The following is a 230,686-nucleotide window of genomic DNA, read 5'->3' on the forward strand; positions in this document are numbered from 1 at the left end:
CACCTGTCGGCGAACGGAAGGCATTCAAAGCTCTTCAAACCCACTTTCAGCAGATTGGCGGCAAGCATCTGCGTGAGCTATTTGCCGAGGACCCCGCGCGCGGAGACCGATTTACCGCGGAGACAGGCGGCATATTTCTTGACTACTCGAAGAATCGCATCACCGACGAGACCCTGAAGCTGTTGCTCCAACTCGCTGAGGAGTCGGGACTGCGAGAGAAGATCGAGGCGATGTTTCGCGGCGATAAGATCAATATCACGGAGAACCGCGCCGTTCTGCACGTCGCCCTGCGCGCTCCGAAGGGCGAGTCGATCGTTCTCGACGGCGAAGATGTCGTTCCCGCAGTGCATGAGGTGCTGGACAAGATGTCGGCTTTCGCCGACCGCGTTCGCAGCGGCGAGTGGAAGGGTCACACCGGCAAAAAAATTCGCAATGTTGTGAACATCGGCATTGGTGGCTCGGACCTCGGCCCGGTTATGGCCTACGAAGCGCTGAAGTTCTATAGCCAGCGCGATCTCACCTTTCGCTTCGTCTCCAACGTCGACGGCACCGACTTTGCCGAGGCTGTTGAAGACCTCGACGCGGAAGAGACGCTGTTCCTCGTTGCCTCCAAGACCTTCACCACGCTCGAGACCATGACCAACGCCCACACCGCGCGTGACTGGGCACTGGCAAAGCTCGGCGATGAGAAGGCAGTGGCCAAGCACTTCGTAGCCATCTCGACCAATGCCAAAGAGGTAGCAAAGTTCGGCATCGACACCGCAAACATGTTCGGCTTCTGGGACTGGGTTGGTGGCCGCTACTCCATGGACTCGGCCATCGGGCTGTCGACGATGCTAGCCATCGGGCCTGACAACTTCCGCGCCATGCTCGCCGGATTTCACGAGATGGACGTGCACTTCCGCACAACGCCTTTTGAGAAAAATCTGCCTGTGTTGCTCGGCTTGCTCACTATCTGGTACACCGACTTCTTCGATGCTCAGACCGTGGCGATCCTGCCTTACGAGCAATACCTGAAGCGTTTCCCGGCTTATCTCCAGCAGTTGACGATGGAGTCGAACGGCAAGCATGTCACCCTCGATGGAGAGTTGGTTGATACCCTGACCGGTCCAATTTACTGGGGCGAGCCAGGCACTAACGGCCAGCACTCGTTCTATCAGCTCATTCACCAGGGCACGCGGCTTATTCCCTGCGACTTCATCGGCTTCTACAAGACGCTGAATCCGCTGGGGCGCCATCACGATATGCTCATGGCCAACGTCTTCGCGCAGGCCGAGGCACTCGCCTTCGGCAAGACTGCCGAGCAGGTCAAGGCCGAGGGCACACCCGACTGGCTGGTGCCGCACCGCGTCTTCGAGGGCAATCGTCCCTCAAACACAATCCTCGCTGACAAGCTGACGCCTGCTGTTCTCGGCAAGTTGGTCGCGCTTTACGAGCACGCTGTCTTAACGCAGGGTGCAATCTGGAACATCGACTCGTTCGATCAGTGGGGCGTCGAATTAGGCAAGGTGTTGGCGCAGAAGATCATCGGCGAATTGGAGAGCGAGACCGAACCGAAGCTGGCGCACGATACCTCCACAACCAACCTGATTCAGCGGTATCGCAAGAACAAGTAGCTTTGTCTGTTGCGATGAAGAGCGATGCTCGTCCTTCGGGGCGGGCATCGCTGTTTTAACGGGAGAGCGCAGCCAGCACGTCTGCCGGTTCCGGACGGACACGAAAGTCTGCATGAGCTTCGCTGAAAGCTACTGTTCCGTCCTGCCGGATGACGAAGACGGCAGGCAAGGGAAGCCGCCAACTCGCTTCGGTGGCGTTGTGATAGCTCAGCCCGGCGTTGTTGAAAGGGATGTTGACGAGGATGCTCTGGTAGTAGCGCCGGTGCTGCGCGGGAATTGTGTAGGCGATCCCAAATTTTTCAGCCACTTCCGCACCGGGATCGGCAAGCAGAGGGAAGGACAGAGCGTGCTGCTGCATCATGAAGTCATTTTGTCGTGGCGTCTGCGGCGAGATGGCGACAAAGAGCGCACCGCGTTCGCGGAGCTGGGGATAAAGCTCACGCCAGGTCTCCAGCTCAGTGACGCAATAAGGACACCACCGTCCACGAAAGAATTTGACGACCAGCGGCCCCAGGGCCAGTAGATCGGCAGACTGTATCGGCTTTCCGCTACGTGTGTCCTGCAAGGAAAAACTGGGAGCAATGCTTCCAACGGGAAGGATACGGTCTTCGATTCCAGTAGCGAAGAGGTCCGCTGTAGCTTGTTCGGAGATAGCCAGGCGCTCAGCCTGTACGAGCTTGCGAGTGTTTTGCGTGATGCGATCGAGTTGGTCTTGAAGAGAGGCGGCCACATGTCATTATCGCAGCCGCCGTAATCCCGCGTCACATTGTGCCGAGCAGCTTGATGAGGCGATCAAACCCTTCTTCCCGCGCCTTCTTATTCGCCGGTGTAGGATCAGGAGCCTCGCCTGCTCTCATAAACCCATGTCCCGCGCCATCGTAGATGATCGGCTCATATTTCTTGTTCGCTGCCTTCATCGCCTCGGTAGTAGCTGGAACAGTGGCGCTGATGCGAGCATCGTTGCCGGCATAGAAGCCATAGACAGGCGCGGTAATCGCAGCAAGATCGGATGGCGGCGGTCCATAGAAGACAAAGGCAGCTGAAAGATCATGGCGGTGAGTGGCAAAGGCAAAAGACTTTCCGCCGCCCCAGCAGAAGCCTGTCACGGCAAGCTTTCCGTTGGCCGAGGGGATCTTCTTCGCATAGTCCGCTGCAGCGTCGAGGTCGGCGTTAACATCGTCGGGGTTCAGACCGGAGACAGCTTTGACGGCATCGTCCTGACTGGCGAACTCGCTGAATCCGCCGCCATGCGGGCCGTGACCCGAGAGCAGGTCCGGTGCGATAACGATGTAGCCTTCGGCGGCGATCTCATCGGCCATCTCTTTGGCCCAATCGGTAAGGCCGAAGATCTCGTGGATGAGGACGACCACCGGAGCTTTGTGGCTGACCTCGGGATAGACAACGAAGGCCTGCACCGTGCGATCACCATGCTTGAGCGAGACGTATTCATGGTGCCGAGGAGACTTGTCGAGCCGCGCTTTGGCCCAATCCTGAGCGTGAGCGGCAATCGGAAGAAACAGAAGGAGTGCGAGAAGTTTAATGGCAGCGCGTCGCATGCAGGGAGTGTAGTCCCGCATGCGACGCGCCGACAAGCAACAATTGTGTCAATTGAACGAGCGTCGTCAAGCCGTGGTCAGCTTCAATGTGATGCCGATATCAGCCGTTGTCGGGCGATTCGACGGTAGCGTGACGCGAAGGGCGTCTGCATCCTGCGTGAACTTCAAATGGCCGTCATACCCCAGCATCGAGGCACTGGTAATCTTTGCCGGATTCTGAGGACTGGAGGTGCCGAGCGCAGCAATCGTAGCCGCTCCTTCCGGCCAACCCTGAACGAAGGCGTAGAGCGCATCGCCCTTGGTGGTAAAGCGAACGTCGCTGGCTGTCAGGTCGGGCTTTTTGCCCTCGTTGGGATCGAACTCCTGGCCGTTCGAACGAATGACAACCTTGGTTGATGGGCCTTCACCATAGATCTTCCATGGTCGCGTGGCATAGATACCTTCGCTGTTGACTGCCATCCATGCGGTGATGCCGTTAAGGGTGACCATCTCTTCGAAATCCAACTCGCCCGAGTTAGGCAGGGGAAAGTTGAGCAGAAGGTTGCCGTTCTTGCTGACGATATCGACGAGCAGGTCGATGACCTTCTTTGCGGTCTTATACCTGACACCACGTTTATAATGCCACTCGCCGATGCAGGTGTCTGTCTGCCAGGGAACAGGAGAGATGTCGTCGAGCACGCCGCGCTCTCGGTCGAGCGCGCAGGTTCCCGTCGCGCAGTCGGTAGTCGTCTTGCTGTTATAGACGGCTTCGACTTTGCCGCCATGTTTAGCTGCGCTGAGGTTATAGAGATTGGCGACTAGCGAGAGTCCATACTCGTCGAAGGGAATTCCACCGTCTGTATACAACAGATCGGGCTGATGTTGATCCACGAGGTCCTTGATGCGGTTGAAATATTGCTGCTTCCACCAGTCGGGCGCAACACGGCCCATAGCTTCGGCGGTTTTGGCGAAGTTCGCGGGTTCGCCCGAGTAGTCGTGATACAGGTCTTTATAGGCAGGAAGGACGCCATCGTAGGGGACACCTGCGAGCGGCCCGGTGGAATCGCTGGTGTGAGCAGGTGCCAGCCAGTCGAAGGAATTCGACAGGTGTTCGCTGACTCCGAAGCGAAGGCCGCGCTTGCGTGCAGCGACTTTCCACTCGCCGACGATGTCGCGCTTCGGCCCGATTGCTTTAGCGTTCCAGCGAGGCTGGTATTTGGAGTTCCACATGTCAAAGTTGTCGTGGTGAACTCCCATGGAGAAAAAGTACTTGGCTCCAGCTTTGACGTAGAGATCCATAAGATGCTCAGGGTCCCAGCGAGCAGCTTTGAACTGAGGGACAAGATCTTTGTAGCCAACCTTTGATGGATGGCCGTAGGTTTCGACGTGATAGTTGTACTGGGCGGAGCCCTGGATGTACATGTTGCGCGCGTACCAGTCACCGTCTTCAACGCCGGATTGCGGTCCCCAATGAGACCAGATGCCGAACTTGGCGTCGGCGAACCATGCAGGAATGCGATAGGCAGCCAGCGATTCGCGGGTGCCTTGGAACGGCCCGGCAGCGATTGGAAGAGTTGCGGCGAGAGAACGCCGGAGAGCGAGAGCCGGCGCTGTGGCAGCGAGGAGTTGCAAAGCTTTGCGACGAGTAATGTGCATGTCGGAGCGGTTCTCCATTGGAAGATTTTTACACTGCCAATGTAGTGACCGATGACGATAGATGCAAATTGACGACGGACGCTGCACTTAAGCCCATTCTCCCGACGCGGCGAAGAATGGGCTCGTGCAGCTAGATAACCCTGAGTAAAAGCAGGATGAGAACAATAAGCAGGATGAGACTGATGCTGCCACCGCCGTAATAACCGAGTCCCGGACCGAGGCGATAACCTCCAAAACCAAATATCAGAATCAGAATAATGAGAAGAATCAGCATGTCACGTCTCCCGTGGCGGCGAAGTTTCGCTCGCTGAGGAGTGAGATGCAGTTTTTCTTATATGTGCAATAAGCAATTACAAATTAGGCTGCGAGAGATTGCTTCGCTGGTAAGCGATGCCTGCCTTGAAGTTGCCTGCGATGCGCTCGGATTTAGTAATGATGATGGCGGCATGATTGGGAGCCATGACTTCTTTGGCTGTTTCGGCGAAGAGCTCGAGCCAGCGGTTGAAGTGGCTGGGCTCCAGCGGGAGTTGAAGGTGGGTCATCATAGGGTCGCCTTTGTAGCGACCAGTGGTCAGCATGACGGTAGACCAGAAGTTTTTGAGCAGGGCCAGGTGAGCGGGCCAGTCCTCAATCTTCTCGTTGAAGATGGGGCCGATCTCGGGGTCGACCTGTACCTTGGCATAGAAACGGTCTACCAGGTTTGAGATCTCTTCTTCGGTAATTTTGTCTTCCGCCATTTTGGTTGCCTCTTTCTTTGTGCTCTGCTGCATGGCCCGTTACTTTTTGCTTCTAGGTGGAGTACCTCTCCCCCTCTGCACTTAAGTCCTAAAGTCTTCGAAGTAGAGACTTTAAGTCTGGACTTCGGTATGACTTCAGATGACAAAAGCCCGGCTGTTTGCCGGGCTTCCTAAGGCTTATTTCTGGATTGAGTTTATCAGCGGTGTCAAGATTTTTGCATCGAATGGCGGCTGGCTGAACCTGAACGGACCACAACTTTGGGAGCGATTCGGGTTTTATCAGATAGGCCCAAGCAGAGCGCATGGGTCGCCAGGAAGTCCGGAAGACTCCGGATTCTGGTGAGGAGGTAGTGGTGAAATTTCTAAGATATGTTGCTTTGCTTTCGATCTTCTTGATCCCGGTGACGTACTCGCAGGCTCAGGTCTCAGTTGGCATTGGCGTAGGCCCTTATGCCTATGACGGCTATGGCTATGGGCCGCCGGTTTGTTCTTACGGATATTACGGATACCCTCCGTACTCCTGTGCTCCTTACGGGTACTATGGCCCGGCGTGGTTTAGCGGCGGAATCTTTATCGGGGCTGGGCCGTGGTATCGGCATGCCTATTATGGCCGTGGCTATTACGGATATCGTGGTTACGGTTATGGACGCGGTTATGGCTATGGTCGTGGCTATGCGTATGGACGTGGCGGCTATGGCGGAGGATACCGCGGCGGCTACAGCGGCGGACACGGCTACGGCGGCGGTTTCCACGGTGGAGGCGGTCATGGTGGCGGCGGACACCGGTAATTCTGCCAATTGATTTACGGTAGGGCAAAACGTCCACCTCGCTCTGAGGTGGGCGTTTTGTTTTAAGGCGATGGCTTAGACGACGTTGCGTTTGAGCTTGTTGCCGAGCCAGAGGAGCAGGAAGCTGACGGCGAGGAAGGCGATGGTGATGACGGCGCTGTGGACGGCGACGCCGGCCCAGCCGCCGGGGGCTTTGTTGGGGTCGATGAACCAGTAGGGATACCAGTTGGTGAAGGCTCCGCGGATGAGCGAGTAGGCCAGATAGGCGATGGGGTAGATGACCCAGAACCAGATGTGTCTGGGGACGAGCGTGGCCTTGAGCGGCTGGATGAGCCAGTCGAGCACCATGACGACGGGCATGAGGGAGTGGACGACGAAGTTGGTCCAGGGAATCATGCCGCTGTCGAGGTGGCTGAGGAGAAGGCCGAAGACGATGCCGACGATGGCAATGGAGACGGTTGCGCTGCCGCGGGTGATGTCGTCGGCTTCTGTGGGGGCTTTGTCGCGGATGAGGTGAGTTGCTCCTGCGAGGAGGACGATGGCTACGAAGAGATTGGTGAGGATGGTGAAGAAGCTGAAGAAGTTGGCGGCGCTATTGCCGGTGCTGAGGACGGAGTCGATGAAGGATGTGGCGAGCGCGGCCAGGGTGAGGAGGCCGAAGAAGAGGCGGGCGGCGGCTAGGGGGTAGCGTTTGGCCATGCTCCACTATGGGGGATGTGGGGGGTGGGGTCAACGGTCCTCGCGCATCTCTCCGGGGAGGGGTGCCCCACATCTCGATTTTGAGATGTGGGTTTCGCGGAACGATCTCTAAGGCTGGGTGATTAAGACCGGGGGCGGTTCTTCCAGAAGATAGTGGCGATAGGATGACCAATGCCAGTCTTCGGGCTGCATAACGAGGCTGCGTTTGACCGGGTTGCGGTGCATGTACTTCAGCTTCTCGACCCGCTTGTCGTGGCTGAAGACGTTGAAGTCGTAGTAGCGGGTCTGCCAGAAAGGGCGTTCCGTGAGGCGTCTGGCGACGGAGATCTTCAGGGCTTGAAGGGCCTTCGATAAGAGATCGTCGGGAGGTTCGCTGACGAGCAGGTGGACGTGCTCCGGCATGACGACGTAGCCGAGGATTTCAAATTGGTAATGGTTGCGGGTGCGCTCGAGGGAGTCGAGGAAGATGTCTCTTGAGGCTGGAGTGTTGAGGTAGGGTTTGCGGTGGTGACAACTGAAGGTGATGAAGTGGTCGTCGCCTTCTTGTTGGTATCGCTTTAGGCCGAGCGGCATGGGGTGATTTTAGGGTATCGGGTTCGCGCTTTGCGCGAATGCCCACATCTCAAAATCGAGATATGGGGCACCCAGCGTGTGGGGGGCTAATGTGGGCCACCCGCCACCCAAGGTTGTGAAGGTCTAAATGTGGGCCACCCGCCAGTTTGTGGCTGCGAGAATGCCCAATCTTCATTGGACTGTACGGCACAGTCATGCTGCGGTATGAGCTATGCATCAAATTCGGCACGGATGAATGCGAGTATTCCAATAAGGGGTGTGACAAAGCCGTACATCATCATCCCCCAACCTTCTGACATCAAGCTTCCGAAACTGAATGGATCTGGATGAGCGTATCCGCCTAAAAAATGGTTGCCAATCCACGCAGATAAGTAGTGGAGTGAGACGCCGCTAAATAACCCTGACAAAAAGGCTCGGATATGGCGTCCGCTAGGTATAGTTTTCGCGACTAGATTTGTGGCGAACGAGGTCGCAAGAATACTAAGAATTGCTATTAGTCGTAAAAACCAAGCACCTGCAATTGTGAGATGGCTAAATTCACGCCAGCCATTATCGTAAAAAAAGCGTGTCCCTATCGAGATCAACACAGCGTAGAGTACCCAGCTAATCAAACTGCGATTCGACGCGAGCCTCTTTGACTGGATGTGATTGGCCATCTACCTGCCGAAGCGTTGTTTTTGTTGCATCTGGCTCATCATTCTTTGCTGGGCTTTGATGCCGCCGCCTGAGCCCATGGTTTTGAACATCTTTCGCATCTGGCCGTATTGGCGAAGGAGATTGTTGACGTCCTGCACGGTGGTGCCGGAGCCTGCGGCGATGCGCTTGCGGCGGCTGCCGTTGATCAGCTCGTGGTTCTGGCGCTCCTTGTTCGTCATCGAGTTGATGATGGACTCGACCCGGGTGAACTGGCCTTCGTCCACGTTTTCGACCGCCTGAGACATGCCCGCGAAGGGGCCGACCGAGGGGAGCATCTTGAGGATGGACTTCATGCTGCCCATCTTTTTGATCTGACGGAGCTGCTCGCGGAAGTCGTCGAGCGAAAAGCCGTCGCCGGAGAGAGCCTTTTTGGCGAACTGCTCGGCCTTGCCGCGGTCGAGGCGCTCTTCGGCGCGTTCGAGCAGGGTGGCGATGTCGCCGTGACCCATGATGCGGCTGACGATGCGGTCGGGGTGGAAGGGCTCGAAGGCGTCGGGCTTTTCGCCGGTGCCGAGGAACTTGATGGGTGCTCCCGTGACGTGGCGGATGGAGAGGGCAGCGCCGCCGCGGGCGTCACCGTCCATCTTGGTGAGGACGGCTCCGGTGATGGTGAGGTGGTCGTTGAAGGCCTTGGCGGAGTTGACGGCGTCCTGTCCGGTCATGGCGTCGGCGACGAAGAGGATCTCGCTGGGGTTGAGCAGTTTCTTGAGCGCGGCCATCTCGTCCATCAGCTCGGAGTCGATGTGGTTGCGGCCTGCGGTGTCGACGATGAGGATGTCGCAGCCGTAGTTGGCGGCTTCGCGCTTGGCTTCTTTGGCGAGGCGGAGGACGTCTTCGGTACCGGGGTTGGCGTCGGTGACTTTGCCCTCGTAGATCTGCGAGGAGGTGGAGCGGGCGACGATGGCGAGCTGCTCGCGCGCGGCGGGGCGGTAGACGTCGACCGAGACGAGCATGGGCCGGTGTCCGGCTTTTTTGAGCCACTGGGAGAGCTTGCCGGAGGTCGTCGTTTTGCCTGAACCTTGTAGCCCGGCCATGAGGATGACCGACGGTGGCTGCGAGGACTTCTGGAAGCGGGCGGTGTCCTTGCCGAGAACGTTGACGAGCTCATCGTGGACGATCTTGACGATCTGTTCGGAGGGCGAGAGGGCGGTGGCGACTTGTTCGCCGAGGGCGCGGGTGCGGATGTGCTCGATGAGTTCGGTGACGACCTCGAGGTTGACGTCGGACTCGAGCAGGGCGAGGCGTATCTCGCGCAGGGCGTCGGAGACGTTCTCTTCGGTGATGGTGCCCTGGCCGCGGAGGTTCTTAAAGGAGCGCTGAAGTTTGTCGCTTAGGTTTTCAAACATGACTGGTTTGAGTTTATCAGTGGCGGGTTGGATTAAATGCAGGTGATTTTTAGGGGTTTGCGGGCGCGGTGGTGAATCTTCTGAGGGGTGGGGCATCCAATGAAAGCAGGCAATTTTTATCTGAGGTGTTTGGCATGCAATACAAGCTATTGGGCAATACAGGTTTGCAGGTTTCGACGATCTGTCTGGGAACGATGACGTTTGGACCGGGTGAGGGAATCTGGGGAAAGATCGGCGGATCGGGGCAGCAGGAGGCCGATGAGCTGATCAAGGCTTCGGTGGATGCGGGAGTGAACTTCATCGATACGGCGGATGTCTATTCGGCGGGACACTCGGAGCTGACGGTGGGACGGTCGCTGAAGAACCTGGGGATTGCAAGGAAAGACCTTGTGGTTGCGACCAAGGCGTTTGGCCGGACGGGGCCGGGCAGGAACGATGTGGGGGCTTCGCGCGGGCACATTATGGATGCGGTGGACGCGAGCTTGAAGCGGCTGCAGACGGAGTATATCGACCTCTACCAGATTCATGGGACGGATACGGTGACTCCGATTGAAGAGACGCTGCGTGCTTTGAATACGCTGGTGGAGTCGGGGAAGGTGCGGTATATCGGGCTGTCGAACTGGCATGCGTGGCGGATTATGAAGGCGCTGGGGATCTCGGAGCTGAAGAACCTGGCGAAGTTCGATACTCTGCAGGCTTACTACTCGATTGCCGGACGCGATCTGGAGCGGGAGATTGTGCCGCTGCTGGAGGACCAGAAGATGGGGCTGTTGGTGTGGAGTCCGCTGGCGGGTGGGCTGCTGTCGGGCAAGTTCAGCCGCGAGAACCAGAAGCCGGAGGGATCGAGGCGGTCGGAGTTCGACTTCCCGGTGGTGGACAAAGAGCGCACATGGAAGATTGTCGACGTCATGAGGCCGATTGCGGAGGCGCATGGAGCTTCGGTTGCCACGGTTGCGTTGGCATATGTGCTGGCCAAGCCGTTTGTGACGTCGGTGATTATTGGGGCGAAGCGGATGGAGCAGCTAAAGGACAATCTGGCTGCAGTCGATCTGAAGCTGAGCGCCGATGAGATGAAGACGCTGGATGAGGTGAGCGCTCTGCCGCCGGAGTATCCGGGGTGGATGGTTCCGTTCCAGACTTCAGACCGGTTGGAGAATATTCCGCGCTGGTAAAGGGGCTTTATTGATTGAGATGCTGGCTCGGGCGACCACCCAGGCCAGCATTGTTTTGCACGGTCGAAGATTGGCAAGTAGCGGACTTGGTGCGTAGCCAGATGGGTACATTCGCAGAGTTGAGGATGTAGCGAGGCGCGTGGCGCGGGATAATCAACTTCTATGCGAGCAGTGGAGCAGGTTGCGGGGAACGCGCAGACGGTGCGGGAGTTTGTTGCGTATCTGCGTGTCGAAAAAGGGCTGCGACCGGCGAGTTGTGAGGCATATCAGGTCGATCTGGAGCAGTTTGCAGAGCATATAGAGGGACGGAACAGTGTGCTGGTGTCGGCGGTGCAGGCCGATGTGAGCGGGTTTATGGAAGGGCTGCGCGGGCATGGGGTGGAGTCGCGGTCGATTGCGCGGAAGCTGAGTGCGCTGCGGGGGTTCTATCGCTGGCTGCTGATGGATAAGCGGATCGACCATGATCCGACCGTCAATGTGGAGACTCCTTCGAGTTGGAAGGTGCTGCCGAAGTCGCTTGCCGAGGGTGAAGTGGGTGAGATGCTGGAGCGTACGGGAGTGGCTGCGAGGGCGGCGGATGCGGATGGGCTGGCGCTGCGCGACCATGCGATTCTGGAGCTGCTTTATGCGGGTGGGTTGAGGGTGGGAGAGATCTGCTCTATGGGCGTGGAGGATCTGCATCTCGATCAGGCTCGGGCGCAGGTCAGAGGCAAGGGCGATAAGGAACGGATTGTTCCGCTGGGGCGAAGCGCGGTGGAGGCGCTGGAGCGTTATCTGTCGATGGGACGGCCGGGGTTGGTGCGGCGTGGGGCTTTGTCGCGGGCGTTATTTCTTAGTGTGCGTGGGAAGCCGTTGACGCGGCAGTGGGTTTGGGAGATGGTGCGGAGTGCTTCGGGGACGGGGACGAAGGCGAGTCCGCATATGCTGCGGCATAGCTGTGCGACGCATATGGTGGAGCATGGTGCGGACTTGAGGAGCGTGCAGACGCTGCTGGGGCATGCGGATATTGCGACCACTCAGGTTTATACGCATGTGGCGCTGGGGCATTTGAAGGCGGTGCATCGGGCGCATCATCCGCGGGGGAAGCGGCGTGAGGCGGCGGCGCAATGAGCGAGATTGCGGCACTGGCCGAGGGATTTCTGGCGATGCTCGCGAATGAGCGCGGGGCGTCGGAGCATACGGTGCGAGCTTATGCGCGGGAGGTTCGTGGGTTTGCGGCTTATTTGAATGAGACGCTGGGCAAGGATGCGCGAATCGATGCGGTGGAGCATCTGCATATCCGGGCGTATCTTGGCGTGTTGTACGAGCGTGGGCTGACGAAGGCGAGTGCAGCGCGGGCGCTGGCGGCGATTCGGAGCTGGTTTAAGTGGCTGGCGAAGGAAGGGAAGGTCGCGCAGAATCCGGCGCTGCTGGTGAGTACGCCGAAGCGTCCGCTGCATCTGCCTCGCGTGCCGAGCATGGAAGAGGTGAATCGCGTGCTCGATTCGTTGGAGAAGCCGGCCAAGCGAGATGAGGCTGAGGCGGCGGCGTGGCCGGAGCGTGATCGTGTGATCTTTGAGTTGTTGTATGGCTGCGGGATTCGCAACTCGGAGTTAGTGGGTTTGAATATGGGCAGCGTGAAATGGCGCGACGATGCCGTTCTGGTTCGTGGCAAGGGAAAGAAGGAGCGGCTGGTTCCGTTGGGAGATGAGGCTGCGGCGGCGCTGCGGATTTATCTGCCGCTGCGTGAGGCGAAGCTGAAGGCGGCGGGCAAGGGTGGGCTGGTGCATGATGGGCCGCTGCTAACCAATCTGCGGATGCGCGGCGATTGCCGGTTGACGACGCGGAGCGTGGGGCGGATTGTGAAGGCGATTGCCTTGAGCCGAGGGTTGGCGGCGGATGTGCATCCGCATACGCTGCGCCATGCCTTTGGGACGCACATGCTCGAAGAGGGGGCGGACCTGCGGGCGATTCAGGAGATGTTGGGGCACGAACGGCTGTCGACTACGCAGCGGTACACGCAGTTGACGGTGGGGCAGGTGCAGCGCGTGTATGACGAGACGCATCCGCGTGCGAAGTAGGAGCTAACGGTTGGGCTCTCCGGGTTCGAGCCAGACGTGAGTGGGTTGGTTGCGATCGACGGTGAGTGCGCCGTTATTCCAGTGAAGCTCGGCGATCTGAATGACAGTGCGTGAGCCGGAGTGCGGTAACGAAGGATCGTCGTCCGGGCCTCCTTGATGAGTGAAGTAGAAGATGTAGGCGCGCTGGCCGCTGAGGATGATGTCGGCGTGGTGGCCAATGGTGCGGTCGGTGGGAATAGTGCCGGGTATGCCGAGGATATTTTCGGGTTGGCGTTGCCAGTTGGTTGCGTCGGTGGAGTGGTAGACGCCGAGGCCGTGCCAGGCATCGACGATCATCCAGTACTCATCGTGCCAGCGGAAGACGATGGGGCCTTCGCTGGAGCGGTCGGTGATGGCGGCACCGCGGGGAGTCCATGTGTTGAGGTCGGTGCTGTCGGCGAAGTGGATGTGGCTGTGGTCGCGCTCGTCTTTGTACCAGAGACGCCATGTGCCGTTGGGGAGATGGAAGACGCAGGGATCGATGACGCGGTCGGAGGCGAGATCGAGCTTTGAGAGAAACTTCCAGTGTTCGAGATCGTGGCTGGTGAGATGGATGATGTAGCGCGGAGCGTCCCAGGTGTGGAAGGTGCCGGGCACGATGGTGAGGAACATGTGGTAAGTGCCGTCAACATTAATGATGGCGGGTGCCCACTGGGTGTAGTCGGGTTGGCCGTAGGGGATGTTGGCGATGCCGCGATACTTCCATGTCGCGCCGTGGTCGCTGGAGGTGGCGATGCCGATGCGAGTCTGATGCAGCCAGGCTACGTCTTTCGGATCGGCTGGGGTTTGATCGGCGCGGCGGTTGGTGTAGAACATCCACCATTGTTTTTTTGATTGGTTCCAGATAACGGTGGGATCGGCTGCGCCGTCGTGGACTGGATCGCGGAAGAGAGGCTTGGGAGCGATCTTTCCTTGCGGTGTCTGCGCGTGGAGGGCGAAGGGGCAAACGAAGGCGAACAGAATTGCGGACGCAAGAATTTGGCGGCAGAATTTGGCGCGAGTGAGCATGAGAGCCAACTTTAGCATTGCGTAGCTATTTAGTAGAGAGGGACAGTGTGGTCGATGGCGCGGGACCAGTGGTCGATGCCTCCGGCGAGGGACTGCGCGTTATCGAAGCCCTGGTTGCGCAGCCACATGGTGACAGAGAGCGAGCGCACGCCGTGATGGCAGAGGACGACGATGTGGGCGTCGGGGTCGAGCTCCTGATGCGCGCGCGAGGTGACTTCGCCCATCGGCATAAGCAGGCTGTCGGGCAGGCTTGCGGTTTGGAACTCCCATGGCTCGCGCACGTCGAGCAGGATGGGTGGGTTGGGTTGCTGGCGCTGCTGGATAAAGTCTTCGGCGGTGATCTCGGGTTCTAGCATGACTTCTATTATCAGGGATTCAGGATGGAGCAGATGTGGAGGAACGAAGAACAGGCAACAGCAACGGCAAATACGGGGGTTCTTCGCTTCGCTCAGAATGACGACGTTTTTTTGATGGCTTCGAGCTTCTACGGCTGCTCAAGGTTTCAATGCGTGAAGAGTGCGACGGCTATGGTGGCGAGTGCTAACGCTGGAGGCATGATGATGCAGCCAGCTTTTAGGAACTTCCATGCGCTTACGTTCTGGCCTTCTTTGCGAATGGCGATGAGCCAGAGGATGGTAGCCAGCGAGCCGGTAACGGAGAGGTTGGGGCCGAGGTCGATGCCGATGAGGATGACGTTTCGGAGTGCTCCGGTGATGTGGGTGGCTTGAATGCTGGCTGCGGCGATGAGGCCGAGCGGAAGATTGTTGATGAGGTTGGTGCCGATGCCTGTGCCGAAGGCGGCTGCCATCGATGCTGCGATGGGGGGCAGGTGTTGCAGATTTTCGAGCGCTGTCTGCGAGAGGTGAAGTGCCCCGGCGGTGTTGATGGCTTCGACCATGATGAAGAGGCCTGCGACTAGGGGGAGAACGCTCCATGAGATCTCGGAGAGGATGGCTGCGGGGCGGGTTCGTTCGCGGATGGAGATAACTGCGGCGATGAGGATTGCCGAGATGCAGGTGGGGAGGCCGAGGTCTTTGCCCATTGCAGAAGCTGTGAGAAGAACAGCGGCGACGATGGCTATGCCGATTAAGGTTAGCTTGCCTGCTTCGGAGAGGTGCAGTGTCTCTGCTGGGACTTCGATGGAGCCGGTGAGGTCTTTGCGGCAGTACCAGCGGAGTGTGAGGTAGGTGGCTACGATGGAAAAGATGGAGGCGATGAGGAAGATGCGCAGCCATTGGGCCAGCGGCGGCATGCCGGTGTGGAAGACGACGAGGTTGGCGGGGTTCGAGATGGGGAGGACGAAGCTGGCGGCGTTGGCGATGAAGGCGCAGATGAAGAGGTAAGGAAGCGGCTCTACTTTTGACTTGCGTGTGGCGGCGAGGACGGCGGGAGTGAGGACGACGGCGGTGGCGTCGTTGGAGAGAAAGATGGTAACGAAGGTTCCGACGATATAGATGAGGGTGAAGAGGCGAGTGCGCGAGCCTCGGGCGTGTTGGATGGCGATGGTGGCGAGCCAGTTGAAGACGCCGTGCATGTGGGCGAGTTGGGCGAGCAGCATCATGCCGGTGAGGAAGAGGTAGACGTCGCTGCCTTCGGAGATGGCGTGGATGGCGAGGTGCAGGGGAATCAGGCGGAAGACTACGAGGGCCGCTGCGCCGATGCCGATCCACCAGGCTTCGGGGAGGTCGCGGGGGCGGATCAGCATCAGCGCGATGCTGAGGGCGGAGATGATCCAGATGGCGATGTGAGCTGGGGACAAAACGTACCTCAGTGGCTAAAGCCCCACTTTATATCGCGCAGTGATGGCACGGCTGAAGCCGTGCCCTTAAGCAAAACTGCGCGTAGTCAGGCTGGGCTGTTCAAATCGAGATGGTGTCAATCGAGATGTTGCTACTTTGTTGAAAGTTTCTGTATCGATCCGTTCAGGCGATGGCTGTATTGACGAGGTGTTGGGCTTCGGTTTGGATCTTCTTTAAGTGAGCTTCGCCTTTGAAAGATTCGGCGTAGATCTTGTAGACATCTTCGGTGCCGGAGGGGCGGGCGGCGAACCAGCCGTTTTCCGTTGTGACTTTGAGGCCGCCGATGGGAGCGTGGTTGCCGGGAGCTTCTGTGAGGATGGCGGTGATGGGCTCTCCGGCGAGTTCTTTGGCGGTGACCTGCGAGGGGGAGAGCTTGCCCAGCTTGGCTTTTTGTTCTTTGGTGGCTGCGGCGTCGATGCGCTGGTAGGTTGGGTCGCCGTACTTCTGCGTGAGTTCGCGGTAGAGCTCGCCGGGATCTTTGCCAGTGACGGCGGTCATCTCGGCAGAGAGCAGGCCGGGGATGAGGCCGTCTTTGTCGGTGGTCCAGACCTTGGCGTTGCGGCGCAGGAAGGTGGCTCCGGCGGACTCTTCGCCTACGAAGCCGAGGGTCCCGTCGATGAGGCCGTCGACGAACCATTTGAAGCCTACGGGGACTTCGAGCATGGGGCGGTTGAGGCCCTTGGCTACGCGGTCGATGATGCTGGACGAGACGAGGGTTTTGCCGATGCCGACTTTTTCCGACCACTCGGGCCGGTGGGTGAAGAGGTACTGGATCGAGACGGCGAGGTAGTGGTTGGGGTTGAGCAGACCGGTGGTGCGGGTGACGATGCCGTGGCGGTCGTGGTCGGTGTCGGCGGCGAAGGCTACGTCGTACTTTGATTTGTTGGCGATCATGCTGGCCATGGCGTAGGGGCTGGAGCAGTCCATGCGAATGCGGCCGTCCCAGTCGCAGGTCATGAAGCGAAAGGTGGGATCGACATTGAGATTAAGAATTTCGATGGGGAGTTTGTACTGCTCGGCGATGCGTGGCCAGTAGTGGACACCGGCTCCGCCGAGCGGATCGACGGCGAGCTTGAGAGTGCTGCCGCGGAGGACTTCGAAGTCGATGACGTTGCCGAGATCATTGACATAGGCGGTGATGTAATCGTGGCGGTAGGTCTTGTCTGCGCCGAGTGCGCGGAAATAAGAGATGCGCTTTACGTCTTTGAGTCCATCGGCGATGAGTTCGTTGGCACGGTTCTCGATCCACTTGGTGGCGGTGGTGTCGGCGGGGCCGCCCGAGGGTGGGTTGTATTTGAAGCCGCCGTCCTCGGGAGGATTGTGCGACGGTGTGATGACAATGCCGTCGGCGCGGTGCAGCTTGGGGTTCTGGTTGTAGGTGAGGATGGCGTGGGAGAGGACTGGTGTGGGAGTGTAGCCGAGGTGCTCGTCGATCATGACCTCAATGTCGTTGGCGGCGAGGACTTCGAGCGCGGTGGTGAAGGCGGGCTCGGAGAGGGCGTGGGTGTCTTTGGCGAGGAAGAGTGGCCCGAGGGTGTGCTGCGAGGCGCGGTACTCAACGATGGCCTGGGTGATGGCTGCGATGTGGTCGTCGTTGAAAGATGCGCTGAAGGAGCTGCCCCGATGGCCGGAGGTCCCGAAGGCGACGCGCTGCGCGGGGACAGCGGGATCGGGATGGAGCGAATAATAGGCGGTAATCAGGTGGGGAAGATTGACCAGCGATGCAGGGAGGGGAAGCTGACCGGGCTGATTGGCTGGGGCTGTGTGCATGCGTTCGATGTCCTCGCTGTAAATGGTGCCGACACTTGAACTATATGAGATGCAGCTTCGAGAAGGAAATTTGCGGTGAGACACAATGACACGGAAGTCGTATGCGTGGATGCTTGTGTTTCGGTTTGAGTTGACCTAAAACGGTGGTGCTCCCTGGTTTCTGTTAAAAACACACTACTAATTGCATGGGCAGTCCATGTCCAGCGCAACGTGCATCGCTGAGCTCCGAACGTTGGAAGGTTGGCAGGCCGGTCCTTTGTTTGCACGGCGAAGGACCGCTCCCTGCTGAGGGTTTTGATGGGTGTTGCAAGGAAAGCTCTGCTTTGGCTTGGATTGGCGATTTGGCTCTTTGCTGCGGGGCCGGTGTGGGCGGTCGAGGCAACTTTGGTGGCGGATGCGCATGTGAACAGCGCTCTGCCCGGAGTCAACAGCGGTGCAATCTCAAACCTGAACGTGGGTGCCGGGTATACAGCGTTGCTGCAGTTTGACCTGGGAGTGCTGCCTGCGGGGACAACTGCGGGGCAAGTTTCACGGGCGATGCTTCGACTGTATTGCAATCGGGTGGATGCGGCCGGACAGGTGAGCGTGCATCCCGTGAATGGAGCGTGGGGCGAATATAGCGTGACCTATGCGACGCTGCCCGCGCTGGGGAGTGCGGCGCAGGCGGTTCAGGTGGATGCAGCGGGAGCCTATGTGACGGTGGACGTGACATCGTTGGTGCAGGGGTGGATTACTGCTCCGGCGACGAACAATGGCCTGGCATTGACTGCGGATATTGCGGGAGTGCAGTTCGACAGCAAGGAAAACGACCTGACGGGTCATGCGGCAGTGCTGGATGTGACGTTGGCTACCGCCGGTCCTGCTGGTCCTGTTGGTCCGACCGGCCCAGCAGGGCCGATTGGGTTGACCGGATCGACGGGCGCGACTGGAGCCGCGGGTGCAGCAGGAGCCCAAGGTCTAGCGGGGCCTGCCGGCGCTAAGGGAGACACGGGAGCGATGGGGCCAGTCGGTCCAGCGGGTGCTACCGGGGCGCAGGGACCTCAAGGGTTACAAGGACTGCAAGGGCCTCAGGGACTTCAAGGTATCCCTGGTCCTGCCGGTGCGCCTGGGCCAACTGGAGCAGCGGGAGCAACTGGGCCAGCCGGACCTTCGGGACCGGCTGGAATGGCGTTTCGCGGAGCCTACTCATCGACTGTGAACTATGCGGTGAATGATGCTGTGAGCTATCAGGGAGCCAGCTATATCTCGATAGCTGCGGCAAATCACGGAAATACTCCGGGGACGAACCCGGCGTACTGGAGTGTGCTGGCGGTGCAGGGTGCGGCGGGGGCGCAAGGGCCAGTGGGTGCGACCGGAGCAACGGGACCGCAAGGTGCTTCCGGACCGCAGGGGGTGCCCGGACCAGCGGGTGTGGCTGGCTCAGTTGGGATGAACTATCGAGGGAACTGGGGATTGGGGGTGACCTATCAGGTCAGCGATGCAGCGTCGTTCGATGGCAGTACATATCTGGCGCTGGTGAGCAACGCGGGGATGGAGCCGGACCTGTATCCCGCGGCGTGGGCAGTGCTGGCGCAGAAGGGAAGTGTGGGGGCGACCGGTCCGCAGGGTGTGGCAGCGACGGTAAGTGTCGGGACAGTGACTACCGGTGCAGCAGGTTCGATGGCAAGTGTGACCAATAGCGGGACGGCGACGGCAGCGGTCTTGAATTTCACCATTCCACAGGGTGCGGCGGGAACGAATGGAACAGGCGGAGGAACGGGCAGTGTCTCGGGAGCTTTGTCCGGCTCGATGTATCACTCGGTCTCGTTCAACAACATCTACTATTCCGTGAACAACACGAACGCGAGTGGAAACGAGGATGCTTCGGTACTGACATGGGTTCCAGCGGGCTGTACGGCCACATCACTGAACGTGTACTCGCAGCAGTCGAATGCAATTACTGTGATGCTGCGGCAGGGAACGCCGGGAAGTATGGCGGACACGTCGCTAAGCTGTAAGGCGTCTTCGAGCGGCTCCTGTTCGGTGACCGGAAGCGTCGCAGTGGCGGCGGGAAACTTCGTGGACTTTGAAGTAAGCAACGCGAACGGAGTACCGGCAGCTGTATGGATGGCCGTAGCCTGCAATTAATGCGGTAACGGTTTATCGGCGATCTTCTGTTCCACAATTCGCTTAAAAGAATGACATTATTTGTGCACATGAAGTAAATTCGTCTCTATAGGAGAGGTTGCTTTTGTGTCAATGTTGCGTGTTGGATTTTTTCTGCAAAGACACGGGATTATTATGCTGAAAATAAATGGCTTAAATACCTGGTTCTTTTAGGGGGAGTCGCGTTTTCTGATACTATTCCGTGGCCCTGATATTTTATAAGCAGAAGATTTATTATTCCAATCTAGATACACACTCCGAAAAGAGGAGAGTGGTGGACCATGTTTGATCTTGCAGGAAGATGCGCGGTCGTTGTCGGAGGGACCTCGGGGATTGGGAGGGCCATCGCACTGGGGCTGGCCTCAGCAGGTGCTGATGTTGTTGCCTCATCGCGATCGGCGGAATCGGTGGATTCCATGGCAGAGACGTTAGAGGCATCGGGACGAAAGACGCTGCGAGTTCTGTCCGATGTCACAGACCGTCGATCGCTGCAGGCGCTGCACGACACGGTGAAGTCGCATTTTGGGCGCATCGATATCCTGGTCAACTCGGCGGGCGTCACGAAGCGGATACCGACGCTTGATTGTCCGGAGACATTGTGGCAAAGCATCATGAACGTCAATTTGAACGGCACGCTGCGCGCCTGTCAGATCTTTGGTGCGTCGATGCTGGAACAAGGATATGGCCGCATTATCAACATTGCTTCGCTCTCAACCTTTGTTGCTTTTCGCGACGTCGCCGCTTATGGGGCGAGCAAGGCCGCAGTTGGCGCGCTGACTCGCTCGCTTGCGGTGGAGTGGGCTGAGCGAGGAGTTTGCGTGAATGCGATTGCACCGGGAATCTTCCCCACTGAGTTAAATCGTGCGTTGCTCGATTCGCCGCGTGGCCATGAGCTTTTGTTGCGAACGCCGATGCGCCGCTTCGGCCGTGTTGATGAGGTTGCGGGAACCGCAGTCTTTCTTGCATCGGATGAAGCCGCCTATACGACCGGAGAGATTCTTTCTGTCGATGGCGGCTATTTTGCCAGCGGGGTGAATCAATAGATTCTATGGCGAAACCTACGACTCAAAAAATGGCTCTGCGAACTACAAAAGTTGCTGCGCGTGGAAGACATGTCGATCTGGCCTATGTCGAACTCGCATCGAGCGAGAGTGCGCGCGATATTAATCGCGATATTGTTCTTGAACTAATTCGTGCTCGACAGCCGGTTGCGCGCGCCGACCTGTCACGGCTCTCCGGTTTGCAGCCAAGCACTGTTTCGGCCATTGTGGAGCAACTCCTCAGCGAGCGATGGATCACAGAAGGAGCAGTGGTGCGGCGTCCGCGGGGGCGACGACCGACTCTGCTCTCTCTGAACGATGGGCTGGTTATTCTGGTCGCCGATCTGCGCCCTCAGCAGGCTATCGTCGCAATCGTCGATCTGAATGGGCGTTTTCTTGAGCGCGAGGTTGTTCCTCTGGTCTCCGACCCAGAGCGCTCGGTGAGCAAAATTATCGAATCGATGCAGGCGATGCGAGGCCGCCACGAGAACAAGACGTTTGAAGGGGTTGGTGTCAGTTTGCCGGGCCGTATTCATCCCGACTCGCAGCGGCTGATTCTTGCACCGAACCTGCAGTGGTCGGACTACGACGTGAAGGGCGCGATAGAAACAGGGATGGAGTTGCAGGTGGAGCTGGATAATGCCGCGAACGCCTGTCTTCTATCGGAGCTATGGTTCGGCAGAATCGACGGGGTGCGCAACGCCGTGCTGGTGACTGTCTCCGAGGGATTGGGCACGGCGATTCTGGCGAATGGGCAGATTGTTGTAGGCCGCAATGGATTGGCAGGGGAGTTCGGACATATTCCAATCGATCCCGCGGGACCTGCCTGCGGCTGTGGGCAGCGAGGATGCTGGGAGGTATTCGGCTCTTCGTCGGCGGGGCTTCGGTACTACAAGGAGCTTGCTCCGAAAAGTCGCCCCCTGGTGATTCAGGAATTGTTGCAGCTTGCCGAAGAGGGAGATGCTGCCGCTATTGAAGCGGTCTCGCGTCAGGCAATGCATCTGGGTCGTGGACTTCGACTGATTACGGCCGCACTCTCGCCTGATCTCATTCTGATCACTGGCGATCTGACGACATCGTGGGCCCGCTTTGGCCCAATCGTGCAGGCTGAGTTAGACAGCACGATGCTTGCCGGTTCGTCACCGCGGCTGATGGTGACCAATGACGGCGAACTGTCTCGTCTACGTGGCGGAGCAGCAGTTGTGCTGCAACGCCACTCGGGCTATCACCGTTCGACACATTAATGCCTTATATGGGGAAGACGATTTAGTTTATTTCGTTTAGGAATAAATATTTGCTCGGTTTGCTTAGATTTTTATTAGATTTAAATCGATTCAGTTTGCGTTAATGCTTGACAGCGATATTTTTATATCGATAAAGTTCGTGTCACGTAGTAAATGACCTCCACTAAGCCAAACCTTGGATGGCCGCCTATGACGGCGCGCCATCCTCTTTATTCGAGGGCCCCTTTTGTGTTAAGGCTTCGATCTCTTATCGCTCTCGTTGGTTTCTTTTGCCTTGTTGCCGGCTTCGCTCAAGCGGAGACTGGCTCCGCTGGCTGGCTTCGATACGAGCGCATCAGCGATGCCACCGCGCTTCGGCAGGATCGCTCGCTTCCGCGCCAGATCGTACAGGCCGAAACTTCTTCTGTTGGAAGAAGCGCGTCCAGTGAACTGGCTCGGGGTCTGCACAGTATGCTTGGCGATGATCTTCGTATGAGTTCCACTTTGCCTGATGCCGATGCGTTTGTGCTGGGAACGCCGATGGAGTTACACCGGTTGCTTCCGCAATGGAGAGAGCCTGCAAGGTTGACGGCGGAGGGGTTTGCAATTTCGAAGTTGGATGAACGCGGGCATCATCTGTGGATCGTTGCAGGCGGCAGCTCCAGGGGCGAACTATATGGCGTCTTTCATCTGCTGGAGCAGGTTGGACAGCTACACGAAGTTGTACCGGATGCTGAGTCGCCCTCTGCGCCTATTCGGTGGGTGAATCAGTGGGACAACTTCGACGGCTCCATTGAGCGCGGCTATGCGGGTCGCAGCATCTTCTTTGACGGCGGCCACGTGCGGGCAGACTTGACGCGCGTTTCGGAGTACGGGAGGCTGCTGGCCTCGGTTGGCTTGAATGGCTGCACGGTCAACAATGTGAACTCCGATCTGCGTACGTTGCAGCCGGAGATGCTGCGCGAGCTGGCCCGGATTGCCGATACGCTGCGTCCGTGGGGTGTTCGCATGTCGCTCTCGGTTGACCTCTCCAGCCCTCAAGCGGTCGGCCATCTTTCGACGTTCGATCCGCTTGATCCGCAGGTCATCGCATGGTGGCAGCAGAAGACGGATGAGATCTATAAGCTGATTCCGGATTTTGGTGGATTTGTCGTGAAGGCAGACTCGGAGGGGCGGCTCGGGCCTTCGCACTATGGGCGCAATCCTGCGCAGGCTGCCAATGTTCTTGCGCGTGCCTTGCAGCCGCATGGTGGAGTTGTTCTCTATCGCGGATTTGTTTACAACCAGCATCTTGACTGGCATGACATGAAGGCCGATAGGGCGCGTGCTGGCTATGACAACTTTCGTGCGCTGGATGGAAAGTTTGAACCGAACGTTGTCATCCAGATTAAAAATGGTCCGATTGATTTTCAGGTGCGCGAGCCGGTCTCTCCACTCTTCGCAGCGCTGCAGCATACTAATCAGGCGATCGAGCTACAGGTGACGCAGGAGTACACCGGTCAGCAGCGGCACATGGTCTTTCTGGTGCCGATGTGGAAGACGGCGCTCGATACGGATATGCGTGCGCAGAATCGGAGCACACCGGTTAAAGAGATTGTCGAAGGGAAGAGCTTTCATCAGCCGCTGGGAGGCTTTGTCGCTGTCGTCAATGTTGGGCTGGACGATAACTGGCTTCATCATCCTATGGCTATGGCGAACCTCTATGGCTATGGCAGGCTTGCGTGGAATCCTGACCTGACGACGGACCAGATCGTCGATATCTGGACGCGGCTTACCTTTGGCAACAATCCGAAGGTCGTCTCGACGATTGACGATCTGCAGCGAAACTCATGGCATGTCTACGAGGAGTACACGGGGCCGCTTGGCTTGGGCACGTTGACGGATATTATCGGCGTTCATTATGGGCCAGGCATCGAATCGGCGGAGCGGAATGGATGGGGGCAGTGGATTCGCGCGGATCACAAGGGCATTGGCATGGACCGCACGGTTGCTACGGGTACGGGATACATCGGGCAGTATCCGCCGGAGCTTGCGAAGGTCTATGAGTCGCTGGTTACGTGCCCGGATGAGCTTCTGCTCTTCATGCACCATGTTCCTTATGACCATGTTCTGCACAGCGGGAAGACTGTGATTCAGCATGTCTATGACTCGCACTATGACGGCGCTGCTGCTGCGGCAACGTACGCTACGCGCTGGCAGTCATTGCATGGGCTGATCGATGAAGATCGTTATCAGCGAACGCTGGCGCTCTTCGAGTATCAGGCGGGACATGCCGTTGTCTGGCGGGATGCAGTAAGTGAGTGGTTTCTGCGTATGTCTGGTATTCCAGATGCGATGGGACGAGTGGGGCATTATCCCAACCGGATTGAAGCGGAAGCAATGCAGAGTGACGGCTACACGTCGGTCAATGTTACGCCGTGGGAGACCGCCTCCGGCGGAAAGGCTGTGGTGTGCAATCGCGCCGCTGCCTGTACGCTTACAACGAAGCTGGACAAGCCTGTTGGTGTCTATAAGATTGCTGTCCAGTATTTTGATATTCATCCCGGCGCAGCGCGATATGAACTGTTGCTGAATGATAGAAGCATCGCGCATTGGAACGCGGACAATACGCTGCCCCCTGCTGTTTCGGACAAAAAGCTGGATGGCCATACGAGTACGCGATTTACTTTATCCGGAGTAAGACTTGCTCCTGGAGATATGCTTACCCTGCGCGGTGTTCCTGATGGCGCCGAGCCCGCACCTGTTGACTACATCGAGATCACAAAACAATGAAAATTATCGCCGCTCGCCTGATCATCTGCTCTCCTGACCGTAACTTTGTCACGCTCAAGATCGAAACCGATGAAGGGATTTATGGACTCGGTGACGCGACGGTAAACGGACGTGAATTGGCAGTCGCAAGCTATCTCTCCGAGCACGTCCTCCCATGCCTGATTGGTCGCGATCCGTTCCAGACGGAGGACATCTGGCAGTATCTCTATCGCGGAGCGTATTGGCGACGCGGCCCTGTCACCATGGCAGCCATTGCCGCGGTCGACGTTGCCCTGTGGGACATCAAGGGCAAGGCGTTGAATACTCCTGTCTATAACCTGCTGGGAGGTAAGAGCCGCAACGGCGTGCTTGTCTACACGCACGCCAACGGAAGCGATATTCCTGAGACGCTTGACTCTGTTCGCAAGCATATGGAGGAAGGCTACCTTGCGGTTCGGGCGCAGTCCGGCGTGCCGGGAATTGCAGGCAGCTATGGCGTGCCTAAGGGCGGCAAGGCGTATGAGCCTGCAGAGCGCGGGCTGCCTTCAGAGAGCCTGTGGTCCACCGAAAAATATCTGAACTTTGCGCCATCGCTTTTTGAGAAGCTTCGCGTCGAGCTTGGAAGTGATGTGCATCTGCTTCATGACGTGCATCACCGGCTCACACCCATTGAGGCGGCGCGTCTGGGCAAGGCGCTTGAACCGTATCACCTCTTCTGGATGGAAGACCCTTGCCCAGCCGAGTTGCAGGAAGGTTTTGAACTGATACGCAAGCACACGACAACACCGATTGCGACGGGCGAGGTCTTCAACTCCGTGTGGGATGCTCACGATCTTATCCGCAGGCAGTGGATCGATTACATCCGCATGGCGATTGTGCATGGTGGCGGCATTACGCATGTAAAGAAGACAGCCGATTTTGCAGCGCTCTATCACGTGCGTACCGGTTGCCATGGAGCCACCGATCTCTCTCCCGTTACGATGGCTGCAGCGCTGCATCTTGGGCTTGCTGTTCATAACTTCGGGATTCAAGAGCACATGCACCATAGCGCGCTTACCGATGAGGTGTTCCCGCACAACTACAGCTTCGACGCGGGGTACATGTATCCCGGAGATGCACCCGGACTGGGAGTCGATATCGACGAGGTACTCGCTGCGAAGTATCCGTATCAGCGCGCGTATCTACCAATTGCGCGCAAGCTCGACGGCACGCTTACGGATTGGTAGCTGTTCGCTCAATTTATTTGCTCAGACTAACTTGGTGGAAAATGTCCGCCCATGGAGATCTTATGATGCGAATCATCCGTACCCGACTGCCGTTGTTTGCGGCTGTTCTTATTTTTATCTCGGCGGGTACTTTCCATGCGCTGGCACAACCGGCTGCAGATGGTGATGGCTCTGGGGCTTATCATACCGGCCACTACCGCGACCTCTTCGCCGAGCAGGGGCATAGCGCAAAGGAGAGTCGCGCCAAGATCGATGCTGCCTTCGAGCAACTGTTTCATGGCGATAAAAATACGCAGACTGTCTACTATGAGGTGGGACGCAACGCGAATGGCCCGCTTGCCTATATTACGGATGTCGCCAATCGCGACGCTCGTACCGAGGGCATGTCATACGGCATGATGATCGCTGTCCAGATGAACAAGAAGCATGAGTTTGATGCCATCTGGAACTGGGCGAATACTTATATGCTCATCACCGATCCGGCCAATCCCTCCGTTGGCTATTTCTCGTGGTCGATGCATACGGATGGCACGCCTCGCTCTGACTCTCCTGCTCCTGATGGTGAGGAGTATTTCGTCATGAGCTTGTACTTTGCGGCGAATCGCTGGGGTAATGGCACCGGCATCTATAACTACAAGGCGCAGGCCGATCGCATCCTTAGCCTCATGCGCCATCACCCCATTCAGACCGGAACGCCGCCCTTTCGTCTGAAGCCCGATGAGCTGCCGTATATTCCTCCGACACGTCCAGGCTTTCCTGCACGCAACCAGCCGCAGATAGTTGGCCCGATGGTGAATGAGAAGTACAAGATGATACTTTTCGTTCCCGGCATGGGCCGCGGCAGCTTCACTGATCCCTCGTATCATCTGCCTGCGTTCTATGAGCTGTGGTCGCGGTGGGGACCGGTTGAGGACCGCGCCTTCTGGGCCGAAGCTGCAACGGCCAGCCGGAGTTTTTTCCAGAAGGCCACGAACCCGAGTACAGGGCTTGCACCTGACTATGCTGACTTCGATGGCAAACCGCATGGGGCGGGCTTCAATCCGATGTCGGCTAACTTTTCGTATGACTCTTGGCGAACGGCCAGCAACTGGTCGGTTGATTACTCGTGGTGGCATAAGGATGCGGAAGAGAACGTCCTGAGCGACCGCATTCAGAAGTTTCTCTTCAGCCAAGGGGTTGATACGTTCAGCGATCGGTACACGCTGGACGGTAAACCGCTCTCACGACGACACTCCACGGGAATGGTTGCCACCACGGCAACCGCAGGGCTGGCCGCGACGAAAGGGCCAATCTCGAAGGCCTTTGTCGATGCACTCTGGAATTCACCCATTCCGTCTGGAGAGCAGCGCTATTACGATGGCATGCTTTACATGATGAGTCTGCTTCATTCCAGCGGCAACTTCCGCATCTGGGGGCCGAAGCCTCATTAATCCGAAAAATTCTGTTAACTGTTTCGAAGGGTCTGTTCTTCTACTATGGACGATAGAGGGACAGATCTTTCGTCGTTTTCGACCAAAGATGAATTGGCATCAAACGTTAACGCGGTACAGGGGGAGCGATGAGTGGGGAAGCGATGAATGCTGATCGGTTGTCGGGAGTTCTGCTGCATGTGACGTCGTTGCCTTCCTATGGTGGTGTGGGAGATTTCGGCCCGGCGGCTTATGCGTTTGTGGACTTCCTGGCTGCGGCCAAACAAAGGCTGTGGCAGGTGCTGCCTCTAAGCCCGACGGGTTATGGTGGATCGCCTTATTCGGCTTTGTCGGCGTTTGCGGGGAATCCTTTGTTCATCAGCCTGGAGCGGCTGGTGCAGGACGGCTGGATTGGCGCGGATCGAATCGAAGGATTACCGGGGCATGATGGCCCAGCGGATTTCGTAGAGGCAATGCGGATGAAGCTGCCACTGATCGAAGAGGCGGCTGCGAACTTTCTCGACCACGCACCGGATGAGATGCGGGCCCGCTTTCAGAAGTTCTGCCAGGACAATATTTCGTGGCTCTCTGACTACGCGCTGTTTAATGTGTTGCGGAGAATGCATGGCTATGTCAGTTGGATTGACTGGCCTGCCGAATATGCGCGCAGGAAGAGCGATGCGTTGACGGCGGTGCTGAACGCGCATGGGCGAGAGCTGGCTATCGAGCAGGCTATTCAATTCTTTTTCAATGAACAGTGGTGTGCGCTGCGGACCTACTGCGCAGAGCGGAAGGTTCGCATTCTGGGCGATGTCGCTATCTTTGTGAACTACGACAGTGCCGATGTGTGGATGCATCCCGAGATCTTCGAGCTGGACGACGATTTGAAGCCGACGCGAGTGTCGGGCGTGCCGCCGGATTATTTTTCGGTCACGGGCCAGCGCTGGGGAAATCCGCTGTACAAGTGGGACTTGATGAAGGAGCGCGGATTTGACTGGTGGGTGGCGCGGATTCGGCGTGCGCTGACGCTTTACGACTCGATACGGCTGGATCACTTCCGCGGCTTCGAGGCGTACTGGTCAATCCCTGCCGATGAACCGACGGCGATCAATGGCTTGTGGGTAAAGGCTCCCGGGCATGAGCTATTCAATCGACTGAAAGAGGTGTTTGGCGAGCTTCCGTTCATCGCCGAGGACCTGGGCTTGATTACGCCTGAGGTCGATGAGCTGCGCGAGCACTTTGGCATGCCCGGAATGAGAATTCTTCAGTTCGGCTTCTCCGACCGGGGCAGTCACCTCTACCTTCCGCATCGTTTTGTCCAGAACACGGTGGTCTATACAGGGACGCATGACAATAACACGACTCTGGGGTGGTGGCGCGACGATGCCAGCGAGATGGAACGTGCCCATGCGCAGACTTATCTGCAAACGATTGAGCACGACGGCGATATCGTATGGGCGATGATGCGCGCGGCGGCAAGATCGGTGGCGAATCTGTGCATCTTTCCCATGCAGGATGTCTTGCACCTGGGCAGTGCGTGTCGCATGAATACGCCGGCCGCTGGGGCAGGGAACTGGACGTGGCGATATGGCCTGCATGCCCTGCATCCTGACTTTGCGACCAAGCTGGCAGCGCTGATGGAAATGACAGACCGTGATGGCTATGAGGTCCCGAAAGACGGAGTCGAGGCGGGGAATCCGACTGATGATGTCCACAGACAGGCAGAGCTGGGTTCCAGCGTTTAGACTGAAGAAGGTACATTAAAACTTCAGGAGCCTACATGCCTCTTTCCGGCGAAGCCATCCGCACGATGAATTACGTTGATGATATTTCGGTTACGCTGCGCCGCATTCTCGCGGTGCTACCGTCCTTGACCGAGGATGAGCGTCAGCGCGTCGCCGAACATATCAAGCACGCTGAACCGAGCTACGAGTCGGTCATCAACGCTGTCGCGAGCAAAAAATAATGCAGCCAGTCGGTTCGCCGTCACCGTTCGAAATTCGGACGGTGGCGGTGATTGGTGCCGGGACGGCTGGCCGCAGCTTTGCCTTGGCTTGTGTCGCCGCTGGATTTCATGTGGTGCTCGAAGACGTGATGCCGGCAAATCTTCGCCGGGCAGAGGCGGATTTCGCGGAGATGGACCTGCGCGAATCGCAGGGCAGGCTTGATCTTGCATTGACCGTCGAAGACGCCGTCCGCGAGGCGGATATCGCCGTTGATTTCGTCCCCGACGAGCTGGAATCGAAGCTGGAGATCTTCAGCATGATCGATCGGATGGCCCCGCCAAAGACGATCCTGTGTACGCCCAGCGACGCCTTGAGCATCACCGATCTGGCATCCTGTGTGTATCGTCCTGAGCGGTGTTTTGCGGTGCGTGGAGATCTGATGGGTGGTGATGCTGGCGTGGGGCCAATGGTCCGGCTGTTGTATCCAATATCTGCCGATAGCCGTGCACTTACGGCAATGGGAGGCTTTTTGCGCTCTTTGGGCAGGAATGTACAGAATGAGCCGGATCCCGATGTGCCAGTCTTGATGAAGAACCAAATATCCACAGCTTTATAGGCACAGCGAATAAACGAAAAATCGGAACTGTTTTATTGGAATTTGCGTAACGTAGGGTGGAGAATGAAGTCCAACCATCGTCATGCGCGCGCTTTTCGACATCTTTGCCCAGGTCTTCCAATCGATTGGAGCTAACAAGCTGCGATCGTTCCTCACGATGTTTGGTATTGCGTGGGGCGTCGCTTCCTTGTTGCTGCTGATCGGGCTGGGGGAAGGATTTCGTTCCGGGCAGCGCCGGGGACTGTCTGAGCTGGGATCGGACGTCATCATGCTCTTCAGCGGGACCGTGCCCGCGCTTCCGAACCAGCACACTGGCATGCGGCCCTACAAACTGACTTTGAGCGATGCCGATGCGATTCGTGCCGAGGCATTCCATGTTCGAAATGCGACTGCGTTTATTGATCGCGGCGATCTGAAGGAGGTCAGCGAGTTTTCAAGCGCGGGCGGCTCCGTTTTGGGAGCAGAGGCGAACTATCCTCAGATTCGTAATCTTCCAGTCGCTGAAGGTCGCTGGATCAATGCGGCGGACGAAGCGCAACATCGACAGGTCGTATTTCTAGGGCAGAAGAATAATAAATTGCTGTTTCCCGGACGGCCCTCTGTCGGATCTTTCATCACGCTGAATGGATATCGTTTTCAGGTAATTGGTGTCGCTCCCAAGATCGGGCGAGGCAACAACGATAGCGACAATCAAAGGGTTTATATTCCGCTGTCGACGATGCTTGAGCTTTTTCCGATTCTTGGCGAGAATATTCCCGCGGATGCTGTTACTTCCATTCAATACCAACCTACAACCGAAGACCAGAACGAGGCCGCGAAAGCTGATGTCCATCGCATTATCGCGAAGCGGCATGATTTTGATCCAAGCCTGACGGACGCCTTCGAAGAGTGGGATACCATCAAGGCAAATAAGACCGTCGGCCTCATCTTCACGGCGATGGATGTCTTTCTCGGTGGGGTGGGCATCGTCACGCTGGCACTGGGCGCGGTCGGCATCATCAACATCATGCTGGTGACGGTGACGGAGCGTACCAAGGAGATTGGCCTGCGCAAGGCGCTGGGAGCAACCAATAGCAGTATTCTGATGCAGTTTTTTCTCGAAGGAATTATGTTGACGGGAATCAGCGGCCTGATTGGGATTGCAGGTGCAGCCACGCTGATGATGGTGTTGGGACATGCGATGGGAGACAACCAGATGGGATTCGATCCGCCGCGGCTGGTGCCATGGTCGGCGGCAATGGCGATGGGTACACTTGTGCTTTGCGGCGTGGTGGCTGGCATCTATCCGGCGAGCCGTGCAGCGACGATGCAGCCAGTCGAGGCGCTGCGCAAGGAGTAAGGCGATGCTGCGAGACATCTTTGGGCAAGCGATGGAAGCGATGCGGCACAACGGTCGGCGCACGGCCATCACGATCGTCGGCATGGCGTGGGGCATCGCTACCGTTGTGCTTCTCCTGGCGTATGGCGCAGGCTTCGGGCGCGCCTTCGAGACGATCTTCGCTCAGTTCGGCACCAACATGATCGGGGTCTTTCCCGGCACTACCAGCGAGCAGGCGGGCGGAGCCAAAGCCGGTGTGCCGATTCGTCTCAAGATGGACGATGTGGAGCGCATTCGGGAGACGGTTCCCGGCGTTCTGCATACATCGCCTGTGCTCTGGAAGCAGGTGCCAGTGCAAAATGATCTGCACACCTACACGTGGGAGGTCGATGGTGTCTCACCCGAGATTCAGGACATTCAGAAGATGGATCTGGCCGAAGGGCGTTTTCTAACCGAAGCCGATCTACAACAACGGAACCATGTTGCGGTTATTGGATCGCAGGGTTCGTCGAAGCTCTTCTCCGGAATCTACCCCCTCGGCCAGACGATTCGCTTGAACGGTATCAGCTTTGAAGTGATTGGTGTGCTGAAGCCCAAGATGCAGGAGGGCGATGACAACATCAATCGCATCACCTACATTCCGTTTTCAACCATGGGCGATATTAAGGACAACAAATATCTCGATGGCATCTGGTTTAACTATCGTGGCGAACCGAAGAGCGTAGAGCGCGCCTTGCGAAATACGCTCGCAGCCGCGCATGCATTCCGTCCGACAGACCACAATGCGATCTGGGTGGCTAACATCATGGAGCAGCTCGCGCAGTTCCGCATCATATCGCTGGGATTGCAGGTGCTGTTGCTCTTTATCGGAACGCTGACGCTGGGCATCGCCGGTATAGGGCTGATGAATATCATGCTAGTTAGTGTGCAGCAGCGCACGCGAGAGATTGGTGTGGAGAAGGCACTGGGCGCGAGGAAACGCCACATCCTCTTGCAATTCCTTGCCGAAGCTCTCGTGATTACCGGAGTCGGCGGAATTGCTGGCATCGCGCTGGCCTATGGAGTCAGCAAAGCCGTGGGCGGCATCACCTTCTACAGCGCGATTGCCTCGAATGCGAGTGCGGCGGACATCTACCTGCTGATCTCGCCGCATATTGTGATTCTGGCGACGGCCGTTCTCGTCATCGTAGGCACGGTGAGCGGAATGATTCCTGCCATCCAGGCAGCGAACCTCGATCCGATTGAGGCGCTTCGCTACGAGTGACCTTAGCGACTACCCGACTAATTTTGTTCAGCCGGACGCTTGTATGGTTTCTGCATCAATGCGCGTGCCTCATTGATAGCGCCCTGTGTGTTGTCGTTGGTCTGTACAGCGAGGCGGTACTCGTTGACGGCACGGTCACGCTGACCGGTTAGATCGAAGATGCGGCCTAGCTCGATGTGGCTCCAGACCTCGACCCATCTTGGGTCGTCATCTCCGCGCAGAGCGTCACGGAAAGAGTTTGCCGCAGATTGATAATTGCGCTGCATGAAGAAGACTTCGCCGATGCGGTAGGAGGCGAGCGAGCTGTTTTTGTTGGCGTCGAGGGCCTTCTGGTACTCGATCAGTGCAGCAGTGAGATCGCCCTGTGCGACTTGCTCCTGCCCGCGCAAAACAGCCACGCGCACAGCGAGATCGGGCGTGCTCTTCAGCAGCCAGTTGTCCGGATCGATGCTGATATGACGCGGGCGGCCAAAGGTCTCGATGGAGTATTGTGACTCGTTGCCGCTGACGACGATGCGCTTGACCTCCGTTTTACCATCCGTCTCGATGCGCAGTTCGACCGGCATGCGAAAGAGGTCGAGGTCCTGCGTGATGGCTCCGACCGTGCGGAAGCCTTTGTTGCTGCCAAGGCGAAAGACGGTGTACTTATCTCCGAACGCCGGTGCGCCGGTGCCATCGATCCACTGCGAAAAGAATGGCGTCAGTTCCAGATGCGATTGGGCTTCGGCGACGGTTTGAACGTCAGAGCTGCGAATGGACTTGTCGGTATATTGCGACAGCATGCCGCGCAGGAACTGGGTGAAGGTATCGTCACCCATCTCCCAGCGAAGCATATGGAAGACCATCGCACCTTTTTCGAGGGTCATGGACTGGAACTGTGGAGAGAACGGATCGAGGCGTCCGAGAGAGGTGAGCGGAACGGTATCGTAGGCCAGCGCACCGGCGGAAACGTCGGTGACGGCTGACTGAAATGCGGTCTTTCCAGCTGAATCTTCGAGATACATTAGCTCGGCATAGCGCGACATGCCATTGGTGATCCAGGCATCGTTCAAGCTCGCAGGCGAGATCTCGCTACCCCACCACTGATGCGCGATGGTGTTGGAGATGAGCCGCTGTGCGTTGCGCGCGGCAATGCGGCCTCCGCCGATGGCGACAATCTCCGGTGCCCATGTGGCTGAGACGGCATCGTCCGGCAGTTCCACGAGGTTGAGAATCGGCGACTCAGGCTGGCCGAAGGTGCTGGTCATAAACTCAAACTGCCTGGCGGCAGTGTGAGCGAAGTCGAGAGCGAAAGGTTTGCGTTTGTCGGTGACATAGACGTGAATGTTGTTGACGCCAGATGTACCAGCGGGATCGAGGAACTTGCCGGCGATGATGGTTCCGGGGAAGCCGGGCTTGGTCCAGTTGAAGTCGTATTCGGTGCGATTGCCGGGCAGGTTTTTCTGTCCGGCGACTCCGCTGCCGACCACGCGCTCGTCGGAAGGCACACGGATGTGCATCTGAGCGGTGAAGCGGTCGGTGTACAGGCCGGTCATGGGGAACCATGCGCCGGGGTACAGCAGAATGCTGATGGGATCGTCGATCGAGGCCAGCTTGATTCCGCTGACCGGGCTGGTATCGGAGCCGGTCAACGTGCCGGAGTATTCAAAGTTATAGGTGGTGCTGGTTCCTTTGGGGATCGGCGTGGCCAGATTAAAGCGTACGGTGCTGTTGGTGGTAAGGCGCTCCGATTCGAGGGGCTTGCCGCTCGAATCCGTGACCTTGGTGATCTGCAATCCGTTGTTCAACTCGAAGATGGGAGAGGTGAGATCTTCAAGCGCAGTAAAGGTTACGGCTGCCGTTACGGTGAGATGATGCACCGCAGGATCGAGATCCGCAGTAATGTTGTAGCCGGTGACGTGCAGTTGAGGTCTGACAGGCGCTGCCCAAAGGGAAACCGTGAGAATGCACGCGGGAAACAGTGCGGTTGCCAGAACTCGAAGATACCGGGAAGGTAGGTGCATGTCGGGCGAAGATCCTCAAAAAATAATGGTACAGCCTTCGTGATGTTAGACGCTTGCCGTTGAAATTCGGACACTTGTAGCTCAGGGGTACGACAACAGGCTCTCGACGGCATCGCAGACCTGGGCAATGGAGCCTGATCCGGAGGGAGGGAGCAGCTTAAAGTGTGCTTCGGCCAGGTCGGAGAGCATCTGTTCGCGCTGAGGCCCATCGGCCAACAACGGAATCAGGGCCTTTGCCACGTTTGCTCCAGTAAAACGGGTCTGCAGCAGCTCGGGCACAATGCGCTTTCCGGCAACCAGATTGACCATGGCAATGGGAAGATTGCCGTCTCGGTCTTTCTCCGCCGGAATCTCATGTGGATAGCGGATGAGTTTTCGTGCAAGTACAAAGGTAAGCGGGGAGACCCGGTAGACGACGACGAAGGGGTTTCCGATGACGGTTGCCTGTACGGTTGCGGTGCCGCTGGCAACAACGCTGGCGCGGGCGTGGTGGAGCGCCTCGCGTGCGTCGTCGACCAGCGTAACCCTTGGCTTGGTTGAGCTGTAGTAGATCGGGTCTTGCAGAAAATTAAGAATGTACGAGGTGTTTACCGTCGAGGCGACCGGAATAATGAACTCGTACCTGCCCTGAGTGTTCAGAAGAGAGGCTGCATGCAGCATCTCCGGCAGGTTGAGTTGTACCTCTTTGCGGCGACTGCCGGGGAGCAGCGCGATCCAGTTCTTCGCGGGGTCGAGTATGTGCTTTGCGGCGTACTCCGCACGATTGATATCGGGTAGAGGGAGCTGTGCCAGAGGATGCCCCACGAACACAGCATCGACATTGCGCGCCCGGTAAAAGCGTTCCTCGAAAGGGAAGATGACCATCATGCGACTGACTCGCTGCTGTACCCAGCGCAGACGCCTGCGTTTCCACGCCCAGAGCTGAGGGCTGACGAAATATACGACCGGGATATTGAGTCTGCGGAGCGTGCGAGCAAGACGGAAGTTGACATCGGGAAAATCGATGAGGATGGCAATGTCCGGGCGCCGTTTTTTGATGGACGTGACCAGACGACGGTACTCGCCATAGATGTGGGGCATGTGGCAGATCACCTCAGTGATGCCCATGTGGGCCACATCTTCGGCGTGAACGATGCGCTCAAGACCCGCGGCAGCCATCTCGAGACCGCCGAGGCCGAAGCAGGTGAGCTGCGGCATGCGAGCACGCAGCTCTGTAATGATCTGAGCGCCATAGTAGTCCCCGCTGGCCTCGCCGGCGGAGAGAAAAATGTGCGGAGATGGGTTGCTTTCTGCCACGTTCGATTCGCGTTCGCTTGAATACTGTATCAGGGTAAAACGGCGTCAGAAAGCTGAGAACGCAGGACGTTATCTGCCGACGTCTCCTGGTCCTTGTACTGCAACTGGTAGAGCTTCCAGTAGAGGCCGCGATGCGTGAGCAGCTCCTGATGCGTGCCACGCTCGCGCAACTGTCCCTTATGCATGACAAGAATGGTGTCGGCCCGCTGAATGGTAGACAGCCGGTGGGCGATCAAGATAGAGGTCCGTCCTGTGACCATGCGGGAGAGAGCATCGCGCACGCGAAGCTCCGTGTCGGTGTCCACGGAAGAAGTTGCCTCGTCAAGAATGAGGATTCCGGGGTCGTGAGCCAGAGCGCGAGCAAAGCTGATGAGCTGTTTTTGTCCCGTAGATAGAGTAGCTCCGCGCTCCTGCACTGGCTCGTCGAACTGTAGAGGCAGCGAACGGATGAAGTCTCCCACGTTGACCTCATCGGCAGCGCATTGCAGGCGCTCGTCGGTGACCCATTTTGAACCGAGACGGATGTTATCCGCGATCGTGCCGGTGAAGAGAAAGGGGTCTTGCAGCACGACGGCAAAGCGACGACGCAGGGCATGCATATCCTGCAGCCGCACGTCCACGCCGTCGATGAGGATACTTCCGCGCTGGATATCGTAGAAGCGCATCATCAGACTGATGATGGTCGTCTTGCCTGCGCCGGTGTGGCCGACGATAGCGGCGGTCTCATTGGGCTCAACGACGAAGCTGACGCCGCAGAGAATCCATTCGATGTCGGCATAGCCGCGCAGCTCGTCTTCGGTCGCCGACTCCACGCGAAGTCGCTGGGCCTCATCTAGAGTCTGATAGGTAAACCAGACATTGCGGAACTCCACCCGGCCCGAGCGATCGCCGGAGGTAGGCTCCGGAGGCGACAGTATCTCCGGCTCTGAATCCAGCAACTTGAAGACGCGCTCGCTGGCTGCCATGGCGGCTTGCAGGATGTTGTACTTCTCGCTGAGGTCCTGAATGGGGCGGAAGAAGCGTTGCGCATACTGAATGAACGCGATCAGGATACCGAGCGTAACCGTAGCTCCCGGCGCGCGCATCGGATGCAGAATGTATTCGTAGAACGGCAGGCCGGCGGCCAAAGGAGCGCCAGTGAAGAGAGCGCCGATACCGCCGCGCCAAAGGACCAGCGCAATGGCGATGGAGCTGAGCAGTTCAACCGCCGGATAGTAGAGGGCGTAGGCGAAGATGGCGTCCTTGAAGGCGTCCATGTGCAGGCGATTGACGGCGGCAAACTCGTCGAAGGCGCGCTGCTCGCGGTTGAAGAGCTGCACGATGGACATGCCGCTGACATGCTCCTGCATGTAGCTGTTGATCCGCGCAATGGCGGAACGAATGCGGCGATAGCTCTCGCGCACATGCTTGCGGAAGATGCCTGTGATGTACAGAATCGCCGGGATAACGGCCAGCGTCAGCAGCGCGAGCGGCCAGCTCATGCGCAGCATGATGATGACGATGAAGGCCAGAACGAAGATGTCCTCGAAGATAGCGAGAACGCCCAAGGTAAACATCTCGTTCAGCGCGTCTACGTCAGAAGTGACACGGGTGACGAGCTTGCCGACGGGATTATGGTCGAAGAAGCCGGGATGCATGTGCTGGAGGTGGCGGAAGATCTGGCTGCGCAGATCGAACATGATCTTCTGGCCGGTCCACTGCATCAGGTAGGTCTGAACAAATTCGAGAACGTAGGTAATCAGCAAGGCGCTGAGGTAGAGCAGGCCGAGCTGGGTAATGCCGGCCATCGGCTTCGAGCTGAGGTGATGAGCCAGCCAGGAGAGCTTCTCCGGCGGCGTCTTCGTCATATACGTGTCGACGGCGACTTTTACCAGATATGGACCGGCGACATCGGTTCCGGCCTTGAAGATAATGGCGATGGCCGAGAGTACTACCTGTAGCTTGTAGGGGCGCAGGTAGGTCAGAAGCCTGCGCATGAGACGGCCGTCGTAAGCTTTTCCTACGATGTCGTCGTCCTGCGCCGCCTTCTTCGCGGCCTCTTTTTGCGCCTTTTTGGATTTCTGCTCGTCAGCCATCTAAGTGTCTCTATTCTAGATGCTTGGGGCGAGATCAGGATTCTGCAGTTATTGCGTTGCAGGCATAGAAACTGCGCCCACGACAGCGCCCGCCCCGGGACGCTGCGCAAATACCACAATCCGCATGGTTGATGACGCGGAACTCTCCGGGGCGAGGAGGCTGGCCTTCAACGGGCCGGATGCCAGGTCCTTCAGTTTACCGATCTTTTGCAGCGATCGAACGACGGCAACATGGTGGAGAACTTGTCCCTTATTTTCGCCGCGTTGGACATTTGTCGTATCGCTGGGATCGACCAGCGCGGCGTAAAGGTCCGCGTTGGAGAGCATGCCGGGAGAGGCCGAACTGGAGACCGCAAATGAGATATGGCTGCCGTCCAGAGTGAGCTTTGTGAGTGCGAGGTTGATCTTGGCGGTGCGACCAGAGTTGGTGATAGCGCGAAAGATATGGGGTGCGTCGTTACCGACGAATGGCGCAGTTCCGTCCACGACCATCTGCGGAGTGTAGACGTCATCCAGATGGAAGCGGAAGCGGTACTGGTTTTGCCGGTCTGTATATTGATGCGAGGAAAAGCGGTCGTGCCAGCCAAGCTGGTCCCAATAATCGACGTGCTCGCCAAGGGCAATAATCTCTGCATCGGCGACCGGCTGATCCTGCTCCAGCTTGGCGAGCAAAGCGTCGGCTGGCGGGCAGCTCGAACAGCCTTCTGACGTGAAGAGCTCAACCAGAACGGGAGAGCGTTGATTCTGTGATCCGGCTTGAGCGATGGCTTGCCCAGACATCAAGATAAGCAGGGCTGCGACAGTAGCGAGTGGGCGAAACCGTGGCATAGTCTTTACCTCTCAGGCGCCTTCTCTAGCATAGAAGGCATATTGCCGTTTGAAACCGCCTTCGTGAAACAATTAGTTTGAGGCGTTTTCGGCAAAATGGTTACACCGCTTGGAGTCTACATCTCGGTCCCTTTCTGCAAGGCGAAGTGCACCTTCTGCAACTTTGCTTCAGGGGTGTTTGCCGCTGAGCGAATGCAGCATTATGTTGATCGCGTCTGCGATGAGATCAGTGCGGCGCGCGATGTGGCAGCGAAGTCCGGGGCGCGGCTGCCGGAGTTTGTGGACACGATCTACTTTGGGGGCGGAACACCTAGTTTGTTGAGCGCACAACAGTTTCGCCAGATGTTTCAGCGGCTGCGCGGCGAGTTCGAGTTGGCACGCGACGCCGAGATCACGCTCGAGTGTGCGCCGGGACAGCTCGGCGATGAGACGCTGGACGACCTGCTGCGGCTGGGAATGAACCGCGTCAGCTTTGGGGTGCAATCTTTCGTTGACCGAGAGACGGCAGCGGTTGGACGCTTGCACACGCAGCGGGAGTGCGAGGCGGAGATTCTGCGAGTCCACAATGCTGGGATTAAGGACATCAGCATTGATCTGATCGCAGGGCTTCCGTATCAGACGCGGGAGAGCTGGCAGTATTCTCTCGATCAGGCGATTGCCTGTAAAGTCCAGCATGTCAGCGTTTATATGCTGGAGGTCGATGAAGAATCGCGCCTCGGCGAAGAGGTTCTCGCAAAAGGAACGCGTTACCATGCGTCGGCGGTTCCTTCCGAGGACGAAAGCGCCGATTGGTATCAGATGGCTTGTGAGCAGTTCGATGCGGCTGGATTGAGACAGTACGAGATCTCAAACTTTGCGCGCGGGGGCCACGCTTCCCGTCATAACCTCAAGTATTGGCAGCGTCTTCCTTATATCGGTTTTGGTCTTGATGCTCACTCGATGTTGCCGACCGACGTCGGTGCGGTGCGGTTTGCGAATACCAGCGATATGGATGCTTATATCGACAGGCCCGAAGCTGTGTTTCGCCAGCTTCAGAAGAAGAACGCCATCGAGCCGGACTTCGATGTTATCGATCTTGACCGGGCCTTTGAGGAAGAGCTTTTCCTTGGGCTTCGGCTTACCGAGGGCATCGATCTTCACCGGCTACGGGCAGGATTCGGCGAGACGATGGTTCAGGATGCGATGTCAGCCTTGCTTGAAGCTCATGAGGCCGGATTGCTGGAGTTGGAGGCCGATCGCATTCGCCTGACGGTGCGGGGGCGCATGGTCTCCAATGAAGTCTTCAGTCGATTGCTGGTTCCATCCGCCGCATAACCCTGTATCGCATAATCTTAGACAGGAGTTGCGGGGGTTCCTATGATCGATCTTCGAAGTGACACGGTTACGCGGCCTACGCCTGCCATGCGCGAAGCGATGCGCGCTGCCGAGGTGGGGGACGATGTCTACGGAGAAGACCCTACCGTTAACAAGTTGGAGAGAGACGCTGCCGCCTTGTTCGGCAAAGAGGCGGCTCTATTTGTGCCGACCGGAACCATGGGAAACCAGATTGCCATTCGTCTTCATACGCAGCATGGGCAGGAGATTCTCTGCGAGGCGCGGGCGCATGTCCTCGATTGGGAGATGGCCATGGCCGCGGCCTTCTCCGGATGCCAGTTGCGCCCAGTCGCGGGGGTGCGCGGCGTGCTTTCATGGGAGCGGATACGGCAGGCGATTGGGCCGAAGCTCTACTATCGTGCCCAGACCGGCCTGGTTTGTATTGAAAATACGCACAATATGGCCGGTGGCACAGTTACCCCGCTTGCTACGATGCGAGAGATCTGCAAAGGAGCGCATGAGGCGGGTTTGCCGGTGCATCTTGATGGGGCGCGTATCTTCAACGCTTCGGTCGCCCTTGGCGTTGGCGTAGCCGAGCTTACCGAAGGCTGCGACACGGTGATGTTTTGCCTGTCGAAGGGGTTGGGTGCTCCGGTTGGCTCGATGTTGCTGGGCAGTCGAGAGACGATAGATCGGGCTCGCATCTTTCGCAAGGCGCTGGGCGGCGGAATGCGGCAGGTCGGTGTGCTGGCTGCGGCTGGTCTCGTCGCGCTGCACGAGATGACGGCGCGGCTGGCTGACGACCATGCCAACGCTCGTCTGCTGGCTGAGGCGGTTGCGGCTGAGCCGAATGCCGGGATCGATCTGGCTGCGGTTGAGACCAACATTGTCATCTTCGATCTTCGCGGCGATGGCGATGCAGCAGCATTCTGCGCCGAGTTGAAGAGAAAGGGCGTGTTGGCCAGTGCGATTGGGCCGCGCTCGATTCGGTTTGTGACCCACTATGACGTTGACCGGGAGGCTTGCACGAGAGCGGCTGACGTTGTGGCCGAGACGCTGCGGGTCTGCCCGACGGCTTGAACCTTGTCGCTTTGAAGGTACCCTCCCCGGTAGACTTTAGTCGCAAAGTATTCATTACAAAGGGTTTAAATTTCAAAGTCTTGATTCTAAATGTGTTAGCTTCTAGTTGTTGATTCTAAGGTAGTTATTCTTGGATTGAGCAGATTTAGAAGAACGAGCAAAGGCAACAGCAACTACGGTGGTTCTTCGCTGCGCTCAGAATGACGAGCGTTCTGAGTGGTTCTATGGCATCTGCGAGACAACTTGGCTGATGACTCTGCTTTTTTTCCTGTTTCTATTATCGAGGATTGGCAGGAACTCTTTTGCAATGGATATCTTGCTTGTTTTGTTTGAGTTGATGGGTTTTGGAGCTTGACAGAGTTTTTGCCAGCGCGTTTAGGGTTTTTCTGCCATAGATGCTTGAAAATGCAATATTTATCTGAAGATGTTTATGCTGCGCTTCGGATAAAAATACAGGGGTCTCTCCACTCCGCTGCGCTCCGGTCGAGATGACGTGCAGTTGCAACGTGCGTTCCGGTTGAGGTGAGGTGGATTATGGGTTGGACTGCGGCTCCGGTCGAGATAGCGGTAGTTGGGGACGTTGAGCGATGCTCTACCGTATGAGGCTTGCGGCCTAGTCGCCGCCTGCGTTGATGGTGGGTTTGGTGGCGAGGAAGACACTGACAGAGGTGCCGTGGGTGGCTTCGTCGGTGTTGCTGGCCAGTTCGATGGTGCCGCCGTGTTTGGTGACGATGCCGCGGCTGACCCAGAGGCCGAGGCCGGTGCCGCGCTCGCCTTTGGTGGTGAAGAAGGGCTGGAAGAGGTGGGGGCGCACCTCATCAGGAATGCCCATGCCGTTATCCGTAATCATGACTGTGGCGCCAGCTTCCTGCTTGTGGCCGTCGATCGAAAGCGCAGGCTGGGGCCTGAGGTTTACGCGTACATTGCCGCCGGGACCGGCAGCTTCGGCGGCGTTGGCGATCAGGTTGGTAAAGACCTGCCGTAGCTCGGCGGGGAAGGCATCGACCGCAATGCCGGATGGAAGATCGGCGTGGATGTTGACGCGTTCATCGGTGAGCCGGCGCTCCATCAGCAGAAGGATCTCCTGCAGCATGTCTTTGAGGTCGACCAGGACGGGAGCTTTGGACTCGCGATAGAGGCCGAGCATGGCCCGGCTGATCTGGGTGACGCGCGCCAGCTCCTGTTCGGCCATATCCATGAACTGGACAGACTCCTCTTCGGTGACTCCGTTGCGCATGAGGTAGAGCAGGTTGGAGACGGAGTCGAGAGGGTTGTGGATCTCGTGTGCGATGGTTGCGGCAAGGCGTCCAGCGACTGCCAGTTTCTCGTTTGCCAGCAGGGCGTCCTGTGTTTTGCGCTCCAAAGTGATATCGCGAAAGACCATGACGACACCGGCGATACCGTCGGTGCGGTCGCGGATGGGTGCGCCGCTGTCGGCGATGTGCAACTCGGTCTTGTCTTTGCGAACCAGGATGGTGTGATTGCCGAGGGCGATGATACGGTTGAGCCGCTTGACCTTGGAGACGGGATTTTCCATCGGGGTGCGGGTGGTTTCGCTGATGATGTGAAAGATGGTTTCAAGCGGTTTGCCGAGTGCTTCGGCCTGCGTCCAGCCGGTGAGCTCGACGGCCACGGGGTTCATCATCTGGACCCGGCCTTCGGTGTCGCAGGTGATGACGCCATCGCCGATGGAGGCCAGAGTGGTGCGTAGTTGCTGCTCGGACTGAAAGATCTCCTCGGCGCGTCGACCTAAGACGTCGAGCGAAGTCTTATAGGCGTCGGAGACGGCGTGGAGACGGTTGCGGGTGAACAGGCCGATGAAGATGCCGACGCAGAGGGCGAGCACAAGCAGCAGCCACTCCATGTGGCGAACCTGATATTGCCAGAGGTGGATGCGTGCGGCTCGCCGCTGCTCGGCGTTGTGGGTGGTATCGGAGAGGTCCTTGCGGATATCGTCCATCATCGACTTGCCGCGCAGGTTCAGGTCTACATCGCGCACCTGTCCTCCGGCCTGAATGGTAGCGATGACGGGCAGGGCGAAGGCATCGACCCAGAGCTGGTGCTTGTTAACTAAATCGTCGATGTAGCGCTTCTCGATATCATCGAGGCCCGGCATGTTCTTCATCTTGTCGAACTCGGCCTGCAGGCGCGGCGAGGCGTCGAGATAAGGCTGGAGAAAGCGCGCGTCGGAGGTGTTCTCGTAGCCGCGGAGAGCCGACTCTTCGTTAAGGATGAGAGTGTTGATGCGGCTGACCTGAGAGATGTGGGCGTCCGATTGCTGAATCAGCCGGACGGTCGAGTTAGCTCCCTGGATTTGCAGGTAGAGTGCAACGGCGGCCAGCAAAAGCGCGATGACCGGCAATAAAAATACCTGCCGCAGGATGCGATTGAATTGATTTAGATTCACTGTCCTCCGGTTTTAAGCTCGACTTAGAGGTTGCAGAAGACTGCCTAACTTGTCCAGAAGAACGGGGGGACCTTCTCCCTTGGTCATGCACATGTCTACCATAGAGAGCACGTCGGAGGGCAGGCCAATATAAGCGGAGAGGAGCAGGATGGGGATATGGGGCTTGACCTGGCGCATCTTCGCAGCCACCTCGCCTCCATTCATTCCCGGCATGGAGTAGTCGAGCACAACGCAATCGATGGGTTCGCTCATGAATAACTCGAGTCCGGCAGAACCGTTGGGCGCCGTCAGAACACGATACCCTGAGCGCTCCAACAATATCTTGCGAACCTTCAGGCCGATCAGTTCGTCATCGACACAAAGGACGAGATGGGATTTTTGCTCCATAGGCAATCGATTCGCAGCAGCTGCTATTTAAGGATAACGCCTGGCGTATAAAAGTAACATTCCCTTAATGAGTGACTCTAACGATTCATCGTACGTTAGCAATGTTTTGGTCACGGTAGGTTAATCTGACGGTAACACTGAGGTTACAAATTGAGTCAGACGATCTTTGTATTGGAAGATGATGCCGATATCTCGCGCCTGGTGCAGTATCACCTTGAGAGTGCCGGCTACACCGTTCGCGTCTATTCAACCATCGGCCAGATTGTTCCCGATGCCGACCGGCAGCCACCGTCGCTCTTTCTGCTGGATATCATGGTGCCGGGGGGCGATGGACTGGATCTGTGCCGCAGGTTGCGTCAGAACCCGACGCTGAGTGTAATCCCCATTATCTTTCTGACGGCTCGCGCGGCGGAGAATGATCGCGTGCAGGGCCTTGAGATGGGCGCGGATGACTACATCACCAAACCGTTTGCCACACGAGAGCTGATAGCTCGTGTAAAGGCTGTGTTGCGCCGGTTCGAACGGCCGACTTCGCCGTCGATTCTGAAGTTTGAAAACGTTGAGATTGATGCAGGTGCGATGCAGTTGCGCGTCAACGGTGAGTTGGTGACGACGACAGCAACCGAGTTCCGTTTGCTGGACTATCTCGCACGACATCCGGGACGAGTTTTTAGCCGCGATCACCTGCTGGACGCTGTATGGGGCGATGCCCGGTTTGTTACTCCGCGTTCGGTCGATGTCTATGTTCGTCGCATTCGCGAAAAAATCGAAGCCGACGCCGAGAGCCCGCGCTATTTGAAGACGATGCGCGGAGCGGGATACCGCTTTGAAATTCCTAAGACTTCGCAGTCCTGAGTGTAGGTGCATTGGTGAGGCGTAGTCTTTTTCTTTCGATTTTTGTTCGCATGACGATCGCCTTGGCGATCGTTGTAGCGTTGTGCGTATGGCTTGCGCCGCATGGCTGGATCTTCGCTGCAATCTTTCTGCTGGGCTGGGCCGCGTTAAGCTCGTTGCTGATCGCGCGATTGGTGGGGCAGGATGTTTCGGCGCTGCGATTATCGACGGCGGCCATTGCGGAGCGTCCTGTCGATACAATCGGCAACCAGTATGCTGACTTCGACGAGGTAGCGCATGCGATCTCGCAGGTCTCCGAACGGGTGCAGCGGCAGCTCGCCGATGCCTCAGAGGGGCGTCAGAAGCTGGAGGCGATGATTGACAGCATGCAGGACGCTGTCGTTGCCGTCGATCAGGCGGGGCGCATTCAGTGGACCAATCAATGCATGCAGAAGCTCATTCCAGGAGCCGTCATCGGCGGGGCAGTTCGCGTAGGACATGCCCTGGTGCAGACGATCCGCGATCCCGACGTTCTGCAATGCGTTCGCGCGGCGTTGGAAGAGCGCGCCGTGAGCGAGCGACGATCGACCTCGGTTGTCCCGGGACGCATCTTCGAGATTGCAGCGTCGCCGATGCCGGGTGGCGGAGCAGTTGCCGTGCTGCACGATATGACGCGCATCGAGCAGGTCGAGCGTATCCAGCGCGATTTTGTTGCGAATGTCTCGCATGAGCTGCGCACGCCGCTCACCTCGATCAGCGGCTACGTGGAGACGTTGCTGGACCATGAAGCGGGCCTTAGCACGCAGGCGCGGGAGTTTCTTACGACAATTCTGAAGAATGCCACGCGCATGAATCGCCTGACGGAGGACCTGCTGGTCATGGCGCGGGTGGAATCGTCAGAGAGCGAGCTTCATCCAGCGCTGGTGCGTGCAGATATCCTGATTCGCGATGCGGTGCAGGCGATGAGCGGCCTGGTGCAGGATGCAGAGGCGGTGCTGGAGATTGGCGAGGTGACGACCACCGAGGTCTTTGCCGATACGGACGCGATCGTGCAGGTGCTCAGTAATCTTATTGAGAACGGAATTAAGTATGGGCACGGACGCAATGCGGCAGCCTCCCGTGTCATCGTCAGCGCACGTGAGGTCACGGAGCCGTTTGACGCGGTGGAGTTCCGCGTCCGCGACTTTGGACAGGGAATTGCCTCTGAGCATCTGGGACGGATCTTCGAGCGGTTTTACCGGGTGGACAAGGCTCGTTCGCGTGAGTCGGGCGGCACTGGACTTGGGCTCGCGATTGCACAACGGATAGTGCAAATTCACGGTGGTAACATTCGTGCCGAGAGTGCGTTGAACCATGGCAGCACATTTATCTTTACGCTGCCGAAACAGTCCGGAGGGTCTGTGCGTCCATGATGGATGGAGTAAGCTTTTCCCCACCATTCATATCTTTGTAACCTTCGCTTAACATTGCTGGACGACACTCGAATAGATACAAATCCCAATTTTCTGAGGTAATCAGGTGGAACGAGTCAGTTTAAAAATTGCTGCCGCGGTGTTATTTGCGTTCTGTGTTACAGGCTGTAAACAATCTGCGAATACGTCTGCAACGTCGGCTGGCGAGAGCAGCGCGCAGAATCTGAATGGCGCTGGCGCTACGTTTCCTTATCCGATCTACTCGCGCTGGTTCAGCGAGTATGCTGCCGCGCATCCTGGCGTTCACATCAACTATCAGTCCATTGGGTCGGGCGGCGGCATTCGTCAGGTCTCCGAGCAGACGGTTGACTTTGGTGCGAGCGACGGCCCGATGACGGACCAGCAGCTTGCCGCATCGAAGGTTCCGTTGATGCATATTCCTTCTGTGCTGGGAGCGGTGGTTCCGGTTTATAACATTCCGGGCGTTACTGGAAATCTCAACCTCGCTCCTGATGTCATCGCTGATATCTATCTCGGAAAGATCACCAAGTGGAACGATCCGCGGCTGGCGAAGGATAACCCGGGCGTCAAGTTCCCCAGCACGGCGATCCTCCCCGTCTATCGTTCGGACGGAAGCGGAACGACCTATATCTTTACCGACTTTCTCTCGAAGGTCAGCCCTGAGTGGGCCGCAAAGGTAGGCAAGAGCACCTCGGTGAAGTGGCCTGTGGGCATCGGACAGAAGGGCAACGAGGGTGTTGCCGGAATGGTGCGCCAGTCGCCCTCTTCGTTCGGCTATGTGGAGCTGATCTATGCTCTGCAGAACAAGATGACCTATGGCGCTGTCCGCAATGCTTCGGGTAAGTTCGTTCTTGCCAGCACCGATGGTGTGACGGCCGCCGCCGCCGCTGCTGCTTCGAGCATGCCGGCAGACTACCGGGTTTCGATTACGAATGCTCCGGGCGATACCTCCTATCCGATCAGCAGCTTTACCTGGTTCTTGATCCCGACGCATTCGTCCGATGCAACGAAGACTGCGACGCTCAAGGATTTCCTGACCTGGATGCTTGATCATGGCGAAAGCGAAGCGTCCTCGATGGGTTACGCTCCGCTTCCGGCGCAGGTCCAGAGCATGGTCCGCCAGAGCATTGCAAACCTTCACTAAACCGACCTGCCGCACGGCGATAAAAAGCCGTGCGGCATCTCTGGCTGACCTTGGCTACAATCAATTACAGAGAATCAAATCACAGGGTTCAGGATTGTGCCTTCTAGTCGCATGACTACCGAAAGAGAACCAGGATCTTCGATGCCGACTGAGCCGTCACTGACGCCTGCCGTCTTTGCTGCTGCCAATCCGGCTGCAGGCGAATCGGCTTCTTCGCCGATCAGAGACTATCTCAGCACACGCAGCAGCGGTCGGTTTGCGGACAGCAGCTTTGCCGCATTGATGCTGCTCTGCGCATGCAGCATCTTCGCAATTGTTGCCTTCATCTTCTGGATATTGACGGTTCGATCTCATCTGAGCCTGGTTCAATTCGGCTGGAAGTTTTTCTCCCGCTCGGCATGGGACCCGGTCTCTGGTGATTTTGGAGCGCTTCCATTTATCTATGGCACGCTTGCGACCTCATTTCTTGCACTCCTGATGGCTGTTCCTCTTGCACTGGGCGTGGCAGTATTTGTTACGGAGCTTTGCCCGAAGCCTCTTCGTGCACCGATCTCATTCCTCACGGAACTGCTGGCTGCGATTCCAAGCGTTGTATATGGTCTGTGGGGAGTGTTTGTTCTCGTTCCGCTGATGCGCGATGTCGTTGGGCCATTCCTTTCAAAAACGCTCGGCTGGACCGGATTTTTTAGCGGCGCCAATTTTGGTGTCGGTCTGCTTACGGCGGGTATTATTCTCGCGATTATGATCCTGCCGATCATCTCTTCGCTGACGCGAGACATCATGCTGGCTGTGCCGAACAGCCAACGCGAGGGCGTTCTGGCGCTGGGTGCGACGCGATGGGAGATGATTCGTGTCGGCGTTCTTCGCAACTCGCGCATCGGCATCGTTGGTGCAATTATGCTTGGCCTTGGACGCGCACTTGGCGAGACGATGGCGGTCACCATGGTCATCGGGAACCACCCGAATATCAGCCGGTCACTCTTCGCGCCTGCCAATACGCTTGCCAGCGTCATTGCAGGAGAGTTTACCGAGGCAACCGGAGATCTTTACCTGAGCGCGTTGATCGAGATCGGCCTCGCACTTTTCCTGGTCACCATCGTCGTCAATGCCATTGCGCGTCTTATGGTGTGGGCGGTTACACGTGGCGCACCGGTAGGAGCGGCCTGATATGAGCACACAGCCTACTGTTCCGCCTTCGCATTCACGTCCTATGAATTTTCAGTCGAAGGCGATGCGTTTCAACACGGCTCGCCGCGCTGCGACGAATCATTTTGTCAGCGGTCTGGCAGTTCTTGCTACTGTTATCGTCCTCGCACCGCTTGCCGCGATTCTCTTCTATCTCGTCTACAAGGGTGCAAGTTCGCTGAATCTTGCTTTTTTTACGAATGTTCCTGCTCCGGTCGGTCAACCGGGCGGCGGCATGGCGAACTCGATTTTGGGATCGGGTGTCATCCTTTTGCTGGCAAGCCTGATGGGAATTCCGGTTGGAATTGCCTCCGGTGTTTATCTGGCAGAGTTTGGCCGCGGCAAGATGCTCGCCAACGCTGTGCGCTTCACGGCCGATGTGCTGAACGGCGTTCCTTCCATCGTCATGGGCATTGCGATCTATTCGCTGGTCGTGATGCCGCAGAAGCACTTCTCAGCGCTGGCCGGCGGCATTGTTCTTGGCATCATGATGGTGCCTACGGTGACGCGTACCACTGAGGAGATGCTGTCCACTGTGCCTCATGCGATTCGCGAAGCGGCGCTGGGCCTGGGTGTTCCCAAGTGGCGCACAGTTCTTTCTGTCAGCCTTCGCACAGCATCGCCCGGAATTATCACCGGCTGTATGCTCGCCTTCGCGCGTGTTGCCGGAGAGACGGCGCCGCTGTTGTTTACCGCTTTCGGAAATCAATTCTGGAGCTTCAAGCTCAACGAACCTATCGCGGCACTGCCGCTGCAGATCTTCGTCTATGCCATCTCCCCCTATGATGAGTGGCACCGACTGGCGTGGGCTGGCTCACTTGTTCTTATCGTTATGATTATGGTCTCAGTCACGCTCGTCCGCATCTATGCCAGCCGCGGCGTACTCAAGGGAGGAAGCTAGTGGGAGTAGGCATTCAGGTCGAGAACCTAAACGCGTGGTATGGCAACACTCATACCCTGCAGGACATTAACCTGCACATTCCCGCGAACCATGCCACTGCGCTGATCGGGCCGTCCGGCTGCGGTAAGTCCACCTTTGTCCGTTGCCTCAATCGTATGCACGAGACCAATCCGATTGCGCGTGCGACCGGCATTGTCCGCATGGGCGAGATCGATGTCTACAAGGATGCGTCTCCAGTAGAGATTCGTCGCCGTGTCGGCATGGTCTTTCAGCGCCCCAATCCTTTTCCCACGATGTCGATCTACGACAATGTGGTCAGCGGATTGAAGCTCAATGGTTTTCGCAACAAGCGTGTGCTCGACGAGACGGTCGAGCGGTCGTTGAAGCAGGCTGCTCTGTGGGAAGAGGTGAAGGACGACCTCAAGAGAAAATCGGGCGCCAGTCTTTCGGGTGGACAGCAACAGCGTATGTGCATCGCGCGTGCCTTGGCGGTTGATCCTGAGGTGTTGCTGATGGACGAGCCGGCTTCCGCGCTCGATCCTGTCTCGACCTCGAAGATTGAAGACCTCATCTTCCAGCTCAAGAGCCAGTACACCATCGTCATCGTTACACATAACATGCAGCAGGCTGCGCGCGTGGCCGAAAACACTGGGTTCTTTCTCAATGGAAAGATGGTCGAGTTCGACTCGACTCACAAGATCTTTACGAACCCCCGTGATAAGCGTACCGAAGACTACATCACCGGGAGGTTCGGATGACGCGGATTAAATTCCAGCAGAATCTCGACGACCTCAAGGAACGATTACTCATCATGGCGGGCATGGCCGAGCAGGCCATTCAGCGATCGATTGAGGCTTATAGCAGCCGCGATCTCAGCATCTGTGAGCTTGTCTTTCACTCTGAGCCAGCCATCAACCGGCTCGAGCGCGAGATCGACCAGATGGCGTTGGACCTGCTTGCGATGGAGCAGCCCATGGCCATCGACCTGCGCTTTATCCTTTCAGTGATTCGCATCAATGCTGATCTGGAGCGCGTCGGCGATCAGGCAGTGAATATTGCGATTCGCGTTCGTGAGATGGGGGCCTTTGCGAATACCGATCTTCCGGTAGACATCCCGAAGCTGGCTTCGCTGTCGTCGGCGATGGTACGCAAGGCGCTGCAGGCTTTTATTGAAGCGGACGCCGAGTTAGCCCAATCCGTGCTGCTGCTCGATGATCAGGTCGATGAGATGAATGACGCAGCTTTTTATGCGCTCAGTTCGTTGATTAAGGAAAAGCCAGAACTGACGCCCCAATCGCTCAATGCTCTCATCATTGCGCGAAATCTTGAGCGGGTGGGTGACCATGCCACCAATATCGCTGAAGACGTCATCTTCTGGGTGCGTGGATTCGATGTCCGGCACCATCCCCGCGCCGATTAGCTCAGGCGGGTTCCCACCAGGTCAGTTGCGATAGAAGCGGATAGTAGAGCGCCAGGCGTATCTTTCTTCCCGCACGGTTGATCGTCTGCGCATAAGTTTCCATCTGCGCGCTGTACTTCGCTCGCTCTGAAGCAAGAAAAGCTTCGATACCTTCGCCTGTATGCGTCGTTGTTTTGTAGTCCACGATCCAGAGATAGTCATCTCCTTCAGATAACGGCATCGCTCCTGCCCGGAAGATGCGATCCAGTCGGACACTTCTGCGGTCCTCTGCCCATGAGGTAAGCGCAAGCTCGCTGGATGCTTCTTTATGAGCTCCCAGAATCCAGCGTCCTTGCATGTCTCGCAAAGTATTTTCGAGTGCTGCTCGCACGCGCGATGATAGTTGTTTCACACGCGAAGCGCCAAGACCCTCGCCACGTAAAACCGTCGAGATGCGTGGCTCCCATAGCTCTATTTCGTTCAGCAGTTCGTCTGGAAGAGTTCCATGCGCAAGCCGTTTCGCTATCAATTCCAGAAACTCATGGACTGCATTTCCGAAGGCCCGCGCTTCAAACGATCCCTCCGGTCGCTCAAAGCGAGCTTGCGCTGTCCCGATGCTGTTTCCATAGGAGAGCTTCTGCATTTCGGCAAACCGTGCCGACGGTAAAAAATCCAAAGGCAGGCGCTCCAAGATTGGAGGACGCTCTTCTGTGGCCGCGGCCAGACTACCAACAAACGCATCGGTAGAAGCGGTTGCATCTTGGGGTGGCAAGGGAAGCATCGGCTGCACGTTGCTTGAAGACGCGTGCGTAGCGATAAAGTATTGCTCTGCGGCTGGCCACGCTGCGCTCAACAGGCTTCCGTGCGCTTGACTCATCGAGCCATCTGACTTTGTCTCTGGAGCGGCGAAGAGATGCAACTCCTCTCTCGCGCGCGTGCAGGCGACGTAGAACAGCCGCTTTCGTTCCGCCGCGTCTCGTGCCTTCTCGATATTGTTAAGCCAATCATTCAGCTCTTGCGACTCCTCTCCTCGGCCAATGATCGGCGCAAGAACCAAATTCGCGGAGTCTTCTCCATCCGAATCAATCTCGTTCCAGGTAAGCAATCGACCGCCGGAGACACGCGCCCTCTTCTCCAGTCCAGGGACAATCACTACATCCCACTCAAGGCCTTTCGCTCCATGGATTGTCATGAGATCGACTGCGCCCTCGCTGACCGCTGCTTCAGCGTAAAGCTTATCCAGCCTTGTTTTCAGCTGGCTTAAGTCGATTGTGCCAGTCTCCGCTTCGATCTCATTCAGCAATTGCAGATATCGACGCGCATTCGTCATCCTCTCAGGCGTCAGATAGACATTGCCGCCCAATGATCGCCATGCTCGCTCTACCCATTGCGTTGTCGTCAATCTGCCGCGCTGTTGAGAGGCTGCCTGCAGCACCGGCCAGATTCGCATCAACCGTGCGCAGGTCTCATCGCTCAACAGATGCCCTCGTTCGGCAAGCAAGTCGCCGAGAGTACGCTCTGCCCAATTCTGTTCATCTGCTCCTGCAAGCACGTGTAATTCAGACGATGTTAGCCCACACCAGGGAGCATGCAGCACAGCGAACCATGCCACTCGATCAGCCGGGTGCAACAGCGCACGTGTCAGCGCAAAGAGATCCAGCACCTCGCGCTGTTCTCCCAATGCCTTAATATCGACAGCGCGATAGGGAATTGGACCCGCACCCTCATCTTTTTCCAATGCCGCGACAATGTCGGTCAAATGGTTGCGGCTGCGCACCAGAACGGCAATCTTCCATGGCTCTGTTCTTTCTCCGGGCAATGGTCGAGCTTGCCATTCTTCAATGATTGAGCGGATAGAGTGGGCATCTGTTTTTGCCTGTCTTCTGCGAGATGAAGTATCGGCAGAAGGTAATGCATTTGCATGCCATACGATGTCGCATGCTCCCTCGGCTGATCTTCCGCGTATAGCTCCGGCAGGCGTATATCTCACCTCGCCGGAGGTGACGTCATTCAAAGCTTCAGGAAAGATCGACGAAAAAATGTCGTTGAAGGCGTTTACTAAACCCTGCTGCGACCGGAAGTTCGCAGTCAATCTTAAACTTTCCACGGGTAGGTCGCCGAGTTGTTCTGCAGCCATCGTTTGTATAAAACGCTCAACGCGCGCTTGCCGAAAGAGATAGATCGACTGCTTAGGATCGCCGACGAGAAAGACCGTCTGACTGTGGCCATCCCAGTTCTGAGTTAGAAGTTGGATCAACTCGTACTGGCTGGTCGAAGTGTCCTGCATCTCATCGACCAGCAGGTGTTGCAGCTTCATTCCTAACGCCGCTTCCAGATCGTGCACTCCATCTTCGCGGCGTAAGGCAGCCTTCGCTAAAAGTCCAAGCTCGGCAAAATCGCACTCACCGCGCTCGGCAAATACAAGTTGCAGCTCCGCCAGCGCATGACTGAGAACGCGAAAGAGTGCCTTCGCAACTACCCACTGTTCCTGCGGGTATTTTGCAGGAGGAAGATAGTTGACTGCTTGAATCGCTTGCAAAATGTCATCGCGATGTTGAAGCTGCACCACTAAATCTTTAAGCCTCGCGGCATCGTTTTTATCGATCTCGAATTTGAGCCAGTCGCCACGGAAGCCTGAGCGCCAGCCACCATCTCCCTTCGTCAGGAGATGAATGAGTGCGCGCCAATGCTCGAGGTGTTCTGCAGATTCTGCGGGAGCGGTATGTCGTCCTGCGCAGACAGCGATGGGAGATGGCGATCCCTTGTATCCATCGGCATGTCCCAGTTCTCCGGCAAAGTGTGAGAGCTCGTGCAGTATGTCACTGGGCAGCGTCTGCGAGAGGCGAGTCAATCCAACACAGATGGCTTGCTCCAACGCTCGCTCCAGGCGTGGCAGCACCGTTTCATCCAGGTAGGTATCGTCAAGATCGCGTCCGGCGAGCGGAACCAGTTCACCCCACTGGTCACGCAGGGCCAACATGCCAGCAAGCAGACGCTCGCACTCTGCAAGATTTCCATCGCGATGCAGCAGAACCAGCCGCAGAGCAGCATTCAAGGAATGATTCTGACTGCCGAGTTGCATCAGGGTTCGCCGCGCAGCCTCGCGATGAAGCCCCGAGGCATCAAGCACAGGAGATTGCCCACCGCCGCCGCCCGAGAGCACCGGGAGTGAGCCGGCGATTTCGGCACATACGGAGTCGATCGTGCGCACCCTCAATCTGCGGGGTCGCTCCAGCAGTCCCCATTCCAGCATTTGGTCGCGGCGTAGAACAGCTTCAGCGAGCGCCCGTGTCTCTCGCTCGAATTCACTGTCATTGTGCAACGGCTCATTTCGCGCTGCCTTCTCCAGTTGAGAGATAACGCGCTCGCGAATCTCCCCCGTCGCCTTAACCGTGAATGTAATTGCCAGCACCTGCTCCGGCTGCTCTACGCTTTCATCGCCGAGCAGTTTGAGATATCGCTGAATGAGGAGTCCAGTTTTGCCGGAGCCGGCAGGAGCTTCCACAATCCATGATTGCCTGATATCGAGCGCCTTCTCGCGTTCGCGCCAATCGGGCGGCCGCACCGTGTCTGGGTTATTCTGCATCTCCGCTTCGGACCCAACAACGAATAGCTTAGTCACGCTCAGCCTCCGTTGCTTCTTCGTCATCGTCTTGCTCAAAGGATGCCGGGTCAATGCGGCATAGCAACCGTTGCGCGCAATACGTACAGGTCGATGGAAAGTCTTTCGGTTTGACACGGATGTCGCCGTTATAAAAATTTTCGGCGAGCGAAGTCAGCACCTGCCGCCATTGCTGAACCTGCTCTTCGAGGTCAGCAGGATGTTGGCGTGGTATTCGGATGCCAGACGCTTCGCTGGTTGCAAACCCCTGCAGCCCCATATCTTTTCCGGCGCGCACCTGCCCGAATGCCACAGCCTCAAGCGGTGTGGCGTCAGACAACACTGCATACAGCGGCAACTGGGGCGCATCGGGCCGATCAGTGAGCCAATCACTCGGCTTGGCTACGCCGGTCTTGTAATCGATGATGATATCGCCGCTTTCCCCAATATCCACGCGATCTACACGCACGCTTAAGTGCAGTGGTCCAATCCGTACGTCCCTTAATTCTTTTTCGCTGAGTTTAACTTTGAACGGTGGCCGCGCTGATTCAAGCTCCAGCCACGGTCCCAACAGGTTCAGCAGTCGCTCACGCTGCATGTCGAGGTAGGCCGCATCCCAGGGCGTCTCACTTAGCTGCTCACTTTTTTCAAGCGCTGCCGCTATGCATTGTTGCAGTAAAGCCTCTCGCTCTGGGGTGCGCATGGCCTTCAGGGAGCTCTGAGTCTTGACCTCATTCCAGAAGTTTTCAAGTACAAGGTGAACGATAGTGCCGCGCTCGGCTGCGTCCAGGCCCATCTCCGTAGTGTTCGGCTCTGTCGACCATAATCGCCGCTCTGCAAATGCACGAAATCCGCAGGCAGCCTGCAATCGCAGAATCTCCGCGCCTCCATGAATTACCTGCTCCGGCAGCGGGGGTAATCCTGAGCGGTCCTCGACCTTCTCGATCTCAACGAGCGCTGGCTCTGCTTCAGCAGCAGCAATATCTCCAATGGCAATGGGCTCTAACGATAGTCCATGCATTGCGGAGGAGAGACGTTGACGGCCCTCTGCTGCTTCCTTCGCGTAACTAAACACAACCGTTGCTGCGCTCTCAGCGATTCGTTCTGTTATACGCCGTGACTGATTCGCATCCTGCTGTGTATCTGTTCCAGGCATTCCAAGATCACGTTGAAGCGACCAGGGCAGCAACGGGTTGGCGCTTCGCGGGAGCGGCCAGGCTAAATCGCCGCTTCGCATAAACCAGATAGCATCGAATGTTGACCCTGCAGCTTCAAGAGGACCCATGATCTGGACAGGAGCTTCGCGCGATTCAGGGGCAAACATTGTCTGCTGTGCGATTCTCGCCAACGCATCCAAAGCTTGTAGGAAGCTAACGCGTTGCCCGTCAAAGTCCAGCGTCGACAGCTCATCGAGCACGCTCTCCCACTTGCGCCGCGTCTGAAACTCAACGCTATCTTCGCCTCTGCCTGCTCCCCATGCAGCGGCGGCCAGAAGCTCACGCATTGCTTCAGCCCATTCTGCATGCGACCGCTGTGTATTTTTGCCTAGGCGCTTTGAGACGACAAGCAGCGTTCGCAGTTTATTGTGGAGGTCGTTCAATCTCGATCTCCGTCTGGAGCCTTCGATTGCTGTTACTAACCACTCCAGCGAGATCTCCGGTCGCAGACGCTTCGCTCGCCGCAGCTCAAACGCATCGAACTCAGCTCGCGCTTCATACTCTGTCGAGAGAGGCGCAAGGTAAGGGGAGAGCAGCAGCCTGCTCACACGCTCCAGCGGAAGTGCTTCCGTGCACCACTTTAATATGTCCAAAGCGGTTGCCGCCATCGTAGTGTTTGCAAGCATCATGCCTACTGAGAACTCGAATGGGCCGGAGTTGGCATTAGCTGTAATATCTTCCAGCTCCGGAGCCAGAATCTCTCTAAAGACTCGATCAATCTCTGCGCGTTGCTTCTCCAGGTCGGGGACGATGACGGCGATGCGAGCCTGTGGTTGTTGCTCCAGCAGCTTTCGCACTCCTCGTGCTGTAACTCGAAGCTCTTCATGCTCATCTATCGCTATAACGCTTAGCTGTCGCTCTGCGGCGATAGTGATTGGCATCTCCTCGATCTTTACTCCAGTACCGCGTAGCTCTTCCATCAGCCCTGTCTGTGCAGGAGTCATCAAGTCGAATCCGACCAACACTATTTCTGCTGTCGTCGCATCCCTCAGATGCCCTGCAGAAACTGCTGCCTCTAAGGCAGATTCCAACTGCGCTCGCGCCAGTAGACCATCGGCTCTGCATTGCTGCTCGAATTTCAGCGCCCACCGCTGAAAGGCCCGGGTGTCAGAGCTTCCCGCAGTTCCGCGCAGTTGCGACTGGCCTCCATAGCTGCAAAGCAAGCTCCATGCCTGCATCGCCATCTCTGCAAGGGAGGCCACCGTCCGCAGGCTGCGTAACTCTGCATCCGCTTCCAGAATTTTTTGCCATACCGCATGTTCCTGCGTGCGGTTCAGCAGCAGTTTCGAGGTGTGGCCGCCAATCAACATCTCATGCCAGAGGCTGGCAGTCCACGCATCCCATGCCATAATCGCAGGTGGCTGCCAGCTATCCAGCCCCAATGCGCGATGATGGCGATCAAAGCCGACGCGCAGAGTTCGCGCCGCGCGTTGATTTCCTGTCACGACGGTTGCGCCGCGCTCCAACGCCTGTGCGATCTCGATCGGCAATAGATCTTTACCATCCATCTCTCGGTTATACGCCCGCAGCCGTTGGAAATCAGCCTGCCAAAGCTCGATTGGAACGTCTCCATAAACTCATCGCCAGCAGGACGATCGCTGCCGCCAGTGGCAGCGCAAGCGCGACTTGCAGCGAGCCTGTTTTTGTTGAAACTACTCCCATCAGCCAGGGCAAGGCCGCGGCACCCAATCCAGACACGGCGAGCACGATGCCTGCCTGTCGCGCTGCCGGCTTTTCCGCCATAAGCAGGGCAAAGGTGGACGGGAAAAACGGAGCCAAACTGAAACCGAGCAATATTGTGAATGTCGCAATGCCCACAGCCGAATGTGCTGTAGCCAGCCCGGCGGTAAAGAGCACCGCAAGCGCCAGTCCCCAGCGTTGCACGGTCGTCTCGCCGATTCGCAACATGACGACAGAAGATCCGGCGCGGCCTGCGGTCAGCGACATCCAGAGCAGCAGGGTCGTGTATTCGCTGACGGCCAGGGTTTTGTCTCCATAGCGCAACGCATACGTTGTCAGCCACCCGCTCAGGCAGGTCTCCAGCCCGCCATAGAGAAACAGTAGTCCTGCAAAGTAGAGAAAGATTCCCCTGCCAATGCGCTGGTTGTCGGCTGGCGCATCGGCAACCCCGGCCTGCTCTGCCGTTCCCCGCATCTCTGCCGCCACCGCCAGGGCCGTCGCCATAAAGAATGCAGCAAAGCACTCCAGCATCCCGCGCAATGCAAACCGTGGGAGCAGCCATGCAGCCAAAAGGGGAGAGAGCATTGCGCCGAAGCTCCACGAAAAATTCAGCAGCGCCAGTGCCGATCCACGGTGCTCTGTGTAGCGACGCCCAGCAAGAATGTTAGTCGACGCAATGATCTGCCCTAATCCGAAGCCGCCTGCAAACAGGCCGACGCATGCCACGACGAGACCCGGCGCAACCGCAAACAGCCCAAAGCCCACTGCCGCGGATGACAATCCTGTCAGCAGGCTGCGACGCAGATGGCGCGAAACGCTTACCCCTCCTGTAAACGAGCCGCAGAACTGAGCCAGCAACAGCAATCCGCTTTGTGCGTCCTGCAGATGCCATTGTCGCGTTAGCAATGGCAGAATCGGCCCGAGCAGAGCAGTGCCCAATCCGGTCAACACAAATCCAACGTGCATCAACCCGGAAGATGGAGACACTTTTCTTCGTTCAGCCATGCGAACCCCCACCAAGTTCTTTCCATTATCATCAATTCAGGAGTTCCTGCCGTGCCCAGAAAAGCCTTATTTGTCCTCCTCTTCGTTGCGCTCCTCTCGGGCTGCCGCAAGTCCTCTGCTCCCACATCAGAAAGCTCCACTGCCGCGCAAGCCACCTTTCAGATACGAGGCAAGGTCGTCAGCACCGATGCGTCTCACGTCACCCTCGACGGCGATGCCGTTCCCGGCTTCATGGACGCCATGACGATGCCTTATAAGCTCAAAGACCCGATGGTTGCCACCGAGCTTCATCCTGGTGATCGCATTACGGCGACTATTCTTGCCGACAAGGATGGCAGCGACTTTGCCAACGTCCGCCTGGATAACGTTGTCATCGTCTCGCAAGCACGACCGGACTACGTGCCTGCCGTTCAATACAATGTTCCCAAGGCAGGGGATTCTGTTCCCGACTTCAAGCTCCTCAACCAGAGCAACCAGACGATCCATCTGGCGCAGTTTAAAGGCAAGGTGCTCCTCCTCACCTTTATCTACACCCGCTGCCCGTTTGCGGACTTCTGCGTGCGTATGAGCCGCAACTTTGCCGAAGTCGATAAAGCTCTCGCTGCCGATCCGGCCCTGTATCAGCAGACTCACCTGCTCAGCATCAGCTTCGATCCCGCTTACGATACGCCAAAGGTGCTGCGCAGCTACGGTGGGGCCTACACGGGTCTGTATACCAAGGAAAAATTCCTTCACTGGGACTTTGCCGCTCCCACCGAAAAGGAGCTACCTGCGCTTACCCAGTACTTCGACGTGGGTATTACGGGGAGCGGCAAGACTCTGTCTCACTCCCTGTCGACCGTTCTCATCGGCAAAGACGGCAAGATCGTCGCATGGTATCCGAACAATGAGTGGAAGCCTGTCGATGTTGTTGCTCAGATGAAACAGGCAGCCGGTGCCTGAGCGTTGCGGCAGAATTTCCTGAAGTCTCTTGATATAAATAGAAAGCCCCGGCTGAGACCGGGGCTTTTGCTCGAAGCAAGATATCGCTAGAAGTGATAGGCAGCGCCAAAGGTAAGCAGCGATGGAGTCAGGCCGCTCTGCGGGAAGCTCAGCCATCTTTGATATTCAAAGTCGGCCCGTGCATTCAGATGCTTCAGAATTCTGTAATCGACGCCCCCTCCGACAGCAAAGAGGTTGTAGGCCAGGTTGGCATGGCGATAACCGGGGAATGCCGGAAAGTTGAAGACACCTCGGCCATACATGCCCTTGAGATAGGGAGAGAAGCGGCCATAGTTGCGGTGATAGCGTGCGCCGATCTCATAGGTCTTTTCGTAGACGTCTGAGCCTCCTCCGTCCTTGACGAAGTGGAACTCGCCTTCAATGCCAAGGTTATGGATAAAGTCATAATCGAAATAGGCTGCGCCGCCATTGATGCGATTGGGCAGGTAATCTGAATCTGCTGTGGTAAAGCCACCGCCGACCTGAAGGTCAGCGGTGCGGGTGGCGGTAGGCCGGGCTTGTGCCAGTACTGTGGAGGCCGCACCAGCAAGGCTGATGAGGACAAGAAGTTTGGTAAGCAATCACATCTCCTGAGACGAACGGCTTGCGCCCATTCCGATAAAAAGTGGTCTAACGGAAAGAATACGCGACGCCGACAGTCATGACGAGAGGTGATAGCCCGTTATTCTGGAACCCAGGCCAATTTTGGTACTCGAAGTCGAAGGCACGAACGTTGAAGCGTCTGGTGGCCCACCAATCGACGCCTCCGCCGAAGGACATGACTCCGTAGGTGGCGCTTGAAGCTTTTATGTATTGGCTTGGAGTCTGATATCCAAACCGGCCAATTCCGAAGAGCGCCTTGGCATAGGGCGTAAAACGATGATAGTGAAAGCGGTATCGTGGGCCAACGAGATAGGTGTCCTCGGAGATATCGGCTGGGGTAATCAGATTGACGAAGTGAATATCGCCTTCAACACCGAGATGCCGGGTGAAATCGTAGTCTCCATAGATCGATAGCCCTCCGATCCCTTTTGGGCCATAGTCCGGTCGCGCATAGGTTACGCCGCCGCCGACTTGGAGACTGCCGGTGCGAGCAGCGGTAGGAACAGCTTGTGCGTGCGACCACGTCGTAAGGCCAAGCACGCAGACGAAACAGCCGATAAGAGTATGCAGTTTCAAGTGAAGTACCCTCCTGGGGGAGATAAATGCTCGAGTTAGGCAATTCAGAAGAAGATCAGCGCCAATCTCCGGCGCAAGTAAGAGGGCGTGGAAAGGCCAAAATGCTCGACTCTTCCACGCCCTAATCAATCCATTACTGCTGTGGCACTGTTGCCTGAGGCTCCGCTGCGGGAGGCGCAGCGTTGCCGGGAGCAGGTGCGGGAGCGGCAGCCGGAGGCTGAGCGGTATTGTCCGCCGGAGCTGCCGTATTGGGCGCTGTTGCGTTGGGTGCCTGTGCCGGTGCGGCCGTCGGTTCCTGATAAGCCGTCAGCTTCAGGTAGACCGGCTCGACCTCAAAGGGCATCTTGTCAGCCGGGCTAAGCAGAGGCTCATACGCGGTATGCATCACCGTCACCTGATCCGTCCACGGATTGAAGCGGAGGAACGCGGACAACGGCATCGCTGCCTGCTGCTTGAGATCGTTCATGTTGAGCTTGGGGCTCTTGCTCATCAAAGCCGCCATCCAGAAGGTGGGGTCCTTGTCGCCCTTGACCAGACCGTCTCCAATCTGAGGCTGGTTGAGCGCGGGCAGGCCCTTGAGGCGTGCCTGAAGCTGCTGGAGGTAGAGACCGAAGTACTGCTCGCCGCCAACAAGTTCTTTGGCGTTCAACAACTCGATGGCCTTCTTTGCGGCTGCCTCGTTGTCGGCATCCGTGTGGTGCATGGGGATGCGCTTGAACACGGAGGTCGAGGGGAAGAGGAGTTGATCATTGAAGGCGTACTTGGTGTCGAGCCGGTGACCAAGGATAATGTGAGCGACCTGGAACGCCAGCAGGGCATTGAGATTGCCCATCTGCTGCGCGCCATCCTGGGTCACAACGCCAGTGGTGTCGATCAGGCCCTTGGAGAGAATGATGGTGTTGCCGATGGCCAGCGACTCCAGCGGCTGAGTGAGCAGTGTGCGAACACGGATGGGCCGCGAGAGCGTGATGTTGTTATAGGCAAGAATATTGTTGGCCAGGTCGGCAAGCGTCTTGTCGAAGTCGCTTGGCGCGTCGAGCAGACCGGCCTGATAGAGACGATCGACGACGTTGTCCTCTGCCTGTTGCACCCATGCGCGCTGAGCACCCAGAGGGCTGACGTCCTGGGCGTCGTTGCTGACGTCAGTGGCACCAACGACATCGAGCGACGTGTTCGACGACTCCTGGGTGGGAACCTTCAGCGAGTAGCCCCAGATATGGTTGATCGCCTTGAACTTCAGCGTGTGCGAGGGGCTGTTTGAGTCGCTCTCTTCAACATAGGCGGAGGTGGGCATCCAGAGATTCGGTTGCACGTTGGTGCGCCAGCTGTCGAAGTGATAGAACTCGCGGTAGCCCTTCTCGGTGCCGGCGAAGTCTCCATTGAACCGCACCACGTTGCCATCGCCGGTCTCGATCCAGATGCGGCCAAAGAAGCGGCCTAGGGACTTCGTTCCCGGCATTGGGGCTACGTCGAAGACAGCGGTCGGGGTGTTCCCGAGGAACTCATTGCGGACGAAGCCGAAGATGTAGTGCTGCCGGTCAAAGTTGTTTGAGTCGATCAGCAGCATTTGAACGAAGCCGGTCTGATTGAAGTTCAGGTGCAGGTTCGCGCCGATATTCGTGATGTAGGAGCCGGAATGTTTGAAGAAGCCGAGCGGCCCGCTGGAGGTGGACCTTTTTTCATAGTTCTCGTTGCCAATGACGTTATTAAAGTCAACCCGTCCGAGGAAGTGCTGATCGGACTCCGGCACCTGGCCCATGACCTGGTCTGGCTTCATGTTCTGAAGATAGGTCTCGACGAGGGGAGCTCGCTGCTTGAGGGTCGCAATGACTACCTTTTCACGGGCGATCGCTTTGTCGATCAGAGCGTTCTCTGTCGGCGTAAGCTTGCGGGAAGACACAACGCTTGTGTCCTGCTTGTTTTTTCCAAAGTGCGGGAAGCCTGCTGCACCGGCAGGGAGGGTGGTTGCGACAAAGAGTGCCAGCAGCACACCGGCGGTTGAATGTTTCCCGTAAATCATCGTTTGCGGCTCCTGCGGCGACCTTACGGTCAGCCTTCGTAAATTGGTCTTCATACTAGTTAGTCAGACTACGTTGCAACAAATAGGTTTAACCGGCAAGCTGGAAGGCAACATTGACGACGCCCTCCCAATCCACTGGCCGGCCGGATGCATCGGTGGCTGGAGAAAAGCGGGTGCCTTCTACAGCGCGGACCGCTGATTGGCCCAGTCCATACCCGAGATCACGGGTAACGCCCAGCACCTGTACGGCTCCCGAAGCAGAGACGCGAAGGCGAACCGAGACGGTGCCCTCGATGTGCTCCTTGATCGCCTCAGCGGTGTACTGCGGGCGAGGCTTATACAACACCTTCGGCGCAGATCCGGAGCGAGCATAGGTGGGAGTAGAGGATGGTCCAGCAGGAGGCGGAGCAACTCGGCCAAGATTGACCGGGGTGCCTGCTTCACGGCTGCGTGAGTTCATGGGGCCGTTGCTACCGGCGACGCCGAGACGGACGCCACGGACGGCACGGGCTGCATTGTCGCGCCCGTTCATATCCTGGCTGCCGGGGGAGCCGGAGCCGAGCGTGACGGCTCTAGCAACCGGACCCGCTCCCGAGTTAGACGCGGGCATACCGGGTATGCCTCTCTGCCCAAGATTGACCGAGCTGACGGCAGGCCGATTGGAGGGGGCAATCGGGTTGTCAGGCCGCCCTAAAGCTACCGGTGAGGGGTGGGGAGAGTTGTTCACGACCGCGGCCGCCTGAGCTCGGCCTAGGTGGACGACCTTAGGCGCGGGTGGCGGCTGAATGCGCTTGGGAGGTGCAGGAACCACGACCGGGGCAGGATGCGTCATCCGAACCACGGGGATCTTTGGTTCAGGCTCCTTGACCTCAGGCATCTTGATCTTGGGGGGCTGAGGCTTCACCACAGGAGGCTTCGGCATCGGCGGCGTCTGGATGATCTTTGGGGGAGGCGGCGGCTTGAGCGGCAGCGGCTCGATCAGCGTGACGACCTTTTTTTCGGGAGGAGCAATCGTATTGTGAACTGCGGCGCCGATGATAATGATGATGATTGCAATGACGACGTTAATCGCAATCGAACTGAAGAGCGAACCTCTGCTCTGGGTGCCGTCATTCAGGATGCCAAAATGTTTGAACTGGATACTCTGCGGTGCTGGGTCGTCGCTGCGAAGCGGCTTTACCATAAAAATCCTTCGAAATGCCCCATAATCGAGACGGAGGATGAACCGATCCCGGCGACACAACCAGAACCGAGGAAAACGGGAGGAAAAAGCTCCGCACATTGCTGACGGAGGACCGTCGAGTGATCGAACTTTGCCGACCTGCTCGATAAAACTTTTATTGCTTTGGAGATAGTTGCCTATCGCCGTTTAGTTTTCTATATAGACAGACGAGAAAAGAAGAAGAAAAGGTTGTAGCAGGCGCCGTGCTTTGGGGAGTAACTTCTGTTTCTTTTGCCGGCACTCTGCTGGTTTCTTACTGCAAGTATAGTGCCGGAACGCTATGTGATTGACACTGGTACTTTTGTGGTATCCAGATAGAGAATAAATTGCAGGGTTAATGGGAGATTTTTTCATGAAGATTTTGGTAACTGGCGGAGCGGGATACATCGGCGGCACGGTAACGCGTCTGTTGTTGGCAAAGGGACACTCGGTGACCGTGTTCGATAACCTTTGCCACAGCAAGAGATCCGCAGTAGCGGAGGGGGCGGAGTTTATTCTTGGCGACCTGGCGGACCGTCCATTGGTGGAAAAAACGCTGAGCGAGGGCCGTTTTGACGGCGTCATGCACTTTGCTGCCCTGATTGAGGCAGGCGAGAGCATGAAGAAGCCGGAGATCTACTTCCGCAATAACACGGCCTCGACGCTCACTCTGTTGGAGTCGATGCTGGCGACCGGGCACGACAAACTGGTCTTCAGCTCTACGGCAGCGTGCTATGGAGAGCCCGAGTCGACGCCAATCCTCGAAGACGCAAAACTGCAGCCGACCAATGCCTATGGAGAGAGCAAACTCCTTGTAGAACATATGCTTAGGTGGATGAACCTTATTCATGGGTTTAGGTATGCCAGCCTGCGCTACTTCAACGTCGCCGGGGCTATCGAGGGCTATGGAGAGGCGCATGAGCCGGAGTCGCACTTGATTCCGCTGATTCTGGATGTGGCTCTGGGGCGGCGGGAGAACATCAAGATATTTGGCCGGGATTATCCGACCAAGGATGGCACCTGCGTTCGCGACTATATTCACGTGCGCGATCTGGCTGAAGCGCATCTGCTTGCATTGCAAGCGCTTAGTCACGAGAGCCGACTAATCTACAACATCGGCAACGGGCAGGGCTTTACCGTACTCGAGGTGATCGAATCGGTGCGGCGTGTGACTGGGAAGCAGATTACGGTCGAGGAGCACGAGCGCCGTGCGGGTGATCCCGCAGTGCTGGTGGCCAGCTCCGAGAAGATCAAGAAAGAGTTGGGCTGGAAGCCGGAGTTTGCCGAGCTGGACAAGATTATCGCCAGCGCATGGGAGTGGCACCAGAAACGCTATGCGTGATCAGCGGTCTTTGCGCTAGGTCGCAGCAGTAGAACAGCGTTAATGAAAAAGGAGCTTTTCTGTGATCGAGAGTATGTTTGCCCTTCATCTGCCGATTCTGGAGAAGCTGCTGCGGCCTATGATCGTCTACCTCTTCCTGATCGGGTTTCTTCGCCTGTTCGGGAAGAGGGAGTTGGCTCAGTTGAATCCGTTCGATCTGGTGGTGTTGCTGAGCCTGTCGAACACGGTGCAGAACGCGATGATCGGAGATGACAACTCCGTGACCGGTGGCATCATCGGAGCGTTTGCGCTGTTGGCGATCAACTGGGCGCTGACGCTCTTCCTGTTCAGAAGTCCGAAGCTGGATCAAATCGTCGAAGGCTCTGCGACGGTGCTGATCCATCACGGCGTGGCAGACGAGGCGGCGATGAAGAAAGAGGCATTGACTCACCTCGAGCTAAAGTCCGTGATCCATAAGCAGGGGTTCGACGACTATTCCGAGGTGGAGAAGTGCGTCCTTGAGCCGAACGGCACGTTTTATGTGGAGGGTGTGACGCCCAGCTCTGACGAAGCTGAGCGGGCGGAGATTCTGGCGCTGGTGCGGACGCTTTCGACCGAGGTACGAGAGTTGAAGGTGTTGCTGGCGGCGAGAGGATAGGCCGTTGCCACTCGGTTTGCGAAGCAGCGTCCTGCGGGAATAGCATCGTTGCAAGGGGAATGGAGTCTCCCAAAACCGCCCGACAGGGCTGATGACTCCTGCCAGTTCAATACGCTCGTCACGGCGGGCATACTTACGAGGGCAGGATGTCGACCTATCTCTGGATCACATTAGGCAGTGCACTGGGTGGGGTAGCGCGTTATGCGCTGACGCGGCTAACTCTCGACAGCAGTTCGAGTTTTCCGTGGGGAACGATCCTCATCAACGTGATTGGCTGTTTCGTCATCGGCTTCTTCGGCACGTTGACCTTTCCCGGTAGCCGGTTCGAGGTTCCTGAGAACATCCGCTTGTTTGTGATGATCGGACTGTGCGGAGGTTTCACCACCTTCTCTTCCTTTAGCCTGCAGACCTTCGACCTGATAAGGACGGGAGAGTTGAGCCGGGCACTGGCCAACGTTGTGATGTCTGTTGTGCTTTGCCTGGGTTCGGTGGCGTTAGGACACATGGTCGCGCACCGTGGCAATGCGATCTTTGCTGTCGCCGCTAACCAGGAAGAAGAGTACACCGGCTGATCGACATGGCCGCTGTGTGGCAAGCTCATTTGACGTCGACCGAACGGTCTCCTTCGTAGTGCATGATGTGGTAATAGCCCTCCCATCCATTCCATAGAAGGGGTTGTGGCAGCGGAGTTGATGGATCTTCGAGGAACTTCGCGAAGGTCTCGACGATCTCGCGTGTTCTGGGAACGCCCGTCAGCCAGTCTCCGTGATACCAGTTCTTCCATTTGCCGTATTCTGCGTCAGATTCGGCGCGGTGAATGTTGTCCAGTGCGGCGAGGGCCTCTTCTGCTTCCTGATGGGCTTTGGCGGAATCTCCGCGTTCGGCATCCTGAATGGATTTGGAGATGAGAAACAGTGTTCGATTACTCTCGCGATTGATCGCGATCATGGCCAGCACCTCGGCTCGATAGAAGGGAAGCCGAGACGGCGCGACCAGTGGCTCGGCGGCGACTGCCTGCTTCCAGACGGCATCCCATCGTGGCTGCGCGTCACCGCACTGCTGAATCTCTTTTGCCGTGGTGCTGTTGAGCCACTCTTTTTCTGACGCGCGATCTGGCGCTCCGACGATCCTCGGCTGCTCCCACTTGGGCGCCTGGCTGGGGATGGAGTAGAGCGGCGAGTCGATCATGTAGGTCAGCATCATGCGCCGGGATTCGGTGTGGTAAAGCTGGTCGCCATACTCGTGGGGCGGCGTGCCGAAGTGTGCGGGAGCCTGGAAGTATGCCTCGTAGACCTTGGCGATGGCTGGAGCGGCCTTGGCTCCGAACTCCTCGGTTGCCCATTGGCGATAGAAGTCATCGGCGGTGTGATCGCTATTGGCGGGAAGGCCCTCCCATGCGATGTCCATCACTCGTTTTGTGGTCATGGAGACCGGGCGAATGTCGCTGGTGTTGAGTAAGAGGTAGGCCGTGGCTTTGGCCTTGATGTAGCGGCCCAGCTCGGAGTCGATGCGGCTTACCGGAACCATCTCCGTAAGCTGGTTGGAGCGGTCGTTCATCATGGCGACGTGATAGTAAGCGCCCTGACCGGCGGCGACGCTGCCGTTGTCCTGCATATAGCCATAGCCGGTGTCGGCCCAGACCAGCGTGACCTCAGGCGGAATGGTGAGGTCGCCCTGTTTGACCAGCTTTGCACCCTCCTGCCACAGGTCGGTGACAAACTTCGCATCGGGGTGAGCCGCACGCACGATGCGCATCTGGTCGTTGATGGCTTTGCCGATCAAAGCTCCAAGGGCCTTGTCGTTGCCGCGAACGCTGGGGTCCATCGAGTCGTAGCTCACGTCAGACAGGCCGCGCAGGCCGACCGACCAGAGAATCTCCTGATGCGCAGGGTAAGTTGCGACCGCATCTTTCCACGCACGCTCGAGAATCTCCGGATGCGTGGTGTAGTTGTAGGGCACATCCTTCGGCCAACGAGCTACGTTGAGCCCTAGAGGAATCGCATGATGCTGATTCATGATGAGTCCGCGCTTTGCCGCCAGAGCAATCTGCGGATCGTCAGGAAAGATCCACGTGCCGGGAACGACCATATTTCCTTTGAGGCGAAGAATGGTCTCGTAGACTTTGTTCCACACTGCGAGCGAGATGCCGGTCTTGTCCTTCTTCTCTCCTGGGGCCCATCCCGTCAGCAGATCTTCGTCGTTGAGAAAGAAGCCGCGATACTTGAAGACCGGAGCAGGGAAGGACTCGTTCAGCGATCCCGGAAGTTCAATATGTGTTCGTCGTGCCGGCTCGTGATCGGTCCAGTAATACATGGGATCGACACCGAGATACTCCTGCGAGAACTGGTAGATCGCATAGATGGTGCCGCGCATATCCGCACCGGCAAGCAGCACAACCGTTGTTGGAGTCTTCGCATTCCAATCAGCCTTGTGAACGGAGATAGAGAAGGATTCGGGAGCGGTCAACTCGCTGGGCCTCATCGCTTCGGGAAGCTGGGATTGCTCACCGATCATGATCGTCACTGGGCCTGCATCCTGCTGGCGAGCGACGATCTTCGGTTTCGATCCAAGTACTTTTTCAAAGTCAGAGACGATGTCCTGAGTCGCCTGCTGAATCGGCGCAGGCTCGTTGGGATCGAGAAGAATAGTGACTGTGGGGCGGATGACGATTGAGCCTGCCTTGCTCGAAGGGGAGGACTGCGCTGCGGCAGATGTTCCAAAGGCGACAGCTACGGCAACAAATAGCGCAACCATTCCATAAGCGCAACGGCGACGCTTGTTTCTATCTGACATCTTGTGCAACACCTCAATCAGTAAATCTCGGGACAAAGCGAAATTCTATCGAGATAGCGTTTCCACCTGTTTTTTAATCGGAAGATTAAAAAATATTTCTCAACTCGGCCGATAAGAAAAGCCGATTGACCCCTCATCGGTCGATTGATAATCTACAAACACAACCATGGGTGATGGAGTTCGCCCTAACCGCCTGCGCGGCCTGCGCAAGCTGATGACTCCTACGACATCGTAGGAGGTCCTTTGCAGAAAAATCCCTTGCTGAAGAATCGTGTGGTCTGGTCTGGAAACGAGCAGGCGCATATCCTCGTCGATCTGCTGCGCTGGTTGGTGATTGCTTCGATCGCCGGAGTATTGGCAGGCTCTGCCTCTGCGCTGCTGCTGGCTTCGCTGGAGTGGGTGACCGCGGTGCGTGAGAGCCATAAGTGGATCATTGCACTGCTGCCGCTCGCAGGTCTCTTTGTCGGCTGCCTCTACAAATATCTCGGTACTTCGGTTGAGGCGGGCAACAATCTCATCCTCGACGAGATTCATGACCCCAAGGCAGTGCTGCCGCTGCGAATGACTCCGCTCATCCTGCTGGGGACTGTGATCACGCATCTGTTCGGCGGCTCGGCTGGGCGCGAAGGAACTGCGATTCAAACCGGAGCTTCGCTGGCCGACCAGTTGACGCGACCTCTCGGGTTGAACGCAAGAGACCGCCGCATTCTGCTGATGGCAGGTATCAGCGGCGGTTTCGGCTCGGTGTTTGGAACTCCCCTGGCAGGCGCGATCTTTGGTCTTGAGGTGCTGGCAATTGGTCGCATCGGTTATGACGGTATCTTTCCCTGCTTTGTCGGCGCGTTTGTCGGCGACTTCATCACGCGAGCCTGGGGCATTCACCATACGATCTATCGCGTGACCTCGGTGCCGAAGCTTACCTTTGCAGGATTTCTCTCCGCCATTGCAGCGGGAGCAGCGTTTGGCCTGGTCGGCATGGGCTTTGCCAAGACCACGCACGCGATTGGACATTGGGCCAAGAAGAAGATTGCGTGGGCACCGATGCGGCCTTTCACTGGCGGCGTCATCGTTGCGGTCGCGGTCTTCGCCATCGGCACCACGAAGTACATCGGCCTCGGGATACCGACGATTGTCGCGGCGTTTGCAACGCATCTGCCACCTTACGACTTTGCCGCCAAGTTTCTATTCACCGCGGTGACGCTTGGGTTTGGTTTCAAAGGCGGCGAGGTCACGCCTTTGTTCTACATCGGAGCCACGCTGGGCAACACATTGGCCTGGCTGCTGCCGCTGCCGCCAACGCTGCTGGCAGGAATGGGATTTGTTGCAGTCTTTGCCGGAGCAGCCAACACTCCGATTGCCTCATCGCTGATGGCCGTGGAGCTCTTCGGCGCCGAGGCTGGTGCCTATGCAGCAATCGCCTGCGTGGTGAGCTATTTGTTTTCGGGCCACGCCGGTATCTACCACTCACAGCGCGTCGGCCACAGCAAACATGTAAAGACCAAAGACGAAGAAGGCTTGTCGCTCGCAGGCGTAGCCAAAGACCGTGTGGGGCGGGTAGCCGGCCCAACGGTAGAGATAGGCGCCAACTCTAAATCTTCCCAGTCATAAAACGTGTTAGCTCTTGCCTAACTGCGCTAAGATGGCTCGATGAAACGTAGAGAGGTGTTGCGATATCTGGGCGCTGGTGTGACGGTGCTTCATCCTGGGGTGCGAGTGTTTGCAGAACTGGCAAGCAGCTCCGAGGAAGCCGGCAAGAGCGCGGGCATTTTTTTGAATCAGCTTGGTTATTCTCCTTTTGGCGCAAAGCAGGCAACGGTTCGCTTGTCCGATACAACCCAACGGGAGTTTCAAGTTCGCTCCGTCACTCAGGATGCCGTCGTCTTCAAGGGAAGATTAGGGCAGCCTTTCAGCGATGCAGCGTCGGGCGATCAGACGAGCGTGGCCGACTTTTCGGCATTACGGGCAACGGGTGAGTATGAGCTTCAGGTGGGTAATCTGCCCGGCGATCCATTTCAGATTGCAACGCAACCCTATGCTGGAGCTTTACGGAAGGCGATGCGAGGGTTTTACGGACAGCGTTGCGGTTGTGCTGTCGATCTCGGCGGAGGGTATAAACACCCGGTATGCCACGTCGCGAGCGCTTATCACGCGACCTCGGGCAAGAGCGGCTCGCTAACAAATCACGGTGGATGGCACGATGCCGGTGACTATGGCCGCTATGTGGTGAACTCAGGAATCTCGACCGGCACATTGCTTTGGGCATGGGAGCTTTATCCGCAGGCGCTGCGGCGTCTTTCGTTGGATATCCCTGAGAGCGGCGGCAAGTTGCCGGACTATCTTGCCGAGGTACGGTGGAACCTGGAGTGGATGCTTTCTTTACAGGACACCGATGGCGGCGTCTGGCACAAGCAGACGAGCGAGCACTTCTGCGACTTCATCATGCCGCAGGATGATTCGTTGACCAGCTATATCATCGGCACGGGAGAGGTGCCTTACAAGAGCACATGCGCGACTGGTGATCTAGCCGCCGTTATGGCGATTGCGGCGCGCTGCTATGGTTCCTACGACGCTGCATTTGCGCAGCGGTGTCTCGCCGCAGCACGTAAGGGGTGGGCGTGGGCGGTAGCGCATCCCAACGTGACCTTCAGAAATCCGCCGTCGATCTCGACCGGAGCTTATGGAGATGAACATTGCGGCGATGAGATGTTGTGGGCATCGGCGGAACTTTGGCGTACGACCGGAGAGCCACAGTACGAGAAGGCTTTTCTCTCTGCAATGCCTGCGAACGGCGCAACGCTGACGATCACAGAGCCGGACTGGGGCAATGTGGCTTCGATGGCTTACTGGACGTATGTGCTGGCCGAACGACGTGGCGATCCCGGCGCGAAAGAACGCATTCGTGAGGCGACACTACGTGCAGCGAGCCTGTTGATGGAGCGCAACCGGAAGAACGGCTATGGCAATACGCTTGCGCTGACGGACTACATCTGGGGATCGAACGCCGTGGCAGGAAATCAGTCGCTGCTGTTGTCGATTGCAGATCATCTTCAGGCTGACCAAGCGGCGCGAGAGACGGCGCTGAACAACCTGCACTATATTCTTGGGCGCAACTGCTTTGGGGTGTCGTGGGTGACGCAGGTTGGAATGCGTCCGTTTCAGCATCCTCATCATCGATCCAGCGCGGCGGATGGAATCGCTGCTCCATGGCCGGGTTTGCTCTCGGGCGGACCCAATGCCGGTGGTGGTGACGCCGTAGCGAACCAGATGAAGAAGCAGCCGCCAATGCGTATGTGGCTCGACGACCAGCGGGCGTATTCGTTGAACGAGATCGCGATCAACTGGAATGCACCGCTGGTTTTTTTGCTGGCAGCCGCGAACGCATAGCGGTTGCGGCGTACTGGGACGAGGCAATCCTCTACAATCGAGCGTGTGAGGGACATGACCAGCTATGAGCATAATTCGTCCGCGCAGGAACAAATTCTTAACGTTGAGGATGTGTCTTCTGACTGCTAGCACTATTGCATTGAGTTCCGCCGTCGCGCCTGCCTTTGCTGCAGGCGCGGAGTTTGGACCGTCGAACCCGTTTTATGCGGCGAGCACGCTGCCATTTCAGGCGCCGCCCTTCGACAAGATTAAGGACAGCGACTACCAGCCCGCAATCGAGGCTGGCATGGCGCAGCAACTCGTCGAGATGAAGGTCATTGCCGATAATCCCGCCGCGCCGACGTTCGAGAACACGCTGGTGGCGATGGAAAAGTCAGGCCAGTTGTTTGATCGCGTGATGATGGTCTTCAACGGTGTCACTGGCGCGAACATGGACCCCGAGTTGCAGAAGGTACAGGACATCGAAGCGCCGAAGCTGGCTGCGCACGACGATGCCATCTATCTGGACTCGAAGCTCTTTCATCGCGTCGAGACGATCTATAAGGAGCGTGAATCGCTCAAGCTCGATCCTGAGTCGTTGAAGCTGGTGGACTTTTACTACAAGAAGTTTGTGCACTCCGGCGCGAACCTCTCCGATGACGACAAGGCAAAGCTCAAAAAGCTGAACGAAGAAGAGTCGACGCTCTCGAATGCCTTTATCACCAAGCTGCTGGCGGCTACTAAGGATGCAGCTTATGTGACGACGGACAAGGCTGCGCTGGCGGGGATGAGTGATGCGCAGATTGCGGGAGTGGCCGAAGCTGCGAAGGAGCGCAAGAAGGAAGGCTGGGTGCTTCCGCTGCAGAACACGACGCAGCAACCGGACATGGTCTCGTTGAGCAATCGCGATACACGTAAGGCGCTGTTCGAGGACTCGTGGACACGCGCCGAACGGGGCAACGCAGACGACACGCGCGCAACCATCGCCCGATTAGCACAGGTGCGTGCCGAGAAGGCGAAGCTGCTGGGTTACCCCAACTTTGCAGCGTGGACTCTGGAAAACCAGATGGCCAAAACGCCCGAGGCAGCGCTGAAGTTTATGGATGACCTTGTTCCAGCGGCATCGGCGAAGGCTGCGGCTGAAGCGAAGGATATTCAGGCGGTCATCGACGCGCAGAAGGGCGGCTTTACGCTGGAGCCGTGGGACTGGGAGTTCTATTCGGAGCAGGTGCGCAAGGCCAAATATGATCTCGATGAAGCGCAGGTCAAGCCGTACTTCGAGCTGAACAATGTGCTGCAGAATGGCGTGTTCTATGCCGCGAATCAGCTCTATGGTCTGACGTTCAAGGAGCGCAAGGACATTCCGGTCTACAACCCGGACGTGCGCGTCTTCGAGGTCTTCGATGCGAACGGAAAACCGCTGGCGTTGTTCTACTGCGACTACTTCAAGCGCGACAACAAGAACGGCGGCGCGTGGATGGATGTCTTCATGGGGCAGTCGAAGCTGCTGGGCACGCTGCCGGTGGTCTATAACGTCGCCAACTTCTCCAAGCCCGCACCGGGCGAGCCTGCGCTGCTCAGCTTTACCGATGTGACGACGATGTTCCACGAGTTCGGCCACGCACTGCATGGGATGTTTGCCGATACCGAGTATCCGAGCCTCTCGGGAACCTCGGTGGCACGTGACTTCGTGGAGTTCCCCTCGCAGTTCAATGAGCACTGGGCAAGCTATCCGTCGGTCTTCAAGCACTATGCCAAAAACTACAAGACGGGCGAGCCCATGCCGGACGAACTGGCTGCAAAGATCAAGAAGGCAGCGACGTTCAATCAGGGATATCAGTTGACGGAACTGCTGGCCGCGGCCGAACTCGACATGCAATGGCACACGCTGCCTGCCGATGCTCCTTTACAGGATCCCGATGTATTTGAAAAAGAGGCGCTCAAGAAAACTCATCTCGACATCAGCTATGTGCCTCCGCGTTATCGCTCCAGCTACTTCATGCATATCTGGGGCAACGGTTATGCGGCTGGCTACTATGCGTATCTTTGGACCGAGATGCTGGACGATGATGCGTACCAGTGGTTCGAGGATAACGGCGGCCTGACCCGTGCCAACGGCGACCGCTTCCGCCGCATGATTCTTTCGCGCGGTAATACTGAGGATCTTGCAAAGATGTATGCAACGTGGCTGGGCAAGCAGCCGAATGTCGAGCCGATGTTGAAAGATCGAGGGCTGGAGCCTTCGGGCAAATAACGCTGGAGAGATGCGAAAACTGTCAGCCTTTTTTATTCTGCTGGGCTGACAGCTTCTCCATGACTTTGCGGTAGCGCTCCGGCGGGGCAGGGAGCTGCGAGTCGCGCAGCGCGGCACGATAACCGCCCATGTAGATGGAGTACATGACGGCCAGCGCGCAGCCGACTCCGAAGGCGAAGCCCAGAAAAAAACCGATTGAGGCTGTCCAGGAAAAGGGCATGATTTGAAGTCTATCGCGTATCGGTTTGCCCATGGTGCGATGGATGCTATACCTTTTTTCGATAGGGAATATGGAGGTTTTTGCGTGGCATCGTCTGCTGAACATACGAATCTGGATTCGAGCTTAAGAGAAAACCGGGTATTTGCGCCGCCTGCGGAGTTTGCGGCCAAGGCCCATGTAAAGAGTCTGGAGCAGTATGAAGCGATGTATCGTCGCAGTGTCGAGCAGCCGGAGAAGTTTTGGGCAGAGGCCGCGTCGGAGCTGGAGTGGTTTGCTCCGTGGAACAAGGTTCTCGACGGCGAAGGCAAAGATACGAAGTGGTTTGTCGGCGGCAAGCTGAATCTTTCGCACAACTGCGTCGACCGTCACGCAAAGGGCGCGCGCAAGGACAAGATTGCTCTCCTGTGGGAGAGCGAGCCCGGCGAAGTGCGGCGGCTGACTTACGGCGATCTGCACGAGCAGGTGCAGCGGTTTGCGAATGTATTGAAGGGGCTGGGCGTCAAGCGCGGCGATCGCGTCGCCATCTACATGGGCATGTGTCCCGAGCTTGCGATTGCGCTGCTCGGTTGCGCGCGCATCGGCGCAATTCATTCGGTGATCTTCGGTGGCTTCGCTGCCCACGCAATTGTGGATCGTGTCAATGACTCTGAGTGCGTTGCCGTTATAACCCAGGACACGAGCTATCGGCGTGGCGGCGAAGTGAAGTTGAAGGCGATTGTCGATGAGGCGCTGGAGAAGTGTCCTTCCGTTAAGAACGTCGTGGTGTATCGACGCTCGGGCTCCGAGATCAGGATGAAGGAAGGCCGCGACATCTGGTGGGATGAGGCAATGTTGCAGGCAGAGAAAGAATGCGCGCCGGAGTGGATGGACGCGGAAGACCCCCTCTATCTGCTGTACACGTCGGGCACGACGGGCAAGCCCAAGGGGCTGGTGCATACGACCGGCGGCTACTCCGTGCAGACATACCTGACCAGCAAGTATGTCTTCGACCTGCGTGAGGAAGATGTCTACTGGTGCACGGCGGACATTGGCTGGGTGACCGGGCACAGCTATGTCGTCTATGGGCCGCTGCAGTGCGGCGCGACGGTGATGATGTACGAGGGCGCCCCGAACTGGCCGGAGTGCGACCGTTTCTGGAAGATTATCGACGATCATAAGGTGACCGTCTTTTACACGGCACCGACGGCGATCCGCGCATTTACAAAGTGGGGTAACGAGTGGGTTCATAAGCACTCGCTCGCTTCGCTGCGACTGCTGGGAACGGTGGGCGAGCCGATCAATCCTGAGTCGTGGATGTGGTATCACCGCGAGATCGGCAAGGAGCGCTGCCCCATTGTGGATACATGGTGGCAGACCGAGACCGGCGCCATCATGATCGCGCCGATTCCGGGAGCCGTGCCAGCGAAACCGGGTTCGGCGACTCGGCCATTCTTCGGAATTGTTCCTGAAGTAGTTACAAGATCAGGCGAGCCAGTTCCCGACGGACAGGGCGGCCTGTTGGTAATCCGCAAGCCCTGGCCTTCGATGGCACGCACGATCTATGGCGATCCGAAGCGGTATGAAGAGGCCTACTGGAGCGAGATTCCGGGCAGTTACTTCACCGGCGACGGCGCACGGCGCGATACGGATGGCTACTTCTGGTTGATGGGGCGCGTCGATGACGTGATCAACGTCAGCGGCCACAGGCTGGGAACGATGGAGGTCGAGTCGGCGCTCGTAGCCCATGCAAAGGTGGCTGAAGCTGCTGTCGTAGGCCGTCCCGATGAGATGAAGGGACAGGCAATCGCTGCGTTCGTCACGCTTGAGTCCGGCTACGTAGCCAGCGAGGAGCTGCGACAGGAGCTGCGGCAGTGGGTTGCCAAGGAGATTGGTGCGCTGGCGCGGCCTGACGATCTGCGGTTCACCGACGCTCTGCCGAAGACGCGCAGCGGCAAGATCATGCGGCGACTGCTGCGAGAGTTGGCTGCAACTGGTGAGGTAAAGGGCGATACGACGACGCTCGAAGACTTTGCTGTGATTGCGAAGCTGCGCGAAGGGGAGGAGTGAGAGAGCTCTCTCCGTGTTGCCTAAGAAAAGTCTTAGAGAAGATTATTCGCCGGGCGTGTAGGCAGCGTGAAGTGAAAGGTAGTGCCTCGGATCGGATTGCTGGTGGCCCAGATACGGCCTCCATGCTGGGTTACGATGCTGCGACAGATCGCCAGTCCGAGGCCGGTGCCGCCGAGCGCACGCGAGTCGGACGCATCCACCTGGTGGAAGCGCTCAAAGATCGTCTCCAGTTTGTCGGCAGGAACGCCGCGCCCCTGATCGCTGACTTCGATGATGGCTTCGTTCTCGTCGAGATTGCGAGCGCTCAGGTGAATTGCGCCGCCCGGAAATGAAAATTTAATGGCGTTCGAGATAAGGTTATTGAAGGTCTGAAGGATGCGGTCCGGATCCGCCCAGACATTCACACCGCTTGCATCGAACGTGATCAGGATCTCGGGCTTTGAAATCTCCGCCTGTTGGATACCGGCAGCGCGCCGCATCAGGTCCTCGACATCACACATCACTCGCTGTAATGCATCTTTGCCGCTGCCGATGCGCTCGAGATCGAGGATGTCGTTGACCAGACGGATAAGGCGGTCGGAGTTGTTGATGGCGATGTCGAGCATCTGCCGCGCCTTCCCGGGCCGTTCGGAGAGCACTTCGCTATGCAGCAGTCCGAGTGCTCCACGAATGGAGGTGAGTGGTGTTCGCAGCTCGTGCGAGACCGTGGACACGAACTCGTCTTTCATGCGGTTCAGCGCCTGTCGCTCGGTGGTGTCGGTGAAGGCGACGACGACGCCGATGGCCTTGACCTTGCCGTGGTCGAGCATCTGCGAATCGAGTTGGGGGCGAGCGACGTAGTCGACAGGGAAGCTGGTGCCGTCCTTGCGCCAGAAGACCTCGTCGGAGACGCGCACCGTATCGAAGAGGGAGAGACTTTTGCGGATGGGCGACTCTTCTTTGGGATAGGGCGTGCCGTCGGCGCGAGTGTGATGGATCAGCTCGTGCATCCTGCGGCCCAAGATCTCGTTTTGCCGGTAGCCCAGCATCTGGGCGGCAGCAGGATTGACGATGGTCACTCTGCCTTCGAGATCGAGGCCGTAGATGCCGTCTCCCACCGACTCCAGAATGGAGTCCGACTGGTTGGTGAGATTGCGGAGTCGGCCTTCGACCCTTATCTGTTCGGTGATGTCGACCCCGAAGCCGAGAACGTAGGGTGCGCGCCCCGGCGAAAGAATGAGTTTGTTGCGGTAGGCGACGACCCGGGTCTCGCCGTCAGTGTGGGCGAGATGAAGAAGCCCCTGTGCCTCACCTGTCTGTGCAATCAGGTCGAGATAGTCCTTGAGCAGAGGCTTACCCTCGGGAACGATGAACTCTTCGAGCGAATGGCCGATCATGGCAGCCACCGTTCGCCCAATGGTATCGGCGCCGTGGGAGTTGACTGAGAGAAGAACGCCGCGCAGGTCGTGAGTACAGACCATACCAAGCGAGCCTTCGACGAGCAGGCGATAGCGGGATTCGCTCTCGCGCAGCGTGGCCTCGGCGACTCGCTGTGTGGTGACATCAATACCGGTGGCAATGATGAAGGTGATCTGTCCCTGGGCATCGCGCAGCGCGGTGGCCGTCCAGGCAATGCGGCGCAGACTGCCGTCGCGATGCAGCCACTGGTTTTCGTAGGCGGCGGGAAGCTCGCCCGAGCGTAGCCGCTCGAAGTTTTCAATCGCCTCGGGAATCTCCTGCCGCGGAATGAGCTTGTCCCAGGGATAGCGCCCGACCAGCGTGGTGAAGTCATAGCCGGAGGCGGTCTCGCAGGCGCGGTTGAAGCGGACGATGCGGCCCGCGGGATCGAAGACCGCGACCAGCGCACCTACCGTATCGAGTACTGCCGAGACGAAGTTACGCTCAACCGTCAGCGCCGATTCGACGCGTTGGCGGTAGCGTGCGGCACGATCAATCTGGCGAATCCTGCTGCTAAGCTCGAGTCGGGTGATGACCTGCCGCCCGAGGATGCTCAGGGCCGAGGCCTGCTCCGGCGAGAGTGCGCGGACAGGGGAGTCGAGAATAAACAGCGCTCCGATATTGACGCCGCCGGGCGTAATCAGGGGAACCCCTGCATAGAAGCAATAGTGTCGGCCTTCGAGCAGGATGCCTTCAGGGGTATAGTTGGGGTCGAGTCGCGCGTCTCGGATCTCGTAGAGAGTGTCACCTAAAATGGTCGTCTCGCAGGGCAGACTGCCCAGGGCGACATCCAGTGCGTTTATCCCGAAACGAGACTTCAGCCAGATGCGTTCGCTGCCGATGAGTGAGATTGCCGCCACCGGTGCGTCGCACACCTGGGCCGCCAGCCCGGTGATGTCATCGAGGATGGGATCCGGCGCAGAGTTAAGGGCCTCATATTGATTGAGAGCCTCGATGCGCAGGACTTCGTCTTTGACATGGAGAGCATTCATCTAGCCTCTCGATGGTAGGGGATGCCATAAGTGCTGACACTGCTACTTTTGGGGTAGCAATGCAAGCTACGGTTTCGGTAATGTGCAGCACTCGCCTGCTGCGGGAGGCTCATCGGCACTCGCGTCCAGGGCCACCTTCCAGCTTCCATCCGCCACCTTTTTCCACATGGTGATGTATCGTCCGGAGATGACAACGGGCTGGCCATTTTTGTCCTTGGAGTGGCCCTCGTAGTGTCCCCAGGTGAAGCCCATGTCGTTCGACGGACCCATCTGTGCGCCCTGCGGTTGCCAGGTGAGTTGATAGGTCTTGGGGTCCCATTGCGCTTGTGCTGCAATGGCGGCGCGACCCATCACAGCGGGTCGGCCATTGTTGAGCGTGACTGCATCATCGGCGAACCAACTGGCGAACGCCTTACCGCCGCCCTCTGCGACCGCCTTCTGAAACTTGCCGTCAAGCTCCAACAAGAGTAAGACACCGGGGGAGAGTGTGGGCTGCACGAGCGGGCTGATGATAGTGGCCGATGGCTTGGACAATGGATCGAAGCCTGGAGTCGCAGCATCGGGGCCAGTCTGGGCTTTAAGAGGAAGTGCGACAGCTGCACACAGAACAAAAACAATTCCAGAGATCGATAGGCGCTGCATAGAAATTATGCTACCAGCCGATGAAGAAGTCGGCGGATGATTGCGGACAGGTAAATGTCGAACTGCCAAGGATTAAGGTTGGCAGCAGATATTCTCATCTTGGGCAGAGCTTATAGAAGTACAAAGGCAGGCCGGACTTCAGCGCTGCCCTTGTATCTTTGACTTGGCATTCACGGCTTTGAGTGCGCGAACAAGAGGCTTACCGGATTACATGGCCGGCGGGTGGTGAGGATCGATGTGGCTGGTATCCCCGTCATGGGCAGACTTCTGGCCCTTGTTTCCGGAAGGGTTGACCGAGTCACGCAACTCTTTCGACGGCTTGAAGAAAGGGACGCGCTTTGCCGGAACCTCGACCTTCTCGCCGGTCTTCGGATTGCGTCCGGTACGGGCGTTGCGTTGGCGGGTGCGAAAGCTACCGAAGCCACGAATCTCGATCTTATCGCCGGATTTGAGTGCGCCGATGACGGCCTCGAAGAGGGTATCGACGATGACCTCTCCATCGCGGCGGGTGAGGTCGCCAAGGGCGGTCACTTTGTCTACGAGGTCTGCTTTGGTCATGAGCGGGTTCCTTTCGTACTGGGAGGGCCTGAAGTTATGATGCGATATTTGATGCAAAATACTTCGTTCTCGTTGATTGTAGACGGGATGGAGGCGGTTCGCCGCCTAAAATGTACTGAAAAATCTTGAAGCAATATGAAAAGACATGAGATGCCAAAACCGCCCCGTTGGTCACACGAAAGTAGAAAAAGACCCCAATTTTCTTTGGGGTCTTTTGTAATCCGGCGTCAAGACGTCTGCAAAGGTGGCAGGACGGTCTGTTACTTCCACATAAAGTAGAAGCCGGGGGAGTGGTTCAGTAGCTGCCCGGGATTGGTGAACAGGTCGTCGGCATCTCCACTGAGCAGTGCCAGCAGGCCGCCTTTGTTCTTTGGCGGGCGCACGATGCTCGGCTCCCCGGAGATTCCCACGCTGCGCGCGGTGTCGATCAGGGCAGTGCGGAAGCCTCCTACCTTATCGATCAGGCCGAGCGGAAGCGCTTGTTCACCGGTCCAGACTTGGCCCGTAGCAAGCGGCTTGATCTTATCGTCCGTGGTGTGCCGTCCGGTGGCGACGTCGTGGATGAACTGTCCATACATATTGTCGACCAGCGACTGAAAGTAGGCCTGCTCCTTCGGTGTGGCGTCGCGGCTAGGGTCGCCTGCGTCCTTGAGTTCTCCGGCGTGGATGACGACGCTCTTCAACTTGGCCCAGTGCATCAGGTCGCCGTAGTTGGTCCACTCCATAATGACGCCGATGGAGCCGACGACCGAGGCATCATTGGCATAGATCTTGTCGCAGCCGCTGGCGATGTAATAGGCGCCTGACGCGCCCACCGACTCGACCGAGGCGATGATCTTCTTGTGGTTCTCCTGCCGAACGCGAAGTACCTCGTGATAGATCTCCTGCGAGGCGGCCGCGCCCCCGCCGGGAGAGTTGATATGCAGGATGATTGCCTTAACTGAGGAGTCTTCACCGAACTTGCGGAGCTGGGTGTTGATATCGTCCGGCGACAGGATGACGCCATTAATGTCGATGACGGCGATGTGGCTTCCGCCTCCCAGGTCGAGTCCGGCTGTTCCCGTCGCCGAACGTACCGTCATCCACACCATAAAGGTAAACAGCAGAACGGCGGCAGCCACCGAACCCGCAATGATGCCAATGTAGAACCACGGCGAGCGCCTCCGCGGAGCAACATATGGCATGGGATAGCCCTGATAGGGAGGGGAGTAGGGCTGCGGAGGAGCAGCAGTATAGGAAGGTGGAGGAGGCGGTGGCGGTGGTACGAAATCTTCCGGCATGGTGAGGAGTGTAGCAAAGACAACCCAACCGTAGCGTATGGGGCAAATTTTGCTCCCATAATTAGGGTTAGCTGCGTCTAAAAATATGTTTGTGCGTCTAAATATTGCAGTATGATGAACGACGGTAGTTTTGATTGTTACCGCTGATTCTTTGCATGTTCTAAATTCCCGGTTTGGTCGAAAGTTCGGTAGTCTGATGTCGCATCCCCAGCTAAGTATTGTTATTCCGGCGTTTAACGAGGGAGCGCGCATCGAGGCGGCTCTCGAACGAGTGACTTCGTGTATCGCGGCGCGAGGGTGGGACGCTGAGATTCTGGTCGTCGATGACGGTTCGAAAGACAATACAGCGGCGATTGTGCAGCTCTGGATGCAAGATAATCCACGCCTTCATCTGATTCAGAATCCCGGAAACAAGGGCAAGGGCTACTCTGTACGCAACGGTTTGCTGCAGGCCGCCGGCGAAATTGTGATGTTTACCGATGCCGATCTGTCCGCTCCCATGGAGGAGGCGGAACGCCTGATCGCTGCTCTGGCCGCCGGGGCCGATGTGGCGATTGGTTCGCGCTGGATGGACAGGACGCGACAAACAATTCATCAGCCGCTTTATCGCCAGTTCTTCGGACGATGTTTCAACTGGGTCACGCGCGCTGTGATGGGCCTTCCTTTTAAGGACACGCAGTGCGGCTTTAAAGCCTTCCGGCGTTCTGCCGCGCAGACGATCTTCCGCCTGCAGACCATTGAGCGCTGGGGCTTCGATCCTGAGATTCTTTTCATCGCCCGCAAGTTGAAGTATGTCGTTCGCGAGGTGCCCGTCACCTGGGGACACGACGAGCGTAGCCGTATGAGCTATCTGAAAGATGGCCTCAAGATGCTTGAGGATATGGCGAAGATTCGTGCCAATTCGCTGGCTGGACGATACGACGAGGCGATCGCTGCGATGAAGGACACCAGCACGATGGTCACCGCTCCGGTAGAGCATGTCACCAAGGTGAGCGCCGAGGTCCGTTAGGAAGGCTTTTCGGATTCCTGCTGCACTCTCTCTATTTCTACAATCTTCTGTCTTCGGCTGCCATTTTGGCGGTTCTGCGCGTTTCTGTATGCCCGGTGACGCGAAGGTTGTATGGGCTGTCCGGATTGTGGGACAGACGGTTGGTTCCTCTCTTGCTACCGTGATAATTGGATACTGATCCGCTTGTATCGCTCCTTTTGCATGTTGAACGCCTTGATCCCTTCCATCTTTAACAAAATATAAGGAGCTGTATGCGTCTTCAGATCTCCCGTCGTGGGATCGCCGTGGCACTTGGATTTGGAGTAAGTCTTGTTCTAGCAGGTTGCGGAGCAGGGGGAGTGGCACCGGGAGGTACAGGAGCTACAGGCTCCGGTTCGACGACTGGTTCAAGTTCTGGTTCAAACTCCAGTTCAGGATCTGGATCGACCTCCGGCACAGGGACAGGATCTACGTCAGGCTCAGGTTCTAACTCAGGCTCCGGTTCGAGCGGTGGTAGCTCGAGCATCGTGCTCACAGGTCTGGTGCATAGCGGCCAACAGCCCATCTCCGGATCTTCGGTTGATCTCTATGTGGCAGGCACATCAGGCTACGGTACCGGCTCGGTATCTCTTCTCAGCGGATCGGTGACTACAGGCAGCGACGGAAGATTCACCATGTCGGGCAGCTTAAGCTGTCCGTCTGCTAATTCACAGGTCTATGTTGTGGCGACAGGCGGCGATGCAGGCGCAGGCGATAACAACAGTACGGTTTTGATGGCGGCACTGGGCAATTGCAGCGACCTCGGTAGCGATGTCGTGGCCGATGTGAGTGAGATCTCGTCAATGGCTGCGGTTTATGCGTTGTCTCCATTTATGACGCCGGGAACCGCGGCGGTTGGGACCAGCAGCACGAACATCAACGGACTTGTGAACGCATTTTCCACGGTCAACAACCTAGTTGATCCCGCGCAGGGAACGGCCCGCACGACTACTCCTGCCGGAAACGGCGTTGTGCCGCAGACGAGGATCAACGCGCTCGCCAACATCATGGCGGCTTGCGTCGTTACCAAGGGCGACGGAGCTTGTTCGCAGCTTTTCTCGCTGGCCACGCCGCCGGGCGGAACGACGCCAACGGATACGCTGTCGGCGATGCTCGATATTGCGCTCAACCCCGGAAATAACGTTGCACAACTCTCTGCGGTGCAGTCTGCCACGAAAGTCTTTCAGCCTGCGCTTGCTGGTGCGCCTTCCGATTGGACGCTCAGCATCGAGTACACCGGCGGCGGACTTAATCTCCCGCAGCTTCTGGCCGTCGACGGCTCGGGCAATATCTGGGTCCCGAACTCGGCAGGGTTTCCCGGAGTTCTCAGCGAATTCAGTCCCGTGGGAGCGCCGCTCTCCGGAGCCAATGGTTTTACGGGCGGCGGCCTCAATGAGCCTTTCGCTGTCGCTGTGGATACGTCCGGCAATATCTGGAGCGCCAACTATGCAGGTGGTGTAAGCGAGCATACCTCGGCGGGTGTTCCACTCTCAGGGACCTTGGGTTTCACCTATTCTGGTTTGGTCAATCCGGTAGCCCTGGCCATCGACACGGTGGGAGATGTCTTTACTGCGAACTCCAACAACACCGTTACCAAGCTGAACCCCAGTGGAACGCCGGTAGCGCAGATTACTGGTGGACTCAACAACCCTTACGCTGTCGCCATCGATACAGCGCAGAACGTATGGGTGGCCAACTACGGAGCAAACAGCATCTCGAAGTTCAACAACGCAGGCGCTCCTTTCAGCGCCTCCGGTTATACCGGAGGGATGTCGCAGCCTTCGGGGATTGCCATCGACAGGAACGGCAATGCCTGGGTGGCGAACTTCAACAGAGCCTCTGTCTCCGAACTTAGCAGCACGGGAGTGCTGCTCTCGGGCAGTAGCGGCTATGCGACCTCTGCTCCTGCCAGTTCGGTGGCTATCGATGGCGACAATACGGTCTGGACTGCCAACACGGACGGCTCCATCAGTCGCCTGTCGGCATCGGGAGGCAGTATCTCGCCGCTCAAGACGGGCTATGTCTCACCCGCAGCGACCGCCGAGGTGGGCATTGCGCTCGATGCTTCGGGGAATGTCTGGACCACGGACGACACTCTTGGAGCCGGAAACGGCAGCATCTTCGAGTACATTGGCGCGGGCGCGCCGACGGTGACGCCGTTGCAGTTCGCGGTCAAAAACAAGACAATCGGCAGACGGCCTTAGGCGGCTTCTCCGCGAGAGAGCATCATGGCACAATACCTTATTGGCCGGGGGTGCTCTCTCTTTGCTGCGATCTGCGCTGATTGCTCTATCTCAAAATAAGAGCTTGCGAGCTTTCTCTGAGCGTTCCGCGCTGGGACGCAGGCTCTCCGGAAGATTTATCGCCGGGATGGCAATCAGCGACGCGCTGGCCGCTTGCCAACATGTTAATCGTGAGGGCATCGCCGTCAGTCTCGACTCGCTGGGAGAAAGTGTAACCACCGAGTCCGAAGCCCGCGCCTCTGCCGCCATCTACCACCAGCTACTCGACGCTATCCATGAGGGCGGATTGAACGCCAACGTCAGCGTCAAGCTCTCGCAGATGGGCATGGACTTCGATCCGGCCCTGGCCGAGCGCGTCGTCGGCGAGATCGTCGAGCGTGCCGACACTGCTGGCTCCTTCGTCCGCATCGACATGGAATCGTCTGCTTATACCGAGGCCACCATCGCTATCACCGAGCGGTTGGCGGCCCGTTATCCCGGGAGCGTGGGCACGGTGTTGCAGGCGTACCTCTACCGTACTGCCGAAGACGTGGAGCGTCTGCTGGGGCAGGGAATTCGTATTCGACTTTGCAAGGGTGCCTACAAAGAAGGGCCAGCCGTCGCCTTTCCGACGAAGGCTGAGGTAGATGCCAATTATGTTCGATTGATGAAGCGCATGGTCACCTACTCGCGAGAGGGCAAGGGCGTCTTCTGCGGAATCGCAACCCACGACGAGGCCATCATCGAGGAACTGCTTGCCTTCGTTCGCACCAGCAAAGTGCCGCAGAGCGCCTTTGAGTTTCAAATGCTTTACGGGATACGGCGTGACCTGCAACGTCAGTTGGCCGAAGACGGATTCGGCGTCCGTGTCTATATTCCCTTCGGCCCGGAGTGGTACCCCTACTTCATGCGGCGGCTGGCGGAACGCCCCGCCAATCTTCTCTTCCTTCTCCAGAACTTCTTCAGAACTTGAAATCTTCTCTCTCGGATTTTTTCCAAGGAAGACCTCAAAACATCAGCAAACAGCGTGTCAAGTCCCAAAGCTATCTAACTCAAACAAAATAAAACCAATAGCCTTTGCAGGTGAGTTTCTCCCAATTCTCTACAATTTGTTTGTCATTCCCGAAGGGAATCTGCGTTTACTCGAATCACCCAAGCAGTAGATATTCGCGGTAAACCATTCATAAACAGTGATTTACCATCAAGTCTTTTTGAATGAAGACTTTGCAAAATATCCCTTTTATTTTGAAGACTTTAGCGGGGCATAAATATACTTGGCTAACCCAAGGGGGTTATTTGTTTCCGTCTTTCGACCCACGACCAAACACGTACCCTAATGCTGATGTGGCTGCGGCAAGGGATAGATGGGCTTCTGATGCCCAGAAATCTGTCTTGCCCGTTCGGTATGCAACAAACCAGAGTCCTATCGCTGTTCCAAATCCAAGGACGATCATTACAAACGCAATGACGATTGCTGCATGGGACTCGCTGCCGAAAACTTTCCCAAACCATCCCAATTCAGCGTGCAATCTGTTCAGTGCATGTTGGTTTGCAAGCTCTAAGCGCCTCGTTTCTTCTGCGGTACTCAGAGCCGAGTCAAGGTTGGATGATGGGATTTCAACGGGGGGAACTTCAGGTGTTTTATCCGCAGCAACTACGGCACTGAGGGCTTCGTCTCTTTCAGATGCCATATAGATTTTGAAGCCGGAATGTGGCCACTTGCTCCGAGACGGCGAAGATCCTAGCGATGCTGGAAACTGGAAGAGACTTATACTCGTCCACCATTTGCTTCGGCATCAGCAGATTGGCTGCAAATACATTTGCCTCAGTCTCACGCCTGTCCTTGCTTTGACGCTTGGGATCACGCCAGAGTACTTTATAGGCTTCCGACTTCGCCCACTCAGCGTGCATTATCCGGTGACCGAGTTCATGGGCGACGGTAAAAGTTTGGCGAACGCCAGCCTCATCCGCATTTACGAGAATCTGATCCTCAGAAGGATCATATAATCCAGCAACTCCTTCGCTCTCGCCACTAAAGTGGACGAAGCTAACCCGCACTCCAATATCATGCGCGATTTCCACAGGGTTGACAGGAGGTTGATAGACGCCGGACTCGTTCAAAAGACGAATAGCTTCACGTTCGGCAAGACGATAATCAGGCTTGATTAGCTTGGTTTCGAACATGTCCACTCCTCCTCCTGCGGGATCAATCTACTAGTTGTATGTTAGCACGTCAATAACATTGCAGCCAAGTTTTCCACAGGCTCGCCATGCAGGCGAAAGGTGAATTAAAAGCGAATAAAATAAGTACTTGACTAACCCATTGCTTGACCTTATTCTGGGTTAGTCAAGGTGAACGAAATGGAAATGCCGAAAACCCTAATCGAAGCCATCAAATACTTCTCTGATGAACAGACCTGCATCAATGCGGTTGCGTCCCTCCGCTGGCAGGATGGAAGCCCGATCTGCCCAAAATGCAATGCGACTCAAGAGAAACGCAATCACTACTGGCTGGCCACTCAGAAGCGTTGGAAATGCCATGCTTGCCGTAAGCAGTTTAGTGTCAAGGTTGGAACGATCTTTGAAGATAGCCCAATTGAGTTGAGCAAATGGATGTGTGCTCTCTGGCTGCTCGTCAATTGCAGGAACGGTGTCAGCTCGTATGAAGTTGCACGTGATCTGGATATCACGCAGAAGAGTGCTTGGTTTGTCCTACAGCGTCTGCGGTTCATCCTAAAAGACGTGACGATGGAGAAGATGGGAGCTTCCGGTACGCCTGTCCAGATGGACGAATCCTTTCTCGGAGGCAAGCCGAAGAACATGCACAAAAGTCGTCGGCTCAAACTGAAGTTGGGCATGAACGGATATGCAGAAAAAACGGCAGTATTTGGGATGATCGAGACTGGCACTCGTCAGGTTCGCGCTCAGGTCGTTCCCAACGTTAAACGGGTAACTCTACAGAAGGCTATTCTCGATAATGTTGGATTTGGTTCCACGATTCATACCGACCAGTGGCCCGGTTACGATGGCCTAGCGGCGCAGGATTTCGTTCACGCGACTGTGAATCACATGGAAGAGTATGTAACCGCTGGTGGCGTACACACTCAGGCTATTGAGAATTTCTGGAGCCTTCTAAAGCGGGGATTGAATGGCACGTACGTAGCAGTAGAGCCGATGCACTTAGATCGCTATCTGGATGAACAGATGTTTCGCTTCAACAATCGCATCGGACACAACGATGGAAGTCGCTTCATCAAAGCTCTATCGCAGGTAGTAAACCGTCGCCTTACCTATGCTGAGTTGACGGGTAAGGAGGCAGGCTCAGAAGCCTAAACACGGCCCTTTGCGGGGCCATAGACGAATCGAGTATGAAGAGAAGGCTTCGTTGCTTTGGAAGCCTGGATTGCGGCGCGGGAGGAAACCGCGTCAGCCGTAGCGATCTTTGACAGCGCATCTGTGAATGTCTGAGATTCCCGTGGTGGCAGCCCCGAGTTTTTCTTAGACGAACCTGACGTTGATGACATATAACTGTCCTCTCGGCCTTTGCCGACGGATGGCCTACCTGAAGTGTATCAAAGAGGGCTAGTCATGACTAAGCAAGGCGAAAACACGGCATTCACGCTCGTATTCCGCAAGGGACTCGCGGAGCGGAACCGTCTCCCGATTGAGCAGGTCATAAAAACCTTGCAGGAGTTTCAGGAGATGATTCGAGAAGTGGGACGTCAAGTTCAACGCCGCAATGGCGTTGAGAATGCTGATGGAGACTTCGGCATTGAACTGCTTGCTTCCACCACAGGACTTGTGTTCCGGAAAGGAAGCGTTAAAGCTAATGCCGCTGCTACTCGCGATCTAGCTAACGCCCAAGAAACATTGAGCCTCATCTACAGCAACGTTCGCTCCTACTCTAAACCCGTAGTTACACAAATGGAGCCAACGGATGCTGTCATTGCTAGGCGAATGTACAAAATTGGCGAACTGCAACGCGAGGCGAAAACAGAACTTGCGGTGGTGGTAAAAATACACGAGCAGCGAACGAAGACAGCCACTCTCACCGAAAAGGCTCTGGTTAACCTGGAAACCGTGAATGCGCCTCAGATGCGTGTGGGCGGCATTACGCTCTATGGGAGGTTAAGACAACTCAATGATCGAAGCAGAGAAGAAGAGGGTGGCAAATATTTCTGGGGAGAATTGCACACTGATTCGCATGAGAAGTGGCGGTTGCGTTTCCTGAGTAACGACGTAGGTACAATCACACGGATGTTCCGTAGTCAGGTAGTCCTAACCGGAAACGCCACATACTTTGGCGCTCAGAGTCCGCGTCTGGATGTAGCTACTATTTTTCCTGATCCTCAACGCAATTATTTGGACGCGTTCGCTGAATTGAGCGCGGCTGGAGATGCTATGTTCGGCGATGCAGATTCCAGCGATCTACTAAAGGAGCTGCACGGGTAATCATGCCAAGACCTGTTTACTTCGACACGAGTGTTTTTCTTGAAATATTCGCTAAAACCGGCAGCCACAAACAGTCGATTTTCAATCTTCTTGCTGAACTCCACGAAAACAAGGTTGTGATCTATACCTCAATTCTCACAGTGCAAGAGGCAAGCGTTCTCACCTATCGACGGGGTCAGATTGTCCATAATAATCATGCACTTATCAATAAGATGGCCCGCATATGGGGGATTGATAGGCAGATTGCTCTTACAACGGCCAAACATGAAGCAGACATAAGGGACATGTTCAAAGGTGCGAATGATGAAGAGGAAATGAAGCACCGTAGACGATGGGACTGTTTCCATATAGCTACGGCTCAGGTGCGAGAATGCACCCACTTGTATACGACAGACAGCGGGATGATGAAGCGTAAGAAGCAACTATCTATCCCGGATTTAGAGATAGTTTATCCCAAGCCAAATACGCCCACCTTGAACTTTCCCCCTCCCGGCCCAATTCTAATAAAGCCTTCTCCGTCAGCCTGATACGGGCGTGGTTAGTCAAGTATATTTATGCCTTTAGCGGTATAGATAGGGAGGGGGTAGGTTATCGCGGCGGTGGGGGCGGTAACAACGGTTCGACATCGAGCAACTGTTGGAGCGTACCGCGCTCCTGATCGGAGAACTGTCCGCGGAAGCGGTCTGAATTGAGCGTGGCCTGACGCTGAGCAGGAGGCATCTCTCGCAGATCGCGGAAGGCGCGCGCGACCATGCGGCGGCGGTCCATCGGAAGTGCGCCAAGTTGCTGCATGGCTCCACGAACCTGCTGCCGTTGTGGCGGACTGAGACGCTCAATGGCTTCATTGTGCTCAATCATGCGGCGACGCTGATCGGGAGGCATGCCGTTGAGCTGGGTCAACCGGTCACGCAGATGCTGCTGGGTCTGCGGCGGAAGCTGGCGAAAGCCGGGCTCGTTTTCAAGGGCGCGCTGCTGCTGGGCAAGCGGCATGTTGCTGTGGCGATTCATCCACTGCTCCAGATGCTCCTGGTTTTGTCCTCTTTGTCCTTGGTTGGGGAATGCGCGCATCTCCCGCTGCCCACCGCCGCCGCCAAATCCGCGACGCCCACCACCGGGTGGTCCCGCGAAGGCCGCAGAGCAGCTTGCGAGCACCAGAACAGCCAGTGCTGACTGGAGCACACGTCGGAATTTGGCCGAGAGCAGCATGGGTCTTAAGGTTGCAGCGTTGATGGACTGGTGAAACAACATTTTATTCTGAAACGGATATGGCTAATGTATCTCCCTCATAGTAAATAGCTGCTAACTGCTAGGAAGGGCACCGGAGTTGTCGTTGCTGGAGTTGTCATCCTGTAAAAGCAGATTCATCGTCTGCAAGGCTTGGTCGTTCTTGTCGAGGATCTGAAGATCATTCACAGTGGCAGAGACCTGCGCCTTGGCCGGATGCGGGAAGCCGGAGAGATCGGCGAAGGTTCCGCCGGCGATCAAAAAGGCTACGGCAAGGGCTCCGGCAACTGCCGGGCGGAACTGTCGGCCAGTGTTGAACAGGAGGCGGCTTCGCATCCGCTCAAACCACCCTGCAGCGGGCAGCTCCTGCTCTTCGCGCAGGCGAACCGCCAGCTTCTGGTCAAAATAAGGAGAGGGCTCCGGCGCCTGCCAGCTATCGAGCAGGGCAAAGGTAGCCTCCAAAGATTGGAACTCCTGATTGCAGGTAGAGCAGGACTTCAAATGCTCGCGAGCAGCAGCATTGCCCGGTGCAGCCGGGTTGAGCAGAAGTTCCGGGAGAGCGGATTGGCAATCGTGGCAGATCATGGTGATCCTTTCCGGGTGTTGCTTTTGTTGAACGCGTCGAATAAGTGCCATGCGCGTCTGTTGGTTCAAATAAACGACTTCAGTTTGTCCCGCAATGTTTGGTACGCGCGGAAGAGTAGAGATTTTGTGGCCGACTCGCTCAGCTTGAGCACGTCGCCGATCTGTTTGTAGTCCATGCCTTCGTACTTGTGCATAAGAACGGCCATGCGCTGCCGTTCCGGGAGTGCCATTACGTGTTGGCGAATAGCGTTAAGCCGTTCCTGGCGGAGCAGGTTGGTCTCGGCTCCGGGAGTGCTGTCGGCCACATCGGGCGTCATTCCGGTTTCGCCGTCGGTCTCATCCAGATAGACCATGGAGGCGGTCCGCTCATGCCGCGTATCGCGGGCATGGTTGACGCCGAGATTGGTGGCGATTCGGTAGAGCCATGTGCTGAACCGGGCTTCGGCGCGGTAGGTCTCGCGTGAGCGGTAGACCCGGAGAAAGACCTCCTGGGCAAGCTCCTCTGCGATGGCCTGGTTATGGACCATGCGGTACATGAAATGAATGATCGGCTTGCGATATTTCTGGATAAGAAAGTCGAAACCGGCCATATTGCCGTCGCGGAGCGCCAACATGATGGCGGCATCGTCCATCTGACCGAAGTCGCCTATTGCGGGATGAGATTCCACCGCCTGGAGATTTTCAAGAAGCCTCGGACTGATTGCCAGCGTAGCCATATCGTCCTTAACCCCATCTTCGCCCGCGGGTTGCGCTTCTTCGTCAAATTCCGGTAAACTCTCGCCCTTCTTGCCCGAAGCAGAAGGTGCCACAGAACCGGAAGCGCCGTGCTGGGGTGGGATAGCGGGCATGATGCTTGGTTATTTTACCGCTGTAGTAGGGGGATGGGGAGAGGAGAAAGCGGCTATCTGGCTGACCGGCACAACAGATGATATTCTTGATAAACAGGTTCGCAGGAAGGACTTTTGGTGCTTCCAGTGCGAACGGGCGCATAACTCAGCGGTAGAGTTCCACCTTCACAGGGTGGAAAAGTACAACGTAAGGCTTTTAGAATCAATGTCTGTTGGAATTGGCTTCAAAGTAGTTTCAAAGTGTCGAAGGCCCGTCAACCAGATTATTTGCACGGTCGCTTAGCTCAGTCGGTTAGAGCGCCTGCTTCACACGCAGGAGGTCGTAGGTTCGAGTCCTACAGCGACCACCATTCCAGCACATCTTGTAGACATCACGGGTGCAACTTCCCCGTTCTGCGTTGCCAGTCCTGAAAAGCCTCTCACTCTATAGGCAAGGGGCTGGAAGTATTGCGCTGTGGAATTACGCGTGCAATTTTGTGGATATTGCTATGGGATGGTCAGGATGTGCTGGATGTCCATGGTGCGTTGAACTTTTTAGTTCTCCTGGGCTACCTGCTTTGAAGGGCTGCTAACGCAGCCCTTTTCATTTGAACAGGAAACTTCAATGTACATTCTTTACGCGGAAGAGTCGGGAAGTATTGTCAATATTGGAGAACAATACTTCGTTCTTGCGGGAGACCATTGCTGAAAAGCACGGATAAAGGCATATTGTTTATTGAATTTCAGATTTTAAACCGCTTTGCGAGCGGTCACGATTTGTAGCCAGATTTTTCTGAAAGGAGAAAGCTTGTTTCGCTCGGCTACTCGAAATCTGCGCCTCTCTCTCCTTATTTGCTTCGGTCTGACCGCAGTTGAAGCTACGGCCTTGTCCCTTACCCGACATAGCGTTGTGGCTGGCTGGATGGTGGATTTTTTCTTTCTCATTCTGACTCGAGCCCTGCTGACTACAGCTTACGTATGGCGGGCGATGAAAGCGGTATCCCTTCGAACGCATTGGACCCTTATTGGAAGTGGAATGCTTCTGGAGGTGATTGCGCTTTCGATGGAGGCTTGGCTTTTTTACAACTCCACTGTCCTGCACAACTCCCTGAATGTCGCTTCTGATTACGCTAACCTGATGCTTTCGTTCGGTACGGGTGTTCCGATTATTATCCTACTCGCCTTGCCAAGTAGCGGGAAACAATACTCCAGAGCCTTTTTCTGGATTGATATGGTGCAAGCGATCCTTTGGGGATATATCGTCTATCTAAAACTATTCGGTGTCATTCCATTTACCCATACAGCCATTCATCCAGCATCGAACGAAACACAGATTATCTTCAATGTGACCACTAGCGTGGCCATGATTATCGTTGCATTTTTCCGTTTCACCAGTGCCACAACAATCGATGAGAAGAATTTCTTCCGATTCTTAACAATTTTTCTTGTTATTAGTGATGGAATGCTAAATCTGCATGATATTGTGGCAGGCGGATTTACGACAGCATCTTATTATGACCTTCTCGGAACAATCCCAATTCTTATTTCAGTCATGCTGGTGCTGGCATTGCCGTATGAGACGCCTGAAGGTTCAATACCAAAACCGCCGGGAAAAATTGCAGAGATCTTGAATATAGGCTGTCCCTCCCTTCTTACGCTTATGCTCATGGGCGCCGGTGTTGACGCCATGACGCGTTTCTTCAACTTTGGATTAGGAGTGGTTGCGATTGGGTTCACGCTCTATCTCATTCGTTCTGTCATCATCCAGCGTAATCTTGAACGATCCGAGCGATCCCTCAAAGAAGCTCGCGACGAGCTTGAAGCCATTTCATTAACCGATGCACTCACTGGCGTCGCCAATCGACGCTGCTTTGACGACACTTTCGTTGCAGAGTGGAGCCGTGCTGTACGCACGAGAAACCCACTCTCATTGCTAATCATGGATATCGATCACTTCAAACATCTGAATGACACTCAGGGTCATCAGGCGGGGGACGACTGCATCGCCATGGTTGCCAAAGCGATTCACGGCTGTTTGCCACGTAGTGGCGATCTTCTTGCGCGATACGGAGGCGAGGAGTTCTGCGTAATTCTTCCCACAACGGACTCCACGGGTGCACAAATTGTTTCCACCAAGATGTGCGAGACAGTTATCAGCCTTGCGATTCCCAACGAAACATCCGTCGGTCCGCATGTCAGCATCAGCGTTGGTATTGCCACATGCTATTTCCCCACACACCTGACCTCGCATCAATTGCTTGAGGCGGCGGACAAAGCACTTTATCGCGCCAAGAAAAATGGAAGAAATCGAGTTGAAGTTGCACTTACCTCTGTTTTGCTCTGAGCTAAAACATCTTTACAGGTTTGCTTAATCTCCTATCGAGGAACCTGCAATGCATGTTGCTACATAAGTTTCATTGCAAAGCTCTTGCGGAAAACTCCAAAGATAGGCGAAGACGGCTGGTCGAAGCACTTCAAGAAAATCTGACTTTTGGCAGATTGCTATGTAGTTGCAGAATTTGTATCGTGCTGCCGAGCCAGTATTGGTTCCTTGTCTCCATCAATAGGTGCATCTATGAAGCGATCTCACGATTCGCCTTATAAATTTCCTCACAAAAGGAGTTACACATGTGCATTCTTCCGCAATCAATGAGACGTTTTTGCTATGTCATTGTTGTTGTAATGCTTATCCACTCCTCATTTATAGCGTATGCGTCTACTCCACCTCATTTTCTTATCTATGACAATACCTTTTACCCGAACTCACAACAGGTTTTTGATTCTGCTGGAGCATTAAGGGCAACTGTTATGTATTCGCAAGCAACCTGGCCTGGCACATGCACAAGCACAGGCTGCCCAAACGCTCCGACAGAGACGCAGCTCAAACAAGATTTAACAGCCTATGTCAGCGAATTTCACAACAGCAACGTCATTATTTTCGATTACGAAAATCTTGTCCTCAGCGCAGAAAGCTCAACTGGTGCAGCCAATCAGGCGGTAGCTTTGTTTCAACAGCTTATTGCGTGGACTCGGCAGGTCTATCCCAATGCAAAGATCGGAATGTACGATTACGACTACAGCAGTACATATTCGCCTAATAATTCCAGCGGTTATAACACCATCCGAGCTCAATTATTCAACGGGTCAAGTAGCTCTTTCGACTTCTTTGCTCCAACCTTGTACCAAAGGTGGTCGACTCATACTGCATGGGATCAAAATCTGGCTGAGGCAATCATCAATGACTCCGCTATCAATCAAGCAAACGGCCTAAATCTTCCTATCTATCCTTATATCTCCCCTTATGTAAATGGAACCTATACGGGCACACTTCTGGCAGAATCAGAATGGCAATCTGAGCTTACCGATTTGGTCAATTGCGATACACCTTCCAGCTCGGCCTGCAAAACTATTATGACAGCGGTCACACCTCCATCTGGTACATGCTCAGCTTCGGGCAGCACTACCCCATGCACTGCAATTGGCGGAGGAATTCTTTGGGTTGGCGGGAGTTCAAATATTTCGGCAACAACTAATTGGGTTCAAGATCTCACTGGGATTCTTTCACCCGCGATAAATACCAATGTGACTTATCAGATTAGAAGCGTTGGACAGACCGGCACATGCGTTGATATAGGATCAAATGGAAATCCCGTCGCAAATCCCTGCTCGCCAAGCACTACAAGTCAAATATGGAAATTTGCATTGGCAGGAACAGATGGAACCTTTACGATCAACAGCTATAGCTATCAGCGTGCAAACCCTGGAAATAATCAAGCACTAGATTCTGCTAACGGGTCTTTGGGGTTAGCTACAGTTGCATCCGGTGGTACCCCCTCTGCGAATGAAGAATGGCAGGTTGTATCTTTGGCCAACGGATATTATGAGTTGGTTGAAACGGGTGACTATTCGACGTCAGGAAATACGGATAGCGAAGAATGTTTGGTCTCTGGAGGCGGAGGCCAATTAAGTACCTCCATCTGCAATGGTGGTGCTGATCAGGAATTTCAATTATCTTTTGTTGCCGCCAGCGGTTATGTTGTTTTATCCGATACAGCTGACGCATTCATTCAGGGCGGCGCAGATGCAAACACAAATTACGGTACCTGGAGCTACAACATCGTGGAAGGAGCTACAGGTATTTATGCACGGAAAGCATATATTAAATTTGATCTTTCTGAAATTACCGGAACAATTACATCCGCCACTCTTTACCTCGTTCCTAACATTGTGACATGGATCGATACAGATGCTATTTACAACGTCGCAGACAATACCTGGGTACAAACTGGAATCACATGGAATAATGCTCCAGCATTCGGCACTACTGCGATAAATACCTGGAGTGTGTCTCCAGCCAGCGTTGGACAACCACTGCTTTTGGATGTGACATCTGCGGCCGTTTCTGCTCAAAGTGCCGGATTATTTTCTTTAGGAATACAGGCCTCTGGCGCAAGCAATTATGTAGGCTATGCTTCTCAGCGCAATGGAACCGCTTCATATCGGCCATTACTAGTTGTAAGCGTGCAATAAGTAAGCAGTTATATTTATAGCGCTTTCAATTTTTGAGGTTGGCTACTTGGCAATTGAAAAGTAGCCTGCAGCGGCTGGTTAGCAGTCGCTGCAGGAGTTATTCAAGGCTATTAGAACCGAAGATTAAGCCCTAGTTGCAAATGCCTTTCTGTAGTTAATGTACCTGTGCTAGTAATTGAACCAAAGTTGGTGGAAGTAATGTTGTCGTTGAAGGGTGCCCAACTCACAGTGTTAAAGACGTTGTAGGCATCGGCGCGAAAGCCAAGGATCACGTTTTGCGAGAACGCGAAATCCTTGCTGGCCGAGGCATCGAATGTATGGAAGTTTGGATCGCGCAGTGCACCGAAACGCGAGGTCCCAAAGCCTGTGGTGAGCTCATCTCCAAATGCGCTGGTTCCATTATCGTTACTTGTAAAGATTGTATTTGTAGTCGTAGCGTGTCCGTTAGTTGCAGTGGGCAATGTCTTGACGGACGAGTATTCGGCATTTGGATTAATCGTAATATGGTTTGGGTTCGTTGGACATGAGCCGGTGAAAGTTCCCGTTGGCGTGGCATTGCTTGAACTTGTTGCACCCGCCATACCAAACCGATTGGTTGTGCCAGTAACCACTTGAATGGTTTTACTTTCACAACTCATGGGAGTCGTCACATAACTTGCCATTGGAGCTGCGGAAGGATCCGTGCCTAACCAGTTTGCGAAGGAGCGGTGTCTGATCTTGAGCGGACGGTACTGATTCGCTCTCACAACGTTATTTCCTGCCGTTCCATTCACTAGATAGTATCGGTTGGAAAATACTGTCTGGGGAAAACCGGTATGCCAGTTTCCAGAAAGTGAGGCCTTCCATCCGCCCAGTAGGGAATCTTCGAAACCGTTAAAATTTTTCCCGATTAATTTCCCGCGACCTATTGGCAACGTATAAGTAACAGCGAAAGAGATGATATGAGTCGCATCGAAGTAGGAAGGTCCATAGTCGCCTGCTAAATTGTTGCTGTCCTGCGGATACGCATTAGCTGACCCCAAGACGCCACTTGAACCATAATATCCCGGACTGTCCGTCATCGCTTTGCTATATGTGTAATTAAAGATGAAGTCCAGATCGTGAGTTGCATGTTGTGTGAGCGTGGCTTGTAAAGCGTTATAGTTCATCACGCCCTCGGACTCAGTGTATTGAACGTTATGGTTGGCCATAGCAGGAAGAATATTTGCCAGAGGAGAATCACAAGGCGTAGCTCCGGGGGTAAGCGAAATGGTCGAGCAGTTCGCCTGGTTCAGGCCAAGAAGATTCGCCAGATGGTGACCGTCCTGACCGACATATCCGACCTGCAATCCCATGGATCGGTTGAGCTGATAAGCCAGAATCAGATCGAACTGTTGGACAAGAGCTGGTTTAATATTGGGGTCCCACCCAATCAGGTTCCCAGCAATATTGGCTGGGGTAATTGCAGTAACTGCGGGGTAACCATTCGTCATCGCAAGAGGTGTGGCAACAGCGGTTTGAGAGGCACTATAGACGAAGAATGGGTTTTGGGTCATGCGCTGGTTGGCACCGAGACCTTCCATGAAATTCGTGATGGCATATCCGCCGCGCACCACAAAACGATTCTCAAGACGTTCTGGTGCGTAAGCAAAGCCAACACGTGGCATAAATCCTCCCCAGAATGCATGTACAAGAGAGCGGCTCACACCATTTTGACCCGCAAAGCTGATAGCGCCAGTCCAGGGATTGATATTACTTTGTCGGTTATTTACCTCATACATCGGTTGGTCATATTCCCAACGCATGCCGAGATTCACTGTCAAATCTGGCCTCAGTTTGTAGTCATCTTGAAAGAAGATAGCTGGGCGCCATTGACGCATACCCCAGCGTCCAGCGCTGTTACCGATCGCAAACGCAGAAGCTTTATCGACAAGAAAATCGCTCCATGCGCTACCTGTCGATAGAGTCGTGTTCGTTGAATTACCTGAAAAAGTCCAAGAGCCGATCGGACCTGTGTTTCCAGAATAATATCGATTTTCTTGATAGCGAATCGCTTGTGCTCCGAACTTCAAAGAATGCTTACCGATGAGCCACTCCACTTTATCTCCGTAGGTGAATGCGTTGACAACACCATCGGTAGCTTTTCCGCCGCCGCCTGCACCCCAGCTAGCATTTAAGGGACTTATTCCAGAGAGACTAATGCTGGGCATGCCGGGAAAAACCTGGGTTGGTCCTGGAATTCCAAGATCTTTGTTTCCGTTAGTACCGATAAGGCCGGTTATATCGTCCGGATAATTGGTGTAGCGCGTTCGGCTGAAGCCTATACGAGCTTCATTCACGATGTTTGATGAAAAGGTATGTGTCCAATTCACAACGAATCCGTGATATGGATACGAGCCGTTAACAGGAGTATCGATTGGAATTAAAATCTTAGTCGTGGCTGAACGATTATCCACTTGTGTATAACGACCGGAGACAATGTCTCTTTCTGTGGTCTTCCAGTCCAGCTTTACGTCTCCCTGATTAATAGTGGTACCGTTACGGACAAGTCCCTCATAGTTGTCACCAGAAGAATTGGTAATGCAGGGACCATTGGGAGAACTCCGCAAATTGCAGGCAGGGAAAAGCTCCGGATGCTCTAATAGAAACTGTGCCGCTGGATTCGTTACGGGATAATTTTGCAGCGTGATGGGATCATATGCCATGCCAGTCCCTTTTAAGCCAGCTTGACCAGTCATATCGAGATTTGGATTTCCGCCGATGGCGGGATCAGGCTGATAGCCAAATGATTCAGTAGTCTGATGTTGGCGAACACCGCGATAATCGACAAAAAAGAACAGCTTATCTCTCCTGATAGGTCCGCCTAGAGTTCCTCCAAAATAGGCGCGGTTCAATGGTTGGCGCGTCACAACAGGAGTATTATGTTTTGCTGCCCAAGCATTGGCATTCATCAGAGTATTCTGGAATTGAAAGAACGTCTCACCGTGAAATTGATTGGTGCCGCTCTTAGTCGTCATCACAACCTGACCACCGTTAGCGTTGCCGTATTCAGCCGTATTGTTACCAGTAACCATACGGTACTCCTGCAACGAGTTTCGCGAAGGCGTATAAGCCATCCAGTTGTCAATGGCATCATTGATATCCAACCCATCTAGAGTAAAGTTGTTCGCCTGCTCGCGGTTTCCGTTCACGTTGAAGCTTGGATTACTGAAGCCTCCTGGATGTGAGATATTGTCATAACCCGAAGGCGTAGGTTGAATAGCACCCGGCGTTAATAGGCCCAAGGTCATGACGTTATCAGAGACCAAGGGAAGCTGGGAGATCATTCCAGCACTGAACGTTGTACTCAATGTGGAATCCTGCGTGTTGATTACAGGTGGTAGTGTGGAAACGGTAACGACCTCATTAACCGATCCAACATCGAGCACGACATCAAAGCGGGCGTCCTGTCCACCTACGAGATGAAACGTATCGATAGCAGCCTGCTTAAAGCCTGTGGCAGCAACTGTGAGCGTGTAATCTCCGATTGGCAGAAATTGAATGCTATAAACACCAGATGCATTCGTTTTTCCGGGAAAAACAATCCCGGTTTCTTTGTTCTTAACCTCGATAGACGCGTTGGCAATAACATGGCTACTTGGATCAGTAATGGTTCCTGTCACTGATGCTGTGATTGTTTGAGCAGATGCGTTAGTCCATAGCGTGAAAAAGGTTATGACAGTCATACAAAACATGTATCGAAGGGGCTTATTTTTTTTTAGTATCACCTTGGGTTGATTCATTTGGGTCGCCGATCCTCCCGCAAATTAAACACATTTCCCCTTTCGGAAGGGGTGGGCTAATCCTAGTAAATCCACCCGATGGATCGTCAATCTGTCAAAAGTAAGAATTCGTTTTGTACAATACCGATGAACGAAAACAATGAAGTAGCTTGTGCCGGCAATGGCAGAGATTCCAATGAACGATCGAGATCGATTAGTTTTATCTGCTCTCATCGTCTTATTCATCACGATGTTCTTGGTATGCCCGCCGCGAGCAACCGCTCAAGATGAGGTCTTGAACGACTATGTTCAGCGGGTTTGGCAGGTGCAAGATGGACTGCCTTCTTTCAACGTTCAAACCGTTGCTCAGACTCCTGACAATTACCTGTGGTTAGGTACAACCGGCGGTCTCGTTCGATTTGACGGCGAGAGTTTTACCGTCTTTGGCCCAACAATAGATCCTGCGTTCAAAGTAGAAAGCATCGCGAGCCTTATGACCGCTCGGAATGGAGATCTTTGGATAGGTACGGGTGGAGGTGGACTTGTGCGATACCGGCACGGGCAATTCATTCGTTATTCCGCTGGTGATGGCTTCGCCATTAATTTTGTTCGCAGTATTCTCGAAGACAATAGTGGCCGTATTTGGTTTGGCACATACGACGGACTGTTCTATCTCGAAGACGGCAAGCCACATCGTTTCCAAAAAGCCGGCCTCCCATTAAAGCCCACGATATTCACGATGACGAAGGATCGCTGGGGAGCAATCTGGATCGGAGGTGAACAGCTTATTCGCATCTATGACGGTACTGCCGTCGTAATTCCCGCTCCCAAAGACTCTCCCAGAATGGAGATTGCGTCTCTGGCATTTCATGAGAACACTCTTTGGATTGGGGGTACGTCCGGTCTCTATCGACTTCAGCTCGACCCTAAAAGTGCTCCTGGGCAAATGATCAAAGCGCCCGCAAACGTGGCGATGATCCGCACACTCCATGTTTTTCCGGATGGCGCACTTTGGATTGGAACGATTGGCAACGGAAGTTTTTCATATAGAGAAGGCATTTTGCGACGACTTGTTATGCCGGGACCTTTGCCCAGCAATGTCATTTTCTGGATCTTTCAAGACCATGGAAATAACATCTGGATGGGAAGCCAAGGTGGACTAATAAGACTTACTCCATCAAGAGTATCTGTGCTTCGTCTGAGTGGTGCGAGTAAGGTTGATTTCCAGACGCTTTATTCAGATCCAACCGGACCACTCTGGGTGGCATCATCCCAGCTATTTAGTATTGAAGGTACTAAAGCAAAGGAAGTTAAATTTCCAGGAATTGGCACAGCGCAAGTGTCGACCATGCTGCGCGATCAAGATGGTTCTCTTTGGATAGGAACAAATAATAACGGTTTGTTTCATGTTAAAAATGGGAGTTTGACGCACTATGGCGAGAAGGACGGTTTAAATAACGGTAACATCCGAGCTCTTCTGCAGACCAAGGATGGAGATATCTGGATAGGGACCGGATCTCGGTTGAACCGATGGCACAGTGGGAAATTTGAAACGCTGCTCGCCAAACCCGGCGGCAATACACCAAGTGGCCTACACACACTCTTTGAGGATTCAAGAGGTAATCTTTGGATCGGAGCCGACCAAGGGCTTTTCTTATGGAGAGATGGGCACTTCGTGATCAACGAGGCAACTGAAGGACATATTCAATCACAGGTATGGTCAATCTTTGAAACCTCAGACCATACTCTGTGGATTGGAACGCTCGAAGATGGACTCTTCCGCTGGAAGAATCACACACTCACCCACCTAAACATAACTAACAACCTGCTGCCAAACAGAATTTATTCGATCCTTCAGACAAAAAACGGAAAAATATGGTTCAGCAGCCCAGATGGTATTTGGGCTATCCAGCAAAATGATTTGGATGCCTTGGCAGATGGCAATCATTTTTCGCCGCCGGTGCAGTTTTATCGTACGTTTGATGGCGTCTACAGCGCCCAGTTGTGCGGTGGTTACATGCACTCAGGCGTGCTCCGTTCCAATGGTGATTTGTGGTTCCCAAGCTTGAATGGTCCGGTTCGAATAGCCGCCAATCAACAAAATTTGCCGAAAAATGTTCCACCAATTGTGTTGCGTCGTGTGTTGGCTGATGGGCAAGAAAAAGTGGTCATGCCCACCATTAATCTTGGCACACACGTAGCCCAACTTGAACTCCATTATGGAGCTATTGACCTGCAACCACAGGATGAGCTGCGATATCGATATCGCATGGAAGGATTCGATCATCAATGGGTCAATGCGGGAGTTCGCAGGGTGGCCTACTATACGAATTTGCCAATTGGTCGATATATTTTTCGGGTCCAGGTTTATAAGCTCGACTCGCCTGGCACGGATTCAGAATTCTCACTAGCTTTGATCCGTAAGCCTCCCTTCTATCGCACATGGTGGTTCTATACCTCTTGCTTAATTTTTGTAGTGTCAATCGCATGGCTCATTTACCGCGACAGGACTGAGCGTCTTCGGGAACGGTTTCGGGTTGTCCTGCAAGAACGCAGCCGTGTCGCACGCGAAATGCACGACACCCTACTTCGCGGATGCACGAGCGTATCCAGTCTTCTCGAAGCACTTTGGATCACTAGGGCCATCCCGGACGAAGCAAATAGCGTATTGCTCGATTCAGCGCGGGTGCAGATGCACTCTACCATCGAGGAAGCACGTCAGGCTATATGGGGGCTTCATCAAAGCAAGATGCCGAGCGCCGACATAGCCTCATTACTTCAGGAAATGTCCACTCAGTTGGAACAGCAATTCAACGTGCCAATTGAATATCAAGTCTTAGAAAAGCCAAGACGAATTCACCAGGAGAAGTCGCATCACCTACTCATGGTGACTCGTGAAGCTCTATTCAATGCGGCAAGGCACGGAAATCCGACTAAAGTTAGATTGACAATCCACTTCGACAAAGATCAGATTCGTATTGAAGTTGAAGATAACGGTATAGGTTTCACAATGCCTTATGAATCAAACCCTAGAGGAAGAAAACACTATGGACTCTCCGTAATGCGAGAGCGAATCGAAAGTATTGGGGGCACCTTCGATGTGATAACAGAAGCTGGTCATGGAACCCGCATTTTAATTACAGCGCCGCTTGGCCGTATGCCCATAAATGATGACGTGGATATTCTGCATGGATAACAAAAACAAAATCAGCATTCTTGTAGTTGACGATCATCCACTTACGCGAATTGGCGTTTGTGCCACAATTAACTCGCAAAATGACATGTTCGTCGTGGCCGAGGCTGGTACGGGTGAGCTTGCCGTTGAAGAATTTCAAAATCGTAAGCCCGAAGTTATCCTTATGGACCTGAATCTCCCACGCATGAGTGGAGTCGATGCAATTCGAGCAATCCGCAGAGGGCCTTCTGCGACGAAAATTATCGTTCTCACTACCTATGAGGGAGATGAAGATATTTATCAAGCACTAAAAGCGGGAGCAGAAAGCTATCTCATTAAGGGCATGTCGCATGAGGTCCTTCTCGATGCTATTCGCAGCGTCAGCACCGGAGAGCAGTTCCTTCCACCGCCCGTAGAAAACGCTCTTCTCGGCAGGACGCCTGAAGCAACACTTCGGCCAAGAGAAAAAGAAGTTTTACAAAAGATCGTTGCTGGTAAAAGCAATAAAGAAATCGCTTCTGAGCTCAATATTAGCGAAGGCACTGTGAAATGCCACGTCAGCGTCATTTTTGTTCGGCTTGGAGTTACGGACCGCACGCAAGCTGCTATCGTAGCTCTGCAACGCGGATTGGCGCATATCTAAAACCTTATTTGCATTCGTTAGCATCGAGTGGAAACGCCTTGCATAGGCGACGTTTGCTTAAATACTGAAATCGCATCAAGGAGTTAGCTCCACGACGTAACAATGTGATGCCAATATTTGGCGCACCATCCTTTGCCGCACCTCTTAAAGATATTCATTTATTTCGCACATGCATTTACTTATCACAGCAGCTCCAAAGTGGTGCTCTCTCCTTGCTTATATACACATTCAGACGCCCCGGGATTACAGTCTCAATGGTGAAGAATCACTATCTTTCTAAGATAATTTTGGTGTTAGGATTTTTTCTTTTTTATGTTGCTCCAATAAATGCTCAACGCATCTCCACCGAATTGTCTAATGGATGGCGATTCACAAAAAGCGACGCCGCAATTAGTAGTGATACTAGTACATGGCAGATCGTCTCAGTGCCTCATACTTGGAATCTCCTAGATGGCGAGCATAGTCAGCCGCGCGATAGTCTGGGGTTGGCAAAATCGAAAGGTAAGCCGAAATCTGAGGTGCCGATAAATCCCTATTATCGAGGGCCAGGGTGGTATGCGCATTCACTTGACGTTCCCGAAGCATGGCGTAATCGCCGCGTATTTCTGCAGTTTGAAGCTGCTTCTACCGTAGCTGATGTTTATCTCAACGGAGATCATTTAGGCTATCATCGTGGAGCGTTTACTGCTTTTGCCGTCGAACTTACATCGAAATTACTCTATGGTCGCAGCAATGAAATTCGTGTGCGTGTTGACAATCGGCGCCAGGAAAATGTAGCGCCACTTGCAGGAGACTTTAATATGTTCGGCGGCCTATATCGCCCCGTTCATCTTTTGGTTACAGACAAAGATTGCATTACTCCGCTACATATGGGATCACCCGGAGTTTTTGTAAGCACAAGAATACCCGATATATCGCATGCTGTAATCGACGTACGCTCAACGCTGTCTCTTTCAGGCAAGGACATCGATAGCCTCAGGCTTCGTGCAGCCATTCTTGATGCTGCAAATCGAGTTGTAGCGACATCGATGAGCAGTCTCTCAAAAGATCCTTCGGTGCTGCAACGTCTTACACTGCTTCATCCACACCTGTGGAATGGTATTAAAGATCCATACTTGTACTCACTCCATGTTTCGCTAATTCGCTCGAATAAAATCATCGACGAAGTCATACAGCCAATTGGCATACGCACCGTAGCTATTACGGAGTCGGCAGGCTTTCTTCTTAATGGAAAACCTTATCCTATTTATGGAGTGGGGCGTAAACAAGAGAGATTATCCGATGGATGGGCACTTACTGCACAGGATGAGCTTAGCGACGCGCAAATGATTATCTCAATGGGAGCCACGGCGGTTCGTGACGCTCATTACCCCATGAGCCAAAATTGGCATAATATCTGCGACAGACTTGGCCTTCTCCTGTGGGATGAAATACCTTTCGTGAATGATATGACTAACTCCGCGGAGTTTGCAGCAAATCTACACGAACAGCTACAGGAGACGATTTTGCAGTTAAATAATCATCCTAGTGTTTCTTTTTGGGGGCTGTTCAATGAATTAAAGAAAAATCGTCCCGGGCAGGATGACCTCTTGCGGAGCCTGAAGGCACAGGTAAAGAACCTTGATACGACACGGCCCATTGTTGGAGCTTCAAACCAACCGAATGCCTCTTTCAACAAGATCCCCGAATTTATCGCATTCAACAATTACCCCGGCTGGTATGGAGGGACGGTATCAAACTGGACATCTTACATAGCTGAGCGCTATCGCGAGGTCGGCCATCGGATTGCCATCAGCGAGTATGGAGCAGGTGGTGCTGTAACACAGCACCAGGAAGGCCCTCCAACAAAACCTTTATCCAATAGCTATTTTCATCCAGAAGAGTACGAAGATTACGTACACGAACAGCTCTATCCGCAGATCAAGGACAATACTCATTTATGGGGAACATTCGTTTGGGTGATGTTTGATTTTGCCGCCAATGAACGAGATGAAGGCCCGATGACAGGTATTAACAATAAGGGGCTCGTCACACATGACCACCAATTACCCAAAGATGCTTACTTCTTCTACCAGGCAAACTGGACAAAGAAGCCCATGGTCTACATTGCCTCACGACGTATGATCGAACGCCTTCAATCCGCGACAGACATACATGTTTACTCAAATATGTCATCGGTTGAACTCTTCGTAAATGGACGATCATTTGGTAAGGGACAAGCAGATAATGTACATGTTTTCCGCTGGAAAAATGTCATACTTTCTCCCGGAAGAAATCATATTCAGGCGATAGCCTCCGGCGCTGGAGAATTTCGAGAGGACTCATGCGACTGGATCTTATTAGCGAAGCGGGAAAGCCATTCCGTACACACAGGCAAAAACAACAAAATGTAGCTTTCTGATTTATATTCTGTTATCTCGGTCTTTCCCCTTACATTGCAATAAAGAGAGTGATAACCATGAATGGCGGTAACCATGCCAAAACCGCAGATAACTCTTTTAGAATCATCAAATGGCTGCCTGAGATCATCTTCGCACGCTGGAAGTCGTAGGTTCGAATCCTGCTGTGCCCACATATAAATCGATCGGTTACGCCCTTCTGCTCCAGGCATTCGGGAGCTAAGAGCCATTCGTTCGCGCTGCGCCTGCATCTATATGATGTCATGGTTGTCGAAGACAGCCGGAACGCTGCAGTGCACGTGATGGTAGGTGGCACAGAGATTGTTTGCGGTTATTTTGATTCACACACAGGTAGGTTGATCCACCGCCTGCTCGAATCGGATCTGCACGTTCCGCTCTTGCTTATTGACATGAGGTATCTCTCCGTAAACCGAATCCAAACTTGAAGCCAGCGAGAATCACGTTTAGATCTCCGTTGCTCCTTACCGCGTGCTGAAACGTAGCCCGCGAAAGAATGTTTCTCCGCGAGCCATGTCTTTACTTCGGACCAAGCACGGTCAGTGTGAGTTGCATCGTATGCGAAATAGGCGTCGTGGAATTCGTCGAGGTTCCTGTCGCGGTGATCGTGATCGTGCTGGTGCCAGGAGCGGCAAGCCCAGACGTATTCGAATTGTTGCTGGAACCGCAACCGGCTAGTCCAATCACTCCTAACATCCCAAGTACACTCAGAATTCGTAGAGCGTTTAGAACTCCGTATTGTTTGCGCTTTCCAACCGGAAGGATGAGAAACAGTCCTCCAACCGGAAATAACAAGCCAGCGAGAATTCTTGAGCCGGAGGAACCCCCTTGCAGGCGATTTAGTTGACCAACTACAGGGGATGCGGAATTGGTGTTGAGCGTTAGGGTGATGTAATTCGGCACGCTGCCAGTTCCATCCACTGTGAACCCAGCGGGCGAAAAAATACAAGTGACGTTCGCAGGAAGGTTGTTGCACGAAAGCGAGACTGTTCCCAGGAAGTAGTTGATCGGCGTCAGAGAAAACGTCGTTTGCTGCGTCTGTCCGGGAGCAACCGTCACAACCTGCGGAGCTGCTGTTGCCGAGAAGTCCGGGGAGGGACCGCCACTGGTGACTGTCAGAGTGCCAGGCGCCTCGACGAACGTATAGTTCGCCGCACCCAGGGTTCCCTGATTGATTGTGATGGGGTACGTGCCTATCGGAGATCCAGGGACTGCCGTCGTCGTGAAGCTCGGATATCCGGCGACCGAGGAGGATGTGTCTCCATTGACAAAGCCGCTCAATGTGGCGGTAAAAGTTGGGTTAAGCACATTGTTGACTCGCGACACGCTATTGGCTGTCACAGTCAGCACGGCAGGTGAAACAACGATCTGCTGTGCGACCGGGGACGCTGCGGAGTAGATGCCCTGTCCCGGCTGACTGGCCGTTACAATTACCGTTCCTGCACCGATGATGTTTAGTATGGCACCGGAGAGGGTTGCAGGCCCGGAGACCTTGTAGTTTACCGGGAGACCTGAGGTTGAACTCGCAAAGAGGCTGACGGGGCCGACACCGTAGGTCTGTGCCGGAACCTGGGGGAAGGTAATCGTCTGCGAGGTGCCCGCAACGATGGTAAGAACACCGTTGACGAAACTGAAGGTGTAGTTGGTAGAGGCGAGGGTTCCTTGTGTAACGTCGATGGGCTGTGTTCCGACAGGCGAACTGGAGGTCGCGGGCGTCGTGAACGAGGGCGATCCAGTGAGCACAGCAGAGGTATCGCCGTTTACGAAGCCTGTATAGGTTGCCGTGAAATTGCTTGGCGTGTTGCCCTGCGCCATGGTCTGATTGGTTGCTGTAACAGTGAGCACAGCTTTGTTAACCACGAAGGACTGGGAGACCGGCGTAGCGGGAGCAAACGTGTTGTTGCCACCCTGCTGCGCCGTGACGGTGACCGGGCCCGCGCCGGTTACGGAAAGAATCGAACCGGAAATCGTCACTGGACCTGTGACGGTGTAGGTTACAGGCAATCCAGAGCTAGCGGTTGCATTAAGACTGATTGGGCCTGTTCCGTACGTTGCTCCTTGTAATGCGCCAAAGCTGATAGTTTGTGATTCACCGCCTGTGACCGTCACTGCTCCCGGCGTATAGATGAAGGTGTAATTTGCAGCGGTGAGGCTCTCTGTTGCGAACGTTACGGGATAAGCGCCAAAGCCCGAATTGGCGGTTACCGTTGTCGATAGTGTTGCCGTGCCCGAAACGACCGCCGATGTATCGCCATTCACAAAGCCAGTGATGGTATAGGCCAGAGGATTATTTGCCAGGCAGGGGCCGATCTGGCCAGCCTGACAGGAGAAGCTGTTTGCTGTGACGCTGAGCGCGGCTGGTGCTACGGTGAAGCTTTGTAAGACAGGTGTCGCGGGCTTGTAGGTGCCGTCACCGAACTGGTATGCCGTGACGATCACCTTACCGGCACCCTTGATAGTCAAGGTGCTGCCGGAAATCGTGGCCGGACCGGCAACGGAGTAGGACACTGAATTACCGGAACTGGCGGTAGCATTCAGAGTGATCGGAGTCGCCCCATATGTCACGTTCGGCAGCGCAGCAAATGTGATGGTGTTGGATTGTGTGCCGTTTGAAGAAGTTCCAGTGAGCGAAATGACATTGTTCCCACCTGTGGCATTGTTGGAGTCGTCAGCGATGCTCATGCTGCCTGTTGTTGTTCCCATGGCGGGAGGATAAAAGGCGATGCCGAGCGTGCAGAAGCCTCCGGGAATGATCGTCTCGGCGCTGGTACAGTCTTCCGCACCCACCGGTTGTTGCACGAAGCCGGTGGTAGCGGTAAGTCCGGTAATGTGTAACGGCTCGGTGCTGGTGTTGGTGACAGTAACAGTCTGAGAGCCGGATGGACCGATCGCCGCGGCCGGGTAGTTGAAAGCGGTCGTTGCCGCAGTCACCTCTCGGATTGGCCCGCCGCCGAAGTTGGTCAGTATGTACATATTTCCCTGGGGGTCGAAGGCCGCCTGGACGGGGAATTCCAGTAGCGCATCGGTCGCCGGACCGTTATCGCCCTGGGTATTGCCGCTGGCCGGCTGCAAAATAACCCCGGCGATGGTGGAGATATTGCCCTGCGCATCGATCTTTCGAACCACGTAGGCTTCCAGGTCCACGATGTAGAGATTGCCCCCGGCATCACTCACAATTCCGGTAGGATAGCCGAAGAGCGCCTGGGTGGCCGGTCCTCCGTCGCCGCAGTTGCCCGAGCTGCAGGCTTCTCCAAATGCCCCGGCAATCGTGTTGATGATGCCGGTCTTGGCGTCGATCTTGCGGATCGCATACTGGTCGCCCAGATACAGATTCCCTTCAGGATCGACGTAGATCGCTATATCTGCCTGGGCAATAGATGCGTTGGTAGCCAGACCGCCATCCCCGCAAGAAGCGGCAGTGGTCGCGGAGGTGCAGGCGGTTCCGTTGCCGGCGACGACGGTCATGACTCCCGTAATTGCGTCCACACGCAGAACGAAGGGACTGGAAGAACTGGTGAAGTAGAGATTGCCGCTATTGTCTAAAGCGATGGAACTAATCCCCGGCATCTTAGGGCTGCTGGCTGGCGCGCCTCCGAGGGCTGGGACTATCGTCGGAGTAATCTGCGAGATGAGGTCGGTCTGGTTATCGATCTTGAAGAGATGGACGCCCTCGGTGAGATAGATATTCGATGCTGCATCGACCTGTATGAAACTGATGGAGCCGGTTCCGGCGCTGGTGGCTGGACCGGGGATACCACACGGAGGCCGACCAGTTGCGCAACCGGCGGAGACAACGTTATACGTCGTCCCACGAACAGGATTGGAGACGCCGGGGATATTTCCGCTCCCGGAAGCGATGACCAGGACGTTGCCGTTGACATCTGTGTAGTAGATGTTGCCGTTGGGGTCCATCGCCATAAACTCAGCCTGGAGGTTGACATTCTGGGTGGTGATAATGCCCGGCGTCAATTGGGCCTGTGGGGCTGCGGAGGTCACCTGGACAGGTACGCCGGAAGAGATTGTGCCGGTGTAGGTGCTGTCTCCGCTGTAGGAAACATAGAGAGTGCTGGCGCCCACCGGCAGAAGCAGGCCGGAGCCTGCCGAGGCGGAGTTGCTGGTAAAGCTCGCATTCCCGTTGTTGTCGAGCTTAGCCGAACCCAGGACAACCGAGCCATCCTGGAAAGTTACTGTGCCTGTCGGAACCGTCGAGCCGGAGTACGGCGCGACGTTGGCATTCAGAGTGAGCGCCGTGCCCTGAGCGACAGTGGATCCCGGCGTTGTGAGCGTCACCACGGGCACAGGCGTGGATGAGACCACGAGTGTGTGGACATACGACGCACTCGGCGCGTTGTTGCTGTCGCCTCCGTAGGCGGCATAGATGGAGTAGGTTCCCGGCGCGAGATTGGAAGCTGTGAATGTCGCCGTGTTGTCCGTGAGCAAAGCCGTCCCCAGGGTTGTTGTACCGTTCATGAAGGTCACCGTCCCCGTGGGCGGCGTGGCGTTCGCCGACATAACGGTCGCAGTCAGGGTGACAGGCTCGCCCGCGTTGGCCAGCAAGGTGCTTGGAGCAAGCGCGGTGTTCGTGGCCTGCTGTTGCGCGTAAGCGGGAAGACATGCCAGAAGAATGCCGAAGAGAAAGAACATCCTGAGCTTGGACGATGAAACGGTACGGCGTGTCATAAAGTACCTCTTGGAGTGGCTTGGCATATCGCGGTCTCTCTTGGAACAAAAAGAATCGTTATGAAATCAGGTCCAGATCACTGCTGGTACAGCAGAAATTGCATGGTGGTGGTCCCGAATGTGCTGACAGGATTCAGCACCGTAATGAACAGGACATACTTGCCCCCTGGATTGCCGGCAACAGCGGCGGCCGAGAAGGTACAGATTGGATTTCCGGCTGCGCTCTTACCGCCGTAGGGCGTATTCACGCATTTAGCATTAGGATCGGAGAAGGTGACAGTCGCCGAGGGATAAAGCCCATTGTGATTGGGGTCCTGTTTACCGAGCGTGACTGCGATATCGGTACTGGGCGTTTTCGTCGGGTCTCCTAACGGATAGACTCCTCCCACCAACTGCGTCTGACTGGCATTGCTGCCGGAGAAGGATGCTGGCTGAAGTCCAACCCGAATGGGATTCGGCAACTGAGGCGTGTCCGCGGCATAGTCGTACTCAAAGCCTGCGTAGTTCGCGGCCATCAATGCTCCGGTGTCGAGCGGGCTGTCGGGTTGGAGCACGCCCACGAGAGGAGCCAGTGTTATGTTGCTACCCACGATGTTGCTCTCGCCCCGGTTCATCACGAAGTAGCCATTTGGGCTCACACCAATTGTGTAGGAGAGGGGTTGTCCCGCAAGCGTTGCAGGGACGGAGGTTTCATAACCTCCTGCTGTCTGCGTACATGCGCCCGCATTCAATGCAACAGGTTTTGTGTCCGTCCCATCGATCCGCAGCAGGTCGAAATTCGAAAATGTCCAGCCACTCTGAGCTGCATTGACGGTAACGAAGCCGTACCCTGCTGTTCCCAGGGTGTCGTCGCCAAGCTGAATCAACTGAAATGTGTGGTTGCTGAAGGTCTGACATCCATCGCTCTCCGCGAATACAGCCGGGGCCTGGCCGCCGTAAGCACTGGGGCTTGAGAGGCTGTCGAATTCGAGAGCTACCGTATCTCCGGGCACCTCCACCGCATAGATCGGTGAGATAAAACTCGACGGGTAATTCGTATAGGTCGGGCTGAGTAGTTGAAATTGTCCGGCCTTCGATATCCCTCCTATATAGTTAATGGGGGAAGAACCTAGATAGCCTTCGTCGAGAAGGTTGAAATAATTGGTCGTGTGATCGATACGCATATTCAGAACCCCTCCGAATGGACCTACGAGCGGTTCTGCGCCGATATAGTTGTTTACCTGGGCCGACGTCGGGATCGACGTATTGTTGTTGCCGGTTCCCGCACATCCAGCCAAGCTCGCGCAGAGCAATAGGCCGACGCCTGTGGTCTTGCAAATGGAGTAAATACCCCTCGCTCGCATTTTCATCTCTATCCAAATCATTCCTGCATCTCCGGATCTTGTTGTTCATATCTCTGCCGCGTCCGATTCAGTGAACGCCTAGAACGCCAACCGCATGCCGAACTGGATGGTTCGCGGTCGATGCGCGTCCACCGGATGCAGAAATGAGCTGCCTACAAGACAGCCTTGATCAGTTGTTCCATTGCCGGGATCGCCGGCAGAGTAGTTGTAAGAGGAGCCTTCTGGCGCGTAGCAACTGTTCGTGTTATTCGGTTGGTTCCCGAGGACCGGATCGTAGATGCGGAACTGTGTATGGTTGAACACGTTGAAAGCTTCCGCACGAAATTCCAGGGAGCGGGTGTTACCGAGCGGAAAGTGTTTATCGAGCGCAGCGTCGAAGTTCCATCGCTGAGGATTATTGAGCGAGTTGCGCCCTGCATTCCCGAATGTCAGGCCGCGCGGTGCGGCAAATGCACCGGGGTTCAAGAGTAATGGGCCAAAGTTCTTCGCTGTATTTTCAAGCGAAGGATGATGCCCATGCGGGTCGCCGACCAGGTCGGGATATGACCCGATGCCGACTCCATTGAAGACGCCGGCGTTGTCCTGTGAACTGACGCCGTTGGCGCTGCCGCCATTCAGCACGGTGAACGGAATCCCCGTTTCAAATTGCGTGAGACCTGACAACTGCCAGTGATCTAGGAGGATGGCCCACACATGGGAACGGAGAAAGTTACCTGGTGCTGGATTGACAGCTTTGCTTTCAGGGTCGGGATCGCTCGAGATATTGCTCAGGAAATGCTGCAGGGTGCTACGGACGGGTATGTCATACAAGTAGCTGATGTGCAGCAGTTGGCGTTGATCGAAGTTTGAGCTGGCGCGGTTCGACTTCACATCATAGGAGTTCACGAATGTGGTATCGGAACGGTCGGAAGCGTCGTCAATCGAGTGGCTGTATGTATAGGCCACACCCAGCGTCAAAGGACCGCTAATATGGCGCACCGTTGCCTGAAACGAGTGGTAACTGGCATTTGCAGCGTTTTCCAGGGAATATATCTGTCCCAGGCCAGGTGCAAACGTTCGAAGAGCGCTGGGATTGGTAACCCCACCTGCACCATAGCCATAACAGGCAGTCTCGAGATTTACATAGGAGGGATCTCCTGGTTTGACCAGAGCCCCTCCCGGCAGGTTGTACACGCGGCTGAGGTCAAAGCCACCACCAGGCTTGAGATACGACTGGCAGGTACGTGTCAGCAGCGGTTGGTGAGGGCCAAAGAGATTGATCTGGCTCGGAGTCGGAATCAACTGATTGAGCTGGCGGACCAGTGTGAGGTGTGTTCCTTTAGATCCGATATAACCGAAAGAGGCAAGGGTGTTCGTGGGTAGCTGCTGCTCCACGCTGAGACTCCACTGCTGCACATACGACCACACGGCGTGTGTGGGAATGGAGGTAACGTTGAGAGGAAAGGAGTGCTGGCCGAGGTGACAATCGGCACCACAGGTTCCGTCGTAGGTATAAGTCGCGGGATTTAGCTGCTCCATGCTCAGAACCATCGGAGCGCTACCCTCAAGAGACCCGGTATTCGCCTCGTTGGCCGTTCCATGTTCGAAGAAAATCCCGTAACCGGCTCGAACGGCGGTCTTGCCGTCACCACGCGGGTCCCACGCCACTCCCACGCGTGGTGCGGGGTTCCAAAGATGCCCGGTCATGCATCCTTCTGGCACGCCATTCAGTCCGCATTGCATGAGTCCGTTCAAGAGCACCGGACTGACGCTGCCGTCTTTCTGGTAGATGGGCACGGCGCTCTGTGTACTTGTGTCAATCAGGTACCCTTGTACCGGATCGACTGCAACTGACTCGGAAATAGCCCGGCTATATTGAGAGGCTACCCAGTTGTATGCGTTGTGATTCTTCTCGCGATACGTGCCGAATAGGCTAAGACGAACACCGGCATTTACCGTCAACCGAGAGTTAACCTTCCAATCATCCTGTATATAGGGCTCAACGATCTGATAGCGTTGGTAGTATTTTCCTTGCGCGCTGTCCTGCTGAAAGGCTCTTGGACCAGGCTGTTCGCCACCGCCATATGTGAGAAAATCTGCGAAAGCATTTCCCGTGGTAAACGCTGATTGCTGGTTACTGAAGGTAAGGAGTCCCTGCACGTCGCCGGTAGCGGCCCCAATTGGACCATTGACTTGGTTCCGTTGAAAAAGTACCCATTGAGCGCCGAACTGCACATTGTGTTTGCCCAGAGACTTTGTGATGTTGTCGCTGAAGGCGTAATCGGGATTGGAATGGGTCCAAGGCATATAGCCCGAATCGACTGCAAAACCATAGCCCCCGTATTCGGCATTCGTCCCTTGGATAGCGATACCGGGAATCTTGCCACCGAACCCGTTGTCGAAGATACGCGGCATGACGACGTTCGAAGTACCTGTGGGAGTATCGAGTGACGGCGGTCGAGCAATCGAGACGAAATTTCCGGGGACGTCCGTGAACGTGAGAGGAGCATTTGTATAGCTCACATTGAAGCTGTTGAGCAGCGTTGGCGATATTGTGGATATCCACTGCGCGACCATGCTCAGGCCAGGGCCATGCACGCGGTTCTGGATGGTTGGAAAACTATTCTGGACATATCCGTACTGAGGAACCGGAGTGGTACTGCTGTATTCGTCGTGGATATAGCGGAAGCTGACCTGATTCGTGGCATTGATCGCATGATCGATGCGGAAGAGCTCCTCACGCCAATAAGTTGGAAGCTCCACTTCGGCGTTGTAACAAGAGCCGATGCTTGAGTTGCAGCCGCTCGTCGCGGTCGGGTTTGGGATGATTCCGGTAGACAGGATTGTGCGGGCGAGCGGAGAGATGTACTGTTGTGGGATCTGAGCGAATAGATTTGAAGTTGGGCAGTCCGGATAGGCTGCTCGGCTGAACCCGGCCAAGGGCGATGTCGTATAAGGACACACATCGCTGAAGTCCCCATTGCGCTCGGCGAGTGACGGGACACCCTGCCGGTAAGCATAGGGATCTTTTTCCAGTCGTGCCTCTTCGGAGAAGAAGAAGTGGGTCTTGCCTTTCGCATCATAAAGGTGAGGAATCGAAAGCGGGCCGCCAATCGTTCCACCGAGATCGTTGCGACGATACAGTGGCGCGCCATTCGTCACGTCGAAATAACCCTTCGCATTAAAGGCCTCATTGCGAATGAACTCGTACAAGCTGCCGTGATATTGATCCGTGCCAGATTTCGTTGTGATAAGCGAAACGCCGTCACCTGTGCTCGCATACTGCGCACCATAGTTCGACGTGAGCACCTTTACTTCCTCGATCGCGTCGATGCTGGGCGTAACGATCAGAGAGGTGTGGTCCTTATTGATGCCGACGTTCAACGTCTCAGAGCCATCGACCAGAAAACTGTTGTACTCGGTACGGCCTCCATTCACGCTGTATGACACGCTCCCGGCCAACCCCACGCGAGCTTCATCCTGTTGTGTCTGGTTGCTGACTCCCGGAGCCAAGGCAATCAACTGTGTGTAGTTGCGGCCATTCAACTGGAGGCCGGCGACTTCCTTATTGGTGATCGTCCCGCTTATCTCGGCATTGTCGGTGTGGACCTGCGTTATCTCGTTGCCCGCATTGACCTGCACGCTAGTTTGCTCTGAGGCGAGGCCGAGTTGCACGTTAAGTACATGGGCCTCACCCGCAACAAGCGTCAAATTGTTCGTAACGCGAGGGGCAAACCCTGGTGCCGATACCTCGATGCGATAGTGACCCGCCGGAAGGTATGGAGCAACGAAGTTGCCGCCAGCGTCCGTCTTTGTGTCGACGTGATTGCCATAGTCGAGGTTATAGAGATGCACCTCTGCGTTCGGAATCGCAGCTCCTTGAGGATCGGTAACCTGGCCCGAGTAGCGAGCCGTCTGGGCAAAGGCCCCCAGAGGCATGGCAAGGATGAAGAGCGCAAATATCTGGAATCGAGCGATCAATCGAAACATGCTGAGTTGGTCCTAATTGTTCTTGCTTGCAAGGCCGGCATTGCCGGGTGAGGAGGAAAGAGACAACGCCGTGGAAGAAATCTGGAGAGCAGCCGCACGCAACTCCGCAATCGACTTTGCGAGTTGCGGCGCTATGATCTGGGCTGGACGGGATGCATTCTTGTTGTCGGAAGTCAGTTCTATGCACAATGCGAAGTTTTCCCCCGCATCTTTGCGCAGACTTTCCGTAAGATCGTTGCTACTGGCCACGGAACTCGACGGGGGTACGGTCAACTGCGCCCGCATCAATGCGCGTTCTTCGCGCGCCAACGCTGCCAGCAACGCAGTTTTATGCTGAACTAATAATTCTGCTAAAGCAGTCCGGGCCGGAGTGGGCAGCGTGGTATCTGTCGAAAACCTCTGAAGAAGAGTAGAAAGCTGCTCCGTTTCCCACTTCACCGCAAAGGACCCTTCGAGAAAATCTTGCGTTGTTGATGAAAACTCTTGCTGATCCAAGTGATGCTCGTTGAAGTACATCTCCAGCGCTGACGGAGCCGCCGCAACATCAGAGGATTGACGAATCGACGTGATACCTGAGCTGGAGTTGGCGTAGCTTTCCATTTCCTGCACGGTTAGGATTGACGGAATAACATTCGGAATGAGGCGTAGTTGAGCTTGCAGTTGGTTTTTTTGCATCTCGGTATCCACAAGGCCTCGAACGTGCACTCCATCAAGGTTGCGAGTGATCTCGATACGGCTGTTGGCATCCAAACCAAGACGGTTGAGCATCAGGCGCGCCGACAGCTCGGCAAGATCCAACTCTCCCGGAGTAACTGCGTGTGGAAGATGAGGAAGCAAGGAGGTGTGCAGATGCCGTCCTTCCGCTTCCGGTATGGCAGTCAGCGGCTCGAAGATATCAGGGTTGACCGAACTCCACGGAAGGACGCTGTAGTTCAATTCGGCGACTTCAATCGTTCCGGCATCCCGCAACTCAACCGTTCTCTTGATGGGCCGGAAATCAGCCTCGCGAACCGTAAGCGATTCGCTGGCAATGCGTCCAGTCGAGACCGTGGTCGTGAGCGTCAACAAACCTTTTTCGGGACGCTTCACTATATCCCGCGACACAGCCACGCCATCATGCCAATCACGGAATGAATCTGCGGAGAGCGGATCGTTCCAGGGGATCCCGGAGTTTTCAAGCTCAGTGCGAAGCGAAGCGTCTTGATGGCTTAGCGTTTTGTTCTTCAGACTACGCTTATGCTGTACGTCACGATAAAGGGTCCGCTCCACCTTGCGGAGTGGGGTTTGAATACGCACACTCTGCACAACGACGCCACTGGTTCCGGATTGAGCCGCAGCATTTTCTGCTACAGTTGCCCGCTGCAACAGCTCCCCCGGCGTCATCACCGATGCGGTACGAAGCGAGATAACGAGAAGTACAACCGCGGCAACTCCACAAACAAGGGAAGTCGCCAGCATGGGATTCATCATGCCGACAAAGAACCTCTTAAGATTTTTCGACAGGAATGTGATCACTCTCGTAGCCCTGCGCAATGTTCGATTAGCAGGAACGAGAACGATCGTCTTTATTGAGCTCTCCGTCGATAACTGAACCAAATCAGTTGAAGCGCTGCTAGTCATTGGCTTCGCCGCAGACTCTTCGGCGACGACCGGATCGTGATACAAGACGTGAACCGTGGGATCTTCCGCAGCGAAGCTCAACGTTAGAACGAGAGAACGTCCATCGCTCAAGAAAACGGATTCGACTTGTTGCAGCATGTCCGCCGAGACAGGCGCTTCAACCAATAGGAAGGCCAGCCGGAAGCCTTGTTCGCTTATCACCTCGATAAACGAAGGTTCTTCCTTCCGTGCCAGCTTCAGGCAGAACTCATTGATCTCTGCCGTCACCTTCTGTGACGACCGGATGTCTCCGTCGACCACAATTTCCAAGCTGTCAGGGCGGTGTTCATAGACATCTCTGGCTCGGCGCTCTAGTTTGCGAAGTGAAGGCCCCTTTTTGCTATCAGAGCGCTTCGTTCGCGTTTGAGAAGCGCTGTTTTCTCCTATCCCTGCCTGTGGGCCAGAACCACCATCACGATCAAGGCCGTATTCAGGAGATCGCTCGGCTAGAAGCGGCAGATGCAGGATCGTGTTTACTTGATCGAGACATGTTGGACAACTGACCAGATGTGCGAGTTGCTGGGCGCTCAGAGGAGAAGGTGTTTCGCCACCGGCATACCGCTGCTCCAGAACCGCGCGATCAAAATGCTCACCTTCCGATGCGCGGAAGATTGTTTCGCGGAGCTTCAGGAAGATATCGTGGCTGTCGTTACCAGCGCTCCGTTTCGAGACAGAGATAGACGGGCTTTTCGCAGGAGAAATGGAAACAATAGCTCCGGGGTGGTCCAGATGCATCCGAGCTTCATTCCGCGCAACATGCAGTGCCTGGTCGACTACATAGCGGGGAATCTGGACAACCTTCATCAACTCACTCGGGTAGTACCCGAGAAAGAAGCGCATGATCAGAATCCCAGCAGCGCGATTTGTGCTCTTGCGTTGGCATGCATACAGGCAGATTTGCTCTAGATGGGAGCGGATGAACAGCAACTCCCTGCGATCAGCCGCGACAAGCCCTTGCTCTACGGAGTCATAGTCAACGATGGATAAGCTGTCGATCGGTTCTCGCCGTGCCCGACGCATACGCGCATAGTAGAGATTGCGCAGCACACGGAACAGGTATCCCTCTAACTGCTCCATTCCATCAAGCGTGCGGCTGATGCGAAGAACAGTCAGATAGAAATCCTGTACCAAGTCCTCGGACTCGGCACGGTCGTTGCGCGTGATCTGCGCTGCCCACGTCAAGAGCTGTGAGTGGTACTCGAAGAAGACGTCCTCGTTCGTTCTCCGGCCGGGTTGGGAGTGGTAAAAAGACATAGTTTTGCGGCTCTACTTAGCAAAGGGTATGGAACGGCGCGAATCTAACTTGCCAACGAGGGATATTCGCCGTTTCTTAATATTTCGAGCATCCATTCACCTACGGATGCAGAGTAGCGCTGCGGAATGAATCCCTAATTAGCCGTAGTACTCGTTCGGAGGCTGAGAAACCGCCGGACGCTTGTTTCCCCCAGAACAATAGACGACCGCACTTTCACCTGACTGTGTTCATCATGATGCCAATTTTGAACACTCAATGGTGCTAATCTCCGATCCTGGCTTGGCGCAAAGGGTGCGCAAATTGCGGCTCTTCTGAGGTGGGACCCAGAATCAGTTGGTTGAAAAAGCCGATGTTTCCCCGAACTTACTCAACCTGATCGAGAGTGGCTTGCGTGATCGATCTTTCAACAACCTGGAGCGGCTGGCTAGGGTGCTGCGCGTTCCGGTACACGAGCTGTTCTTGTCCTAAAAGTCGTCATCAGGCCAGCTGTGTTCACGAAAATTTAACAACATCGTGAGTTAAATTGGGGGAAGTTTTACACGCCTATGCAGTTAGCCGCATCTTTGGCAAGCGGAAGTAATAAGTAATAGTAGTGCCGCATGTATGCAGAAGATCCGACGACGGCCAAACTTCTGATTGTCCCCATTGAAACCGGCTTCATGCGAAATTCAGATTTCGCGGGTATGCTATTTTGCGGAGTTCAGCTTAATGCGAATACTGATCGTCGAGGACGATCCAAAGATGGCAGCTCTGCTGCGAGACGCTTTGGAGAAGAAGTCGCATCGCACCTTTCTGGCGACGACTGGGCGAGAGGGCCTGGAGGTAGGGCGGAGCCACAAGTTCGAAGCAATCATGCTCGATGTGATGCTTCCGGAGATGGATGGCTTCGTCGTGGCGCGCTCGCTACGTGAAGTTGGGGTAGCCGCACCGATTCTTATGCTGACCGCTCGCGATGCGACAACAGACATTGTCCGTGGCCTGGATAGCGGGGTCGATGATTACTTGACCAAGCCATTTGCTTTCGAAGAGCTATTTGCCCGCTTGCGCGCTCTGGCGCGACGCCGCAATACTGCTCTGTCGATGCAGTACCACATGGGAGATCTTCAACTTGATCCGGAGACCCATCGGGCAGCGAGATCGGGAACGCCGATCAGTCTGACGCGGACAGAGTATCTGTTGCTGGAATATATGATGTGTCACCCGGAGACGGTTCTGAGACGAGACGCGATTATCGATGCCGTGTGGGGTTATGAGCGAACGGTCGAAAACAATACATTAGATGCATTCATGAAACAGCTTCGTGCCAAGATAGACGGAAACTACGAGAAGAAACTGATTCAAACCGTTCGGGGCTTTGGGTACAAGCTGACGGCGGTCAGCCTTTGAAGACTGTCTCGATTCGCACACGACTGACATATTGGTATGCCGTGCTGGTTGCCTGTGTTGTCATGCTGCTGGGACTCGGCGTGTTCTTGGGCGCATCATGGGGGCTGCGGAAGGCTGCCGATCAGGAATTGACCTCAGGTATCGATGGTATCGACGCGTTTCTGCATCATAAATTAGCGATCCATCAGATGGACAACCTTGGCGAAGAACTTAGGGAACACTCTGCTTTGATGCCGCGCGGAAAGATGTTTCGGGTAACTGATCGATCAGGTGTGTTGATCTACCAGCCTGATGCGATGTCAATTGTGACGCCGGTCATTCCTGGGCCAGATGAGATTCGTGAAGAGAACATCACTGTCGGATCACGATCATTTCGCACGATCAGCCGGTTCGCCTGGGTCGGCCCGTACCGATTTCTTCTACAGGTGGCGGTCGATCAAACTGAGTACCGGGAGCTCATGACGGGGCTTGCATGGCTGCTCATTCTGAGCATCCCGGTGGCCGGACTGCTTGCTGCGCTGGTGGGTTACTGGATGAGCGGGCGGGCTCTCGCTCCAATTAGCCAGATTACGGAGACGGCGAACTCGATCGATGGCAGCAGCCTTAATCGCCGTCTGCCACTAATGGGAACGCATGATGAGTTAGATCAGCTCTCATCGACGATCAACTATATGCTCGATCGCATTGCGGCCTCGTATGATCGCATCTCGCAGTTTACAGCGGACGCATCCCATGAACTGCGTACTCCCATTGCGAGGGTCCGCTCCACCGCTGAGCTTCTACTGATGAGTGTTGCCGATCCGGTGCGCGTTCAAAGCGGACTCGCGGACATTCTTTCCGAGAGCGACTTTATGACACGCATGATCCGAGACTTGCTGACGCTGGCACGTAACGGATTGGAGGAGGGGCGTGTGTCTATGGAGCTATTCGAGCTCGGTGAGTCCGCCAAGGCAATGCTGCCGCGCGCGCGATCGCTGGCCTCAACCCGGGGCATCACGGTGGAGTTGATTACAGAAGAAGATATTCTGCCGGTGCGAGGCAACCAGAGCATCGTTGAGAGGACATTGATGATCCTGGTCGACAATGCGGTCCACTACACTCCGTCCGGAGGCCGGGTCTGGATCAGCACATGGAGCGCGGAGAATCTCTGTGGTTTTACCGTACGCGACAACGGTGTGGGAATTGCTCAGGCTGATCAGGAACGGATCTTCGAGCGTTTCTATCGAGTTGATACGGTAAGGACGCCGAGAGATGGAGGCTCTGGCCTAGGCTTGTCGATTGCCAAGAGCTTAGTGGAGCTGCACGGTGGCAAGATCCACCTGAGTAGTGAGGTTGGCAGCGGTTCCAGCTTTGAGGTTTACTTTCCACGAGCGGACCTTCGCCGGGTTGTCACGGATTTTAAGATCACAGGTTAGCAGGGACCGGACTCAGCAAAAATTCAGGTGCTCTGCGATATGGTCGTTACAATGACTTCCGCTGCAAAGATCCAGCTTCGCACCCTTGTCTGCGCTGTTTTCTTTTTGTTTTGTAGCCACCTGTTGGCACAGATTAACGTAACCGGAACAGTTATCGACCCGGATGGGGCCGCAGTCCCGGGTGTCGATGTTCTCCTCCTTACTTCGGATGCCAAGGCACCGATGGCACAATCGCCGACCGATACCTTGGGTCGATTTCATTTTCCTTCGGTCCCTGCCGGCGACTATCAGCTTGAGGTTCCGGCGTCGCCAGGATTTAATCTCTATCGGATGCTGGTGCATCTCAAACCGGGCGTACACGCTTCATTGCAGATTCATTTGACGCTGGCACAAGTAGTACAAGATGTGACTGTGGCATCGGAGCCAGGTTCGGTCTCGCTTGACGCTGATGCGAATCGCGACCAGATGAGTGCCGATGCGAACATGCTGGAGAAGGTGCCGGTATTTGACCAGAATTACATCGCTACGCTCACTCCATTTCTGGACCAGACGGGAGTGGCGACTAGTGGTGTCAGTGTGATCGTTGACGGCATCGAGATGAAGGGAACTGGCGTGTCGGCATCCGCAATCGCGGAAGCCCACATCAACAAGGATCCATACAGTGCGGAGACGAACCGGCCAGGAAAGGGAAGAATTGAGATCATCACCAAGCCAGGGACGCCCCAGCTTCATGGCACGCTAAACTTTACTTTCCGCGATTCAGTGATGGATGCGAAGAACTACTTTGCAGAGACAAAGCCTTTCGAGCAGAAGCGGATCTATGAGGGATCGATCACAGGGCCACTTAACCATAAGACGACCTTTCTTCTATCAGGATCGAGACAGGAAGACAACCTGGCGTCGATTATCCATGCGGTGGCGCCAACTGGTCCGGTGACGGCGAATGTGCCGACACCGCTGCATGATACAGAGTTTGCGGTGCGGGTCTCGCGCGATCTTTCGTCTGTACACCGGGCCTCGCTACAATACAACGTTTCCAATACGATAACGCGGAACCAGGGAGTCGGTGGGCTTGTGCTCAGCTCGGCCGGGGTCAACGCGCAAACACGCGAAGACGATGTTATTTTTAACGATCGCATCATCATCTCACCAACGCTGATCAATCAGCTGCAACTGTTCTTCGAGAAGGACTACGATCCGACCCGCAGTGTCTCGCCTGCACAGAAGATCGTCGTCGATGGCAGTTTTACTGGAGGCGGCGCGCAGGCGAACTTTCTTCAGACAGAGAACAATCTGAAGATCAATGACATCGTCAGTTGGAGCCATAGACATCACTACTTGAAATTTGGCATCAACATTCCAAACCTCAGCCGAAGGGCGTGGGAGGATGAGTCGAACAGCGCAGGGACTTTCAACTTTGGCAGCATATCTAATTATGAATTGGGCACTCCTTACTCGTTCACGCAGCAGGCGGGTGTTGGCCGCACGGTCTTCTGGATGAATGAATTGGGTGCGTTCATTCAGGATCAAATACAGGTGCGCTCGAATTTGCAGGTTTCGCTTGGGCTGCGATATGACTGGCAGACTTACTTCAAATCGGTCCACGATTTTGCGCCGCGGATCTCCATGGCCTATAAGATGCCGGACCGAAAGACCGTGCTGCGCATGGGCTCAGGAATCTTCTACGACCGCTCCGGAGCGCAGCCAATGGGCGATCTGAAGCGATACAACGGGGTGATTCTTCGCTCCCTGACATTGTTGAATCCGAGCTATCCTACACCGTATGCAGCCGACGTTGCCTTGAATAGCTTTCCAACCAATCTCGTGCAGTTGGAGCCTGGAGGGCGGCTGCCTTATGTCATCAACTTCAGCGCTGGTGCAGAGCGACAGATTGTAAAGGGTCTTACGCTTTCAGCGACGTATCGTGGCACAGTGGGCATTGCACTCTTCCGCTCCCGCGATGTCAATGCACCATTGCCCCCGCTCTATGCGGTGCGTCCGAATGCGAGCCTTGGCGTGGTGCGCCAGATCGAGTCCGAGGGCAGGCAGCTAGGCAATGCAATTGATCTCACCATCGAGGGCAACGCGGGACGCTGGTTCTCAGGGCTCGCGCAGTACACCTTCAGCCGTACAAACAATAACACCGGCGGAGTTATCTGGTTTCCAGCAAACCAATACACGCTCGAAGGAGAGTACGGACGCGCGGACTTCGATCAGCGCCATCGCTTCAACCTGTTGGGTACCTTCAATGAAAATCATTGGCTGAACCTCGGTGTTGCGGTGAAACTTTACTCTGGCATGCCATATACGGAGACCGCTGGAGTGGACCAATTCAATACGGGCCTTTTGAATGCGCGGCCTGCAGGTATCAATAGAAATACTTTGGAGACGGCGGGCAACAAGGAGTTGGACCTGCGATGGAACCGAGATATCCCATTGCCATACAAACGCGGCGATATCAGCTCGGTCTTTTCGTTTGCGGTGGATGCCTTCAACATTATGAATACGACGAACTACACCTCCTATGTGGGGAATGTGCAGTCTTCTTTCTTTGAACAACCTACGGCGTCGCTACCAGCGAGAAGACTTCAGTTGAGCGCGCGATTTAAGTTCTAGAAGCTGCGAAGCCTTTGTTTTCATTATTCAAGCGACGATTTTAAAGAAATCTGAATATCACCTGAGGTGCGATTGTCTGAAGCTTGATCGTGCTGTCACCATTTACAAACAGCGTGGTGCCTACACTGAATCAGTTCAACTGAGTTCAATCCTTTTCAGGTACCACGATGAAGTCTCGGCTCTTTGCGTTTTTCTGTGTTTCTCTTCTCCTCGCTGGTCTCGGTCATGCTCAGAGTGTTCCAGTCTCTGCGGGTATGTCGACACAGTCTGCACTTAGTCTTGTAAATACATACCCGATGTCTGCGGCGGTACAGGGAAGCTTCGATCATTTCGGAATCGACCTTAAGCGCAACCGTCTGTTTGTTACGGCGGAAGATTACAAATCGGTGCTGGTCTTCGATCTGAATACGGGCGCGGTGATTCATCGCATCGAAGGAGTTGTACGACCGCATGCTATTCTCTATCGCTCAAATGTGGATCGGCTGTACATCACAGACGGAGAAGACGGGTCTGTGCGCGTCTTTGATGCAGAGACGTATCGCCAGATCGGGCGTATCGCTCTATTGAAGGATGCCGATTCGATCGGATTCGACGTCTCGCGCAAGCTACTTTACGTTGACAACGGTGGCAGAGATGTAGGTAAGAACTACTCAATGCTGAGTGTCATCGACACTACAAATAATACGAAGGTGCAGGATATTCGCATTGAGGGTGACACCCTGGAGGCGATGGCGCTCGACAGCTACCGGCCTCGCTTGTATGTGAATGACAAGGCGACGAACGAGGTCGTCGTCGTCGACCGGTTCACGAACAAGGTCTTCGCAAAGTGGCCTCTGACGATGTGCCATGTAAATGTAGCGATGGCGCTTGATGAGCAGCGACAACGACTGTTTGTGGGATGCAGGAGTGGACAGATTGTGGTGCTCGATAGCAATACCGGCAAAGAGCTTCAAACGCTGAGGATTCATACAGGCGTTGACGATCTCATCTACGATCCGGTGACACGACGCATCTACGCCTCGACTGATGGCTTTATCGATGTGTTCGATCAGATTAACCTGAACGACTACGTCTCGCGCGGCAGCATCGCTTCAGGTGCGAAGGGTCGCACAGAGCGGCTGGTACCTGAGTTGAACCGGCTCTTCGTTGCGATTCCCAAAAGCTCCGCAGCCAATGCGCATGTTCTTGTCTTTGAGCCGGAGAATACGCAGCCACCCGTGACTCGACCTGTCGATATACAAGAGCCAGTGCACGCGCCTGTAGCGGAGAAGATGGTTCTTGAAGAACTCTCCGAGCATCCGTTGCTGCGCCGCATGGGGCTGCATGTAATCCCGCCAGGAGGAAAGACGATGATCCTGATCGCGAACGGCAACGAGACACGGCTCGGGATTCATACCTCAGAGGGTGACTTCGCCGCGGTCAAGAGCGGAAAGACATACGGGCCGCGAATTCCCGACGGCGAGTTCTACAACATGAAGATGCCGATGTTCGATGCAAGGGGGCGTCGTATTGGCATTCTGGTGATGGAGATCGCTTGCACTGACGCCCATAGTGAAGCGGAGGCAGCGACAAAGGCGGAAAGTATTCGCAGCGAGCTAGCTAGCAAGATTCCAAACCTGGATGCTCTCTTCGCTCCGCTTCCCAACTAACAGGATTCAGTAGCTCACGGACAGGTTACCGCAGCGGCTCTTTGGAGTCGGTCAGCCATTCCTTGTCCCAAATTGTTATCGATGGAGAAGTCTATGAATCGGCGCACGTATATCACCCTAAGTTGTCTGATCTTTCTCTTTCCAATTCTGCTGTACGCGCAGATCGATCGGACGGAACTGAACGGAACAGTTGCGGACGGCACGGGCGCGTCTCTGAGTGGCGTCTCGATCACCGTGACACAGGAGGGAACCAATCAGGTTCGTGCTGTCACTACGGATTCGCACGGCCAGTATGTTATTTCCTCCCTGCCTATTGGGCGTTTTGCCATAGTGTTTGCCCACGATGGCTTCAAGGACTTGCGCGTGACGGATCTGGATCTTCACTCCGGTGACACGCGCACAGTGAATGCAAAACTGGTCGTGGGATCCCTTAACCAGAGCATCGGAGTGGAAGCTGATCTAGGCGGAGCGCAACTCGACAAGAGCAACGCTACCTTTGGAGGCACGATTCAGACGGCACAGGTTTCCCGTCTTCCGCTCAATGGTCGCAACATTACAAACCTTGAGTTGTTGGCCCCGGGCGCGATCGATTCCGGCTCGGGCGCGCAGTCATCGATTCGCTTCTCGGGCAATGGGACGGATGACAACAACTTTCGACTCGACGGTGTGGACGCGAGCGGCGTCTTTCACGCGTCGCTCAAATCGGCGCTGCGCCTGCAGTTTTCCACTGAAGCGATCGCAGAGTTCAAAGTGGATTCGGGAGCTTACACGGCAGATACGGGAGGCTCAGCAGGCGGGCAGGTGAGCCTCATTTCGAAGACCGGCACCAACGCGTTTCATGGCAGCGTCTTCGACTATCTGCGTAACAACTACTTTGATGCGCAGGGGCCTATAAAGTCGGCTCTCAAGCGACCCGTCTTCCAACTTAATCAGTTTGGGGGAAGCCTTGGAGGACCCATTGTCAGGGATCGCACCTTCTTCTTTGCGAACTATGAAGGGTTTCGTCAGCAGCTTGGCGGCGTTCCACAGACGGGCTTTGTGCCAAGTCCAGCCTTTCGCGCACAAGTGGCTGCTGCGCAACCCAGCCTTGCTTTCATCGTGAACGCCTATCCGCAAGGACAGGCTCCAACTTCGGACCCAAACGTCTTCTCCTTCACCGGAGTGGTTCCGAGTCCCAATGCCGAGAACGCGGGGACGGTGCGCGTCGACCATCGCTTCTCGTCGCATGACTCGGGCTACGTGCGTTACAACATCGACGACGGCGCATCGACGAGTGCTCTGAATGCGCTGGCGCAGGGCATTACCGTCACTGCGCGGACGCAGAACCTCGTCCTAGAGGAGACGCGCATCATCAGTCCGCGCACGATCAACGAAGCGCAAATCGGGTTCAACCGCAACACCTATCTCCAGTATCAGCACACCGGACTGCCCTTCAACTTCACCATTACCGGCTTTACGTCGCTCAATGAGAACTACAGCAAGGAGCAGGTGGGGCAGTCGATCTCCGTCAACGACACGGTGACCTGGACCAAGGGTTACCACACGCTTAAATTTGGTGCCGAGTTGAAATTGCCCCGCTTCAATGAACAGAACTCGGTTGATGGGACAGCGACCTTTATTAATGAGGCGAGCTTTCTTGCCAATCAGCTCAGCACTTTCCTCACAACTGCCGCACTGCCTGACAAGGGGATGAACAAGGTTCACGTCAGCGGATATGCGCAGGATGAGTGGAAGGCCTCCCGTGGCCTGACGATCAACTATGGGCTGCGATATAACTACTTTTCGCCTTTCACCGAGTCTCACGGGAACGAGGATCCCTTTGACATCGCGGACTGCGGCGGATACTGCGGGCTTGGTGCCAGCTTCTACCATCCCAATTACCTGAGCTTCGATCCTCGTGCTTCGGTAGCATACGCACCCGAAGCCTGGAAGGGCAACACGGTGTTTCGTGCCGGATACGGCATCTATCATGGCGAGGTACAGCTTGGCGATGAAGACAGCCCGGTGGTGAACACCGAGCCTTCGACGCTCCTTACCAGCGGTATTCAATCGAACGGGTCGTTCGTACAGTACTCGTATCCCGTTCCCCCCTCATTGACGCCATCCACGGGCCTTGCACTCACTCCGCGATCGATGGCCCGTGTTCATCCTGACTCATATGTGGAGCAGTGGACGGCCTCTGTGCAGCAGGCTCTTCCAGGACAGACATCGCTGACGGTGACCTATCTCGGGTCTCATGGGGTTCATCTGTTCCGCCGCAGCTACACAAATCTTATTGATCCGGCGACCAACAAGCGTCCGCTCCCACAGTTCCCGAGCGAAATCGACACGAAGTACAACGAGGGAATGTCGACCTTCAATGCGCTGATCACCAGTGTGTCACGCCGTTTTCATAACGGATTGTTTTTTGGCGGCAATTACATGTGGTCACATGCCCTCAACGATGGGTCGGTCGGTGCGGGCGATGCCGATGCCGCAGAAAATATCGCATGCTTTCGCTGCGAGTATGCAAGTAGCGACTTCGATTCTCGGTACAGCGGCACACTGAGTGCCGTGTACGATCTGCCCTTCGGTCGGGGGCGGGCGCATCTCAGTAACAACACAGCCGTCGATCTTGTGGCTGGCGGATGGTCTCTGAACACGCTCTTTACCGCACGTGCTGGCCTCCCGATCAACATCTATCTGACTCGAAACTCAAACGAGATGGTTGATGGAAATAATGTGAATCAAAGGCCCAATCGAGTCGCCGGTGTACCGCTCTACCTTGCAAACCACAGCATCACGCAGTGGATCAACCCCGCAGCATTTTCGCTGCCCGCGGTAGGTGCGTGGGGAAATGCAGGTCACAATGTCGCAGTAGGACCAGCCTTGTGGCAGAACGATTCGGCTATCCAGAAGACCTTCCGGGTGACAGAGCGCAACAGCATTGTCTTTCGTTCGGAGGCATTCAACCTTTTCAACCGCTCTCAGTACGCGAATCCTTCGGCCACAATGAGTGTGACGACCAACGCATCGAGTGGATTACGGACGCTGAACGTTCCTTCCAGCTTTGGTCATATCACCTCGACGGTGAACTCGGCCGGCCTGGTAGGAACCGGAACACCGCGCGTTCTCGAATTTTCCCTGCGCCTCACCTACTAAACGAGCAAGTCTTACAGAATTTCTGGAGCCCTGATGAAGACGCATATTCTGATCTCTTTGTTGACGATTGCTTCAACCCTTTCTCCCATGTCCTATGCTGCGCAGCCTAACGAGCAGCCGGTGACGTTGCTTGGCACAACCTATCTGCCAGAGATTGTGGGCGATTTCGATCATTTCGCCGTCGATCTAAAGCGAAACCATCTCTTTGTTTCGGCAGAGGTGCATCACTCAATCGAGATGTTCGACCTCAAGACGGGCCAGCATCTCAAGAGTATTGGTGGTTTCAAGACTCCTCATTCAGTTGCCTATGCACCGGAAAAGGATGAGCTGATGGTTGCGGATGGTGGCGACTCGGCGCTGGTGCTGCTCTCCGGCGAAGACTTCCACCGGATCGATCGCATACAGCTTATCGATGGCTCGGCTACGGGCAAAGGCGATTCGCCTGATGCCGCGTACTACGATGCAGCGAATCGTCTGTATTACATAGGTAATGGTGGGGTGTCGGCGAACTTACCCGACTCCGTGATATCGATCTTCTCTGTCGATCAGGGCAAACTGATCGGGTCGATTTCGATCCCAGGCAATAATGTGGAGAGCATGAAGGTCGATAATCTGCATCAGCGTCTCTATGTGAATATTCGCGACAAGAAGCAGATAGGCGTTGTAGATCTCAAGACGCGGCAGGTGATTCATACCTGGACCGCTCCTGACATGAACAGGAACACAGCGCTCGCGGTGGATGCGGAGCAGGAGCGGATCTTCGTTGCCGGACGCAGCCCGGGTATCTTCTATGTCTTCGATCGCGAGGGAAGGATTGTCAGCCAGAAGTCCTGCGTCGATATCAATGATGATATGACCTGGGATCCGGTGATGAAGCGGATATATATCAGCGGTACACAGGGCCTTAGCATCTTTCATCAGGACACCCCCGATACCTATTCGGAGATTGCTAATATTCCGACGAACGGCGGAAAGACGTCGTTCTACGTTCCTCAAGTACATCGCTTCTTCGTCATTCACCCGAAGACAAATGTCGATATCGCAGGTTTGCTGGTATATCGCGTGAATCCATAGACACAAGGGCGATAAACGTAATGAGGATTGCTAGACGTTTAGGCCAACATAGAAAGCAATCAGCGCATATTGCAGCTCAGCGCGAATGGCACGGTCTGAGCTGCACACTCAATTACACCTTTGCAAAATTCATTGATAACATCTCCGGCTTGCTGGATTGACAGAGGGGCCAGCTACTAGTATCAGGGCTGTAGATGACCAGAATAGCGAGCGGCTACGATGTTGCGCTGGACTGCTTCCATTGCCTGCTTGGTGGGCATTCTTTTAGTCATTACACCTTCGAAAAAATAGCCCGTTGCCCAATTGCTGTTATCACCACCAATTCCCAGGATGATAGCTCCTTCCTGTTTCATTGGTTGATAGCCGTTCGGTAGAGAGATGATGTTGGTACTGGTTAGGCTTCCAGATTGAGCGTTGCCTTGGTAGATGGCGAAGGTATGTTGACCGTCGCTAGCGCCCATGTCGGTGACGAAGGTGGTGCCGGCAGGAACTTTAAGGTGACCGTAGATGCCATCCTCCATGTCGAGTCCCGCATCGGGGCTGCATGGGTTGCCGTGACACATGATGTTAATAGCATCCATGTGTCCGGCTTTGTTGTCGAGATTGTTGGTTTCGGCGTTACCGAAGTCGAAGCAGCACTTGCTATTAAGATTGAGGGCAGAGGTGACCATATAGACGCCCTCGGGCTCACCGTTGACGGCTGTTTGTTTGGGGCTATCGTTGCGGTAGCCCATCCCCGGGGAGATGACGAGGCCGTAGACCTTATGTCCGGTAATGGTTGCGGGGAGAGCATTGGCTATAGCAGGGATATCGTAGCCGTTGGGGCCTGGTCCGTGCGCTGCGCCGCCAGGAGGTGCAAGCGTGAGGTCGTTATGGTTGGGAGATTGATCGTAGAGCTTCGTGATAGTGCAAGATGTTTTGGCACAGAAGGTATCCTGTGCTGCGGCATCGGCGTAGCCGTTGGGAAGGAGGCCAATGTTGGTGTGAGTTTTGTCGGATTGCCGAGTAACCTGATAGAGTGGGCCGGTATATGCCCTGTAAAGAGCGCGGGTCGTGCTGATGGCGGCAACACAGGGCGTTGCAGATGCGAAGAGATCACAGGGGCGTGTGGTCTTTTGCGCTGAAGCGACGTTAGCTGGAGTCATCATAAAAGCTGTGAGAAGGATTGCGAACGACAGGATTTTTCCGAACAGTATGTTTGATTTGATTGACATGGGTTATTCGTAAGTTCCTTTACTTAAATTGGTTTCGCTTTGTTGTCGAATAGTTGTCCGCATTGAACATGTAAATACTTCCGCTACGCCTGTAATCCCGATGTGTTCTTGCCTTGCGATAGGTTCTGTAACTATAGGGCCAATGGATGTGCATGCTATGACATTTTCTTAGCCTTGGGGAATGCAGTGATCCGCAACTTCGCTGCTGCATAGGGCACAAGCGTCAGTTGTTCTTCGACTTGATTGCTGATGACAGGGCTTTGCGGAACCGGATTGGCGACACCATCTACGGCACGCCATTCGTCGAGTTTGTGCGCGTTCACCTGTAATTTCACGGGAGTATCTTTCAAGCTGTAGGGTGATGCGCCAACCGGTTGCTCCTCAACTGCCAGTTTGCCTATATTTTCCTCGTCCACTGCGAGAGCGTAGTTCCATGATGTGGAAGGGAAGACCTGCCAGTCGGCTGTCATTCCACGATCGCGCAGTTTTACCCAACTCTCACCGATGGGATAGGAAAAAACAAGTGGTCCTCGTTCGATTGAGACGGAGTCCTTATATCCAGATGACAGTCTAGGAACTAGGGGGAGCTTCAACTCTACGACGTCTCCAGATTGCCAAGTGCGTTCGATTCGGGCAAAGGTGGCGGCAGATGGAGCGGGCTGGCCTACTCCATTAATAGAGATCGTTGCGCCATTGGCCCATGCTGGAATGCGGAGCCGGAGCGGAAACTTCACCGACGCTGATGGATTCACAGTGATGTGCACCGTTCCTCGGAAGGGATAGTCGGTCTCTTCCAACACGTGGACCGTTGTGCCGTTGACTGTAGTCCGAACCTCGCAAGGTGAGTATGCGGCCGCAACCAGACCGTCGTCGTGTGATGCCATCCAAAGGCTTGCGGCAAACTTTGGCCAGCCTTGATGAAAGTTTGCTGTGCAGCAACCGAAGTTGGGCTCGAGCCCATACAGGTTCGATTCGGGGCCATCAGTCGTCCAGGGCTTGTGGTGGAGACTGCACTCAACCTGATTTGGCTCTTGATTGTACTGGTGCGCCCACATATCGTCCGTGAAGGTGCCTGGCAGAGCATTGAAGGCAATGAGCTCCAATCGATCGCCGAGTGAGGCATCGCCGAGGATGGCCAACGATTGCTCAAGCGAAAACATTGTTTCGACAACAGTGCAGAGTTCAGTACCTTGCGATGGATTCCGGCCTGCTAAGTGTTCATCGCACGAGAACATGCCGTTGGGTAGGCCATGATATCTGTCGAGCTCGGCCATCATCTGGTGCACCGCCTGGCGATCGCTTTCGTCATTCGATATGGCAGACCAGACCGGAGATGCTTTGATCGCCTGACCATTATTGACGCCGTGAGTTGTAAGGGCGACATCCTTCAGGCCGCCGCCCTCGTTGAGCTTGATGAACTCTGGAGTGATCCGCTCGGTATATTTGAAGTCGGCAAAATTAGCTTTCCAATCGAAGCCCTGCTGGTGGAGGAGGTGAGCGAGGTCGAGCAGCTTGGAATCTCCAGTGCGATTGTAGAGCCAGATAACAATAAGGGCATTGTCTTGCCAGCGAAATTTTCCCCAGTCGCGCAGAGGCCTTGCTGGCAGTGTATTAAGTTGATACGCAAAATATCGGGTGAGCAGCGGTATGACACGCGGATCGGAGGTAGCTTCCTGATACTGTGTTAATGCCTTGAGCATGACCATGCGCGGCCACCAGTCGTCATTGCTGCGAGGACCGATCATCCCATTTGGAAGCTGGTTTGTCAGTGTCCATTCAATATATCTCTGTGCCTTCGCTTTTAGGCGATCGTCATCGAGCAGATACGCGAGAGGGACAAGCCCATCGATAAAGTATGGGCCACGCTCCCATGCTTCTCCCGTGCCACCCAGCCACGCACTATTGCTGCCTACATCATCCCAAGTCTCGTCGAGATGTCCGCTTAGGCCGCTGGCCTGAATCCGCAACTGATCTCGCAACCAGCCAGTAGGATGAACACTACCGAGCGGTAACATATAAAATGCGTTCTGCACGAGCGGAGCTCGGTTTTTGATTGCAGTATTTGAACTTGCAATGGCTGGTAGAGAAGGAACCTTCGAAAGAGCTCGAGCCGTGCGTCCAGTTACCGGAAATGAAGCCAAAGTAGCAGCAGCTCCCACTTGCTTAAGGAAACGCCGTCGACTGGCTAAGGATAAAGAAACCGTTTTCATTTTAACTCCGTGTCAAAGTCTGCACTCTGAAGGGCGATTTCAACTCATTTGAAGTTGATTAGGTAGTAGTGCTGCAGACTTGTTAGTAACAGTATTAGTGTTACTTGTTCGAGGTATCGGGGTCTATAGGTCAAATGAGCTACTTGTTTTGTCTATTAATCATCTATGGTAATGATGCCTCGTTGAATGGCTGTGGTGGCAGCTTCGGTGCGGTCTGAGACTTCGAGCTTTTCGATAATGCTGTTGACATGATTTCGTACGGTATAGTCACTGATCCCGAGAGCTTGGCCAATCTGCTTATTCGTGGGACCTTTGGCGAGCATCTTGAGGATCTCGATCTCACGAGCGGTAAGTTCTGTGCGCATCATGCGCTCGGCGAGGCGTTGAGCAATCTGCCTTGGAATATAGCGCTTGCCTGCATTCACAGTCCGAATCGCTTCCAGCATTTCTTTAAACGGGGTGTCTTTGAGGAGATATCCCTGAGCTCCCGCCTGTACAGCACGGTAGATGTCCTCGTCTGTTTCGTAGCTGGTAAGAATAATGGCACGAACCTGTGAGCCTCTTTTTTTTGCGGCGATGAGCATATCGATGCCATTGAGCCCCGGCATCCGAAGATCAAGTAGTACAACATCGGGAGCATCGCGCTGAATCATTACAAGTGCTTCCTCGCCGCTGGATGCGGAGCCGACGACTTGCAGCTCAGCCTTCGTACCCAGCATGCTGGCTAGACCTGCACGTACGACTGGGTGATCATCGACGATAAGAACGCGAATAGGATTAGCGACTGAATGTGTCATCGGCTTGATAAGTCCTCAAATATTTCCATAGAAACTGTGGCCACGAGATAAAGGTCATGCGTGGAGGGAGCATGGCGTCTACACGAACCTGTGTGCCCTTTTGTGACTCACTTACTATCTCAAATTTGGCAGAGATGCTGTCAGCGCGTTTACGCATTCCGCGTACTCCGAAGCCGGACAGGCTACCGCTTTGAGTAAATCCAATACCATTGTCGATGATCAGCATCGTTAGAATATTTTTTGCATAGTGAAGAGAGATTTTGATCACGCTCGGGTGTGCGTGGCGTACTGCGTTAGCGACGGCTTCCTGGCCAATGCGATAGAGCGTATCCGTAATGCGCAGAGGTATATTACGAATATCTCCATTGCCGGAAGCCAGAACTTGTACAGACCCACCTTCGACCATGCGTTGCGCACAAGACTCAAGTGCGCTGAGAAGATCTACTGATTCGCGCGATTCGGGACGCAGTGTAGCAATACTGTGGCGTGCTTCTTCGTGGCTATGACGAACAAGATCAGTGGCGAGATTGAGTTGCTGATGCGTCGTAGGCAGATCTTCCGGAAGCCCGCTTCGAATCGCTTCGAGTTGAAAACCAATGCCAGCAAAGCTTTGTGCCAATGTGTCGTGCATCTCATGGGCCATGCGCTCGCGTTCTTCAAGGACTGCACGAAGACGCCAATGTTCAACCCGTGTGTAAAAGTAATTTACAAAAAGTGCGAGTATAAAAATGCCGAATGCGAGAGCGATGAGATGTCCTGCACTGAACCACGGAGGCTCCGCCAATACGTCGATATCTTCTGGAGATCGCAGCAGAAGGACGAACGGTGTGAGGTTGCGAGTGTAAGCAGGATCGACGACACAGACACCACGCAGGCGAAGCAGACTATTTGGTTTGAGCTTGGCAAATAGATAGTCTCCGCGTCCGCGATTCATGATGGCTCGAAACGATTGTGGACCAGCATCGAAATTGAGCAGGAGAGTGTTGTTTGGTCCGTATTCTTTATTGCGCAGACGACCTTCCACTTCGATAAAGGTTGCATTGAATGCTCCGGTTGCTGCCTGCGAAGCAGCAACCGTGACGGCTGGTATCGGCGTTCCCTCCCACAACGCATGGACAGTTGCATGTTCAAGACTTGATGTGAAATCAGTTGTATGAACTTGCCCTGTAACTTCGACCTGATCTCCAACTTTCAGCGATGGAGAGATCGGTTGCGGAATGGCGACTCCACCAGTAGAGTCCTGCACAAATAACATAGGTGCAGTAAGGATGACGCTTCCGCGAATGGTTGCAGTAGTGGGGGTGGCGAAGGAAACGAGGTGCAGGCTGCTGATTGATTGGGCGTTTGAGCTCGAGTGAAAGATATATTCATCGTCCCGCGGGGAGGGTGCGGCGAAATCAACGGTGCCAAACTCTTCATCGGAAGAGGCCTGCTTGGAAGTATTTCCGGTTTTCTTCGAGAGGCCTGTCATAGCGAGAACATCTTTCTGCGTTGCGGTACGGATAACAACGTTGCGCCAAACTCCGCCTGACACATAAGAACGCAGACCAGCACGACCCGAGGGGATGCAATGGGTATCAGCCACTTTAGCGAATGCCAGTTGAGTATCCGGCAAGATAGAGGCAGAGGCCACGATTTGGCATCCATAAGCCAAGAGCTTAAGGTGATACCACTGCAATGCCTTTATCTGATCATGACCTGGTGCAAATTTGACGGTTGCTTCCATCCATCCGTGTCCAGCGCGGCCGAGGACCAGTGCATTGTCGAGGCTGCGAAGGCCGGCGTAGTAGCCGGTATAGGCATCGACACCCTGTTCCTCGTTGCTTGAACGGATAATAAGCCCGGCATCTCCACCTGAACTCAGAAGCATTACATCGGCTTCAATCAGATAATCACGCCAGTAGTGAGAACCAGTGAGCAATTTGGCTCCGCGTTCGTCTGAATCATTTCGCATGGAACCCTTTACGACATCCCATGTGCCTCCGAATGCCTTCCATTCATCAGCTCTGTCTTGAGCAAAGGAATCGTGATAGGGAAGTCCGCGTGTAGAACTACGCAGATATGCTCGCAATCCAACGCCTACGAAAGTCAACAGCGTGCAGATCAGCAAGCAGACCCAGATCCATTGGCGGCTTTGAAGAGGACGACTCATGGTGTGTGACTCAGGTTCCAACCAGGATTCCAATCCATCGTGGTCATATGGCGTATCTCTTCACTATTCGCATTGGCTCGCGTGATCAGGACCGGTTCCAGAGTAGTAATGGCCGGGATTGCCTTTCCGCTGAGTTTGGCATGGATAAGCTTTACCGCAAGGTTGCCCATCATCCGGGTATTCTGTACGACAACAGAATCAAGACTAGGTGAGGAGAATGAAAGATCTTCGGGATCGAAGCTTAGAACCTTTGCCTTGAATCTTCCTGGATTATTATCAATGGTTGACATGGCACCCCGTGCCGAGGGCCACATTAGTGTGACGATTGCATCGAGATCTGGATGTGCCGCAAGAGCCTCCTCTGCTACCTCTTGCTCGTGCGGGACATTAAAAGATCCTGTATGTCTTTCGATGATATGTATATCAGGTTCGTTTTGAGCCAGGTAACGCTCGAAGCTCTCCACGCGCAGCATAATTCCTTTTACATCAGGATCGATGCCGAGAATAGCGATCGTGCCTCGGCCATGCAGGAGTTGGGCAACTCTTCGCGCGGCAATGCGGCCTCCCTCTTCCTCGTCATTCAAAATATAAGAGAGGTTATTTCCGGCTGGCACAGGAAGAGGAGAGCTAATGATCACAAGAGGAAGTCCGTGTGCCAATGCACGTCGAACCGGTGTAATCAAGGCAAGTGATTGGTTGGGTGCGAGCACCAGTCCCTGATAGTCTCCAGCAACTACATGTTCGATGAGCGCGATCTGTCCCGCTACGTCATCTTCACGCGTTGGTGCATTCCAATATATTTGTGCGCCGATTTCTTCAGCCGCATCTTGAGCGCCGCGATGTGCAGGCTCCCAAAGGAGGCTGCCTGAGGTGCGTGGAATTACCGCAATCGTTACCTGATGTGGCTCGCGGCAACTCATAGAAAGCAAAAGAGAGAGAGAAGCCAACGAGATCCAGATTGAGCGGTTCCAGCAACGGAAATGACCAAGGTTGAAGAGAAAAAATTTCATGAAGGCGCGGGCTGAGTTTACGCTGTCTCGGCTATGGCCATCAAGCATTGGTCTCCTTATAGGTCATATGACCTATAAGGAGCTAGCTAATCCTACCCATGCAGACATCAATCCTCGACGCGTAAGGTTTATTGGCTATCTGGTTGGCCTCTCCTTAGGTTGTGAAATGAAGCCGGGACACCGGATTACATAAGTCTACGGATAGCACTTTTACATTTGCTTGAAGAGAGATTTATGAACACATTTCTAGTTGCACAGAGACTGCTCTCTAATGTAAGCGATTTCATCCACCAGGCCCACAAACCTTTGTTTCGTTGATTTATGTAGCAAGGCGATAGAAGAAGTGGGCCTGTTTTTTTCAAACTTTCTGGAGGCATTATGAATGATTTTTCACCGATAGTCATGAAGCTATTATCCCTGCAGGCATTATCGGCCGCAGGGATAAAGTATTTGTCAAAGCGTATAGCCGGCATAGTATTCTGCGTTGCTCTATTGACGTCCGTCACGTGTTGGGCTCAATTCAGCGGTAGTTTGCAAGGGTCGGTTGAGGATTCGACTGGAGCTGCAGTTCCATCCGCAGTTGTGACGCTGACCAACGTGGATACCAATGTTAGCCAAAAAGCTACAGCGGACTCTTCAGGCGTGTATAGGTTTGCGAGCCTTGCTCCAGGGAACTATCAACTATCTGCTGACGCAGCCGGGTTTTCAGGCTCAAAGACTGCACTGACTCTAAGCACCAACGAAACACGCAACGTACCCATCGTGTTGTCGGTAGGGCAGGTCAGTTCCTCTGTGCAGGTTACTACCCAGCAACCCTTGCTTGATACAGCGGATAGCCGTAACCAACTTACTATTGATAAAGCTGCACTCGATAATCTCCCACTGGCTGCTCGTAACCCGTTGGCATTGGTTACCCTCGCTCCTGGAGTGACAGGACTTGGGGCAGGAACCTCTACGAACTTCAACCCGGAAAATTCAGTTGATGCGAGTGCCAATGGGCGGGGAGCGAATGGCAATCTTTATGTGGTCGATGGTCTGGACGTAACTAGTAGCATCCGCCCAGGCGTTGTAAATCTTACTCCGAACGCTGACTCGGTTGCGGAAGCCAATGTGCAGACCAATACTTATACGGTAGATTTTGGGCGGGCTAGTTCTATTCAAACAGTTATCACAACGCGTTCCGGAACAGATACTTATCACGGGTTTGCCAGCGAGTACTACACTTACCAGGGTCTGTACGCACGTGGAGAATACGGGGTACCGAAGGGAACACGTGTAGCGCCATTCCATACAAACAATCTTTCGTTCGGCGTTGGCGGTCCGGTTATCCCGCATCATAAGTTTTTCTTCTTTGCTGGTTATGAACCGTATCTCTCGCTCAGCTCGAATGGAACTTCGCTGCAAACCTATGAAGATCCTGCATTCGTCAGCTTTGCCAATGCAGTCCAGCCAAATAGCCCTGAAGTGCAGCTTATTAATAAGTACAAACCGACGAATGTGACTTTTAGCAAGGTGCTGCAGACTGCCGAGCAGGCATTTGGCGCGCAGGATGTCGCAGAGAATACAGGATGCGGGACGCCTTCAACCGATAACATCCCTTGCAGCACTCCGGTTTTTGACCAGGGCAACTTCAACTCGAGCAGCTACAACAATTCAAAGCAGTACAACATCCGTCTTGATAAATATTTCACGAAGGACCGAGTTTATGGACTTTTCTACCGCGATACCATTAGCACTGGTGGCCCAGCTGTGCGTCCAGCTTTCTCGACAACGAACAACTACTATACTTTTTCCATTCAGGGCAATGAAACCCATACCTTCTCGCCAAATACGTTGAATGAAGCGTTTGTTGGGTACAACCGTATCGAAGGCTTTGCCCCCTCAGGTGGCAATTTTACCGTACCTGTCGTAAATGTAACTGGTCTAGGTGTTGGCTTCGGCTCTGGATTTGCATTGGGCGACTATATCCAACATAGTTATCACTGGCGCGACGTGCTAACTCACATTCATGGTTCGCACTCCTTCAAATTTGGTTATGAAGGCTGGCATGGAGATGATGTGGCGTTATTTGCTGCAGCGTATGCACAACCAACCTTTCAGTTCAATAGCCTCATCGATCTCATCAATAACAACCCCTATTCTGAAAATAACCTCTCCTATGATCCGGTCTCTGGTAAGCCCAAAGCAAATAACTATGGTTATGCTCAAACAACAGGCGGCACATTCGCCGAGGATACCTGGAAGGTCTCCCATAATCTAACTATCAACTATGGCATCCGTTACGACAACTTCGGCAATGCCTATCCTTCACTCGCCGGAACAGGTCTTTCTAACTTCCATCTCGGCTCAGGTTCGAGCTTTCAGCAGCAGGTTGCTAACGGCGTCATGACGGCGCAGGGCCATGTGTTCGCAAAAGATATGAACTATGTCTTTAGCCCGCGTGCAGGTTTTGCTTATGCCCCAGGGGACAGTGGTAAATGGTTAGCTCACGGCGGCATTGGCTTGTTCCATGATTACTTTACGCTGGGCAACTCAGAGAATGGACTCAGCGCAAATCCGCCCGGATTTGTGAGACCAACCTTCTTCAATAATGGATCAACCGCAGCTCCCATTTTTGGCTATGGTACACAGAATTCTTATCCCTTTGGTTATCCTTACCCGGCATTTCAAGGACAGCCGCTCGATGCAAAAGGGGGAATCGCCGGTTCACAGATTGGTGTCGGCGGTGTCGATGGTCATCTAAAGAGTCCTTACACCATCAATTACTCTCTTGCTATTGATCGACAGATCTCGCCGGATTTCGTTGTCAGTCTCGGGTATGTCGGATCTCACTCTGGAAACTTGGTAGCTGCCGGGGGTAATACCGGTAACACGTCATATGGAAATGATGTGAATATCTATGCTGGCGATCTAATTCAACATATAGCTTGCGTTATTGATCCTGAGACCCAAAAGGAGACATGCACCGGAACTCAGACGCGGCTCAATACTAGTTTTGGCAATATCAATTATGCCTATAACTCCGCCGTAGGGAACTACAACGGGCTTATTGTCTCGGCTAGAGGACGGTTTGCTCGACGTGGTTTTCTTACGACTTCTTATACACACGGTCATTCGTTGGACGATTGGCAGAACTACCCAGTTGGCTATCCTACAAACCAGTTCTATGCCAATTCGCCGTATGACGTACGCGACCGATTTTCGCTGGGCGCTTCTTATGAGCTTCCTGGTGCAGAGTTAAGCAATGGTTTGGAGCGACATATACTGGGTGGTTGGACACTCTCTGGTATTTCAGTCCTGCAGTCAGGTACTCCATTCACTGTCTATACAGGTGCTCCGTTTAGTGCCCATCGCATAAATCGTGCTCTTCCAGCCACGCAAGATAACCTAGCATTCTCTCCTGGTAGTGGCGATTTCAACGCTGACGGCGATAACAATGACTATCCCAATGTAACCTCCTATAAGCAGAGTCATAACAGAAATGATTATCATAGTGGACGCGGGATATTAGCAGCTTGTCCGGGCGGAGTTGTGCCGTGTGGCAATTTTACTCTTCCGGTGATCGGTACTGAAGGCAACGAGATGCCTAATCAATTTCGCAACCCTGGTTATGCTGACGTAGACTTCACTCTGAAGAAGGTAACCCCGATAACAGAGCGGGTCAACTTTGAAGTTCGCTTTGATACATTCAATATCTTCAACCGCGTGAATTATCAGGGAGTAGATACTAATCTCCAAGATGGTAATTTTGCACAGAGTACAAGCTTCTATCCGCAGCGAAACATGCTGATCGGTGGTAGGCTCAACTTCTAAGCTAGAATGGGCGCAACTGCTATTCGGTTGTGCCCATCTTTCATCTGACAGATAGCTCATGACAATGTAGAGTGTTTTTGCCCTCTGCACTACAACATATTGCCCTCCCGCCCGCGATTATCTTGCTGCATTTTATATCTAGGTAAAACCCCGAAGCTGGTGAAACGGCAAGCTAGCGGACGTACCTTCAAAAGGCATTTGGAGAAATTATGGACACAATCGAACGACGATTTTTTTTGAAGCTACTGGCTTCTGCTGGTATTACGTCTGCCTTGAATCCAGCTTTCCTGCATGCGGAGAGAGCGCATCTGTCTGGACCAAAGGGATCGTATTCACCAGAAAGGATTGTCAACGAGTATTACAAATTTCTACCGGGCGAACGTACAGCGCTTGCGGCACCCCCGACAATTACTGCAGCAGATGCGAGCGGCGTGCATCTGCAAACCGGACCAATCAACCGAGTCCTTTCTATCGGCGAGATGGTAGATGGTTGGCATCTGTTGGCTGTTGTGGGCATGAATGGCACATTGACCGCTATCTTCGAAAAACATGTCACACACCGCGGCGCGATCGCTTTTGTCACTGCTGAACAGGGAACGATTGCACTGATACCGAAGGGCATTGGAGACCTAGCAAAGATACGACCTCGGCAGATCACAGCGCCTGTTGATGTTCAGTTGAGACGCCCAGCCCGTTATGTTCCCGGTCCCGACGTATCAGGCGAGTACATATTGAACTCTAATGAAGATCCTTGCTACGAAAATATTGCTGCTCTTGGCCCGGAATACATTGGTTGGACGCTTGTAGCTAACGAGCAGAGCGGTCCTATGCGTTCTCTCTTTCTAGAGCCTGATGGCACGTCTAGAGAACTAAACAATGACCCTCCGCACGCATCATGGGCTCCGGACGAGTTGAGTGCCATATTCGATCCGAAGGATTTCTTCCCGAATGATAATGTCCATCTATGGAAGTATGAGAAGGGCTTCAGTAAGCGAACGTTGCTGGGCGGCTATACTCCGGCAGCAGATATCGGTGTATGGAATGAGCAGTACCAATGCGGCTATGAAGCCATGGTGTTGCTTCCTGACGGAGTCGACGCTAAACCCATTGCCCGCATCAGAATCATGATTCCTGATGATCAGATCATGGCAGATATGCATGTCTATCGTGATTCACAGAACCGCGGCTTTATAGATCGATACTCAAATGGAAATGCGCACTCCTTTTTCAGTGCGCTTGCCGGTATCTGGAATCGCTGGAACACTTTTTTTGAGGAGTCGATGCCGGTAACGATTCCTGATGAGTGGCTACGCGATAGCGCACGGGCTGGAATCATGCTTTCGCGATGCAGTTACCGTGGGCTTGAGCCGACCTATCAGGTTGGAGAGGGGGCCTACACGCAGATCCCCGAGCGAAGCCATGCACTGTTTCCGGTTGCCGAATACGAGTTTATTTGGGCGCAACAGCTCTGGAATCTGACTGCATCGAGCGACGAATATTTCCAATTTTATCTGGACAAGTATGTGCTGCCCGACGGTAATTTTCTTTATAACGTGCAGGATCAGGTTGAAGCGCCACTCAATGTAGGATTGTTCCTCGCCAATTCAGCTCGAGGATATTTCTACACACGTGATCTAAGTATCTTTTTAAAGAGACTGCCAATCCTGCGAAGGATGACGGAGTATGTTCTTTGCCGGTATGAGTATTCTAAACAGAGATATGCTCCAAACGATCCACACTACGGTCTAATGTGGGGATCCCCAGAGGCGGATCTGGGTGATCCTTTGAATGATTATCCCGACTCGCATCCGTTCTACTATCAAAATGCTGCTGGTGTATGGCGAGGTATGCACGATCATGCTCTCGCTCTTACCGCTGCTGCTATTGCTGATCCTACGTTCTCTGATGAAGCAGCCCGCTTCACGGCGATTGCGACTGAGATGCGGACCAACATTCAGCGATCGCTGGAGACGACGCTGATCGCGCGGAGTCCAGAGATGAAGGCTGCGGGAATCACGCCCTTTACCCCTGAAGATACGCATCGCGATCCAAAGTACCTTCTGAGTTACGAGAACCATCGCTTCATGCAGGATTGGTTCCTCTCCGACTGGGGAGATCCCGCGTTGGATCTTGGACATTTGCAGCATCGATCAATAGCGGGAATGGAACTAATTGGCCTGCACATGGATGGAGTGGAACAGCGGACGTCTAACTTCATGGAGCATGGAACTCTTGCCGTCAAAATTCGCCAGGACGACTATCGTTCCTTTTTACTTACTCTCTATGGTCTCGTATGTTACACAGCCGACTCGGGCAATCACTACTCTCCTGAAGATGCGTTGATTCCGGGAGGCTATGCTGGTGAAGGAAATAAATACTGGTGGTCTGCCGTAGTGAATTCGGTTCTTCAACCAGCGCTTGGACTGCGTTGGTTGCTTTGCTACGAAGACAGTGATGCAGACATCTGTCATTTACAAAAAGCTGCGCCGAAACATTGGTTTAGCGAGGGAGAGCAGATTGCGGTAGAACGCTGTCCCACGCGCTTCGGCACTATTGGATGGAAGACGGAGTCTCTTGCCAACCGACAATGGAGGGTGACGCTCAACTTACCTGAGAGATTCGGCTGCACACTTAAAGTCCATATTCACCCAGCCGACGGACGGCCAATTACAACGACGTCCATGGGGAAGATTGAGAAAGACTATGTCACACTTACTCATGACATGTTAGCGAGTCAGCGCATGTTGGAGATTATGGTTGGGTAATTTGCTCTTGCCAAAGAAGAGCCAAAACAAATAGCTTCTCGATTGGCTATAAGGATGAGGAAATAGTAAAGAAGTGATTGATTACCTTCATAAGGGATCTTAGATTCCCTTGGTCTCTCCGCCGTCCATTCTTACTGAGGTTCCTGTCATCCATTTAGCAGAAGGAGAAACCATGAATGCAAGCAGTTCGGCAATCTCTTCCGGTTGTCCATAGCGGCTTATGCCAGCCTCTTCCGGGAACTTTGCGGTAGCTTCGTCGACACTCATGTTGTGTGCGGGAGCCCACTTCTCAAGAAAAGAACGGCGCCGTCCTGTCATAACAGCACCTGGAATAATGCTGTTTACCTGCACTCCATCTTTAATCCCTTGTTCGGCAAAGGCTTTCGCAAGTGCGATGATGGCTGCATTGGTTGCCGCCACAGCAGCAAATGCGGGTTTTGGATCAAGGGCTGCGCTGCCTGACATAAAAACGACTGATCCGCTGCAAGCCTTGAGTGCCTCCCAGGCGCGGATGGTCAGCCTGCGCGCTCCATGGAGCTTTAATTCCATGCCAGCTTGCCATTGTTCATCCGTCATTTCAAACAGATTGATTTGGGGTACTGCTCCCGCAATGTTGAGTAGAGCATCGATTCGGCCGTAGCGGCCAAGGGTCGATTGAATTACCGCTTCAGGTGAAGTGGACTGGCTTAGATCAGACGCAATGCTCAATGGTTCTGCTCCATTCTGTCGAACCGCGTCTGCGACCTCCTCTAATGCACTGTCATTTCTTGCAACAAGGACAATCGAAGAAAAGTCTCGAGCCAATCGAATAGCTGTTGAACGGCCAATGCCTTGGCTGGCCCCTGTAACAATGGCAACGGTACTTTTCATGCTCTTTGCTCCTTTCTAAATGTGTTGTTGAGCGTGCTCAGGAAGCCTTTAATGAAGCACTCCTTGTACAGCTTCGAGAATGACATCCACAACCTTATCTGGTGCAGTAAGCAATGGTGTGTGATCTACATTAAAGATGCGCACTGTTGCTTTCATCCGTTCGGCCATAAAATGCTGGGTTTTAGGATTGATCATGCGGTCTTCTTCAGCGATCAGATACCACACTGGCTTGTTCTTCCATGAGGGATGGACAATCTTTTCCTGAATACTCTTCAAAGCAATAGGACGCTGCACGGCCTTGGACAATGCAATCTGCTCTTGTGTCGCGTTTTGGGCAAAGGCTTGTTCAAAGCCGGAATCAGGCATCCAGATGAAGCCATCTGCATCAGGAGCTAACTGAGGAGCTTTTGGATGAGTTTCATCGCGGTAGAAGACCTCTGCAATAGTCTCGCCTTCATCGGGAGCCAGAGCTGCAATGTACACAAGAGCCTTCACGCGTTCGTCATCGGCAGTCCCAATGACCGCGCCGGCATAAGCGTGTCCGACAACAATCAAGGGGCCTTGAGTTCGTGCGATTATTCGCCGAAGTGCCGCTGCATCTTCACCAAATGAAGTCAACGGAATGGGAGCCGCAACGACATTCAAGCCTCGCCTTTGCAACTCATGAATGACAAGTGCCCAACTTGAGCCATCAGCCCATGCTCCGTGGGCAAGAACAATTGTGGCATCCTTATACGTTGACATGATCTCTCCTTCCATTGATAAAACGTATGACGCTCAAAACAGCGATGAGGGAAGAGTAGATAACACCAATAAAAAAGTCAATAACAGTGTTGCAAGATTTTCGATATTTCTGAGGAGATGATATGGCGCGCACGGCCTCCCAAGATTCAGGCGAATGGGTTGACGGATTTCTTTTTGTAGCGAATCGGCCGATCCTTGATCTGCTGAATACAAAACCAGTTTTGGCAGGTGGGCCTACAGAGCTTTTGTCGGATTTTCATGCTTTGGAGCGATGGTTGATTGCAGTAGGCATCGTGAGTTCCACGAAAGCGAAGAATTTGCTACGACGTTGGCGCACCTCACCTGAAGCCGCAACTTTTTTGAAGGAGTTGATCGCCTTTCGAGAGCGTCTGCGAGATGCCGTCTTTCGTATGGAAGACGGCTCGACTCCATCCGATCAGATAATCGAAGAAGTGAATGCGCGATTGCTGCAATATCCCTCATGCGCGCTAATTCGTAAGCGCGATGGTCAGCTAATTCGAGAACGCTTCTTCGATCCCCAGAAGCCAGAGGACCTCTGGGGACCAATTATTGACGATGCGGCAGCACTTTTGAGTGAGGCCGAAATTCATAGAATTCGCAAATGTGAGTCCTGCGTCGTTCATTTTTTTGATACGAGCAAAAAGGGATCGCGTCGCTGGTGCAGCATGAATATATGCGGCAACAAATTCAAGGTTTCCGCATATCAACGCAGAAAGCGGGATAACCGTTCACATGGCGATAGAAACTGATCAGAGTCCTTTTTCCTGAGAAATTGCGTCATGGCATGGGAGCGTAACAACCATAGTGATACCGCCGCCCTCTCGGTTGATCGCATATACCTGGCCTTGGTGCAACCGGATGGCACGTTCCGCAATAGCAAGGCCAATGCCGAATCCTCCAGTGTCGCGCTGCCTGGCATTATCGACGCGGTAGAAGGGGCGAAATATATTCTGCAACTCGCTCTCCGGCACTCCTGGCCCTCGATCACTGATCTTGAGTACACAGATACGGCGTCCCTCTCGTATCTCGCAACCCAAATCCACATCTACTGATGAAACTTCTTTCGTATACCGAATCGCATTGCGCGCAATATTTTCGATTGCACGATAGATTAGCTCGAAGTTACCGTGCACAGTGCAATCGCATGTGGCTTCTAATTTGATGGAGCAGGTTCTTTGCAGCGCCTCGAATTCAATATCGGGCAGAAGCTCTTCAAGAAGATGCTTCAGACTGAACGCTTCGGTCTCGACCGCCGTATTGCTGGACTCCAGCGAAGAAAGACGTAGCAGTTGACCTATCAATGCGTTCAGCCGGCCCGTCTCGCGTTCGATCCTCTCCAGGTTCTCCGACATCGTCATCGGAGCGTCCTCTCGAGCCAACTCCAAAGCAACGCTTAATCGGGCCAACGGAGAACGCAGTTCATGAGATACGTCACGGAGCAGTAGCTTTTGTGCAGCGACAAGCGACTCAAGTTGTTCTGCCATGTGGTTAAAGTCATGCTCTAACCCTTGTATTTCGTCTCCACCGAAGATGTGCGTTTCGCGATGCTGACTGGGAATTCTAGTATCGAGCTGACCGCGTGCAAGCTCCCGTGCCGCTGCGCGAAGTCTTGCTATCGGCCTCGTCAGCACAAGCACAAGGATGAATGTGGTCAACCCGAAGACGACAATAGCTACAGGTAACTGCGGAAAGGCAAAGTGCCAGAGATCATGAGTCAAATGCCTCTTTTCCGCGTGATACGGCGTTGAGAGGATAAACAGGTAATGCTTTCCGGAAGGAGACGCAATAGAGATTGGCCAAAGAGATCGATTAGCTACCTGAACCGAAAAGGAGGGAGAATTTCTTTCAGCATTTGATAAGGCGTCGCTGTACTCCTTGGCATTTTCTGCGTCGCATAAAAAATTTCCTGTTACGTCGGCAAGATAGACAGGCTGGCTTAGAGATAGTGCATATTGATGGAAGGCGCTGCATCCTCCCTGTTCATAAGCCTGAGCTGCCGCCGCACCTTCGCTCTTCAAGGTAACGCTCAGCGCGTCAAATACCTGATCAGGGCGTGTAAATCGATGCTGAACAATAAGCAGTGTTGAAATAATAAAGGTAAGGCTTTGAGCGACCCAGAAAAAGAAGAAAATCTTTGCGAAGAGTCCACGCATACCTATTGGCCTCCCCGATGTCTATGTGTTGACGGAATCGCAAGTTGATACCCGACACCTCGAATCGTCTTTACTCTTTCGCCCAGGCTGCAGGTCTCCTCCAGCTTTCGGCGCAAGCGGCTAATATGCATATCAAGGCTACGATCAAAAGGATGCAGCTTTCTTCCCAGAACAGCCTCAGCCAATCGCTCCCGCTCGACGACTTCGCCCACAGACCGCATCAGCGTTTGCAGCAGCGAAAACTCTACATCAGTAAGCACGACCGGTGTTCCGTTGCAGCTTACAGTGCGGGCAGATGAATCAAGTTCAAGCCCGAGCACCGAAACAGAATCTGAAACCTGTTTTATGTTGAGCGCGGAAGATTCAGCCCGCGTGCCTCTGCGCAGAATCGCCTTGATTCGCGCCAACAGCTCGCGCGGATTAAATGGTTTGGGAAGATAATCGTCGGCCCCAATCTCCAGGCCTACAATGCGATCTACATCTTCGCCTCGTGCGGTAAGCAAAAGTACACTCATCGAAGAGGAAGAGCGCAGCTTGCGCAAAACTTCAAAGCCATCGAGCCCGGGAAGCATAACGTCAAGCAACGCCATGGCATAGTTACCCGTCAGGGCCAGCTTTAATCCGGCCTCTCCGTTGTGCACCGCGGTAATGTGGAATCCATGACGCCCCAAATAATCGGTGAGCATCGCACATAGGTCCACATCGTCATCAATGAGAAGAATTGTTTCCATGAATTGCCTATGCCAACTTCGAGAGTACGCCTATTCTGCCAGTTAGATTGTGCTGGAAATGTAACAAAGTGTCACGTTGAAGGTGACACTTTGTTACGCGGCATTACCCATTGTGACCGCGCACATCTTCGATTTGAAGTCTTCTGAATATACCCCGAAAGAAGAGGGCGAACGCGTCCACGGGCGCAGCTCAGGAGATGTAAAGATGCTCTTATTCAGGATCGCAAAATCGGCGGCCATCGTTCTTTTACTGATCGGCATTTTAAGTTCCGTAATGTTTGCTCAGTCTTCAACCGGGATGTTGCACGGGACCGTCAGTGATCCATCTGGAGCCGTAATTCCCAATGCCAAAATTACGGTCACAGGACTGGACGGTACAATGTCGACCGCGCAGTCGGGAGCAGATGGCAATTACCGATTCTCTAAGCTGGTGCCCGGGACCTACACCATAACCGTAAGCGCAGAAGGTTTTAATCTGGCCGAGCCGCTGACGGTTAAGATCGGCGCTGAGAAGCCAAGCCTAAAGAACATTTCATTGAGCATAGCCGTCGAACAGCAGCAAGTCACTGTAAGCAGCCAGAGCGTTGGTGTTGACACCGCTCCCGACAACAACGCAGGCGCAATCGTCATCAAAGGGAAAGACCTTGATGCATTGTCAGACGACCCCGATCAGTTGCAGGACGAACTGAACGCACTAGCTGGCCCCGCAGCTGGCCCCAACGGTGGTCAGATATATATTGATGGCTTTACAGGAGGGCAGTTGCCCCCGAAGTCATCCATTCGCGAGATTCGAATCAATCAGAATCCATTCTCTGCGCAGTATGACAAGCTAGGCTATGGTCGTATTGAGATTCTTACCAAGCCCGGTACAGATAAGCTCCATGGATCGTTCATGGTGAACGGAAATGACTCGGCCTTCAATTCACTCAATACCTTCGTACCCAGCGAACCGCCTTACTATTCAACATTTTTGATGGGCAATATAAGCGGATCGCTGAACAGTAAATCTTCATGGTTTATGAGCGCCTTCCAGCGTAATACGCAAGCTAACTCAATCATCAATGCAGAGCTGCTCGATTCCTCGGGGCAAACCTATAACTTCTCGCAGGCAGTCTCCAATCCTCAATCGCGACTAGATTTGAGTCCGCGCTTGGATCTTCAACTCACGCCCAACAACACCTTAACCATTCGATACATGTACGACCGCGTCAAAAATACGAATGATGGCGTCTCACAATTTGCTCTGCCGACGCAAGGCTACAACACACAGAATGAAGAGCAAACATTGCAGATGAGCGATACACAGGTGTTAGGCGCTCATTGGATCAATGAGACAAGGTTCCAATACATTCGTGATCGCGATAATCAGTTGCCGGAAAACACGACGCCGACAGTCACCGTACAGGGAGCCTTTACCGGAGGTGGAAACAATACCGGCATATCGCGCGATAGCCAGGACCATTATGAGCTGCAAAACTACACAACCGCTGCATTAGGAAATCACTCCATCAACTTTGGAGCCAGGTTGCGCCTGCTGCGAGACTCTAACTACTCTACATTGGGGTTCAACGGTAACTACACTTACTCCTCACTCAGCGCTTATGCCGCGCACCAGCCTTCGCAATACGAGGTGACAGCCGGAACTCCATCCGCTCAGGTCAAGCTCTTTGACTCCGGCATCTTCTTTCAGGATGATTGGAGAGCTCGTCCCAATCTCACTCTGAGCTATGGGCTGCGTTACGAAGGTCAAAACCAGATCAGCGACCACGCAGACTTTGGGCCACGCTTCTCCTTCGCCTGGGCACCGGCTGGCACGGGTAAAAAAGCTCCAACGACTGTCATTCGAGGAGGCTATGGATGGTTCTTCGATCGCTTCCAGTACAGTAATGTCCTGCAGACAATTCGCCAGAATGGAATTAATCAGAAGCAATACGTTGTGAAGAATCCCAATTTTTATGAGAACGCACCATCAGTGGAGTCGCTGAACAACGATCAGGCTGCGCCAACTACCTATCAGCTCTCGCCTCATCTAAAAGCGCCGGTTAATATGCAGGCCGCAGTCGGGGTAGAGCACCAGTTCGGAAAGATCGCGACCCTCTCTGTCACCTACATCAACTCTCGTGGTGTTCACCAGTTGTACAGCGACAATATCAATGCATTCCTGCCTGGAACATACGATTCCACCACAGGCACCGGCGTACGCCCCAATGGCATTAACGAGAACCTTTATCAATATCAATCGGGCGGAGTTTACAACCAGAATCAAATCATCACAAGCTTCAATATCCGTGCCAAAAAGCTGACGCTCTTCGGCTTTTATCTCTTCAACAATGCGAAGGCAGATACTTCTGGTGTAGATTATTTCCCCTCGAACCAGTTTGATCCTGGTGCAGATTATGGCCGATCCACCTTCGATGTGCATCATCGCTTTCTGTTAGGTGGAAACTATCAGGCTCCCTTTGGTGTCTCGCTAAGCCCGTTTTTGGTTATGGACTCTGGTACACCATTCAACATCACCTTGGGCCAGGATTTAAACGGAGACAACCAATTCAACGACCGTCCATCCTTCGCTACGGCATCGAGCACCGACGTGATTCAGACCAAGTATGGAAAATTTGATCTGGATCCTGCCTTTGATGCGACACGCATTCCATACAACTTTGGAAATGGCCCCAGTCAGCTGAGTCTGAATCTGCGCTTGAGTAAATCCATCGGAATCGGCCCAAGAGTGGAGGGAAGAGGCAATGGTGGAAATAACGGTGGTGGCCCTCCTCCGGGAGGAGGCGGACACGGCGGTGGCCCTGGTGGTGGTCCCGGCGGCGGTCTGGGGCCCGGCGGTTTGAGCAGCAGCGGCGGCCGCCCTCCCTTTATGGGGCAGGCAGCTCCCAGAAAATATTCGCTGTCCTTCACCGTCATGGGGAGAAATGTGTTCAACAACGTAAATCTTGCAGCGCCTGTGGGCGTGCTAAGTTCAAATCTCTTTGGCAAATCGAATGCTCTGGCCGGAGGCTTCTTCTCGTCTCCCTCTTCAAACCGCAGCATCGATCTGCAAATGATGTTCAACTTCTAACCTTCATGGAGTCGTAATAGAAGCTCAGACCAACTTTCTTGTTTCTTTCCGAGCTGTCAAAAAAGTACTGTAACCTTTTGGCTGCCAGGAGATCATATCTGCGGCAGAAGGAAGGGCAGGCGAGCGATCGTCCTGCTCCTTCTCTGGCTCAGGTGCCATCTCCATTGGCGGCCCCTCATTTGAGGGTCCATATCCATTAATGTTAGCCGGGCATTTTGTCCCGGCTCAACCGCGAAGGAAGGTATCCTCTCTATGAAGAACTCCGCACACTCACTCGCTCTGGCAGCTGCATTTGCAGGTCTGCTCGGTGGCACGACCGTTCGTCTTCACGCCCAGTCTGTCTCTCCCACAGTTAAGACGGCGACTGCGCAATCCGCTCAGGCTGGCACGCTTTTGGTGGCAGAGGGAAGCGCACCATTGCCCAAGCACTCCTGCAAGGGCAAGAATGACTGTAAGGGACAAGGCGGCGGCAAGCATCCCGGCACCAACTCCTGCAAGGGCAAGGGTGGTTGCGCAACCGATGGTTCCAAGGGAGCCAAAGCTTAGTAAACCTGATCTGGAGGTTTGACATGCTCAGGCCTCCAGATTGATACAAAGCTCTCTTGGTAAAGGTGGTGCAATGCCAGCAAATCGTTTCAACGGATTCACCAACTACGGCGTGGGCATAGGCCTGCGAGTGCCGCACTACAACCATATCTTTGAGCAGAAGCCCGTCGTCGACTGGTTCGAGATCATCTCAGAAAACTATATGGTCGACGGAGGCCGTCCCCTTCAGGTTCTCGACGAAATCCTTGAGCGATACCGTGTCGTCCAGCATGGGGTGTCCATGTACTTCGGCTCTGCGCAGCCGCTCAATCGAGATCACCTCAAGCGCCTGAAAGAACTGACGCGCAGAACCAAGACGCCGTGGTTGTCCGATCACCTCTGCTGGGGTAGCGTCGATGGCCGTTACACCCATGACCTTCTTCCCATTCCATACACCTTCGAGGCCGTCAAAACAACGGCAGAGCGCATTCGCCAGGTTCAGGACTTTCTAGAGATTCCAGTTGCCGTCGAAAACGTAAGCAGTTATGCGGAGTTTCATCAGTCTCAAATGACCGAATGGGAGTTTCTCAACGAGGTCGTCGAGGCAGCAGACTGCGGCATCCTGCTCGATGTCAACAATATCTATGTCTCGTCGCAAAACCATGGTTTCAATCCAGCGAACTATATCGACAGCATCCCTGCAGAACGTGTTGCCCAGATTCACATCGCCGGGCACTCGAAATTCGAGAAGTACACTCTGGACACGCATGACCACCCTGTACTCGATCCGGTGTGGGCTCTTTATGCGCGTGCGATTGGCCGCATCGGCGAGACTGCAACCTTGCTCGAATGGGACGACAATATCCCCAGCTTCGACGAGGTGCACGCCGAAGCTCTCAAAGCGACACGCTATCTCAACCCCTCAGCTACGTTAGAGAATTCCATGCACTTCGAACAATCGTTGCGCCATGAGGTGATGCACTCGTGAACCTGTTAGAGCTGCAAAGACGCATGGCCGAAGATGTGATGCGGCCACTCACACCCGATCTCGGCATGCAGAACTCAACAAGTGATGGCACCTCAGTCCATACGCTGGCCGAGAGCTATATCAAACCGAACGATCTTCTCTCTTCCTTCGATCGTCTCGAAATCTACAATCGTCAATACTGGTTTCGCGTCATCGGAGCGGTTGCAGAAGACTTTCCCGGGCTGCTCGCTGTCCTCGGCGAGGAAAAATTCGACAAGCTGGTACTGGCCTATCTCAAAGAGAACCCGTCAACTTCGTTTACACTCCGCAATCTTGGCGCGAAGCTGCCGCATTGGCTTGAGGACCACTCCGAATTCGCTCCCCGACGTCACGATCTATTGGTCGATGTGGCGAAGCTCGAATGGGCATACATCGAATCGTTCGACGGAGCCGCCTTCTCTCCTTTATCCGAGCTTGATATCAGCGGCCTGACGGCTGAGTCCCGTCTATCGTTACAGCCGCATCTCCAGCTATTAGATCTTCGTTATCCCGTGGATAAGCTCATCCTTGCCGTTCATCGCGAGACCCCTGCCGCAGGAGTTGCAAGCAACGCAGCCTCTGAGCATAAGCACAAGAGCATGAAGCGGCTTCCTGTCATGCGCCGCTCTGCCATTCACCTCGTCATCCATCGCTTCGAGAACGAGGTTTACTATAGGCGAATCGACCGCGAAGCATTTCTTCTACTCTCCGCGCTTCAATCAGGAGTTACGATAGGCGCTGCTATCGAGACAGCCTTCAGTGACAGCATCTTGTCGGCAACGAAACAGGCACAGAAGATTCAGGAATATTTTGCGCATGCGGCTGGGCTAGGCTGGTTTAGCTTGTCTGCGAAATCATAGCGAATGGTGAAAGCTAAAGTGCAGATACTCTTCGATCCCAATCAGCACCAGGGTCGCGAGAGACAAAAGCAGTTGCACACGCTCCAGTCTCAACTTCTTGGGACTCAAAGGCTTTTGCCGCCACTGCGAGGCGGGCCGATTGCGAAGATGACGGACATGCAAAAAGATCGCCAGGTTCATTAACGAACCCACAAGCGCGAGTGCAATCATAGGACGCCGAATCCAGGCTGCATGAAAGCGAACGACATCTGCTCCGGCACCAGTCGTCAGCGCAAGCGCGCCGATCCCAATTGCGAGACGAAGTCCATTAATTGCGACAACAGCCCCACAGATACTTTGAAGAAGGGCAAAGATAAAACTCGACCACGCGATCGCGCGCCGAGTTCCATTCACCTCACCTTGCATTAAACGGGTGGATAGATCGTTCGGCTGTGGCGATTGAACAGAATTGATCGGCATTAGAGCTCGTTTTCAGAGGGAGTAGAACCGTAACTCTCCCTCGCATAGGGGCATTTTATACGAGCTACATGCCGACATGCTCAATCGCTCTTAGAGGGTGCGGGCCTAATCCCTTCGATTTCTTCGCTCAGGCGCGCATGCAGGCGCTCGCTGAAGCCCAGTGGCAACTCGAAGGTGCGTTCATCCGCTGTCAGGATCAGGATGTTACGTGTCGAATCGAGGATCGCCGAGCAGATCTCGCAGTGCTCCAGGTGCTCCTGCACTAACTCCTTCACCTCTGCGGAAAGCGTGTCATCCAGATAACCGGAGATGTGATTCCAGACGTGCTTGCAATCTATGACCACGGCAGCCACCTCCGTTTTGGATTCACCTGCTTCAATTGAGGCGCCAGTCGCTTTTGGAGCATCATACGTGCTCGGTGCAGCCGCACTTTTACCGAGGCGACACTGATGCCCAGTGTCTCTGCCGTTTCATGGATGCTCAGCTCCTCGATATCTCGCAAAATAAACGTCTCTCTGTAGATCAGCGGAATATCTTCCACCGCCTGCTGCAATAGCTGTCTTACCTCCAGCCGCTCCACCGACTCTGAAGGAATCTCCCTCCAGTCGCGGAGCAGCGCGGGAGAGACGTGGCCCTGCTCGTCGGAGGGTTCATCCAGTGACTCCATCGGCACTGCGCTCTTGCGGCGAAGGCGGCTGCGCGCCTCATTCAGCGTAATGCTGATGAGCCATGTGCTGAACTTTGATTCAGCGCGAAAGTTCTTCAGGTTACGAAACGCCTTCAGAAAAGCCTCTTGTGCCACATCCTCCGCATCGGCTTCATTCTTAAGGAGCGTAAGTGCCATCACATAGACGGTGCGCTCGTAGGGACGAATCAGGGCATGAAACTCATGCGAGTTGCCTCCCAGAATCGAAGCAATCAGCTGCTCCTCCCCCGGAGTTGTGCCTCTCTCGATCATGGTGTCTCTGTCCATACCCGATAGCGTCTTGCCAGTATCGCATCCACAGAGATCAATCCTGCGCCAAATACCAGCACCATAGCTGACGCGAAGAGAAACGTGTAAGGATCGGCTGCATAGAACTTACCCGGATCGGAGAAGACCGAAAGCAGAGCTTCGCGGTCAGCAGTCCAGTACGCGGCCAGCATGTTCACCGTCAACACCAGGCCAATCAGCCTTGATCCAAGTCCCAGAATTAAAAGGATTCCTCCAACGAACTCCAGCCCTGCCACAAAATGTGCAGTCGGTCCGGGGAAAGGGAGATTGAGGCTCGAGAAGAAGTCGGTAACTTTGTCGAGATGGTGCAGCTTCCCCCAGCCCGACTGTACCAGTTGCCATCCCCAATACAGCCGAACCAGCAGCAGAAAGGGCGACTGGAGACAGGAGGCCAGCTTTGCAAAGTATGTGTACCATCCGGCTAATCTCTTCATCGTCCTCTTCTCCGTACTCTGTGCACCGTTAGAGCGTTGAGCGGCAAAGAGGTTACAGGGAATGACTTTTAGCAGAGATCGAGGCTCGACCGCAATTGGCAAGAAAAGCCGACTCGTTTTCAACAATGATTACAGATATCTGCTACCAAAGTTGTACGGATGAGATTCCCAATACGGGATAGAGTTGGCAGCGTATCTTTTCATCTTCCTTTACTTGCAACGGCGCCGCCAGAGCACGTGCATTGTATTTTTTATCTGCGGTTTCTCTTCTCCTCGCCCTTTGCAGCAAACACGGTGACCTTTAGGTCTGATTCGTATGTGCCTATTTAGGAGTGTGTATTTTGAGCCGACTTGGATTCGTGCGTTTAATTCTTTGCTTCGGTGTGCTAGCCTTCAGTGTCCACGAAGCCTCTGCCCTTGATGTCACTCTGAGCGGCGATGCCAGCGTTAACTCCGCCCATCCGGGCAGTAAATACGGAGCGCTTTCGAACCTGTATGTCGGCAATGGCAACACTGCCTTTCTGCAGTTCGATCTGACAGGATTGCCTGTCGGAACGACGGCAGCCCAGGTCTCTCGCGCGACGCTTACCGTCTTCGTGAATCGAGTGAATACGGCCGGAACGGTAGCGGTGTCCCCGGTAACCTCAAGTTGGCAAGAAGACAACATAAGCTCCTCGATCGCACCGGCGACTGGAAGCGCGATCGGTAACTTTTCGGTTTCAGTTGCTGGCCAGTTTATTTCTGTCGATGTGACGGCGCAGGTTCAGTCGTGGATCAATACCTCCAACAGCAACTATGGGCTCGCACTGACATCGAGCACGGCTAACGCCCTCTTTGATAGCAAAGAAAACGATGAGACCTCTCACCCGGCGCAGCTCGATATCACGCTCGTCAACCAAGGCCCGCAGGGCATTCAGGGGCTTCAGGGAATTCAGGGGCCTGTTGGACCAATGGGAGCGACTGGCGCACAAGGTGCCACTGGCTTAACCGGAGCAACTGGTCCTGCTGGCCCTATCGGACCGATGGGCGTGATCGGAGCTACCGGCCCGCAGGGCCCTCCTGTCACCTTTCGCGGCACATGGGTAAACGCAACCTCCTATGCGACGGGCGATGCTGTCTTCTATAACGGCTCCAGCTACATCTCTCTGCAAAACGCCAACACGGGCAACCAGCCGAATACAACTCCCGCGCAATGGTCATTGTTGGCGGAGCAGGGTGCAGCAGGGGCTACAGGGGCGGCTGGCCTTCAAGGCCCGATTGGTCCTCAGGGTATTCAAGGCCTTCAAGGTCCGATTGGACCGATTGGCCCTACCGGTGCCGCCGGCATTCAAGGTCCGATCGGCCCTACCGGAACAACCGGGGTTGCTGGCCCCACTGGTGCAACCGGCGCGACCGGACCTGCCGGCCCTCAAGGTCCCACAGGTCCGCCAATGAGCTTTGTCGGCACATGGAACAACAGCACAATCTACAACATCGGCAATGCCGTCTACGAAAATGGCACAAGCTATATTGCGCTGGCAACGAATCTTGGGGTTGACCCGGCAGTAGACGTAGCAGGCAGCGGAGGCACTTGGGCAGTTCTGGCGAAAGCCGGTAGTGCCGGAACCGTGAGTGTAGGAACCACGGTGACTGGGGCATCAGGAACCTCGGCTTCGGTAACGAATTCGGGAACCAGCTCTGCGGCCATTTTGAACTTCACCATTCCGCAAGGCCCAGTCGGTCCAACAGGAGCTATGGGCCCGGCCGGCCCCACCGGTCCTACAGGCCCCGCCGGTCCTGCCGGAGCCAGTGGCAGCGGAGTGAATGGCGCAATCCTTGCCATGGAGTTCGTCAATCCCGGCACCAATGCGGGTACGACCTTCTTTATGTCACCGCTTTCGCACAGCGGCAGCCCAGCCACGGCAACTAATAACGCAATTGCAAATGCGACCGAGTCCAACTTCTCTGCCATGCCGGTGGCTTGCACGATGAGCGCCCTGAATGTCGGCGTCAACAACTACAACGTCGCGAGCGCCGATACAACAACGATTGGCGTTTATAAAAACGGTGCGGCGACATCAATGACCTGTTCTGTAAGCACGAACGGCAATAGTTCCAGTTGCCAGGATAAGACGCATACTTTCTCTGCAGCAGGTGGCGACACCATCAGCATCAGCTTTGTCGAAACCAATGCGACTCCCTTCAACAAGGTCACCGTAGAACTGGTTTGCCAATAGCCCTTGCACTTGAGGGCAGAAGCCCGCAACGACGGGCCGAAGTCTAGCAGTATTTCTTCCAGGTCGCTTCACTCAGCCGTCCCCTTAAAGAGGACACAGGAACGCACCAACAATCACGAGCTGTACAGGAAGGAAAGAGATCATGTCAGAGCCATTTCTTGGAGAAATACGAATGGTCGGCTGGAACTTTGCCGCGAATGGATGGGCGCTTTGCAACGGGCAATTGTTGTCGATCAGCCAGTACACTGCCTTATTTTCGCTGTTGGGAACATACTATGGCGGCGACGGTAGACAGACTTTCGCGCTACCGAATCTGCAGGGCCGCGTTCCGATTCATCAGGGCACCGGTCTCGGCCTCAGCACCTACGATATAGGTGAAGTCGGCGGCAATGAGAACATCACCCTGCTGTCCACGCAGATGCCGCAACACAACCATCTGGTAGGAGTCAGCAACCTACCGGGATCGGTCGCCGATCCAACCAACGCAGTGCTGGCACAGGGTAACTCTGGCTCCGGAAGAAGCCCCGTCCTCGTTACCGACTATGTCTCGACGTCCGCTACGGGAACTCTTGCTCCTGCGACCATCTCAATGGCCGGCGGCAGTCAACCGCATAGCAATATCCAACCATTCTTATGTATTAACTTCATCATTGCGTTGACGGGTATCTTTCCGACGCGGTCATAGCGGCATGGTGCCGTCGGCGCAAGTCGACGGCACATCTCGCATCTTTGAACTCAGGACAATCTCAATCCTATGGCGGCAACAGCTCAAATGCAGGATACGGCCTACCATCTTCGACGATCCGTCGCTGCGGATGAGCCGTTCCTGTTGAAACTCTATGCCGAATCTCGTGCTGAAGAGCTAGCGCACGCCGGAATGGATGCATGGCAGCGCGAGGTCTTTGTGCAGATGCAGTTCCGCGTCCGCCAGGCCGCTTACAACGCGGCGCACCCAACGGCATTGGACGAGATCATCTGCGCCGATAGCGGACTCCCGCTGGGGCGAGTCCTGACCGATCGTACGGCAGACGGAATGTGCCTCATCGATATCGCCATCGTAGCGCAGATGCAGAAGCAGGGAATCGGAGCACGGGTCATTGAGGAATTGCAACAGGAGTGCAGGGCGCAAGGCTGTCAGATGAGGCTGCAGGTATTGAAAGGCACTCCGGCCGAGAGACTCTACCGGCGGCTGGGGTTCAGGCTCGTGGCTGAAGATGCGCTTCGTAGACAGATGGTTTGGGATGGGACGAAGATTTGAAAAGCACAAGGGATAGATCGCAATCCGGAGAGATGCTTATGGCCAGGGCAGCCAGCCTGCACGGTCTGCAGCGGCAATGGTCGAGGCTGAGTCATCTCGCGTCGGTTCTGTCGGCGATAGCGCTCGTCATGGTGGCGTCCCTCGGTGGCTACCGCGCGTTGGCGCAGGGCACGCCGCCCAGCAACGTACAAGCGACAGCAGCGACCCTGGCGGCTCCGGCTCAGATCGCATATGACGCCGCGGGCAATCTCTACATCGCAGACCTGAACGATAACATCATCCGCAAGGTAGATCTGGCTGGCATCGTCACCACCGTAGCTGGCACCGGCGAACAGGGATTTTCTGGCGACGGCGGCGCAGCCACCAGCGCCCAGCTTGACTCGCCCGCTGGAGTCGCCGTCGACGCCGCGGGCAACATCTATATCGCAGATACCCACAATCAGCGCATCCGCAAGGTCAGCGGCGGAACCATCACGACGATCGCGGGCACAGGTACGGCAGGTTTTTCAGGGGACAGCGGAGCAGCCACCTCAGCCATGCTGAGCAATCCATCCGCGCTTGCAGTCGATTCAAGCGGCAACCTCTACATCGCCGACACCGACAACCACCGCATCCGCAAGATCGCAGGCACAACCATTACCACCGTTGCCGGTAATGGAGAACAAGGCTTCTTCGGCGACGGCGGCGCGGCAACCTCGGCCGCTATCGACTCGCCCAATGGCGTGGCTGTCGACGCCAGCGGCAACCTCTACATCGGCGATACCCACAATCAGCGCATCCGCAAGGTCAGTGGCGGAACCATCACGACAATCGCAGGCAACGGCACCAAGACCTTCAGCGGCGATAACGGTCCGGCAGCCTCTGCAACGCTGGCTCGCCCTCGTGGTCTTAGCATCGATGCGCAAGGCAACATCTACGTCGCCGACAGCGACAACAATCGCATCCGCCTCATCGCCGGCACAAACATCAAGACAGTGGCAGGCAACGGCTCGCAAGGGTTTGCAGGTGACGGCGGCCCTGCGGTCAACGCAATTCTCGATACGCCTCGTGCTCCGGCAGCGTTGTCCCCCACCGCATTTGCGCTCTCCGATACCAATAACCAACTGGTTCGCGCCGTAGGCCCTGACGGCGTGATTCACACCATCGCGGGTGAGAACACAGGCATCGCCGGCGGCCAGGGATTCTCTGAAACCCTTATACTCAGCGGCGCCTCCAGCGACCCCTTCGGTAGCGGCTCGCTGACAGCGACCTTCAGCAACGCAGGCCTCACAGCAACAGGACAGGTCAGCCTGCTCGATATCTCTAATGGCTCAACGTCCGTTGCCTCTGCTTCGCTGTCCGGCAATGTGGCTACCATCAGCACTGCAACGCTGTCTCCCGGCATGCACAGTCTTGTGGCCAGTTATAGCGGCGACGCTTTCAACCCCGCCATCACCAGCAGCGTCTTTGTGCTCACCGTCATCCCGCCGCCTATTACGGACTTCACGCTCACCGCAAGCGGAGCGACAACACAGTCCGTCAATCCGGGACAAACCGCGACCTTCAACTTTGCACTCCAGCCGCAGGGCGGAGTCCTGAATACCTCCATCTCCGTGACCGCATCGGGCCTTCCTCCTGGAGCGACGGCCGTACTTACGCCCACAACGATCGCATCGGGCAGCGGCGCCACATCTCTTACCCTGTCCATCAAAACGGCCCCGCTTAAGGCTGCAAATACACCACCTCCATCACCTCTAAGAACACCTCTGCTTCCGATGACCGCAGCCGTATTCCTGTTGCCGCTGCTGCGCAACAAGCGTCTCCGCGCGCGATTCACTAGTATGCCCCGTACCTTGCTCGGCATCCTGTTCGTGCTTCTTGCAGGCGCTGCAACCATTGGGCTGACCGGTTGCGGCAGCGGCGGCTTCTTCGCGCAGGACCCGCAGAGCTACACGGTTACGGTTACAGCAACCGCCACCAGCGCAGCAAATGCAACCTTGCAGCACACCACCACGGTCACGCTGGTCGTTCAATAAGACCGCAGAGGAGCAGGTCCGCACGCATGAGACTCAACTTGCTTTGGACATCGGCAGTATGGATGGCAGCAGCGACCGGTGCCTTTGCGCAGGCGGCTTCGCCGCAGGCTGCCGATCTGGGACCAACCGTTTCAAAGAGCCATCCCATCGCGCTCTCGATCAACTACACCGCAATGATCGGCAACGCCCCTCCGGGGAGCTGCAATTGCTTTCTGCTTAACGGCGGCAGCAGCGAAGAGCTGTTTCACGTCTGGAAAAGTATCGCGGCAGTGGCCCAGGTAACTGGTAGCCGAACCGATCATGTGCCGCAGTCACAACAAGGCCTCAGCCTGCTTACCTATATGGGTGGCCCTCGCTACTCCTTTCACACCATGCAGCGGTTCACCGTCTACGGTCAGTTTGTCATCGGCGGCGTCCACGGATTTGACGGTTACTTTCCCAAAGCAGGTGCCCAGTCTCCCGGCGCAGCCAACTCGCTGGCCTTCGCGCCCGGTGGGGGTGTTGAGGTCGGTGTCAAAAACTGGCTCTCTGTCAGAGCGGTAGAAGCCGACTATCTTGTCACCCGTCTACCCAACGACCTCAACGAGCACCAGCACAGCCTCCGCATCAGCTCCGGCGTCGTCTTTCGCTTCTCCTCCCTACGGTTGAACCGTTGAACAGAAGCTTTGCTCCATTAAAACGCTTGTCAAGCCCCCAGACAATCTAAGCAGCAGAAAACAAAAGGATTACCCGGTGCAGATTAGTTTCCTCCACAAGCTATCCTTTAAATAGCAGGTAGAAAATAACGAGGAAATCCATAGCTCGGACCTAACTTATGTAGAATCAAGACTTTGGAAAATAAGTCCTTTAGATGTAAGACTTTAGATAGGCAATAAATACGTTGGCTAACCCAAGTATCGTATGATGACCGCAACCAATGTTTCCAGCCCCAGAATACGCGAAGGATGTGGCTATAGCTCTGCTGGGAGCATCTGTGGGTATAGCCGGTTTACTCTTGGTGGTAGCCGGATTCGTATTTGCTCAGGCCGCCACATTTCCCCCGGACGAAACAGACGACGAGGTAATTGCGGGTTTCGAGATGGCCGGGAGACTAGGGCTGATTCCATTTCTTTTGGCTTTAGTCGAAGCTGGAGCATCGCTGCTTTGGCTGGTTCACAAATCAGACTATTTATACACAGGCGTCATCTGGGGATTTTTCTTGCTGCTTATTCTGACTGGGCTGTATGGTTTGGTCTTGATCCTAAGGTATCTCTAACGATGAGCCTAGACACCGAGCAGATTCACCGATTGACCAGTAAGGGTTTTGACAAGCTTTATAGCAGCGACCCCGACAAATTCACCGAGATGGCGCATACCGCTCTCGACTATGCGAAGACATGCGTTCCTGCGGGGGAAAAAGTTCGAGTCGGAGATGTGGTTCTCATCATCACTAATGCCGTGCGAATTCTTCCGTCCTTTGAAGCATACGTCCAGAAGAAGAAGCTGAAAGAGAAGTATTGGCAGGAACTGTTCGCCGAATACATTCTGGAACAGGTTTTCCCACAACCTGAACTCACTAAGAAACCGTCTAAACCCTAGGAGCCCTGCTATGTCAGAAAAACAAGCCAAAGAAGCCGCCGCGCAATACATGAAAGATCAGGCGGAAATTATGAAGAAGTACGGGGAGACCCCCAAGATGTCAGGATCAACGTACAAGACTGCTGTTCGCGACACGACCAGAACATTTCAAACCATCAGCGCAAAGGTTAAGTAAACCCATGGCGAAGCCAAAGCCTAATATGCAGCAAGAGAAGTTTACGAAGGCTTTGGCTTCCGTCCTCTCCGCCGATCCAAAGAAAATCCGGGAAAAGCTCGCTCAAGCCAAAACCGAGAAGCCTTCGCCTCATACGAAATACACCTACGCCCCCGAAGAGGGCCGGCCTTAGACGGCTTTGGGATACTCCTTCCCAGTCAACTCCACCCATGTAAGGCGCTTGCCGCTAACCTGAGACAGAGCCTTCTGGAATCGGCTTCCGTCGTCGTGTCCGATACGGTTATTGAACCGGAACATCTGTTCATCCAAGTACCGCTCCATGTGAAACGGTTCTACTGCAACGTAGGTGCCACTCAGTGTGCGCTTGAGGCATGACCAGAAGTTCTCAATTGCCTGAGTGCTCACTTCGCCGCGTACATACTCTTCCATGTGATTCACAGTCTCGTGAATGAAGCTCTGCGCGGTAAGACCGTCGTAACCGGGCCAACCGTCCGTGTAGACCGTCGAACCGAATCCAACCTGCTCAAGAATCTTCTTCTGCAAAGTCTCGCGCTTGACGTTCGGAATCACAGAGGCGCGAACCTGACGTGTGCCGCGCTCAATCATGCCGAATACAGCCGTCTTCTCTGCATAGCCATTCATGCCAATCTGCTGCTTGAGACGCTTGCTGCGGTGCATGTTCTTTGGCTTACCGCCGATGAACGTCTCGTCCATCTCCACAGGCGTACCCGTCCCACCCATCATCACAGGCTTGATATCCTTCAGCACCAAGCGAAGTCGCTGGAGCACGAACCATGCGTTCTTCTGGGCAATGCCTGTAGCTCTGGCAATCTCATAGCTGGATACCCCATTGCGGCAGTTGCAGAGCATCCAGAGAGCGATCATCCAGATATCCAAACCAAGTGGCGAGTCTTCGAAGATCGTGCCAACCTTCACAGAGAACTGCTTGCGGCAGGAGTAGCACTTCCATCTCATCTGCGTCTTCAGCCAATAGTGATTGCGCTCGCCCTGATTCGCGCCACACTTCGGGCAAACCGGGCTTCCATCCTGCCAGCGCATCATGGCGACGGCGTTGATGCAGGTCTGTGGATCGGAGTAGTACCGGATGGCTTCTGTGAGAGTGGTAGGCGTGAAGATCATAATGTGAAAATGATATGCTTGAGCGGTCATGTAGTCAAGGTAATAATGCGAATCGGCATTATTTAACTTGACGCAGGTCGGAACCCGCAATAATATCCCATTATCGGCAGTCGGGAGGCTGCACCTTATGACTGAACCCGCAGCGAAGCACAACGAACCCATCGTCACAACTGAGCAGGACGCCAAGAAGGAGCGGGAGCGATCAAAGATTGAGTTCCCATACACTGCCTTAGACTTGGCGGTAATCTTGGCGAAGGCCGTCCATGATGCAGGCAATAGCTGCGATTGGGCGCAGCTAGGAGCGAAGCTGGACATGGCGGCTGACGGTGGCGGCTTCCGACAGCGCCTTATGGCCGCTAAGACGTTTGGATTGATAACGTATACCAGCCGTTCCGTAACCCTCACCACGCTGGGAATCCAGATCAACGACCCCGATCAGCTCGCGGCGGCCAAGGTTGAGGCGTTCCTGAGCGTTCCCCTTTACAAGTCGGTCTACGAGCAGTTCCGAAACGGAACGCTACCCGGCGCTGATGGATTAGAGAACGCGATGGTTGGTTTGGGTGTTGCCAAGAAGCAGAAGGACAAGGCGCGTCAGACTTTCCAGCGCTCAGCAACTGAAGCAGGGTTCTTTGGCTATGGCCCTAATCGGCTGGTGATGCCCACAGTGAAGCAGCTTAAGAAGACCGAATCTAAGCCGCAGGACGCCAACGACGGCGACGACCAAGAGGAACTTGAGCGGGGGCGCAGGGGCGGCGGAGGGGGCGGCAACGAGCCGCCTAAGTATCACCCATTCATCGTCGGCCTGCTAGATACGCTCCCGCCGACCAGCACGGCTAAGACGGAATGGACGCTTCAAGGACGCCAAGATTGGCTACAGACCGCCGCAGGCATCTTCAACCTGATCTATAAGACCAGCGCTGACGACAAGGGCACCGTTACAGTGTCCGTCGATGCCCCTAAGAATTCTGCAAACTAGAGAACCCACCCGGCGCAGACCGGGTGGGCATCGGAAAGGAGACAGGATGCACTCAGTGACGATACGCATCCAGACTAGTCGGGTAGTAATCACCATTCGCAGTGGTGACGAAACCGTCGTAGTCGTGGTTCCCAAACTAGGCTAGCCTAGTCGCCCTCTTGGAGTCCATAGTCTGATCAGCCGTTGACCCTACTACCTTACTCTCACGATTTGCCCAGCGCTGCTTGGCCGCTCGCTGGGCAATTTCTTTGCGTTCTTCCGGTGAGAGCTTCGCTGCTCTTGCGGCACCGCCCTTCAAGCCGCCTAGCCGCCCCAGCGCCACAGCCGCAGGATTCTTGACGGGTGTGGTCTGCTTGGTTGCGATGCTCACGATCTTGGTGGGCTTTGCCATGCAGTCATTATGCTTGAGCAGTCAGGAATTGGCAAGCCTTAGATCGAGCAGCATCTGCATATCAGTAAAGCGGACTTTCTTATGCTTCTCGCGCCAATATGCATCGCCCTGCAACGCGATGGTGTTTTCGATGGCTTTGAATATCCCTACATTGTGATTGATCCCACCGCAGACACAGTTGCATTTCGTTGACTTGACGCGCCGTACGTCATAGCAACTTGCATTGCACGAACGCTTCCGTCCACTCGGGCCCATTGAATGCATTAGTTCCGACATTCCGAAAGCATACAATCTTAGGGATTGGGTTAGTCAGCGTATTTATTGCCTTTAGATACTTACATGGGGAGGGGGGGACTAAGGGTAAGTCCGAGAGGCACATCCAGCGCTTTCCGGGAAGAATCAACCCAGACTCTTCTTTAGCAAAACGCGTAATTGACATGTCATCAAAATGGGATATCCTTTGCACCATAAGTGGTGCAAAACAACCGGAGAGGCAGACATGGCAGCGGAGCTGAACCTACTGGATGTTTGGATTCCCGAGCAGATGGAGCCGGGTACGTTGTTCCTGTTGGAGCATGCTGGTGGGCTGGGAAAGGCGGATAACCCATATTGGGCCGTTCTATCCTGTCCTTCCTGTGGTTCGCTTGGACTCATCACCCGCCAGCAGTGCATAGGCAACGAGTCGATGATCTGTGGCTCGGACCAGTGTTCTGCGGAGTATTTTCTCGAAGACGGACGTATCCGTTATCGTCCCGCGAACTAAAGTTCTCTTATTCGTGCCGCAGCGCAACGACAGGGTCCATGTGCGATGCGCGAATGGCTGGCAGCAAACCGGAGACGATGCCGACTGCGGCCAGAATAACGAATGAGATCAGCATCACCTCGGGCGAAGCACGCAGAATAATGTCGCCCTCGTGGTTTGCAGTCTTATAGATGTCGGAATAAAGCGGCATCGGTGGAATCATATACGCCACGGCAATTGCGATCATCATCCCGATGACGCCTGCAATGAAGGTAAGCGTAAGGCTCTCCAATAAAAATTGAGAGAGAATGTCCCTTCGTTTCGCGCCAAGCGCTTTGAGCAGGCCAATCTCCCGCGTTCGTTCCGTAACCGAGACCAGCATGATGTTCATGACGCCGACGCCGCCCACGCCTAGCGTCATCGCTCCAATGATGCCCAGCAAAAGCTCCAGTGCCGTGCTGAACTGCATAATCTCGGCAGAGTCCGCCACAGTGTCCCACGTGCCGATCGCCTTGTCGTCCTTGGGGTCGAAGTGGTGGCGTTGTGCCAGCACAGCCCTCACGGCCTGAATGGCCTTGATATGCATATCGCCCGAGACCGGCTGAAAGACAATGCTGTCCGGATCGCGCTGGTTCCGCAGCAGCCGCATCATGTCGAATGGAACGAAGGCATTTTCGTTGTCAGGCCCGTTGTTCGACGAGTCTTGAATTTTGTTCTCGAGCACCCCGATCACTTGAAAGACATGGCCCTCGATGTTCACCGATTCTCCAACCGGAGGGAAACCATTAAAGAGCTTCTGCGCGGCGTGTGCCCCGAAGATGACCACCTGCCGATGATCGGTAAAGTCGGCAGGTTCAAAGTAGCGGCCGCTTTCAACCTTCAACCGGCGCATCTCTCCATACGGATATTCGATGGCTTTGCTCTGAATGTTCACCACCTTGGACCCGTATTTGAAGCTGAACGTATCGTCAGTCTCCGAGCTGACCGCGCGCAAAAAAGGAACCGTATCGCGAATGGCCTCGGTATCGCCATCGCGAAACTTTACTCGTTGGCCTGCGCGTTCGCCACCGGCCTGCATGCTCGTCTGGCCGCCCCAGATCATGATGACGTTATCGCCCAGTCCTAGAAATCCGTTCAGCACCTCTCGGCCAAGGCTCTTGCCATAACTGAGCAGGAGCACCACTGTCACCAGTCCCCACGCGATGCCCAGCATGGTCAACCCCGAGCGCAGGCGATTGCGCAGCAGCGATCCGATACTTTGACGAATGATCTCACCAATGTTCATCGCTACTCCGTTCTCAGGCACTCCATCGGGCTAAGGTTGGCTGCGCGCAGTGCAGGATACGTCCCGGCAAAGAGCGTGATGACGGTAAGCGTGGCAAGCGAAGCAATAATCGCAACCGGAGAGATCACAGGATGAGGAACGAAGTCAGGCAGAGGCACCAGTCGCAGCAGCAGACAGATCCCGACCCCAACCGTCAGGCCAGTCGCACCGCTCACAATCGTGATAATCGCCGACTCCACCAGAAACTGTCGCCGAATGTCGAGCGCAGTCGCTCCAAGCGCCTTACGAACGCCAATCTCCCGTGTCCGCTCAGTCACGGCAACCAGCATAATGTTCATCACGCCGATTCCTCCCAGCGCCAGCGTCAGCAGAGCAACCGCGCCGAAAAAGAACGTCATCACCGAAAAGATGCGCTCCGTAAACTTGGAGCCATCGAGCGTATCCCAGATCCACAGCGCTTCCTTGTCGTCCGGATCGTAATGATGTCGCTCGGCGATGATGCGTTTCACCTGATCCAATGCCTTCACATGGAGATCGGGTGAGACCGGCTCGACGACGATATTGTTGACGTAGCCTCGCTCCATCCCCGGATCGGTCGGCGGAAAATCGCGGGCCATGGCCGAGTAGGGAGCAAAGAGCTGCGTATTGTCCGGCCCGCTCCCATAGCTTCCATTCTGCTTTTTATTGGCAAGCACGCCAATCACGGTGTACTCGTATCCCGCTACCAGCATCTTCTGCCCGATCACAGGCTTGCCCGGAAATAGCTGCCGGTTCGCCTCCGCTCCCAGAAGAATGACGCGTCGCGCATTGGCCTCATCCTCATCTGAGATCAACCTTCCCTGATCCACCGTCAGCGAACGAAAGCGTTGATACTGCGGCCACACCCCGCGGATCGGGCGCGACGCGGCATTCCACGGGCTGACCTCCGAGACGCTGCGCCGAATCTCCGGGCTCACAGTCTTTACCAGATATGCCTGCTGTTGAATCGCGATGGCATCATCGATGGTAAGGATAATGTCACGCCCCGCCGCATAACCTCCCGCCTGCATGCCTGTCTTGCCGCCGAAGATGATGGCGATATCGGTGCCGATGGTGCGAAGATGCTGCTTCTGGTCGAGATTAAAGCCGATACCAAGCCCCACCAGCAGAATGACCGACGTAATCCCCCACACAATGCCGAACATGGTGAGGAAGCTACGCAGCTTGCTCTCCCAAAGTGCGGACAGAGTCTGCCTGAATATTTCGCGTATCGGCATAGGCAATCATACCCGCCTAAAAGAGATAGAAACGGCCTGAATAGCACATACGCAAACCGAAGGGTAAAGTTCCTCCCCCAGCTTCTCAACGGCATGTTAATGAGGGTTTTGGTGCCCGGAGGGGGACTTGAACCCCCACGACCGGTTAAGGTCTGCGGATTTTAAGTCCGCTGTGTCTGCCGATTTCACCATCCGGGCGCAGCGTCAGAAGGCCGCCTTTTCATCGTATCGCATCTGCGTCGCGGACTACTTCTTTGAAGAAACAGCCACGGGACGAAGCTCCTTCGCATACTGCTTGAGATAAGGAGCAAGCGCCTCATACTGATTAGTGGCGATGAAGTTCACCCCTGCAGCAATCGCAGCCTTCCAGCGCAGAACGACCGCAGCGCGCGAGCCGAAGTTGTAGGCGTTTCCCCATCCTTGATCTTCTGAAGGTGCAAATCCATCCAGCGCATAGAAGCGCACCCAATAGCCCCTCTTGTGAGCATAGTCGACCAGGGCGTGGAGTCGCGCATTATCGGCAGCCGTCCAGTCACCCGCTCTCGGCTCTCCACCTTCTTCCACGGCATACCACGAGCCGTTCCACCAGCGGCGATAGTTGGTAGGCTTCTCACCGATAAGCTCCTCCGGGCTTACCGTGGCCTCCCAATGCATCGACTCCTTCGCCGACATGCCTTTGGGCGCGGGATGCGTATGCGCCGAACCGAACAACCGCAGCCGCGCACCCACCGGAAGATCGTCGTAAAAGATCTTTTGCTGCTCATCCGACTCTTCGGTGACAACAAGAATCGGTTTGCGATCGATCGGCGAGAGATGATTCGGGTCGTTGGTCTTCACCGCGGTCGAAAGCCATTCCTCATGCTGACCGAGAACCTGCCACACGGCCTTGAGCAAAGGGTCCTGATTATCTTTGAAGTCGAAATGAAGGACGATCAGAGGCCACTGGTCACGCTTGTTCTCGGCAATAGCTCTTTCGACGACGGGACTGACCTGCTTGAAAAAATAATCTTCGAGCGTAGGCTCCTCGCCGGTCGGGTGCGGTGTATGCGAAACAACAACGCGGCCCTTTCCCGTAGCTGGATCGACATACCACGCAAGGTCCTGCTCAATTGAAACCGGAAAGCCGGAATTGAGTGCGCGCTGAATACGATCGCCCCACTGACCGTTGTACGGGTAGCAGTTATGCGCATCCAGAATGGGGCGGTTGTGGTTCAGAAAATTCAGATCAGGCCCTTGGGAATTTTGCGCGCGAGCAGAAGAGGAGAACAGCGTAAGAGCGGCGACCGCAGCGGCCAGTACAAAAGCTTTGTGGCGCATGTTGAATTTCCTTTTTCGTGGTCAGGTCTGGGGCGATGACAGCGCTGTCATCCATTATGCTGCTTGGAGTTTTCAGCTCGGATAAGAATATCTTCAATAAATAAGCCCCTCGCTGTGAGGGGCTTATTTATTGAGCTAAGGGGTAGTTAGAAAGGAATATCGTCGTCCGTGATGCCCACATCGGCATAGTCGGACTGGCTTGCGGGAGTGCGCTGATCGTAGCTGGCAGTATTCGATTTGGAATAGCCGCCTCCGCCTGATTCACCGCCGCTCTTGCTGCCCAGCAGAGTCAGTTCGTTGACCAGAATCTCTGTCTTGTAGCGCTTCTGCCCGGACTCTTTGTCGTCCCACGAGCGCGTCTGAATCTTGCCTTCGATAAAGAGCTGCGTGCCCTTTTTGACGTAGTCGCGGACGACCTCTGCCGTGCGCTGGAAGCAGACCAGGTTGTGCCACTCGGTCTTGTCTGCCCAGTTGCCTTGAGCGTCCTTTTGACGGTCGGCAGTGGCCAAGGTGAAGCTGGCGACGGTCATGCCGCCGGCGGTGGAACGAATCTCGGGGTCTTTGCCCACATTGCCCAGAAGGAGAACTTTATTGATGCCTTTTGCCATGTCTTTACTCCGGATACAAAAGTTGAGGATAGCAGATAGGGCGCTTCAGCGGCGGCGGTCGCCGAGGACTTTTGCAACGGCGAGGATCAGGGTCAGCAGGCCGGTCGGAAGGCATCCCATCGCGAGCATAAGGGCCAGCCAGCCGGCGTCGGTATGCGGACCTTGATGGCTGACGCCGCCGAAGAGGGTGATCGTGAGCAGTGCCGCGAGAATTCCCGTGGAGAAGATGCCGATGCCGGAGCGGAGAAGCGTGCGCGTATCTGGTTGCATAGGGATCAGATCAGTGAATCAGCGATTGCATGGCGTAGACGATCACTCCGGTGACGGAGACGTAAAGCCAGATGGGAAAGGTATAACGGGCAAGTCGCTTATGAGAGGGAAAACGGCCTGTCAGCGAGAGGAAGAAGGTGATGAGGATGAGCGGCAATGCGATGGTCGAAAGGATGATGTGCGAGGCGAGCAGCTTCCAGTAGAACGGCCACCACGCGCTGAGGCGATTGAAGCGGGTTTCGCCGTGGAGAGCGAAGTTCACCAAATAGGAGCCGAGGAAGATAGTGGAGAAGAAGAATGCCGTAAACATCGCTGCGCGATGTTGAGGAATGCGTCGTGTGCGGATGAAGCGATAGCCGAAGAGCAGGGCAATGGTCGAAAGTGCGTTCAGGATTGCATTCACCAGCGGCAGGGAACGGAGATGAGCGTGGCCAACGTCAGTGGGCGCGTGAAAGTAAACGAGCCAGCAGATAAAGGCGCTGGCCAGCACGCTGACGGCGATGATGGCGGCGATCGTTGCGGGCGGCGTGCGCAGGTTGTTGCTTGTGGGCAGCGTGCTTTCAGTCGTTGGAGTCATCGGCGTCATTTAGAAGAGAAGTCGTCCTTTGGCGTCGAGCATCAGAGCGGCCATCAGCAGCGGAAGATAAAGCACCGAAGCGCGGAGAAGGTCGCGAGCATAGATGCGTGATTCGGGCGCAAGCGGATCGCGGGTAATTCGCGCGAAGCGAATGGTGTAGAAGAGATAGCCTGCGCTGAGAATGCTTGCAGCGACGGCGTAAGGCACGCCGGTGATGCCGAGCCACGTCGGCCAGAGGCTAACGGGAATCATCAGAACGGCGTAAAAAAGCGATTGAATCACCGTGCTGCGGGCGGCGTCCTGAGCGTCGGGTTGCGTCGGCGTGAGGCGGATGTGAGCGTGCGCGTAGTCGTCGCGATACATCCAGCCGATGGCCATGAAGTGAGGAAACTGCCAGAAAAAGAGGATGGCGAAGAGAGCCACGCCGGGCCACTCGATGACGCCGCGGGCAGCGGTCCAGCCGATCAGCGGCGGCAGCGCTCCGGGAAAGGCGCCGATGAAGGTGTTGACCACGGTGAAGCGCTTGAGCGGCGTGTAGATGCCGACATAAAGAATTGCGGTCAGAAGCGTCAGCGTTCCGGTCAGCAGATTGGTTGTAATCGCGAGATACAGCGAGCCGAGAAAGACTGCGGCGAAACCGAGCGCGAGTCCATGCGCGAGGCCGATGCGTCCGGCGGCCATTGGACGGTTTGCGGTGCGATGCATCAACTGATCGGTCTTGCGCTCGAGCGCCTGATTGAGCGCGGCCGAGCCGCAGGTAACTACCGCAATGCCTATGATCGCCTCGATCAGTCCGACGTGAAAGGGGCTGATTCCGCTGTGCAGGCTGCCCAGATAAAAACCTGCTCCGGCGGTGATGACGACCATTGCCGAGACGCGAAGCTTAAATAAGGTGGCGTAGTCGGCGAGCAGGGAGTGGGGCTTCGCGGGGGCGAGGACTTGATCGGTTGTCGCGGAGGTTGCCACGTTCTTTAGGATACCGCGTATGTTGCAGATTGTTTGGTGCGATACAGTTTCTGCCGCTGCCGGCCAGAATCCTTGAAGGCTTGAGGAGAAGGTTTAGCAGGGAGCGGACGAGCATATATCTTTTCCGGCTGCGTTTCGGTACATCGGACTTTTCCTTGGGTGGGGGTACCCCCTGGTGTACTTAAAGTCTCAAAGTCTTGATTCTAAAGAGTGTATTTTCCAAAGTCTTCATTCTAAAGGCGATAGATGCAAAGTATTCATTTCGAACAACTTAAGGATCGATGGTCGGGGTTTTATTTATCTAGGTCTATTTCTATTTTAGAGGAGTGGCTGGAACTCATTTGCAAATGGAGTACGGAAGTTATCTGGTTTTTTATGTGGAGGTTGGAGGGTTTTCAATAGATGAAGGGGCTTGACAGATTTTGAGACTAACACCCTTCGGCACAAAGGAAAACGGCCTGCCAAAGCAGACCGTTTCTTCAAAAGATCGGGCCAAACTAGGCAAGCCGTTTGCGGAATGCGCCCATAGCACCTACCAGCCCCGTTCCCAGCAGTAGGAGTGAGGAAGGCTCCGGAACCGCTGCCGGTTGGTCACCGATCAATGCGGTATAGCTTCCTGACGTCACGTCGCTAAGGTAGAGGGAACCGTTGCCCGTTGGAGTCGTAACCGCGAAGTAGTTGGGAATGCCATTCGCACTTACGGGCCCCGCGTTGTCAAACATGCTGACGTCGGCGAATGCACTGCCCTGCAACACCACAAGTCCCAGTCCCAGTGTCCTGTCCGTGATACCGGCATTTGGATTGCCTGAACGGGCCACGACAAATGAGATGTTGTCGATCAAGCTATCCGATCCCACGCCCGACACCGACACAGTGGTAGGCACATTCAACGCGCGGTCTATCGTGCCACTGGCGAGCGTGGAGACGGACGCGAGGGTGGTATCGGCGGTAAAGGTAATGGTTTGATCTGTGAACGCAATTCCATCGAGCGATCCGGAGCCAGTCACCGCGAAGGTGTAGATCGCCGGAGTAGTCGGTGGCAGAGGGTCTGCGTGCAAGAGAAGAGGCGAAGCGAAGAAAAGAACAATGGCAGACAACCAGGCAAAACGTGCAGGCATGAGTAGTCCTCAATTTTTAAATTGAATAAATTTAGATTGGTAAAACGAGTCTGATTCTATGTCATGCCAGGTCTGGCGGAAAGTTGAAAAAAGATGCATAGATGATGGAAAAATAACGCTCATTCCTTAGGATCGATCTGGTTTGGGGTGGAGGTGGGAGAGCAGGGCTGCGGCGGTGTATTGGGTGTTGAGGAGATACATTGGAACCGCTTTGGGAGGAGCGACGTATCGTTAACATCGCTTTGTGATCAGCAGGGAGCTTGGGATGTCTATTGGTTCCACCGTTCGCAACAGATGGGCCACGCTTGGCCGAGTTTTACTTTTCTTTCTGAGCTGCGCTGTCTTGCTTGCCTTGGCCGCGCCCTGTTGTTCAAGACTTCCGGGGCAGTTGTCGCAGGTCGTCCTGGGCTCGATAACGACTGTGGCGACCTTCATTGTCACCGGGCTCTTCCTCCGCTGGGATAAGCTCCGTCTGAGGGATGTAGGCGTTGCTCCTAATGCCCAGAGTATGAGCCGCGCGATTGCCGGCTTCGCTTTCGGCGTGTTGCTCGTTGGGATTCAGACGTGGTTTGTGAGCCTGGGCGGTCATGTGCATTGGGTCCGCACTTCCTCAGTTGGCTTTGCACCCGTCGCTATGGCTTTGCTCGCTTATATAACACTCGCGTCGAGAGAGGAGCTGGCGTTTCGCGGGTATCCGCTGCGTCGGCTAGACAGTTCCTTTGGAGCCTGGACCGCGCAGCTTGTAGTCGCACTGGTATTTGCCATTGAACATGTGGTTGGAGGGGTGACATGGACGAATGCGCTCCTCGGGGTCTTCGTCGGGTCGCTGCTCTTTGGTATGGCGGCCCTGGTGATGCGCGGATTGGCGGTACCTATTGGCCTGCATGCAGCTTGGAACTTCGGTCAGTGGACACTGGGGGAGAAGGAGACCTCAGGACTTTGGAGACCTGTCATCGAACAAGGCTACAAGGCGCATGTGGATCGTGTGGGAATGCTCAGCTACCTTCTTGTTTTTGGCGCAGCGACGATAGCGGTATGGCTGTTCGGAAACTTTCGAACGCGCCGCGAGCGAAAGCAGGCCATGGATGTCATGGCTTAGAGCGGAGGTGGGAGAGCAGGGCTTCAGCCGTGGGTTGGGTGTTGAGGATGTCGGCTGTGGTGAGCCAGGCGCGGCGGAGTTGGGTGATGCCGTAGCGCATCTGGTCTAGCTCTTCGGTGGCGTGGGCGTCGGTGTCGACTACGATTTTGCAGTTGTGTTGTTTGGCGAGGCGCAGGTTGAGATCGTTTAGGTCGGAGCGGGCGGGTGAGGCGTTGTGTTCGACGGCTACGCCTAGTTCGGCGGCTCGTTTCAATATCTGGTCGATGTGGACGGCGTAGGCGTCACGCTTGAGGACTTTGCGGCCGGTGGGATGACCGAGGATGCGGGTGTGCGGGTTTTCGAGGGCGCGGAGGATGCGGTCGGTCATCTGCTCGATGGGCTGGTCGAAGCGGCTGTGGACGCTGGCGACGACGATGTCCATCTGGGCGAGGGTGCTGTCGTCGAGGTCGAGCTGGCCTTCGCCGAGGATGTCGACTTCGATGCCGGGGAGGATGCGGAAGTTTAGCGGGTCAGACTTCGTGGTGGCACCGGCAAAATACAGGGGTCTCTCCACTTCGCTCCGCTCCGGTCGAGATGACGTGTCTTTTAGCAGGGTCCAGAGATTGGTGAGGCGGGAGTTGATGGGTGGAGTGTCTTTGGCGAGGGCTTCAATGAGTTCTGCGAGGTCTTGCTGAAGCTCGGCGTCGACTTCGCGGATGCGCTTGATGTGGGCGAGTGCGCGGGCGTCGTCGAGGCCGTTGGTCATGGCGAGATTTTTTGAGTGGTCGGTGATGGCGATGTAGGCGAGGCCGCGGGCGATGGCGGCTTCGGCCATCTGGCGGATGGTGTCACGGCCGTCGGTGGCGTCGGTGTGCATGTGCAGGTCGCCGCGAATGTCGGCTAGGGTGATGAGTTTGGGCAGGGTGTGGTTGGCTGCTGCATCGAGCTCGCCGCCGTTCTCGCGCAGCTCGGGCGGGATGTAGTCGAGATCGAGTGCGTTATAAATTTCTTCTTCGCTGGCTGCGGCGATGATCTTGTTGTCTTCGAGGCGCAACAGAGCGTACTCGCTGAGGGTGAGGCCGCGCTTGATGGCGCGCTGACGCAGGGCTACGTTGTGCATCTTGGAGCCGGTGAAGTATTGCAGCGCGGCTCCGTAGCTGGCGCGAGGGAGGAGGCGGACGTCGACCTGGAGGTTGTTGCGCAGGGTGAAGGAGACTTTGTTCTGGCCTTTGGCGAGGAGCTTGTCGATGAGCGGGAGGGAGGCGACGTGTTCGACGGCGGCGGCGACGACATCGGGCTCGCAGGCGGGGCCGGTGACGAGAAGATCGAGATCGCCAACGGTCTCGCGGCCTCGGCGGAGAGAGCCTGCGGGAGTGATGGTCTCGATGCCGGGGAAGGCGAAGATGAGGGCGGAGATGCGCTCGGCGTGGTCGTGGGCCTCGTCGATGCGGAAGCGGCTGGAGTTTTTGCGGTAGTCCTCGATGCCTTTGAGGAGCTTGGTGGTGAATTTTTCGCCCATGCGCGGGAGCTTGTTGAGGTGGCCGGCTTTGGCGGCTTCTTCGAGGGCGTCGATGTCGGCGACCTGCAGGGACGACCAGATAAGGGCTACGGTCTTGGGGCCCATGCCGGGGAGGCGTAGAAGCTCGAGCATGGTGGGCTTGTATTTTGTGAGCAGTTCTTCGCGGAGCGGCATGGTTCCGGTGTTGACCAGCTCGACGATGTTGGCGGCCATGCCTTTGCCGATGCCAGCGATGGCGAGGAGCTGTTTGGGTTCTGGGACGAGAGTGGAGAGCTGGGTGGTTTGCTGCTCGACGGCCTCGGCGGCGCGGCGATAGGAGCGGATGCGGAAGGGGTCGGCTGCGTCGATCTCAAGCAGGGCTGCGGTTTCGTCGAGCAGGCGTGCGATGGTGATGTTGTCCATGAAAAGAGACGCGCCGGTCTTTCTATGTCTGAATCGTCTTCGCCCGGCTGCTCAGTCAGTATGCAACGGCGGCAGCTGCGGATGCACGTTGCAACGGAGCTGGCCGGGCGAAGGAGTTGATTTAGACGGCCTCTTTGAGGCGACTGACCTGATCGGCCTGCGGGCCTTTGGTGCCTTCGATGATGTCGAACTCTACTTCGTCACCCTCTTTGAGGCTTTTGTAGCCTTCCCGCTGGATGGAACTGTAATGAACGAATACGTCTGCCCCGCCTTCCCGGCCGAGGAATCCGTAGCCTTTTGCGTTATTGAACCACTTTACGGTGCCTTTGTATTGACTCACTTGAACGTACTCCCTTTGTAGGTCGATGCGCGTTGCCGCGACTTACCTGTGTCTGACGCAGGAGTTGCGTGAGGAGTTTTCCGGTAAAGTTTTCCCGCGAGTAGGCAGTTTTTTCCGGACAAAGAGATGTGCTCTTTCATCAGCAGTTTCGCGCGTTTGCGCGAATGTTCGGGTAGCCTAATTGGTTATTTTTTTCATGTCAGTTCCGCCGAGTAGCTCACGATAGGGCTGTGATCACTCGTCGGAACTGACGAAGAGAGAAGTGTCTGGTTAGAGACGGCCTTCGCGATGGGCAGCGGCGTAGAACTGGACGCCGATGAGAGTCTTGCCGTCGTGGATCTTGTCGGCGGCGATGAGGGCGAGGGCCTTCGAGAGGGGGGTGCGGACGATCTCGATGTGTTCGTCTTCTTCGGGGTTTGCGGTGCCTTGCTTGATGTCGCGGGCGAGGTAGATCTGCATGGACTCGCCGAGGAAGCCGGGGCTTGCGTAGTACTTGGTGAGGTGGGTCCAGCGTTTGGCGCGGAAGCCGGTCTCTTCGATCATCTCGCGTTTGGCGGCGGCAAGAGGAGCCTCGTTGGGCTCGATGCGTCCGGCGGGAAGTTCGAGCAGGAACTGGCCGGCGGCGTGACGGTACTGGCGGATGAGGATGAGGTCGGGGTCTTTGGGGTTGACGGACTCGTCTACCGCAAGGACGACGATGGAGCCGTTGTGCCGGATGACGTCGCGCGTATGCGGCGTGTCGGAGCCGGGCTCGATGATGGTGTCGGTGTAGACGGAGAAGACGTTGCCCTTGTAGGAGAGCTTGGAAGAGATCAGGGCTGCCTTCGTGGCAGAGGGCTTCTTTTTAGCAGGGGACTTCTGAGCAGGGGACTTCGATTTGGCGGGGACAGCCTTGGCTTTGCCCTTGGAGGTGACTTTGGAGACGGATTTTGACTTAGGGGCGGCGGGTCTTTTGGTCGAGGTGGCCATAAAGCTACGTTATCATCCTGCATCGCAGGCTGACTGCTGGGCATCCAACCGTTAGTTCGATGAAGATAGTAAGGTGGATAGTGGCCGCAAGCTTTGGGCCAGCCCGTAGTGGACTGCCGGTTCGAGGATTGTGGCTGCAATGAGCACTGAGTGTTACCCGATAACGATTTTGCCGCACGTGTCGCAGTTATATCGCGGCTACCTGGGCATGGGCGACAGTTCTGCGGATTCGGCTGTGCGCCGCTGGTATGGAGACGAGCCTTTTGCCGGCAAGTGGATGCGCGCCGATCGTCCGAGTGTAAATGCCGACGGTCTGGCAGATGCGCTGGCACAACAGAATGCTGCCTTTGGTGCAGGCCCGGCGGCGATGGCGAATATAGAGAAGCTGCGTGGCGGTGCTCGTGCAGTGGTCACCGGGCAGCAGGTGGGCCTGTTTGGTGGGCCGCTGCTAACTTTATTAAAAGCTGCTACAGCAGTGGCCCGAGCCAAGGATGCTACGCGGACCTCGGGCGTAGAGCATGTGCCGGTCTTCTGGTTGGCGACTGAAGATCATGATCTGGCCGAGGTCGATCAGGTCTCGTTGCTGACCAAGACCACGGTGGAGACGCTGCGGGCAGGCTTGAAGACGAAGGCCGCGGTTGAGGTTGGCGGAATCGCGCTGGGCAGCGAGATCGACCAGGTGCTGGAGCAGGCGGGTGAGTTGCTGGAGTTTTCTCCGGCGTGGGAGATGTTGAAGGAGTGTTATACGCCGGAACAGACGCTGGGCGGAGCGTTTGCGCGGCTAATGGCGCGGTTGTTTGCGCCGCAGGGATTAGTTGTGATGGATGCTGCCTCGCGGGAGTTTCATGCGTTGGGCGCGAGCACGCTGCAGTATGCGATTGAACATGCCGAGGAGTTGCAGACGGCGCTGATCGCTCGCAGTGAAGAGTTGGTGAAGGCTGGGTTTCATGCTCAGGTGCTGGTCGCGGCGGGTGGCAGTCTGCTGTTTATGGTAGATGAAACAACGGGCGAGCGGATGGCTCTGCGGCGCACGCCCGAGGGTGGGTGGAAGGCTGGCGGCAAGGCTTATTCGTCTGAGGAGTTGATTGCGATTCTCGAGAGCGCACCCGAGCGGTTGAGTCCGAATGCGCTGCTGCGGCCTGTCTTTCAGGACACGATCTTGCCGACAGCAGCTTATATCGGTGGGCCTTCGGAGATTGCCTACTTTGCGCAGAGCGCGGTTTTGTATGAGGCGATTCTGGGCAGGATAACTCCGGTGCTGCCGCGATTGAGTGCGACGCTGCTGGAGCCTGCGGTTGCGACGGTGATGGCCACGCACGAGGTTCAGTTGCCGGATGCGATGGTGACTGCTGACGAACTGGCGCTGCGACTGGGTGCGCGGGCGATGCCGATTGAAGAGAAGCGGCGGTTGGCTGCGGCGGGCAATGCTTTGGACGCTGCGTTGACGGCGGCGGTGGAGTACATGGGCGGCATGGATGAGTCGCTGGGCCGGACGGCCGAGGTCTCAGGCTCGAAGATGCGCTACCAGATGAACCGGCTGCGGCGGATGGCGGCGGCGTTCGAGTTGCAGAAAGAGGCCAGTCTGAAGAAACATGCGGCGGCGATTACGCTGAATGTCTTTCCGGATGGGCATCCGCAGGAGCGGCTGGTGGCCGGGATTTTGTTTGTGGCGCGGCATGGAGAAGGAGTGGTGGAGCGGCTGGTGGAGGCTGCGGCCAATCTTTGTCCGGGGCATGTAGTGATTCGGCTGTAGGTGGTTGCGTAAAACAGGCAATGGCCAAATGTAGGAGTCTTTCCGCTGCGCCCTTCGGGCTCCGTCGAGATGACGTAGGTTTGTAGCTGGAGTCTGGGTGGTTCTGCGATAAAGTCGGAGTGATGAACGAGAGCGCATCCTTAATATCTGTCTCGAAGCCGGGGATGCGCAAACTTCGGTTGCTTCCTCTGCTTGCGGCGACCTATTTCATGGTCTCGGGTGGACCGTACGATCTTGAAGACATTATCGGCTTTGCCGGGTATGGTCATGCGCTGCTGTTGCTGGGGCTGCTGCCTTTTCTTTGGAGTTTTCCGACGGCGCTGATGCTGGGGGAGTTGGCGGCGGCGGTGCCTGAAGAGGGTGGATTTTACGCCTGGGTGCGCCGCGCGATGGGGCCGTTCTGGGGATTTCAGGAGGCGTGGCTCTCGCTTGCAGCCTCGGTCTTCGACATGGCGATCTATCCGACGACGTTTGTGCTGTATCTCGCGCGCATTGCTCCTTCGCTGACGAGTGGGCATCGCGGAATGGCGCTGGAGCTGGGCGTGGTGGGCTTCTCTGTCCTGTGGAATCTGCGGGGCGCGACCTCGGTGGGAGAGGGCTCGTTGAAGCTTTGGGTTCTTTCGATCTCGCCCTATCTGGTCCTGATCGTGATTGCGGTCTATATCGGTTTGCGCGGCGTGACCGGACCGTTTGGCGGTCATGCTTCGATGGCGCCTCCTGTGCATGCCGATTACTCCACCGCGATTCTTGTGGCGATGTGGAACTACATGGGATGGGACAACGCGACGACGATTGCCAACGAGGTAGAGGATCCGCAGAGAAATTATCCGCGCGTGATTCTGATGGCCACGGTGATGGTGATGCTCACCTACATCATTCCTATTGCCGCGATTGCGTGGGCGGGAATTCCGTCGGGCCGCTTTTCGACCGGGGCATGGGTCGACGCTGCGCATATTCTCGGCGGCCCGGCGCTGGCGTTTACGGTGGTGCTTGCCGGCTCGCTGGATGATGTTGGGACGTTCAGCAATCTCACGCTGTCGTACACGCGATTGCCACATGCGCTGGCGGAGGATGGATTTCTGCCGAAGGTGTTTACGAAGCGGCTGAAGAATGGCACGCCGTGGGTTGCGGTGCTGGTGTGCGGCTTTTGCTGGGCGCTGGCGTTGGGCTTCAGCTTCGAGAGGCTCATCACGATCGACCTGGTTCTGTACGGACTGTCGATGATTCTGGAGTTTGTCGCGCTGATCGTGCTGCGCTACCGCGAGCCTCTGCTGTTGCGGCCATTCAGGATTCCGGGGCCGGATTGGGTGGCTGTGCTGCTGGGACTTAGTCCGGCGGCGCTGATGGTGTATGCACTCTATGCATCGCGCATGGAGAGGGTCGCGGGCATGTCTGCCTTCGCGTTTTCCATGTTGATCGCAGCTTGCGGGCTGCCGCTGTATGTTCTTGCGCGATTGCGGCAGAGGACTAGAAGACTACCTTGAGCGCGGCCTGAATCTGCCGGGCTCCGGTGGTACCGTCGTTCTGGCCTAGCTGCGATTGCGAGACTCCGAAGGTTGGCGACGAGATGGTCAATGAAGATGCCGGTGGCGAGGCGAGATTGGGGTGGTTGAAGACGTTGTAGCTCTCGGCGCGGAAGACGAGCTTGACCTGCTCATGCAGCGTCTGGGTCTTTTGAAAGACGGCATCGGTGTTGATGAAGCCGGGGCCGTAGAATTTGTTGCGATGGATGGAAAGAGTCTCGCCGTAGGGTTCGTTGGTAAAGGCCGAAGCGGCGGGGCCGGTGATCTTGCCAGCGGCGACGATGGTTCCGCGATGCGAGGGATAGGGTGCTCCGATGAGTTGTGGCCGGTCGGCGGCGTCGGTGTGGAGGCTGTCGGTGGTGCCGCGAAGATCGAAGGGAAGGCCGCTCTGCGCTTGTTGAATGCCGGAGATCTCGATGCCTTCGAAGAGGTGACCTAACAGGCCGCTGCTCAGGTGCGCGGTGCCGATGCCGATGGGCAGAGCGTAGGTGGCAGCGACGGTGCCGCGGTTGCGAATGTCGAAGTCGGAGTTGCCATACTCGGGGCCGAGGTTAAAACTGTTGCGCGGAAAGAAGGAGTCGCCTGCGCCGGGTTTGATGGGGTCGCTCCCGTTATCGAGGGAGTGCGACCAGGTGTAGCTGCCGATGAGGGTGAGGCGTCCGATCTGACCGGAGAGCCGGGCTTGCAGCGCGTTGTAGTTGCCGCTGGCGATGGAGGTCTCGAAGGCCTCGTGATAGAAGGCGGTGTTGTTGACCATTGGGGCGAAGGTGGTCCCATTGGCATCGGTGCCGCCGGTGTAGAGCGCGTTGAAGGTAAGTGCATCCGGGCGGACACCTGCAGCGATAGCTGCTTGAACGAGGTTGGGCTGGGGCGGTGCACCGTCGAGTGCGCGAAGAGCGTGCGTGGTGTGGCTGCCGACGTAGTTCACTTCGAGCGCGAGGCTGCCGCGAAGTTGATGCTGGATGCCGAGGTTGTAGCTCTGGCTGGTCGGCATCTTGAGGTGGGGATCGATCACAACGGGCGCTCTAAGAAGTTGCCCGTTGGTGATGTTGGGGGATGGGGTGAGTTCACCGGGGAAGGGAAAGCCGGACACAGTGGGTGTGTCGGGAGAGCCGTCAAAGGGGTAGTCGTTGACCTGCGCCTGATAGGGCGGGTTCGATTTGGCGCTGCCGAAGAGATTGTCGAAGACGCGGTCGTGGAAGATGCCGAAGCCGCCGCGGATGGCGGTCCTGCCGTCGCCGTTGAGGTCGTAGGCGAAGCCGACGCGAGGTTCGACCAGGCCGGAGTTGTTGGCGTAGAGCTGGCGTCCTGTGCCAGGACCGACGGAGGTGAAGGTGAAGTAGCCGACGGCAGGAAGCGCGGCGGAGGCGTCGCCGTAGAAGTTGGCGAGGTCGCCGTCCTTCTCATAGGGCACGCCGTTGAAGGCGTAGCGGAGTCCGAGGATGGCGGTTAACTTCGAATTTACCTTCCATGTGTCTTGCGCGAAGACTGCGCCCTCATGCTGACGGAAGCGGGAGAGGTCGTTGGCGCGGCGCACACCGGCGCGAGTGAAGAACTGGCTCTCGGAGGAGTAGGCGACGGCCCCCTGCGCGCCCCAGATAAGGTCTTCGAAGCCGCGCACGCTGGGTGAGGAGTGACTGCCGTAGAAACTGTAGGAGGGATAACCGAAGATGGTGAAGTTATCGAGCATGAGAACGTTGCGTGAGCTGAAGTTGTCGAAGTTGCTGTCTTTGACGCTGTGGTACTCGCCGCCGAATTTGATGGAATGTGCGCCGCGAGTGTAGGTGAAGGTGTCAGCGAAGAGGATGGTTGAGCTAAGCCGCGCCTGCGCGTTGCTGTCGCCGAGGGCGGAGCAGCCGAAGATGAAGAAGTACGGGATGTTGATGTCGCGGCCATTGCCGAAGCTGTCGGTGCCGGTGAGAGCATCGATGGCTGCGTGGTTGCAGAAGTCGCCGGTGTTATTAAGGTTATAGCCCGCGCGGACGACGTTGGCGGCGTGGACCGAGAACGAAGAGGCGATGGAGACGACACCGTTATGGGTGGTGGTGATGTTGCTGATGTTGCCGTAGCCGGGCAGGACTTCGTCGTGGAGCGGGTTGCTCTCGGCTGCGTGGCCGTAGATATAACGTACGGTCAGTTGATGCTTGTCGGTCAGACGTTGGTCGAAACGCCCGGTCAGGTTGTAGGAGTTCAAATTATCCGGTGAAGGGAAGAAGTAAGTCGTGCTGACGCCGTCGCCGTTATCGGCCTGTCCGACGGGAGCGAGATTGAGGATCTTTGCTACGAGCGGGTTCTGGGGGAGGCCGGAGAGATTGTTGGGATTTGTAAGCGGATTGGCGGTAAGATCGACCGGCGTTTGGCTGCCGCCGATGGGATCGGTGTAGACGAACTTGCCTGTTCTAAAGGCCGCAGTCGGCGTGGTCTGCGACGAGGTGAGTGTGGTGCGGAAGCGCTGGACCTCGCCGTTGAGGAAGAAGAAGGTGCGGTCTTTCCAGATGGGGCCGCCGATGGAAGCACCGAAGTCATTGCGAACGTAGGGGTCTTGCCGGCCATTCTGCTTCTTGTTAAAGAAGTCGCGCGCGCCGAGTGCGCTGTAGCGTCCGAACTCGTAGACGCTGCCATGAAATGCGTTGCTGCCGCCGCGGGTCAATACGTCGATGATGGCCCCGGTGTTGCGTCCGAACTCGGCGTCGAAGTTGTTGGTGATGACGCGGAACTCCTGTGTAGAGTCGGGATTTGCCATTGAGAGGCCGCCCTGGCCGCCGGGGACGGAGGTGTCGTTGTTGTCGGCGCCGTCGAGCATGAAGTTGTTGTTGCGGTCGCGCTGACCGTTGACGGAGAAGCCGCCTATATTGTTTTTGGCGGTGACAACACCGGGTGCCAGAAGAACCAGCTGGTAGGGGTCGCGCAGAACAAGAGGCAGGCTGTTAATCTGCTTTGCATCGACGACCGTGGAGAGCTGGAAGCTGTCGGTTTCGACGGGAGCTGCACTGGCGTCCTGCACGTCTATCGAGGTGGACGCGCTTGCGACCGACAAGGTGAAGTTGAGAGGAAGCGTTGCAGCAATATTAAGGATGACGTTTCGGCGTGTGAGACGCTGGAAGCCCGGTGCGATTACAGAGACGGTGTAGACCGACGGGGGCAGGGCAGCGAAGTTGTAGAGGCCGGCCGATGTCGTCGTGGCGGTACGGGTAAGTCCTATCGAGCTGGAGGTCGCTGTGACCGTCGCGTTCTGCACGAGCGCTCCGGCGGGATCGAAGACCTGGCCGGTGACGCTGCCGGTCTGGGCGAATCCAACTCCAGCCATGGCAACGAGCGCCAACAGTGCTGCACACAGGTTTCCTAAACGCATGAACAAACTCCTGAATCGAAGGGTAAATTTTTGCTCGCTTAGGTCGTGCCTGAAGCCCTGTGACTGAACGCGGCCATGAAAGCCGCGACGGGCGTGTTCCACAGACAGGCAAGCCGGTTGAGAGCGCGATGGTCTGGTCGCTTTTGATCGATATGAAATAAAGACGAGCCAACCTGATGAAATATAGATAAGCCATCCTAAAAGGAGCGACTCATCGATCTGGCTTCATCAGAGTATGGAACGATCTCTATTTCGATGCGTACTAAGTAACAGCATTAAGACAAAGGTTATCCATATCAGTATGAACTCTAAGGTAATTCCGAAGGGAATGTATATCGCTATGAGAACAAGGGCCGCAGATATTCAGCATCGTTGCTTTTGCGGAGAACTGTTATCCCCCCTTTGAGGGATAGGAGGGTCTGGGCTGGTTCTCTATTCTTGCTTGCCGATTGGGCGGGGTGGAGCGGCGATGGAGCCTATCTATGGAGTAGGAATTATTTCTTTGCGGCTCTGAATGAGCGCGGCTGATGGGTTGAGACTGCGTGGCCGGGTTGCCAGTATGCGGTCAGGGTGTTGTGATGAAGCTGAGGCTTTTTCGGATCGTGACGATCCGGGAGGGTCGAGGGCAGGAATGCAGGTTGTTGGCAGATATTGGAATACTGGTCCCAGGGGTGGTGTGGGATTTGGAGAGTGTTTTGGGAATGTTCGATCTATGAGTGAGAAAAATAGACTTCAAAGTGTTGCGTCCTCGACCGCGAACTGGGATGAGCGCGTGGCTGTAACGCTGACGAATGGTTTGGTGGAGTTGACCTTGCTGCCGGGAGGCGGGCATCTAGCCCGCTGGGCTTTTGCCGGAGAGCAGAATACGCTATGGGAGGCTCCGTGGAAGACGGCCGATCCGGGATCGGCAGAGCATGCGGCCATCGCGACGGAGTTTGCGGACGAAGAGGCGGGAAGTTATCTGGCGTCATACACGGGGCACGTGCTCTGTTTGGATGGATTTGGTCCGGCCAGTCAAGCGGACGCGGCGGCGGGAGTGTCGTTGCACGGCGAGGCGCCGACGGCCACGTGGGCATTCACCAGCGAGCAGGAGAACGAGGCGAACGGCAGCGTGGAACTGCCTGTGGCCGGGTTGCGAGTGGAGCGGCGGTTCGTCATAGCGGCTGGGGAGAGCGTGTTGCGCGTCGAGGAGCAGGTGACGAATCTCCGCACTGCGGAGCGCGATTTGCACTGGGTGCAGCATTCGACATTTGGCACTCCTCTGTTTGCTGCCGGGAATGGACGAGCAACCGCGTCGGTGCACAAGGGCGTGACCTTGCCGCAGGACTATGACGGACGCAATCTGTTGGCGCGCGATACGGAGTTTATATGGCCTTATGCTCCGGGCGCTGATGGCGAACGTGTCGATCTGCGCGAGCTCTTTGGGCGGCGGGGCGCTGGGTTTGTGGCAGCGACGCAGCAGGATGCCGGGCGGAAGCATGGCTTTGTTGCGCTCTGCCAGGCAGAGGTTGGATTGGCGGTTGGGTATGTCTTTCGCGTCGAGGATTTTCCCTGGGTGACACTGTGGGAGGAGAACCATGCGCGCGATGCTGCGCCGTGGCTGGGACGCGTAGAGGCGCGCGGCATGGAGTTCGGCACGACGCCGCTGCCGCTGGGTAAGGAGGCGGTGGACGCGCGCGGCCCTCTGTTTGGAAGTCCTACCTCGCGCAGAATCGGAGCGCATGAGACGCTGAGGGCTCCGTGGATGATGTTTGTTGTCGAGGTTCCGCATGGGTGGCGGGAGGTCGAGGATGTGCGCGTCGAGGCAGACGAGATTGTGTTGATTCACCAGGGAGAGCGTGTACGTGTCGGCGTGCGTGGGGCCGCCGCGTTTCTGGGCACGGCGTAGAGAGAATCTCCGGCATTGCTTTCAAGTTGTCCCTTGGTGGATGGCTTGCCTTGCTGTGCTTTGCGAGACTGTAATGACAGATGTCTTGCGAGGGCAGTGTGGCTGGTTTGTGGACGGGCGAGTGGCAGGAGTGGATTCGGCTACGGGCGGTCGAAGCTGGTTTCGATACGGCTGGGGTTGCGCCTGTCTACGGGACGGAGAGCGAGGTTGGCCGAGTCGACGCTCGACGCTTCGAGGGGTGGGTGGATGCGGGTCGTGCCGGAGAGATGGAGTATCTAAAGCGCAGGAATGAGCAGGGAGTGTTACTGCGCAGCGGCGTTGAGGTGGCGATGCCGTGGGCCAGGTCGGTTATCGTCTGTGCGGTGAATTACAACGGAGATGGGCCGCTTTCAATTGCTCCTGCAAAAGAGGGAACGGGGTGGATCGCCCGTTATGCCTGGAGCGGGCGAGCAGTCGAGGGTGAGGGCGAGCTTGCTCCTTCTGATTATCACGACGAGATGCTGGGCAGGCTGCGCCGGGTAGAGGAGGCGTTGCACGAGAGGTATGCGTGCGAGACGAAGTGCTACGTCGATACGGGACCACTGGTGGAGCGGGCGGCGGCGGCAAAGGCCGGGGTGGGGTGGATCGGGAAGAATGCCTGTGTCCTGAATCAGGGGTTGGGTTCGTGGCTGCTGCTGGGAGTGATTGTGACTTCGCTGGAGGTGGGTGATGACGAAGAGTTGCAGATCGCTGCGGACAGGTGCGGAAGTTGTACGCGGTGTATCGATGCCTGCCCTACTGACGCATTGGTAAAGCCGCGGGAGATGGATGCTTCGCGCTGTATCGCGTATCTGACGATCGAGAAGAAGGGAGCGATTGCGGAGGAGCTGCGCGAGGCGATGGGGAGGCAGGTCTTTGGCTGCGATATCTGCCAGGATGTCTGCCCGTGGAACAGAAGGTCTCCTGTGGCGACAAGGGAGGGGATGCTGACGCGGAGGGAGATGGTGAATCCGGCGCTGGAGTGGCTGGCAGGGATGGATGCGGCGGAGTTTCGGCTGTGGTTCAAGGGCTCTCCTGTGGAGCGAACGCGGAAGAAGCGGCTGCATCGGAATGTGGCGATTGCGATGGGCAACAGCGGCGAGATGCGGTTTGTGCCGCAACTGGAGCAGTGGAGCACGGGCGAGGACGAGGTGCTGGCAGAGAGCGCGCGGTGGGCGCTTGGACGGCTGCGCAGGCTGGAGGAGGAGAGGAAAGCTGCCGCTGCGCTCTGCTAGCATCGAATGCAGGTACGGGTATTTTTCCGCTGCTGCAACTTTGCTATGACTCCTAGTGTTCCCGAAAAGACCGTTCCGCCTGAGCTGCCTGAAGCGATCCAGCAGGCAAAGCCGGATCTGCCGCCGAAGCCGATCGAAGAGGTGCGGCCGGTGGTGGCCAAAAGCGGCTTTTGGCCCCAAATGGTTGCGCTGTTTCGCTATCTGACGCAAACCGAGGTGCATACCTATGCCTTCAGTGTGGCGGCCAATGCGATCCTGTCGCTGTTTCCGTTTATCGTGTTGTTGCTGACGGTGTCGCGCGTGGTCTTCCACTCACGGTCGATGGAGACGGTCGTCGATGCGATGATGAAGAGCTTTCTGCCGACGGGGCAGGAGTTTGTGATGCGTAATATGCAGCTGTTGGCGCATCCGCATAAACGGACAGAGGTGTTTTCGCTGGTGATGTTGCTGATTACCTCGACCGGCGTGTTTCTGCCGTTGGAAGTGGCGCTGAACAATGTCTGGGGGGTGAAGCAGAACCGGAGCTACCTGCGGAACCAGATGACCTCCGCCTGCCTGGCGTTTGGAGTGGGTGTGCTGGCGATGCTGTCGGTGGCGTTTACGGCGACACAGAGGACCATTTTGACGTGGCTTTTTTTCGGACATACGCAGAACGCGATGTTTAATTTCTTCACGTTCAGCTTTATGAAGATTTGTGCCGGAATTGCGAGCATTCTGCTGTTCTTTCTGATCTATTGGATACTGCCTAACCGCAAGATTCCGGCACGGGCGGTTTTGCCGACGGCGATTGTGACTGGACTGCTGTGGGAGCTCGCGAAGTATCTTTATATGCGGGCGCTGCCGTGGTTGGACTTTCAGTCGGTATACGGGCCGTTTTATATTTCGGTCGGGCTGATGATGTGGGCCTTTCTGTCCGGGCTGCTGCTTTTGGTGGGCGCGCATTTTTCGGCAACTCGTTATACGCTGTGGCTTGCCCGGCAAGAGGCACGAGGAGAGAAGTAGCGATGCAGGACGCTTTGGGATCTCGGTTGCAGAAATGGATCAAAAAGCCGCCAACCGGATTGGCCGGAGCCGCGTTTTGGCTGGCCATCTGGTTTTGCGCGCTGCTGCTGTTGCGTCTGCTGCCGGGCGGTTGGGGAACGTTCTTCAACGTAATCGAGATCTTCGTTGGGATCGCCCTGGTGTCGGTTGCGGTTCCGCTGATTTTGCAGACGGTGCGCCGCCGTATGCTGTGGAGCCTGCGCAATAAGCTGGTAATCACCTATCTATTAATAGGACTGGCGCCGGTGGTGCTGGTGGTGACCCTGGTGCTGGTTTCGGCTTATATTGCTGCGGGGCAGTTTGCCATTCATCTGGTGGACTCGCGATTGCAGGCGGAGCTGAACCAGATGGACGGAGCCAATGCGCATCGCGCTGATGTGATCGTCCAGGTACTCGGCGGGAAGCCGTCGGCGGAGGAGATCGAAGAGCAGGACAGTGTGGTCAACCGGCTGGATATGGCAGGAATGAGCCTGCATCCGGCGACGAAGGCATATATCAACGGAGCACCGATTGCGCTGGACCCGATCGATGAGAAGACACCGCTGGGGCTACCGCCGTGGGCATCGGAGCTGAAGGGTGGGGACTTCCAGAACCTGGTGCTGGATGGGGGAGAGCTTTATCTGGTCGTGGTTCATCAGCGAAAGTTGGGGGACGGGCGGATGTTCAGCCTGGTGAGCAGCATGCCGGTGGACAACGGGTTGATGAACCTGATCGCCGATGGGTTGGGGCGTGCCGTGCTATTTCCCGAGAGGCTGGGGAACCTTGCCGCAGAACGGCGAGAGGCGGCAGCCGAAGAGAAGAGGCCGGCTTCACTGGTGATGACTTCGGGGCGGCGGTCGAAGAACGTAACCGGGGTTGCGGGCGGCACGGAGCCGCCTGCTGTCAGCCTTATGGACATTCGGGTGCGTTTCTTATCGACCACATCGATTACGGATTGGGGTTCGGGTGACCGCGACAGCATTCTGATCGAAGTTGATTCGCGGCCAACGCTGCTGTATCGGCGGCTCTTTGGAGCGTCGCTGAATGGCGTGCTGACGAGCGGATATCGCGATGGGTTGATTGTGCTGTGTATCGTCTTTGCGCTGATTGAGTCGTTGGCTCTCTATATGGCGATTCGCCTGAGCCGGACGATTACAGCCTCTGTCGCCGATCTGTATGAGGCAACGCATGCGGTCGACCGTGGAGAGCTGAGCCACCGGATTGGCGTGAACCGGACTGACCAGCTTGCGGAGTTGAGCCGGTCATTCAACACGATGACCGGATCGTTGCAGAGGCTGCTGGAGGAACAGAAGGAGAAGGAGCGGCTGCAGAACGAGATCTCGATTGCGCAGGAGGTGCAGGCGAACCTGTTTCCGCACCATGTCTCGAACCTTGCCAGCCTGGAACTGCATGGGGTCTGTCGTCCGGCGCGCTCGGTGAGCGGAGATTACTACGACTTCCTCGTCTTTCACCAAGAGGCGAATGAAGGTGTGCCCTCGCGGCGGGAGACGGGAGTAGGCATCGCGATTGGCGATATCAGCGGCAAGGGGATCTCGGCGGCGCTGCTGATGGCGACCCTGCATTCGGCTGTGCGAGCGTATCGTTTTGCCAGCGAGGAACTGGTATACAGCGAGACGAGCCTTGCGGGGCTGATGGCGAGCAGAGAAGAGCGCGGAGGTGACTGCGATGAGTTGTTCGAGTCGCCGGGGCGGATTCTTTCATTGCTGAATCGGCACCTCTATCGGAGTACACAGCCGGAGAAGTATGCCACATTGTTCCTCGCGCACTATGATGCTGCTTCGTCCATGCTGACGTATTCGAACGCGGGACAACTGCCGCCGCTGGTGCTGGGGCGCGATGGCGCTATTCGCAGGCTGGACCAGGGCGGTACTGTTGTCGGGTTGATGGATGGAATGCACTATGAGGAAGATCGTTTCCAGATGCAGCCCGGCGACATTATGGTGGCGTATTCGGACGGCGTGACCGAGCCGGAGAACGACTTTGGAGAGTTTGGAGAAGCGCGCCTGATGGATGTGGTGAGGCGCTATCGCGACGAGCCGCTGCACGTGATTTCGACTAAGGTCATGCAGGCGCTGGACGCGTGGATCGGGGCAGAAGAGCAGCCGGACGACATCACGCTGGTGCTGGCTCGGCAGACTTAAGCGTTGCTTTGATTTATCAAATATGATGAAATAAGTATTCAGTATTGGAGGATGGCTATGGCGGCAGCTCTTGTCATTCCGCAGATTGCCGGATACGCATTCGATGTTTCTCCAGACCTCTCCCATGTTCAGACGCGAGAGCGTCTCAGCCCTGCCGCGATTAAGGGCTTTCTGCGCATCATGGAGAAGTGGGAGATTAAAGATGCGGATGCGCGGCAACTGTTGGGCGGGCTCTCCACCGGCTCGTACTACGGATTTAAGAAAGAGCCGAAGCACCGAACGCTGGATCAGGATGTTCTGACGCGCATCTCGCTTCTGCTGGGAATATTCAAGGCGTTGAATATTTTGTACAGCAAGTCGCTGGCAGATGCGTGGATGAGGCTGCCAAACAGCAACTCGATGTTTCGGGGGATGACACCTTTGGCTTACATCATCCAGCGCGGCCAACCGGGAATGCTGCATGTGCGTCAACTGCTCGACGCTCGCCGTGGTGGGCAATGATTCCGGCAGCCGTCGATGTTGAGCTTGCCGATACGCATCGTCTTATTCCGTCGAAGTATAGCGAGAGCGGCACTGTGCTATCGCGGCTGACTGACGATGAGAGTGTTCTCAGCGATCTGATGGAGTTAGACGGCGCGACGAACGGCCGTCTTTTAGGGGAAGAGGGATTGTTGCCTGGTATCAGTGTTCATGAGCTGGTCTACGGCGTCGGCTATGCGCATATTGTCAATGCTGCGTTTACGCATGCAGGGCCGATGGGTGGGCGCTTCAATAATAGCGAGCGCGGCGCATGGTACTGCGGTGTGGAGAGGGAGACCTCGATTGCGGAAGTTGTGTTTCATAAGCTGAGGCAGTTGGAAGAGGTCGATTGGCGAGAGGAAGAGGTGTCGACGTTCGACGACTATCTCGCCGATTTTACGGCGCGAATGCAGGACCTGCGAGCGCCGAAGCCGCAGTATAAAAGGTTTTTGAAGGCGGGCCCGATTCCGGAGTGTTACGCCGACTCGCAACAACTTGCCGCAGTGTTGCTGGTGCAACAGTCGAATGGGATCATCTATCCGAGTGTAAGAAAGAAGGGCGGCAGTTGCCTGGTCTGCTTCAGGCCGACGCTGGTCTATAACGTGCGTCAGGGCGCTCGTCTCGAGCTGCGGCTGTTGGCCGGAAGAGATTTTTCGCCGAGCGATGTTCGTGAAGTCCGCACTGCATAATTGGTGCGACTGAGTTTTGTGCGCGCGGATGGCAGAATTTCAATTGCGGCTTTGGTGATGATGTAAACCCTTGGGATTGAGCATCAGCGAAGAGGCGGGAGCTGCTTTCAGGAATGGTTTCAACGTTTGTCTAGAGCGATTGCTCGCTCTCTCTCCGCTTTGGTAGCATTGGGACTTCAATCTATGTCTTCTGCTGCCCAAGTCGCTGTGCGTTCCGCTGAGATTGCAAGAATCCTCGGGACGGAGAGCGACCTTAAGCTATTTCAACAACATTTGGAGGATGTGCTTCGCGGAGAAGCTTTTCGAGGTAGCCATCGTAGCGGGCAGTTTCTGCGCTATGTCGTGGAGCAGTCGATCAATGGACACTGCGATGAATTGAAAGAGCGCCTGATCGGGATAGAGCTCTTCGGCAGAGCGCCCAGCTATGACACGGGCGAAGACGCGATCGTGCGTGTGACGGCGAGCGATGTTCGCCGACGCTTGCTACAGCACTATGGAACCTATGGCACCGACTCCGAGTTTCGCATCCGTCTTCCTTTGGGCTCTTACATCCCGGAGATCGTACGAGATGTTCCGGTGAAGATGGAGACGGCGGAAGAGAAGGAGGTTGAGTCGCCGCTTGAAGCATCAGCCGATCTTTCTGTCTCTTCTTCTGTCGTGGAACCGGAAGAGTCTGCTCCTGCGGCGCAGGAAGATGTGAAGAGCCCAGAGCGTGCGCAGGGATTCTGGACACGGCGAAAGATACTTTTGTGTTGTGTGGCGATTGCGGTCTCCAGCATCTTTGCTATGTGGCTGGTGACGCGCGCCGGTCGTATACGCAAGGAGTCTTTGTGGGGTGAGCTGTTCGGCTTTCAGTGGAGCACGAAGCTGATTACAAGCGATCCCAACATTGTGGAGATCCAGACGCTCACCGGTCAGACGGTCACCTTATCTGACTACGCGAACCAGCGATATGTGCCGGATCCGTCGAAGGTCACGCCGGAGCTGATGAAGTTTTCTACCGAGATATTGCGGGGAGACAAGGCCGCTGCCATCGATACCGGTGTTGCTGTGAATGTGGCGGAGTGGATGGATCAGGCGAATGCCGGTCGGTTGACGATTCAATCGGCGCGCAATCTTCGTTTTGCAGACTTGCTTAAGGATGGGAACTTTATTCTGCTGGGTAGTCCGCGGTCTAATCCATGGGCACTCTTCTATAACGATCATCTGGACTTTCGTTTCGTCTTCGATCAGAACTCCGGTCAGGAGATCGTCGAGAATCTGCATCCACATCGTGGCGAGTCTGCAAAATATATTCCTACGGCAAAGGGGTTTGCGACGGGGCAGTCATTTGCCGTGGCAAGCTACCTGCGCAATCCCGACCACCAGGGACATGTGTTGCTGATTGCCGGTGCCGACGCTGAAGGAACTGAAGCTGTGGATGATCTGATGACGGACTCGACTGCGTTGTCGGCCGCGATGAGTCAATGCGGCCTGCCGCACAAGGCGCCGATTCCGAACTTTCAGCTATTGCTGCGGTTGAGCACCATGGCCGGATCGCCTGAGCACTCCGAGGTGATTGCGTGCCACATACTCTCGTAGCTGTTGTTACCTGAGCAGGCTTGCCCAGGTTGCAATGAAATTATGCCTACCTTCTGACGATGCCGATTCAACATATCTAATGTCATTTAAAAATTGTCGTTGAAAGTGACATTTCGCGTGTTCAGGGGTGCATGGAACAATTTAAGACAGTTCACTACTGTTAGTGCCTGTTAGAGGGTAAAAATCCAGCATTTCAAGGGATTTCTGAGGGGTTAGGGAACTGCACTAACGTTGCGGTAACCCATACTTTGTTCTGTAGATTAGTGAACGGTAGGATGGACCGGAACGCAATGGAGGCAGATTGAGGATTGCTGGTTGTGGTGCAGTTATTTTTCTGATGCTGGCTTATAGCGGCGCTGTGAGGGCTTCGTCTGATAGCGCTCCTTTATATAAACAGCCGAATGCTCCGAGTGAAGCACGCATCCGTGACTTGATGCATCGCATGACACCAGAGGAGAAGGTTAGGCAACTCGATCTCTACGCCGGTGCTCCGGCATTGATGAGCAGCTATACCGACGACACCCATGCTGCCAAGGATGCAGTATTTTTGCCCGAGAAGGCGGAGGCGCTGTGGGGCAATCTCGGGGTGGGCGGCATCCACGATCTGAATCCGACGCCGGAACAATCGAACGCAATTCAGCGATGGGTGATTGCGCACAACCGGCTTGGAATTCCGGCGCTGTTTATCGAAGAGGGATTACATGGATTCGATACGGGCACGGTCTTTCCTGCGCCACTCAATCTTGCTGCAACGTTTGATCCTGAGCTGGCGCGGCAGACCGGCTCTGCGATTGCGGCCGAGGCGCGAGCGACGGGCGTGGGGATGATTCTGGCTCCGGTGCTGGACCTTGCGCGAGAACCGCGTTGGGGCCGGGTTGAAGAAGACTTTGGCGAAGACCCATACCTCACCGGACAGATGGGGTTTGCCTATGTGCGCGGCGTGCAGGGGGCGAGCCTGAACACGGACCATACGGTGGTTGCGGAACCGAAGCACTTTGCAGGGCATGGCTCGCCTGAGGGCGGAACGAATACTTCGCCAGTGCATATTGGCGAGCGCGAGCTGCGCAGCGTGATGTTGAAGTCGTTTGAGCCGGCGTTTCGCGAAGGCCATGCCATGGCCACGATGGCAGCTTATCACGAGATCGACGGCATTCCTATTACAGCCGACCCTTTTTTGCTGAAGACAGTACTTCGCGGTGAGTGGGGTTTTCAGGGGATGGTGCTCTCAGATTTGGGCGCGATTCAGCGGCTGTACAAGGTGCATCATGTTGCGGCGACACCTAAGGACGCGGTTTGTCTTGCAGTGCGGTCGGGTGTCGATATGCAGTTTTATGACTTCGAACATGATGTATTTCAGAATGCTTTGCTGGACTGCTTGAAGGAAGGCACGCTGCCGGAGGCTGACCTGGATCGGGCAGTGTCGGCGGTGCTTCGTCTGAAGTTTTCGCTTGATCTCTTCGATCATCCTTTCGTTGATCCATCGCTTGATAAGAGGGTGTACCGTTCGCAGGCGCATCTCGACGTCTCGCTGAGGTCGGCGCGCGAGTCGATGACTCTGCTCAAGAACGAGAACCACCTGCTGCCGCTGTCGAAGTCGGTTCGCCGTATTGCGGTCATCGGTCCGAATGCGAATGTGGCGCGGTATGGCGACTACGAGAAGGAGAGCAACGGCGAGCGGATCAGTCTTTTGCAGGGCATAAAGAGCGCTGTGCCGCAAGCGATGGTGGACTTCGATGAAGGCACGGACATCGGTGCAGCAGTGGCGAAGGCGGAAGCGTCGGATGTCGTGATCCTCGGGCTTGGAGAGAAGCAGGGTATATCGGGCGAAGGATTTGATCGCTCGGAGCTTGGACTACCGGGGAACCAGGAGCAATTGCTTGAGGCTGTGGTGAAGACCGGCAAGCCGGTAGTCCTGGTGCTGGAGAATGGGCGGCCGCTTACGATTGGCTGGGCGAAGGACCATGTCGGAGCGATCCTCGAGGCGTGGTACCCCGGAGAGTTTGGAGGCAGAGCGATCGCCGAGACGCTCTTTGGCGACAACAATCCTTCAGGAAGACTGACGATCACCTTTCCTCGCAGCGTAGGACAGCTGCCGGATTTTTATAACTCCGATCCGTCGCGTGTTCATAAGTATGTCGATGATGATGGGAAGCCGCTTTTTCCGTTTGGCTTCGGTTTGAGCTATACGAGCTTCAACTATGGCGATATTGCGGTCGAAGCTCCTGCAGCGGGCAGCAAGGCAGATATCGTTGTGTCGTTTGAGGTGACGAATACAGGCGAGCGAGAGGGGACCGAAGTGCCCCAGCTTTATATGCGTCAAGAGGTCGGCAGTGTGGAGACTCCGGAGCGATCGCTTGCGGGTTTTACCAAGGTTGATCTGAAGCCGCACGAGAGCAAGAGGGTCACCATGCACTTGCGACAGAGCCAACTTGCAGTCTGGAATGCGGAGAATCGCTGGGCCGTGGAACCGGGCTATTACACAGTTTGGGTTGGTGGATCGTCGGAGGCAGCGTTGACGACGCGGTTTCTGTTGAAGCCATAATGCACACCGAATATCGATAACGACAGAGGAACGGAGAGTTATGTTAGTACAGAACGGAACATGCAGAACAGTATTGTTTGCAGCATTGCTGCTTGGGTTTTCGGGAAGCGCTATTGCCGGGCCTACGGTGAAGCCCATGGAGCCGGTGGACTATGTCTCCCCTAACATCGGCGGCATCGGTCAACTGTTGACTGCAACCGTTCCTTATGTGCAGACGCCTCATGGAATGGCGCGGCTTGCACCGATCATGACGCCGGGAATCAATGACCGCTATCTGGCGGATAAGATTTATGGGTTTCCGGCTGGACCAGCCATGTTGATGATCTCAACCGGTAAGGTGAGTACGCGGCCGAAGGATTATGCTTCCACCTACGATCACGATTTCGAGACGACGACGCCATATTATTACGAGGCGGACCTGCAGAGCTGGGGTATCAAGGCAGAGGTTACGGCGACACAGGCCGCGGCATATTACCGGTTTCATCTGCCGGCTGGCTCGACTGCTCACTTGGTTTTGAGCATGAAGGACGGAGCGGCGCTCAAGGTAGTTGGAGACTCGGTTGTTGAAGGCAGCGAGCGAGTGGGTGGAACCGTCGCACAGCTTTCAGAGAACAGTGGTGAGACTCGGGAGTATTTTTATGCAGAGTTTTCAAGGCCTTTCAGCCATGCTGAGACGTGGCAGAAGAGTGTCTTGTCTCAAAGCGCGGAGCAGGCTGGAGATCACATTGGCTTTGTTGCCGACGAATCGGGTGAGGGAGGAGATCAGGTCGAAGTACGCGTCGGGTTTTCATATATCAGCACGGAGCAGGCGCAGAAAAATCTGAAGGAGCAGATCGCCGAGCGAAGCTTCGAGCAGGTGAAGGGGCAGACGAAGATGCTCTGGAACAAGGCGCTTGGAGCAGTTGCGATTGAGGGAGGTAACGAGAGTCAGCGCACGATCTTCTATACCGCGTTGTATCGCTCGCTGGGCCGCATGACCGACATCACGGAAGACGGCAGATACTTCAGTGGATACGATCATAAGGTCCACGAAAGCGATGGGCATGACTTCTATGTTGACGATGGTTTGTGGGACACGTACCGCTCACTGCATCCGCTGCAACTGCTGCTCGAAGCTCCGCGACAGGAGGACATGATTCGCTCCTACTTACGGATGTATGAGCAGAGCGGATGGCTGCCATCGTTTCCTTCAGTGGCCGGAGAGCAGGCTGTGATGATCGGGCATCACGCGGCTGCCTATATTCTCGATGCGTATCAAAAGGGCTATCGCGACTTCAACCTTGAAGAAGCGTATGAAGCGATTCACAAGAATGAGACTCAGGCGACGATGTTGCCATGGAAGCGTGGCCCGTTGACGAGTCTGGATCATGTGTACTTCGATAAGGGATTTTTCCCGGCGCTTGCAGCGGGTGAGACTGAAACGGTTTCCGAAGTTACCGGAGAGCGGCGCCAGGCAGTTTCAGTGACGCTTGAGACAAGTTATGACGATTGGTGCGCGGCGCAGATCGCAAAGATTCTGGGAAAGCAGGATGACTACGACTACTTCATGAAGCTGGCTCACAACTATCGCAATGTCTTTGATCCGCAGATAGATTTCATGGCTCCGAAGAGTGAGGATGGGCAGTGGGTGACACCCTTCGATCCGAAGCTTGGAGGAGGGCAGGGCGGAAGAGACTACTTCACCGAGATGAATGCATGGACCTATACCTTCCATGTGCAGCATGATGTTGCCGGCCTGATTCAGTTGATGGGAGGGCGAGACAACTTCAATGCTAAGCTGGATCAACTCTTCGTCGAACAATATGGGACATCGAAGTATCAATACTTAAGTCAGTTTCCCGACTCGACCGGCTTGGTGGGACTTTATGCGCAGGGCAACGAGCCCAGCTATCACATTCCGTACCTCTACGACTTCTCTGGGCAGCCATGGAAGACGCAGCGGCGAGTGCGCCAGTTGATGAATATCTGGTATGGCGATGGTCCGCTTGGTATTCCAGGAGACGACGATGGAGGTGAGACCTCGTCGTGGTATGTGCTCAGCGCTATGGGATTCTATCCCGTCTGTCCGGGGAGTCCGGTGTACGAGATCGGAAGTCCGATCTTTGCGAAGAGCTCAATTCGCATGGCGAACGGGCGTGAGTTTACGATCATTGCAAATCATGTCTCAGCGCAGAACAAGTATATTCAGTCGGCGCAGTTGAATGGAAAGGCGCTGGACAAGGCATGGTTCGCGCATGCGGCGATTGCGAACGGCGGTACTCTTGTACTCGAGATGGGAGACAAGCCGAATAAGCAGTGGGGAAGCGCACCGGCAGATGCGCCGCCGTCGATGTCGCCGGTTGCAGGATCTTGATCTACTTGAACATGCGCGCTGGTTGGAGGTTGGTGTGAAGTATCTAATTGCCTCGATTCTGTCTCTCTCGTTGTGTCATGGTGTTTTTGCGCAGCCATCATCCGCCGGACGAGCTCCCTTCAATCAGACGACGGCTTGGCATGCGGGAGGATTTCATGTCGACGTTGCAGGTGTGATCGGCCGCTCGGATATCGTACTGGGACAGGCGAACAAGGATGCCAGCGAAGCGCTGCCGCTTGGCAACGGGCGGTTGGGGGTTGCGGTATGGGGTGCAGATGGGCTGACGGCGCAGTTGAATCGCGCTGATACGCTGCCTGACCGGCTCTCTCCCGGGCAGGTCGTTGTACCGGGACTTGCAGCGATGACGCAGGCTGAAGACTTTCGGGGAGGGCTGGATCTCTACAACGGCGAGATACAGGAGCAGGGCGGCGGGCTGCACGCGGTGATCTATGTTCAGCCCGGCACGGATACGCTGGTGATTGACGTGACTGGCGCGAATGCGAATGTGCAGCAGACGGCAAAGCTTATGCTTTGGGAGCCGCGCGCGCCGCACGCCATAGCGAAGGCAAGAGTGGGTCTGTTGTCGCAGGCGTGGATCGACGACCAGCAGCCTGAATCATCGGGGCGGCACTTCGGTTCGTTATCTACGATTACCGCGCAGGGAAGAGATGTCTCGGTCTCGGTTGTTGACGAACGCACTGTGGCTGTTTCGTTCAAGCCCTATGCGGACGGACACTATCGCATCCTCGTTGGTTCGCCTCACTTTGACGGACGGCAGGATGCGTATGCGACGGCGCAGCGTGCGCTTGTGGAGACATCTGCTGAGGCGCATCGTACCTGGTGGCATGACTACTGGCATCGCGCTGCGCCGATGAAGATCGAGTCGGCGGATGGTTCTGGTGAGTACATGGAGAATCTGCGCGCCATCTATCTTTATGCCGCTGCGGCGGAGAAGGGAACGGAGTATCCGGGGTCGCAGGCGGGTGTTGCCGATATGCTGTCTTCGGCACGCGATGCGCATCGCTGGGCGCCCTCTGCCTTTTGGCACTGGAACCTGCGAATGATGGTCGCAGCGAATCTGGGTGCGGGTGTTGAAGATTTAAATGCACCTTACTTCAACCTCTATCGGGAGAACTTTCCTGCGATTGAACGCTGGACCCGAACGCGGATGAATGGTGCGCCGGGAGTCTGCGTGCCGGAGACGATGCGTTTCAATGGTCGTGGCATCGAGTATGAAGGCAGTTGGAAGCCGGTTACGATTGGTTATAACTGCGACGCCGGCTTCAAGCCTTACTACAACTCGAGAACGCTCTCGACTGGTGCCGAGGTTTCACTTTGGATCTGGCAGCAATATCTGGCGACTGGCGACCTGCATTTTTTGACGGAAAACTATCCCGTCATGGCGGCATCGACGCGCTTTCTGTTGGCGTACCAGAAGGTTGGCACCGATGGTTTGCTACATACCAGCCCATCTAACGCGCATGAGACACAGTGGGACGTGACCGACCCGACCACTGATCTCGCAGCAGAGAAGGCCCTCTATCCGGTCATGATTCAGGCGGCCAAACTACTTCATCGCGACTCCGATCTTGTGCGCCAGCTTGAGAGTGCGCTGCCGAAGCTGCCACCGTTTCCGCGTATAGCAGAGCAGGGTGCGCGCACGCTGTTGCCGCCTTCGGCAGACGCTGAGGGGCATGATGTCATCGCGGAGTCCTATGCTCCATCGGCAGCGATTCATAACGCCGAAAATATAGGGCTTGAACCGGTGTGGCCTTACGATTTGATTGGAGATAGCTCTCCGATGTTTGAGCTGGCGAAGCGTACCTATGTGCATCGGCCATTTATAGCTAAGGCTGATTGGAGCTACGATCCGGTGCAGGCTGCGCGGCTGGACCTGGGCAACGAGGTGCGGTCCATGTTGCTCAAGATAACGGAGGACTCGCAGCATTCCATCAATGGTTTTGCGAATTGGGACAAGGAGTACGGCGAGTTTTATGTGGAGCAGACGGGCGTTACTGCGGATGCATTGCAGGAGGCGCTCGTGCAGGATTACGACGGATTTATTCGACTGGCGCCTGCTGTACCGCAGGGATGGAACGTCGATGGAAGTGTGAATGTGCGTGGAAAGACTCGTGTCGATGTCCAGGTGAGGGAAGGGCATGTTACGACGGCTGTTATAGAGGCGGGTACGACGGGGCCGCTACGGATTCGGAATCCATGGTCTGGCGAGGCCGTCGATGTCGTTTCAGGGGCTGCGATGACAAAGGTTGTGAGCGGCGCAACCGGATCGGTGATCACATTTCGTGGCGTGGCCGGTACGAGATATCTGCTGGTGCGACAGGGAACTCACGTTGAGGATGAGAACTTTGCGCCTGTGACAGGCACTCCTGCTATTACGGCAAAGAGGTTGGGGAAAGTTCAGATTGGCCTGTTCGCTTTGGGGTCTTCTTCAGCGAAGGAAGTTCGCGGCACGGTGGTTACGCTCGGCGCTTCCATTACGGCAGGGTACAAGAGCACGCCGGGTACGGATCGCGACTGGCCCGCGGTTCTGGCGGCGAGGCTTGCGGAAAAGGGAATGCGTGTCTCGGTGCTCAACAAAGGGATTAGCGGCAACCGGTTGCTGGTCAACGGCGCTGGGCCTAGCGCGCTGTCGCGGTTCGATCGGGACGTGCTTTCGCAGCCCGACGTTCATTGGGTCATCTTCTCCGACGATCCGATCAACGATTTAGGATCAACCCGTCCCGCGCCGACTGGTGATCAATTGATTGACGGCATTCGGCTGCTCATTGCTCGCGCTCACCAGAGGCATATTCAGTTCTTCTGCTCTACCCTTACCCCCTATGAAGGGGCCAACTATTGGACCCCAACGGGAGAGACCGCTCGCGAACAGGTCAATATGTTTTTGCGTAGCGAGAAAAGTGGTTGCGACGCTGTCATCGATCAGGATAGTGCAACGCATGATCCTGCGCATCCCACGCGCTTTCTTCCTGCCTATGACAGCGGCGACCATCTTCATCCTAATGACGCCGGCCATCGCGCGATCGCAAACGCGGTCGATTTGTCTCTCTTCTCTCGGTAACGGTTGGAGACGAAGATGCGAGATTTGATTCGCATCTCTATCGATCACTCGCCCAGATAGCACGAATTGCCTCTTCGTCGTCTAACCCGGCAGGTACGGCTGAGCTGGGAGCGTTGGCGTAGTACCATCGGCGATGGTCGAGCGGTGAGGTCATGGTTCGGCTACCGGGCATCTCGAGGTAGCCGTTGGAATCGGTCTGCCGCACCCAGTTCCACGCATAGCGAAGCCAGTCGCTGCGGTATTGTTTGCTCTGGTGAGCGAACCAGCTGATTTCGTCATAGCCCCATACCCAGTTTCCACCCTGATTCGGTTGGCCCGGATGTTTGCTGACGCCCCAGTTATCCAGCTCCACCAAATAGGGAAGATGCTTGCAGCTCCATCCGCTATAGGTTACGCCGCCTTTGCTGCGGCCATAGATACCATCGGAGAAGCCAACCTTCAAAATAGCGTGCTGTGGCTGGTCTGGTACTTCCATAATTCTTAGAGGGAAGGCGTGAAAGTCCAGCAGCAACTTGCCGTTTCGCACCAGACCGTCGCTTGGAACATGGCCATTGCAGAGCACCATTCGCCTGCGCGCGCGTTTCGACGCATAGGCCCGCACCAGCGAGAAGACCTGCGCCCAATGAGCCAGATGTGGATCGTTGCCGTTCATGATCTCCACTTGTCCGAAGTGGATACCCTCGACTCCCAGATCGATGTAAGACCTTGCCAGAAAGTAGAACCAGAGCTTTGTCTCCATGCGGCTTACATCGGGCACGGATGATCCCTTACCCCACTGGTCTTTGCGTGGGCCCTGCGGATAGGCGATTTCGGCATAACGGAAGGTCCGCTTTTCTACAGGTAATCCCAGCGCGGTGAATGCCCAGTCCGGTACAGGAATCTGTTCTACCTGCGTTGTCACGATCTCGAAGATGCATGCTTCAAGGATCATCTCCGGATCCGCAGCATGAACTTGTGGGAGCTGTTGTCTCGCCCGTTCGAGGTTGTTCAACAGGTTTGCTTCACTGCCCCACAGGCAGATGCTGCGGCCGATGTACTTTGCGCCGATATGGGTGAGCATACGGATGTTGTCTGCCAGATCTCCGCGTCCGTTGAGCAGGCCTTCCATTGAGATGGAGCGTGAGAGGTAGTTGTCGAGAACCTCCCTCGAGATGGTCTTGTGAAAGTCGTAGTTGCGCCGAGGCAATGGCTGGTTTGTGTCGAGTAGACAGAATGCTCTCTTTGTCAGCGTCAGTGTAGAGAGCGCGAGGGATGATGCCAGAAAACTCCGTCGTTCCAAAGTTGTACCCCTTTTGCGGAAGCTGTTTCGCGAAATCAGGTATTGAGATCGCCTCAAAACTTAGTCATCGATCGGCGATTCAACTCTGAAACGGAGGACGTCTGCTGTTATCTGCAAGTTGCATCTGAAACTCGTTTCAACCGACGTAGCTACCGTTAGAAACGGAACGCGGCAGGGAAACACCTATCTCGAGCGGCAGTTTGGATGAGATTTATGCAGCGTTATTCCCAAACTCTATGGCAATAATAAAAAACCTAAATGGATGCATATACTTCCAAAACGATTTAAGAAGATGGAATAAAATCCTTGTCAAGAAACAAAAGATAACATAAGCTTACTCGCACTCTGATTTATCACATTGCCCGTCAACGCTACCCTCCTGGAGGCTCCCCGATGCATCTACGACGCAGAAGTAATTCCCCGCACCAATCGAATATGTCTGGAGTTGTTCGGCATTTCCATTACATTGCCGTCCTGGCCATTCTCTTTTTCTCGTGGAACACGACGGCACCTGCCCAGACGGTTAATGCTGTTTTGCGCGGAACGGTGACCGATGCATCTGGCGGAGTCATTCCCAATGCTCAGATTCGTCTGTTGGAGCCGGCGACGGGACAAGTAGTACGGCAGGCAACATCGACATCAAACGGCGACTTTGAGTTTGACGAGCTCAAGCCCGGAACCTACGAGCTTCGCTGTGCTTCTGCGGGGTTCAAGCAGTTTGTCGCCAGCAATATTCTGCTCGACAGCGGGCAGGTTCGCCGCGTGGATGCGCATCTTGCGATTGGTGGCGCGACCCAGGAGGTCACCGTCACTGCGGGCGCTGCGGTTATATCGACTGAGTCCGCAACGCTGGCGGGTACCTACAGCTCCAAGCAGCATGACGAGTCGCCGCAGGTAACTATCTATCCCACCAGCTACGCCATGATGACTACGCAGTCCGGCGTGCAGGGAGGCGATGGAACGACCGTCGTTGCCAATGGGCAGACGCGCTCGCAGCAGACGTTGACCTTCGATGGAATTCCAAACGATCTCAACGGGGAACAGAGCAACAACGCGAATCTCTTCTCGGAGGTATCGGCAACGTTGTTCAATGCTCCTGCGGAGAGCGCGGTTCCGGTGCAGATTAACCAGATCACCAAGCGCGGCACCAACACGATTCATGGAAGTGCGAGCTATCGAATTTATGATTCTTTGTTCAATGCTGAAGGGTACTTTGATACGCAGAAGACCCCATATCTGCAGCATGAATGGAATATCGAGGTTGGCGGCCCGATCTGGAAGGATCACACCTTCTTCTATGGACAGTGGTTTGCGCAGCGCATTCCGCTGGGCACTGCGTTTCGTGCCAGCGTGCCAACCACCGATTGGAGAAACGGTATCTTTGCCACGACGATCATAGACCCAACGACAGGGCTGCCTTTCCCCAACAACACAATTCCGGCAAATCGAATCAGCCCTGTTGCCAAGGCGTTTCAGGATAACTACCTTCCTACGCCGAATGTTCCTGGCAACAACACGTCTGTGAACAACTATGCGTTCCACTTCCCGTTCAATAGCGATCTCTATCGCGGCGACTGGCCGATGGGGCGCATCGACCACAACCTGACCAAGAACAATACTGTCTTTGTGCGCTGGCTGATGCGCCAGACCCCGTATGTGCTGGACAACGGCCTGCCTAGCCTTATCTGGACACGACTGAGACGCGATCAGCAGTGGGCGGCGGGAGACACGCATATCTTCACTCCGCAACTACTCAATAACTTCAGGTTTGGATATTCGACCGATTACATCATCGATGGCCAATCGGAAGGCGGTCAGACTCCGCCCGATGGCAGCAAGGTGCTCGCGACAACAGGACTTGAGGGATCGAATCCGAGCGGCTTGACTGGTCAGGGCTTTCCTTCGATCACTATTAGCGGTATAACACCGCTCGTCAATGTCCCCGGAGGGGTTAAGGCCAATGATCACATCCTCAGCCTCAATGATTCCATCGATTGGCAGGTGGGGCGCCATGTGATGAAGTTTGGCGCAAGTATCGAACGCTATACCAACTCAGAGGGCGTTGTTCCTGACTATGGAACCTTTATCTTTGATGGTTCGATAACAAGCAATGCATCTACAACAGGAAATGCATATGCGGATTTTCTCTTGGGCATTCCTCAGACCAGCCAGCGAACGAATCCGCTGGGTAATCGGGAGCAGGCGCTTATTGAGTATGGTTTCTACGCTGAAGATTCATTCAAGCTAACCCCTCGTCTCAATATCAATTACGGAGTTCGATGGGACTTATATGGAACGCCGAATGAGTCTGATCATCTTATGTACAACTGGGATCCATCGACTCCTGATGAGGTTCTCGTTGATCCTGGTGCAATATCAAAGGTCAGCCCTTTATTTCTGGCTTTGAAAATTCCAGTAAAAGCAGCCAATGTACGAGCCGTCACGGATAGAGATGACATCGCTCCACGGGTCGGCGTAGCGTATCAACTCTCCGATCACTCAGTAATACGCGGAGGGTACGGTGTTTATACTTCACGACTGGACTCGTCGAAATACTTAGGGAGCTTTCTGCCGATCAATCCTCAACTGGGTTCCACGGGCCCCTTCTCACTCAGTGAAACCTATCAGAATATCCGTGGTAACAGCCAAGCGTATGTGACCTTTCCTGACCCTTATCCGCAAACTAACGCTAATGCTCTGATCCCAAGTCAGAGCGTGAATGGTTACCCGCAACATATCAGCCATGGACGAATTCAGCAGTTCAGCGTCACTTATGAACGGGAAATTGACAAGATTGGTTTGCGAGCGTCCTATGTAGGATCTCGCAGTTCGGGCCTCAACTACTCTTTGAATACCAATTTGCCTGCTCCTCAGAGCAAGACACCATTCACGACAAGCATGAGGCCGTATCAGAAGTTTGTTGAGACGACACTGCTACGCTTCGACGGTGGTGCAAAGTATGACAGCCTGCAGTTTGCTGCTAATCGCCGCGTAAGCGGCCTCACCTTCAACGCTAGCTATTCTTTTTCACGAAGCCTGCTGAACTACCTCGATACAGAGAACCCTTATGACGTTCTTAGCCACTGGTCGAACGATGGAGTTACGCAAAGGCACTATGCTTCCATCAGTGCTGTGTGGGCTCTTCCGTTTGGCAAAGGCCATCGTTACTTGTCGAGTGGCGGAGGCATGATGGACAGAGCTGTCGGTGGATGGTCGACGAATGTAATGACCTATCTCGGATCCGGCAAATGGTTTTCTCCATCGTATGATGGCGCCGACCCATCGAACACGGGAACCTTTGGCGGTCTTCCTGACAAGGTTGGAGATCCGAATAACGTTCCCGGTGGAAGGAGCAAGACAAACTGGTTCAACGTAGCTGCCTTCGCAGTGCCGCAGCAGGGCCATTTTGGCGATGCGCTGCCAAACAGCCTTGAGGGCCAGCGTCTCTACGTAACTCACATCTCTCTGATCAAGGCGGTTTCCATTACGGATCGCGTCAAATTCAACTTTGTTACACAGGCCTCGAACTTGTTCAACCACCCTTACTTCATGCCACCGAGTGGTGATATCTCGGTACCGGGAGGAAACCAGTTCACGAGCCAGGTCGATACCTTTAGCTCGCTGGAGATTGCGAAGCCTCGGCAGATTACCTTCCAGGGAGTATTTGTCTTTTGAAGTTTGCTACCAACCACTGATCCAATTTGCCTGTGACGAATTCTCTGCGGGAAGTTCATCACAGGCCCTTCTTTATGTCGCAGGAGGCCAGTTGATGAGTATGCTTACGCGTCGTGAATTTCTTCAGGCTGCGGGAGGGGCAGCGATGAGCCGCACTATGGTTCATCGCGCTCCTTTTTTGGCGCAAGGAGCGGTAACTGCTCAAGCGATGAACTCCGAAGGCATTCATTCCGGTGCAAGCGCGCCCATCCAGTCTCTTATCTTTCCTGCTCCAAGAGAGATATCGATCTCTGAGAATGATTTTGTTCTCGATGATCAGGTACGCATTGTCATTCCGTCGAATGCTTCGGAAGAAGATCTGTTTCTTGCCAATTCGCTCGTCAATGAGATTGGAGATCGGTTTGGTCTTTATCTAAAGATTGACAGAGTTGAAAATTTAGATACGCAGCAACGCTTTATTTTGATGGGATCAAGAAGCAATAGCTTACTTGGCCAATGTTATTCGCACCTCGCGTTGTCTAAGGATGATGACTCTACTGTTCCCGAAGGCTATCTTCTTCGCGTTGAAAAGAACATCGTCTTTGTGGCTGGCGGCGATGATCGCGGCGTATTTTATGGAATGCAGTCCCTGCGGCAACTGCTGATCAGCCAGGATAGCCGTCTTTACTTTAAGGGTGTTCACATACGAGATTGGCCAGATAAGTCCTTCCGAGGAATTTATTTATTTCTTCCCGGACGCGACAATATCGCTTTTTTCAAGCGGTTCGTGCGCGATTATATGGCTTTGTATAAGTTTAATACCTTAATTATGGAGATGGGCGCGAGCATGCGTCTTGATAAACACCCTGAGCTTAACTATGGGTGGGTGCAGTTTGCAAGAGATGCAAACTATAGTTGCCGTAACTATCCTCCTGGGCCATTCCATGATGTTGAACAGAACTCTTCACACCAGGACACGGCCGATGGCGGATTTTTGGAAAAAGAAGAAGTAGCAGACCTGGCTCGCTGGATTAAAAAACATCACATAGAACTCATTCCTGAGATCGCTTCATTTACCCATAGCTATTACCTCTTGACGCGGCAAAAAGAACTGGCCGCTGTGCCGGAGAATAAATGGCCGGACATCTATTGCCCCACGAATGCTAAGTCGTACTCGTTGGTCTTTGAGGTCTACGACGAGTACATTGATCTTCTTAAGCCGAAGAGTATCCATATTGGCCATGACGAGTTGTTTCTTCCTGTTGGTGCATCACCGCATTGTGCAGATACAGATATTGGAGAGCTATTTGGAGAAGACGTTTGCAAGATCCACGACTATCTTGCCGCGAAGGGAATCAAGACCCAGCTTTGGGGAGATATGCTGCTGGAATCGGTCCGCGGTGTGGGTCTAAAAAAACACGTAAGCCCTGATGGCTGGACGTATCAGACTCCTGGCGGCATGACACCAGAGCAGGTGGAGCGGCTGATCCCGAAGGATTGCCTGATCTTCAATTGGTTTTGGAATAAAGAAGAGGGAAGTGAGAGCGATGCAGAGGCAAATGAAGCCACTCTTGACAAGATGGGATTTCAGCAGGTCTTTGGGAACTTTACTCCTGATATGAAGAACTATGAGACGCGAAAGAAGCGCACCACTCTTTTGGGAGCAGCTCCATCATCGTGGGCGGCGACTAATGAATTTAACTTTGGCAAAGATCTGATGATTAACTTTCTCGGATCGAGCAGTATTCTTTGGACTGGCCAGGTGATGCAGCCGGACGCGCTCATTGTTCAGGTTCAATCGATGCTTCCTGATGTCCGCGGTAGGCTCTCAGGGATAACTCCTCCAAGCATCACCGAGAAAGTGATCACCCCTTTCGATATTTCGGAGAGATTTAATGCGGATCATAAGCTGACTTCGTTGGGAATCGATTTACCTGATCTGAAGACGGCAGTGATCTACCTCCAAAAGGTCCCATTCGATCTGAAATTGGCTAATGGAAGAAGTGCTATTGCTGTTGGGGTTGAGGGCAAAGGAAGTTCTGGATTGCCCGGTGTTACAGGCATTTCCATTGGCGAAGCAGTTAGCAGCCTGATCTTTCTTCACGCGGCTGCAAGGCCCGCTACAAGCAAGGAGAGCTTCAGACTCATATGGGATCAGCAAGACACGGCGGATCTATTGGGATGGTATGAAGTCGCCTATGAAGATGGGTTTGTTACGACGATTCCGATTCGCTATGGTGTCAATATTCTTGAATGGAGTTGGGGCAAAAAAACGGGGGCGCATAGTTATTGTTATGGAGCTGATGCGCTGCCTATTGGAAGGCATTCAGATAGCGATGCTACATTTTTCGCTTACGAGTGGATCAATCCCAGGTTAGGCAAGGTGATTGAAGAGATTCGACTCAAGGGAACCAAAGGTTTCCGTGGCGGCTCAAATGATTTTAACAATAGTTATGGTCCAGTGATAGAAAGTAATGCTGTGATCTTAAAGGCAGTTAGTGGCGTCAGGAAACGGAGTTGATTGCCTGGTTTTGCGCGATCGTCTGTTTCTGCAAATTACAGGTTGGCTTAGCTAGCACAGAGGAGAATCGATGTTTATTGCACATGTCCGGAAATTTATTCTGATCGGTGGTTTTGCACTTTGTCTTACCTTAGGTGCATCTGGAGTCGCAGCGGCTGCGCCTGTGGCAGGGAATACGGCTCCTGCCTGGAACGGTCTCGCACCTACTCCGCCCATGGGCTACAACAATTGGTCGTACTATCAGTGCAATATCAACGAGGGATTGATTCTTGCGCAGGCGAAGGCGCTGGTTAGCAGCGGTCTAGCCAAGAAAGGATACGACACGATCACCATCGACGACTGCTGGATGGCGAAGAAGCGCAATAGCGATGGAGAGCTTGCGGGGGACCCGCAGAAATTTCCTCACGGCATGGCATGGATGGGGCAGCAGGTGCATGCACTCGGCCTGAAGTTCGGTATCTACGAGGACGCAGGCGATAAGACATGCGCAGGATTTCCGGGCTCGTGGAACTTCTTTCAGAAAGATGCGGACACATTCGCGAAGTGGAAGGTGGATTACATCAAGCTCGATGGCTGCAATGTGCCGACAGTGCCGGGTAAGACGAGCGAAGAGACATACCGTTACGCGTACAAGTCCTTCAGCGATGCCATCCTGCATACTCATCGCAAGATGGTGTACTCAGAATCTGCGCCGGCATACTTTCAAAATACGCCTGACGACTGGTATCTCGTCCTGGGGTGGGTTGCCGACTATGGAAACCTGTGGCGTGAGGGAGATGATATTGCGCTGGGGCAGTACTCTGGTCCGCGCAAGTGGAAGAGCCTTAATTACAACTATAGCTACAACGTCGGTCTGTGGAAGTACGCAGGCCCCGGCCATTGGAATGATCCGGATTTTCTTTTAGTGGGGGACAGCGGTCTGAGTATCGATGAGATGCAATCGCAGATGTCTCTCTGGGCGATTATGGCGGCTCCGCTCATCAGCAGCACCGATCTCACGAAGATCAGCCCGGCGGCGCTCGCTGTATTGAGCAACACGGATGTGATTGCAGTCGATCAAGACCCGGCAGGCGTTCAAGGTCATATTGTGCAGTTTGGAGAGACCTATGACGTACTTGCCAAGCCGCTCTCGAATGGAGACGTCGCGGTGGTGCTGTACAACAAAGGCGATGCGCCGAAAAAGATTAAGACTACTGCGACTCTGGTGGGACTTAAGAACGCTTCATCGCTGAAGCTCAAGAACCTGGTATCGAAGGCGATGACGACCTCGCAGGGCGATATTGAGACAACCGTACCGTCGCATGGTTCCGTCATTTATCGAGTTTCGGCACAGTAAATCACTGGTTCGGCGCTACTCATCGGTCTCTTTTTGGAGCGCGATGGGTAGCGCCCGATGTTCGAGGAAAGCGAGCTAATCCTGTTGAAACAATTTGTATTAGAATGACTTTATAGTGGAGAGGTGGCAGAGCCCGGTTGAATGCACCTGACTCGAAATCAGACATAGTCGCAAGGCTATCGGGGGTTCGAATCCCTCCCTCTCCGCCACACCTTTAGTACCAATAAGTTATTGGGGATAAAGGGTTTGAGAGTCGCTAGATTTGCACTATTCGCCAAGAAACCCTCTTTCCTTACGTCATAGTTTATTAAGACTCGTCTCAAAGCTACACTTCCTTCAACAGATACGTCGTTTCGCAATGCGGAAGTCCCATCTTTCATAAACACCCCTCCATCCTTTTGCCTGTAGAGGCTTACCCTTATTTCCTTTTAAGGATAGCCAAGCATACGGCTGCACTTGTCGTTCAGGTATTGCGACAGTCTCAATTCTTCATGTTTGTATGTTTCCCATAGAAGTTCGAGTGGTGTATAGTCCTTTCCCATAGAAGTTCGAGGGGAAATCGATGCGCAAAAGTCAGCCACAGAATGAAATGCTCAAGGGCACTCTGGACATGATGATCCTGCGGACGCTTGTTAGCAGCGACGCTCACGGACACACGATTGCCAAGGTTATTGAGCGCACCTCGGAAGATCTTCTGGAGGTGGAACAGGGATCACTGTATCCGGCGCTGCACAGGCTCGAAGATCGACGGTGGGTAACTTCTTATTGGGGTGTGAGCGAGAACAATCGCAAGGCAAAGTTCTATCGCCTGACGGCAGAAGGGCGTAAGCAGTTGGTGCGTGAGACCAACCGCTGGCGTCAAATGACTCGCGCCATCGGGCTAGTGATGGGAGAAGAGGGAGGTGCGCAATGAGTTGGTTGAGATTTCTTCACCGCAAGCGTTCCGATGACGAGTTACAAGACGAGATGGAGTCTTTTCTGGCAGAAGAGGCCGCTGACAATGAGACGCGCGGAATGTCACCCGGCGAGGCCCGGCGACAGGCGCGATTAAAGTTTGGCAGCACGGAGAAGGTGCGCGAATCGCTGTGGATGCAGAATTCTCCCCTGGCGTTGACGAATATTGGTCGCGATGTGAAATATGCTTTTCGTACGCTGAGGCGCACGCCCGGATTCTCGATCATCGCGATTGTGGTCATGGCGCTGTGTATGGGGACAGCTACATCTCTTTTCACGATTGTGCGATCGGTTTTGCTGAGGTCGCTTCCTTTCCGAGATCCAGATCGGCTCGTAGTTGTGTACGAACACAGACGCGGGGCCGCGGCGAACGCTGCCAATTTCAACTACACTCCGGTTGCAACGGCGGATTTCTATGATTGGCGCTCGAAGACCCACGGTTTTGAAGACATGGCAATTTTTCGCTATGGCGCATACAACCTGACTGGAGAGCGGAATGAATTGCCCGAATCAGTCCGTTCAGCCGCAGCCTCATGGAACCTATTTCAACTCCTGGGTGTAAAACCGGCATTGGGTCGGGCATTCATCGAATCGGAGGACCGGCCTGGCAGTACCGCTACTATGCTGACCTGGAGTGTGTTCCAGAGGCGTTTCGCCGGCGATCCTAGTATCGTGGGCCGTCAGGTTCATCTCGATGGCCGCCCCTTCACTGTGGTTGGCGTGCTGCCGTCGTGGTTTACATATCCCGATGCCGGCATCCAGCTATGGGTTCCATATAAAGCGGATGCGACACCGGATCTCTTGCAACATCACGATTGGCACCAGAGTCAGGTGATAGCGCGATTGCGTCCGGACGTGAGTCTTGCAAGTGCTTTGGCGCAGGTGGGTGCCGTACAGTATCAGCTCCATCTGCAATATCCGCACGATCCTGTGGCTGAAGATGTTGCTCCACGGTCGCTGAACGAGGACCTTGCCGGGAATGTGAAGAAGTCTTTGAATTTGATGATGTGCGCCGTCGGCTGCATGTTGCTGATCGGCTGTCTCAATCTCTCGAACTTGCTAGTTGCGCGGGGTGCGACGCGGCAAAAAGAAGTAGCAATTCGTAGCGCTCTTGGGGCGCAGCGCGCCACTTTGATCCGTGAGCAGTTGACCGAGAGCGTGTTGATCTGTGTAGCGGGAGGCGTGGGCGGCATTTTGTTATCGATATTTGCTACTCGGTTGCTCGCGCATGCATGGAAAGACTTGCCCACGGCGCAAGGCATCTACATCGATGGATATGTGATTGCCTTTGCATGCGTTCTGATGTTCGTAGCGGCTTTAGTTGCCGGCCTGTTGTCTGCGTTCTCGACGACGGGCAAGACAATGATGAAGGCCCTGCAAACCTCCGCACGCACAGGGGCCAGCAGTGTTTCGCGTACGGCATTACGAAGATCGCTACTCACGGCAGAGATCGGAATCACGGTAGTATTACTGGTTGCTGCGGGGTTGCTGCTCAAGAGCTTTATGCGGCTACGTTCGACTAACGTGGGCTGCATTACCCAAAACATGCTCACGTTACAGTACAGCCTGCCCGGAAAGAAATACGACATGCCGGAGAAGGTAAATGCATTCAACGAAGCACTGCTGGAACGAGTAAGAGCCCTTCCTGGCGTTCGCGCCGCTGCACTGGGAAACACCGTTCCGGGAGCGGGATATTGGGGGGACTTCGTATTCACCGTGAAGGAGCATCCTCCGCTCAATCCGGACGAGAGCCTGCCCGAAGCAGTGATGCGCTGGGCCGATCCAGGCTATTTCAGCGCCTTGGGAATTCCACTTATGAGCGGCCGGTTCTTTACGAGCGACGACCGCGGCTCCCTATCGTACAAAGTGATTGTGAGCCATCAACTCGCTAGTCAATACTTCTCCAATGACAATCCCATCGGCAGGCACCTGCACGTTCCAGCGCATTTTCATCCAGGTGCACCCAACGATGTCGACTATGAGATCGTTGGCGTAGTCGGCGATACCTTGTACCAGGTTGGCAAAGATTCAAAGGCAGCCATGTACTTCCCACTCCTTGAAGGAATCAACATTCCCCAGATGCTTGTTGTTCACACGGCGTCGGAGCCGTTGCAATTCTCTGTGCCGGTACAAAAGCAGATTGCGTCTCTCGATCCGGAGCTTCCGGTCTCCGGTGTGCTTACCATGGATCAGGTGATCGGCGAATCGTTAGTGAATGCAAGTCTGAGCGCGAAGTTGGTACTGGCCTTAGCCGTTCTTTCGCTGCTGCTGGCTTCGGTGGGATTATATGGAGTGCTGTCGTACCTGGCCACACAACGAATTACAGAATTGGGAATCCGTATGGCGCTTGGCGCGCAACGCGACCAACTTTTGCGATTGATGCTCGTTGATGGTCTGCAACCAGCGCTGTTCGGGCTAGGGCTTGGGCTGGTGGTGAGCTTCGCAGCGACACGCATCTTTCAATCGATGCTTTTCGGAACGAAACCACTCGATCCCGTAGTGCTTTCTAGCGTGATGGCTACACTGTTGGCAGTTGCGATTCTAGCCTGCCTCGCTCCTGCCTGGCGTGCTTCCCGTCTGGATCCAATGCAGGCACTTCGATCCGAGTAGCACCAGCGAATTGGAACTGGCGCAGATACAGTTTCTTTTGGGCACACCAACAGGTACAGCAATACGAGAGGAAAATGCTGTAAAAAAATGGGCTCGATGAAGGCCATCGAACCCGTGAGGTAAAAGCGTTACTGTGTCTAGAACGTGATCTTCGCCGCCAGTTGGATATCTCTTGATTGATTAGACTGGCTTGTCAGCGTTCCGAAGCTCGACGTTCCCGTACCTTGGTATGTCTGGTTTGGATTGCTGAATACGACGCTGTTCATCACGTTGAACATGTCGGCCTCGAACTGCATCTTCATGTTCTCCCAGATATCGAACGACCTGCGGACGCTCGCATCCAGGTTTTGTCCGCCGGGTCCCATCAAGCCGTAGGGTTGTGTGCGCGGAGCGTTGCCAAAGGTGTAAGGCAGTGCATTCATAAAGGCCTGCTTATCAATGTAAGGTGTACTTCCGGCTGTGCTCGCCAGAAGCCCTTTCCCCCACTTTCCGTTCAGCCGTGCTGTGCCAGCGTAGTTCGGGTTCAGGCTTGGCATGCAAGTTCCCTGGTTGGGCAGGTTCGAGCAGGTTGCACCCGTGATCGCCAGCGGCTCACCCGAGTATGCTCGATAGATTCCTGACACCTGCCATCCGCTTGCCAGCGCTCGCGTCCAGGCATTGCCGTTTCCGATATGCCCGCGACCAAACGGCAGGGCATAGACCACTGTCCCTACGCCAACCTTTGGCTGTTCCGCTGTGCCTGGCGACCGTTCAATCCGGTTCGGAAGCCAACCGCTGCGGAAGTTGCCTTGATCGTCAATCATCTTCGACCAGGTAAAGCTCGCCATAAACGTCAGGCCATGCAGCGGATGCTGCTGCTTCACTGTCACCTGCAATGCATGATAGTTTGCATTGCCGACGTTTCCATACGTGTCAGAGATACCGGTGTATTGCGGGAAGGGACGGAGCATCTGCTGCAATGTGCCGCTGAAGCTCGCATACGGTAGAGCGATGCCCGGGATAATTGCATCAGCCTGCGTCAACACTGTCGGAGTCACCGTGGAGTTCAGCAGACTGCCCAGGGCAAAGTACATCGGATTCAGCTGGTCGCTGTAGAAGCCGCGTGATCCGCTGGTGCGCAGAAAGTGGCTTTGGCTACCAACGTAGTTCAGATTCATCACGATGCTGTTAGTGAACAATTGTTGAATCCCTACGTTCCAGTTCTCGTACTCCGGCGAGCGTCCTCCCAGATAGGGGTCCGCGTAGTTCAGATTTCCCGGAGCCGTCGAGCTGAGCGTTGTATATCCGGTGTTCAGCGAAGGATCGAGGAACGGTGGATGGCTATACGCCGGGAATCCCTGCGCCAGGTTGAAGGCAGCCACACCAGCGCTCGTCGACGAGATCGTTGGCGTCGAAGAGAAACCGAAGGTTCCATTGCCCTGGTCCGATCCGTTGGTTCCACCAGTTCCGCCGCCGTGCGAGTACATCACGCCGAAGCCGCCGCGAACCACTGTAGAGTCGGTGATCCGATATGCTGCTCCGACACGCGGCCCAAAGTTCTTGTAGAACTGGTTGACCGTCGATCGGCAATGGCAGCTATCGGTTCCATTGCCTGCGAACAGCAGCGCTCCCGGAGCATTGACCAACGGGTTATTCATGGTCGGGACGAAGAACGAAACGCGGTTCTCCACCTCGTAGAACGGCGGATAATAATCCCATCGCAGACCCAGGTTGATCGTCAGCTTTGGATTCAGTTTGTAGTCATCCTCAAAGTAAGGCGAGAACGGCCGGAACCGCGCGCCCGTCTCGATCACTGCATTCTCCGTCAGGTTCGATGAGTCCACTGCGCCCAGAAGGAAGCTTGCAAACCCAAGCCCTGTTCCTGACTGCGCTGTGCCTTTCCCCGTGTATCCTGCCGTCTCTGCCTGTTGGAAGGACAACTGTAGCGGAGAGCTCTGATTCAGCGTGTTGTTGTACTCGTTATCCTGCAGCCACTGTAGCTGCGCGCCTGCGGTGATGTTGTGTTTGCCGTGCGTCCACTGGAAGTTATCAAGCAGAATGAAGGCATTCGTCGTCTGCTTGGAGGCTCGCTCTCCCGCCCACTGTGACGGCGCATAGGTTCCACCGAACGAGATCAGAGGAAACGATCCGCTGGCGTCGCCCGGAGGTAGTCCAGCGATTCCGTAGGAGCTTGCGCCCCACTTTGGCGTAGAGGTTGGGTTCAGCGTAACCGGAACGTTGCGTGCGAACCCATACTTGAGCTGATTCACCATATCGTTGGTGATGACCCAGGTGTGTTCGGCAATAATTGTCTTGGTCAGCGTATCGTTCACCGTTGCGCTTCCATAAGGCAGAGGCGCCTGAAAGCCGGAGAACGCCGGTAACGAGTTATAGGACCGGCCTGCCGCTACCATCACGGCCAGGGTGTGATGGTCATTCAGTGTCCAGCTTAGCTTGTCGGTTGTGTTCCATGCATTGTTCGCGCTTGGCTGTCCAAAGATGTAATTGCCGCTCAGGTTGCCGTTGGTCGGCGAAGGAAGTGCAGCCATCAACGCCTGCGAGATTGGTGAGATCTGCGACGCCGGAATGACATTCACTCCTGCCAACCCCATCGGACCAAGTGCCGGGTTTCCATTCGGTCCGGGCGTACCTGCATAGACATAGCCATATTGATACCGGCAGGTTGTGTGGCTCGTGTTTGCTGCCGTGCAGGCCGCTGTCGTCGAAGGATCGTAGATCGGCACATTGTAGGCAGAGAAGTTTCCTGCCCGTGCTGCGGCCGTAGGAACGGTAAATGTTCCCGGGTTGCTCTCCACCGAGTAATGGTCTCCATCGTAGGAGGCAAAGAGGAACAACTTGTCCTTGATGATTGGGCCGCCGATCGTCAGCCCATATTCTGCCTGGTGCTCCTGCGGCTTTTTCGGAGCTCCGGTCGCGGGATTGATCACTGCCTTCGAAAAGAAGTTCCACGTATCGAGCGCTGTATTTCTGAAGTATCCGAAGACACTTCCATGCAGCTCGTTCGTTCCACTTTTTACAACATAGTTCTCAACGCCCTGTCCCTGGAACTCCACCGGATAGCTGCTTGTGAGAACCTGCATCTGTTCAAGCGCGTCTACCGACGTTACGCTCGATACGTTTCCGGTGTCGCCCTGCGCCTTCGTCTTGTCGATCGCGATTCCTTCGACATAGATTTCGTTATCTCCGCCGCGACTTCCACTGCCGTCGAAGATGCCCGTACCGGCCGTCGTGTTTACGCCCGGCGTCAGGTAGATGAATGCTGTCGGGTCGCGCTTGCCTCCGCTCAGGTTGATCGGCAGCGCCGAGTAGGTCGACTGCTCGAGCGTGGCTCCCAGCGTCGCATTCTCTGTATCGAGCGCCGGCGGCTCCTCGGTCACCGTCACGGTCTGCGACGACTCGCCCAGCTTTAGCTGTACCTTTAGGCCGACTGTCTGAATCGCATTCACGGTAACGTTCTTCTGCTCATATCCGGAAAACCCACTTGCTCGTACCGTCACTGAATATTTCCCTGGATCCAGCGGCGACAACACAAAGTATCCGCTTGAGGTCGAGGTCCTTTCTGTCTTTACCTGTGTCCCTACGTTAGTTGCGGTCACCGTCGCATTGGGAACTACCGCTCCGCTGGGGTCGGTCACCGTGCCCTCGATAGCACCCTCGCCACCGACCTGCGCCATGACCGGAGCCGCGCATAGCAGCGCCGCCAGCAGAACGACCCAAAGCCGAAATGCCCTACACCCAGTCCACTCCAGCGGACCGATCTTTTGTCCGCGCTGCTCCAACTGCCTACCATCAAAGATCCTCATGCAGCTCCTGTCCCAGGCTCGGCTCGTTTCATCTCAAACCCGCCTGCGATCAAAATATGAAAATTATTTATAACTAATGGTAATAATGAGCAGAATGTATGGTTGCCAAAATAGCGTTGTCAATAAAGCCATTCCGAAAAAAGATCCCAGCGCAGGATTGTGTCCAAAGCCCCTTTTGAACACCACCCTCTTCTGTATCCAGAAACGAAGCTTCCTTGGTCCATTTTTTCGCGCAAACCTTAGAAGATAAGCGCTGACTACCTCGCAGCGTTGCTCAACATGCGGGCGCTCAGACTGCTTCATTAAGGCTTAATGGTAATAAAATGAAAGTTAAATAGTTTAATTGCAAGTTACGCGTCATTCCGCAATGTGAAATCGCAGAATGCCACAGCTGAAAAGCCATGGAGACCGGTCAACTCAGATCAGCATGTCGTTCTCATACGGAGGACGATAGGGGAGTCGCCGGGCAGGTTAGGCGGAGGAGCCGAGGGCAGGGTAACGTGCAGGCCATCGCGCAATTGTTCGAAGGAGATATGGGCTGAAGAGCCAAGGAGATCGACGGAGCAGATGGGGGCCGGCAGGTAAGGATTGCCGCGGAAGAGTACATGCATAGTAGCCGTGTTGGAGGTGGGCCATGCCATGATGGCGGCGTAGAGGATGCGGCCATCGGACGAAGTCGTGTAGCGGATATCCTGCGGCGTATAGGATTGGATGTCCTTGTTCTTTTCCGTTGAATTCTTGAGTGCTTTTGTGGGGCCTTCGCCGAAGACGGCAAAGGGGCGACTGTTATAGATGGCCTCGCCATTGATGTGCAGCCATGCGCCGATCTGAAGCAGGACGGTGCGAGCCTGCTCGGGGATGGTGCCGTCGGACTTGGGGCCCACGTTGAGTAGTAAATTACCGTTTTTCGCGACCGTATCAACGAGCTGTTGCAGCAGCGAGGGCGCGGTACGATACTCATCGTCTTTGACATAGCCCCAGGAGTGGACGGAGATGGAGGTGTCGGTCTGCCAGGGAAGAAGGCGAAGAGTATCGAGTTTGCCGCGCTCGATATCGAGCGTGGCTGTGTTGGGCGGCATGGCCTCTTCTTTGTAGGTAAGAACAGGCTGTCGCCCCTGCTCGGCAGATCGATCGTAATAGTAAGCGGCAAACTGCTGTAGGTAAGACTTGAAGGCAGGCTGACCGATCCACCAATCAAAGTAGATGAAATCGGGATGGTAGTCGTCGACCAGTTCGGTGGAGCGGGCAAGCCAGGCATCGAGGAAGGATTTGTCGGGTGGAAGCCAAAGCTCGAGATGGTTGGGGTCAGGCTCTTTGCCGAAGTTAGTGCTGCCATCGGAAGAGGGAAGGGCCATAGCGGCGGCAGGACCGTAGAGCCAACTGGTTTGGGCGGTGCGATTGCGAACGTCGGAATCGACGGTGTTGCCGACGCCATACCACCACCAATGCTCGGCAGTGTGAGAGGAGACGCCGAAGTGGAGGCCATGAGCGCGGGTGGCGCGGGCAAGCTCGTCGACGACGTCGCGATGTGGACCCATCACAGCGGCATTATAAGGCGTCATCGCAGAGGCATACATGGCGAAGCCGTCGCAGTGCTCGGCGACGGGAACGATGTAGCGCGCACCGGCTTTCTGAAAGAGCGTAATCCAAGCGTCGGGGTCGAAGTGCTCGGCCTTGAAAAGCGGGATGAAGTCTTTGTAGCCGAACTTATCGAGAGGACCGTAGGTGGCGATCTGGTGTTTATAGGCGGCATTGCTGGGAATGTACATATTGCGCGAGTACCACTCGTTTCCGAATGCCGGAACGGAGTAGACACCCCAGTGAATGAAGATGCCGAACTTGGCATCGCGAAACCAGTCTGGCGTTCGATAGTTTTCCAGTGAATTCCAGTTGGCGTGAAAGCGTGCCTTGTTGTTGCTCGGCGCGGTCTCGGCGTAGACCTTTGCTATCTGGCGATCGATGTGCGTTTGATACTTGGTGGTCGCGGTGGTTTGTGAGAGCAGAGAGGGGACGGTGCAAAAGAGAGCGAGTGCGGCAAGAGTCTTCACCGCGACACCATAGCAGAGAGCAGGGCAGTTTGTTAGCACGATGCGTGGGTGCATCATCGCGAGCTCTTGGCAACCAGGACAGCAATGCCCTGTGCCGGAAGGATAATGGTGGTTTGTGAAGGCGCAACGATGAGTGTGGCCTGATGCAGGAGATCTGTGTACGCGGCCGGAAGAGTCATCTGTCGCGGCTTGCGGGCGTGATTGATCATGATGAGGACTGTACGATCTCCGTTGGCAGATCTACGGGTGCATAATTCGACGTCATCGGGAATCTGCTGTGTGGCGTGCAGGTCAGCAGCCTTAGCGAGAATGGATGCGAGCAGGTTATCGTCGGGAAGCGTGCCGAGATAGGCGATTGTGCCTCGGCCAATGTGCCGCGTAAGCATGGCGGGTTGCTGGTCGAGCCATCCTGCGGGGTCGTGATAGGTCAGATCAGTGTGCGTCTCGGGAGAACTGGCGGTAAGCGCTTCAGCCCAGATGTCGCTGGTGCCTGATCCCGCGCTACCGGTGAGTTTAGGGGCAGGTCTTTGCGGTGCCAACGCATAATATTGCTCGACCTTGCCTCCAAGTGCGGCGGCCAACGGGCCGGGTTGGCGCTGAGGGTTCAGGGCGTTGTATTGGTCCTTCATGCCGGAGCGTGGGCCGAGCAGCAGATGGCCGCCTTGTTGAACGTACGCAAGCAACCTGGCGGCGAGAGCATCATCGATGACATTGAGCGAGGGAGCTAGCAGGAGTTTGTACTGCGAGAGCGAGCCTGGTTGGGTGGGATCAACAATGTCGATGGATTGGCCATTGGACTGTGCGAGGCGCGAGAGTGGCTTGTAAAAGCGGAGCAACACCTGTTGCTGGTTATAGAGCACGCTTTGAGGTTGGAAGTCGATGGCCCAGCGGGAATCATACGTGTGGAGCAGGGCGATGGTGGATTGCGGCGTAGTGTTGGCCAGTGCAGCTCGCGTGCGAGCAAAGTCTTCTCCTAGTTGCTGAAGCTCGGAGTAAAGCGGAAGCGGCTTGCCGTCGGGGCCGACGATTGCTCCGTGGTATTGCTCCTGCCCATTCAGTGCGGAGCGCCATTGCCAGTAGAGAATGGCGTCGGCTCCGTGGCCGACAGCCTGCCATGCGAGGGCGCGGGTCTCGCCGGGGTCGAGAGCATTGTTGATGGGAGCCCAGTTTACCGAGGCAGGCTGGGTTTCCATGATCCAGAAGTTCTGACGACGCCAACCGCGTACAAAATCGTTGAGCATGGCGTTCTTGGGTGCGTCGAGATGACCTTGGCCGACATAGTCGTCCCACGCGGCGAGGTCGAGGTCGGCGGTGATGGCGTAATGGTCCCAGTTATCGGACCAGGCGAGACCGCCAATGTTTGTGGTAATGAACTGCGAGTGCGAAATGAGTGGGCGAAGCGCGTCGATCTGATTGCGCTGAAAGCTGCGCCAGGTGGCCGTGACGAAGTGTTTGTGCTCGAGCAGAAGACCAGGGTTGCCATGGGTGGACTCAAGAGGAATCTGCGACCAGGTGGTGTAGGTCTGCGACCAGTAGGCGGTAGTCCAGTGGTAATTGAGATTGGAGAGAGTCTTGTATTTATTGCGCAGAAATTGCTCGAACTGCGCGCGCGTAGCGGGGTCGAAGCTCTCGTCGGTGTACTCGTTGCCGATCTGCCAGCCGATGACGTTGGGGTTGTGCCCATAACGTCGTGCAAGCTGCGCAACGATCTCGAAGCAGAAACGGCGATAGAGCGGATTGGCGTAGTTGAACTGGCGGCGACCTCCGTGCTCGGCGCGATGACCGCCTTCGTCGAAGCGCAGCGTCTGCGGATACTTCGTGGTGAGCCATGCGGGCGGAGCATCAGTAGGCGTGCCCAGGACAACGGCAATGTGATGTTTTGCAGCGAGGGCAATGGCGCGGTCGAGCCATGCGAAGTCATAGTGGCCTTCGGAGGGCTCTTCAGCCGACCATGCGAATTCGCCGATGCGAACAACGTTGAAGTGAGCCTGCTCCATCAGACTAAGGTCGGCATCCCAGCGCGACTCGGGCCACTGCTCGGGGTACCACGCAGAGCCAAGCAATGGAGCATCAGGCGTGACATAGTGCGTAACACCAGACTGCGCCTGCGAAAGAGCGCAGGTAAGCATAGCCGCACCCAGAGCGGTGATGAGGCGAAGGCGCAGCATCATCGCTGCTCCGTTAGCACCGCTACGCCGTGCGGTGCTAACTCAAGTGTTGTTGCGACAGTTTGAGGAACGAGCAGATTCTGCACGGTTGCCGGTAGCGGAATTTGTTTGGAGCTGGTGGTGTGGTTGATGAGAATCCACACTGGAGGACGGCCCGAGGCCGAGCGCTGCATCAGCTCAACACCGGACGCCAGATTGGGAAGAATGGGATGGACGCCTGCGGATGTGAGAATTTGGTCGACGGCAGAGGCAGTGAGTGTGCGGTCGAGCATCGCACCAATGTAGGTGAGCGTGCCTTTATCTACGGTGTTTTCGACTGCGGCGGGATGGCCAGCAAGCCAGCCGTTGGAGCCGGTGGCATCGGAGCCGTAAGTGAGAAGGACGCGTGCGCCGGGCGTATCGGGCGTGAGCACCTCGGCCCAGACAGAGACCGTACCGGAGCCCAGTTCTCCCGAAACCCGTGGTGCGGGGTCTTTGGGGTCGAGAGCGTAATATTGCTCGACGTGTGCTCCTAGTGCGGCGGCGAGCGGGCCGGGTTGTCGCTGCGTGTTCAAGGCATCGAACTGATCCTTCATGCCGGAGCGCGGACCGATGACGAGATGGCCGCCCTGCTGAACGTAGCTGAGAAGATGTTGCGCGAGCGCGTTTGAAATAACGTTGAGCGCTGGTGCAAATACCACAGCATAGGAGCTGAGGTCGGCATCGGGCGAGATGATATCGATGCTCTGCGCGACGGGGGATGCGGCGCGATAGATATCCAGTACAGCCTCGTCGTAGTCGAAGAGCTTGCTATGTCGTTGAAAGTCGATGGCCCAGTGTGAGTCGTAGGACTGGAGGATAGCGACGCGGCTATGCGGTGAGGTGCCTGCCAGCGCATTCGAGGCGAGGGCGAATTCGGAACCGATCTGCTGCACCTCGCGGTAAACCGGAACAGGGAGTCCGTCTGCGCCGAGAAGTGTGCCGTGATACTGTTCCTGTCCATTCAAAGCAGAACGCCACTGCCAGTAGAGAACAGCGTCGGCTCCGTGTCCCACGGCCTGCCATGCCATCTCGCGAACGACACCCTGTGCTAGCGGAGCGTTGATCGGGCCCCAATTAACGAAGGATGGTTGTGTCTCCATAAGCCAGAAGTTGCGCTGCTTGTAGCCGCGAACAAGATCATGCTCGGCTGCGTTGAGAACAGGGTCGAGCTGGCCGTCGGGGAAGTAGTTGTCCCATGCCGCGATGTCGAGGTTACGGTGCAGAGCATAGTGATCGAAGGTGTTGTTCCAGTGCATGGTGTTGGTAGTGATGAACTGGTGCGAGCTGGAAAATGGACGAATGGCATTGATCTGGTTCTGGACATATGAAATCCAGGTGTCGGTGACGAAGTGCTTGTAGTCGAGCAGGAGCGCGGGGTTCTCGTTGCGCGAGTGAAAAGGAATCTGGTTGAAGTTGTCGTAGGTCTGCGACCAGTAGGTAGTGGTCCAGAGGTTGTTCAGGTTGGCGATGGTCTTGTACTTGTGCGCGAGCCAAAGATGCCATTGCGCTTTGGCGAACGAATCGAAGGTAGGTGCGCCGATCTCGTTGTCGATCTGCCAGCCGATGACGTTGGGATTATGGCCGTAGCGGCGAGCCATCTCGCGCGCGATGCGAGCAGCGAAGATGCGATAGCGCGGGCTGGTGCACGAGAACTGCTCGCGGTTGCCATGTTCGGCGCGGTGACCATCTTCTTCGATGCGCAGCGTATCCGGATATTTTGTCGTAAGCCATGCAGGTGGCGCGGCAGTTGGTGTGCCGATGACGACGGCGATGTGATGCTGGGCGGCGAGGGCGATGGCACGATCGAGCCATGCGAAGTTGTAGTGGCCTTCGGATGGCTCCATCGTCGACCACGCGAACTCCCCAACACGAGCGACATTGATGTGAGCCTGCTCCATGAGTGTAAGGTCGATGTTCCAACGCGACTCAGGCCACTGCTCTGGATACCATGCAGTGCCGAGACGAAGAGGCGACGGAGAGAGATTCTGGGCGTAGAGATGAGCGCAGAGAAGAAGCACACAGAGGATGCGGGAGATGAGACGCAAGGAAGCTCCGCTGAAGATGAGGTCGTTGCTAACCAGCATAGAAGAAGCTGCACGTCTCTGGCAGTCACGTAAAAGCAGGGTTCCGCTATGCGGTTCCTCGATCAGCACGAAGCTAGAGGGGAGGCGACGATAGAGGTGGAATGCAAGTCATGCTTTACTTCGCCTGCGAAGTCAGGATAAGTAAAGGTACGCTCACAGCATCTACTGTGAAGGATGGACCGGTCGCGCCGGTCTTGACCAAGAGAGGAACTAAAGGAAATGGCGCAGATGCTGGCAATGATTCATACAAGTCCCACGCTGACACCGGTCTTCGGCGCGCTCGCTGCCGCGGAGATGCCGGAGGTTGCAGTGTTTCACATGGTCGATGAGAGCCTGATCAAGGACACGATCAAGGCGGGACGGCTGCGGGGGCTTACGATTCGCCGGCTTTTGGGGTTGATCGAATCGGCGGAGAAGGCAGGTGCAGACGCGGTGATGGTGACATGCTCATCGATCGGGCCGGGAGTGGCTTTGGCGCAGAAGTTGTTTGATACGCCTGTCGTTCGCGTCGACGAGGCCATGGCGGAGAAAGCTGTGCTGATGGGAAGACGCATCGGTGTGGCAGCTACACTAAGGACGACGTTAGAGCCGACGATCGCTTTGTTGCGCGAAAAGGCGGCAGCGGCGGGTCGTGAGATTGAGATCGTTGAATCGTTAAGCCACGGCGCGTTTGACGCTGTGTTGGCAGGCGATACGAAGACGCATGATCGTATCTTGAGCGAGTCGCTGATACGGGATATGCGAGGAGTGGATCTGGTGGTGCTGGCGCAGGCTTCCATGGCGAGGGTGGTCAAGGAGATGCCAAAGGGTGCGATCGAAGCGCCTGTGTTGAGCTCGCCGGAGCTGGCAATGCAGCGCGCCAGCGTGATATTGAAAGACGCGCACAGGCTTGAGGCGGTCGGAGCCAACAATTGAAGAAGCGGAATGCAGTGTTGGCGTTGCTGTGTGGCGTTAGCGTCATTATCTTTATGGACCGGTTGGCGATTGCGGTTGCCGAGCCGGGAATTCGTGCAGATTTAAAGCTCTCTCCCGAGCAATGGGGATGGGTGCTGAGCGCCTACGTGCTCTCGAATGCCTTGTTCGAAATACCGTCGGGTGCGCGGGGAGACCGGCGCGGGCATAGGTCCGAGCTGACGCGGATCGCTGTGTGGTGGTCGGCATTTACCGCGGCGACGGGCTGGTGCAGAAGTTTTTTTCAGATGGTCGGTGCTCGTTTTTTGTTCGGGGTGGGGGCAGCAGGAGCATACCCGAATGCAGCAGGCGTGGTATCGCGGTGGTTCCCGGAGAAGGAGCATGCCCGGGCACAGGGCTTCATCTGGGCGGCGAGCCGGTTGGGTGCAGCCCTGGCTCCCTTGTTGCTGGTGCCATTAGAGCGGGTCTGGGGATGGAAGGCAATCTTCTGGTTGTTAGGCGGCTTGGGCGCGCTCTGGGCGGTCGCATGGAGGCAGTGGTTTCGCGATACCCCGGAGGAGATGGAAGGGGTGAGCTCTGGGGAGCTCGAAGAGATTCGTGCCGGAAGAAAGACAAAGACGACGCATGAAGAGATTCCATGGAAAAGGCTGCTCGCGCTGCCGCAGTTCTGGCTGATTGTGGCAGCCTATTTTTGCTATGCGTGGGGCAGTTGGTTTTTCTTCGGATGGTTTACAACGTGGCTGACGCAGGGAGCAGGCTTTACGCTCGGCGAGATGGGTATCTTTGCTTCGTTCCCGTTCGTGATGGCGATGCTTGGAAATCTTGTCGGTGGCTCACTGAGTGAGCGACTGGTAATGCGTTTGGGCGCTGTTCGAGCGTATCGTCTGGTGACCTCAGTTTGCTTGGCGGTTGGAGCGATGCTGCTGCTCGAGATGAGCTTGGTGCGGTCGCATGTCGCCATCGTGGCGATATCCTCGGTAGCATTCGGCGTGATGGATCTGATGCTGCCTGCGGCGTGGGCGATGTGCATGGGGCTGGGGGGAAAGTTCGGCGGAACGGCGACAGCGGTAATGAATACAAGCGGCAATCTTGGCGGATGGCTCTGTGCGCTGCTGTTTGGATACGTGGTGAAAGCAACTGGGAATTACAACCTGCCGTTGCGGGTGGTGGCTGGAATGGTGCTGGTGGCGGCGGCGCTATTTGCTCGCGTGGATTGCTCGCGCGGATTGGAATATCCCCAAGCGGTATCCAGCGAATAAAAATTCAGCAAGAGCCGCGAGCGATATGGAAGAAGTCTTCCGTGCCGATCTGGCCGCCTTTGAGAGTTAGCTCGAGGTAACGTGCGGCTGAGTCAGCGTAGTGAGCGTGGCAGAGCGGAGCGCCGGGCTGAAGACTTGCCTTCCAAGTCAGAGCGGAGATGCCGAGTTGCTGAACAGCGTGGGAGCTGGTGTCGCCGCCGCAAAGGATGACGCGCGTGACTGGAGTCTGCGCCAGTAGACCGTTGAGGAGCTGGCCTAAAGCGATGCCAAGCGACTCGCCTGCGGCCGGCGAGGTGGAAGCGCCGAGAGCAGTGTAGAGGATCGTGTCTTCGCCGCGGCGCAGGTGGATGCCAGCGGATGCGATAAGTTGATCCCGGTAAGCGATGGAAGTTTCAGCAGCAGAGAGCAGAAGACTGGGATCGATGGGGACACCATGAAAGCCATGCCCAAGCGCCCAGCGAATCTGTTGCGCGGTGGTCGGCGAGCAGGAACCACTGACGATGAGTAGAGGATTGGCGCGAGCGATGGGTTGAGGCATCGGCGGATCGGGGATGAGGTTAGATCCCCGCCATGCAGTGATAAGAGCAGAGGTGAGGCCGGAGCTTGAGGCCGAGAATAGTTGGCGTCGGAGGGCGCGTTGCCAGAGGATCTCACCGATAACGTTGAGCGAGGCGGGATCGACGGTATCGAAGAAGACGATGCGATGCGCGGCGTTTTGAGCCTCGAGCTCGGAGGTTGCCGAGGCGAGCGAATCGAGGTGAGCGTGAGCGACGAGACCGATCGGCAGACTCGTTTGTCGCGCGAGGTGATGGCACAAGTTGGGCTCGGTCATAGGTGTAACCGGATGGTGACTCATGGGATGGCGGTCGATGCGATGGATGTTGCCGTCGGGAGCTGCGGCGAAGAGCTCGCCTTCGAAGACGAAGCGGCGCAGGTGAGGAGCGCCTACGACGACGGGCACGAAGGCAGGGTCGAACGCGGCGATCCCGAGCTCGATAGCGCGACCGATGCTTCCGTGTTGTGGAGATGAATCGAAGGTGGAGCAGACCTTGTAGTGCGTGATGGGAGCATGGAACGGGCTGAGCGCGGAGAAGATGGCTGGCAGGTTGGCGGACATCCACTCAGGAGAGCGCGAGCGACTGTCGCCTGCTATGCCAAACGCTTGGATGCCGGGAAATCGTTCGAGCTGATTTGCGCTCGGTGGACCGAGAAAGAGGGCGGCGGAGACGCCATTCGAGGCAAGTTGTTCGAGGACATCGGTCGAGCCGGTGAAGTCGTCGCCGTAATAGGTGTAGAGCAGAGGCAAGGGCGCGTGTCCTTTGGTGCCGTTAAGATTTAGTTGCCGAAGAGTTCAAGCGCAGCAGCCAGCTCGGGGTGAGTCGTCGCATAGGTGTTAAGAGGAATGTCCAAGGTAGCGGCCTCCCATGCCTGCTGAAGGCTGCGAACACCGGCGACAGGTCCTCCGGGATGGCCCATGATGCCGCCTCCCGCTGCATAGATCAGGTCGGTAGAGTTCAACGCGCGGAAGGTCTCGAGAGCCTGGCGCGCACTTTGTCCAGAAGAGAAGACGGGCATCACCTCGCAACCCTTGTTGGGTGCAGGGAACATGGGAGTAAGGCAGGCGCGAGCAGAGGCGATGACTGAGTCGTCGGACTCGCAGAACTTGTTGCGGAGGCCGTTGACGTGGGTGTGGTCGATGCCAGCAAGCCGCCACAGCTTCTGGAAGGCGACAAAGTTCATGCCGAGAGCGGGATAACGGCCAAGCATTCCCCATCCGTTGCGATGGCCATGCACAACGAGTTGCGAGTGAGCACGGAGTGCGGTCATGGCAGGCAAGCCGATGGAGTTCATCGAGACCATCAGGCAGGTACCGCCTTCGCGTACAAGGTGGTCATGGCGGCGGAGCATCTGGTCGAGTTCGCCGGTGAGGTTGGCGGCGTACATAATGCGGCGGCCAGTGCGGTCGTGGATCTCGCGCAGAACGCCGAGCACGGCAGAGGTGCGAGCCTCAAAGGGACAAAGTGGACCATCGGACTGAAGCTCGTCATCCTTAATGAAATCGATGCCTGCTTCCGCGAGGGTGCGAACCTGAGCGGCGGTTTGATCAGCAGTAAGGCCGATGCTGGGCTTGATGATAGTACCGATGAGAGGACGGTCGTAGACGCCGGTGAACTGGCGAGTTCCGACGACGCCGAACTGCGGCCCTTGGTAGCGATCAAGAAAAGCAGATGGCAATGATAGATCGAGCAGCCGCAAGCCGGAGAAGGCTTGGAGCTCTGAAAGATTGCCAGCGACCGTTGCCAGAAGGTTGGGCAGAGATGGGCCAATGTTGTGCAGCGGCCACGAGAGCGTAACGGTTGCTGTACGGCGGATACCATCCCAGTTCTTCGGCGTGCCGGAGCCGGGGAGAGAAGGAGAGGCGGCGTGCTCGCCCTCGACGATACTTTCGACGCGAGCCGCGAACTGTTCGCGGAGCTGATCGGTTTCGCCGGGCACGCGGAGGAAGGTGCCGGTGGATTGCTCGCCGGCCATGGTGGCGGCGGCCTGCTCGAGAGGAAATGCGGTCTCGATGAAGTACGAGGCGAAGATGCGATCGGGATGAGAGAAGAATGCGGTCATGCGTATGGCGGGTCAGGCTTTCGAGAAGTAGGAGGTATAGGTTTCGTTGGTAATGGAATATAGAGGAACGATCACAGTCTGATTCCCAGCGTCGTCTTCGACAAAGACCTGCGGGGCGATCTGCCTGAGTCCAGAGGGAAGTCGTCGGCGGCCATTGGCAGCTTGATTGGAGCCTTCGATGGCGACATATTGCACAGGACCGCGAAGCAGAGCGACAGTGTTCGGGTTCTGATCGTCGATGGGCTCGGTGCGGAAGTCCTGCGGGAGGGTAAGCTCAAGGCGATCGCCGCTGTGCCATGTACGGCGGATCGCGGCGAAAGAGCCTGAGCCTGCATTGAGTGATGTAGGTCTGCTGTTGATCCGAAGTGAGGCAGGGCGGGCGAGCCAAGCAGGCAACCGTAGGTAGAGAGTAAAGGTTGCGGGATGATCAAGAGTGAGTGAAAGCGTAGCGGTATCGGAGATGGGGAAGTCGGTAGTTTGTTCCACATGAATAACGGCGTCATTGTGTGCGAAGTGGACGCGAGATGGAGTGTAGAGAGTAACGTAGAGGCCGTCGGCGGAGGTGAAGTAGAGGTTGAGCGGGTAGTCGGCGACGGTCTGCACGAGCGTACCGGAGCAGCAAGGCCATTTCTTCGGATAGAAGACCTTTTGTGCCGCAGCGGAGTAGGTGGAGTAGTAGGGATAGTCGCCGTTGGAGTCAGGTGATTTGACCGCGAGAATGGCGTTGAAGAGAACACGCTCGAGGTTATCAGCGTGCTCGGTGGAACGAGGTACACCGGTTCGCAGCAGATAGCGAGCGAGCTTGGTCGAGGCGTAGGAGCCACAGGGAGTCTCGAAGTGGTCGACGGTGGTGGAAAGAGAGCTGCACAACTCACCGCGATGGGGCGTGATGAAGGTCTCATTGGGACCCCAGCCACCGGAGGCAAACTGCTGGGTAGTAGTCAAAAGTTTGAAGGCGTTGGCCAGCGCATCGCGATACTTGGGGTCTCCAAGCGTAAGGTACGCACTGCCTCCGGAAGATAGCGCGATAACGTGGGAGTAAGCGTGCTGGCCGGGAAAGGGATCGGCTCCGCGGGCAAGTGGATTAAAGAGCGCCGCATCGAGCAGGTAGCGCTGTGCGAGTTCGCGGAAGCGTGGATTGCCGGTGAGCTGTGCAGCCGCAAAGAGGTTTTCGGGCATGACGAAGGGCTCGTCGTAAGGCGGGTCTTTCTTGCCGATACGGTCGTGGACCTTGGCAGGCAGCAGAGGCTCGGCTCCGGCGAGCACACGGTTGAGCAGAGGAACTGCGGAGGTGTCACCCGAGAGAGTAGCTGCGTCGATAAGTCCGATGAAGTGCTTATCGAGGATATAGCAGGTCCAGAGGTTGGTCTCGGGGCGCAGAATGCTCTGGTTCTTTGGGCCAAGGGTCTCTGCGAAGGACGCGACGAGAGTTCGAACCTTGTCACGGCACGATGAGTCACCGGTGGAGGCTCCAATGCGGGCGAG

Annotated in this window: 163 protein-coding genes, 3 tRNA genes, 1 pseudogene and 2 riboswitches (2 of these 169 only partly in view); of the genes and pseudogenes, 90 read left to right on the forward strand and 77 right to left on the reverse strand. The window is 55.4% G+C overall.

Features of this window, described 5'->3' with window-relative positions; genetic code table 11:
• Positions 1-1,616 carry the 3' portion of a glucose-6-phosphate isomerase gene (gene pgi, locus IEW09_RS14130; protein WP_188554845.1) on the forward strand. The gene continues 16 nt to the left of window position 1, outside the view, so the window shows 1,616 of its 1,632 coding nt (coding positions 17-1,632); its start codon lies off the left edge, out of view; the stop codon is at positions 1,614-1,616.
• 55 nt (positions 1,617-1,671) lie between these two features.
• Here pgi and IEW09_RS14135 read toward each other — a convergent pair whose 3' ends face one another.
• The 5 genes from IEW09_RS14135 to IEW09_RS14155 all read right to left on the reverse strand — a co-directional run bounded on the left by IEW09_RS14135 (position 1,672) and on the right by IEW09_RS14155 (position 5,544).
• A complete protein-coding gene (locus IEW09_RS14135) occupies positions 1,672-2,346 on the reverse strand; it encodes a peroxiredoxin-like family protein (protein WP_188554846.1) in 675 nt (224 codons plus the stop codon).
• 31 nt (positions 2,347-2,377) lie between these two features.
• Complete coding sequence (locus tag IEW09_RS14140) at positions 2,378-3,172, reverse strand: dienelactone hydrolase family protein (RefSeq protein ID WP_188554847.1); 795 nt, start codon at positions 3,170-3,172, stop codon at positions 2,378-2,380.
• A gap of 66 nt (positions 3,173-3,238) precedes the next feature.
• Entirely contained in the window at positions 3,239-4,807 is a 1,569-nt protein-coding gene (locus tag IEW09_RS14145) for an alpha-L-fucosidase (RefSeq protein ID WP_188554848.1), read from the reverse strand.
• A gap of 130 nt (positions 4,808-4,937) precedes the next feature.
• Positions 4,938-5,081 carry a DUF3309 family protein gene (locus IEW09_RS14150; protein ID WP_188554849.1) on the reverse strand — a complete coding sequence of 48 codons (144 nt, stop codon included), beginning with the start codon at positions 5,079-5,081 and terminating at the stop codon, positions 4,938-4,940.
• A gap of 76 nt (positions 5,082-5,157) precedes the next feature.
• Positions 5,158-5,544 carry a group III truncated hemoglobin gene (locus IEW09_RS14155; RefSeq protein WP_188554850.1) on the reverse strand — a complete coding sequence of 129 codons (387 nt, stop codon included), beginning with the start codon at positions 5,542-5,544 and terminating at the stop codon, positions 5,158-5,160.
• A 353-nt stretch (positions 5,545-5,897) separates the two neighbouring features.
• Between IEW09_RS14155 and IEW09_RS14160 the strand changes: the two genes are divergently transcribed.
• Entirely contained in the window at positions 5,898-6,332 is a 435-nt protein-coding gene (locus tag IEW09_RS14160; protein ID WP_188554851.1) for a hypothetical protein, read from the forward strand.
• Between the two features lie 75 nt (positions 6,333-6,407).
• Here IEW09_RS14160 and IEW09_RS14165 read toward each other — a convergent pair whose 3' ends face one another.
• The 3 genes from IEW09_RS14165 to ffh all read right to left on the reverse strand — a co-directional run bounded on the left by IEW09_RS14165 (position 6,408) and on the right by ffh (position 9,646).
• Positions 6,408-7,031: a Pr6Pr family membrane protein gene (locus tag IEW09_RS14165; RefSeq protein ID WP_188554852.1), complete on the reverse strand. Its 624-nt coding sequence runs from the start codon at positions 7,029-7,031 to the stop codon at positions 6,408-6,410.
• Positions 7,032-7,139: 108 nt separating this feature from the next.
• On the reverse strand, positions 7,140-7,604 hold the full coding sequence (locus IEW09_RS14170; protein ID WP_188554853.1) for an REP-associated tyrosine transposase: 465 nt from the start codon (positions 7,602-7,604) through the stop codon (positions 7,140-7,142).
• Positions 7,605-8,260: 656 nt separating this feature from the next.
• Entirely contained in the window at positions 8,261-9,646 is a 1,386-nt protein-coding gene (gene ffh / locus IEW09_RS14175; RefSeq protein WP_188554854.1) for a signal recognition particle protein, read from the reverse strand.
• 134 nt (positions 9,647-9,780) lie between these two features.
• Between ffh and IEW09_RS14180 the strand changes: the two genes are divergently transcribed.
• The 3 genes from IEW09_RS14180 (at position 9,781) to IEW09_RS14190 (ending at position 12,878) form a co-directional block, all read left to right on the forward strand.
• Entirely contained in the window at positions 9,781-10,818 is a 1,038-nt protein-coding gene (locus IEW09_RS14180) for an aldo/keto reductase (protein WP_188554855.1), read from the forward strand.
• Positions 10,819-10,980: 162 nt separating this feature from the next.
• Entirely contained in the window at positions 10,981-11,928 is a 948-nt protein-coding gene (locus IEW09_RS14185) for a site-specific tyrosine recombinase (RefSeq protein ID WP_188554856.1), read from the forward strand.
• Positions 11,925-12,878, forward strand: coding sequence for a tyrosine-type recombinase/integrase (locus IEW09_RS14190; protein ID WP_188554857.1), 954 nt, complete (start codon positions 11,925-11,927; stop codon positions 12,876-12,878). Before IEW09_RS14185 ends, IEW09_RS14190 begins: the two co-directional genes overlap by 4 nt.
• Before the next feature lie 3 nt (positions 12,879-12,881).
• Here the strand turns inward: IEW09_RS14190 and IEW09_RS14195 are convergent, their stop codons facing one another.
• From IEW09_RS14195 to pgm, 4 genes are all read right to left on the reverse strand, one after another.
• Positions 12,882-13,943, reverse strand: coding sequence for a glycoside hydrolase family protein (locus tag IEW09_RS14195; protein WP_229739323.1), 1,062 nt, complete (start codon positions 13,941-13,943; stop codon positions 12,882-12,884).
• Between the two features lie 11 nt (positions 13,944-13,954).
• Positions 13,955-14,281 carry a rhodanese-like domain-containing protein gene (locus IEW09_RS14200; protein ID WP_188554858.1) on the reverse strand — a complete coding sequence of 109 codons (327 nt, stop codon included), beginning with the start codon at positions 14,279-14,281 and terminating at the stop codon, positions 13,955-13,957.
• 146 nt (positions 14,282-14,427) lie between these two features.
• The gene (locus tag IEW09_RS14205; protein WP_229739324.1) at positions 14,428-15,684 is read right to left on the reverse strand and encodes an arsenic transporter; all 1,257 of its coding nucleotides are present in this window, start codon (positions 15,682-15,684) and stop codon (positions 14,428-14,430) included.
• A 163-nt stretch (positions 15,685-15,847) separates the two neighbouring features.
• Positions 15,848-17,494: a phosphoglucomutase (alpha-D-glucose-1,6-bisphosphate-dependent) gene (gene pgm / locus IEW09_RS14210; protein WP_188554859.1), complete on the reverse strand. Its 1,647-nt coding sequence runs from the start codon at positions 17,492-17,494 to the stop codon at positions 15,848-15,850.
• A 333-nt stretch (positions 17,495-17,827) separates the two neighbouring features.
• On the opposite strand from pgm, the gene IEW09_RS14215 reads away from it, so the two are divergent.
• From IEW09_RS14215 to IEW09_RS14265, 11 genes are all read left to right on the forward strand, one after another.
• The gene (locus IEW09_RS14215; RefSeq protein WP_188554860.1) at positions 17,828-19,621 is read left to right on the forward strand and encodes a DNRLRE domain-containing protein; all 1,794 of its coding nucleotides are present in this window, start codon (positions 17,828-17,830) and stop codon (positions 19,619-19,621) included.
• Between the two features lie 299 nt (positions 19,622-19,920).
• Positions 19,921-20,682 carry an SDR family NAD(P)-dependent oxidoreductase gene (locus IEW09_RS14220; RefSeq protein ID WP_188554861.1) on the forward strand — a complete coding sequence of 254 codons (762 nt, stop codon included), beginning with the start codon at positions 19,921-19,923 and terminating at the stop codon, positions 20,680-20,682.
• A 29-nt stretch (positions 20,683-20,711) separates the two neighbouring features.
• On the forward strand, positions 20,712-21,923 hold the full coding sequence (locus tag IEW09_RS14225) for an ROK family protein (RefSeq protein WP_188554862.1): 1,212 nt from the start codon (positions 20,712-20,714) through the stop codon (positions 21,921-21,923).
• A 189-nt stretch (positions 21,924-22,112) separates the two neighbouring features.
• Positions 22,113-24,674 (forward strand): alpha-glucuronidase family glycosyl hydrolase, encoded by a 2,562-nt coding sequence (locus IEW09_RS14230; RefSeq protein WP_188555266.1) that lies wholly within the window; start codon positions 22,113-22,115, stop codon positions 24,672-24,674.
• Entirely contained in the window at positions 24,671-25,879 is a 1,209-nt protein-coding gene (gene manD, locus IEW09_RS14235; protein WP_188554863.1) for a D-mannonate dehydratase ManD, read from the forward strand. The genes IEW09_RS14230 and manD overlap by 4 nt, the downstream gene beginning before the upstream one ends.
• 62 nt (positions 25,880-25,941) lie before the next feature.
• Entirely contained in the window at positions 25,942-27,309 is a 1,368-nt protein-coding gene (locus IEW09_RS14240) for a family 8 glycosyl hydrolase (RefSeq protein ID WP_188554864.1), read from the forward strand.
• Positions 27,310-27,437: 128 nt separating this feature from the next.
• Positions 27,438-29,033 (forward strand): 4-alpha-glucanotransferase, encoded by a 1,596-nt coding sequence (malQ, locus tag IEW09_RS14245; RefSeq protein WP_229739326.1) that lies wholly within the window; start codon positions 27,438-27,440, stop codon positions 29,031-29,033.
• A gap of 35 nt (positions 29,034-29,068) precedes the next feature.
• On the forward strand, positions 29,069-29,254 hold the full coding sequence (locus IEW09_RS14250; protein ID WP_188554865.1) for a hypothetical protein: 186 nt from the start codon (positions 29,069-29,071) through the stop codon (positions 29,252-29,254).
• On the forward strand, positions 29,254-29,850 hold the full coding sequence (locus IEW09_RS14255; protein ID WP_188554866.1) for a 3-hydroxyacyl-CoA dehydrogenase NAD-binding domain-containing protein: 597 nt from the start codon (positions 29,254-29,256) through the stop codon (positions 29,848-29,850). The genes IEW09_RS14250 and IEW09_RS14255 overlap by 1 nt, the downstream gene beginning before the upstream one ends.
• A gap of 82 nt (positions 29,851-29,932) precedes the next feature.
• Positions 29,933-31,189, forward strand: a complete 1,257-nt coding sequence (locus tag IEW09_RS14260) for an ABC transporter permease (RefSeq protein WP_188554867.1) — start codon at positions 29,933-29,935, stop codon at positions 31,187-31,189.
• Positions 31,190-31,193: 4 nt separating this feature from the next.
• Positions 31,194-32,432: an ABC transporter permease gene (locus tag IEW09_RS14265; protein WP_188554868.1), complete on the forward strand. Its 1,239-nt coding sequence runs from the start codon at positions 31,194-31,196 to the stop codon at positions 32,430-32,432.
• A gap of 17 nt (positions 32,433-32,449) precedes the next feature.
• Here the strand turns inward: IEW09_RS14265 and IEW09_RS14270 are convergent, their stop codons facing one another.
• From IEW09_RS14270 to IEW09_RS14285, 4 genes are all read right to left on the reverse strand, one after another.
• Complete coding sequence (locus IEW09_RS14270; protein WP_188554869.1) at positions 32,450-34,435, reverse strand: M1 family aminopeptidase; 1,986 nt, start codon at positions 34,433-34,435, stop codon at positions 32,450-32,452.
• An 81-nt stretch (positions 34,436-34,516) separates the two neighbouring features.
• Entirely contained in the window at positions 34,517-35,731 is a 1,215-nt protein-coding gene (gene lpxB, locus IEW09_RS14275; RefSeq protein ID WP_188554870.1) for a lipid-A-disaccharide synthase, read from the reverse strand.
• Positions 35,732-35,760: 29 nt separating this feature from the next.
• Positions 35,761-37,806, reverse strand: a complete 2,046-nt coding sequence (locus IEW09_RS14280) for an ABC transporter ATP-binding protein (RefSeq protein ID WP_188554871.1) — start codon at positions 37,804-37,806, stop codon at positions 35,761-35,763.
• Positions 37,807-37,854: 48 nt separating this feature from the next.
• On the reverse strand, positions 37,855-38,634 hold the full coding sequence (locus tag IEW09_RS14285; protein WP_188554872.1) for a DUF1223 domain-containing protein: 780 nt from the start codon (positions 38,632-38,634) through the stop codon (positions 37,855-37,857).
• 96 nt (positions 38,635-38,730) lie between these two features.
• On the opposite strand from IEW09_RS14285, the gene hemW reads away from it, so the two are divergent.
• Together hemW and ltaE are read left to right on the forward strand one after the other, a co-directional pair.
• Positions 38,731-39,948 carry a radical SAM family heme chaperone HemW gene (hemW, locus tag IEW09_RS14290; RefSeq protein ID WP_188554873.1) on the forward strand — a complete coding sequence of 406 codons (1,218 nt, stop codon included), beginning with the start codon at positions 38,731-38,733 and terminating at the stop codon, positions 39,946-39,948.
• Between the two features lie 42 nt (positions 39,949-39,990).
• Positions 39,991-41,028: a low-specificity L-threonine aldolase gene (gene ltaE / locus IEW09_RS14295; protein ID WP_188554874.1), complete on the forward strand. Its 1,038-nt coding sequence runs from the start codon at positions 39,991-39,993 to the stop codon at positions 41,026-41,028.
• A gap of 613 nt (positions 41,029-41,641) precedes the next feature.
• Here ltaE and IEW09_RS14300 read toward each other — a convergent pair.
• On the reverse strand, positions 41,642-43,435 hold the full coding sequence (locus tag IEW09_RS14300; protein WP_188554875.1) for an ATP-binding protein: 1,794 nt from the start codon (positions 43,433-43,435) through the stop codon (positions 41,642-41,644).
• A gap of 12 nt (positions 43,436-43,447) precedes the next feature.
• Complete coding sequence (locus IEW09_RS14305) at positions 43,448-43,822, reverse strand: response regulator (RefSeq protein ID WP_188554876.1); 375 nt, start codon at positions 43,820-43,822, stop codon at positions 43,448-43,450.
• Positions 43,823-43,972: 150 nt separating this feature from the next.
• Between IEW09_RS14305 and IEW09_RS14310 the strand changes: the two genes are divergently transcribed.
• The 7 genes from IEW09_RS14310 (at position 43,973) to phoU (ending at position 50,739) form a co-directional block, all read left to right on the forward strand.
• A complete protein-coding gene (locus IEW09_RS14310) occupies positions 43,973-44,677 on the forward strand; it encodes a winged helix-turn-helix domain-containing protein (protein WP_188554877.1) in 705 nt (234 codons plus the stop codon).
• 50 nt (positions 44,678-44,727) lie between these two features.
• Positions 44,728-46,068, forward strand: a complete 1,341-nt coding sequence (locus IEW09_RS14315) for a sensor histidine kinase (RefSeq protein WP_229739327.1) — start codon at positions 44,728-44,730, stop codon at positions 46,066-46,068.
• A gap of 106 nt (positions 46,069-46,174) precedes the next feature.
• On the forward strand, positions 46,175-47,233 hold the full coding sequence (gene pstS / locus IEW09_RS14320; RefSeq protein WP_263369164.1) for a phosphate ABC transporter substrate-binding protein PstS: 1,059 nt from the start codon (positions 46,175-46,177) through the stop codon (positions 47,231-47,233).
• 141 nt (positions 47,234-47,374) lie between these two features.
• Positions 47,375-48,400 carry a phosphate ABC transporter permease subunit PstC gene (gene pstC, locus IEW09_RS14325; RefSeq protein WP_373282825.1) on the forward strand — a complete coding sequence of 342 codons (1,026 nt, stop codon included), beginning with the start codon at positions 47,375-47,377 and terminating at the stop codon, positions 48,398-48,400.
• A gap of 1 nt (position 48,401) precedes the next feature.
• The gene (gene pstA / locus IEW09_RS14330) at positions 48,402-49,319 is read left to right on the forward strand and encodes a phosphate ABC transporter permease PstA (protein WP_229739328.1); all 918 of its coding nucleotides are present in this window, start codon (positions 48,402-48,404) and stop codon (positions 49,317-49,319) included.
• Complete coding sequence (gene pstB, locus IEW09_RS14335) at positions 49,319-50,077, forward strand: phosphate ABC transporter ATP-binding protein PstB (RefSeq protein ID WP_188554880.1); 759 nt, start codon at positions 49,319-49,321, stop codon at positions 50,075-50,077. The genes pstA and pstB overlap by 1 nt, the downstream gene beginning before the upstream one ends.
• Positions 50,074-50,739: a phosphate signaling complex protein PhoU gene (gene phoU / locus IEW09_RS14340; protein ID WP_188554881.1), complete on the forward strand. Its 666-nt coding sequence runs from the start codon at positions 50,074-50,076 to the stop codon at positions 50,737-50,739. The genes pstB and phoU overlap by 4 nt, the downstream gene beginning before the upstream one ends.
• A gap of 1 nt (position 50,740) precedes the next feature.
• Here phoU and IEW09_RS14345 read toward each other — a convergent pair whose 3' ends face one another.
• The 3 genes from IEW09_RS14345 to IEW09_RS14355 are packed head-to-tail and all read right to left on the reverse strand — an operon-like array spanning position 50,741 to position 58,221.
• Positions 50,741-54,340 (reverse strand): UvrD-helicase domain-containing protein, encoded by a 3,600-nt coding sequence (locus tag IEW09_RS14345; protein WP_188554882.1) that lies wholly within the window; start codon positions 54,338-54,340, stop codon positions 50,741-50,743.
• Positions 54,333-57,044: a PD-(D/E)XK nuclease family protein gene (locus IEW09_RS14350; RefSeq protein ID WP_188554883.1), complete on the reverse strand. Its 2,712-nt coding sequence runs from the start codon at positions 57,042-57,044 to the stop codon at positions 54,333-54,335. Before IEW09_RS14350 ends, IEW09_RS14345 begins: the two co-directional genes overlap by 8 nt.
• A gap of 31 nt (positions 57,045-57,075) precedes the next feature.
• The gene (locus tag IEW09_RS14355; RefSeq protein WP_229739329.1) at positions 57,076-58,221 is read right to left on the reverse strand and encodes an MFS transporter; all 1,146 of its coding nucleotides are present in this window, start codon (positions 58,219-58,221) and stop codon (positions 57,076-57,078) included.
• A 51-nt stretch (positions 58,222-58,272) separates the two neighbouring features.
• On the opposite strand from IEW09_RS14355, the gene IEW09_RS14360 reads away from it, so the two are divergent.
• Positions 58,273-59,163 carry an SCO family protein gene (locus IEW09_RS14360; RefSeq protein ID WP_188554884.1) on the forward strand — a complete coding sequence of 297 codons (891 nt, stop codon included), beginning with the start codon at positions 58,273-58,275 and terminating at the stop codon, positions 59,161-59,163.
• 86 nt (positions 59,164-59,249) lie between these two features.
• Here IEW09_RS14360 and IEW09_RS14365 read toward each other — a convergent pair whose 3' ends face one another.
• The 4 genes from IEW09_RS14365 to IEW09_RS14380 form a co-directional block, all read right to left on the reverse strand.
• Positions 59,250-59,783, reverse strand: coding sequence for an outer membrane beta-barrel protein (locus IEW09_RS14365; protein ID WP_188554885.1), 534 nt, complete (start codon positions 59,781-59,783; stop codon positions 59,250-59,252).
• 49 nt (positions 59,784-59,832) lie between these two features.
• On the reverse strand, positions 59,833-60,381 hold the full coding sequence (locus tag IEW09_RS14370; RefSeq protein ID WP_188554886.1) for an outer membrane beta-barrel protein: 549 nt from the start codon (positions 60,379-60,381) through the stop codon (positions 59,833-59,835).
• A 133-nt stretch (positions 60,382-60,514) separates the two neighbouring features.
• Positions 60,515-62,401, reverse strand: a complete 1,887-nt coding sequence (locus IEW09_RS14375; RefSeq protein WP_188554887.1) for a hypothetical protein — start codon at positions 62,399-62,401, stop codon at positions 60,515-60,517.
• Positions 62,402-62,489: 88 nt separating this feature from the next.
• The gene (locus tag IEW09_RS14380; protein ID WP_188554888.1) at positions 62,490-63,584 is read right to left on the reverse strand and encodes an energy transducer TonB; all 1,095 of its coding nucleotides are present in this window, start codon (positions 63,582-63,584) and stop codon (positions 62,490-62,492) included.
• A gap of 391 nt (positions 63,585-63,975) precedes the next feature.
• Here IEW09_RS14380 and galE point away from each other — a divergent pair, with 391 nt between their 5' ends.
• The 3 genes from galE (at position 63,976) to crcB (ending at position 66,153) form a co-directional block, all read left to right on the forward strand.
• Positions 63,976-64,944, forward strand: a complete 969-nt coding sequence (gene galE, locus IEW09_RS14385) for a UDP-glucose 4-epimerase GalE (RefSeq protein ID WP_188554889.1) — start codon at positions 63,976-63,978, stop codon at positions 64,942-64,944.
• 61 nt (positions 64,945-65,005) lie between these two features.
• Positions 65,006-65,581 carry a DUF421 domain-containing protein gene (locus IEW09_RS14390; protein ID WP_188554890.1) on the forward strand — a complete coding sequence of 192 codons (576 nt, stop codon included), beginning with the start codon at positions 65,006-65,008 and terminating at the stop codon, positions 65,579-65,581.
• 46 nt (positions 65,582-65,627) lie between these two features.
• Positions 65,628-65,689, forward strand: a riboswitch (Fluoride riboswitch).
• Between the two features lie 38 nt (positions 65,690-65,727).
• Positions 65,728-66,153 (forward strand): fluoride efflux transporter CrcB, encoded by a 426-nt coding sequence (crcB, locus tag IEW09_RS14395; RefSeq protein ID WP_188554891.1) that lies wholly within the window; start codon positions 65,728-65,730, stop codon positions 66,151-66,153.
• A 25-nt stretch (positions 66,154-66,178) separates the two neighbouring features.
• Here crcB and IEW09_RS14400 read toward each other — a convergent pair whose 3' ends face one another.
• Complete coding sequence (locus IEW09_RS14400; protein WP_188554892.1) at positions 66,179-68,374, reverse strand: glycosyl hydrolase 115 family protein; 2,196 nt, start codon at positions 68,372-68,374, stop codon at positions 66,179-66,181.
• Positions 68,375-68,534: 160 nt separating this feature from the next.
• Positions 68,535-68,605, forward strand: a riboswitch (Fluoride riboswitch).
• Positions 68,606-68,617: 12 nt separating this feature from the next.
• On the opposite strand from IEW09_RS14400, the gene IEW09_RS14405 reads away from it, so the two are divergent.
• From IEW09_RS14405 to dcp, 3 genes are all read left to right on the forward strand, one after another.
• The gene (locus IEW09_RS14405; protein WP_229739330.1) at positions 68,618-69,982 is read left to right on the forward strand and encodes a chloride channel protein; all 1,365 of its coding nucleotides are present in this window, start codon (positions 68,618-68,620) and stop codon (positions 69,980-69,982) included.
• 39 nt (positions 69,983-70,021) lie between these two features.
• The gene (locus IEW09_RS14410; protein WP_188554893.1) at positions 70,022-71,758 is read left to right on the forward strand and encodes a glycoside hydrolase family 9 protein; all 1,737 of its coding nucleotides are present in this window, start codon (positions 70,022-70,024) and stop codon (positions 71,756-71,758) included.
• 109 nt (positions 71,759-71,867) lie between these two features.
• Positions 71,868-73,991, forward strand: a complete 2,124-nt coding sequence (gene dcp, locus IEW09_RS14415; protein ID WP_229739331.1) for a peptidyl-dipeptidase Dcp — start codon at positions 71,868-71,870, stop codon at positions 73,989-73,991.
• 22 nt (positions 73,992-74,013) lie between these two features.
• On the opposite strand, the gene IEW09_RS14420 is transcribed toward dcp, so the two are convergent.
• Positions 74,014-74,211 carry a hypothetical protein gene (locus IEW09_RS14420; RefSeq protein WP_188554895.1) on the reverse strand — a complete coding sequence of 66 codons (198 nt, stop codon included), beginning with the start codon at positions 74,209-74,211 and terminating at the stop codon, positions 74,014-74,016.
• A gap of 84 nt (positions 74,212-74,295) precedes the next feature.
• On the opposite strand from IEW09_RS14420, the gene acs reads away from it, so the two are divergent.
• A complete protein-coding gene (gene acs / locus IEW09_RS14425) occupies positions 74,296-76,257 on the forward strand; it encodes an acetate--CoA ligase (RefSeq protein ID WP_229739332.1) in 1,962 nt (653 codons plus the stop codon).
• Between the two features lie 32 nt (positions 76,258-76,289).
• Here acs and IEW09_RS14430 read toward each other — a convergent pair whose 3' ends face one another.
• From IEW09_RS14430 to sppA, 4 genes are all read right to left on the reverse strand, one after another.
• A complete protein-coding gene (locus IEW09_RS14430; RefSeq protein ID WP_188554896.1) occupies positions 76,290-78,686 on the reverse strand; it encodes a PAS domain S-box protein in 2,397 nt (798 codons plus the stop codon).
• Between the two features lie 66 nt (positions 78,687-78,752).
• Entirely contained in the window at positions 78,753-79,328 is a 576-nt protein-coding gene (locus IEW09_RS14435; protein WP_188554897.1) for a YybH family protein, read from the reverse strand.
• Between the two features lie 207 nt (positions 79,329-79,535).
• Positions 79,536-79,886, reverse strand: a complete 351-nt coding sequence (locus tag IEW09_RS14440; RefSeq protein ID WP_188554898.1) for an HU family DNA-binding protein — start codon at positions 79,884-79,886, stop codon at positions 79,536-79,538.
• 260 nt (positions 79,887-80,146) lie between these two features.
• Positions 80,147-81,166, reverse strand: coding sequence for a signal peptide peptidase SppA (gene sppA, locus IEW09_RS14445; protein WP_188554899.1), 1,020 nt, complete (start codon positions 81,164-81,166; stop codon positions 80,147-80,149).
• 196 nt (positions 81,167-81,362) lie between these two features.
• Here sppA and IEW09_RS14450 point away from each other — a divergent pair, with 196 nt between their 5' ends.
• The 3 genes from IEW09_RS14450 to IEW09_RS14460 all read left to right on the forward strand — a co-directional run bounded on the left by IEW09_RS14450 (position 81,363) and on the right by IEW09_RS14460 (position 85,388).
• Positions 81,363-82,175, forward strand: coding sequence for a dolichyl-phosphate beta-glucosyltransferase (locus IEW09_RS14450; RefSeq protein WP_188554900.1), 813 nt, complete (start codon positions 81,363-81,365; stop codon positions 82,173-82,175).
• A 251-nt stretch (positions 82,176-82,426) separates the two neighbouring features.
• Positions 82,427-84,397: an NHL repeat-containing protein gene (locus IEW09_RS14455; protein ID WP_188554901.1), complete on the forward strand. Its 1,971-nt coding sequence runs from the start codon at positions 82,427-82,429 to the stop codon at positions 84,395-84,397.
• A 103-nt stretch (positions 84,398-84,500) separates the two neighbouring features.
• The gene (locus IEW09_RS14460; protein WP_317890866.1) at positions 84,501-85,388 is read left to right on the forward strand and encodes a proline dehydrogenase family protein; all 888 of its coding nucleotides are present in this window, start codon (positions 84,501-84,503) and stop codon (positions 85,386-85,388) included.
• A gap of 319 nt (positions 85,389-85,707) precedes the next feature.
• On the opposite strand, the gene IEW09_RS14465 is transcribed toward IEW09_RS14460, so the two are convergent.
• On the reverse strand, positions 85,708-86,106 hold the full coding sequence (locus IEW09_RS14465; protein ID WP_188554902.1) for a hypothetical protein: 399 nt from the start codon (positions 86,104-86,106) through the stop codon (positions 85,708-85,710).
• On the reverse strand, positions 86,096-86,599 hold the full coding sequence (locus tag IEW09_RS14470; RefSeq protein ID WP_188554903.1) for an ImmA/IrrE family metallo-endopeptidase: 504 nt from the start codon (positions 86,597-86,599) through the stop codon (positions 86,096-86,098). Before IEW09_RS14470 ends, IEW09_RS14465 begins: the two co-directional genes overlap by 11 nt.
• A gap of 177 nt (positions 86,600-86,776) precedes the next feature.
• On the opposite strand from IEW09_RS14470, the gene IEW09_RS14475 reads away from it, so the two are divergent.
• The 3 genes from IEW09_RS14475 to IEW09_RS14485 all read left to right on the forward strand — a co-directional run bounded on the left by IEW09_RS14475 (position 86,777) and on the right by IEW09_RS14485 (position 89,394).
• Positions 86,777-87,748 (forward strand): IS1595 family transposase, encoded by a 972-nt coding sequence (locus IEW09_RS14475; protein WP_188554904.1) that lies wholly within the window; start codon positions 86,777-86,779, stop codon positions 87,746-87,748.
• A 255-nt stretch (positions 87,749-88,003) separates the two neighbouring features.
• Positions 88,004-88,867 carry a hypothetical protein gene (locus tag IEW09_RS14480; RefSeq protein ID WP_188554905.1) on the forward strand — a complete coding sequence of 288 codons (864 nt, stop codon included), beginning with the start codon at positions 88,004-88,006 and terminating at the stop codon, positions 88,865-88,867.
• Positions 88,868-88,869: 2 nt separating this feature from the next.
• Positions 88,870-89,394, forward strand: coding sequence for a type II toxin-antitoxin system VapC family toxin (locus IEW09_RS14485; protein ID WP_188554906.1), 525 nt, complete (start codon positions 88,870-88,872; stop codon positions 89,392-89,394).
• Between the two features lie 61 nt (positions 89,395-89,455).
• Here IEW09_RS14485 and IEW09_RS14490 read toward each other — a convergent pair whose 3' ends face one another.
• The 3 genes from IEW09_RS14490 to IEW09_RS14500 form a co-directional block, all read right to left on the reverse strand.
• The gene (locus IEW09_RS14490) at positions 89,456-90,073 is read right to left on the reverse strand and encodes a DUF3106 domain-containing protein (protein WP_188554907.1); all 618 of its coding nucleotides are present in this window, start codon (positions 90,071-90,073) and stop codon (positions 89,456-89,458) included.
• A gap of 93 nt (positions 90,074-90,166) precedes the next feature.
• A complete protein-coding gene (locus IEW09_RS14495) occupies positions 90,167-90,676 on the reverse strand; it encodes a hypothetical protein (protein WP_188554908.1) in 510 nt (169 codons plus the stop codon).
• Between the two features lie 65 nt (positions 90,677-90,741).
• Complete coding sequence (locus tag IEW09_RS14500) at positions 90,742-91,524, reverse strand: RNA polymerase sigma factor (protein WP_188554909.1); 783 nt, start codon at positions 91,522-91,524, stop codon at positions 90,742-90,744.
• 273 nt (positions 91,525-91,797) lie between these two features.
• On the opposite strand from IEW09_RS14500, the gene IEW09_RS14505 reads away from it, so the two are divergent.
• From IEW09_RS14505 to IEW09_RS14515, 3 genes are all read left to right on the forward strand, one after another.
• Positions 91,798-91,874 (forward strand) — tRNA-Val (locus IEW09_RS14505).
• Positions 91,875-92,311: 437 nt separating this feature from the next.
• Positions 92,312-93,847, forward strand: coding sequence for a GGDEF domain-containing protein (locus tag IEW09_RS14510; protein ID WP_188554910.1), 1,536 nt, complete (start codon positions 92,312-92,314; stop codon positions 93,845-93,847).
• A gap of 284 nt (positions 93,848-94,131) precedes the next feature.
• Positions 94,132-96,033, forward strand: coding sequence for a CBM96 family carbohydrate-binding protein (locus IEW09_RS14515; protein ID WP_188554911.1), 1,902 nt, complete (start codon positions 94,132-94,134; stop codon positions 96,031-96,033).
• A 110-nt stretch (positions 96,034-96,143) separates the two neighbouring features.
• On the opposite strand, the gene IEW09_RS14520 is transcribed toward IEW09_RS14515, so the two are convergent.
• Complete coding sequence (locus IEW09_RS14520; protein WP_188554912.1) at positions 96,144-99,794, reverse strand: TonB-dependent receptor; 3,651 nt, start codon at positions 99,792-99,794, stop codon at positions 96,144-96,146.
• A gap of 160 nt (positions 99,795-99,954) precedes the next feature.
• Between IEW09_RS14520 and IEW09_RS14525 the strand changes: the two genes are divergently transcribed.
• The 3 genes from IEW09_RS14525 (at position 99,955) to IEW09_RS14535 (ending at position 105,984) form a co-directional block, all read left to right on the forward strand.
• Entirely contained in the window at positions 99,955-102,969 is a 3,015-nt protein-coding gene (locus tag IEW09_RS14525; RefSeq protein ID WP_188554913.1) for a ligand-binding sensor domain-containing protein, read from the forward strand.
• The gene (locus tag IEW09_RS14530) at positions 102,962-103,591 is read left to right on the forward strand and encodes a response regulator (RefSeq protein WP_188554914.1); all 630 of its coding nucleotides are present in this window, start codon (positions 102,962-102,964) and stop codon (positions 103,589-103,591) included. Before IEW09_RS14525 ends, IEW09_RS14530 begins: the two co-directional genes overlap by 8 nt.
• A gap of 254 nt (positions 103,592-103,845) precedes the next feature.
• On the forward strand, positions 103,846-105,984 hold the full coding sequence (locus IEW09_RS14535; protein WP_188554915.1) for a glycoside hydrolase family 2 protein: 2,139 nt from the start codon (positions 103,846-103,848) through the stop codon (positions 105,982-105,984).
• Between the two features lie 543 nt (positions 105,985-106,527).
• Here IEW09_RS14535 and IEW09_RS14540 read toward each other — a convergent pair.
• From IEW09_RS14540 to IEW09_RS14555, 4 genes are all read right to left on the reverse strand, one after another.
• Positions 106,528-110,688 (reverse strand): MBG domain-containing protein, encoded by a 4,161-nt coding sequence (locus tag IEW09_RS14540; protein WP_188554916.1) that lies wholly within the window; start codon positions 110,686-110,688, stop codon positions 106,528-106,530.
• A 77-nt stretch (positions 110,689-110,765) separates the two neighbouring features.
• Positions 110,766-111,851, reverse strand: coding sequence for a hypothetical protein (locus tag IEW09_RS14545; RefSeq protein WP_188554917.1), 1,086 nt, complete (start codon positions 111,849-111,851; stop codon positions 110,766-110,768).
• Positions 111,852-112,109: 258 nt separating this feature from the next.
• On the reverse strand, positions 112,110-116,000 hold the full coding sequence (locus tag IEW09_RS14550) for a carboxypeptidase-like regulatory domain-containing protein (RefSeq protein ID WP_188554918.1): 3,891 nt from the start codon (positions 115,998-116,000) through the stop codon (positions 112,110-112,112).
• 12 nt (positions 116,001-116,012) lie between these two features.
• Positions 116,013-118,913, reverse strand: a complete 2,901-nt coding sequence (locus IEW09_RS14555) for an RNA polymerase sigma factor (protein ID WP_188554919.1) — start codon at positions 118,911-118,913, stop codon at positions 116,013-116,015.
• A 328-nt stretch (positions 118,914-119,241) separates the two neighbouring features.
• Here IEW09_RS14555 and IEW09_RS18885 point away from each other — a divergent pair.
• From IEW09_RS18885 to IEW09_RS14590, 7 genes and pseudogenes are all read left to right on the forward strand, one after another.
• Positions 119,242-119,382, forward strand: a pseudogene (locus IEW09_RS18885) (helix-turn-helix domain-containing protein); the annotation flags it as partial.
• A gap of 240 nt (positions 119,383-119,622) precedes the next feature.
• Complete coding sequence (locus IEW09_RS14565) at positions 119,623-120,300, forward strand: response regulator transcription factor (RefSeq protein WP_188554921.1); 678 nt, start codon at positions 119,623-119,625, stop codon at positions 120,298-120,300.
• Complete coding sequence (locus tag IEW09_RS14570; RefSeq protein ID WP_229739334.1) at positions 120,297-121,715, forward strand: sensor histidine kinase; 1,419 nt, start codon at positions 120,297-120,299, stop codon at positions 121,713-121,715. Before IEW09_RS14565 ends, IEW09_RS14570 begins: the two co-directional genes overlap by 4 nt.
• 39 nt (positions 121,716-121,754) lie before the next feature.
• Entirely contained in the window at positions 121,755-124,331 is a 2,577-nt protein-coding gene (locus IEW09_RS14575) for a TonB-dependent receptor (RefSeq protein WP_229739335.1), read from the forward strand.
• A gap of 254 nt (positions 124,332-124,585) precedes the next feature.
• Positions 124,586-125,980 (forward strand): YncE family protein, encoded by a 1,395-nt coding sequence (locus IEW09_RS14580; protein ID WP_188554922.1) that lies wholly within the window; start codon positions 124,586-124,588, stop codon positions 125,978-125,980.
• A 93-nt stretch (positions 125,981-126,073) separates the two neighbouring features.
• Entirely contained in the window at positions 126,074-129,121 is a 3,048-nt protein-coding gene (locus IEW09_RS14585; RefSeq protein ID WP_188554923.1) for a TonB-dependent receptor, read from the forward strand.
• 33 nt (positions 129,122-129,154) lie between these two features.
• A complete protein-coding gene (locus IEW09_RS14590) occupies positions 129,155-130,195 on the forward strand; it encodes a YncE family protein (RefSeq protein ID WP_188554924.1) in 1,041 nt (346 codons plus the stop codon).
• Positions 130,196-130,377: 182 nt separating this feature from the next.
• On the opposite strand, the gene IEW09_RS14595 is transcribed toward IEW09_RS14590, so the two are convergent.
• The 5 genes from IEW09_RS14595 to IEW09_RS14615 all read right to left on the reverse strand — a co-directional run bounded on the left by IEW09_RS14595 (position 130,378) and on the right by IEW09_RS14615 (position 137,578).
• Positions 130,378-131,409, reverse strand: coding sequence for an arabinofuranosidase catalytic domain-containing protein (locus IEW09_RS14595; protein ID WP_188554925.1), 1,032 nt, complete (start codon positions 131,407-131,409; stop codon positions 130,378-130,380).
• Positions 131,410-131,564: 155 nt separating this feature from the next.
• Entirely contained in the window at positions 131,565-133,388 is a 1,824-nt protein-coding gene (locus IEW09_RS14600; protein ID WP_229739336.1) for a beta-L-arabinofuranosidase domain-containing protein, read from the reverse strand.
• A gap of 386 nt (positions 133,389-133,774) precedes the next feature.
• Positions 133,775-134,416 carry a response regulator gene (locus IEW09_RS14605; RefSeq protein WP_188554927.1) on the reverse strand — a complete coding sequence of 214 codons (642 nt, stop codon included), beginning with the start codon at positions 134,414-134,416 and terminating at the stop codon, positions 133,775-133,777.
• Positions 134,397-136,568 (reverse strand): sensor histidine kinase, encoded by a 2,172-nt coding sequence (locus IEW09_RS14610; protein ID WP_188554928.1) that lies wholly within the window; start codon positions 136,566-136,568, stop codon positions 134,397-134,399. Before IEW09_RS14610 ends, IEW09_RS14605 begins: the two co-directional genes overlap by 20 nt.
• Positions 136,565-137,578, reverse strand: a complete 1,014-nt coding sequence (locus IEW09_RS14615) for a substrate-binding domain-containing protein (RefSeq protein ID WP_188554929.1) — start codon at positions 137,576-137,578, stop codon at positions 136,565-136,567. The genes IEW09_RS14610 and IEW09_RS14615 overlap by 4 nt, the downstream gene beginning before the upstream one ends.
• 378 nt (positions 137,579-137,956) lie before the next feature.
• Here IEW09_RS14615 and IEW09_RS14620 point away from each other — a divergent pair, with 378 nt between their 5' ends.
• Both IEW09_RS14620 and IEW09_RS14625 read left to right on the forward strand, forming a co-directional pair.
• Complete coding sequence (locus tag IEW09_RS14620) at positions 137,957-141,391, forward strand: TonB-dependent receptor (RefSeq protein WP_229739337.1); 3,435 nt, start codon at positions 137,957-137,959, stop codon at positions 141,389-141,391.
• A 209-nt stretch (positions 141,392-141,600) separates the two neighbouring features.
• A complete protein-coding gene (locus tag IEW09_RS14625) occupies positions 141,601-144,156 on the forward strand; it encodes a hypothetical protein (RefSeq protein WP_188554930.1) in 2,556 nt (851 codons plus the stop codon).
• A gap of 99 nt (positions 144,157-144,255) precedes the next feature.
• On the opposite strand, the gene IEW09_RS14630 is transcribed toward IEW09_RS14625, so the two are convergent.
• Both IEW09_RS14630 and IEW09_RS14635 read right to left on the reverse strand, forming a co-directional pair.
• Positions 144,256-145,026 carry an SDR family oxidoreductase gene (locus tag IEW09_RS14630; RefSeq protein ID WP_188554931.1) on the reverse strand — a complete coding sequence of 257 codons (771 nt, stop codon included), beginning with the start codon at positions 145,024-145,026 and terminating at the stop codon, positions 144,256-144,258.
• Positions 145,027-145,074: 48 nt separating this feature from the next.
• Positions 145,075-145,770: an alpha/beta fold hydrolase gene (locus IEW09_RS14635; RefSeq protein WP_188554932.1), complete on the reverse strand. Its 696-nt coding sequence runs from the start codon at positions 145,768-145,770 to the stop codon at positions 145,075-145,077.
• Positions 145,771-145,892: 122 nt separating this feature from the next.
• On the opposite strand from IEW09_RS14635, the gene IEW09_RS14640 reads away from it, so the two are divergent.
• A complete protein-coding gene (locus IEW09_RS14640) occupies positions 145,893-146,540 on the forward strand; it encodes a CGNR zinc finger domain-containing protein (protein ID WP_188554933.1) in 648 nt (215 codons plus the stop codon).
• Here the strand turns inward: IEW09_RS14640 and IEW09_RS14645 are convergent, their stop codons facing one another.
• Both IEW09_RS14645 and IEW09_RS14650 read right to left on the reverse strand, forming a co-directional pair.
• On the reverse strand, positions 146,541-147,944 hold the full coding sequence (locus IEW09_RS14645) for an ATP-binding protein (protein WP_188554934.1): 1,404 nt from the start codon (positions 147,942-147,944) through the stop codon (positions 146,541-146,543). It abuts the gene before it with no gap.
• Between the two features lie 2 nt (positions 147,945-147,946).
• Positions 147,947-148,675 carry a response regulator transcription factor gene (locus IEW09_RS14650; protein WP_188554935.1) on the reverse strand — a complete coding sequence of 243 codons (729 nt, stop codon included), beginning with the start codon at positions 148,673-148,675 and terminating at the stop codon, positions 147,947-147,949.
• Positions 148,676-148,880: 205 nt separating this feature from the next.
• Here IEW09_RS14650 and IEW09_RS14655 point away from each other — a divergent pair, with 205 nt between their 5' ends.
• The 4 genes from IEW09_RS14655 (at position 148,881) to IEW09_RS14670 (ending at position 154,136) form a co-directional block, all read left to right on the forward strand.
• Complete coding sequence (locus IEW09_RS14655) at positions 148,881-151,745, forward strand: TonB-dependent receptor (protein WP_188554936.1); 2,865 nt, start codon at positions 148,881-148,883, stop codon at positions 151,743-151,745.
• Between the two features lie 252 nt (positions 151,746-151,997).
• A complete protein-coding gene (locus tag IEW09_RS14660; RefSeq protein WP_188554937.1) occupies positions 151,998-152,291 on the forward strand; it encodes a hypothetical protein in 294 nt (97 codons plus the stop codon).
• Between the two features lie 73 nt (positions 152,292-152,364).
• Entirely contained in the window at positions 152,365-153,258 is an 894-nt protein-coding gene (gene bufB / locus IEW09_RS14665) for an MNIO family bufferin maturase (RefSeq protein WP_188554938.1), read from the forward strand.
• On the forward strand, positions 153,255-154,136 hold the full coding sequence (locus tag IEW09_RS14670) for an HvfC/BufC N-terminal domain-containing protein (protein WP_188554939.1): 882 nt from the start codon (positions 153,255-153,257) through the stop codon (positions 154,134-154,136). Before bufB ends, IEW09_RS14670 begins: the two co-directional genes overlap by 4 nt.
• On the opposite strand, the gene IEW09_RS14675 is transcribed toward IEW09_RS14670, so the two are convergent.
• The 4 genes from IEW09_RS14675 to IEW09_RS14690 all read right to left on the reverse strand — a co-directional run bounded on the left by IEW09_RS14675 (position 154,131) and on the right by IEW09_RS14690 (position 156,023).
• Positions 154,131-154,595, reverse strand: a complete 465-nt coding sequence (locus IEW09_RS14675) for a hypothetical protein (protein ID WP_229739338.1) — start codon at positions 154,593-154,595, stop codon at positions 154,131-154,133. The genes IEW09_RS14670 and IEW09_RS14675 overlap by 6 nt on opposite strands.
• Positions 154,596-154,675: 80 nt before the next feature.
• Entirely contained in the window at positions 154,676-154,939 is a 264-nt protein-coding gene (locus IEW09_RS14680) for an anti-sigma factor family protein (protein WP_188554940.1), read from the reverse strand.
• Complete coding sequence (locus IEW09_RS14685) at positions 154,930-155,553, reverse strand: sigma-70 family RNA polymerase sigma factor (RefSeq protein WP_188554941.1); 624 nt, start codon at positions 155,551-155,553, stop codon at positions 154,930-154,932. The genes IEW09_RS14680 and IEW09_RS14685 overlap by 10 nt, the downstream gene beginning before the upstream one ends.
• Positions 155,550-156,023, reverse strand: a complete 474-nt coding sequence (locus IEW09_RS14690; RefSeq protein WP_188554942.1) for a DoxX family protein — start codon at positions 156,021-156,023, stop codon at positions 155,550-155,552. Before IEW09_RS14690 ends, IEW09_RS14685 begins: the two co-directional genes overlap by 4 nt.
• Positions 156,024-156,364: 341 nt before the next feature.
• Between IEW09_RS14690 and IEW09_RS18800 the strand changes: the two genes are divergently transcribed.
• The 8 genes from IEW09_RS18800 (at position 156,365) to IEW09_RS14730 (ending at position 163,437) form a co-directional block, all read left to right on the forward strand.
• On the forward strand, positions 156,365-158,239 hold the full coding sequence (locus IEW09_RS18800) for a DNRLRE domain-containing protein (protein WP_188554943.1): 1,875 nt from the start codon (positions 156,365-156,367) through the stop codon (positions 158,237-158,239).
• 142 nt (positions 158,240-158,381) lie between these two features.
• Positions 158,382-158,924, forward strand: a complete 543-nt coding sequence (locus IEW09_RS14700; RefSeq protein WP_188554944.1) for a phage tail protein — start codon at positions 158,382-158,384, stop codon at positions 158,922-158,924.
• A 69-nt stretch (positions 158,925-158,993) separates the two neighbouring features.
• Complete coding sequence (locus IEW09_RS14705; protein ID WP_188554945.1) at positions 158,994-159,497, forward strand: GNAT family N-acetyltransferase; 504 nt, start codon at positions 158,994-158,996, stop codon at positions 159,495-159,497.
• Positions 159,498-159,535: 38 nt separating this feature from the next.
• Complete coding sequence (locus IEW09_RS14710) at positions 159,536-161,512, forward strand: NHL domain-containing protein (RefSeq protein ID WP_188554946.1); 1,977 nt, start codon at positions 159,536-159,538, stop codon at positions 161,510-161,512.
• 26 nt (positions 161,513-161,538) lie between these two features.
• Complete coding sequence (locus tag IEW09_RS14715; protein ID WP_188554947.1) at positions 161,539-162,168, forward strand: hypothetical protein; 630 nt, start codon at positions 161,539-161,541, stop codon at positions 162,166-162,168.
• A 487-nt stretch (positions 162,169-162,655) separates the two neighbouring features.
• A complete protein-coding gene (locus IEW09_RS14720; RefSeq protein WP_188554948.1) occupies positions 162,656-163,090 on the forward strand; it encodes a hypothetical protein in 435 nt (144 codons plus the stop codon).
• Between the two features lie 10 nt (positions 163,091-163,100).
• Positions 163,101-163,265: a hypothetical protein gene (locus IEW09_RS14725; RefSeq protein ID WP_188554949.1), complete on the forward strand. Its 165-nt coding sequence runs from the start codon at positions 163,101-163,103 to the stop codon at positions 163,263-163,265.
• A gap of 4 nt (positions 163,266-163,269) precedes the next feature.
• Entirely contained in the window at positions 163,270-163,437 is a 168-nt protein-coding gene (locus tag IEW09_RS14730) for a hypothetical protein (RefSeq protein WP_188554950.1), read from the forward strand.
• Here IEW09_RS14730 and IEW09_RS14735 read toward each other — a convergent pair.
• Positions 163,434-164,405 carry an IS1595 family transposase gene (locus IEW09_RS14735; RefSeq protein WP_188554951.1) on the reverse strand — a complete coding sequence of 324 codons (972 nt, stop codon included), beginning with the start codon at positions 164,403-164,405 and terminating at the stop codon, positions 163,434-163,436. The genes IEW09_RS14730 and IEW09_RS14735 overlap by 4 nt on opposite strands.
• Positions 164,406-164,532: 127 nt before the next feature.
• On the opposite strand from IEW09_RS14735, the gene IEW09_RS14740 reads away from it, so the two are divergent.
• The gene (locus tag IEW09_RS14740; protein WP_188554952.1) at positions 164,533-165,381 is read left to right on the forward strand and encodes a hypothetical protein; all 849 of its coding nucleotides are present in this window, start codon (positions 164,533-164,535) and stop codon (positions 165,379-165,381) included.
• Positions 165,382-165,517: 136 nt separating this feature from the next.
• Here IEW09_RS14740 and IEW09_RS18710 read toward each other — a convergent pair whose 3' ends face one another.
• On the reverse strand, positions 165,518-165,772 hold the full coding sequence (locus IEW09_RS18710) for a hypothetical protein (RefSeq protein ID WP_229739339.1): 255 nt from the start codon (positions 165,770-165,772) through the stop codon (positions 165,518-165,520).
• Between the two features lie 499 nt (positions 165,773-166,271).
• Here IEW09_RS18710 and IEW09_RS14750 point away from each other — a divergent pair, with 499 nt between their 5' ends.
• Positions 166,272-166,535, forward strand: coding sequence for a hypothetical protein (locus IEW09_RS14750; RefSeq protein WP_188554953.1), 264 nt, complete (start codon positions 166,272-166,274; stop codon positions 166,533-166,535).
• Positions 166,536-166,542: 7 nt separating this feature from the next.
• Here the strand turns inward: IEW09_RS14750 and IEW09_RS14755 are convergent, their stop codons facing one another.
• The 9 genes from IEW09_RS14755 to IEW09_RS18715 form a co-directional block, all read right to left on the reverse strand.
• Positions 166,543-167,799: an ABC transporter permease gene (locus IEW09_RS14755; RefSeq protein ID WP_188554954.1), complete on the reverse strand. Its 1,257-nt coding sequence runs from the start codon at positions 167,797-167,799 to the stop codon at positions 166,543-166,545.
• Between the two features lie 2 nt (positions 167,800-167,801).
• A complete protein-coding gene (locus IEW09_RS14760; protein WP_188554955.1) occupies positions 167,802-169,055 on the reverse strand; it encodes an ABC transporter permease in 1,254 nt (417 codons plus the stop codon).
• A 109-nt stretch (positions 169,056-169,164) separates the two neighbouring features.
• Positions 169,165-169,253, reverse strand: a tRNA-Leu gene (locus IEW09_RS14765).
• A 48-nt stretch (positions 169,254-169,301) separates the two neighbouring features.
• The gene (locus IEW09_RS14770; protein WP_229739340.1) at positions 169,302-170,372 is read right to left on the reverse strand and encodes a PI-PLC domain-containing protein; all 1,071 of its coding nucleotides are present in this window, start codon (positions 170,370-170,372) and stop codon (positions 169,302-169,304) included.
• Positions 170,373-170,518: 146 nt separating this feature from the next.
• Positions 170,519-170,980, reverse strand: coding sequence for a single-stranded DNA-binding protein (locus IEW09_RS14775; RefSeq protein WP_188554956.1), 462 nt, complete (start codon positions 170,978-170,980; stop codon positions 170,519-170,521).
• Positions 170,981-171,025: 45 nt separating this feature from the next.
• Positions 171,026-171,250, reverse strand: coding sequence for a hypothetical protein (locus IEW09_RS14780; RefSeq protein ID WP_188554957.1), 225 nt, complete (start codon positions 171,248-171,250; stop codon positions 171,026-171,028).
• Between the two features lie 10 nt (positions 171,251-171,260).
• Positions 171,261-171,836, reverse strand: coding sequence for a DUF420 domain-containing protein (locus IEW09_RS14785; RefSeq protein WP_308420561.1), 576 nt, complete (start codon positions 171,834-171,836; stop codon positions 171,261-171,263).
• Positions 171,837-172,793 (reverse strand): heme o synthase, encoded by a 957-nt coding sequence (gene cyoE, locus IEW09_RS14790; RefSeq protein WP_188554958.1) that lies wholly within the window; start codon positions 172,791-172,793, stop codon positions 171,837-171,839.
• Between the two features lie 497 nt (positions 172,794-173,290).
• Positions 173,291-173,911, reverse strand: coding sequence for a PEP-CTERM sorting domain-containing protein (locus tag IEW09_RS18715; RefSeq protein WP_229739341.1), 621 nt, complete (start codon positions 173,909-173,911; stop codon positions 173,291-173,293).
• A gap of 265 nt (positions 173,912-174,176) precedes the next feature.
• On the opposite strand from IEW09_RS18715, the gene IEW09_RS14800 reads away from it, so the two are divergent.
• Positions 174,177-175,010, forward strand: coding sequence for a CPBP family intramembrane glutamic endopeptidase (locus tag IEW09_RS14800; RefSeq protein ID WP_188554959.1), 834 nt, complete (start codon positions 174,177-174,179; stop codon positions 175,008-175,010).
• Here the strand turns inward: IEW09_RS14800 and IEW09_RS14805 are convergent.
• The 3 genes from IEW09_RS14805 to IEW09_RS14815 all read right to left on the reverse strand — a co-directional run bounded on the left by IEW09_RS14805 (position 175,000) and on the right by IEW09_RS14815 (position 178,219).
• The gene (locus IEW09_RS14805) at positions 175,000-176,910 is read right to left on the reverse strand and encodes a DNA polymerase/3'-5' exonuclease PolX (protein ID WP_188554960.1); all 1,911 of its coding nucleotides are present in this window, start codon (positions 176,908-176,910) and stop codon (positions 175,000-175,002) included. The two genes, IEW09_RS14800 and IEW09_RS14805, sit on opposite strands and share 11 nt — an antisense overlap.
• A 121-nt stretch (positions 176,911-177,031) precedes the next feature.
• Positions 177,032-177,250: a cold shock domain-containing protein gene (locus IEW09_RS14810; protein ID WP_188554961.1), complete on the reverse strand. Its 219-nt coding sequence runs from the start codon at positions 177,248-177,250 to the stop codon at positions 177,032-177,034.
• Between the two features lie 270 nt (positions 177,251-177,520).
• Positions 177,521-178,219 (reverse strand): NUDIX hydrolase, encoded by a 699-nt coding sequence (locus IEW09_RS14815; protein ID WP_188554962.1) that lies wholly within the window; start codon positions 178,217-178,219, stop codon positions 177,521-177,523.
• A gap of 139 nt (positions 178,220-178,358) precedes the next feature.
• On the opposite strand from IEW09_RS14815, the gene bshC reads away from it, so the two are divergent.
• Together bshC and IEW09_RS14825 are read left to right on the forward strand one after the other, a co-directional pair.
• Positions 178,359-179,972 (forward strand): bacillithiol biosynthesis cysteine-adding enzyme BshC, encoded by a 1,614-nt coding sequence (bshC, locus tag IEW09_RS14820; protein ID WP_188554963.1) that lies wholly within the window; start codon positions 178,359-178,361, stop codon positions 179,970-179,972.
• 122 nt (positions 179,973-180,094) lie between these two features.
• A complete protein-coding gene (locus IEW09_RS14825) occupies positions 180,095-181,456 on the forward strand; it encodes an APC family permease (protein ID WP_188554964.1) in 1,362 nt (453 codons plus the stop codon).
• On the opposite strand, the gene IEW09_RS14830 is transcribed toward IEW09_RS14825, so the two are convergent.
• Entirely contained in the window at positions 181,440-184,847 is a 3,408-nt protein-coding gene (locus IEW09_RS14830; protein ID WP_188554965.1) for a TonB-dependent receptor, read from the reverse strand. The genes IEW09_RS14825 and IEW09_RS14830 overlap by 17 nt on opposite strands.
• 712 nt (positions 184,848-185,559) lie before the next feature.
• Here IEW09_RS14830 and IEW09_RS14835 point away from each other — a divergent pair.
• The 10 genes from IEW09_RS14835 (at position 185,560) to IEW09_RS14880 (ending at position 201,933) form a co-directional block, all read left to right on the forward strand.
• On the forward strand, positions 185,560-186,735 hold the full coding sequence (locus tag IEW09_RS14835) for an aldose epimerase family protein (RefSeq protein ID WP_188554966.1): 1,176 nt from the start codon (positions 185,560-185,562) through the stop codon (positions 186,733-186,735).
• 80 nt (positions 186,736-186,815) lie between these two features.
• Entirely contained in the window at positions 186,816-187,988 is a 1,173-nt protein-coding gene (queG, locus tag IEW09_RS14840; protein ID WP_188554967.1) for a tRNA epoxyqueuosine(34) reductase QueG, read from the forward strand.
• Positions 187,989-188,033: 45 nt separating this feature from the next.
• Positions 188,034-188,990: a YihY/virulence factor BrkB family protein gene (locus tag IEW09_RS14845; RefSeq protein WP_188554968.1), complete on the forward strand. Its 957-nt coding sequence runs from the start codon at positions 188,034-188,036 to the stop codon at positions 188,988-188,990.
• A gap of 2 nt (positions 188,991-188,992) precedes the next feature.
• Positions 188,993-191,170 carry a PP2C family protein-serine/threonine phosphatase gene (locus IEW09_RS14850; RefSeq protein ID WP_188554969.1) on the forward strand — a complete coding sequence of 726 codons (2,178 nt, stop codon included), beginning with the start codon at positions 188,993-188,995 and terminating at the stop codon, positions 191,168-191,170.
• Between the two features lie 57 nt (positions 191,171-191,227).
• The gene (locus IEW09_RS14855) at positions 191,228-191,671 is read left to right on the forward strand and encodes an MbcA/ParS/Xre antitoxin family protein (RefSeq protein ID WP_188554970.1); all 444 of its coding nucleotides are present in this window, start codon (positions 191,228-191,230) and stop codon (positions 191,669-191,671) included.
• Positions 191,668-192,378, forward strand: a complete 711-nt coding sequence (locus tag IEW09_RS14860; protein WP_188554971.1) for an RES family NAD+ phosphorylase — start codon at positions 191,668-191,670, stop codon at positions 192,376-192,378. The genes IEW09_RS14855 and IEW09_RS14860 overlap by 4 nt, the downstream gene beginning before the upstream one ends.
• Before the next feature lie 183 nt (positions 192,379-192,561).
• On the forward strand, positions 192,562-193,959 hold the full coding sequence (locus IEW09_RS14865) for a hypothetical protein (protein ID WP_188554972.1): 1,398 nt from the start codon (positions 192,562-192,564) through the stop codon (positions 193,957-193,959).
• Positions 193,960-194,392: 433 nt separating this feature from the next.
• Positions 194,393-196,501 carry a glycoside hydrolase family 3 N-terminal domain-containing protein gene (locus IEW09_RS14870; protein WP_229739342.1) on the forward strand — a complete coding sequence of 703 codons (2,109 nt, stop codon included), beginning with the start codon at positions 194,393-194,395 and terminating at the stop codon, positions 196,499-196,501.
• 40 nt (positions 196,502-196,541) lie between these two features.
• Entirely contained in the window at positions 196,542-198,854 is a 2,313-nt protein-coding gene (locus tag IEW09_RS14875) for a GH92 family glycosyl hydrolase (protein ID WP_188554973.1), read from the forward strand.
• 34 nt (positions 198,855-198,888) lie between these two features.
• Positions 198,889-201,933: an SGNH/GDSL hydrolase family protein gene (locus IEW09_RS14880; RefSeq protein WP_188554974.1), complete on the forward strand. Its 3,045-nt coding sequence runs from the start codon at positions 198,889-198,891 to the stop codon at positions 201,931-201,933.
• 37 nt (positions 201,934-201,970) lie between these two features.
• On the opposite strand, the gene IEW09_RS14885 is transcribed toward IEW09_RS14880, so the two are convergent.
• Positions 201,971-203,212 (reverse strand): hypothetical protein, encoded by a 1,242-nt coding sequence (locus IEW09_RS14885; protein ID WP_188554975.1) that lies wholly within the window; start codon positions 203,210-203,212, stop codon positions 201,971-201,973.
• Positions 203,213-203,647: 435 nt separating this feature from the next.
• Here IEW09_RS14885 and IEW09_RS14890 point away from each other — a divergent pair, with 435 nt between their 5' ends.
• The 6 genes from IEW09_RS14890 (at position 203,648) to IEW09_RS14915 (ending at position 214,287) form a co-directional block, all read left to right on the forward strand.
• Positions 203,648-206,887, forward strand: coding sequence for a carboxypeptidase-like regulatory domain-containing protein (locus tag IEW09_RS14890; protein ID WP_188554976.1), 3,240 nt, complete (start codon positions 203,648-203,650; stop codon positions 206,885-206,887).
• Positions 206,877-209,387, forward strand: coding sequence for a beta-N-acetylhexosaminidase (locus tag IEW09_RS14895; protein WP_188554977.1), 2,511 nt, complete (start codon positions 206,877-206,879; stop codon positions 209,385-209,387). The genes IEW09_RS14890 and IEW09_RS14895 overlap by 11 nt, the downstream gene beginning before the upstream one ends.
• 70 nt (positions 209,388-209,457) lie before the next feature.
• Positions 209,458-210,723 carry a glycoside hydrolase family 27 protein gene (locus IEW09_RS14900; RefSeq protein WP_188554978.1) on the forward strand — a complete coding sequence of 422 codons (1,266 nt, stop codon included), beginning with the start codon at positions 209,458-209,460 and terminating at the stop codon, positions 210,721-210,723.
• 117 nt (positions 210,724-210,840) lie between these two features.
• Positions 210,841-210,932: transfer RNA gene (locus IEW09_RS14905), tRNA-Ser, on the forward strand.
• A gap of 353 nt (positions 210,933-211,285) precedes the next feature.
• Positions 211,286-211,636, forward strand: a complete 351-nt coding sequence (locus tag IEW09_RS14910; RefSeq protein WP_188554979.1) for a PadR family transcriptional regulator — start codon at positions 211,286-211,288, stop codon at positions 211,634-211,636.
• Complete coding sequence (locus IEW09_RS14915; RefSeq protein ID WP_188554980.1) at positions 211,633-214,287, forward strand: ABC transporter permease; 2,655 nt, start codon at positions 211,633-211,635, stop codon at positions 214,285-214,287. The genes IEW09_RS14910 and IEW09_RS14915 overlap by 4 nt, the downstream gene beginning before the upstream one ends.
• A gap of 137 nt (positions 214,288-214,424) precedes the next feature.
• Here IEW09_RS14915 and IEW09_RS14920 read toward each other — a convergent pair whose 3' ends face one another.
• The 4 genes from IEW09_RS14920 to IEW09_RS14935 form a co-directional block, all read right to left on the reverse strand.
• Positions 214,425-218,090 carry a TonB-dependent receptor gene (locus tag IEW09_RS14920; protein ID WP_188554981.1) on the reverse strand — a complete coding sequence of 1,222 codons (3,666 nt, stop codon included), beginning with the start codon at positions 218,088-218,090 and terminating at the stop codon, positions 214,425-214,427.
• Positions 218,091-218,512: 422 nt separating this feature from the next.
• Positions 218,513-220,195, reverse strand: a complete 1,683-nt coding sequence (locus tag IEW09_RS14925; RefSeq protein WP_188554982.1) for an alpha-L-fucosidase — start codon at positions 220,193-220,195, stop codon at positions 218,513-218,515.
• Complete coding sequence (locus tag IEW09_RS14930; RefSeq protein WP_188554983.1) at positions 220,192-222,309, reverse strand: beta-galactosidase; 2,118 nt, start codon at positions 222,307-222,309, stop codon at positions 220,192-220,194. Before IEW09_RS14930 ends, IEW09_RS14925 begins: the two co-directional genes overlap by 4 nt.
• Positions 222,306-224,411, reverse strand: a complete 2,106-nt coding sequence (locus IEW09_RS14935; RefSeq protein WP_188554984.1) for a beta-galactosidase — start codon at positions 224,409-224,411, stop codon at positions 222,306-222,308. The genes IEW09_RS14930 and IEW09_RS14935 overlap by 4 nt, the downstream gene beginning before the upstream one ends.
• A gap of 219 nt (positions 224,412-224,630) precedes the next feature.
• Between IEW09_RS14935 and IEW09_RS14940 the strand changes: the two genes are divergently transcribed.
• A complete protein-coding gene (locus tag IEW09_RS14940) occupies positions 224,631-225,326 on the forward strand; it encodes an aspartate/glutamate racemase family protein (protein WP_188554985.1) in 696 nt (231 codons plus the stop codon).
• Complete coding sequence (locus IEW09_RS14945) at positions 225,323-226,582, forward strand: MFS transporter (RefSeq protein ID WP_188554986.1); 1,260 nt, start codon at positions 225,323-225,325, stop codon at positions 226,580-226,582. Before IEW09_RS14940 ends, IEW09_RS14945 begins: the two co-directional genes overlap by 4 nt.
• A 4-nt stretch (positions 226,583-226,586) precedes the next feature.
• Here IEW09_RS14945 and IEW09_RS14950 read toward each other — a convergent pair whose 3' ends face one another.
• The 3 genes in view from IEW09_RS14950 to IEW09_RS14960 are tightly spaced (at most 29 nt apart) and all read right to left on the reverse strand, a layout consistent with a single transcriptional unit that may run on beyond the window.
• A complete protein-coding gene (locus tag IEW09_RS14950) occupies positions 226,587-227,888 on the reverse strand; it encodes a four-carbon acid sugar kinase family protein (protein WP_188554987.1) in 1,302 nt (433 codons plus the stop codon).
• A 29-nt stretch (positions 227,889-227,917) separates the two neighbouring features.
• Complete coding sequence (locus tag IEW09_RS14955) at positions 227,918-229,201, reverse strand: ribulose-bisphosphate carboxylase large subunit family protein (RefSeq protein WP_188554988.1); 1,284 nt, start codon at positions 229,199-229,201, stop codon at positions 227,918-227,920.
• Positions 229,202-229,213: 12 nt separating this feature from the next.
• Positions 229,214-230,686: the 3' portion of a beta-L-arabinofuranosidase domain-containing protein gene (locus tag IEW09_RS14960; protein ID WP_188554989.1), read on the reverse strand. Its footprint extends 324 nt past the window's final position; only the last 1,473 of its 1,797 coding nucleotides appear in the window; its start codon lies beyond the right edge, outside the window; the stop codon is at positions 229,214-229,216.

Origin of the sequence: Edaphobacter dinghuensis, assembly GCF_014640335.1 — a bacterium.
Lineage (GTDB): Bacteria > Acidobacteriota > Terriglobia > Terriglobales > Acidobacteriaceae > Edaphobacter > Edaphobacter dinghuensis.

Coding starts and splice junctions, on each gene's coding strand:
- IEW09_RS14140 (WP_188554847.1), bottom strand. CDS start 3,172: ATGCGACGCGCTGCCATTAAACTTCTCGCACTCCTTCTGTTTCTTCCG.
- IEW09_RS14145 (WP_188554848.1), bottom strand. CDS start 4,807: ATGCACATTACTCGTCGCAAAGCTTTGCAACTCCTCGCTGCCACAGCG.
- IEW09_RS14150 (WP_188554849.1), bottom strand. CDS start 5,081: ATGCTGATTCTTCTCATTATTCTGATTCTGATATTTGGTTTTGGAGGT.
- IEW09_RS14155 (WP_188554850.1), bottom strand. CDS start 5,544: ATGGCGGAAGACAAAATTACCGAAGAAGAGATCTCAAACCTGGTAGAC.
- IEW09_RS14165 (WP_188554852.1), bottom strand. CDS start 7,031: ATGGCCAAACGCTACCCCCTAGCCGCCGCCCGCCTCTTCTTCGGCCTC.
- IEW09_RS14170 (WP_188554853.1), bottom strand. CDS start 7,604: ATGCCGCTCGGCCTAAAGCGATACCAACAAGAAGGCGACGACCACTTC.
- ffh (WP_188554854.1), bottom strand. CDS start 9,646: ATGTTTGAAAACCTAAGCGACAAACTTCAGCGCTCCTTTAAGAACCTC.
- IEW09_RS14180 (WP_188554855.1), top strand. CDS start 9,781: ATGCAATACAAGCTATTGGGCAATACAGGTTTGCAGGTTTCGACGATC.
- IEW09_RS14185 (WP_188554856.1), top strand. CDS start 10,981: ATGCGAGCAGTGGAGCAGGTTGCGGGGAACGCGCAGACGGTGCGGGAG.
- IEW09_RS14190 (WP_188554857.1), top strand. CDS start 11,925: ATGAGCGAGATTGCGGCACTGGCCGAGGGATTTCTGGCGATGCTCGCG.
- IEW09_RS14195 (WP_229739323.1), bottom strand. CDS start 13,943: ATGCTAAAGTTGGCTCTCATGCTCACTCGCGCCAAATTCTGCCGCCAA.
- IEW09_RS14200 (WP_188554858.1), bottom strand. CDS start 14,281: ATGCTAGAACCCGAGATCACCGCCGAAGACTTTATCCAGCAGCGCCAG.
- pgm (WP_188554859.1), bottom strand. CDS start 17,494: ATGCACACAGCCCCAGCCAATCAGCCCGGTCAGCTTCCCCTCCCTGCA.
- IEW09_RS14220 (WP_188554861.1), top strand. CDS start 19,921: ATGTTTGATCTTGCAGGAAGATGCGCGGTCGTTGTCGGAGGGACCTCG.
- IEW09_RS14225 (WP_188554862.1), top strand. CDS start 20,712: ATGGCTCTGCGAACTACAAAAGTTGCTGCGCGTGGAAGACATGTCGAT.
- IEW09_RS14230 (WP_188555266.1), top strand. CDS start 22,113: ATGACGGCGCGCCATCCTCTTTATTCGAGGGCCCCTTTTGTGTTAAGG.
- manD (WP_188554863.1), top strand. CDS start 24,671: ATGAAAATTATCGCCGCTCGCCTGATCATCTGCTCTCCTGACCGTAAC.
- IEW09_RS14240 (WP_188554864.1), top strand. CDS start 25,942: ATGATGCGAATCATCCGTACCCGACTGCCGTTGTTTGCGGCTGTTCTT.
- malQ (WP_229739326.1), top strand. CDS start 27,438: ATGAGTGGGGAAGCGATGAATGCTGATCGGTTGTCGGGAGTTCTGCTG.
- IEW09_RS14250 (WP_188554865.1), top strand. CDS start 29,069: ATGCCTCTTTCCGGCGAAGCCATCCGCACGATGAATTACGTTGATGAT.
- IEW09_RS14255 (WP_188554866.1), top strand. CDS start 29,254: ATGCAGCCAGTCGGTTCGCCGTCACCGTTCGAAATTCGGACGGTGGCG.
- IEW09_RS14260 (WP_188554867.1), top strand. CDS start 29,933: ATGCGCGCGCTTTTCGACATCTTTGCCCAGGTCTTCCAATCGATTGGA.
- IEW09_RS14265 (WP_188554868.1), top strand. CDS start 31,194: ATGCTGCGAGACATCTTTGGGCAAGCGATGGAAGCGATGCGGCACAAC.
- IEW09_RS14270 (WP_188554869.1), bottom strand. CDS start 34,435: ATGCACCTACCTTCCCGGTATCTTCGAGTTCTGGCAACCGCACTGTTT.
- IEW09_RS14280 (WP_188554871.1), bottom strand. CDS start 37,806: ATGGCTGACGAGCAGAAATCCAAAAAGGCGCAAAAAGAGGCCGCGAAG.
- IEW09_RS14285 (WP_188554872.1), bottom strand. CDS start 38,634: ATGCCACGGTTTCGCCCACTCGCTACTGTCGCAGCCCTGCTTATCTTG.
- hemW (WP_188554873.1), top strand. CDS start 38,731: ATGGTTACACCGCTTGGAGTCTACATCTCGGTCCCTTTCTGCAAGGCG.
- ltaE (WP_188554874.1), top strand. CDS start 39,991: ATGATCGATCTTCGAAGTGACACGGTTACGCGGCCTACGCCTGCCATG.
- IEW09_RS14305 (WP_188554876.1), bottom strand. CDS start 43,822: ATGGAGCAAAAATCCCATCTCGTCCTTTGTGTCGATGACGAACTGATC.
- IEW09_RS14315 (WP_229739327.1), top strand. CDS start 44,728: ATGACGATCGCCTTGGCGATCGTTGTAGCGTTGTGCGTATGGCTTGCG.
- pstC (WP_373282825.1), top strand. CDS start 47,375: ATGCCGACTGAGCCGTCACTGACGCCTGCCGTCTTTGCTGCTGCCAAT.
- pstA (WP_229739328.1), top strand. CDS start 48,402: ATGAGCACACAGCCTACTGTTCCGCCTTCGCATTCACGTCCTATGAAT.
- phoU (WP_188554881.1), top strand. CDS start 50,074: ATGACGCGGATTAAATTCCAGCAGAATCTCGACGACCTCAAGGAACGA.
- IEW09_RS14350 (WP_188554883.1), bottom strand. CDS start 57,044: ATGGATGGTAAAGATCTATTGCCGATCGAGATCGCACAGGCGTTGGAG.
- IEW09_RS14355 (WP_229739329.1), bottom strand. CDS start 58,221: ATGGCTGAACGAAGAAAAGTGTCTCCATCTTCCGGGTTGATGCACGTT.
- IEW09_RS14375 (WP_188554887.1), bottom strand. CDS start 62,401: ATGATTTACGGGAAACATTCAACCGCCGGTGTGCTGCTGGCACTCTTT.
- IEW09_RS14380 (WP_188554888.1), bottom strand. CDS start 63,584: ATGGTAAAGCCGCTTCGCAGCGACGACCCAGCACCGCAGAGTATCCAG.
- galE (WP_188554889.1), top strand. CDS start 63,976: ATGAAGATTTTGGTAACTGGCGGAGCGGGATACATCGGCGGCACGGTA.
- crcB (WP_188554891.1), top strand. CDS start 65,728: ATGTCGACCTATCTCTGGATCACATTAGGCAGTGCACTGGGTGGGGTA.
- IEW09_RS14400 (WP_188554892.1), bottom strand. CDS start 68,374: ATGTCAGATAGAAACAAGCGTCGCCGTTGCGCTTATGGAATGGTTGCG.
- IEW09_RS14410 (WP_188554893.1), top strand. CDS start 70,022: ATGAAACGTAGAGAGGTGTTGCGATATCTGGGCGCTGGTGTGACGGTG.
- dcp (WP_229739331.1), top strand. CDS start 71,868: ATGTGTCTTCTGACTGCTAGCACTATTGCATTGAGTTCCGCCGTCGCG.
- IEW09_RS14420 (WP_188554895.1), bottom strand. CDS start 74,211: ATGCCCTTTTCCTGGACAGCCTCAATCGGTTTTTTTCTGGGCTTCGCC.
- IEW09_RS14430 (WP_188554896.1), bottom strand. CDS start 78,686: ATGAATGCTCTCCATGTCAAAGACGAAGTCCTGCGCATCGAGGCTCTC.
- IEW09_RS14435 (WP_188554897.1), bottom strand. CDS start 79,328: ATGCAGCGCCTATCGATCTCTGGAATTGTTTTTGTTCTGTGTGCAGCT.
- IEW09_RS14440 (WP_188554898.1), bottom strand. CDS start 79,886: ATGACCAAAGCAGACCTCGTAGACAAAGTGACCGCCCTTGGCGACCTC.
- sppA (WP_188554899.1), bottom strand. CDS start 81,166: ATGCCGGAAGATTTCGTACCACCGCCACCGCCTCCTCCACCTTCCTAT.
- IEW09_RS14450 (WP_188554900.1), top strand. CDS start 81,363: ATGTCGCATCCCCAGCTAAGTATTGTTATTCCGGCGTTTAACGAGGGA.
- IEW09_RS14455 (WP_188554901.1), top strand. CDS start 82,427: ATGCGTCTTCAGATCTCCCGTCGTGGGATCGCCGTGGCACTTGGATTT.
- IEW09_RS14465 (WP_188554902.1), bottom strand. CDS start 86,106: ATGGCATCTGAAAGAGACGAAGCCCTCAGTGCCGTAGTTGCTGCGGAT.
- IEW09_RS14470 (WP_188554903.1), bottom strand. CDS start 86,599: ATGTTCGAAACCAAGCTAATCAAGCCTGATTATCGTCTTGCCGAACGT.
- IEW09_RS14475 (WP_188554904.1), top strand. CDS start 86,777: ATGGAAATGCCGAAAACCCTAATCGAAGCCATCAAATACTTCTCTGAT.
- IEW09_RS14480 (WP_188554905.1), top strand. CDS start 88,004: ATGACTAAGCAAGGCGAAAACACGGCATTCACGCTCGTATTCCGCAAG.
- IEW09_RS14485 (WP_188554906.1), top strand. CDS start 88,870: ATGCCAAGACCTGTTTACTTCGACACGAGTGTTTTTCTTGAAATATTC.
- IEW09_RS14490 (WP_188554907.1), bottom strand. CDS start 90,073: ATGCTGCTCTCGGCCAAATTCCGACGTGTGCTCCAGTCAGCACTGGCT.
- IEW09_RS14495 (WP_188554908.1), bottom strand. CDS start 90,676: ATGATCTGCCACGATTGCCAATCCGCTCTCCCGGAACTTCTGCTCAAC.
- IEW09_RS14500 (WP_188554909.1), bottom strand. CDS start 91,524: ATGCCCGCTATCCCACCCCAGCACGGCGCTTCCGGTTCTGTGGCACCT.
- IEW09_RS14515 (WP_188554911.1), top strand. CDS start 94,132: ATGTGCATTCTTCCGCAATCAATGAGACGTTTTTGCTATGTCATTGTT.
- IEW09_RS14520 (WP_188554912.1), bottom strand. CDS start 99,794: ATGAATCAACCCAAGGTGATACTAAAAAAAAATAAGCCCCTTCGATAC.
- IEW09_RS14525 (WP_188554913.1), top strand. CDS start 99,955: ATGGCAGAGATTCCAATGAACGATCGAGATCGATTAGTTTTATCTGCT.
- IEW09_RS14530 (WP_188554914.1), top strand. CDS start 102,962: ATGGATAACAAAAACAAAATCAGCATTCTTGTAGTTGACGATCATCCA.
- IEW09_RS14535 (WP_188554915.1), top strand. CDS start 103,846: ATGGTGAAGAATCACTATCTTTCTAAGATAATTTTGGTGTTAGGATTT.
- IEW09_RS14540 (WP_188554916.1), bottom strand. CDS start 110,688: ATGACACGCCGTACCGTTTCATCGTCCAAGCTCAGGATGTTCTTTCTC.
- IEW09_RS14545 (WP_188554917.1), bottom strand. CDS start 111,851: ATGCGTATCGATCACACGACCAATTATTTCAACCTTCTCGACGAAGGC.
- IEW09_RS14550 (WP_188554918.1), bottom strand. CDS start 116,000: ATGTTTCGATTGATCGCTCGATTCCAGATATTTGCGCTCTTCATCCTT.
- IEW09_RS14555 (WP_188554919.1), bottom strand. CDS start 118,913: ATGTCTTTTTACCACTCCCAACCCGGCCGGAGAACGAACGAGGACGTC.
- IEW09_RS14565 (WP_188554921.1), top strand. CDS start 119,623: ATGCGAATACTGATCGTCGAGGACGATCCAAAGATGGCAGCTCTGCTG.
- IEW09_RS14575 (WP_229739335.1), top strand. CDS start 121,755: ATGGTCGTTACAATGACTTCCGCTGCAAAGATCCAGCTTCGCACCCTT.
- IEW09_RS14580 (WP_188554922.1), top strand. CDS start 124,586: ATGTCGACACAGTCTGCACTTAGTCTTGTAAATACATACCCGATGTCT.
- IEW09_RS14585 (WP_188554923.1), top strand. CDS start 126,074: ATGAATCGGCGCACGTATATCACCCTAAGTTGTCTGATCTTTCTCTTT.
- IEW09_RS14590 (WP_188554924.1), top strand. CDS start 129,155: ATGAAGACGCATATTCTGATCTCTTTGTTGACGATTGCTTCAACCCTT.
- IEW09_RS14595 (WP_188554925.1), bottom strand. CDS start 131,409: ATGTCAATCAAATCAAACATACTGTTCGGAAAAATCCTGTCGTTCGCA.
- IEW09_RS14605 (WP_188554927.1), bottom strand. CDS start 134,416: ATGACACATTCAGTCGCTAATCCTATTCGCGTTCTTATCGTCGATGAT.
- IEW09_RS14610 (WP_188554928.1), bottom strand. CDS start 136,568: ATGAGTCGTCCTCTTCAAAGCCGCCAATGGATCTGGGTCTGCTTGCTG.
- IEW09_RS14615 (WP_188554929.1), bottom strand. CDS start 137,578: ATGAAATTTTTTCTCTTCAACCTTGGTCATTTCCGTTGCTGGAACCGC.
- IEW09_RS14620 (WP_229739337.1), top strand. CDS start 137,957: ATGAATGATTTTTCACCGATAGTCATGAAGCTATTATCCCTGCAGGCA.
- IEW09_RS14625 (WP_188554930.1), top strand. CDS start 141,601: ATGGACACAATCGAACGACGATTTTTTTTGAAGCTACTGGCTTCTGCT.
- IEW09_RS14630 (WP_188554931.1), bottom strand. CDS start 145,026: ATGAAAAGTACCGTTGCCATTGTTACAGGGGCCAGCCAAGGCATTGGC.
- IEW09_RS14635 (WP_188554932.1), bottom strand. CDS start 145,770: ATGTCAACGTATAAGGATGCCACAATTGTTCTTGCCCACGGAGCATGG.
- IEW09_RS14640 (WP_188554933.1), top strand. CDS start 145,893: ATGGCGCGCACGGCCTCCCAAGATTCAGGCGAATGGGTTGACGGATTT.
- IEW09_RS14645 (WP_188554934.1), bottom strand. CDS start 147,944: ATGCGTGGACTCTTCGCAAAGATTTTCTTCTTTTTCTGGGTCGCTCAA.
- IEW09_RS14650 (WP_188554935.1), bottom strand. CDS start 148,675: ATGGAAACAATTCTTCTCATTGATGACGATGTGGACCTATGTGCGATG.
- IEW09_RS14655 (WP_188554936.1), top strand. CDS start 148,881: ATGCTCTTATTCAGGATCGCAAAATCGGCGGCCATCGTTCTTTTACTG.
- IEW09_RS14660 (WP_188554937.1), top strand. CDS start 151,998: ATGAAGAACTCCGCACACTCACTCGCTCTGGCAGCTGCATTTGCAGGT.
- bufB (WP_188554938.1), top strand. CDS start 152,365: ATGCCAGCAAATCGTTTCAACGGATTCACCAACTACGGCGTGGGCATA.
- IEW09_RS14675 (WP_229739338.1), bottom strand. CDS start 154,595: ATGCCGATCAATTCTGTTCAATCGCCACAGCCGAACGATCTATCCACC.
- IEW09_RS14685 (WP_188554941.1), bottom strand. CDS start 155,553: ATGATCGAGAGAGGCACAACTCCGGGGGAGGAGCAGCTGATTGCTTCG.
- IEW09_RS14690 (WP_188554942.1), bottom strand. CDS start 156,023: ATGAAGAGATTAGCCGGATGGTACACATACTTTGCAAAGCTGGCCTCC.
- IEW09_RS14700 (WP_188554944.1), top strand. CDS start 158,382: ATGTCAGAGCCATTTCTTGGAGAAATACGAATGGTCGGCTGGAACTTT.
- IEW09_RS14705 (WP_188554945.1), top strand. CDS start 158,994: ATGGCGGCAACAGCTCAAATGCAGGATACGGCCTACCATCTTCGACGA.
- IEW09_RS14710 (WP_188554946.1), top strand. CDS start 159,536: ATGGCCAGGGCAGCCAGCCTGCACGGTCTGCAGCGGCAATGGTCGAGG.
- IEW09_RS14715 (WP_188554947.1), top strand. CDS start 161,539: ATGAGACTCAACTTGCTTTGGACATCGGCAGTATGGATGGCAGCAGCG.
- IEW09_RS14725 (WP_188554949.1), top strand. CDS start 163,101: ATGTCAGAAAAACAAGCCAAAGAAGCCGCCGCGCAATACATGAAAGAT.
- IEW09_RS14730 (WP_188554950.1), top strand. CDS start 163,270: ATGGCGAAGCCAAAGCCTAATATGCAGCAAGAGAAGTTTACGAAGGCT.
- IEW09_RS14735 (WP_188554951.1), bottom strand. CDS start 164,405: ATGATCTTCACGCCTACCACTCTCACAGAAGCCATCCGGTACTACTCC.
- IEW09_RS14740 (WP_188554952.1), top strand. CDS start 164,533: ATGACTGAACCCGCAGCGAAGCACAACGAACCCATCGTCACAACTGAG.
- IEW09_RS18710 (WP_229739339.1), bottom strand. CDS start 165,772: ATGGCAAAGCCCACCAAGATCGTGAGCATCGCAACCAAGCAGACCACA.
- IEW09_RS14750 (WP_188554953.1), top strand. CDS start 166,272: ATGGCAGCGGAGCTGAACCTACTGGATGTTTGGATTCCCGAGCAGATG.
- IEW09_RS14755 (WP_188554954.1), bottom strand. CDS start 167,799: ATGAACATTGGTGAGATCATTCGTCAAAGTATCGGATCGCTGCTGCGC.
- IEW09_RS14760 (WP_188554955.1), bottom strand. CDS start 169,055: ATGCCGATACGCGAAATATTCAGGCAGACTCTGTCCGCACTTTGGGAG.
- IEW09_RS14770 (WP_229739340.1), bottom strand. CDS start 170,372: ATGCGCCACAAAGCTTTTGTACTGGCCGCTGCGGTCGCCGCTCTTACG.
- IEW09_RS14775 (WP_188554956.1), bottom strand. CDS start 170,980: ATGGCAAAAGGCATCAATAAAGTTCTCCTTCTGGGCAATGTGGGCAAA.
- IEW09_RS14780 (WP_188554957.1), bottom strand. CDS start 171,250: ATGCAACCAGATACGCGCACGCTTCTCCGCTCCGGCATCGGCATCTTC.
- IEW09_RS14785 (WP_308420561.1), bottom strand. CDS start 171,836: ATGACGCCGATGACTCCAACGACTGAAAGCACGCTGCCCACAAGCAAC.
- IEW09_RS18715 (WP_229739341.1), bottom strand. CDS start 173,911: ATGCCTGCACGTTTTGCCTGGTTGTCTGCCATTGTTCTTTTCTTCGCT.
- IEW09_RS14800 (WP_188554959.1), top strand. CDS start 174,177: ATGTCTATTGGTTCCACCGTTCGCAACAGATGGGCCACGCTTGGCCGA.
- IEW09_RS14805 (WP_188554960.1), bottom strand. CDS start 176,910: ATGGACAACATCACCATCGCACGCCTGCTCGACGAAACCGCAGCCCTG.
- IEW09_RS14815 (WP_188554962.1), bottom strand. CDS start 178,219: ATGGCCACCTCGACCAAAAGACCCGCCGCCCCTAAGTCAAAATCCGTC.
- bshC (WP_188554963.1), top strand. CDS start 178,359: ATGAGCACTGAGTGTTACCCGATAACGATTTTGCCGCACGTGTCGCAG.
- IEW09_RS14825 (WP_188554964.1), top strand. CDS start 180,095: ATGAACGAGAGCGCATCCTTAATATCTGTCTCGAAGCCGGGGATGCGC.
- IEW09_RS14830 (WP_188554965.1), bottom strand. CDS start 184,847: ATGCGTTTAGGAAACCTGTGTGCAGCACTGTTGGCGCTCGTTGCCATG.
- IEW09_RS14835 (WP_188554966.1), top strand. CDS start 185,560: ATGAGTGAGAAAAATAGACTTCAAAGTGTTGCGTCCTCGACCGCGAAC.
- queG (WP_188554967.1), top strand. CDS start 186,816: ATGTCTTGCGAGGGCAGTGTGGCTGGTTTGTGGACGGGCGAGTGGCAG.
- IEW09_RS14845 (WP_188554968.1), top strand. CDS start 188,034: ATGACTCCTAGTGTTCCCGAAAAGACCGTTCCGCCTGAGCTGCCTGAA.
- IEW09_RS14850 (WP_188554969.1), top strand. CDS start 188,993: ATGCAGGACGCTTTGGGATCTCGGTTGCAGAAATGGATCAAAAAGCCG.
- IEW09_RS14855 (WP_188554970.1), top strand. CDS start 191,228: ATGGCGGCAGCTCTTGTCATTCCGCAGATTGCCGGATACGCATTCGAT.
- IEW09_RS14860 (WP_188554971.1), top strand. CDS start 191,668: ATGATTCCGGCAGCCGTCGATGTTGAGCTTGCCGATACGCATCGTCTT.
- IEW09_RS14865 (WP_188554972.1), top strand. CDS start 192,562: ATGTCTTCTGCTGCCCAAGTCGCTGTGCGTTCCGCTGAGATTGCAAGA.
- IEW09_RS14870 (WP_229739342.1), top strand. CDS start 194,393: ATGCATCGCATGACACCAGAGGAGAAGGTTAGGCAACTCGATCTCTAC.
- IEW09_RS14875 (WP_188554973.1), top strand. CDS start 196,542: ATGTTAGTACAGAACGGAACATGCAGAACAGTATTGTTTGCAGCATTG.
- IEW09_RS14890 (WP_188554976.1), top strand. CDS start 203,648: ATGTCTGGAGTTGTTCGGCATTTCCATTACATTGCCGTCCTGGCCATT.
- IEW09_RS14900 (WP_188554978.1), top strand. CDS start 209,458: ATGTTTATTGCACATGTCCGGAAATTTATTCTGATCGGTGGTTTTGCA.
- IEW09_RS14910 (WP_188554979.1), top strand. CDS start 211,286: ATGCGCAAAAGTCAGCCACAGAATGAAATGCTCAAGGGCACTCTGGAC.
- IEW09_RS14915 (WP_188554980.1), top strand. CDS start 211,633: ATGAGTTGGTTGAGATTTCTTCACCGCAAGCGTTCCGATGACGAGTTA.
- IEW09_RS14920 (WP_188554981.1), bottom strand. CDS start 218,090: ATGAGGATCTTTGATGGTAGGCAGTTGGAGCAGCGCGGACAAAAGATC.
- IEW09_RS14925 (WP_188554982.1), bottom strand. CDS start 220,195: ATGATGCACCCACGCATCGTGCTAACAAACTGCCCTGCTCTCTGCTAT.
- IEW09_RS14930 (WP_188554983.1), bottom strand. CDS start 222,309: ATGATGCTGCGCCTTCGCCTCATCACCGCTCTGGGTGCGGCTATGCTT.
- IEW09_RS14935 (WP_188554984.1), bottom strand. CDS start 224,411: ATGCTGGTTAGCAACGACCTCATCTTCAGCGGAGCTTCCTTGCGTCTC.
- IEW09_RS14940 (WP_188554985.1), top strand. CDS start 224,631: ATGGCGCAGATGCTGGCAATGATTCATACAAGTCCCACGCTGACACCG.
- IEW09_RS14955 (WP_188554988.1), bottom strand. CDS start 229,201: ATGACCGCATTCTTCTCTCATCCCGATCGCATCTTCGCCTCGTACTTC.